Genomic DNA, 230,686 nt, shown 5'->3' on the forward strand with positions numbered 1-230,686 from the left:
GCTAAATTGATAAAGCGTTCGTACTGTTGTAGTACATCAGCAATTAACTCTTCTTTCGTCATATATTGCACGTCATAACCTTCTCGACCATCTAGGAAGTAAGTGATAGGTTCATAAATCGTGTTTTCTTCAATATTCGGTAAATTTTCATCACCAACAACTAAGTCAGACAATTGACGAGGAACACTCTCAATACCATAGATGAAATTGCGTAAATTCTCTTTTATTACTTCAAACTCTAATTTAGGGTTTGTATCGTTAGTAAAATTCATTTTTGCAGTTAAACCATAGCTTTCAAACTCTTCAATTAACTCAAGGAATGCTGGTCTAGCAACTTTAATAAAGAAGTGGCGAACATCTTGCTGTTTGCTTGGATTGACGATTTTCTCCAGGCGTTGTTTCCAATCTTTACCTGCCCAATGTTGGCTACCTTGAGAGAATTTTTTGTTGAAATATTGATGATCGACCATTAAGCCTTTCCATAGTCCGAAACATAAGATTAGCATAATAAAGGTAAATGGCAGAGCGATAATCAACGTCATTGTTTGAAGAGATGATAATCCACCTGAATAAAGTAGCGATAATGCCAATACGGCCAATATTACACCCCAAAGTATTGTTTGCCATTTTGGTGCGTTTTCATCGCCTTGTGAGGCAATGCTATTAAGCACAAAAATACCTGAGTCTGCCGAAGTGACAAAGAAAATTGAGATGACTAAAACCGCAATGAAAGACGCGATGCTCCCAAATGGTAATTGCTCAAAGAACGTAAAGAGTAATTGTTCTGTATTTGCACTAACTGCCGCTAATGCCCCAGTGGTTTGTTGATCGAACCAAATGGCTGAGCCACCAAAGCTAGTCATCCATAAAATATTAAAGAGTGATGGAACGAACAATACACCTAAAATAAATTCACGAACAGTTCTACCTTTTGAGATTTTTGCGATGAATAAGCCGACAAATGGTGCCCAAGAAGCCCACCATGCCCAGTAGAGAACTGTCCAGCCACTTAACCACCCTTGGTGTTCAGGCTCGTAAGCAAAGGTACGGAAGCTGAGCTCTAATAATGAGCTAAAATAATAACCTAAGTTCTCTGTGAAGCTTGAGAAAAGGAATAGCGTTGGACCAGTTATAATCACAAACAGGAGCAGTAACCCAGCCAGGATTAGGTTAATTTCACTTAAGATTTTAACACCTTTGCCAACCCCTGAGATCGCAGAAAATACCGCTAATACCATTGCAACTGTTACCATCACTGCAAGCACGACAAAACCACTATTTTGAATTAACCCTAAGCTATTAAAGCCTGCGCTCACTTGCATTACCCCAAAACCGAGTGTCGTAGTTAAGCCGAAAATGGTACTACAAAGGGCCATAACATCAATAACATGTCCCCAAAAGCCCGAGATTCGATGTTTTAATAGTGGATAAAATCCAGAACGAACGGTGAGAGATAATTTATATCTAAAACCAAAATAAGCTAATGCTAAAGCAATCACACCATAAATTGCCCAAGCATGAATCCCCCAGTGATAGAAGGTGGTAATCATCGCTTCTTTCATCCGCTCTGATTCAGTTAAATTTTCTTGAACAGGTTTTAGGTAATGTAGAATTGGTTCAGCAACGCCAAAGTACATTAATCCGATACCCATACCAGCAGCAAATAACATAGCAATCCAAGAGCTGAAAGAAAATTCAGGTTCATCAGTATCTGCACCTAATTTAATATCACCTAATCGGCTAAATGAAAGGAATATCAGAAAAAGAAAAAAGATGGAGCCAGCAAAAATATAGAACCAACTAAAGTTTTGAAAAAGGATATTTTTGATCGCATCAAGCGAGGTTTGCGCAGTTTGAGGAAATACAATACAGAACACCGCAACAAAGCCTACAAAAAGTACGCTAGGAAGGAAAATCGGTGCTTTAAAGGTACTTCCTGCTTGTAATTTTTTTATTAAATTCAATGGTATTTACCTCTGTCGTTTATTATTTGGAAGCCCAAATATAGCAAAAAGTTATAAAAATAACAAATTATTATAAGAATTCGCATAAGCCTCTTCTTCTAGTTAGTATGAACTAGATGTAAAAAATCGTAAAAATTGACCGCTTGTATGCTTATGGCATTTCACAGCAATACAAGCGGTTGATTTTTCCTAAAAAATGACAATTCGAGACGTGATCACGATTATGCTTTTTCGATACCAAAAGAGATAACATCTTCAATTCTTTCGGCATTCATCGCAAGCATTAATAGCCTATCCACTCCAAGTGCTACCCCCGAACAGTTTGGAAAACCTGCTTTGAGTGCAGCTAGGAAACGAATATCTAGTTGTTGTGGCTCAAGCCCTATTTTTTCTCGTTGTAAGTTATCTTGCTCAAAGCGGTGAATTTGTTCACTGGCATCATCTAATTCGTGGAAGCCGTTACAGAGTTCTAAGCCTTTGTAATAAAATTCAAAACGTTCAGCAACACGGTGATCTTCCGAGCTTATTTGTGCTAATGCGGCTTGGGTGGATGGGAAATGATAAACGGCAGTGGGTCTCTCTTGCCCGATATTGGGTTCTACCATTTCACTGAATAAAAATTGCAATAAGGTGTCACGGCTTTCATCCTCTTCACATTGCAAACCTTGTTTTCTGGCTTTTTCAACTAATTGAGCTTTAGTGGCGGAAAGCGGATCCAATCCAATATGGGTTTGGAATATAAACTGGTAGCTAAACGATTCTGCAGGCTCGCAATCTAAAATTTGCTGTAGTAAATCATCTACTTCATTGATTAGGCGATACATATCAAAATGCGGACGATACCATTCCAACATAGTAAATTCGGGGTTGTGGTGTTTACCAGATTCTTCATTTCTAAACACTTTGCAAATTTGGAAAATAGGTCCGCTACCGGCAGCAAGTAAACGTTTCATATGATATTCAGGGCTAGTCATCAAATGGAGTGTTTTCGCCTCGCTGCTAAACGGTGATAAAAATTGTGTACTGAACGTAGAAAGATGTACATCAGTCACCGAGAACTCACTTAAAATTGGGGTTTCTACTTCTAAAATACCACGATCGGTAAGAAATTTACGTAATTCCGCTATGATTTTTGAGCGTTGGATTAGATGAGGGATTGAAGCTGTTGGCTGCCAATCAATGTTGTCGAGTTGTAAATTATTCATAAAAAATGACCGCTTGAAAATGTGTGGCTATTTTAGCCTAAAAAAGAGTCTAGCCCTAGTCATTCAATTAAAGAAAAATTAAAAGTGTTTTTAACTTTTTTGTAACAGATTACATTTTCTGGTTGTTAGCTATTGAAAATTTTCTCTTCGTTATTTTCTTATTACGAGCCATTCTCAATACCTTTGCTATGCTTTATTCTCTTTTTTGAGGTAGATCACAAAATTACACTTTTTATGTTACAAATTTGTAAAAACAGGTTATCTGATTGATTAAATAGTGGCACAATAGGGCTACTTTTAATGAACAAGTTTACTTAACTTTCGGAGTGCATTATGCAAAGTGTTAATTTTGATGTGGCGATTATCGGTGCTGGTGGCGGTGGCTTACGTGCGGCTATTGCTGCGGCGGAGGCAAATCCAAACCTGAAAATTGCTTTAATTTCAAAAGTTTACCCAATGCGTAGCCATACAGTAGCGGCAGAAGGGGGATCGGCTGCGGTAATTAAAGAGAGCGATTCTTATGACAATCACTTTAATGACACTGTAGGCGGTGGCGACTGGTTGTGTGAACAAGATGTTGTAGAATATTTTGTTGAGCATTCTCCAATTGAAATGACGCAGCTAGAGCGTTGGGGGTGTCCTTGGAGTCGTCGTGAAGATGGTGAAGTAAACGTTCGTCGCTTCGGTGGAATGAAAATTGAGCGTACTTGGTTTGCAGCAGATAAAACAGGTTTCCACATTTTACATACTTTATTCCAAACGTCGATTAAATATCCAAATATCGTGCGTTTTGATGAGCATTTCGTATTAGATATTTTAACAGACAATGGTGAAGCTCGTGGTTGTGTGGCGATGAATATGATGGAAGGCACATTTGTTCAAATCAATGCAAACTCAGTGGTTATCGCAACGGGCGGTGGTTGCCGTGCTTATCGTTTTAATACTAACGGTGGTATTGTAACAGGTGATGGTTTATCAATGGCGTATCGTCATGGTGTGGCTCTGCGTGATATGGAGTTTGTTCAATATCACCCAACAGGCTTACCAAATACGGGAATTTTAATGACGGAAGGTTGTCGTGGTGAAGGCGGTATCTTAGTGAATAAAGATGGCTACCGTTATTTGCAAGATTATGGTTTAGGGCCTGAAACACCAATTGGTAAACCTGAAAACAAATATATGGAATTAGGCCCACGTGATAAAGTTTCTCAAGCATTTTGGCAAGAGTGGCGTAAAGGTAATACCTTAAAAACCGCAAAAGGAGTAGATGTTGTTCATTTAGATTTACGTCATTTAGGCGAAAAATACTTACTTGAGCGTTTACCATTTATTTGTGAATTAGCGAAAGCATACGAAGGGGTTGATCCTGCTAAAGCGCCTATTCCTGTTCGTCCTGTGGTTCATTACACAATGGGCGGTATTGAAGTGGATATGAATGCAGAAACTTCAATTAAAGGCTTATTTGCTGTGGGCGAATGTGCATCATCAGGCTTACACGGTGCAAATCGTTTAGGTTCTAACTCATTAGCGGAATTAGTCGTATTCGGTAAAGTAGCTGGTGAAAATGCGGCTCGTTGTGCGTTAGATCTGACTTCTCGCATTCAGCCACAAATTGATGCACAAGCACAAGATGTATTAGCTCGCTTATATGCCTTAGCGAACCAAGAAGGTAATGAATCTTGGTCTGATATTCGTAACCAAATGGGCGATGCAATGGAAGAAGGCTGTGGTATCTACCGTACACAAGAAAGTATGGAAGGGGCAGTGAATAAAATCCAAGAGTTAAAAGAGCGTTATAAAAACATTAGCGTGAAAGATAAATCAAGCGTTTTTAACACCGATTTACTCTACAAAATTGAGTTAGGCTTTATCTTAGATGTGGCTCAATCTATTGCTTGTTCTGCGGTGGAACGTAAAGAATCTCGTGGTGCACACCAACGTTTAGATTATATTGAGCGTGACGATGTAAACTACTTGAAACATACCCAAGCATTTTATAATACAGATGGTGTACCAACCATCAAATATAGTGACGTGAAAATTACGAAATCACAGCCACAAAAACGTGTGTATGGTGCAGAAGCAGAGGCACAAGAAAAAGCGAAAAAAGCAGCAGAAGCTCAGATAAAACAATAAAAGAAGGAGCGAGAAAATGGTAAATTTAGAGAAAATGACCATCGAAGTACTACGCTATAACCCCGAAGCAGATAGCGAACCACATTTGGATAGATATGAAGTGCCTTATGACAGCCAAACCTCACTATTAGATGCACTTGGTTTTATCAAAGATGAATTAGAGCCAGAGCTTTCATATCGCTGGTCTTGCCGTATGGCGATCTGCGGGTCTTGCGGTATGATGGTAAATGGCAAACCGAAATTAGCGTGTAAGACATTTTTACGCGATTACAGTGGATTTATGCGAATTGAACCGCTCGCTAATTTCCCGATTGAGCGTGACTTAGTGGTTGATTTAAGCCATTTTATGGATAGTCTCGAAGCAATTAAGCCATATATTATTGATAATAAAGCACCACAAGGGCAACGTACTAAACAAACTCCTTCACAATTAGAAAAATATCGCCAGTTCTCAATGTGTATTAACTGTGGCTTATGTTATGCAGCTTGCCCTCAATTTGGTTTAAATCCTGAGTTTATTGGTCCAGCAGCAATTACATTGGCTCATCGCTATAACCTTGATAACCGTGATAACGGTCGTGAAGAGCGAATGAAATTGCTCAGCAGCAAAAATGGGGTGTGGAGTTGTACTTTCGTAGGCTACTGCTCAGAAGTTTGTCCGAAACACGTCGGACCCGCCTCAGCAGTGAACCAAGGCAAACTAGAAAGTGCGAAAGATTATGTTATCTCAATGATTAAACCGAGATAGGAGGAAGAAATGTCAGCGACAAAACGTAGACCTTATGTTCGAGGAATGAAAGCAAGTTGGTGGAAAAAACTCGATTTCTACAAAATGTATATGGTACGCGAAGCGACCTGTCTTCCAACAGTTTGGTTTTGCATCGTTTTATTTTATGGAGCCGTTGCATTAAGCAAAGGCACATTTGCAACTGATTTCGTAGATTTCTTACAAAACCCACTTGTGGTGATGTTAAACATTATCTCGCTTGCGGCAATGCTTTACCACGCGGCTACACTTTATGTAATGACACCTGAAGTGATGTCAGTGATAGTAAAAGGCAAACGCTTGCCCGCTTCTGTAGGAAGAAATATTCTTTGGGCAGCCACAGCGGCTATTAGCTTAATTGCATTAATCCTAGTTTATCTTTAAAAGGGGAATAAAATGAGTCTTGATCAAAATCCAAAACGTTCAAATGAACCACCTGTCTGGTTACTATTTAGTGCTGGCGGTATGATAAGTGCATTATTTTTCCCTGTGGTCATTTTTATTATTGGCTTATTGCTTCCATTTGGTTTAGTCTCGCCTGATAATATTATTGCATTTGCCCATACTTACATTGGAAAATTGACCATTATGATATTAGCGATTTTCCCAATGTGGGCAGGTATGCACCGTATCCATCACGGATTACACGATCTGAAAGTACATACTCCAGCGGGTAATGTGATATTCTACGGACTATCTATCTTATACACAATTCTCGTGATCATTGCAGTAGTCCAGATTTAATTTAGAAAAAGACCGCCTTAGACAAATGGGATAGCTTTCTTGATATCCTTACAAGCGGTCAAATTCATAGAGAAATTTGCAAATTGAATTTTGCTGATAAAACGATCGTTTTGTGCTAAAAATCTGCAGAAAAGATCTTTTTTAAAACTTTTTGCAAAAAACACTTGCGTTCGTATTATATTTCACTATAATGCACGGCACACAACGACGCACTGTTGTGAATGATTAGATGTTGATTACGGTGCGTCGTTTTGTTTTGTTCTTTAACAATTTATCAGACAATCTGTGTGGGCACTTGTTGATAGGCTTGATTTAAAAAATATTTTAAAACTTGAAGTCTTAATAGGTGCTTATAACTAGAAATTCATTATTTTTGATTTCTTGACTTAAGTTAAGTTTAGAAGTTGAAGTGAACTTTAGCTAAGCAGTTTATTGAGCGATTAAACTTTTAATTGAAGAGTTTGATCATGGCTCAGATTGAACGCTGGCGGCAGGCTTAACACATGCAAGTCGAACGGTAGCAGGTTAGTACTTGTACTAATGCTGACGAGTGGCGGACGGGTGAGTAATGCTTGGGAATCTGGCTTATGGAGGGGGATAACGACTGGAAACGGTCGCTAATACCGCGTAATCTCTAAGGAGGAAAGGGTGGGACTTTCGGGCCACCTGCCATAAGATGAGCCCAAGTGAGATTAGGTAGTTGGTGAGGTAATGGCTCACCAAGCCGTCGATCTCTAGCTGGTCTGAGAGGATGACCAGCCACACTGGAACTGAGACACGGTCCAGACTCCTACGGGAGGCAGCAGTGGGGAATATTGCACAATGGGGGGAACCCTGATGCAGCCATGCCGCGTGAATGAAGAAGGCCTTCGGGTTGTAAAGTTCTTTCGGTCGCGAGGAAGGCGTTGATTTTAATAGAATCGGCGATTGACGTTAACGACAGAAGAAGCACCGGCTAACTCCGTGCCAGCAGCCGCGGTAATACGGGGGGTGCAAGCGTTAATCGGAATAACTGGGCGTAAAGGGCACGCAGGCGGACTTTTAAGTGAGATGTGAAAGCCCCGGGCTTAACCTGGGAATTGCATTTCAGACTGGGGGTCTAGAGTACTTTAGGGAGGGGTAGAATTCCACGTGTAGCGGTGAAATGCGTAGAGATGTGGAGGAATACCGAAGGCGAAGGCAGCCCCTTGGGAATGTACTGACGCTCATGTGCGAAAGCGTGGGGAGCAAACAGGATTAGATACCCTGGTAGTCCACGCTGTAAACGCTGTCGATTTGGGGATTGGGCTTTAAGCTTGGTGCCCGTAGCTAACGTGATAAATCGACCGCCTGGGGAGTACGGCCGCAAGGTTAAAACTCAAATGAATTGACGGGGGCCCGCACAAGCGGTGGAGCATGTGGTTTAATTCGATGCAACGCGAAGAACCTTACCTACTCTTGACATCCAGAGAATCCTGTAGAGATATGGGAGTGCCTTCGGGAGCTCTGAGACAGGTGCTGCATGGCTGTCGTCAGCTCGTGTTGTGAAATGTTGGGTTAAGTCCCGCAACGAGCGCAACCCTTATCCTTTGTTGCCAGCACGTTATGGTGGGAACTCAAAGGAGACTGCCGGTGATAAACCGGAGGAAGGTGGGGATGACGTCAAGTCATCATGGCCCTTACGAGTAGGGCTACACACGTGCTACAATGGCGTATACAGAGGGCGGCGAGCCAGCGATGGTGAGCGAATCTCACAAAGTACGTCTAAGTCCGGATTGGAGTCTGCAACTCGACTCCATGAAGTCGGAATCGCTAGTAATCGCAAATCAGAATGTTGCGGTGAATACGTTCCCGGGCCTTGTACACACCGCCCGTCACACCATGGGAGTGGGTTGTACCAGAAGTAGATAGCTTAACCGCAAGGGGGGCGTTTACCACGGTATGATTCATGACTGGGGTGAAGTCGTAACAAGGTAACCGTAGGGGAACCTGCGGTTGGATCACCTCCTTACCAAAAAAAATCAAGTGCGAGGCTAGGCGAGAGTTTAGCGTCGCGACGACAGCAAGTGTTCACACAGATTGTTTGATAGAAAGTAGAATAAACAGAAACATCCTTTTGGGTCTGTAGCTCAGGTGGTTAGAGCGCACCCCTGATAAGGGTGAGGTCGGTGGTTCAAGTCCACTCAGACCCACCACTCAATGACGTGAGTAAGCGAAAGCGAAAGCACAGAATGTGAGTGAAAACTAAAAGGAAGTGGTAAGTCAATGATGTCTGGGGATATAGCTCAGCTGGGAGAGCGCCTGCCTTGCACGCAGGAGGTCAGCGGTTCGATCCCGCTTATCTCCACCAAGCATCGTGAGTCGTCATACCTAAGGTAGCAAGCGGTTGAATTTGAGCAAAGATTTGCAATATTCAATAAAAAAGAGACCGCTTGTTAATTTAGGTATGATGAGAGTCGAAAGACATTATCATCGTTGTTCTTTAAAAATTTAGAAACAAGCTGAAAAACTGAGAGATTTTCGAAAGAAAGTCTGAGTATGTAATAAAATCTTAGCTGAACAAAAGCAGCTAAGTGTTTAGTTTAAAACAGACTTTAAATGTGTTGTTATGTTGTTTTTTCTTTCCTTTTGATTGAAATACAAAAACAAAAACATTTGAGGTTGTATAGTTAAGTGACTAAGCGCACAAGGTGGATGCCTTGGCAATCAGAGGCGATGAAGGACGTGCTAATCTGCGAAAAGCTTGGATGAGTCGATAAGAGGCGTTTAATCCAAGATGTCCGAATGGGGAAACCCAGTAGATGAAGAATCTACTATCACTTGCTGAATACATAGGCAAGTGAAGCAAACCGGGAGAACTGAAACATCTAAGTACCCCGAGGAAAAGAAATCAACCGAGATTTCGTTAGTAGCGGCGAGCGAACGCGAAAGAGCCAGTGAGTAATAGCGGATTTATTAGAGGAATGAGCTGGGAAGCTCAATCATAGAGGGTGATAATCCCGTACTCGAAAATATTTCCGTGGTACTAAGCTCACAACAAGTAGGGCGGGACACGTGATATCCTGTTTGAAGATGGGGGGACCATCCTCCAAGGCTAAATACTCCTGATTGACCGATAGTGAACCAGTACTGTGAAGGAAAGGCGAAAAGAACCCCGGCGAGGGGAGTGAAATAGAACCTGAAACCTTGTGCGTACAAGCAGTGGGAGCAGATTTATTCTGTGACTGCGTACCTTTTGTATAATGGGTCAGCGACTTATATTTTGTAGCAAGGTTAACTGAATAAGGGAGCCGTAGGGAAACCGAGTCTTAACTGGGCGTATAGTTGCAAGGTATAGACCCGAAACCCGGTGATCTAGCCATGGGCAGGTTGAAGGTTGGGTAACACTAACTGGAGGACCGAACCGACTAATGTTGAAAAATTAGCGGATGACTTGTGGCTGGGGGTGAAAGGCCAATCAAACCGGGAGATAGCTGGTTCTCCCCGAAATCTATTTAGGTAGAGCCTTATGTGAATACCTTCGGGGGTAGAGCACTGTTTCGGCTAGGGGTCCATCCCGGATTACCAACCCGATGCAAACTGCGAATACCGAAGAGTAATGCATAGGAGACACACGGTGGGTGCTAACGTTCATCGTGGAGAGGGAAACAACCCAGACCGCCAGCTAAGGTCCCCAAGTACTAGTTAAGTGGGAAACGAAGTGGGAAGGCTTAGACAGCTAGGATGTTGGCTTAGAAGCAGCCATCATTTAAAGAAAGCGTAATAGCTCACTAGTCGAGTCGGCCTGCGCGGAAGATGTAACGGGGCTAAAACTAGTCACCGAAGCTGCGGCATCAATGGAAACATTGTTGGGTAGGGGAGCGTTCTGTAAGCGGAAGAAGGTGAGTCGAGAGGCTTGCTGGACGTATCAGAAGTGCGAATGCTGACATAAGTAACGATAAAACGAGTGAAAAACTCGTTCGCCGGAAGACCAAGGGTTCCTGTCCAACGTTAATCGGGGCAGGGTGAGTCGGCCCCTAAGGCGAGGCTGAAAAGCGTAGTCGATGGGAAACGGGTTAATATTCCCGTACTTGGTGTAATTGCGATGTGGGGACGGAGAAGGTTAGGTTATCAGGGTGTTGGATTACCCTGTTTAAGCTGGTAGTTGGGAAGATTAGGCAAATCCGGTCTTCTATTAACAACGAGAAGTGATGACGAGACTCTACGGAGTTGAAGTAACCGATACCACGCTTCCAGGAAAAGCCACTAAGCGTCAGATTACACTAAACCGTACTATAAACCGACACAGGTGGTCAGGTAGAGAATACTCAGGCGCTTGAGAGAACTCGGGTGAAGGAACTAGGCAAAATAGCACCGTAACTTCGGGAGAAGGTGCGCCGGCGTAGATTGTAATCCCTCGCGGATGAAGGTTGAACCGGTCGAAGATACCAGCTGGCTGCAACTGTTTATTAAAAACACAGCACTCTGCAAACACGAAAGTGGACGTATAGGGTGTGATGCCTGCCCGGTGCTGGAAGGTTAATTGATGGTGTTATCGAAAGAGAAGCTCCTGATCGAAGCCCCAGTAAACGGCGGCCGTAACTATAACGGTCCTAAGGTAGCGAAATTCCTTGTCGGGTAAGTTCCGACCTGCACGAATGGCATAATGATGGCCAGGCTGTCTCCACCCGAGACTCAGTGAAATTGAAATCGCCGTGAAGATGCGGTGTACCCGCGGCTAGACGGAAAGACCCCGTGAACCTTTACTATAGCTTGACACTGAACATTGAATTTTGATGTGTAGGATAGGTGGGAGCCTTTGAAGATGACACGCTAGTGTTGTTGGAGGCGTCCTTGAAATACCACCCTTTAACGTTTGATGTTCTAACGAAGTACTCGGAACGAGTACTCGGACAGTGTCTGGTGGGTAGTTTGACTGGGGCGGTCTCCTCCCAAAGAGTAACGGAGGAGCACGAAGGTTTGCTAATGACGGTCGGACATCGTCAGGTTAGTGCAATGGTAGAAGCAAGCTTAACTGCGAGACAGACAAGTCGAGCAGGTGCGAAAGCAGGTCATAGTGATCCGGTGGTTCTGAATGGAAGGGCCATCGCTCAACGGATAAAAGGTACTCCGGGGATAACAGGCTGATACCGCCCAAGAGTTCATATCGACGGCGGTGTTTGGCACCTCGATGTCGGCTCATCACATCCTGGGGCTGAAGTAGGTCCCAAGGGTATGGCTGTTCGCCATTTAAAGTGGTACGCGAGCTGGGTTTAGAACGTCGTGAGACAGTTCGGTCCCTATCTGCCGTGGGCGTTGGAGAATTGGTTGGGGCTGCTCCTAGTACGAGAGGACCGGAGTGGACGCACCGCTGGTGTTTCGGTTGTGTCGCCAGACGCATTGCCGAGTAGCTACGTGCGGAAGAGATAAGTGCTGAAAGCATCTAAGCACGAAACTTGCCAAGAGATGAGTTCTCCCAGTCTATAAGACTGTAAGGGTTGTTGGAGACTACGACGTAGATAGGCACAATGTGTAAGCGTAGCGATACGTTGAGCTAATGTGTACTAATTGCCCGAGAGGCTTAACTATACAACGCTCAAGTGTTTTTATAGAAAAAATAAGAAAGCACGAAGCGAAGTAACGTAAAGTAAAGACTAAACAAACAAGACAGACAAACAAATAAACTCAGAAAATAAATAAATAAACTCAGAATCAACAGCTTGTTTTTAGATTAAAGAACAAAAAATAGAAAGACAGAAAATCAACAAGATTTTCCCGACGACAATAGTGCTGTGGTTCTACCTGATTCCATACCGAACTCAGAAGTAAAATGCAGTAACGTCGATGGTAGTGTGGTGATTCGCCATGTGAGAGTAGAGCATCGTCGGGATTTATTTCCTTAGTTTTTTTGATAAAGAGATAAGAGAATTAAGGAAATAACCGAATTTGATTGATAATCATAGTGCTGTGGCTCTACCTGACTCCATACCGAACTCAGAAGTAAAACGCAGTAACGCCGATGGTAGTGTGGTGATTCGCCATGTGAGAGTAGGGCATTATCAATTTAAGTATTGAGGAGCGGTAGTTCAGCTGGTTAGAATACCTGCCTGTCACGCAGGGGGTCGCGGGTTCGAGTCCCGTCCGTTCCGCCAATTTATATTAAGGGGCAAATAATTATTTACCCCTATAATCTTATAAAAGTAATACCAGTAGGGGCGTAGTTCAATTGGTAGAGCACCGGTCTCCAAAACCGGGTGTTGGGAGTTCGAGCCTCTCCGCCCCTGCCATTATTTAGAAAGCCGACTGAAATCATCAGTCGGCTTTTTCGTTTCTGCATTGTGCAAAAAATGGGTAATTTATACCGCTTGTTATCTTTATTTTTCAAATGCATTTCCTTTCGCTTGACAGAGAGAGGAAAACAATCCTAAAAACTATACTTTAAATGGAATAGAGAAAAACGGTTTCTATATGCCATCTTTAGATGGAAATAATGGTTTTGTATGTCGGATTTAGATGTTGAAGAAGAGTAAGCTCTTGTTATTTTACAATATTTTTCTACCAGTAATTCTACACCACTCTTCTTTTTCTACTACTGGATCAAGGTTGAAGTGGTCCGAATAAGCCTCACACACACTTTCAGCTTGTGTAGCGAGAATGCCCGATAATCCTAAATTACCCTTTGATTTTACAAGGGTAATAATGTTAGGTGCAAGCTCTTTTAAAGGGCCAGCCAAAATATTTGCCACGACGACATCAGCTTGTAAATCTTTTGGCTGATCTTTGGCTAAAAAGAGCTGCAAGCGTTCTGAAACACCGTTTGCTTCCGCATTATTTTGGCTAGCTAAGATTGCCTGAGGGTCGATATCAATTCCGATTGCTTGTTTTGCACCGAGTTTAAGTGCAGCAATTGCTAAAATACCTGAGCCACAACCGAAGTCGATCACGGTTTTTCCTTCTAGATCTAAACCATCTAACCATTGTAAGCAAAGTGAGGTGGTTGGGTGTGTGCCAGTACCAAAGGCTAAACCAGGGTCGAGCATTACATTCACTGCATTTGGGTCTGGCACTTCACGCCAGCTTGGGCAAATCCATAAGCGTTTACCAAATTGCATTGGATGGAAATTATCCATCCACTCTCGTTCCCAATCCTTGTCTTCGATTTGCTCAATTTTATGGCTGAAATCAGGCGTAACCAGTGTGCTGATAATTAACGCTTCCACTATCGCTTTCATATCAGTTTCTGCATCGAATAAGCCGACTACATCAGTATTACCCCATAAGCGAGTTTCCCCTGGGAGCGGTTCAAAAATCGGTGTGTCTTGGCTGTCCATAAAAGTGACAGACACTGCCCCAATCTCTGTTAAAAAATCGCTGATTTCCTCAGCTTGTTTGTTTGTGCTGTTTAAACGAATTTGTACCCAAGCCATTTTATTTCCTTTTATTGGTATCAAGCGGTAATATTTTCTCTAAATTTTGCAAATTGAAATATAGTTATCCACGACCGCCCACCGTAATCTTATCTAATTTCACGGTAGGTTGCCCGACGCCTACTGGCACGGATTGCCCTTCTTTGCCGCAGGTGCCAATTCCAGGATCGAGTTCCATTTTTTTGCCAACCATTGAAACTTGTTGCATTGCTTCAATACCGCTGCCAATCAGGGTCGCTCCCGTAACTGGTTTGGTGATTTTGCCTTTTTCAATTAAGTAGGCTTCGGCGGTGGAGAACACAAATTTGCCAGAGGTGATATCAACTTGTCCGCCGCTAAAGTGTGGGGCGTATAAGCCGTATTCGACCGATTCGATCATCTCTTCAAATTCGTGATTGCCTTCGGTGAGGTAGGTGTTGGTCATTCTTGGCATCGGTAAATGAGCGTAAGATTCTCGTCTGCCATTGCCCGTGGGTGCAACGCCCATTAAGCGTGCGTTGAGTTTGTCTTGCATATAGCCTTTAAGAATGCCGTTTTCAATCAACACATTGCGTTGTGATGGCACCCCTTCGTCATCAATGGTGATAGAGCCTCGCATATCTAGTAATGTGCCGTCATCTACAATGGTACAAAGCTCTGAGGTTACCATTTGCCCTATTTTACCACTAAAGAGGGAAGCTTCTTTACGGTTAAAATCACCTTCTAAGCCGTGTCCGACTGCTTCGTGTAGTAGAATGCCCGGCCAGCCTGCACCAAGCACAATTGGCATAGTGCCTGATGGAGCAGGAGCTGCGGTGAGATTAACCAATGCTTGGCGCACAGCCTCTTTTGCGAGTGATTCTGCTCGGCTTAGACCTGTTGTATCTTGCTTTTCTAAAAACCATCTTAAGCCAAAACGTCCGCCTGTACCTGCGGAGCCTCGCTCACGTTTGCCCTTTTGTTCTACTAATACAGAAACGGATAATCGTACTAGTGGGCGTATATCGGTAGCCAAGGTGCCATCTGTGGCTGCGACTAAGATTTCTTCATAGACTGCGGATAAGTTTGCATTGACTTGAATCACGCGGGGATCTTCCATTCGAGCCGTTTTATCAATCAAATGGAGTAATTCTACTTTCTGTTCACGGCTGAGGGTGTCTAGCGGATTGACCGCAGCATAGCGTGGACAAGCGGTCGTTTTTTTGAAATTTTTTACCAATAATTGACCGCTTGTTTGACTGATAGAGCGAGCAGCCAGTGCACATTGTTCTAGCTGTTTGAGTGTGATTTGATCGGCATACGCAAAGCCTGTTTTTTCGCCTGACACAGCACGCACGCCAAAACCTCTGTCGATATAAAATCCTCCTTCTTTGATAATACTATCTTCCAAGCTCCAGCTTTCGTCTTGGCTGAGTTGGAGATAGAGATCGGCGTAATCAATATCACGCCCTGAAAAGTGATCTAACACTTGGTTTAAGTGAGATAATTCAAGCCCACTAGGTGCAAGCAAGCTATTTGAAATCTTGTTTAACATGGTGATTCCTAAAAATAAAAGGCGGTAGATTCTAACATAAAATCTACCGTCTTAAATGTGTAATTCGAGAATTAGCCTTTCAATCCTTCTTGCTCACGAACGTTATCTACCCCTTTATCTGCTTCAACTCGCTGCATAAACGCAGAAAGTTGTGAAAGATGAGAGAAGTCTAAGCCTAAACGGCGGCACCAGTTAAGCATAATGTAGAGATAGACATCAGCAACAGAAATTGTCTCACCAAAGAATATGTGGCTTTCCAAATGTTCGTTTGCCACCGCAAGTTGTTCTAATATCTGTTCAGCGGCTTGCTGGCGAATCGTGGTAATTAACGCTTCATTACCTTCTGCATAATTGGGTAAGCGGAAAAGTGGCACGAAGGATTTATGTACATCTGCGTTAAAATAAGCTAACCAGCGAGAGGCTTTCGCTTTATCGCGTGCGGTTTTGCTGCCAAAAAGCTTAGCATCTGGATAGAGTTCATCTAAATAGTGAACAATCGCTTGGTTTTGTGAAAGTACTAAATCGCCATCAATTAAAAGTGGCACTGCCCCTCGTGGGTTTAATGCCAAAAATGCTGGCGTTTTAATAAATTCACGATTTACCGCTTGAAATTCGTAGTCTTGATTTGTGTGAAGTTTTACCCATTCTAAAGCAACGTGTGGTACGAATGAGCAAGAGCCAACTAAACCATATAATTTCATTTTGATTTCCTCTTAAGGTAATAATTTTTCCAAACGCCATAAATCAGCGTAAGTCGCACGGGCTTTGATTAAGTGAGATTGATTGCCATCAACCATAATTTCGACGGCTTGTGGGCGAGAGTTGTAGGTAGAAGACATTGCTGCACCGTAAGCACCCGCTGAACGCATTGCGATTAAATCACCCTCTGCAATTGCAAGTTCTCTTTGCTTGCCTAAAAAATCAGAGGTTTCGCAGATTGGGCCTACTACGTCATAAGTGTCAGTTTGACGATCAAGGGTTTTATCCACTTCAGTAATTTGCATATAGGCTTCATAAAGGGCGGGGCGAATCATATCGTTCATACCTGTATCAACAATCGCAAAATTACGATCTTCATTTTGTTTTAAATATTCTACTTTAGTGACTAAAATCCCTGCATTTGCAGTAATAGCTCGACCTGGCTCAATAATAATTTCTAGATTTTCGTAGTCTTTTAACTTTTCCAATAACGCTTTGGCATATTCTGTTGGGTGTGGTGGCTCTTCACCATTATAAGGCACACCTAAGCCGCCCCCTAAGTCTAAGTGGTGTAGTTCAATACCGTCTTCACGAAGCTGTTCCATTAGAATGATGAGCCGATCGGCGGCATCTAAGAATGGCTGTAACTCGGTTAATTGTGAGCCAATATGGCAATCCATTCCTGTAATTTTTACGTTCGATAATGTTTTAGCCAAACGATATACTTCCCGAGCTTGGGTGACGCTTACGCCAAATTTGTTCTCCTTTAATCCTGTTGAAATATAGGGGTGAGTGTGAGCATCTACATCTGGGTTTACGCGTAAAGAAATCGGTGCGATTTTACCTAATTTGCCAGCAACAGCGTTGATGCGATGAAGTTCTGAAATCGATTCGATATTAAAACAACGAATGCCGACTTCTAAGGCGCGCTGAATTTCCGTATGTGATTTTGCCACCCCAGAAAAAACGACTTTTGCAGGGTCGCCACCTGCAGCTAGCACGCGCTCTAATTCGCCTTGCGAAACAATATCAAATCCTGACCCCAATCTTGCCATTATATTAAGCAATGCAATATTTGAGTTTGATTTAACCGCAAAACAAACTAAGTGTGGATGTGTGCCAAAGGCATTATTAAAAGCGTGCCAGTGACGTTCAAGTGTAGCTCGAGAGTAGATGTAAGCAGGCGTGCCATATTGTTTGATGATCTCGCTAACTGCAACATCTTCAGCAAAAAGTTGGTTATTTTGATATTCAAAATGGTTCATTGAAATTCCGTTGTGCTTGAGGATTTTTAAAGAAAGAGTACAAGCGGTCACAAAAAGCATCGCTTTTGCAAAATTTAATCAAAAAGCGACCGCTTGCAAATATTATTTTTGTTCGTGTTTAGGTGCTTGCTCAGGGAAGTAAAGCGGGCCTTTTACGCCGCAGGCACTTAAGCCTAAAGTGGTCACTAAAGTGATTAGCAGTAATTTTTTCATTAGTTGTTCCATTTAAAAAAGGTGTTCCATTCTAAAACAAAATAATCACCCTATCTATAAAAAATTACACCTCAATCTGAAGAGGAAATTGAGGTGCCAGTCACGTTATTTCGCGTTGAATTTATTTTAAGCTGCCAACCATATCTTTTGGGCGTACCCATTCATCGAATTGTTCAGCCGTTATTAAGCCTAAGTTAATTGCTTCTTCTTTTAAGGTAGTGCCATTTTTATGGGCAGTTTTCGCAATCTTGGCAGCATTTTCGTAACCGATATGAGTATTTAATGCAGTAACTAGCATTAATGATTGATCGAGTTGCTGTTTAATGCGAGGATAGTTTGGATTAATACCAGCTGCACAATGTTCGTCAAATGATACGCACGCATCACCAAGTAGTTGAGCTGATTGCAGGAAGTTATAAGCCATCACTGGTTTATATACATTCAGTTGGAAATGACCTTGTGTGCCTGCAAATGAGATGGTGACATCATTACCTAACACTTGGGCACAGACCATTGTCATTGCTTCGCATTGAGTTGGGTTTACTTTACCTGGCATTATTGATGAACCAGGTTCATTCTCAGGAATGAGTATTTCGCCAATACCTGAACGGGGGCCTGAGGCTAACAAACGTACATCATTCGCTATTTTGTAGAGAGAAACCGCAAGCTGTTTTAATGCACCGTGAGTTTCAACAACGGCATCGTGGCTAGCTAAGGCTTCAAATTTGTTTTGTGCGGTCACGAATGGCAGGCGAGTGAATTGAGCGATATATTCAGCAACTTTTATATCGTAGCCTTTTGGCGTGTTCAATCCAGTACCAACGGCTGTACCACCTAATGCCAATTCAGATAAGTGTGGTAGAGTATTTTCTAATGCTTTGATACCAAAAGCTAATTGTGCGGCATACGCCGAGAACTCTTGACCAAGTGTGAGTGGAGTGGCATCCATTAGGTGAGTACGCCCAATTTTTACTACATTTTTGAATGCTTCCGCTTTTTCTGATAAGGTTTTTTGTAAGCGTTTCACGCAAGGGAGGGTATGTTCTACCACTTTTTTATATGCAGCAATATGCATAGCAGTTGGGTAGGTGTCGTTAGAGGATTGAGATTTGTTTACATCGTCGTTTGGGTGAATGATTGATTTCTCACCAAGTTTACCGCCATTTAGCACATGTGCACGGTTTGCTATGACCTCATTGACATTCATATTTGATTGTGTGCCCGACCCTGTTTGCCAGATGACAAGCGGGAATTCATCTTTTAATTCATTAGCTAAAATTTCATCACAGGCTTTTGCAATTAAATCTCGTTTTTCGACCGCTAATACACCTAAGTCGTGGTTAGCGTAGGCTGCTGCTTTTTTTAAATAACCAAAGGCTTCAATGATTTCAGTTGGCATCGATCCTTCTTCGCCAATTTTGAAATTATTACGAGAACGCTCGGTTTGTGCCGCCCAATATTTATTAGCGGGGACTTGGACTTCGCCCATTGTGTCTTTTTCGATACGGAATTCCATGATTTACTCCTAATGTTTAGATAAGTTAAAAATCAGTATCCTAATGATTTAGAGGTATTAACGTGATACTAGCATAGAATGGAAAAGGAAAGGAACAGCCAAATATTATTCCTTATAGGTTTTTTATTATTTTATGATTTGGATCACACCATTTTAAATGGCGGTATTAAATTTTTTTCTTAAGCCAGAGGCATATAAAGCTTCATTGGCTTCCTGTAGTAATTCTTTTTTCTGCTGAATGGTGAAGGTATAAATATATTGATGATTTAATGCACCATTTAATTTAAATAGTAAATCCTCAGTTGCATCGAAACCTTGCATAATTAGTTTAATAAATGTTGAAATATAGCCAGTTTCAGAAAAGTCTTGTATTGAATGGATTCCTACTTTTTTCAGCATTCTCTCTAATTTTAGGTTCATATTAGGCAGAGTACGAATTTGTGTGGAACGTTTGTTATCTATTTTTTGTTTTTCAGATTGTAGCTCGTCTAGTGTAGATTGGACGAGTGATCTAAATTGCGATGTGTTAGTTAAAATAGTATTTGGAATAAAATAGAATTTTTTGCTTTGTAGCCCTATTTTGTCATCAGATAGATTATAGGTTTCAGGATGAAGAGTAATAGATTGCATATCGTTTCGAGAAATACGTAAGTAAGTTGTTCCATTTTGATATAATGCAATCATCAGATTATGCTTAAAAATGGCATAATAAGAGAAGTAAGTTTTTATCCGAAACTCTCCAAGAACAGGTTCAAATACAGGTGCGATTTCTTGTCTGATTTCATTAACTGTTTTCATACGCGTACTCCGATTTAAGTTATGTGATTATGGGTTTTATTAACAATAAATACTGTTATAAATAAAATTTCAATAGGGATTTTTTAGATTTGTGAAGTGGCTCGAAAAGTTTTTATAAAAAATGTGAAAATAGCTTTTGTTTGAGTTAATTCAAATGAAGCAGTTCGGATATTATGTATCTTAGAATGTTTGCTTATTTGACCATAAATAGAAAAAATTACTTGCATAAATACAATGAAAAGACTATTATAAGCAAACTTTAGGTCACTAAAGGCATTTGGTGTAATCATTTATCAAATGGCATTACAGATATTGTAATGTATACAATGTTCCTAATCTTGGAACTAAATAGGTTTAACTAAGCTCCCTTAATATTTTTATTATTAAGCTGGTAGTTTAGTTTTTTATTAGCTAAATTTTTTAATTGGAGCTCTGGTCTAATGCAGAACCAAAGAATCCGTATCCGCTTAAAAGCATTTGATCACCGTTTAATTGATCAATCTACTGCGGAGATCGTAGAAACAGCTAAACGTACTGGTGCACAAGTTCGTGGTCCAATTCCTTTACCAACTCGTAAAGAACGTTTCACTGTATTGATTTCTCCACACGTGAACAAAGATGCACGTGACCAATATGAAATCCGTACTCACAAACGTTTAGTTGATATTGTTGAACCAACAGAAAAAACTGTTGATGCATTAATGCGTTTAGATCTAGCTGCTGGCGTTGATGTTCAGATTAGTCTAGGTTAATTGGGAATTTTAAGAGGTTATTACAATGATTGGTTTAATCGGTCGTAAAGTTGGTATGACCCGCGTTTTCACTGAAGACGGCGTGTCTATTCCAGTTACCGTTATCGAAATCGAAGCCAACCGTGTTACTCAAGTTAAAACCCTTGAAAACGATGGCTACTCTGCAATTCAAGTTACTACTGGCACTAAAAAAGCTAGCCGTGTAACTAAGCCAGAAGCAGGCCATTTCGTGAAAGCAGGTGTTGAAGCTGGACGCGGTTTATGGGAATTTCGTACTGAAGGTGAAGAATTCACTTTAGGTCAAGAAATCAATGTTGACATCTTCACAGATGTTAAAAAAGTAGATGTTACAGGTACATCAAAAGGTAAGGGTTTCCAAGGTGGTGTTAAACGCTGGAATTTCCGTACTCAAGATGCTACACACGGTAACTCTTTATCACATCGTGTACTTGGTTCTATTGGTCAAAACCAAACTCCAGGTCGTGTGTTTAAAGGTAAAAAAATGGCAGGACACTTAGGTGCTGAGCGTGTAACAGTTCAATCACTTGAGGTTGTTCGTGTAGATGCTGAGCGTAAATTATTATTAGTTAAAGGAGCTGTTCCAGGCGCAACTAATAGTGATGTTATCGTGAAACCAGCTGTTAAAGCATAAGTCTAGGAGATAGAGATGGAATTACAAGTTGTAGGTGCAAATGCACTAACTGTTTCTGAAACTACCTTCGGACGTGAGTTTAACGAGGCGTTAATCCATCAAGTAGTTGTTGCGTATGCAGCAGGTGCTCGTCAGGGTTCGCGAGCTCAAAAAACTCGTGCTGAAGTGTCTGGTTCAGGTAAAAAACCTTGGCGTCAAAAAGGTACAGGCCGTGCACGTTCTGGTGATATCAAATCACCAATTTGGCGTTCAGGTGGTGTGACTTTTGCTGCGAAACCACAAGATCACAGCCAAAAAGTAAACAAAAAAATGTACCGTGGTGCAATCAAAAGTATTCTTTCTGAATTAGTTCGTCAAGACCGTTTAGTGGTTGTTGAAAAATTCGAAATTGATTCACCAAAAACTAAAGTATTAGCACAAAAATTAAAAGATATGGCGTTAACTGACGCTCTTATCATCACTGCAAATGTAGATGAAAACCTATTCTTAGCAGCACGCAACTTATATAAGGTTGATGTACGTGATGTTCAAGGTATCGACCCAGTTAGCTTAATTGCTTTTGATAAAGTAGTTGTGACTGTAGATGCAGTGAAACAAATTGAGGAGATGTTAGCATGATTCAACAAGAACGTTTGCTAAATGTGTTAAAAGCACCACATATCTCTGAAAAAGCGACAAACAATGCAGAAAAAGGCAATACTATCGTATTCAAAGTTGCATTAGATGCAAATAAAGTTGAAATTGCAAACGCAGTTGAACAACTTTTTGAAGTAAAAGTAGATTCTGTACGCACAGTGGTTGTTAAAGGTAAAACTAAACGCCGTGGTGCTAAAGTTGGTCGTCGTAGTGACTGGAAAAAAGCTTATGTAACTCTTCAAGAAGGTCAATCTCTTGACTTCGTTGAAGGTGCGGCAGAATAATCAGAGGAGATAATATAAATGGCTATCGTTAAATGTAAGCCGACCTCCGCTGGTCGTCGTCACGTAGTTAAAGTTGTGAACAATGAACTACACAAAGGTAAACCTTTTGCAGCGCTTTTAGATACTAAATCTAAAACTGGTGGTCGTAACAATTTAGGTCGTATTACGACTCGTCATATTGGTGGCGGTCATAAACAACACTACCGTTTAATAGATTTTAAACGTAATAAATTAGACATTCCGGGTGTTGTTGAGCGTTTAGAATACGATCCAAATCGTTCTGCGAATATCGCATTAGTTCTTTATAAAGATGGTGAACGCCGTTACATCTTAGCACCTAAAGGTTTATCTGCAGGTGATTCGATTCAAGCGGGTGCTTCAGCACCGATTAAAGTAGGTAATGCATTACCTATGCGTAATATTCCTGTTGGTTCAACTGTTCATAATGTGGAATTAAAACCAGGTAAGGGCGGTCAAATTGCTCGTTCTGCTGGTGCATACGTACAAATTATCGCTCGTGAAGGTAATTATGTCACTTTACGTCTTCGTTCAGGCGAAATGCGTAAAGTTTTAGCTGAGTGTACTGCAACCATTGGTGAAGTAGGTAACTCAGAGCATATGCTTCGTGTTCTTGGTAAAGCAGGTGCAAACCGTTGGAGAGGTATTCGTCCAACTGTTCGTGGTACTGCGATGAACCCAGTAGACCACCCACACGGTGGTGGTGAAGGTCGTAACTTTGGTAAACACCCAGTTACTCCTTGGGGCGTTCAGACCAAAGGTAAGAAAACTCGTCACAACAAACGTACTGATAAATTCATCGTGCGTCGTCGTGGCAAATAATTTTATTCATTAACTAAAAGGTAAACACCAATGCCACGTTCCCTCAAGAAAGGTCCTTTCCTTGACCTACACTTGTTGAAGAAGGTAGAGAAGGCGGTGGAAAGCGGGGATAAAAAACCAATCAAAACTTGGTCCCGTCGTTCAATGATCATTCCATCAATGATTGGATTGACCATCGCAGTCCATAATGGTCGTCAGCACGTTCCTGTTTATGTTTCCGATGAAATGATCGGTCATAAATTAGGTGAATTTGCCCCGACTCGTACATACCGCGGTCATGCCGCAGATAAGAAAGCTAAGAAATAAGAGGTAAAAGATGGAAACTATTGCTAAACATCGTTACGCTCGTACTTCTGCCCAGAAAGCTCGCTTAGTTGCTGACTTGATCCGTGGTAAAAAAGTTGCGCAAGCATTAGAAATCTTAACTTTTACTAACAAAAAAGCGGCAACGCTAGTTAAGAAAGTTTTAGAATCTGCTATTGCAAACGCAGAGCACAATGACGGTGCAGATGTCGATGATCTTAAAGTTGCTAAAATCTTCGTTGATGAAGGTCCAAGCATGAAACGTGTAATGCCACGTGCTAAAGGTCGTGCAGATCGTATTTTAAAACGTACAAGCCACATTACTGTGGTTGTATCAGATCGTTAATTAAGTGGAGAATAACAAATGGGTCAAAAAGTACATCCTAATGGTATTCGCCTAGGCATTGTTAAGCCTTGGAACTCTACTTGGTTCGCGAATACACAAGATTTCGCTGACAATTTGGAAAGCGATTTCAACGTACGTAAATTCTTAAATAAAGAGTTAGCGAACGCTTCAGTATCACGTATCACTATTGAACGTCCTGCGAAAAGCATTCGTGTAACTATTCATACAGCGCGTCCTGGTATCGTTATCGGTAAAAAAGGCGAAGATGTTGAAAAATTACGTAACGCAGTAGCAAAAATTGCAGGCGTTCCAGCACAAATTAACATCGCTGAAGTGAAAAAACCAGAGCTAGATGCTAAATTGGTAGCAGATAGTATCGCTTCTCAGCTAGAGCGTCGTGTTATGTTCCGCCGTGCAATGAAAAAAGCGGTTCAAAATGCAATGAAATTAGGTGCTAAAGGTATCAAAGTTGAAGTTAGCGGTCGTTTAGGTGGTGCAGAAATTGCTCGCTCAGAATGGTATCGTGAAGGTCGTGTACCTCTACATACACTTCGTGCAGACATCGATTATAACACTGCTGAAGCACACACAACATACGGCGTAATTGGCGTTAAAGTGTGGATCTTCAAAGGTGAGATTCTTGGTGGAATGGCTGCAGTGATTAAATCTGAAAAAGAACCAGCGGCACAGCCTAAAAAGCCTGCTCGCAAAGGTCGTAAATAAGGAGATCACTGAATGTTACAACCAAAACGCACAAAATTCCGTAAAGTACACAAAGGCCGTAACCGTGGTATTGCGGGCGGTACAGAAGTGAGCTTCGGTTCATTTGGTTTAAAAGCAATTGGTCGTGGCCGTTTAACAGCTCGTCAAATTGAAGCAGCACGTCGTGCAATGAGCCGTGCAGTTAAACGTCAAGGTAAAATCTGGATCCGTGTGTTCCCAGATAAACCAATCACTGAAAAACCATTAGAAGTCCGTATGGGTAAAGGTAAAGGTAACGTTGAGTACTGGGTAGCCTTAATCCAACCGGGTAAAGTTCTCTATGAAATGGATGGTGTTTCTGAAGAAGTTGCTCGTAATGCTTTTGCATTAGCAGCAGCAAAACTTCCGTTCAAAACCACATTTGTAACTAAAACGGTGATGTAATGAAAGCTCAAGAACTACGTAATAAAAGTGTTGAAGAGCTGAATGGTGAGTTAGTGAACCTTTTAGGTGAACAATTCAAATTGCGTATGCAAGCAGCCACCGGTCAGCTTCAACAAACCCACCAGTTAAAACAAGTGCGTCGCAGTATTGCACAAGTTAAAACTGTATTAACCGAAAAGGCGGGTGAATAATGACTGATAAAATTCGTACAGTACAAGGTAAAGTGGTTAGCGATAAAATGGATAAATCATTTGTAATTGCTATCGAACGTACAGTTAAACATCCTTTATATGGTAAGTTTATCCGTCGTACTACTAAATTACACGTACACGATGAAAAAAATGAAGCACAATTAGGTGATGTAGTTGAAATTAAAGAGTGTCGGCCACTCTCTAAAACTAAATCACACACATTAGTTCGTGTTGTTGAGAAAGCACAGGCTTAATCAATAAACCCACAAAAGCCCTACAGAGATGTAGGGCTTTTTATTTATTCTACAGCTACTTCCAGATTTTTGTTTGATGCAAGCGGTCTATTTCCTCTAATTTTTTGCAAAAAATTAGTGAAATTCAACCGCTTGTTTAGTTTTATCACCATATAAAAATAATGGTTATTGACAATGTTGATGTAATTATACAGAATACCCGCCTTAGCCTTAAATTTTTTATGGGAATAAAATGCAGAAGTTTCATTTTAAAAAGAGTTTATTTGCGGTTGCGGTATCAAGTTGTTGTCAGTTTGCGTATGCGGAAAAAGAGGCTTTGCTTGATGAAGTTGTGGTCTCTTCCAGCGTGGTACCTGATTTCCAATCCCTTGCTTTTACGCAAGGCCGTAAAGCTAGTGATGTGACAATTGAGGGGAAAGTATTTAAATCTCGCTCTGCCACATTAGGTAATGCTCTAGCTGGAGAGTTAGGCGTTCACTCTAATCCATTTGGTGGCGGAGCAAGTGCCCCTGTCATTCGTGGACAAGATGGTGTGAGAATAAAATTGTTACAAAATGGATCGGATATTGTTGATATGTCGAATATTTCGCCAGATCATACTGTGGTGGTAGATACTCTTTTGGCACAGCAGGTAGATTTAGTACGAGGTACTTCAACTCTTATGTATGGTATGGCTTCTCCTGCGGGTGTAGTGAATATTATTGATAAACGAATTCCTACCTATCGTCCTGAAAAAGGCTATGAGGGAGAGGTGATCTCCCGTTTTGATACGGCAAGTAAAGAGCGTTTACTAAATGCAGGTGTAACGTTATCTGCGGGGGAGAATTTCTTAATTCGTGCGGAAGGATTGACTCGGAAATCGGGTAACTATCATGTGCCAGAAGTCTATATTGGTAGAAAGCTAAACTATTTACCAGATAGTCATAATAAATCCAATGTGGGTACATTCGGGGCAAGTTGGATTGGTAGCAGGGGGTATCTAGGAGCCTCAGTTAGTTATCGGCAGGATCATTACGGTATTCCAGGGCATAATCACGCGTTTGATTATTGCTCTGGGCATTTATTTGATGCTTCAAATTTAAATGCGGTTACTTCTGGTGGTGATGCACCTTATTTAAATGCTTACCCACATTTAATGACTGACAAAGATGTGAATGATTCTCTTCATTTCCACTGTGGAACAGATTTGAATGGCGGTGCACATAGCCATAGTAATGTTTATGGACATCAGCACGATGTTAGTTCTGCTGGTCCAGTTATAGATATGCGTTCTAAGCGCTACGATCTTCGTGGCGAGATGAAAGATCCATTTCCTGGTATCAGCAAGTTGAAATTGTCTCTCACTTACGCGGATTATTATCACGATGAAAAGCATGATGGCAAAGCACACATAACCTCAGGTGATACTGGTGCAATAAAAGAGAGTAAGAAATATACTGCAGCACGGATGGCAGGTAAGCCAGAAGCGTTTTATTTTAATCGTGGTTTTAATAGCAGGCTAGAATTTTACCACCAGCCAACGGAGTATTCGAATGGTGTGCTTGGCATTCAGTATCAAACGCAGAAAAGCAGTTCGTCTCGTTTATCGACGAGTGCCGATAAAGATGATAAAGATTTAAGTGGGGAGCGTAAAGAATCTGAACGTAATCCTTTAGTGGTAAATACGAATAAACAGCTGAGTTTGTTTATTTTAGAGCAGGTGGCAATCGGGAATTTTATCTTTGAGGCTGGTGCACGTTGGGAAAAACAATCTATCCCAATTAGCTACAATAAAGAAAAGCTACGATTGAATGATAGGGCTCGCCAGCCAGATTTGTCGATCTATAAGGAAAATGCACTCTCTTATTCAGGTACGATTATGTGGGATTTTCATCCCGATTACCGTTTATCTGTCACGGGTTCTCATAATGAAAGAATGCCAGCACCAATGGAGCTCTATTATCATGGCAAACATCTTGCGACCAACTCCTTTGAATACGGCAATCGAGATCTGAAAAAAGAACGTTCTAATAATGCAGAAGTGGGATTAATACACTTCTCGGACAAATGGGATTTTAAAGTGAGTGCGTATTATCAACGCTTTAAAAATTATATTCACAACGAAAACCTACACCGAGAAGGCAACTTGTTTATGCGTCGTTACAATCAATCTCAAGCCAAATTCCACGGATTTGAAGGTGAAATTGGCTATCAGGTGACAGAAAAGCACAAAATTTCCTTGTTTGGCGACTATGTGAATGGGAGATTGTTCGGTTTTAAAACCTTCTATGGTAATAAAAAGTATGCGAAAAACTGCTTTATCAACGAATGGGATGAAGAAGAGTGCGATTATACTCAAGTTGGCGTAGAAACGCTTGAGCGCCCTAACCGTAATGCCGCCCGTGTACCACCGATGCGGTTAGGTTTTCGACTCAAAAGTCAATTTAATCAGAACTGGTCAGGCTCGTTCGAATACACCCGAATGTTTGCACAAAAACGTGTTTCAATTAACAGCGTGATTAAACCGATTGCCCAAGAGGAAGCGGAAAAAAGACGTGAGGCATCAGGTGGGCTTGGTTATGACGGTTACTATGTAGAAAAAGTGCCAGAGGATGTGACTAAAGGCTACCACTTGGTGAATATAGCGGTGAATTATCAACGTAAAATCAGTGATATTGAATACAGTGCAACGTTGAATATTAACAACTTGTTAAATCAGAAAGTGTATATTCACAACTCTTATTTACCGTATGTGCCACAAATGGGCCGCAACTTTATACTGAACCTTGGCGTTTCGTTTTAGATAAAACCGAACTTCGGTTTGGTAAAAAACATAAAATTTGGACCGCTTGCTAAACTACAAGCGGTCCTATTTTTTCCATTTTTTGCAATACTGAAAAAGTGAAAATTGCCTTGATTTCTTATTGTATGTTATGGTATATTCTGCGACCTGTTCATATTTGAGGACAGGTTCGTCCCGAAAGGGTGTTTTTTTATTTTAACGGAGCACTAATATGATCCAAGAACAGACTATGCTGGATGTTGCTGATAACTCAGGGGCTCGTAGCGTAATGTGTATCAAGGTTCTAGGTGGATCGCACCGTCGTTACGCTGCAATTGGCGACATTATCAAAGTTACTGTAAAAGAAGCAATTCCACGCGGTAAAGTAAAAAAAGGTGATGTGTTAAAGGCAGTTGTTGTGCGCACCAAGAAGGGTGTTCGTCGCCCAGATGGCGCAGTTATTCGTTTCGATGGCAATGCTTGTGTGATTTTGAACAATAACACTGAGCAACCAATCGGTACTCGTATTTTTGGACCGGTGACTCGTGAACTTCGTTCTGAGAAGTTTATGAAAATCATCTCTTTAGCTCCAGAAGTACTATAAGGAGAATGTAATGGCTGCAAAAATCCGTCAAAACGATGAAGTAATTGTTCTTACTGGTAAAGATAAGGGCAAACGTGGTAAGGTAACTAAAGTCTTACCAAATGGTAAAGTTTTTGTTGAGGGTATCAACATCGTAACTAAACACGAGAAACCAGTTCCTGCATTAGGTAAAGCTGGCGGTTTAGTGAAAAAAGAAGCTGCGATTGATGCTTCAAATGTTGCGATTTTTAACTCTGAAACTAACAAAGCTGACCGTGTAGGATTTAGAATTGAAGATGGTAAAAAAGTACGTATCTTCAAATCTAACGATAAATTAATTTAAATTAACTGGAGTAATGTGATGGCGAAACTGCATGATTACTACAGAGATACAGTAGTTAATGAATTAAAAGAGAAATTCAACTACTCATCTGTCATGCAAGTCCCACAAATCGAAAAGATTACCCTTAATATGGGTGTGGGTGAAGCATTGACCGACAAAAAGCTATTAGATAACGCAGTAGCAGATCTAGCAGCAATTAGCGGTCAAAAACCATTAGTAACCAAAGCTCGCAAGTCTGTTGCAGGCTTTAAAATTCGTCAAGGGTATCCAATCGGTTGCAAAGTAACCCTACGTGGTGAACGTATGTGGGAATTCTTTGAAAGATTGATTACTATCGCTGTTCCACGTATCCGTGACTTCCGTGGCTTAAACGCTAAGTCATTCGATGGTCGTGGTAATTACAGTATGGGTGTTCGTGAACAAATCATTTTCCCTGAAATCGACTATGATAAAGTAGATCGTGTACGTGGTTTAGATATTACTATTACCACAACAGCGAAAAGTGATGAAGAAGGTCAAGCTTTATTAGCTGCTTTCAATTTCCCATTCCGTAAATAAGGTAGGTTATCGTGGCAAAACAATCAATGATCGCACGTGATGTAAAACGTGCTAAATTAGCTGATAAATTCTACGTAAAGCGTGAAGAATTAAAGAAAATCATTTCTGATGTAAATTCTTCGGATGAAGAACGTTGGGATGCAGTGTTAAAATTACAAACACTGCCACGCGATTCTAGTCCAATTCGTCAGCGTAATCGTTGCCGTCAAACTGGTAGACCACATGGTGTGCTCCGTAAGTTTGGCTTAAGCCGTATTAAAGTCCGTGAAGCTGCTATGCGTGGCGAAATTCCGGGTCTTAAAAAAGCGAGCTGGTAATAACCTCTTTTAATTTGGAATCATGGGAGTAAATACATGAGCATGCAAGATCCAATCGCAGATATGCTGACCCGTATTCGTAACGGTCAAGCAGCGAATAAAGTTGCAATCAGTATGCCTTCATCTAAGTTAAAAGTTGCTATAGCAAATGTTTTAGCTGAAGAAGGTTATATCGAAAGCGTTAAAGTTGTTGAAGGTGCAAAACCTGAACTGGAAATTACTTTAAAATATTTCCAAAATAAACCAGTTGTAGAAAGTATCCAACGTGTGAGCCGTCCAGGTCTTCGTATTTATAAACGTAAAGACGAATTACCAAAAGTTATGGGTGGTTTAGGTATCGCTGTTATTTCTACATCTAAAGGTGTAATGACTGACCGTGCAGCACGTCAAGCTGGCCTCGGCGGTGAAATTATCTGTTACGTAGCATAATAGAGGGGTAGGATTAATGTCTCGTGTTGCAAAAGCACCTGTTAATATTCCTGCCAGTGTTGAGGTGAAACTTAACGGTCAGTTATTAACAGTTAAAGGTAAAAATGGCGAGTTATCTCGCGAAATCCACAATGCAGTTGAAGTAAAACAAGAAGATAACGTATTAACTTTTGCACCTCGTGAAGGTGTTGCTAATGCAGATGCACAAGCGGGTACTGCTCGTGCACTTGTGAACGCGATGGTTATCGGTGTTACTGAAGGCTTTACTAAGAAATTGCAATTAGTGGGTGTAGGTTATAGAGCTCAAATGAAAGGTAATGTTGTTGCCTTAAGTTTAGGTTTCTCACACCCTGTAGAACATGAGTTGCCAGCTGGCGTAACTGGTGAATGTCCATCACAAACAGAAATTATTCTGAAAAGTGCTGACAAACAGTTAATTGGTCAGGTAGCAGCAGATATTCGTGCATATCGCAAACCTGAGCCTTATAAAGGTAAAGGTGTACGTTACTCTGATGAAGTTGTACGTACTAAAGAAGCGAAGAAAAAGTAAAGTAAGGTAACACTATGGATAAGAAAATAGCTCGTATCCGTCGTGCAACCCGTGCACGTCATTTAATGAGAGAGCAAGGTGCAACACGTTTAGTTGTGCATCGCACACCTCGCCATATCTATGCGCAGGTGATTGCACCTAATGGCTCAGAAGTACTAGCAGCAGCTTCAACTGTTGAAAAAGTAATTAAAGAGCAAGTTAAATATACTGGTAATAAAGAAGCTGCAGCAGTAGTGGGTAAAATTGTTGCTGAGCGTGCAATTGCCAAAGGTATTAAAGCGGTTGCCTTTGATCGTTCTGGTTTTAAATACCACGGTCGTGTGCAATCATTAGCAGATGCTGCTCGTGAAGCTGGTCTACAGTTCTAAGAGAGGAATTTGAGATGTCAAACATCGAAAAACAAGCTGGTGAACTGCAGGAAAAGCTAATCGCGGTTAACCGTGTTTCAAAAACCGTAAAAGGTGGTCGTATCATGAGTTTCACTGCTTTAACAGTAGTGGGTGATGGTAATGGTCGCGTTGGTTTTGGTTACGGTAAAGCACGTGAAGTTCCAGCAGCAATCCAAAAAGCGATGGAAAAAGCTCGTCGCAATATGATTAATGTGGCTTTAAATGAAGGCACATTACAACACCCTGTTAAAGGTTCTCATACTGGTTCACGCGTATTTATGCAGCCAGCAAGCGAAGGTACTGGTATCATCGCAGGTGGTGCAATGCGTGCAGTATTAGAAGTTGCAGGTGTTCGTAACGTTCTTTCTAAAGCGTATGGTTCAACCAACCCAATTAATGTTGTACGTGCAACAATTGATGCACTTGAAAACATGAAATCACCTGAAATGGTTGCTGCAAAACGTGGTAAAACAGTTGAAGAAATTTTGGGGTAATTGGATATGGCAAAAATTAAAGTAACTCAAACTCGTAGCTCTATTGCTCGTTTACCGAAACATAAAGCAACGTTAAAAGGCTTAGGTCTTCGTCATATTCGTCATACTGTAGAACTTGAAGATACACCCGCAGTGCGTGGTATGATCAATCAAGTATCTTATATGGTTAAAGTAGAGGAGTAATAGAATGCGTTTAAATTCTCTTTCTCCAGCTGAAGGTGCTAAGCACAGTGGAAAGCGTTTAGGTCGTGGTATTGGTTCTGGTTTAGGTAAAACTGGTGGTCGTGGTCATAAAGGTCAAAAATCTCGTTCGGGCGGACGTGTTCGTCGTGGTTTCGAGGGTGGTCAAATGCCTTTATACCGTCGTTTACCAAAATTTGGTTTTACATCACTTAAATCACTACATGTGGCAGAAATTCGTTTAAACGACTTAGCTAAAGTAGATGGTAACGAAGTAACTTTAGAAGCATTAAAAGCAGCTAATATTATTACTAAAGATATTTTATCAGCTAAAGTGATTTTAGCTGGTGAAATTAATAAAGCAGTTGTAGTTAAAGGCTTAGGTGTAACTAAAGGTGCTAGAGCTGCTATTGAAGCTGCTGGCGGTTCTATCGAGGAATAAATAGATGGCAAAGCAACCAGGGTACCAAGGTAGTACACAAAAAGGGACTGGCGAGCTTAAATCAAGATTATTATTTGTTTTAGGTGCGTTAATCGTTTTCCGTATCGGTTCTTTTATACCTGTTCCTGGCATTGATGCTTCTGTATTATCCGAATTAATTCGACAACAGCATGGCACCATCATTGATATGTTCAATATGTTCTCTGGTGGTGCTTTAAGTCGCGCATCTATATTTGCATTAGGTATTATGCCTTATATTTCGGCGTCAATTATTATACAGTTATTGACAGCGATTCACCCACCTTTAGCCGAATTAAAGAAAGAAGGTGAGGCAGGTCGTAGAAAAATTAGTAAATATACGCGTTACGGTACATTACTACTAGCATTTATTCAATCTATTGGTATTTCATTAGCCTTACCGAATATGGTACAAGGGTTAGTTCCTAATCCAAGTATATTATTCTATGTAACTTCTGTAATTAGCTTAGTGACTGGAACAATGTTTCTCATGTGGCTAGGTGAACAAATCACTGAACGTGGTATCGGAAACGGTATCTCATTGATTATTTTTGCAGGTATTGTTGCTGATCTTCCAGCGACTATTGGGCAAACAATTGAACAGGCTCGCCAAGGTGAGTTGTCATTTATTGTATTACTATTAGTTGCAATAATTGCATTTGCAGTAACGTATTTTGTTGTTTTTGTTGAGCGTGGACAAAGAAGAATTGTTGTGAACTATGCAAGTCGCCAGCAAGGTAGAATGATGGCTCCTGCAAGATCTTCACATTTACCGTTAAAAGTTAATATGGCAGGTGTAATACCAGCAATTTTTGCTTCAAGTATTATCTTATTTCCTGCGAGTATTACTCAATGGTTTGGACAAAGTGAAGGTTTTGAATGGTTATTTAATCTTTCACAGCTATTACAGCCAGGACAACCATTATATGTTGTTTTATTTACAATGGCAGTAATTTTCTTTGCATTCTTTTATACAGGAATGCAGTATAATCCTCGTGATACAGCGGATAATCTTAAGAAATCAGGTGCGTTTGTACCAGGTTATCGACCAGGTGAACAAACATCTCGTTATATTGATAAAGTAATGACACGTTTAACCTTAATTGGTGCGTTATATATTACTTTTGTTTGTTTGGTTCCTTATATCATTACGTCATTATGGAAAGTTCCATTCCAATTAGGTGGAACTTCACTATTAATCGTAGTGGTTGTTATTATGGATTTCATCGCACAGGTTCAGAGCCATTTAATGTCTCAACAATATGATTCTGTGTTGAAGAAAGCTAACTTAAAAGGCTTAGGTTAATAAGCCATTAATGAAGGATAAGCAATGAAAGTTCGTGCTTCAGTTAAAAGAATGTGCCGTAATTGTAAAGTAATCAAGCGTGAAGGTGTGGTTCGTGTGATTTGTAGCGATCCTAAACACAAACAACGTCAAGGTTAATTTTACGCATATTTCTTGCAAAGAACCTGCTGAGCAGTTATACTGCTCAGCTCATTCGTCCTGATATACTGTTTGAGTATCCTGAAACGGGCTTTTCAAGATCAGTATATCAATAAAACTTAAATAATAGGAGTGCATAGTGGCCCGTATTGCAGGCATTAACATTCCTGATCAGAAACACACTGTAATCGCATTAACTGCAATTTACGGTATTGGTAAAACTCGTGCTAAAGCTATCTGTGCAGCAACGGGTATTGCTGAAGATGTAAAGATCAGAGAATTGTCTGAAGAGCAGATTGAAAAACTGCGTGAAGAAGTTGGTAAATTTACTGTTGAAGGTGATTTACGTCGTGAAGTAACTTTAAGCATCAAACGTCTTTTAGACTTAGGTTGCTACCGTGGTTTACGTCATCGTCGTAGTTTACCAGTACGTGGTCAACGTACTAAGACTAATGCGCGTACCCGTAAAGGTCCACGCAAACCGATCAAAAAATAGTCGGAGTAGATAAATAATGGCTAAAACACCAGTTCGCGCACGTAAGCGCGTTAAAAAACAGATTGCAGATGGCGTAGCTCATATCCACGCATCTTTCAATAATACAATCGTTACTATTACTGACCGCCAAGGTAATGCTCTAGCTTGGGCAACTGCAGGTGGTTCGGGTTTCCGTGGTTCTCGTAAATCAACTCCGTTTGCGGCACAAGTTGCAGCAGAGCGTTGTGCTGAAATGGTAAAAGAGTTTGGTTTAAAGAATTTGGAAGTTATGGTTAAAGGACCGGGTCCAGGTCGTGAGTCGACTATTCGTGCGTTAAACGCAGCGGGTTTCCGTATCACGAATATTACAGATGTGACTCCGATTCCTCATAACGGTTGTCGTCCACCGAAAAAACGTCGTGTTTAATTGACGTTAAAAGAATTGGAGAAAGAAAATGGCAAGATATTTGGGTCCTAAACTCAAGCTAAGCCGTCGTGAAGGTGCTGATTTATTCTTAAAATCAGGCGTTCGTGCGATTGAATCAAAATGTAGAAATAGACTTGATGTGGCCCCTGGTCAACATGGTGCTCGCAAGCCACGTTTATCTGACTATGGTAGTCAGTTACGTGAAAAACAAAAAGTCCGCCGTATCTATGGTATCTTAGAGCGTCAATTCCGTAACTATTATACTGAAGCAAATCGCTTAAAAGGTAATACGGGTGAGAACTTATTGGTATTATTAGAAGGTCGTTTAGATAACGTAGTTTACCGTATGGGTTTTGCTGCAACTCGTGCAGAAGCACGTCAGCTTGTTAGCCATAAATCAATTGTAGTAAATGGTCGTGTAGTAAACATTCCTTCATTTCAAGTTTCTGTTGATGATGTTGTTGCTGTTCGTGAAAAATCGAAAAAACAAGCACGTATTAAAGCATCATTAGAATTAGCAACTCAACGTGAAAAGCCGACTTGGTTAGAAGTTGATGTGACTAAAATGGAAGGTGTATTTAAACGTCGTCCAGAGCGTTCAGATCTATCAGCAGATATTAATGAACATCTGATCGTTGAGCTTTACTCTAAATAATAGTTAGCTTAACCGCAAAGAGAGGAAAAAATGCAGGGTTCTGTGACAGAATTTTTAAAGCCGCACTTAGTGAATATTGAGCAAATTAGTTCAACTCGTGCTAAAGTGACATTAGAGCCGTTAGAACGTGGTTTTGGTCATACATTAGGCAATGCACTTCGCCGCATTTTACTTTCATCTATGCCGGGTTGTGCAGTTACTGAAGTTGAAATTGATGGTGTATTACATGAATACAGTAGCAAGGAAGGCGTTCAGGAAGATATACTTGAGGTATTATTAAACCTTAAAGGTCTAGCGGTAAAGGTGCAAAATAAAGATGATATTATTTTGACACTGAATAAATCTGGAATTGGCCCTGTAACTGCAGCCGACATCACACACGATGGCGATGTAGAAATCGTAAATTCTGATCACGTTATCTGTAACTTAACAGATAAGAATGCGTCAATTAGTATGCGTATTCGTGTTCAACGTGGTCGTGGTTATGTCCCTGCATCAGCACGTCTTCACACTCAAAACGATGATCGTCCAATTGGTCGTTTATTAGTTGATGCGCGTTTCTCGCCAGTAGATCGTATTGCTTATAATGTAGAAGCTGCGCGTGTAGAACAACGAACAGACTTAGATAAACTTGTTATTGAGATGGAAACTAATGGTACATTAGATCCAGAAGAAGCTATTCGTCGTGCTGCAACGATTTTAGCAGAACAACTTGCTGCATTCGTTGATTTGCGTGATGTTCGTCAACCTGAAGTGAAAGAAGAAAAACCAGAGTTTGATCCGATTCTTCTTCGTCCGGTAGATGATTTAGAGCTGACAGTTCGTTCTGCTAACTGTTTAAAAGCAGAGACAATTCACTATATTGGTGATTTAGTCCAACGTACAGAAGTTGAATTACTTAAGACGCCTAATTTAGGTAAAAAATCTCTTACAGAGATCAAAGATGTTCTTGCTTCTCGTGGCTTATCACTCGGTATGCGCCTTGAAAACTGGCCGCCTGCAAGCATTGCAGAAGACTAGTTAGGTATAGATTTTCTAAGAAGGAATAGGTTATGCGCCATCGTAAGAGTGGACGTCAATTAAACCGTAACAGTAGTCATCGCCAAGCGATGTTCCGCAATATGGCAAGTTCTCTTGTTGAACATGAAATCATCAAGACTACTTTACCAAAAGCAAAAGAGTTACGCCGTGTAGTTGAGCCGTTAATTACTTTAGCTAAAGCAGACAGCGTTGCAAATCGCCGTTTAGCTTTTGCTCGTACACGCAACGTTGATACAGTTGCTAAATTATTCAATGAATTAGGTCCACGTTTTGCAAATCGTGCAGGTGGTTACACTCGCATCTTAAAATGTGGTTTCCGTGCAGGCGATAATGCTCCAATGGCATACATTGAGTTAGTAGATCGTCCAGAAGTTGCAACAGAAGCAGCAGCGGAATAATCTAAGTTAGATTGAACTTAAAACCCCGATATTGCTATCGGGGTTTTGTTTTATCTGAGCTTGTTTTTTTACAAGAAATCTGTATAATTTGACCGCTTGTTTTCCGTTTTAGGGGCAAGTTCGTCACCCTCACCTCGAACGAGGGTTTATTTTTTACTATCAACATTTAGAGGAAAGGTTATGGTAACCATTCGTTTAACTCGTGGCGGAGCTAAAAAACGCCCATTTTACCAAATCGTGGTAGCGGATAGTCGTTCACCTCGTGATGGTCGCTTTATCGAGCGTATCGGTTTCTTCAATCCATTAGCAGCTGGTCAAGCTGAGCGTTTACGTTTAGATGTGGCTAAAGTGGATGCGTGGGTTGCTAAAGGTGCTGACTTATCAGATCGTGTTGCTTCTTTAGTAAAAGAAGCTCGTAAAGCAGCTTAATATTAAATAAGCCAAAATTAAATAAGTAGGTGAGTATGAGCGAACAAAAAATTGAAGTTGTCGGTAAATTAGGTTCAACCTATGGGATCCGTGGCTGGTTACGTCTCTATTCATCAACAGAACAATCTGAAAGCATTTTCGACTATCAGCCGTGGTTTTTAAAAATTAAAGGCAGCTGGCAAGCGGTCGAATTAGAAAGCTGGCGCTATCATAATAACGATTTGATTGTTAAATTTAAAGGTACAGAAGACCGTGAGGTTGCACAGCTGTTGACTAATGCCGAGATCGGTGTGGATTTATCTGTGCTTCCTGAATTGGAAGAAGGAGATTACTATTGGCACGATTTAATCGGTTGTACAGTGGTAAACTTGGATGACTATATAATGGGCTCTGTGACTGAGATGATGGAAACAGGTTCAAACGATGTGTTAGTAGTGCGAGCAAACAGCAAGGATGCTTTTGGAAAACAAGAACGATTAATTCCGTTTTTGTATGAACAAGTAGTTAAAAGAGTAGATCTCGCCACCAAAACTATTACGGTGGACTGGGACGCTGGTTTCTAACCTCAGGTATGCGGTGAGCTTCAGAAAACATTAAGGTATAAAAATGTGGATTGGTATTATTTCACTGTTTCCTGAAATGTTTAAAGCAATTACCGATTTCGGGGTGACAGGACGTGCAGTTAAGCAAAATCTACTACAAATTGAGTGTTGGAACCCTCGTGATTTCACATTTGATAAGCATAAAACGGTAGATGACCGCCCTTATGGTGGTGGGCCGGGAATGTTGATGATGGTGCAGCCTTTACGTGATGCGATTCACGCAGCAAAAACGGCAGCATCGGTAGTAGATGATGGTGAAGTTAAAGTGATTTATCTTTCACCACAAGGACGCAAGCTCGATCAAATAGGCGTGCAAACGCTGGCTTCAAATCAGAAATTGATTTTAATCTGTGGACGATATGAGGGGGTTGATGAGCGATTGATTCAAACCGAAGTTGATGAGGAGTGGTCAATCGGAGATTACGTTCTAACGGGGGGGGAATTGCCTGCAATGACATTAATTGATGCCGTTGCGAGGTTTGTTCCAGGGGTATTAGGCAAGCAAGCTTCGGCGTTAGAGGATTCTTTTGCTGAAGGATTACTTGATTGCCCGCATTATACTCGCCCTGAAGTATTAGACGGTATGCCTGTTCCGGAAGTGCTGATGTCTGGACATCACGAACAAATTCGTAAATGGCGATTGGAACAATCGCTTGAGCGAACGTGGTTAAGACGCCCTGAGCTATTGGATAGCCTAGCTCTGACTGACGAACAAAGAGTGTTGTTAGCTAAAATTAAAAAGCAACATAAAATCAGTTAATTCTAGGATTTAGAAGGTTTTCAAAATGAGTAACATCATCAAACAACTTGAACAAGAACAGTTAAAACAAAACTTACCTAGCTTCCGTCCAGGTGACACATTAGAAGTTAAGGTATGGGTAGTAGAAGGTAGTAAAAAACGTTTGCAAGCGTTCGAAGGCGTGGTTATTGCAATTCGTAACCGTGGCTTGCACTCTGCATTCACTCTACGTAAAGTTTCAAACGGCGTAGGCGTTGAGCGTACATTCCAAACTCACTCACCAGTAATCGACACCATTTCTGTTAAACGTAAAGGTGCGGTACGTAAAGCTAAACTTTACTACTTACGTGAGCGTTCTGGTAAATCTGCACGTATCAAAGAGCGTCTTGGCGACTAATTGCTATAGCAGTGAAAAACAAAAGCCTTGGGGAAACTCAAGGCTTTTTGCTGACAAGCGGTTAAATTTGTAAAAAAATTTGCAAATTTAACCGCTTGTTATCTTTTAGGTTATTCAGCTTCAGATAAAATAATCCAACCGCTGTCTAGCCAATCGCAGATGGTGTCTAACATCAATTCTAATTCAGTTTGATCTTGCACTTTAGATGCTAATTTATTCCACGAAATAGCGTCGCCATTTGCGATACGAATGAGCAATGCTCTTTCTGCTTGATTTAGTTCATCAATCCATTCACCGTTTACATACAAGCGTTGTGGGTTTTCAGTGTAGAGAATTTTCACATTTGCATCTTGTTGTAACCAGCCGCCTGATTCTAAAATTTCTTGTACTTCATCAGGGTAATATTCATTATCTGTTTGCAATAATTCATAACGGCGTGAGCTAACCGCCATTGCAACGCTATGAGTAAGCAAGCCGTCAAATTGGGTCGAATTTTGTAGCAGATCGATTAAATGATGTTTAAAGGTGTTGATCGTATTTGGATCAAGTAACGCATTGGGTTGTTCATTCGGACTTAAACGGAACGGGATATGAAATTCTGACGAATTAATGTTATCCGCTTGTTGCTCAATGGTTTTACATAAATTTTCTAATAAATTGGTTGCATTTGGATAACGTAAACCAAAAGAGAACGTTAAGCCCTGCTCGCTTTCAGAAACGCCGTAATGTGCCATTCGGGAGGGAACATAAAGTACATCGCCAGGGTTCATTACTTCATCTAAGACTAGCTCGCCCATATCATCAAAAATACGGATTGGCTGATTTGGCTTGAATTCTGTAGTTGGATCGCACCATTTGCCAAGCTGCCAACGGCGTTGCCCATAGCCTTGCACGAGGAAAACATCGTATTCATCATAATGTTTACCTACAGTACCGCCTAATGGCGAGGAAGACACCATAATATCATCACGTTGCCATTGTGGGATAAAGCTAAAGGCTTGCCATAATTCGCCGAGTTCTGGCGACCATTGCTCAAGGTTTTGTATCATAACAGACCATTGTTCTGGTAAGTTTTGTAGATCTTCTTTCTCAAGTGGACTTGCTTTTACAGACCATTTATCCCCTTTGCATTGAATAAGACGTGCAGTAACCTCTTCCTCTAAGGCTAATTCCATAATATCTTCTGGCTCAAATAAACCTACAATTTGAGGTAAACCATTACGGATCAAAAGAGGGCGTTTTTGCCAATAATCACGTAAAAAGGTTTCTGGGCTAATATTTTCAGGTAAGCAGAATGGAATATTCATAAATGCTCCTTGCAGTATGTTTCTTTTTGATTTTTTAATATTCTACCTGAGAAATAATAGAAAACGCTAAATTTTTTATGATTTAGCGACATCATTTCATTTGTGACACGCGAAATAATGAAAAAGGCGAACATTGTTCGCCTTTGAGATTTTAAGAGGGGTTATTTAAGACCGAGTTTTTTCTCTAGGTAGTGGATATTTGTACCACCTTTGCGGAATTCGGTATCAGAAAGGATTTGGGTATGCAGTGGAATATTAGTTTTGATTCCCTCAACAATCGTTTCTGATAAGGCATTTTCCATACGACGAATGGCAATATCACGACTTTCTGCGAAAGTGATGAGCTTACCAATCATTGAATCATAATGTGGCGGTACGCTGTAGCCTGAGTAAATGTGGGAATCCCAACGCACACCTAGACCTCCTGGTACGTGCAAACGTGTAATTTTGCCTGGAGATGGTAAGAACGTTTGTGGATCTTCGGCATTGATACGGCATTCAATAGCGTGGCCTTTCACTTTTATATCTTCTTGTTTGATAGAAAGTGGTAAACCTGCAGCAACTCGGAGTTGTTCTTTTACTAAGTCAATGCCAGTAATCATTTCTGTAACAGGATGTTCTACTTGTAAGCGAGTATTCATTTCAATGAAATAGAACTCACCGTTTTCATATAAGAACTCAAATGTACCTGCACCACGATAGCCGATTTCACGACAGGCATTCGCACAACGCTCACCGATAAATTTACGTAATTCTTCTGTAATACCTGGAGCAGGTGCTTCTTCTACTACTTTTTGGTGGCGACGTTGCATTGAGCAATCACGCTCTGCTAAATACACCGCGTTACCGTGTGTATCAGCAAGTACCTGAATTTCAATATGGCGTGGATTTTCTAAATATTTCTCCATATATACCATATCATTATTAAATGCAGCTTTTGCTTCGGCTTTGGTCATTGCGATAGATTCTTCTAAATCTTTTTCGTGATGAACCACTCGCATACCACGACCGCCGCCGCCGCCAGAGGCTTTAATAATCACAGGATAACCAATGCGGCTGGCAATTTCTTTGTTTTTCTTTGGATCATTCCCGATAGGGCCATCAGAGCCTGGTACACAAGGTACACCAGCTTTTTTCATTGCATTAATCGCAGAAACTTTATCGCCCATTAAACGAATTACATTAGCGGTTGGACCGATAAAAATAAAGCCTGATTTTTCGACTTGTTCTGCAAAGTTTGCATTTTCTGATAAAAAGCCATAGCCTGGGTGAATAGCATCTGCATTCGTAACTTCTGCTGCAGCAATAATCATTGGGATATTTAAATAACTTTTAACAGAAGGAGCAGGACCAATACAGATCGTCTCATCTGCTAATAAAACATGCTTTAATTCACGGTCTGCTGTTGAGTGAACGGCAACCGTTTTAATGCCTAATTCTTTACAGGCTCGTAAAATACGTAGGGCAATTTCGCCACGGTTTGCAATAACAACTTTTTCTAACATTGGGAGATTCCCTTGAAGTGAATTGGTTGGAAAGATGCCCTTATTTAATAACAAGGGCAAACATAGATTATTCGATGATGAATAATTTTTGGTCGAACTCTACTGGCTCACCATCATTAATTAAAATTTCTTTGATCACACCTGCTTTGTCTGACTCAATGCGATTCATCATTTTCATTGCCTCAACAATACATAACGCATCACCAATTTTTACGGTTTGTCCCACTTCGACGAACGCTTTAGCATCTGGACTTGGGCTACGGTAGAAAGTGCCTACCATTGGAGAACGTACAGCGTGGCCACTTACTTGCTCAGTTGTTGCATTAGCAGGGAAGGCAGGTTCCGCAGGCTGTGGAGCAGGTGCAGTAGGCGTTGGTGCTGCTGCATATTGAACGGCAGGGGCAACTACCGCTGCTGGTGCAGCACGACTAATGCGTACTGTGCCTTCTTCTTCAGACACTTCTAATTCAGTAATGCCAGACTCTTCAACTAATTCGATAAGTTTTTTGATTTTGCGAATATCCATAATAAGATTCCGTATGTGATTAATTAAAAAATAGAACTCTGCATTTGTAAAATTGAAATGCAGAGCTAAAAATTCTGCTCGTAGAATACCTGAATTTCGCTAATTTTGCGAATAAAATTTTCTAATTTAGACGAAAATTGGCGATTTTAGCATTCATCGTACCAGTTAATGAGTAAGAGATTTCCTCCATACAAGCGGTCAAAAATGGTAAGTTTTTGGTAAATTTAAACCGCTTGTTATTTATTTGAGCAAATCCTCATTCTTTTTGTAATTCCACTTACTACCTGGCTTGTCGATGTATTGAAAGTATTCGTTTGTGAATGTGCCTTGTGCACAAGTAATTTTATCTCGGCGGAAATTAACAATCTTATCGCCAATGGCATTATTTAATGTATTTGGACCAGTCATTGTAAATACACCGCCTTCAATACGACGATTCTCAATGTTGCTGATAATCAGCTCAAGTGTGTCTTTTAAAATCCAGTTGCCTTTTTCGCTTGCTAAGAAAAAGTTAGTGTATTTATTACGGCGTTTGATTAATACTTCGCTGTCATTTTCATTGATTATTTTTGAGAGCGGATAAACCAAATGCCCGTCAATATCAATATAAATGCCGCCTTCTCTCAATAACGTGAAAATTCGCCAGAAGTCAGCTTGGGCTGCACCATCTGTAAGCTTGCTGTAAGCATTAAAAGTGCGTTCGTCTGCATTAGCTTTAATGTAAGCTTCTCGCTCTTCTGTGCTAACATAACGATAATCATAGCTTAACGACATTAATCGATTAAACAAATAATTGGCATATATCGGCAACGTCACTTTATTTGAATAATTGGTTTGCCAGATGGTTTTGGTGATTTTTGTTGGTTGATTAGAACGAATTTTTGCTGGGCTATATGCTGGAATCGTAAAACGCTTTTTCGGAAAAAGGGCGTGGAAAGGGTAGCTCAACATCTTCACAATATTACCGAATAAGCGAATAACACCGTTACAGATAACGATAAACTGTTCATTTTTAATTGCCATTTTATTGCCTTATTTGTTTAATTGTGAAATCGCAAAATCCAACGCATATTCGTAGCCTTTTATGCCTAAGCCACAAATAACGCCTTTTGCTACATCACTGAAATAAGAGTGATGGCGGAACGGTTCACGGCTATGCACATTAGAAAGATGTACTTCAATAAACGCAATGGAAACACTTAACAACGCATCACGAATTGCCACGCTGGTGTGAGTGAATGCCCCAGGGTTGATAATAATAAAATCCGTATTTTGAAAGGCTTGATGAATACGGTTGATGATTAGCTCTTCGCCGTTTGCTTGGAAGCAGTCTAATTCAACGCCTTGAGATACAGCTAAGGTTTTTAGATGATTTTCAATATCCGCTAAGGTTTGAGAACCGTAAATTTCAGGCTCACGTTTACCTAGCATATTGAGATTCGGGCCATTAAGAAGAAGGATTTTTTTCATTTTGTTGTCCTTACAAGCGGTAAAAAAATCCCCCACTTTTGCAAAGTGAGGGAGAGTATTTTATTACTCATCAATAGAACGGAGTAAATTGTTCAAGCCTACTTTGCTTAGCGTTTTCTCATCCACTTTTTTCACGATAACGGCACAATAGAGGTTGTGCGAACCGTCTTTTGACGGAAGAGAACCTGAAACCACTACCGAGCCTGCAGGCACTCGACCATAATGCACTTCGCCAGTTTCACGGTCGTAAATTTTGGTGGATTGACCGATAAACACGCCCATTGAAATTACACAGTTATCTTCCACGATAACCCCTTCTACGATTTCAGAACGGGCACCGATAAAGCAGTTGTCACCAATAATGGTTGGGTTTGCTTGCAACGGTTCTAATACGCCACCAATGCCCACGCCGCCTGAAAGATGAACGTTTTTACCAATTTGTGCACACGAACCCACGGTGACCCAAGTATCCACCATTGTGCCTTCGCCCACATACGCACCAATGTTCACGAAAGATGGCATTAGCACAACGTTTTTCTCAATATGTGAACCTTTACGCACTACCGCACCTGGCACGGCACGAATGCCGTCTGCTTTAAATTGTTCTTCTGTATAATTGCCGTATTTGGTTGGCACTTTGTCGTAGAATTTGGTTTCTGCACCGTCAATGATCTGGTTATCTGCAATACGGAATGAAAGCAACACCGCCTTTTTTACCCATTGATTTACCGTCCATTCGCCCTCTTTTTTCTCAGCTACACGCAGAGAACCGTTATCTAAACCTGCGATCACCTCTTCAATAGCTGATTTAGTTTCTGCATCGACAGTTTTTGGCGTAATCTCAGCACGTTTCTCAAATGCCGCTTCAATAATTGCTTGTAAAGACATTGTTATGTTCCTTAAATAACTTAAACTTAAATAGAAATTTAGGCTGACTTTTTAACATAGAAAGGCTTTTATTTCCACAAGAAAAAATATATCGCAGAAATTTAGTTTATAATTTAACGCTATTGATTTTATACAAGCGGTCATTTTTGTGGAAAAAATTGCAACTCTTTTAACGGGCAAAAGCCGTGAGCATTTAGTGATTTTGCCAAATTCTCTTTCTGATAAACATTACCTTCAACCTGAAGTTGTTAAGGCATTTTTAGCATTACAGTATGCTGCAAAAGAGGAGGGCTTTAATCTGCAAGTTGCTAGCACTTTTCGGGATTTTGAACGCCAAAAGCTAATTTGGAATGCAAAATTTAACGGTGAACGCAAGGTGCACGATGACAATGGAGTGGCGATTGAAATGACCGCTTTATCTGATCTGGAAAAATGTAAGGCGATACTACGTTGGTCTGCTGTGCCGGGTGCGAGTCGTCATCATTGGGGAACAGACATTGATGTTTTTGACCCTGAACTGCTGCCTAAAAATACCTCGCTTTTGCTTGAGCCGTGGGAATATTTAGCGGGAGGCTATTTTGCTGAACTAACGAAATGGTTACAAACCAATGCTGAAAAGTTTGGCTTTTATTTTCCTTTTGATGGCACTCGTGGCGGAGTTGGTTTTGAGCCGTGGCATATTAGTTATTACCCAATATCGAATGAATATGAAAAATGCTTGAGCTATGAAATTTTAGCCGCCGCTTGGCAAGGTGAAGACGTTGCAGGCAAAACTTGTTTGCTTGCTAATTTTGATGAATTATTAAAATGATCCAATTAATTAATGAAACGCAAGATAGCCACAAATTTCAACAAATTTGCGATAAATGGCAGTTAGTTGAAGATAAATCTAGCTCTCTTGCTCTTGTTCTCACCAAAGAACGTTTAGAGCTACGCAAATTAGACGAACCAAAACTTGGGGCGATAGCGGTTAATTTTGTTGATGGCACGATGGCACACCGCCGTAAGTTCGGTGGTGGACGTGGCGAAGCAGTGGCAAAAGCGGTGGGGATTAAAGGGGATTACGTACCAACCGTGATTGATGCTACCGCCGGCTTAGGACGAGATGCGTTTGTATTGGCAGCCGTTGGTTGTAAAGTGCTATTAGTTGAGCGAAATCCGATTGTGGCCGCTTTGTTAGAAGATGGGCTAAATCGCGCTTATCAAGACTTAGAAATTGGTGAGTTTATGCAAGAAAGAATGATCTTAGCCGATGTGCGTAATATATCGCAGCTTGATCCTAAATTACAATTTGCAGATGTCGTCTATTTAGATCCGATGTATCCCCACAAACAAAAAAGTGCGTTAGTGAAAAAAGAAATGCGAGTGTTTCAACATTTAGTGGGTGCTGATTTGGATTCTGATGATTTCTTTGCACCAGCAAAAACATTAGCAAGGAAGAGAGTGGTGGTGAAACGTCCTGATTATGCCCCATTTTTGGCAGAGCAGAAGCCAGATTTTTCTCAGGTAACGAAAAATCATCGTTTTGATATTTACCTTTCTCATCTTAAAAATGGCTAAATGCAGATCTCAGTTTGAGTTTGACAACACTTTAAATTGAAAAGTCATTTTATATGATAGGCAAGCGGTTATTTTTACAGTAAAATTTGCAAATTATTTTAATTTAATTAGAAGGCGGTTATTGTGCCACGGCGTGATTATGTTGCTCGTTCAAACGAGAAAAAAAGCAAAAAAACAAAAAAAGAGAGTAATTTAAAAAAGGTATTAATTCTGATTATTGGTCTAGTTTTAGGCTGTGGAATTGCGTTATGGTTATTAAAAACAAATGCACCTACTCCTACGGTTGATATTGCACAACCGAATCAACCTCGGCAAAAAAGTCAATTACCAAGTCGGCCAGAAGAAAGTTGGAGCTATATTCGTGATTTAGAAACCCGTACGGTAATAACCGATAATAGCCAAACTTCACAAGAGCGTTTGGCACAACTGACTGCCCAGCAAAAGCAACAAATTGAAGAGAGACGTAAGCAGGAAGAAGCTCGTTTAGCAGAACAGACTCCGCAAAATCCAACTACGGAGACATCGACCACAACTCCAGCAATAACAAAGGAAGAAACGTCAGAAGAGGCTTTAGCTCAAAAGATAGCAGAAGAAAAACGCAAGCAAGCGGAAGAAAAAGCGAAAAAAGAGCAGCCTAAAATTGTTGCGAGCACAGCAGATAAAGTGACAAACCAGGCAGGTAAATTCGGACTCCAATGTGGAGCGTTTAAAAATAAAGCCCAAGCAGAAAATATGCAAGCACGTCTTGCGATGGCAGGATTTAATGCTCGTATCGCAAGCAGTGCAGACTGGAATCGTGTTTTTGTCGGGCCAGTTGGCGACAGAGCAGCCACTTCAAGAGCACAATCTAATGCACGCAGTGTGGCAGAATGTGTGATTGTAGCAATGTAAGGTGAATTAACACACTATCGTTGAAAGAGAGAGCTTAGCTCTCTCTTTTTATGTTTATTTGATCTAAATTCCGATTGCATATTTCAATGCCTGTTTTTTAAGTGGTGTTGCTTTTTCAGCGATCACTAGCCCTAAATTGCGAGCTATTTTTAGTGGGAGAAGTTCGGTGCTAAACGCTTTATAAAAGATGTCCATACCTGTTTGCATTAACAAATTATCGGGTTTACGTTTGTTCTCATAGCGTTTCAGTACTTCCTCGCTTGCAAAGTTTTCTCCTTTTTTGACCGCTTGTTCAAACACGTCAAGTAGTACTTTTATATCTTTAAAGCCCAAGTTCACGCCTTGACCTGCTAATGGATTAATTGTATGTGCCGCGTCTCCTACTAGCACAACGCCGTTTTGTATATAATGCTGGGCGTGCTGGCGAGTAAGCGGAAATGCACCTGATGATTGCACTTCAATCTTACCTAATTCTTCTCTTAAGCGAGAAGGGAAATGTTGTTCAATCGCCACGGTCAGTTTTTCTGTTGACAGATTTTTTAGTTCAGCCACTTTTTGTGGCGAATCATACCAAACAATACAGCTGTGATTGTCTGAAAGCGGCAAGAAAGCACGAGGACCTGTTGAATAGAATTGCTGCCAAGTTGTTGATGGTGCTGATTTTTCCGTGGTAATCGTAGCAAGCAAGCAGTGTTGGCGGTATTGCCAGCTAGTTAATCCAATACCAGCCCACTGGCGGGCTTGAGAATTTGCTCCATCTGCGGCAATCAGAATTTGGGCGGAGAAGGTTTGGTTGTCGATTTGAACTAACCACTTATTTTCTATTTTTTTTGCAGATAATTGCTCAAATCCTACCGCTTGTATGCAGTTTGGAAATTGCTTTAACTGTTCCCATAACGCAATTTGGATTAGGTTATTTTCTACCATATCGCCTAACTTTTCCAACCCTAATTCAGCGGCTGAAAATACAGTGTTAAAGCCTTCAATTTCCCAGGTTTCGAGTTGGGTGTAGGGGCTGGTTCTCATTGAGACAATTTTCTCCCACACGCCTAGTTTTTCCAGTAACTGAATTGACCCCATACTGATGGCGGAAATGCGTAAATCGTAGGCTGAATGAGCATCGAAAGTAGGTAGCGGATTTTTCTCTAACACGGCTAATTTAAAACCTTGTTTTGCTAATCCCAAGGCTGCTGCTGCCCCAATCATACCGCCGCCGATAACAATCATATCTAATTCCGTGTTCATTCTCTTTCCTCTTAAATGAGCCAATATACCGCTGAAACGCCTTGAATTGTATTGCATTTCGGATTAGGATAAAACCGATTTATTTGTTTATTCAAAGGAGCATTCTATGTCTTGCAAAACGCACGCACACCACGAACATGAACATGGTGAAGGTTGTGGCCATACAGCAATCAAACACAACGACCATATCGACTATTTACACGACGGGCATTTGCACCATAAACATGGTGATCACTATGATGAACACGTTTTGGAAGTGAATGAAACTAACCCAGTAGAATGCAATGCTGTTCATTGTTGTGGAGAGCATGTTCACGGCGAAGGTTGCGGACACGAGGCTGTACCACACGGCGATCATATTGATTATATTGTAGATGGTCGTTTACATCATCAGCACGGTGATCATTGCGACGATCACGGTCCAGTGGAAATTGTGAAATAATTTTGCATATTTGAGAGGGGTTTCCCCTCTCATAAAACTATTTTTGTGATCTCGCTCGAAAATTTGGCTATTCCTGCTATCCTGCCTCTCTCTTTCCTTGTTATTCTCTAGCTATTGATTTCTCATTTTTCAAAATAATGACTTTAGCTATTGTTTACAGTCGAGCCTCTGTTGGCGTTGAGGCGCCATTAGTAACGATTGAGGTACATATCAGCAACGGTCAGCCTAGGCTAACCATTGTTGGCTTGCCGGAAGCAACCGTAAAAGAAGCAGGGGATAGGGTGAGAAGTGCGTTGATTAATGCCAATTTTATGTATCCACCACAAAGGATTACCATTAACCTTGCTCCTGCAGACTTGCCAAAAGAAGGTGGGCGTTTTGACTTACCTATTGCAATAGGCATTTTAGCTGCCTCAGGGCAGATTGATTCTGATTTGTTAAAACAATTCGAGTTTTTAGGCGAGCTGGCACTTACAGGGCGTCTGCGAGGTGTGCACGGTGCGATTCCCGCGGTGATTTCTGCTGAAAAATCAAAAAGGCAGATGATACTCGCTAAACAAAATGCTAATGAAGCGGCATTAGTTTCAAATGCAACTACCTATTTTGCTCAGTCACTGTTAGAGGTAGTTAATATGCTGAACAAGCGAGATAAACTGCCAATTTGCCAACAAATTTTGCAAAAAATAGAGACAAATCGACCGCTTGTCAGCCGAGATCTGACGGATATTATCGGGCAGCAACATGCCAAGCGAGCCTTAACCATTGCTGCGGCAGGGCAACATAATTTACTTTTTCTCGGCCCACCTGGCACAGGAAAAACGATGCTTGCAAGCCGTCTAGCCGACTTGTTACCTGAAATGTCTGATATAGAAGCGATTGAAACGGCTTCGGTCACGAGCCTTGTCCATAATGAATTGAACTTTCAGAACTGGAAACAACGTCCTTTTCGTTCCCCACATCATAGTGCGTCTATGGTGGCGTTAGTAGGTGGTGGCTCGATCCCAAAGCCAGGCGAAATTTCTCTTGCTCATAATGGCGTGCTTTTCTTAGATGAATTGCCCGAGTTTGAAAGGAAAGTGTTAGATGCGTTACGCCAACCATTAGAGGCTGGCGAAATTGTTATTTCTAGAGCGAATGCGAAAGTGCAATTTCCTGCACGTTTTCAACTGATTGCCGCAATGAACCCAAGCCCAACAGGGCATTATCAGGGCACTCATAATCGAGCTTCACCACAACAAGTAATGCGATATTTAAATCGTTTATCAGGTCCATTTTTAGACCGATTTGATCTCTCCATTGAAGTACCACTTTTACCGCAAGGGGCATTACAAAGTGGCTCAGAAAACCGAGGAGAAACGACAGAACAGGTTCGCAAGCGGGTGTTTTTAGCGAGAAAAATGCAATTTGAACGAGCAGGAAAAATAAATTCTCAGCTCACGACGCGAGAAATTGAGCGAGATTGTAAATTATCAGAACAAGATGCGTTATTTTTAGAAAATGCTTTAACCAAGCTAGGATTATCTGTACGAGCTTACCATCGCATTTTAAAAGTTTCTCGCACTATTGCTGATTTATCTGGCGAAGAGAATATTCAGCAAGCTCATTTAGCCGAAGCTTTAGGTTATCGAGCAATGGATCGGCTGTTGCAGAGATTGCAAGGAGAGAGTTAAATTCAATATTTAAACAGGTTGGCTACTTTTCAATAAAAGTGATCAATTTCCTTGCAAAATCTTCCGCATTCCCTCTATGGGCATTATGCCCTGCATTTGAAATAATTTGCACAGGGAGTTGATTTTGCTCTGCCATTTGGCGGAATTTTTTATCTTTTTCTCCAATAAAAAAGATAATGTTTTTATCTGTCAATGTTAATTGTTTGGCATAGTATGGCTGCTTAGCAAGGCTAGTTGCTTTTAACATTTGGGCAATAAGTTTGCCTTGATTATGTTTGCGGCTGTTGATATAACTTTCTCTTTCAGTATCGATTAAATCTGAAAAAATAGCTTGCTGATACCAATCGTCAAGTACATTTTCGATAGTCTCTTGGTTGAAACGATTCGCCCATTGGCAATCATTTTGCCAGCGAGCTCGTCGTTCTGACTCTGAAGAGAGACCAATATTTGTGCCTTCTAGCACAGAGCCACGCAAGTATTGGTTGTTGATATTCAGTGTGTAATCAAGTGCGGTTCGCCCACCTAAAGAGTAGCCTACTAAGTAAAATGGTTGTGAGCCAATAACCGATGTTAATGTGGTGTTGAGCTGCATTCTCAATGCCAAAAAATCAGCACAGGCGATCTGCTGACTTAATCCGTGAAATGGGAGATCAAGGGTAAGCGGTCGAATTTTTTGACAATTTTGCAAAAGTGAAATAATGCCTTGCCAGTCTTGTTGTGAGCCAAGTAATCCGTGCAAAAAAACAACTGGGGTGCCTTGTTTAGCGTGCCATTGATATGAAAGCATTAAATTCAACCTTTGAACATAAATAAAAGCACCAGCGTGGAGGCTAGTGCTATGTGAACTAGGCAATTTCTGCCTGTGAAATTTGCTTCAGTAATGATTTATACAGATTACTGCCATCGTGTTCGTTGACTTTAATTTCCACAATGGTTACTCCTTTGCGAGCGTAAGCGTGTTTAAGTTTGGTTTTCAAGTCTGCCCAAGTAAAAGGACGGATATACTCAATGCCAAACATTGTTGCGACTTGTGCAAATTCAAAATGGTGTGCTAGGCGATAGTATTGATTTTTTGTTTTAGCTTCCACTGGCAGCATATCGAAAATTGCACCGCCGCTATTATTCACTATAAATAAAATGGTCGGTTGGGTAATTTGAGTTAATAGTGCAATCGAGTTTAAATCGTGTAGTGCTGATATATCACCTATCACACCTACGGTTGGTCTTTCGCTACCTTTGGCGATGCCAGCTACCGTGGCAATTAAGCCATCAATTCCACTTGCGCCACGATTGGTGTAAACAGGATAGCCTTCAGGTAATTTACATAAGGCATCGACCAAGCGGACAAATAAGCTATTACCAATGAATAAGTTACCATTAATTGCTAAAACATCTTGAATATTGTGTGCAAGTGATGCCTCACTTAAACTTCCACCTATTTGTTGCTCAATAAAGGTTGCACAGAATTGCGAAAGTGCTAAAGGCTCAAGCAACCACGGCTTTTGTCGAAGTGGTGGGTGTACGCGTAAAAAGTGGTGTGCTTTGGCAATAAAGCGAGTTTGGTGATATGCGTTCGGGTTGATATAGTCTTGTGATTCATCAACAACCCAAAATTCTCCTTGATAGCGTGTTAAAAATTCGTTTACTCGTTTGCTCACAATTTGTGTACCAAATTGGATCACAATATCAGCCTGCAATAAACGTTGTTTTACGGTATCGTTAGAAAGCCAGATATCTGCATAGGGTAGGCTTGCTTCAATACAAGATTGTACATCGCTTAATAAGCACCAGCCCATTGTGTCTGCCCACGTTTTTAAACCTGTTCCTTGCTCAGGCGGTAGTTTGCCTACCACAATTACCCCACGTTTGGTTCGCCAATAGTCCCAGTTTTCGTGCATTGAAACTTCACTTTGGATCTTTTGTTGGTCAATCCATTTCGTCTGTGAGTTATTTAGCCAAGTCTGAATCGGACATAGCCAAGGGGTGTTAAGAATTTCATTAATATCTGATTCATAAAGAGGTTCTTCAAAAGGAGCATTGATGTGCAATACACCACCTTGTTGAACTTGCGTTGTACAGGCTTGTTCAATAGTTGAAACTAACCAACTTGAGCTATAAGCCTCATTTGCTTTTGGTAAGTTTACGCTCGCAACAGGATAGTTCGCAAAAATACCTTGCTGGGGAATCGCCTGATTTACGCCGCAGCCGATAAGTTCAGTAGGGCGATCAGCAGAAAGAATAATCAGATTTTGATGCGTTAAACTGGCTTCAATTACTGCTGGATAAAGGTTTGCAACAGCCGTACCTGAGGTAACGATAACCGCAACAGGACTATTGGTTGCTTTGGCAATACCTAACGCATAAAAGCCTAAGCCACGTTCATCAAAGTGTGTGTGGCATTGAGCATATTGGGTTTGTTGAAGTTGCACCGCTTCAAGTGTTAATGGCGTTGAACGAGAGCCTGGTGCGATACAAAAATGCTTTACGCCATAACGCATTAATGCACTTAAAATGACTTTTGCCCAAGTGCGATTAAAAGAACTTACACTCATATTCTTCTCTACTTATGAATCAGTTTGATAAATAGCCCAAATTGTAGCAAAAAGTTAAATTATTTGGTAAGTTTTTAGCAAAATAGTGCATTTTTACTAAAATGACCGCCTAATGCTTACTAATTGCATTAAGCGGTCGGGATGATGAGTGAAAAATTGACAAAAAGAGACCGCTTGTATTAATTAATTCCAATCCAATTGGGTAATGCTAATGAAATAGCTGGAATATAGGTAATTAAAATCAGGAATGTAAGTAGTAATAGTAACCACGGCATTGCGGCTTTCACAACATCAGACAGTGGCATTTTTGATACTGCAGACGCTACTAACAAGTTTAAGCCAATTGGTGGAGTAATCAAGCCGATTTCCATATTGACTACCATAATAATGCCTAAGTGAATGGGATCAATGCCAAGTTGTACCGCAATTGGGAATAGGATTGGTGCAAGAATTAATATAATCGCAGATGGTTCCATAAATGCCCCTGCAATTAATAGTACGATATTGACAACTAATAAGAATGTCCAAGGTTGTAAGTCCCATTCGACTACTGTGTTAGTAATTAATTGTGGAATTTGTTCGGTAGTCAACACGTGGGCAAATAACATTGCATTTGCAATAATAAACATCAGCATTACACTTAATTTTGCAGATTCTAGCAATACTTTCGGGCAATCACGCAGTTTGATATCTTTATAGATAAAGACCGCCACAAACCACGAATAAACTGCGGCTACCGCTGCAGCCTCAGTTGGGGTGAAGATACCACTGTAAATGCCGCCTAAAATAATTATCATCAACAGCAAACCCCAAACGGCTTTACGAGCTGCGGTAAGCCATTCTTTGACTGTGGCACGAGGCTGGGCTGGTAATTTTTTAATACGAGCAACGATATAGATGGCAATCATCAATGTAATTCCAAGCATAAGACCAGGAACAACACCTGCCATAAATAATTTACCAACAGAAGTTTCAGTTGAAGCAGCATAAACTACCATCACGACTGACGGGGGAATTAAGATACCAAGCGTACCTGCGTTACAGATAATACCTGTGCCAAATCCAACAGGGTAGCCTGAACGTACCATACCTGCAATTGCAATTGAGCCAACTGCAGCAACCGTTGCAGGGCTTGATCCTGATAATGCAGCAAATAACATACAAGAAAGTACAGCTGCAATCGCTAAACCACCGCGAATATGCCCCACTGTTGCATTAGCAAAATCAATTAAGCGTCTTGCGACACCGCCTGTGGTCATAAATGCCCCAGCGAGTAGAAAGAAGGGGATTGCAAGTAAGGTGTAGTGCTCTGAGGTTTCAAAGAGTTTAATGGCTAATGAGCTGACAGAATCTTGGCTAAAGAACATAATAGTGACAGCTCCTGCCAAACCGAGTGAAATGGCAATCGGCACGCCAAGAAACATCAAAATAAATAACAAGCTAAATAGCACTAAAATTGTCATTAATCTTCTCCTTGTGCGAGTTTCATCGCATCTTCACTTTCATCTGCTAGGCTAAGACCAACTTGCTTGCCTTGCAAAATACGCACTAAAATTTCAATAAAGCGGATACCGATTAACACAAAACCGACAGGCATAATTAAACCAACGTGCCATTGTTTTAGGTGGAATTGGTGTAAATCTTCCGCACCAATACCAGCAACATACATTGCAGCGATCCATTCGTAGCTAGCAGAGCCGATTAAAACCGCATAAGATAAACAAGCACAAATGGCAATAATTCCTACCATTTTTTGCCCGTGATGAGAAAGTTTTTTAACCAAAACATCAACACCAATATGCCCAGCGGTACGCACTCCATAAGAGGCACCGAAGAAAATTAACCAACCAAAGCAAACTTTAGTTAAAGCTATGCTCCAAGTCATTTCTTGTGCAGCTTCCATAATCCATTCGCCAATGGGTTCAGCAAATTCAGCAGTAAATGGCTTAGCTTCGGCTAAATCAAAGAAAATATTATAAAGATTGTTAAACATCACATAAGTGAAGGTAACCAGTGTCATTGCCGTTAATAAAATGGCAATAAAACATTCTTCAAAACGCTCCCATAACCATTTTAAAGAAGACATTTTTTACTCCGAAAATAGAAATACTAAAATAATAAGACCGATGTAGCAAAGTTTATTGTTTGACAAGCGGTCGATTTTATCTAATTTTTTGCAAAATTCAGATCGTTTTGGGCGGACACAACGGCCCGCCCTTACAAGTTAAAGTGAGATGATTATTTGTTTGCTTTTTCAGCAGCTTTAATTAAATCTGCACCAATAGCGTTTTCAAACTGCTTCCATACGGGACGCATAGCTTCACGCCATTTTTCACGTTGATCATTTGTTAAAGTAATGATTTGGGAGGCACCTGAATCTACGATTTTTTGTTTATCGCTTTGGTTTAAGTTGTGCGATTGCTTGTTCACTTCAACCGATACCTCGTCTAAGATTTTAGTCAGCTCTGTACGAATATCTGCAGGAATGTTGTTCCAGAATTCTGTATTAACGATAACCATATAAGATAATAGACCGTGATTAGATTCTGTGATGAATTTTTGTACTTCGTGAATTTTTTGTGAGTAAATGTTTGAATAAGGGTTTTCTGCACCGTTTACGACACCCGTTTGTAAGCCCTGATACATCTCACCGAATGCCATTTTACGAGGTACAGCACGAATTGCTTTAAACTGTGCATCTAGCACTTCTGAAGCTTGTACGCGGAATTTTAAACCACGGGCGTCTTTGGGTTCACGCAATGCTTTATTTGCTGAGAGCTGTTTTAAATCATTATTCCAGTATGTAAGACCAGTAATACCTTTATCTTCCATTGATCTTAATAATGATTGACCTGCTTCGCTTTGTTCAAAACGCTCAACGGCTTTGATGTCATCAAATAAGAAGGGTAAGTCGAAAATTTGGATTTTTGGCGTATATTTATCGAATTTTGCCAATGATGGCGCCAGCATCTGTACATTATTCAACAATAATGCTTCCATTTCTTTACCATCTGCATAAAGAGAGGAATTCGGATACACTTCTACTTTTACTTTACCCGCTAAGCGTTCGTCCACTAATTTTTGGAACATTAATGCACCTTGACCCTTCGGTGTTTCGTTCGCTACAACGTGTGAGAATTTAATCACAATTGGGTCATTAGCAAATGCTGACACTGAGAATACCGCTGTTAATGCTAATGCAGCAGCAAGTTTTTTGAATGGTTTTAACATAATTCACTCCAATTAGTTAGTGTTTGTAAAAATTGCCCATAATCTGCCTGATTTTTAAAAAAAGTAAACAACAATTTTTAAAAAATATGACATATATCGCAATTTTTTTACATTATTTTTACTTTGGGCACTAAAGATTGGCATTACGCCGTATGTTTTGGAGGGCTTTAGATTTTAGACAAAGAAAGGCTGGATAACCAGCCTACTTGTTTTAATTTCTTGTGCCTAATTGGAAAATGACCACTTCGGCTTGGCAACTAAACTTAAAATTAGTATTAAGTTCAAAGCCGTTTTCAACAGCGAGAATTTCGCTCTTTATTTCGCAAGGCTCATTTTCAATCTCACGAGCTTTTTGAATAAATCTTTCAAGTGCGGCTTTAGCTTCTGCTTCTGTTTGATAAGTACGGTTGATGGTTGCAACTGTCTCGCTATTATCTAAAATAGAACCAACATCAAAGGTGTTACAGCCTTCACATTCAATGGGTTTATCGTTTTTCATTGGCGAATCCTCATAAATTGATAAATGATAGTGGCTACTTTAAAACTAAATAAGCGTAACTGCAATCTTCAATTACCCATAATTTGATTTAGATTACCTTTTGTAAATTGCCTTAAATTTTCATCAGTAAATTAATCAGGAGGCTATCATAAATTTTTTGCAAAAAAATCCCAAAAAATGACCGCTTACAGGCTATAATAGCCCACATTTTTCTAGCATTTTTTAAATTAAAGAGTAAATAGTAATGAGCGAGAAATTTAACGTAAAAACCTTTCAAGGAATGATTTTAGCCCTGCAAGACTACTGGGTGAGTAAGGGTTGCACCATCGTACAGCCGTTTGATATGGAAGTGGGGGCAGGTACTTCTCACCCGATGACCTGTTTGCGTGCACTTGGTCCTGAGCCGATGGCATTTGCTTATGTGCAGCCTTCACGCCGCCCGACTGACGGACGCTATGGCGAAAACCCAAACCGTTTACAGCACTACTACCAATTCCAAGTGGTAATTAAACCGTCCCCAGATAACATTCAAGAACTCTATTTAGAGAGCCTAAAAATGCTCGGCTTCGACCCAACCCAAAACGACATTCGTTTCGTGGAAGACAACTGGGAAAACCCAACGCTTGGGGCGTGGGGCTTAGGTTGGGAAGTGTGGCTGAACGGGATGGAAGTGACCCAATTTACCTACTTCCAACAAGTTGGCGGCTTAGAATGTAAGCCAGTAACGGGCGAAATCACCTATGGCTTAGAGCGTTTGGCGATGTATATTCAAGGCGTGGACAGCGTTTATGATCTTGTTTGGTCAGACGGCGAGCTGGGCAAAACCACCTACGGCGATGTGTTTCACCAAAACGAAGTGGAGCAATCGACCTACAACTTTGAATATGCCGATGTGGATTTCCTGTTCCAATGCTTCGAGCAGTATGAAAAAGAAGCACAGTACTTGTTAGGCTTAGAAAAACCGTTACCTCTGCCAGCTTACGAACGCATTTTAAAAGCGGCTCACAGCTTCAACTTATTAGACGCACGCAAAGCAATTTCCGTCACCGAACGCCAACGCTACATTTTACGCATTCGTGCCTTAACCAAAGGCGTGGCGGAAGCGTATTATGCGAGCCGTGAGGCGTTAGGATTTCCAGGGTGTAAAAAATAATGAAACCGATTTTATATTTCGCCCACTGGTGCCCCGATACCGAGCCGTTTGTTGCTGAACTCAACCGTTTAGGTGTTGAATTTGAACCGTGCGACATCACGCAAAGCGGTGCAAATTTTAAGCCGTTTTTGCGTTTGCGTGATCGCCACGCCGCCTTTAACCACGCCAAAGCCAACGGATATATTGGCATTCCAGCATTGGTGTGGAAGGACGATGTGTATTTAGATCTCGACGAGTTGGAGAGTTCGTTTAAATAACAAGCGGTGAAATTTAGCTAGAATTTTGCAAAATAAGGAGAAAGTATGAAATACGCCTTTATCGATTATGAAAATCTCAATTCATTAGATGGTTTAGCGTTACAAGACTATGATCGTATTTTCCTTTTTATCGGTGCGTCAAATAATCAGACGGATATTCACTTAACCGAAAAATTCAGCGATGAAATCAATATCACCTTAATTAAAATAAAATCCGTTGCCAAAAATAATGTCGATTTTCACCTTGCTTATTATTTAGGAAAATTAGATGAAAAATCGGATAAAAGCGTGGAATTTTATATCCTTTCTAACGATCAAGGATATGACGGCATTTGCGATTTTATTTCGCACAAAAAACAAGGTCGAGTTTGTTTAAGAAAAGGTATTTCGTTTGAAAAGCCAAAAACAAGTGTTGCGAATACAAATAGCACAGCAGAAACGAAATTTAACAATGCTTTTGCTAAATACACGCAACATATGGCAAAGCAAAAAATCAATCGGTTGCCGACTAAACTAAAAGGGTTACAAAATAATATTCGCAGCCACACAGGATTAGTGAATATCAGTGTGAAAGAAGCAGATAAAATAGTGGCAAAAGTGATTGATAAATTGATTGAAAATAAACGAATTAAAATCGTGGATAATAAGGTGAGTTATTTGTAAGCACCCGATACAAGCCGTGTAGGATTAAACATATTGCTGCCTTTAACCCCACGTTCGTGTGAGGAACAAGCGGTTGGATTTAGCGAGAATTTTGCAAAAAAGGTAATGATGACAAATAAAACAGCAGTAATCTCTACGGATAATTCCGCTGAATTTATCGGCGAGATTTCACAACTGATTCATTCGACTAAACAGCGAATGAGTGTGGCGGTTAATGCGGAATTAACCCTGCTTTACTGGCATATTGGTAAGCGAATTAACGACTATATTTTGCAAGGCGAACGAGCAACTTATGGGCAGGAAATTATCAAAAGCTTAGCAAATGGATTAACCACTGAATTTGGAAAAGGTTGGAGCAAACGTAATCTGAATTATATGATGCAATTTGCTACCACTTTTCCTGATATTCAAATTGTGCAATCACTGATTGCACAATTGAGTTGGACGCATTTTACCAAGTTGATCGCAATTGATGAACCAATCAAACGAGAGTTCTATACGACAATGGCAGCCCAAGAAAGATGGTCGGTTCGAACCCTTGATGATCGTATCGGCTCACTGCTTTTTGAACGCACGGCAATTTCCAAAAAGCCTGATGAAACCATTATCGCCGAGCTAAGTTTATTGCGTGAGAAAGGCGAATATAATCAGTCGATGGTGTTGAAAGATCCCTATATTTTGGATTTTCTCGATCTTAACGACCGCTATATGGAAAAAGATCTGGAAGATGCGATCTTGCGTGAAATTGAACAGTTTTTACTGGAATTGGGGGCTGGCTTTACGTTTGTCGCTCGCCAAAAACGGATTCAGATTGATAATGACGATTTCTATATCGACCTGCTGTTTTACAACCGCAAACTCAAACGCCTGATTGCAATTGAACTAAAAACCGAAGCGTTCAAACATTCGCACAAAAGCCAAATGGAGCTTTATTTAGCGTGGCTGGCAAAACACGAGCAAGAAGCGGACGAAAACCCACCGCTTGGGATTATTCTCTGCACCAGCAAAAAGCAGGAGCAAGTGGAATTATTGGATTTGAAAAATTCCGATATTCATATTGCGGAATATATGACGGTGTTGCCGAGTAAAGCCGTGTTGGAACAGCGGCTACATTTGGCGGTGGAAAGAGCGAAAGAGCGGTTTCTGGTAAAATAACAAGCGGTGAAATTTAGCGGAAATTTTGCAAAATGAAACCCTATGTAAGATCGCTTAAACCTAATTCGCAGAAATTACAAACTACTCAGACTGAGGCTGAAAAACGGCTTTGGTATCGTATTAGATGCGATCAACTTGGGTTTCGATTTTATCGGCAAAAACCGTTGCTGACTTATATTGTAGATTTTTACTGCCCAAAAGCAAAGCTAGTGATTGAGCTAGATGGCAGCCAACATTATGAACCTGAACATCAGGCGAATGATAAAATTCGAGATGCAGAATTGGCATCGTTAGGATTGACGGTTTTGCGATTTGATAATTACCGAGTGATGACGGAGATTGACAGTGTGATTGAAGAGATTTGGTTGTATCTTCAATCGGTGGGCGAATAGCGTATTTTCTCCGTGAATTTAGTCTGCCAAATCTCCCCCTCCCCTCTTTGCTAAAGAGGGGTGATCCGTCGAAGAAAATTTATCATTCATTGGGCTATTTACGATCTTGATGAAGAAAGATGAACTATAACTTTGTGGAGATCAAATCCCCCTCTTTAGCAAAGAGGGGCTAGGGGAGATTTGGCAGAAGTGAGAGATTTTTAAGACATAGATTATTTAAATGAGAAATTAACAATGACAACACAAAACTTCCTCGCCGAGATCGGCACAGAAGAGCTGCCACCGAAGGCACTCAAAAAATTAGCGACCGCATTTGCGGAGAATGTAGAGCAAGAGTTGAACCAAGCGGGTTTGGCTTTTGATAAAGTGGAATGGTTCGCAGCCCCTCGCCGTCTTGCGGTGAAAGTGCTGGGTTTAGCAGAGGCTCAACCGAGCAAAGAGGTGGAGAAGCGTGGGCCGGCGGTGTCGGCGGCGTTTGATGCCGAAGGCAAGCCGACTAAGGCGGCAGAGGGCTGGGCGAAAGGCTGTGGTATCACGGTTGAGCAAGCTGAGCGTATCGCCACCGACAAAGGCGAATGGCTGGTACATCGTGCGGTGATTGAAGGGCAACCGACCAAAAACTTGCTGGTGGATATTATTGCTAAATCGCTGGCAAATCTGCCGATTCCGAAAACAATGCGTTGGGGCGATAAGAGCGAGCAGTTCGTACGTCCAGTGCATACCGTCACCCTTTTATTCGGGGCGGAGCTGATTGAGGGCAATATTTTAGGCGTGGTGAGCGGTCGTACCATTCGTGGTCACCGTTTCCTTGGAGAACCTGAGTTCCAAATCGACAACGCGGATCAATATCCGCAGTTATTAAAAGATCGTGGATCGGTGGTTGCCGATTTCAACGAACGTAAAGCGTTAATTCTTGCAAAATCCCAAGAAAAAGCAACCGCTTTGGGCGGCGTGGCGGATATTGAAGAGGACTTGTTGGACGAAGTAACTTCACTTGTGGAATATCCAAATGTCCTCACCGCCAAATTTGAAGAGCGTTTCCTTGCCGTGCCAGCAGAAGCCCTTGTTTATACGATGAAGGGCGACCAAAAATACTTCCCCCTCTATGCAAAGGGAGAGGGCGACAAAGAGGGCAAATTGTTACCGCACTTTATTTTTGTGTCGAATATCAACCCAGAAGACCCGAGCAAAATCATCGAGGGTAATGAAAAAGTGGTTCGCCCACGTTTGACCGATGCGGAGTTCTTCTTCAAAACCGACTTGAAACAGAAATTAGAAGATCAACTGCCACGCCTTGAAACCGTGTTGTTCCAACAACAGCTCGGCACATTGCGTGATAAAACCGCTCGTATTGAATCGCTTGCGGGTGAAATTGCAGCACAAATCGGTGCAGACCAAACCAAAGCGAAACGTGCTGGATTGCTTTCTAAATGCGACTTAATGACGAATATGGTGTTTGAATTTACCGACACCCAAGGTGTGATGGGAATGCACTACGCCCGACATGACGGCGAAGATGAAGAAGTTGCCGTTGCACTCAACGAGCAATATATGCCACGTTTTGCTGGCGATGAATTGCCGAACAGCTTGGTGGCTTGCTCGGTGGCGTTGGCGGATAAATTCGACACACTGACCGGGATTTTCGGTATCGGGCAAGCACCGAAAGGCAGTGCCGACCCATTCGCCCTCCGCCGTGCGGCACTTGGCTCGCTGCGGATTATTGTGGAGAAAAATTTACCGCTTGATTTAACCGACATCGTGGCGAAATCAGCGAAATTGTTTGGTGATAAATTGACCAACACAAACGTGGTGGAAGATGTGGTTGATTTTATGCTCGGTCGTTTCCGTGCGTGGTATGAGAGCGAAGGCATTGCGGTCGATGTGATCCAAGCCGTACTTGCTCGCCACCCAACTCGCCCTGCGGACTTTGATGCCCGTGTGCGTGCTGTATCTCACTTCCGCACACTTGACAGTGCCGAAGCTTTAGCGGCTGCGAATAAGCGTGTGAGCAACATTTTAGCCAAAGCGGACGTTACGATTGGCGAAATTGACTTAACCGCTTGCGTTGAGCCAGCAGAAAAAGCGTTAGCCGAAGCAGTTATCGGATTAAAATCAGAAGTTCAGCCGTTAATTGCTCAAGGTGACTACACGGCAGTATTAGACAAGCTAGCAAATCTTCGCCAGCCTGTAGATAGCTTTTTTGATAGCGTGATGGTGAATGCCGAAGACCAAAAACTCCGCCAAAACCGTCTCGCCATTTTAAGCACGTTGCAAGGATTATTCCTGCAAGTGGCGGATATTTCGCTGTTGCAGTAGTTGCAAAATTTTAATGAAGAAAGACCGCTTGTAAGCGGTCTATGTTGTATCAAAATCTACAAAAGGAAAAAAGATGAAAAAATTACTGCTCTTGATCTCGTTCTCGTTCTTTTTCTCTGCACAGGCCATCGCGTTCGACCCGATTGAAGACGGCTTTGCCCGTGCTGCAAAAGCCTTGCGGAAAAATGATTTAAAACAAGCCGCCGATATTTGGCTTCCTCTTGCCGAACGTGGGCACGCTGGTTCGGAAATTCATTTCTATTACGTGATTACCCAAGAACTGGAATTAGCCAAATCTAACCCTAAAGTCATCTCTTTATTGAAAAAATCAGCTAAATATAATGAATGGGAGCAGATTTTGCTGTGGAAAATTTATACTGAACAGCAAGATTTTGAAAAAGCAGACTATTGGCTGAAAAAACTGGGTAAAACCAAAGAAGAAGCGGAACAACTTTTTCAGAAAGATAAAGCTGATGCCAAAACGGTGTTGGATGATTTTATGAAGTTGTATCAATAAAAATAGGGCTTACAAGCGGTCTTTTTTATAAGGAAATTTACGATGAAATATTATTTAATTTCGTTCGCTTTACTTGGGTTTAGTTCATTCGCTTCGGCAAATGAGGCGCTTATTACCTTATTTGAGTGCACTACGAATAAACAGCAGCATTTGAGTTTAATTGCCTCGAAAGGTCCCACACTGAATTTTAGGCGGCAGGGCGAGGTGGAATATCAGCAAGATGTTGATAAAGCGTATTTGCACCAATACGCCAATGGCACACAGCTTATGGTTCCGCATAAGGGCAAATGGTATCTGTTTGAGGAAACCGAAGCGACCACAGGCGTTACCCATGTTGAGCTGGTGGTCAGAAATGCCAAGACAGGGCGAGTGTTGGAATATCAAGAGTGTGAAAGTGATGCTATTTCCCTCATTCCTCAACTTTCCACCAATGATGTGAAACCGATTCCTGATGATTTAGCCGAATGGCTATTTGAGGTGTCGAATAAATATGTTCCTTAATCGGGCTAGTAAATTGAGCTTGGCTTGATTAAAATGTAGCAAGACTTTATAAAAATGAGGAAAACAGAATGTCAGTAAAAACCGAAGTTTTATTTAGCAATCATTGGAATGTGCGTGTGAGCGATCCGGGCTTTGAAGGTTCGCCAAGTCATTATTTTGAAACGGTTTTTTTAACGCTTGAAGCTGTTATTAACGGAGAAAATATGCATTACGAATTCACTCGTAAAGTTGAAAAAGAAGTGAAAATCCATCGCCGTTTTACTGATGTAAATGAATTATTTGAGTTTCTGGGTGAATATTTGAGCCCTGTCGCACTCGGTAATGTAGGTGTCCGTATTGGGCAGTTGGGTTTAGCCTAATCACTATTTCATTATAAAGATATTTAGTGGGTAGCTTGGCTGCCCATTTGCAATATTTTCTGAAAATCTGACCGCTTGTAAACCTTTCTATGCAAACAAAGAATCCTCTTTTCCAACAAACTCAGCCCTATTGGGATTTTCTGCGAATTGAAAAGCAAGTGAGCCCACATACCTTGAGCAATTATCAACGCCAGCTAATGGCGGTGAGTGAGCTTTTTTCGCAAGCGGGTATCGAGCGTTGGGAAGAGGTGGAAAGTAGTACGGTGCGTTGGATGTTAAGCCAGAGCCATAAGCAAGGGCTAAGTGCGAAAAGTATTGGCTTACGGTTGGTGGCATTGCGTCAGTGGTTTGTCTATTTGGTGAAAGTTGGAAGAGTGAGAGTCAATCCTGCTTTAGGAGTGAAATCGCCAAAAGTGGGTAAACATTTACCTAAAAATATTGATGCAGAGCAAGTGGGGCAACTGCTGGCGATTGAGAGTGATGAGCCGAGCGATTTGCGAGATATTGCAATGATGGAGCTAATGTACAGCTCTGGTTTGCGTTTGTCTGAGTTGCAAGGGCTGGATCTGGGCGATATAGATTTTGCTGCTCAAGAAGTGAGGGTGCAAGGTAAGGGGAGCAAAGAGCGAGTTCTACCGATTGGTTCTCAGGCGTTGAAAGCATTAAAACGCTGGCTGGACGTGCGTTTGCAATTCAGCCCGAAAGAGAATGCCGTGTTTTTGAATAAACGTGGCGGGCGGCTGTCGCATCGTTCCATTCAACTTATAATGAAAAAATGGGGCGAACGGCAAGGGCTGGAAAGCCATTTGCATCCGCATAAATTACGCCACTCTTTTGCTACCCATATGTTAGAGGCAAGTGGCGATTTACGCGCTGTACAGGAATTATTAGGTCACAGTAGCCTTTCGACTACTCAAATTTATACGCATTTGGATTTTGAACATTTAGCAAAAATTTATGATTCTGCCCACCCCAGAGCAAGACGAAAGCGTGAAGAGTAAAATTAAACCGTTTTTGCCTCAAGCGTTTTGATTTTAAAGAAGAAATACCAATATTGAATAATCACTAGAATAGCCAATGCAATTTTTCCACCAATATGCGGTAAGGTTAAAAAGGCAAATAGCGTAAATGGAAAGGAAATGGCTAAAATGGTGATTTTTTGCCTCATCGTCATTGCGCGTTTTTCATCATATTCCTGCAAATATTTTTTATATAACTTAGTTTGAATAAACCACAAATGGATTTTTTCTGAACCTTTGGTAAAGCAGAATAAGGCTAAGAGCAAAAAAGGCGTAGTTGGCAGCCCTGGCAAAACCGCACCGATAACGCCAAGTCCGATACAAATAAAACCGCAGATAATATAAAGTAATTTCATCGTAATTGAGTATAATTGGGTTATTTGAGAATAAATCGCAATTATACTAAAGGAAGCAAAAAAGGATTTCAAACTATTTCTGTGATAGCAAGCGGTTTCTTTTTTCAGGTTTTTTGCAAATAGATATAAAAAACCTGTTGAATGATCAACAGGTTAAATATGGCGGAGGAAGTGAGATTCGAACTCACGGAGGGCGTTAACCCTCGCCGGTTTTCAAGACCGGTGCATTCAACCACTCTGCCATTCCTCCGAGTTGAAAGCTAATTTTTAGATTGTTGTTCTCTTAAAAGAGAAAATCTGCTGATAAATATCAGCAGATCTAAATTTGATGGCGGAGGAAGTGAGATTCGAACTCACGGAGGGCGTTAACCCTCGCCGGTTTTCAAGACCGGTGCATTCAACCGCTCTGCCATTCCTCCGTTGAAAACGTTGCAATAATAGAGATTATTCCCATCACCGTCAAGCAATAAATATTAAAATCTGCTTATTCGTTCTTTTTTTCAGCATAAGTTATTTTTTTATCAACCAAACACCGCTTTCAATATGCTGTGTATAAGGGAATTGGTCGAAAAGTGCTGCCTTTTCAATGCGGTGTGTTTGACTTAACTGTTGTAAATTTTCTACAAGCGTGTTGGGATTGCAGGAAATGTAGAGAATTCTCTCATACGCTTGTACCATATCAAGTGTTGTTTGATCTAGCCCTGCTCGGGGCGGATCAACAAAAATGGTATTGCAATCGTAGGCTTGCAAATCAATGCCTTTTAAACGGTAAAACTCACGCACGCCATTCATCGCTTGGGTAAATTCTTCTGCCGACATTCGGATAATCTGTAAATTCTCCACGCCATTTTTTTCAATATTGTATTGCGCTGATTGCACCGAAGATTTCGAGATTTCCGTTGCCAGCACGTTGCGGAAATGCTCTGCCAATGCAATAGAAAAATTACCGTTACCGCAATAAAGTTCGAGCAAATCGCCCTCGCTATTTTGGGTACAATTTCTCGCCCATTCCAGCATTTTAATGTTCATTTCCGCATTCGGCTGGGTGAAGCTATTTTCCACTTGGCGATAAACGTATTTTTTACCATCAATCGGAAGTACTTCTTCCACATAATCATTGTCTAAGGCAATTTTTTGTTTATTGGCACGCCCAATAATTTGTACTTTAAAATGTTGTTGTTCTAAGCGATGTTTTAAGGCTTTGGCTTGTTCAATCCATTCATCACCAAGCGTTTTATGATAAAGTAATGAAACTGCAATTTCACCACTTAAGGTGCTTAAATAATCAACTTGAAAAAGTTTCCGAGTGAGGATTTCATTGCCTTTGATTTCAGCCAGTAACGCTGGCATCATACGGTTAATGAGTTCACTTGCAATCGGGAAGCTATCTACACGATAACGTTCTTTGGTTTCTTGGTTGAACATAATGTGGTAAAGGGAGCCCTCATCGTGCCAAACTCGAAATTCTGCACGCATACGGAAATGGCTTGGCTTTGAGGCAAATACTTCTAACGCTGGGGCGTTAAAAGGTTTAAGTAAAGCGGTCAAATTTTCGGTTTTTTTTGCAAGAAGTTCGGAATATTGTTCAATCGGAAGTATCATTTTTTACCACAAACAGAGAATGAAAAAACAAACCACGAATTGCTTCGTGGTTTTACTAAAAATAAATTTGAGATTATTCAGCGGCACTGAAATCATCGCCTGCATCGCTGCCGGCATTGCCTGAAAGCGTATAAATGCGTTTGCTTTTGCTGGTAAGCGTACGGTATTTTAGCCATACTTTTTCGATATCGCTTTCTGCACTCTCTTCACCTTTCATTACTGCAACGAAGCGTTTTTCTTCTGTCGTTTTAGGTTTACGTTCGCCGATTTCTAAAGCCAAGCATGCTTGACCAAATTGCTCTAAAGTTTGTGATTCACGAATAGTGTAATCGCCGTGACGAGAGAAGCCACGCGGGTAATTTTTATCATCAAAAAAACGGCGTGTAACGCTAAAACTATCTGCCATAATATGCCTCATTGTTTGGAATTAGGGAAAAGAAAATCGGCATACATTAAACAAAAATAGGGAATAAATCAAGGTTTAATGTAAAAAGCGGTGATATTTTGAGAGTTTTTTGTCAATCGCTGCGATTTGCTAATTTTTTGTGAAAAATGACCGCTTGTAGAGTACCAGCGGTGGGAGCTAGCATTCAACGGTAGAGCGGATCAATTTAATTAACTCCGCAATCTCAGGGGTTGGCGCTGGGGCTTGTAGCATTACCCAGCGGAAGAGTTCTGGGTCGGGGGAAGCGAGCATTTCAACAAAGGCGTGTTGTTGGTTTTCGGTCAGTTTATCAAAATGATTTTGGTAAAATGGCATAATCATTTTGTCTAGCTCACGCATACCACGACGGCATTCCCATTCGAGTTTAAAGCGGTTAATTTCTGCCATTATTTTACCTCTTTGATGCGGAGTTCTTTTGGCACTTCAAAAACCACATCTTCTTCATTGCCGGCAAGGGTTTCTACTTCCGTTACCCCTAATGTTTTTAAGTGTGAAATAACCGATTGGACTAACACTTCAGGGGCTGAGGCTCCCGCAGTAATACCGATGGTTTCAACGCCGTTTAGCCAAGAGGGGTCAATATCTTGCGGCCCATCAATCAGCTTTGCCATCACACCCATTCGAGAAGCAAGTTCAGCTAAGCGGTTAGAGTTGGAAGAATTTTTTGACCCTACCACTAAAACTAACTGTGATTGTTCTGCTAATTTACGCACGGCGTGTTGGCGATTGGTTGTGGCATAGCAAATATCGTTTTTACGAGGGCCTTGAATTGCTGGGTATTTCTCTTTTAACGCCTCAATTACGCCAATAGTATCGTCAATTGAAAGTGTAGTTTGGGTCATAAAGGTGAGTTCATCATTGTTGGATACAGGCAGATTGGTAATATCTTCTACCGATTCAACCAAATAGATCCCCCCTTCTTTGTTATTATATTGCCCCATTGTACCGATGACTTCTGGGTGCCCTTCGTGGCCAATTAAAATGGCTTTTGTGCCTTTGTTGCTAGCACGAGCAACTTGCATATGCACTTTGGTTACTAGCGGACAAGTCGCATCAAACACTTTTAAGTGACGGCGTTTGGCTTCTTGGCGGACTGCTTGAGAAACCCCGTGAGCAGAGAAAATCACAATGGCATCATCAGGTACTTCATCTAGCTCTTCAACAAAAATAGCCCCTTTGGCTTTTAAACCATCTACCACAAATTTGTTGTGTACAACTTCGTGGCGAACGTAGATGGGTGCACCGTGAATGTCTAAGGCTAATTCAACAATCGAAATCGCTCTATCGACGCCAGCACAAAAACCACGTGGGTTTGCTAATAAAATCTTCATTTAATCACTCTTTTTTATTTCTTTTTTGGCGATAAAGGCTTCTAAAATCAGTAAGCCTGCCCCCACACATATCGCAATATCTGCAATGTTAAATACAGGATAATGATAAATATCCCAATAAAAATGGAGAAAATCAACAACATAGCCGTTGTAAGCACGGTCAATCGCATTGCCAATGGCTCCGCCAATAATTAAAGCGTATGCAGAATTTTCTAATTTTTTGACCGCTTGATTTTTCCATAATGCCACAATTAAGGCGATAGAAATCACAATCGCCAATCCTAAAAAGAAATATTTCTGCCAGCCAGAATGCTCGGCAAGAAAGCTAAACGCCGCCCCGTAGTTGCGTGCGTAAGTGAGGTTAAAAATCGGCAAAATCTGGATACTTTCGCCAAATGTAAAATTTTGCACCACGATATATTTTGACCAGAGGTCGATGATGATGGTGACTAAACTAATCCAAAGGAATTTTAATCCTGTTTTCATTTTATATCCGTAGAATAATTTAATTTAAAATAGTGCGTCGTAATGTAATTGACAAGCGGTTGTTTTTGCCTATTTTCTTGCAAAATCAAATCGCCTCTTCATTTTCTTCGCCCGTACGAATGCGAATAACACGCCCAACGTCATAAACAAAAATTTTGCCATCGCCAATTTTGCCTGTTTGAGCCGTTTCCATAATTGCTTGAATGCACGGTTCTTCCAACTCATCAGGAATCACAATTTCGACTTTTACTTTTGGCAGAAAATCAATCGCGTATTCCGCTCCGCGATAAAGCTCGGTATGCCCTTTTTGTCTGCCAAAGCCTTTGATTTCAGTCATACTCATTCCACTAATGCCTAGATCAGTTAAGGCTTCACGCACATCATCTAATTTAAATGGTTTGATGATCGCTTCAATTTTTTTCATTTTCATTCCTATTTTTCTTTACGGGCTGATTTGGGGCGAAAAGTTTCGCATACTTGCGAATTCGTTTCGACATAAATTTCACTTAAAAGTTGTAAACAATAAGGTACAGCACTAAAAATACCTTTTACCAACACCTTGCCGTTTTCATCTTTCACGCCTTCAAGGGTTTCCTTGATGGCTTTTGGCTGCCCTGGCAAGTTGAGAATTAAGCTCTCGTGGCGAATTACACCCACTTGGCGAGAGAGAATCGCGGTTGGCACAAAGTGCAGGCTGACTTGTCGCATCTGCTCGCCAAAGCCGGGCATTTCTCGATGTGCAATCGCAAGCGTCGCATCAGGGGTGACATCTCGTTTTGCCGGGCCTGTTCCGCCAGTGGTTAATACCAAATGGCAAGCGTGGTTATCTACCAAATCAATTAATGTTTGTTCAATGATGGGTTGCTCGTCTGCAATTAGGCGATTTTCTAGCTCGAAGTCATCGCATAATGCAGATTTTAGCCACCTTTGCAGTTCAGGAATGCCTTGATCTTGGTAAACGCCTTGTGAAGCACGGTCAGATACGGAAACCAAGCCAATTTTAAGTTTTTCTTTGCTGAGTAATTTACAAGCGGTCATTTTTTCTCGCCTTTTTGCAATTCTTGTTTTTCTGTTTCGCTTAAATTTGACAACGCCATATTAAAGCTGCGTTCAACCGTGACTTTACGGGGATCTTCGTCTGGTAAGAGCTTTAACATCATTCCCCACGTCATTGCTGCCATTTTAAAATCCTCTTTTTCAAAAGAGTGGAAGGCAAGCAAGCTTAGGGCATTAAAGTTCGTATGATCTTTGCGGATAATCTCTTTTAATAACGCTTCGCCCTGTGTTTTATCTTCTTTTGCTTCAGAGAAAAGTAGAAGCTGGGCGTGGCTTAATTTGTAAGTCAAATTTTCAGGTTTTAGCTGTGCTGCCTTGCTAAAGGCATCGTGAGCTAATTGACCGTCATCTAACGCTATGCCGATTTGTCCAAGCATATACCATTTTTGATCGTCATTTGGATTTTTTTGTAAATCAACACGTAATGCCATCGCAAATTGGTTCATTTCTTCGGTTGAAAGTGGATTTTTGTCTTCAGTTTTCAAACGCTCGTAAAAATAGTCCAATTTTTGATGCGTGGCGTCTAACATTGCACTGGAAAACCAAGAGCCGACATTACCATAAATCGCAAAACTGATGCCGCCTACAAATAGAATGAGTGAAACAAACCACGCTTTGCCGAGCTTTAATTTTTCATTTTGCATAGCGTGTGCTGTTTCAGGAATGTCATCTAATAAGTTTTGTTGTAGCTCTAATTTTGTTTGTTCAGGATCGTCAATAACGCCTTCATTTGTTTCGTTTTCAACTTCTTTTAGACGATCAAAATAGAAGGCTTTGTTTAAGCTGTCGCGTTTGGTCGTATCAATGTGTTTATTTTTTTTCAGTAAAGGATAAAACGCCACGATACCAACAATTAAGGTCATAAAAGTGATTGCTATCCAGAAACTCATTTGCTGTCCTTATTTAATATTTGATTAAGACGTTCTTGCTCATCTTGATTTAAGTGTTGCGTCGGTTTTGCAAAATTTTGCGAAGAATTGACCGCTTGTGGTCTCGCTTTCTTGCGACCAAACACAATACCAAACCCAAATGCAATCAAAATCAACGGCAGAAGCCACAACATTAGCGTTACTGGCGTTATTGGCGGATCGTAGGTGACGAAATTACCGTAGCGTTCAATCATATAATCCACCACTTCCTCTTTATTTTTGCCCTCTTTGAGTAATTCGAGGGTTTTGGTTCGCATATCGGTGGCGATAGTGGCGTTGGAATCCGCAATATTATTGTTTTGGCACTGTGGACAACGCAACTCTTGAATTAAGGCACGGTAATCTGATTCTTGTTGCGGGTTGTCGAATTGGTGAAGTTCAACAGGGGCAGAAAGAGCCACAGAGCTTGCAAAAATAAAGAATAGGCTAAACTTTTTCATCTTTTTATCACTCTTTTAATTTGTCATAAATCGGTTTAAGCACTTGATTCCATACTTGGTCATTTACATCGCCTGCGTGGCGGTATTTGATGATGCCATTGCCATCAATAATAAAGGTTTCAGGTGCACCATAAACGCCTAGATCTAAGCCGAGTGAGCCTTTAGGATCAAAAATAATCGCTTTATATGGATTACTGTAAGTCGCTAAGAATTTCATCGCTTTTGTGCGTTCGTCTTTGTAATCAATGCCAACAATTTCTACCCCTTGTTTAGCAAGCAAAGTTAAATATTCGTGTTCAGCATAACAAGTCGGGCACCAAGTTGCCCACACATTTAAGAGGCGAGGAGTGCCAGTTTTTACGACGTTTTGATCAATTTGCGCTTTTTCATCTAGCAAGGATTCCAAACGGAAATTTGGAATAGTTTTGTCAATCAGGGCAGATTCCAATCTTTTCGGGTCATCACCTTGTGAGTTGCGTGTAAGTTGTACCATAAAGGCTACAGATAATGCTAAAAAAAGAATCAAAGGGAGTAGGAATTTTTTGTTCATTATTTATGCCTAATATCAATCATTAACAAGGTCACTAGCTTACCAAAAAATAGCTGAATAAGCATGGATTTAAATAAACAATCCATTGAGTTTACCCAACGGATTTTAGATCGTGACAAGCGGTCAAAAAAGCTTGATTATTTACGTAATTTTACTGTTTCAATTGCGTGGTCTTGCCCTTTTATCAAAATGAGATTAGCGCGCTCACGGCTGGGTAAAATATTTTTTCGCAAATTCAACCCGTTGATTTCCTCCCAAATTGTGGAGGCTATGTCGATAGCTTCTTGTTCCGATAAACTTGCATAGTGATGGAAGTAAGAATTTGGATCTGCAAAAGCACTGCGGCGGAATTTTAAGAAACGGTTGATGTACCATTTTTTCAGCAATGCTTCTTCTGCATCAACATAAATTGAGAAATCGACAAAATCAGATACAAAGACATTGTGTGGGCTAGAAGGGTAGTTCATTCCGCTTTGTAGCACGTTTAGCCCCTCTAAAATCACAATATCAGGTTGATCAACCACATTAAATTGATCAGGAATAATGTCATAAGTTAAATGCGAATAGATGGGGGCTTTCACATTACGCTCACCTGATTTAATGTCAGATACAAAGCGAATGAGGCTATGAATATCATAAGATTCCGGAAAGCCTTTTTTCTTGAGTAGATTTTTTTCAGTAAGGGTAGCAAGTGGATATAAAAAACCATCGGTAGTAATTAAATCGACTTTTCTCTCTTTAGGATAATGCGAGAGCAGAGCTTGCAAAATACGGGCAGAGGTACTTTTACCAACCGAAACGCTACCAGCAATACTAATAATATAAGGGACTTTCGGTGTTTCAATGCCAAGAAAGCGGTGTAAAACAGTCTGACGTTTTAAATTCTCTTCTATATAGTATTGAATTAGGCGAGCAAGCGGTAAGTAAATTGTACGTACTTCTTCTAAAGAAAGATCTTCATTAAAGCCTAATAGCGGTTTTAAGTCTTGCTCAGTGAGCTTTAAGGGTACAGATTTTCTCAAATCTGCCCATTGGGTGCGATCAAAAGTTAAAAAAGGCGTAATTTTTTGGGTTTTTTCGAGGCTCATTTTGCCAAACTCTCAAATTTTTTGATAATAAATTACTACTTTATAAAGTAAATTGGAGGATAACTATACAATATAAAGCAGGATCTTGCCGTATTTATTAGAAAAATGGCGTTGTTTTTTACAAAAAATAGTCATTTTGTATATTAAAAAATCGAAAGAGCAAAATTTTAATATTTTTTTCAAAAAAAACTTGCACACAGTTAAAATTTCCCTATAATGCACATCACTTGCTTACGACACAGCAACGCCGACTTAGCTCAGTAGGTAGAGCAACTGACTTGTAATCAGTAGGTCACCAGTTCGATTCCGGTAGTCGGCACCATTACTGCTTAAGTAGACAAGTATTCAATTATCGTGGAGGGGTTCCCGAGCGGCCAAAGGGGACAGACTGTAAATCTGTTGGCTCAGCCTTCGAAGGTTCGAATCCTTCTCCCTCCACCATTTCTGATTTTTGAATCGTGCAGGACAGACGAATTTAGAACAGCGGGCATCGTATAATGGCTATTACCTTAGCCTTCCAAGCTAATGATGCGGGTTCGATTCCCGCTGCCCGCTCCAAACGCTGATATAGCTCAGTTGGTAGAGCGCACCCTTGGTAAGGGTGAGGTCGGCGGTTCAAATCCGCCTATCAGCACCATTTCCTAATATTCTCTCTTCCTACAAGTTTCAATAAATGTATTAATTTCTACATTATGGTTAATGGGTTCTTTTGTTCCATTGTAACCGTTTTTTGTTTAAGAGGCTTTTAGAAAATGTCTAAAGAAAAATTTGAACGTACAAAACCGCACGTTAACGTGGGTACAATAGGCCACGTTGACCATGGTAAAACAACTTTAACAGCAGCGATCACAACGGTATTATCAAAACACTTTGGTGGTGCAGCTCGTGCATTTGACCAAATTGATAACGCACCGGAAGAGAAAGCGCGTGGTATCACCATCAACACTTCACACGTTGAGTACGATACAGAGACCCGTCACTACGCACACGTTGACTGCCCAGGACACGCGGACTATGTTAAAAACATGATTACGGGTGCAGCGCAGATGGACGGCGCAATCTTAGTAGTAGCAGCGACAGACGGTCCAATGCCACAAACTCGTGAGCACATCTTATTAGGTCGCCAAGTAGGTGTTCCATATATCATCGTATTCTTAAACAAATGCGATATGGTAGATGACGAAGAGTTATTAGAATTAGTTGAAATGGAAGTTCGTGAACTTCTTTCACAATATGACTTCCCAGGTGATGACACACCAATCGTACGTGGTTCAGCGTTACAAGCGTTAAACGGCGTAGCGGAGTGGGAAGAAAAAATCCTTGAATTAGCGGGTCACTTAGACAGCTACATCCCAGAGCCAGAGCGTGCGATTGATAAACCATTCTTATTACCAATCGAAGACGTATTCTCAATTTCAGGCCGTGGTACAGTAGTAACAGGTCGTGTAGAGCGTGGTATTGTTCGTACTGGTGATGAAGTTGAAATCGTAGGTATCAAAGATACAACGAAAACGACGGTAACGGGTGTTGAGATGTTCCGTAAATTATTAGACGAAGGTCGTGCAGGTGAAAATGTTGGTGCATTATTACGTGGAACCAAACGTGAAGAAATCGAACGTGGTCAAGTATTAGCTAAACCGGGTTCAATCACACCACACACAGACTTTGAATCAGAAGTTTACGTGTTATCAAAAGAAGAAGGTGGTCGTCACACGCCATTCTTCAAAGGATACCGTCCACAGTTCTACTTCCGTACAACGGACGTAACAGGTACTATCGAATTACCAGAAGGTGTTGAGATGGTAATGCCAGGCGATAACATCAAAATGGTGGTAAGCTTAATTCACCCAATCGCGATGGACGAAGGTTTACGTTTTGCGATTCGTGAGGGTGGTCGTACAGTAGGTGCGGGCGTTGTTGCGAAAATCATCAAATAATAGAACGGATGTTCTGATTTGATAGCAAATAGCTAGAAGAGAGAGGTATATTGAAAGATATGCCTCTTTTTTGTTTGTGTGATTTGCAAAAAGTGGCATAGTGGACAAAATTGAGTCTGCAAAGTAGGTTAAAACCTTGTAATATAAGGCTTTAACCTACTTTTTATAAAAATGCCTAAAAAATTGCATTTTCTGCTCATCTTTTAACCTTAAAAAGTATGGCAAAATTCATGGTATTCAACGCTATAAATGCCTTGATTGCAGCCGTAACTTTTTCGTATCCAAGCGGCTTAATTCCGAAGAAATTTGGTTTAAGTACACCTCACAAAAACAGACTATTCAACAGCTTTCTTTGGAATATCAATGTTCTGAAAGAACGATTAGAAGGCATCTTGAGAAAGCCCTAAAAGCAGAGCAAAAAGCACTTCCTCAAACAGCGAGTATCGTGATGGATACCACTCACTTTAAACAACGATTTTCGGTACTCGTCCTAATGGATTCCTCATCATCAAAACCGATTTATTTTCGCTTTATTCCAGCTGAGAAAAATCGATATTATTTTGAAGCAATCTCAGAACTCATGGAAAAAGGCGTTAAAACTCAACCTATTACCTGCGATGGGCGAAGAGGGCCATTAAACGCTTACCCTCATATTTCTACTCAAATATGCCATTTTCATCAAATCGGACGAGGCATATTTTATCTAACAAAATCGCCTAAATCTGAGGCGGGAAAAGCACTATTATCCCTCTATTACTCCCTTAAATTTCAAACGCAAGAAACTCTCACTCTCGCGTTATCTGAATGGTTAAATGAACATAAAGATTACTTTAATGAACGTTCTGAAACAGACTCAAAACGATTTAAACATAAGCGGTTACGGAGCGCGTATTGGAGCTTAAAACATAGCATAAATTATCTATTTACCTATCAAGCACATCCCGAATTAAACATTGCTCATACGACCAACTTCGTTGAGTCATTTTTTAGGCAAATGAAAGCCAAATTAGCCTCACATCAGGGACTAACAGATGAACATAAGATGATGTTTATAAAGGATTTTATCTGTCGGAAGAGTTAAAAATAAAGCCATAGCAGACTCAAAAATGTCCACTATGGCTGACCCACTGGGAAATCAGACTCAATTTTGTCCACTCCCCCCAAAAAATTGATGAAAAAAGACCGCTTGTAGAGAGTCAAATTTACAAGCGGTTAGATTTTGAGATTTTTTTGCAATGTTTAAGCAATTTTAATTGCTTGATAATTGCATTTAGGGGCTAAAATTTTCTCACGGGCAGCGATAATTTGTAGTTCGTAAACGCCTGATTTTGAGGTTTCTTCCATTACTTCATTGACTGCATTTGCGGTATGTTCAAAGGCTTCAAGATCAGATAGACCATTTAGTAAGTTTGCCACAAATAATCCAGCAGTTAAGTCACCCACGCCAACAGGTTCTTTGTTGAAGTGATACAGTGGTCGACTTATGTGCCAAACGCCGTCTTGATTGGCAAATAGCATTTCGAATTTGTCTTTTGCTTTGCCCACTCGACTTAAATGTTTGACTAATACTTTTTTCGGACCTTTAGTCAGAATTAATTTAACAGCGTCAATTGCTTGCTCAAAGTTTTCAACGGTCAGGCCTGTTAGCTCGCGTAATTCGACTAAGTTTGGCGTGATAATATCTGCTTCTGCCATTGCTAGGTTGATTAAGCCTTCTTTCACGCCGTCTGCGACAATACAACCTTTGTCGGGATGTCCCATCACGGGATCACAGATATAAATTGCATTTGGGTTTGCATCTTTGACTTTATGGAAAGCATTGATGATTTCTTCTACTTGTTCTGCTGAGCCGATGTAGCCAGAGAGCACAGCGTCGCAACGATGGAGTTCACCAATATTATTAATACCATCAATAATGCTGCCAATTTGTTCTTTTGGCATTACCATTCCGCCCCATTTGCCATATTGGGTGTGGTTAGAAAATTGAACGGTATTTAGTGCCCAAACATCTACGCCCAACAATTGCATTGGGAATGTGGCTGCTTTATTGCCTGCGTAGCCGTATACTACGTGAGATTGGATAGAGAGCACGTTTTTCATATTTATTCCTTAAAATAGATATTGATCGCTAGTGAGTTCTCTGGGTTGAGATTAAGCGATATCTATTTAATGTAATCCTTTAAGTGAAACATGGTAAGATTTTGCAAATTTTCACCAAAATCTTACCGCTTGATCATTATTTTATAATGGCTTATACGTAACCGTAATTCATTAAACGTTGATAACGACGCTCTAGTAACGCTTCTTTATCAAGGCTGTCTAATTCTGCTAAATCATCTAAAATGCGTTGTTTGAGGTTTTGAGCAATTTCTTCCATATTACGATGCGCACCGCCTAATGGCTCTGGAACGATATTGTCTATTAGTTCAAGTTCTTTTAAACGAGGCGCGGTTAAGCCCATTACTTCTGCGGCAGTTGATGCCTTGTCAGCACTTTTCCACAAAATTGAGGCACAGCCTTCGGGTGAGATTACAGAGTAAGTAGAGTATTGTAACATATTCACTTTATCGCCCACGCCGATAGCCAATGCACCGCCTGAGCCACCTTCACCAATCACGGTGCAAATTACTGGCACCGAAAGTTGTGACATTTCTCGCAAGTTGTGTGCAATTGCCTCAGATTGACCACGTTCTTCCGCCCCAATCCCTGGATAAGCTCCTGGCGTGTCGATAAAAGTAATGATAGGCATATTAAAGCGTTCTGCCATTTTCATTAAACGCAACGCTTTGCGATAACCTTCGGGTGCGGGCATACCGAAATTACGTTTCACTTTATCTTTTACCGTACGACCTTTTTGATGACCAATTACCATCACTGGGCGGCCATCAAGGCGGGCAATTCCGCCAACAATTGCTTTGTCATCTGCGAAAGCACGGTCGCCAGCTAATTCATCAAATTCAGTAAATATTTGCCCAATATAATCTAATGTATATGGGCGATTTGGGTGGCGTGCCATACGAGAAATTTGCCAAGCGTCTAAATTAGCAAAAGTTTTTTTAGTCAGTTCTTTACTTTTCTTTTGTAAACGTGTGATTTCATCATCAAGGTCAATTTTGTCATCTTGCAGACTGACTGCTCTTAAAGACTCAATTTTTGCCTCAAGTTCAGCAATTGGCATTTCAAAATCTAAAAATTCTTGGCTCATTATTTTTTCCTTTTTATGGGCAAAATTATGGGGCATTATCGCTTATCAGCCCGTTATTGTCTATTTTCAATTACATTAAATTGACCCATCGTACCTCTATCACGTAGCATAAAATCGCTCACACCAAAGGTAAAGGGGAGTTTTTCAGAGGCGGTGTTATCAAAACGAACTAGAAGGGTGACTTCTTGCTCAGCTTCTAGCCAAACGGTGTCTTGCCAAGCTAGTTGATGAAGCGGGTATGGCTTACGGTTTTGTGTCTCTATAATAAATTTTGCACCTTGAAGCGTAAATCCGACCGCTTGTGTGCTATGCAAATACCAGCGTTCAATGCGTCCTTTTTGAGCGGTGAAATCAATCCGTGTTGGATCAAATCGCTTTTGGTTAATCAAATAATCAGATGGGCGAAGCATAAATCGGCGTTCTTGGCTGATTTTTAAATTAAATTCATCTGAGGGAAAAGCAGGCAAACTGGGTTTTGTGTTGAGCACTGCCGCCAGGCCTTGTGGTCTGAGCTCTAAAATGACATTATTGGTTAATTCGTCATTACGGGTAAATATTTGCTCGATTTTGTAAAAAAAATCTCTTTTTTGACCGCTTATCAGTGAAACCGTGTTGCCATCGCTTAAGTCAATAAGTACTTCTACTCGCTCGCTTGGGGCAAGGCGGATGGATTCCATTTCTACTGGTTTAGCTAGCATTCCCAAGCCTGTTGCTATCTTTTGAAGTGGCTGACCGTTATCTAACCTTAGCTCATAAGCTCGAGAGAGGGAGGCATTGAGAATACGCAATCTCACCCAGCCACGAGGTACATTCAAATAAGGTGATTCTTGTCCGTTCACAAAAAGGCGTTTACCTAAAAATTGTGGGAGGTTTTTGTTTAATACCTGTATGCCTTCTTTATTGAGGAGTTGGTCTTGCAAAATCAGTGGAATATCATTAACGCCATATTTATTTGGTAATGTTGATTTTTTACTCGGCTCATCTTCAATCAACCATAAACCAACTAAGCCTCGATACACTTGGAAAGCTGAATTGAGCATAGTATCAGCGTGATACCAACAAGTGCAGGCTGGTTGATTAATAGATACAATCGGAGACCAACTGCTTTTGGGTTCAAGTGTACGATGTACTGATCCAATGATCTCGCTTGAAGCTTGTAGCCCTTGAATATTCATTGAGATTTTTTGTGGTAAATTGTTGAGATAAGTTAATTTAACAAAATCGCCCGATTTCACTCGTACGGTTGGGGCAAGATATTGCCCATTTACACCCCATACATCCACCAATTTACCTATATCAAATTGAGTTTGGGCAGGGCGTAGATCAAGCCGAACTGGCCTACCACGGCCAATATCCATTAAAGGTGGAATTTTAAGCTGAGGACGATCTGTTGCTATCCCATAGCTTGGTAAAGTTGAGAATGCACCCGCTAAGGCAGCACTTTGTAAAAATTGGCGTCGGGTTATCTGTTTTTTCATATCAGATGTTTTTCGTTGTATTTTCTAACTGTTGAACTTCTTGATTAAGCTCTTCAAATTTAGCAAGCATAATTTGATGGCATTTTTCCATTAATTCTTTTACGTTTTCACGGCTATAACTGGAAGTGTCAATAGGATCAAGCATTTCACAGATCACAATACCGTTATTCCAACGGTTCAAATCAATTTTATTATGTAAGTTAGAACAGACAACAGGTACAATTGGTACACCTGCGGAAATCGCTAGATGGAAAGCTCCTGTTTTAAAAGGCAGTAAGCCACGTCCACGACTACGAGTGCCTTCTGGGAACATCCAAACAGATACTTGACGTTTTTTTACGATTTGCCCTGCTTTATTCATTGTTTCAATGGCACTTGAACGTTTTTCACGATGAATAAAAATGTTACCCGTTGCCCAATAAACTAAGCCGAAAAAGGGAATCCAAATCAGGCTTTTTTTGCCGATACTTACGGTATTTTCAGCCACCATTGACGAAATTGTTGCCATATCATAGTTATTTTGATGGTTGCCGATATAGATAACAGGGTAGTCAATTTCAGGTTTTTTACGAGTAATCAGTTTTACGCCCATTAATTTATGCAATGAGCCGAACCAGCGTGCTACAACGCCCACGCTGCTCGGGTGGCGTAGTCGCACTAAGGCATAAAGTGTGCCAACAATAGAAATTAGAATGGCTGCAGTGGCAACCAAAAAAATACGAAAAATTTTCAACATAACAGTGATAACCTTAAAAATCAGATGTCTATGAGTATAGCAAAATAAGGTTAGTTTCTAAAGATTATCATAATTAAATTGATAGTTTCCTATTTTGTAAAAAATCTGTATATTTAGACCGCTTGTTTATTCATAAGGAGAAAAGAATGAGTAAAGTAACTTTAGCAGGAAACCCAATTGATGTTGCAGGTGCATTCCCACAAAAAGGTGATGTTGTGGCAGATTTTACGCTGGTTAATAGCGATTTAGAGGACGTTTCACTGTCTGATTTTGACGGTAAGCGTAAAGTGTTAAATATTTTTCCAAGTATTGATACGGGTATTTGTGCGAAGTCTGTGCGTGTGTTTAACGAAAAAGCAACGAGTTTAGATAATACGGTCGTATTATGTATTTCAGCTGATTTACCTTTTGCTCAAGCTCGTTTTTGTGGGGCAGAAGGGATTGAAAATGCGAAAGTGTTATCCACTTTCCGTCACTGTGGATTACATAAAACACTTGGTGTAGATATTACCTCTGGCCCGTTAGCCTGTTTAGCGGCTCGTTCAGTGATTGTATTAGATGAGAACAACAAGGTATTACATAGCCAATTAGTGCCAGAAATCAAACAAGAGCCAGATTATGATGCGGCTCTGGCAGTATTATAATTTGCAACGTTTTTTTATTTTATGACCGCTTGTCAAGTATAAAAAAGCCCGCTGATTTTATTCAGCGGGCTTTTTTTTGCTATGTATTATTTCTTACGAGAGTGTAGGCCTTTTTTCTCAAGGTTACGGTAAATTACCCATTGCTGTGCAATTGTAATTAGGTTTGAGGTTAACCAGTAAAGTACTAAGCCTGATGGAAACCATAAGAAGAACACGGTGAAGATTACAGGCATAAAGGTCATTACTTTCTGCTGCATTGGGTCAGCCACAGGAGTTGGCGACATTTTTTGTAACCAGAACATTGAAGCACCCATTAACAGCGGCAGAATGTAGTAAGGATCTTGTGCCGATAAATCTTGAATCCAGCCGAAGAATGGTGCGTGGCGTAATTCTACTGCTTCCATAAATGTCCAGTATAATGCGATGAAAATTGGCATTTGGATAAGAATAGGTAAGCAACCGCCCATCGGATTGACTTTTTCTTCTTTGTACAATTTCATCATCTCTTGGCTCATACGTTGACGATCATCGCCAAAACGATCGCGCATCTCTTGGATTTTTGGTTGCAACATACGCATTTTTGCCATTGAGGTATACTGTGCTTTAGTTAATGGATAGAGCAAGCTTTTTACGACAATCGTTACACCAATAATGGCTAAGCCCCAGTTACCTACAATTTTTTGGATGGTCGTTAATAACCAGAAAAGCGGTTTTGCAATAAACCAAGCCCAGCCATAATCTACGGTTAAATCAAGATTATTCGCTGCCTCTTCCATCTCTTTTTGGTCTTTAGAACCTGTCCAAAGTTTGCTGCTTAGATTCGCTTCAGAATTTGGTGCAATGGTTGTTAATGGGCCACGATAACCGATAGTTGCGACACCATTATTGGTGCGTGAATAAAGATTGTTTTCGACATCTTGATTAGGCACCCAAGCAGAAACAAAGTAGTGCTGTAATACCGCAATCCAGCCAGCTTTTGTGTTAATACTTAAGTTGGCTTTTTCCATATCTTGGAAGCTATATTTTTTATAGTTGGTTTCTGAAGAAGAGTAAGCTCCGCCAGTATAAGTTGGCATAGTTAAGCTACCTGAGCTCTCCACCACAGAGTGTTTTAATTGACCGTAAGGCTGAACTTCAATGGTTTCTGCTGTATTATTTTTAATGTTGAAATTTACGCCAACATCATAGCTACCACGTTTTAGTGTAAAGGTTTTAGTGTAAACTATGCCATCTTTCTCAAACGTTAATGGCACGGAAAGCTCATTTTGACCATCAGCTAATTTGAAGCTATTAGCCGTTACCGCATATTGAGGACGACCTGAATTAGTATCAATACCATTTTTACCCACTAAACCACTTTGTGCAACATAGGTTTTCGTTCCATCTTGTTGTAATAGTTTAAATGGCATGTTCGAGTTTAGTTCAGCATTATGTTTTAATAAATCTGAGCTCACTACATCGCCACCTAAGGTATCAATGGTTAGGCGTAACACATCGCTTTCTACGGTAATGGTTTTGCCCTGCGTGATGCTGTCTGCAATCGGATTGGCGTTAGAAGCTGCTGGAACATCGCCCATTTGTTGTTGGAGTTGAGCTGCCACTTGAGCCTGTTTTTGAGCTTGAATTTCAGGGTTAAAATCTTGCCGCCACTGTGTAAAAATAAGCACAGACACCAGAAGTAAACCCATTAGCAGTAAGCCACGATTATTCATTTTGAAGTTCTCTTGTTAGTAATGGATAAAAAGAAAGGTATTTTATAATAGGTTGGCGTGTTTTCCAAACGCCTTTTATAAACAAGCGGTCGGATTTGAGCAATGTTTTGCAAAATTATCTGAAAATCTGACCGCTTGCAAAGCGTTTGCAGATTACCGTTTTTCTAAAATACGATTGGTTAAGCGTGAAATCGCACACAAATTGCCTTCTTCATCAAATAGTTCAATTTGCCACACTTGGCTACTGCCACCTAAATGAAGCGGTTTGGTAACACCAGTTACAGTGCCTTTTTTCACGCCTTTTAAATGCGAAATACTGAGTTCTGTACCCACTGCGATTTGCTCTGCGTTACACATTAAACTTGAGCCTGCCGAACCTAAAGTTTCCGCAAGGGCGGCTGAAACTCCACCGTGTAATAATCCAAAAGGCTGTTGAGTACGGTGATCAAGGGGGAGCGTTGCTTCAAGCGTATCATCGGTAATTTTACTGAATTTAATCCCTAAGTGAGCCACTGCTGACTGACTACAAAAATGATTTAACTTGTCGATAATTTGCTCGGGCGATAAGTCTTTGGTCATTTGTGAGTTCCAAATTGCGGTCATTTTCTAAGCTCCTGTTTAGTTTGTCGGGCAAATTTTCATTTTTTCTATCGTGCTAGATGATTTCAAGTAATGCCTGCACGGGGTGTTTAATTCCTTGTTGTTCAAAGCGTTTTACTTGCGAGCGGCAAGAGTAGCCTGTTGCTAAACAGCGAGCAAGTGATTTTCCGCTGATTTTTTGTTGCCAAGATTGTTCATAAATCGCCTTTGACATTGCTAAATGCGTTGTTTCGTGTCCGAAAGTTCCCGCCATACCGCAGCAGCCGACAGCTTCGGTCACCAAGGTTTCGCCAAAATGGGCAAAAATGGCTTGCCACTCTTTGGCTGAATTAGGTAGAGCGGTGGATTCGGTACAATGTGAGAACAAATGCCATTGCAAGCGGTCTGAATTGGTTGATTTTTTGCAATTTTCTAATGCTCCTTTTTTTATCTCCTCGCTTAGCCATTCGTGGGCTAATAATACGTTGAAATTGCCACGAGATTCTTTCAGCACATCTTTATACTCTTCACGGTAAATTAAGGTAAGAGCAGGATCGATAGACACCATTGGCAACCCTAATTTTGCCACTCGATTTAGGAAATCTGCTTGGTTTTGGGCCGTTTTAGCAAATTTATGTAAAAAGCCTTTAACGTGTTGTGCTTTTCCGCTCGGTTTAAAGGGGAGAACGATGGGTTTAAAGCCTAATTTTTGAATGAGCGCGACAAAGTCAGCAACGACTTTAGCATCATAATAAGAAGTGAAAGGATCTTGCACAATAAACAGTGTTTTGCAATTTTTTGCCAAAAAATCACCGCTTGTTGCTTGTTGCTCAAGGCTTTCTAAGCTCTCGCCTTGATAGCCAATTTCCACTAATTGCTGTTGCAAATTGGGGGCAGATAATGCGGGTAAATAGCTCATTCCAATTGTTTTATTTGCCACTTTTTCAGCGAAATTTGAGGTGCTGAAAAAGTTAAAGAACGTTGGCTGTTTTGCCATTGTGGGGGCAATAAATTCTAAATTCGCAACCACATAATCTTTCAGTGGACGTAAATAGCGAGTGTGGTAGAGCTCGTTAAATTGCGATCTAAACGTTGGCACATCAATTTTAATTGGACATTGGCTAGCACAGGCTTTGCAGGCAAGGCAGGTGTCCATCGCCATTTTCACTTCGTGCGAAAAATCGTACTCTTTCTTTTTGTTTAGCGTGTGGCGAATTTTAGCAACGAAATCACTCAATTTGGCGGTTTGTTTGGTTTGGCTGAAGATTAACGCTTCAGGCTTTATGTTTTGTTCCGCCAGTAGTCGCAGCCATTCACGCACCAATGTGGCTCGTCCTTTTGGCGAATAGAGGCGGTTGCCCGATACTTTCATTGACGGGCACATCGTGCTATGAACATCAAAGTTAAAACATAAGCCGTTGCCGTTGCAGTTCATTGCACCTTTAAATTCTTCACGCACTTGGATCGGAATTTGGCGGTCGAAATCAGCTCGCATTGGTGAATCAATCGGGTAAAGTTTTGCATCGCTTTCAAGTGGTGTGCAGATTTTGCCTGGATTTAGGCGATTATGTGGGTCAAACAGTTGTTTGATATAGCGAAGCTCTTGCCATAAAGTCTTGCCAAAGAATCGCTCACCATAATAAGAACGCATCCCTTTTCCGTGTTCTCCCCAAATCAAGCCACCATATTTGGCAGTAAGCTCGACCACTTGGTCGGAAATTTGCTTAAAAGTTTTCACTTGGGTTTTATCGCATAAATTTAAGGCCGGACGAACGTGCAACACGCCAGCGTCCACGTGTCCAAACATTCCGTATGGCAAATTATGACTATCTAATAAGGCACGGAATTCAGCAATATAATCGGCTAAGTTTTCAGGCGGCACGGCGGTGTCTTCCACAAAGGCGATTGGCTTTGCCCAGCCTTTCGCATTGCCTAGCAATCCGACGGCTTTTTTCCGCATAGCATAAATTTTCTCGATGGAATTAATGTCGCTCGTGAGTTGGTAGCCAATAATATTTGCTTCATTGTTTGCGATTTTCTGATCGAGATTTTCACATAATGCTTGAACTTGTGCCTCAATTTGTTTTTGATCGCTAGAGGCATATTCCACAATATTTAGCCCTAAAATAGGATTATGTGTATCTTCAGTTAATAAATCGGATACCGAATGCCAGACAATATCTTGTTTGGCTAGATTTAGTACTTTGGAATCGACGGTTTCTACTGATAATGCCTTAGCCTCCAACATAAAAGGAGCAGAGCGAAGTGCGGCATCAAAGGAGCTATATTTTATGTTAATTAACGTCCGGTATGTTGGAATCGGTAGCAAATTCAGCTTCGCTTCACAAATAAAGGCAAGTGAACCTTCCGATCCAGTTAAAATTCGAGTCAGGTTAAATTCACTTTCATCATCATTAAAGACGTTTTTCAGATCGTAGCCAGTAATAAAACGGTTAAGCTGAGGTAGTTCGCTTAATATCTTTGGACGTAATGATTGGCAACGGGTAAAAACTTCACGGTGTAAAGTTTTGCCTAATTCAGATAAATTAAGATTTTCGGCATTTGCCAAAAACTGATCAGATTTGACCGCTTGTGTTTCTAAAATATCACCATTAATAAGGACTGATTTAATCGCTAGAATATGATCAGAGGTTTTGCCATATTGTAAAGAGCCTTGTCCTGAAGCATCAGTATTAATCATTCCGCCTAGTGTGGCTCGGTTACTGGTAGAAAGTTCTGGTGAGAAAAATAGCCCATAGGGTTTGAGAAATTGATTTAGTTGATCTTTAATCACACCCGCTTGCACTCTAACCCATTTCTCTTCTACATTTAATTCTAAAATTTGGTTCATATAGCGAGAGAGATCTACAATAATATTATTGTTAAGTGACTGCCCATTTGTACCTGTACCTCCGCCGCGAGGAGTAAAGGTTAAATGCTGATATTCGGGTTTTTGCGCGAGTTTAGTTAGAATTACCACATCAGAAATGGATTTCGGAAAAAGAATGGCTTGCGGAATTTGCTGATAAACGCTGTTATCGGTTGCGAGCGAAAGCCTGTCAGCGTATTGAGAGGTAATATCGCCACTGAAATGCTGATTTACGAGCGTATTTAAATAAGATTGAGTAGCTGAATTTAACTGAGGTACTTCAGAAAGTCTAGGTATCATAGCTGTGTTTGATTTTATAAAAATGATAAGGTAACTCTTGCTATCTTAGCAAGATTTCGAACAATTTAAAATGGAATCTGTTGGTGTAAAAATGAGCTAATTGGCTAAAAAATAACTCAAATGTACGTTTTCTTAGGAAAAAATAATTGATTTTTCAAAAATGAAGTCAGATAATGAGAATATTCTTGCTCAAGCTGGAATTAGAACAAGAATGTTACTCAGAAGATAATTTTTATACAAAAAGTTCTTTTTTAGGATATTTTTTGTTGTATAATATTTCTGACATTAGCTCTCTTGCTTCTTAATTGTTGAAGCATAAAGTTAAAGTTTTAATACTTGATTATTTTAAGAGTATTAAGAGTTTATTTAATCGATGACAATATTTAAGAGGATCATCAAAATGAAAAAAACATTAGTTGCATTAGCAGTATTATCAGCTGCTACAGTAGCTCAAGCAGCTCCACAAGCTAACACTTTCTATGCAGGTGCTAAAGCGGGTTGGGCATCATTCCACCATGGTGTTAAACAATTCGATAGTAAATATGCTGGAAGCACACGCTATGATTTATTGAATGCTGGTAAAGGTTTCGGTATTAACCGTAACTCTGTAACTTACGGTGTGTTCGGTGGTTACCAAATCTTAAACCAAAATAATGTTGGTTTAGCACTAGAATTAGGCTATGACTATTTCGGTCGTGTACGTGGTAACGATAAAGTAGTTGGTTTACAAGGTAAAGATTATCGTGCATTCAAACACTCTGCTCACGGTACTCACTTAAGCTTAAAACCAAGTTATGAAGTTGCACCTAATTTAGATGCATTTGCTAAAGTAGGTGTTGCATTAGTTCGTAATGACTATAAATTCTATGCTGAGCCAAATAGTTCTGACACAACAGATAAATACCACGACTTAAAAACATCTTTAATTTTAGGTGGTGGTTTAGAGTATGCAATCACCCCAGAATTAGCAGCTCGTGTTGAATACCAATGGTTAAATAAAGCGGGCAATTATGCTAAAGCAACTCGTAAAGCTGGTCCACAACACGAAGAATTTACTAAATATAGCCCAGAAATTCACTCAGTTTCTGCTGGTTTAACATATCGTTTTGGTCAAGGTGCAGCTCCAGTTGAAGCACCAGAAGTTATTACTAAAAACTTTGCATTCAGCTCAGATGTTTTATTTGATTTTGGTAAATCAAGCTTAAAACCAGCTGCAGCATCTTCTTTAGATGCAGCTCACGCAGAAATGAACAACTTAGGCTTAGCTAACCCAGCAGTTCAAGTTAATGGTTACACAGACCGTATCGGTAGCGAAGAGTTTAACTTAAAACTTTCACAACGCCGTGCAGAAACAGTAGCTAACTACATCGTTTCTAAAGGTGCTAACCCAGCTAGCGTAACTGCTGTAGGTTATGGTAAAGCAAACCCAGTAACTGGTAACACTTGTGATGCAGTTAAAGGTCGTCAAGCATTGATCGCTTGCTTAGCACCAGATCGCCGTGTTGAAATCCAAATTCAAGGTTCAAAACAAGTAACTATGTAATGAATATAGTACTTTAATTGAAAAATTGAGTAGAAAAAAGCCCGCTAACAAGCGGGCTTTTGCTTTTTTTAATTATTTTAATAAATCTTTTAAACTTGATTTCATTTTCGCAACTTGTTCTAAGTAAAACTGCTTGTTTTCAACTTCGTCAGTTAATTTAATGATAGCCTCAGATAAAGTAAGATTTTGACTTTTGGCATATTTAGAGAGCTTTAGCCAACTGGCGTATTCTAAATCAATTGATTTTTTCTTTGTTGCTTGTTTCTCGGCATTAAAAAAACGTTTTCTTTTCGCTCGAACAGATTGACGCATTTTTTTACGCTGTTCAGTCGTCATTTCTGATTTAATCCATTTTTCTACTTCTTCAGGGGAGTCTTGTAATGTAGAGAGAAACTGAATCTTTAAATCAATCAAACTTTGCTCTTCGTGTTTAGTAATGTTTTCTCCTTCCCGATATTTTTTGAGAAGATATTGCCATTTCCAAGTAGTTTCTTGCGTGATAAGTTTTTGATATCGCATAATCGTAAATAGTGATGGGAAAAGATAAGCTATATTTAGCAAGTATAGCGGAATTCTGTATAATAAACCAAATTTTCGATAAAGAGGCAAATTTGTGACCATTTTTTTACTTAATAGTCCAGAACTAACTGTTGAATATCCTTTTTCTGATTCAAATCAGCAGATAAATTTTTTTGATTTCCAATTAAAAGCAAAACAAGCCTTAAAGCAATTTATGCAAGCTAATTTGGGATCTTTATTGGTAGTTAAATCCGAACTATTTCCTGAATTTATCAATGAGCTTACCGATTATTTAAGACAAGATAATCCAACGATTTCTATAGTAACCCAAATGGATTTTAATAAAAATAACTTGTTTGGTTATTATGTTTTTTTGGAAAGAGAACAGAGAACTGAATATGTGCAAGGTGCAATTCAGGAAGCAATTAATGGTGTTTTAATTGTAAATATCAATTCATTATTATTGGATATTACTCAGTGGGATAAATTAAAGCAGGCATTATTATTTGGAGAATATGAGCCCCATTCTGTTAATTACCCACCACATTTTTTAGAGAAAGAAAAATCTGCATTTAAATTAATTTTGGTTGGTGAAAGAGAAGATATTTCAACCCTTTTATCTTATGATGATAATTTATATCAAGTTGCACAATATACTGAAATTAAATCCTACTTATCATTAAATAATAATATTGAAAAATGGGCGAATTATGTTCAGACTTGTGCTAAAAATATCATTAATAAAAGATTAATGCCTACAGCACTTAATCAATTTTTACAGGCTTTTATCCGAGAAAGTGAAAGCCGTGATTTAATTTCTATTTCGCCAACATTATTAAGAAAACATTTATTAGGTATTCAGAATTTCTATGAAGATACACAGATTAATGAAGTAAACACCTATTTTAATTATTTAGAAGAACAATCTTCTATTCTAAATGAATATACGATGGAAGATATTTTGAAAAATCAACTTTATATTGAAACAGACGGCGAGCAAATTGGTCAGATAAATGGTTTATCCGTTATTGATTTTGAAGGTATTCCTTATAGTTTTGGCGAGCCTTTGCGTATAAGTTGTAATGTGCAATATGGCGATGGCGAAATTCATGATATTGAGCGTAAGGTCGAATTAGGTGGAAATATTCACTCAAAAGGGATTATTCTTGCTCAATCCTGCTTGGCTAATTTATTAGAATTACCCACTCAATTGCCGTTTTCCGCTTCTATTGCTTTTGAGCAATCTTATGGCGAAATTGATGGAGACAGCTCTTCTCTAGCTATTTTTAATGTGTTAGTGAGTGCGTTATCTAAAATTGCGTTACCACAATCTATTGCCGTAACGGGTGCAATCGATCAATTTGGTCATGTGCTCAGCGTAGGTGGTGTGAATCAGAAAATTGAAGGTTTCTTTAATATTTGTAAGGCTCGAAACTTAACAGGAAAGCAAGGTGTCATTATTCCTGCTGCTTGCCTTGGGCATTTGAGCTTGAAAGCTGAAGTGGTTGAAGCTGTGGCTCAAGAGCAATTTAAAATTTGGGCAGTTGAAAATGTATTTGATGCGATTGAGATTTTGTTTGCTCGGCGTTTTTATGATGATGAGAAAGTGCTAACATCTGAACACACATCAATATTTTCGCTTATCCATCAGCAATTGGAAGATCGTGATAATCAAGATACAAGCGGTTCATTTTTTAGAAAAATTTGCAAAAAGCTGATGTTTGACTGATCCGACAAGCCAGCTTACAGCTGTTCACTGAATTAAAAGTCTGTTACTATCTGCCTAATTTATCAGGTATTGATATAACAGGCTTTTTTCTATTTACAGGATTTTAAAAATAATGAACAGTTGTACACCAATTATTAAACCAAGCTATACTTATGAAGAACTTTTACTTTCTGGTAAAGGTGAATTGTTCGGTGAAAAAGGGCCCCAATTGCCAGCTCCTCCTATGTTAATGATGGATCGTATCATTGAGATGAGCCAAGAGAAAGGAAATTTTGAGAAAGGTTATATTGAAGCAGAATTTGATATTAAACCTGATTTATGGTTTTTTGATTGTCATTTTATTAACGATCCTGTTATGCCAGGTTGTTTAGGTTTAGATGCAATGTGGCAATTAGTTGGATTCTATCTTGGCTGGATTGGCGGGGAAGGCAAAGGCCGTGCATTAGGTGTTGGAGAAGTGAAATTCACAGGGCAAATTTTACCGACAGCGAAAAAAGTAACCTACCGCATTCATATGAAACGTGTGGTAAATCGTAAATTAGTGATGGGCGTGGCTGATGGTGAGGTGGAAGTTGATGGTCGCGTAATCTATACCGCAACAGACTTAAAAGTTGGTTTATTTCAAGACACTACATCATTTTAATTAAAATATTAATTTTGCGATCTGTATCGAAAAATTAAATTTTTTTCATTTACAATCTCTCCTTAAATTATAAGATGCCCTCTATCAAGAGGGTATTTTTATGTATAAAGCAATAACATTAATTGAAGTGTTGACTGCTATGGCTATTATGGTCATTTCAATTTATTTTATCTCTCCTATTATTTTTACTTTTCAAGATAGAATTGCATTAAATAGTGAAATTGAAAATATTCAATCTTTTATTTACCAAATCCAAACTAAGGCTCGTTATAGCAAGCGAAATTATACATTAACTATTTCTCAGCAAAATAATCGGTGGTGTATGGTGGCAGTAATGAAACCAGTTAATAGCAATAAACAAATTATTTGTAATTGTTTAATGAAGAATAGTTGTAATCAAAATGAGGAATATCATCTTTATAAACCGACTCATCAAAGCATAGTATTAAAAAATAAAAGTTTATATCCAAAATCCTTTATTAATATTGATGGGGTAAGTGGGCAGTTAGAATCTAAATGTATTCATCTTAATTTAAATAAAGAGAGTGATATTTTACAGTTTGATCAATTAGGGCGGGTTTATGTGGCAGCAAAAAATAAACGTAGTACCTGTAAAGATTAATTTATCGGCATTTAGTTTGCTTGAAGTTTTAGTTACAACCGCCTTAGGGGCGTTTGTATTATTTATTTTTTCCTTAATCTATTCTGATTTTTATCGCTCTCAAATTAAACAAAGAGAATTATTATCCTTGCAAGCAGATGCTCATCAACTCATTCATTACTTCCAGAAACATTTTCAGCATATAGGCTATCAAGGAAGTAAGCGAATAGGGAGTAACTTTGATTTATTTCAGCTAGATGGAAAAAGTGTGAATATACCAAATCGGAATTGTTTGATTAGCTTTTATGATTTAAATCAAGATGGCTGTTTGGGAAAACGTAGAACAAAAACGACCGCTTGTAAGTTAGGCGATATGAATAATACTCGTGATGTATTAAAAGAAATATTTGCTTTTAAATTAGAGAATAATGAAATTTATACATTTTCTACTAAATTAGATACTTGTTTGAAAGAAGAGTGTTTAAAATTATTATCTAATTGTAATGGTTCTTGGCATAAATTTATTGAAGTAAATAATATTAAAGTCAATAAATTAAATTTTAGTTGGAAGAAAAAAGATGTATTGCTTGAGGTGGAAATAGAATTAGAATCAGTAAAAGAAAATAATCTTACTTATTCCACCAGAGCTTATATTTTTTTGTTAAATCATTAGAGGTAGGAATGCTATTTAATAAAAATGCCAGTGCATTATTGGTTTCCTTAATTTTAATTTGCTCTATCTTATCAATTCTCTTTGTAACTAAAGATAAATGGATTAATCAGCAAAATATTACCCATTTTTATAATGAAAAGTATCTGTCAGATAAATATCACTTTCTCTCTTTATATCAAGAAGATAAAAATCAACGTTGTCAAAAATTACAAAAAGAGAAAATTATCCAAACTGATTTGTCGCCGCAAAAATTAAATTTTTTACAATATGAATTTGAATGTCAATTTAACAGTTTGTTTAAAGATAAAAAGCCGACTAAAGAAAAGTATATTTCATTTACCCAACTTTCTGATTATTTAGATTTATCGAACGTACCCCAACGAGAGATATACAGGATTCGTGCATTATCGGAGCTACCCAAAAGTCGTGAAGATGATCCTAAAATTGTGATTGCTCAACATGAGATAAATGAAAATTTACCAGAAGATTTTTATGGCATTGTAATTACCGATTATTTATTTGATATTACCGGAAAAAAGATGTATGGCACTTTGTATTCTTCTTATGATAATGCACGAAAAGAGAGGAATTTAACTTTTAAAAAAGAGGTTATTAGGCAGCTGGAAGCAAAGTATTCTTATTGGCGATATTTAGCTAATTCTGAAAATATGATAGGTGCAATAGATGAATAAATATAAAGCAGAAACTACAATTTCTCTATTGGTTGCAGTAATCCTATTCTCGATTGTGGCGTTGAGTTTTAGTCATTGGCAATCAGAGCAGAATCGACAAATTAATCAGTATTTCCAGCAGCAACAAGCTGCAGGAATATTAGAAAATCAAATTGCGTTACAGCTAGCAGGTTTAGAGTGTGAAACAAATCTGGTGCAAAACGATATGCGTTATGAAGTTCAATGCTTAGGGAATAAACTAAGTGTTCGCTATCCGTTGGGAAAAATTGAACTGAATAATGATTGAATCGCTCCCCGCTTTGTTGGAAAATAATTTATTAGCGAGGCGTTATTATGTTTACACTTTATCAATCCAACCAAATTGCATCACTAGCTGAAATGCTGGTGAAAGTTCAGCAAGTCAATCCGCTTAAAGATCCTTTTGAGCCAGAAACCATTTTGATTCAAAGCCAAGGAATGGCACAGTGGTTACAAATGCAGATTGCGGAAGTGAGCGGTGTTATGGGGAATTGCAACTTTCTTTATCCCACGACTTTTTTGTGGCAACAGTATCGTGTGCTATTTCCAGAATTACCGAAAGAGAATATTTTTGACCGCAATTCAATGGCTTGGCGGATTATGCGTTTGCTCCCAAGCTGCCTTCACCAAGCAGAATTTGCACCACTTCGGCATTATTTGGCAAATCAGCCGAGTGAGGAGCAATATCAGCTTAAACTTTACCAACTATCTGCCAAAATTGCTGAATTATTTGACCAATATTTGGTGTATCGCCCACATTGGTTAGTACATTGGGAAGAGAACAACTTACAAGCGGTCGAAAATGAGTTAAGAAGTGCAATTGTTACCAAGAATATAGATCTGAATTTGATTACTGCTGATATGAAATGGCAAAGCCACTTATGGCAACAAATCGTGCAAGATCTCGAATTTAGTGTAGATAATCGTATTTTTACCACTTCACACCGTGCCTATTTGCAACAGAATTATTTTGAAAAGCTGGATAATTTAACGGATGCGGAAAGAGAAAAGTTGCCAAAACGTATTTTTGTTTTTGGTATTTCTGCGTTCTCACCATTACAGTTAGCGGTATTTAAAAAACTGAGCGAGCACTGTGATATTCACATTTTCTTTTTTAACCCAAGCGAAAAATATTGGGGAGATAGCATAGAAGACAAAGTGTGGCAAAAGCTTGCTTTAACGCATAAGATCTCGCCAGAAGATCTGGATACATTATTGATGGAGCAGAGCAATAAATTGCTTAATCTTTGGGGTAAGCAAGGGCGTGATTTTTTAGCACAACTGATGGAGTTTGAACCCAATACGATTGATGTGTTTATTGAGCCTGATGAGTCCAGCAATCTCAACAAACTTAAAAAACAGATTTTTATTTCTGAAAATAATGCCACTATTGATCATTTAATCGAAGATCACTCAATTCAAATTCACGCTTGCCATAGCCAGATGAGGGAAGTGGAGGTGCTACATAACCAGCTATTGAATTTATTTGAGAAAGATAAAACCTTGCGACCAAAAGATATTATCGTGATGTCGCCAGATATTAACAAATACGCTCCGTATATTGATGCCGTATTTTCTCGTTATGCAGGCAGTCGAGATCTCCGTTATATTCCTTTTTCGTTATCCGATCAGCTGTGGACTAAAATTGATCCTATTATCAATAGTTTCTTACAGCTGCTGGCGATGAAAGAGAGCCAATTTAACGCAGAATATGTGTTTGATTTATTAGAAGTTGGGGCTATTCAAGCACGTTTTTCTTTTAGCTCGGAAGATATTCACACTCTGCGAATTTGGGCAAAAAATGCAGGAGTGCGTTCTGGCACAGACATTCAACAGCCCTATTGGTACAACTACAATTCGTGGGAGAATGGCTTAAATCGTTTGTTGCTTGGCTCAAGTTTGAAAGAGTCGCACGGCATTTGGGAAAACACCCTTGCTTTTAGTGATAGCTATGGATTGAATGCAGAATTAGTTGGGCGACTTGCCTCGTTTGTTTCCGTCTTATTAGAATGGGTGAAACGGATTCAATTGCCACAATCTTTAGCACAATGGCATTTAGCGGTGAAAACCTTGATTGCGGATTTGTATCAAGAAAATGCGGAGAATGCCGCTTCTATTTTGTTACTCAATACAGTCAATGATGAAGTGTTAGCACTCATTTCCACCACACGTTTTGCCGAAAATCTACATATTGAGATTTTAGCACTCATTTTTAACCAACAGCTAAACCAATCTTCTCAACAGCTCAATTTCTTGGCTGGACGAGTGAATTTTGCCACCCTTTTACCAATGCGAGCGATTCCGTTTAAGGTAGTTTGCTTGCTTGGAATGAATGAATCAGATTTCCCTCGCCAACAACAGATCAATAGCTTTGATTTAATGCGATATGCGCCTCAAAAAGGCGACCGTGCTAAGCGTGATGATGATCGCTACCTCTTCTTGGAAGCTTTACTTTCTGCCCAAGATGTTTTTTATATCAGCTACATAGGGCAGTCGCAAAAAGATGGCAAAGAGAGGCTGCCTTCTATTTTGGTATCTCAGCTTTTAGACATCATCAATGACTCTTTAGAACCTGAATTTAAGCAAAAATTAGGCTCAGATGCGGAAAATGTATTAGTTAGAAAACAGCCGCTTACGGTGTTTAGCAAAAAAAACTTCACTCACGTAAGAGATTCCGCCTATAACGCAGAATGGATTATCAACCCAACTGCTACTCATCAAGAGTTCTTAAGCGAGCCATTGAATACTGATATGGAAGATGATATTTCGATCGAAATCGAAAATCTAATCCGCTTTGTGCAGAACCCAATTAAATTCTTCTTTACGAACGTATTGGGGATTTCCTTCAATACCTATGATGACACCATTGATGACAGTGAGATTTTTGCGATGTCTGGATTAGATAATTACATTGTCTTAAATGAACTATTGGACATTGCACCTGAACAGCAAGAGCAGTTTTTTAAACAAGAACAGCTTAAAGGTAATCTGCCTGCCTCTAACTTTGCTAAGATCACGCAGCAAGATTTAGCCAACAAAATCAGCGATATGCGAGCCACTTTAGCCCCTTATTTAATGAAAGAAAGCACGGTATTAAGCTTCAACCAGAGCATTGTGATTGATGAGAAAGTAATCAATCTATACGGCAATATGACGAATCTATACGATGATGAAATGGTACGATGGCGAGTAGGCAGATTGCGAGATAAAGATAAGATTGAAGTTTGGATTTATCATCTCTTGCTTTGTATTTATTGCCCAGAAAAAATGGTGAAATTCTATTATCGTGAAGGTGGGCAAATAGGGGAGCTAAGCTTTGAAAAACTATCTTCAGAAGAAGCATTATTCCAATTAATGGTCTATATAAAAGATTACTTAGCAGGCTTATCGCAAGCCCAAATTGTGATTTATCACAATATTCAACGTTACCTCAAAAGCAAAGGAGAAAATATTGAGAAGGCAATTTCCGACCTTGCAGAAGAAGATAGCCGAGATGGCAGTTATCTCAACCGTATTCTTTCACAAACTACAGCACTAAATTCGCAGGCGATCTATCAACGTACAGTAAGTTGGTTTGGGTTGATGAATGAGAAAATAAGGTGAAATAACTAAACACAAGCGGTGATTTTGGTCGCTAAATTTGCAAATAGAATTTTTTCCTCATTTTGCTGTCAATTTATGACTATGATTTGTAATTTAAAAGGAGACTTATGAGATTATCTACGCTAACTAAATTACTGGCAGCCGCTTTTGCCATCAATATAATGGCTTATCCTGCTTTTGCAGAAGTTGCAAAAAATGCTGAAAAGACGACCGCTAGTCAGACTCAAATCCAACACCAACAGGGTTTTGAGCTAATAAAACGGAGAATTAATAAAAGCCCGAATGATAAGGCGATTTATCAAGGCATTAAACTGGATAATGGTATGGAGGTTTTACTGATTTCAGATAGCCAAGCGAATAAATCGCTAATGTCAGCTATTATTCCAATTGGATCGATGGACGACCCCATTTCTCAACAAGGGCTAGCCCATTATCTTGAACATATGATTCTGATGGGCTCAAAAAACTACCCTGAAACCAACAGTTTAGACGGCTTTTTAACCCAAAATGGCGGAATGAATAATGCGTCTACCGCCCCTCATCGCACCGCTTATTATTTACAAGTGAATAATGAGGCGTTTAGTGAGGCAGTCGCTCGGTTGGCAGACACGCTCGCTTTTCCATTATTGTTAGAAACTAATGCCAAAAAAGAAGTCAATGCGGTGAATGCCGAGATGGTACGAGCAAAATCGCACGATGGGCATTTATTGCATAGCGTCAATTTAGCGACGTCAAACCCTGCCTACCCAGCCACAAAATTTGCGGTAGGCAATAAGCAAACATTATCCGACAAGCCAGACAGTAAATTACAAACTGAGTTAGAGAATTTCTACAAAGAACACTATTCTGCAAATTTGTTTAAGGTTGTGCTTTATTCAAATCAGCCGATTGAGCAGATGGCAAAATTGGCGGTAAAGACCTTAGGAAAAATGGAAAACAAAAACTTTAGCGTGCCACAAACTGTTGAGCCACGTTACCGCGCGGAAGATAAATCGGTTCTTATTCAATATAAACCCGTAAAATCAACAAAAATGCTTGTTATTAGTTTTGATTTTCCGAATGATGAAATGCACTTTAAACATAAAACAGGCGAGTATATTGCTTATGTATTGAACAATAACACAGATGGCACTTTGTCAGATTATTTGATTAAGCAAGGCTTCTCTGATGGTGGTATTGAGGCCGTCAGTACGGCGAATGTTGGGCGTGACCGCAGTTCATTTGATATTTATATTGAGCTAACCGATAAAGGATTGGCTGAGCAAGACAACGTCATTTCGCTGGTATTCCAACAAATTGAAAAAATTAAGCAAGAGGGCATTCAAGAAAGTTATTTCAACGAAGTGAAAGAGAGTCTGAAACAAGATTTTCAGCACTTACAAGTTGAAAAAAATATGGACTTTGTAGAGTTCATTACCGATCAAATGCTTTATTTCCCGCTAGAACATGTTATTGACCAACCGTATTTGGCAGAAACAATGGATAAAACAGCAATTCAAGAAAAGCTAGCAGGAATGACCTTAGATAAAGCACGTATTTTGCTCGTAAGCGATAATGCAGAAACCGATAAGAAAACCCCTCACTTTGAGGCAGGATATTCTGTAGCCAAAATCACGGAATCGCAAAAGCAAAAATGGCTCGATTTCAGCAAAAATCCACCGCTCAATTTGCCTGAACTTAATCCATATTTTACGACCGATTTCTCTTTAAATAAGGTGCAGCAAGGTTTAACTAAACCAAAATTAGTGGCTGAAAAACAGGGCGAATTAATTTATGTGATGCCAAGTGTGCATTTTGCGACTGATCCGAAAGCGAAAATCAGTATGGTATTTGATATTCGCCCAAGGCAAGTGGATTTAAAAACGGCGACTGCTGCCACCATTTTAGGCTATATGAATAATTGGGCTCAAGCTAAGCTAGAGTTCCAATCTTCCGTAGCAGGGATGAATTTAAGTTTAACCCCTGCGGCAAATGGTTTTCTGGCAAATGCAGAAGGTTATACACAAAACTTAAGCAAATTGATTTTAGACAGCATCAAACAGTTCAGCACTTTTGAGCTAAATGAAGACGTATTGGTCCAAGCGAAGCAGCGTTTACATCAAGCCTTAGATCGCAGCGAGAAAGAAAATAGCCTCAATCAAGCGAATGCAGCCCTGGTTCATTTTGCAAATTACCCTTATTTTGAGATCGAAAAACAGCGTGAGATGATAGACCAAATCACCCTTGATGATGTAAAAAAACTCCGCCACCGTATTTTGAATGACGCCACAGGCTTTAAGATGCTTTCCGTCGGCAATTTATCTACTGAGCAGGTTTCCGTACTCTCAAACGAGGTGCAAGCGGTCATAAAAAACCACAAATTTGCAAATACGACAGAGCCGTATGTTGAAATCAATCAAAGCCAACGCAAGTTGAATTTTATTAGACAAGTGCCAAATGAAGATAACGCCTTGTTAATGGCATTCCTACCAAATGGCTATGCGGAATTAGAAGGGATGGTAAGAGCGATGTTACTCAGAGATATTATTTCCCGTTGGTATTTTGATGATTTGCGTACCGATAAACAACTTGGCTATGTGGTGTATGCAACCCATACTTCGATTGGTAAAACATCGGGTATTCAATTTATGGTACAAAGCCCGAATACGACACCAGCAGGTATTCTAAAACATAACGAACGCTTCTTTAAAGAAAGTCTCGAACGTTTGCAGAATCTGTCTGATGAAGAATTTGTAAAATACCGTAATAGCTTGGTAGAAAAACTGCAATATAAACCAGAATCTTTAGCGGAAGAATTTGCGGAGTTCGGTACAGACTTTAGCAGAAATAATGCAAAATTTGACCGCTTGCAACAAGTGATTGAGCTAACTAAAGGGCTAACTAAGGCAGATATTGTGGCGTTTTACCAAAAAGCGGTCATCGATCAGAAAGGTTTAGTATTCGTTAGCCAAGCTGTCGGCACAAAAACCAAAGCAGAAGATGTAGCGAAGTTTAACGATTTCGAACAAGTTGAAAGCATTGAAAAGCTACAACGAGAATTTGACATTAAAGACTACTAAGCAGAAAAAAGCCACCTTTCGGTGGCTTTTGTTTATCTCTGATTTAATTAATCCACAATCTTCACAGGATATAAGTAAGTATATCCAAACGGACTTTGTTTGTAGCCTTCAACACGTTTGCTGGTTGGGGCAAAGTTAATTGAGTGAGCGACGTTAATCCAAGGTGCTTGCTCTCTTAAAATCACTTGAGCCTGTTCGTATAACTTAGTACGTTCTGCTTTATCAGATGAGCCTAATGCTTTTGCCAATAACGCATCTAACTCTGGATTGCTAAAGCGTGCATAGTTGCTGTTACCCACGTTTGGCGTGCCGAACAGTGGAGATAAGAAGTTATCCGGATCGCCATTATCGCCAGACCAACCATAAGTGCCGGCGGTTAACTCACCTGCTTTAGTGCGTTTAATATAATCGCCCCACTCGTAGGTAACTAATTTGGCTTTAACACCAATTTTCGCCCAGTCTGCTTGAATAATTTCTGACATACGGCGTGGATTTGGGTTAGAGGCACGCACTACAGGCTGCACCCATAAATCGGTTTCAAAACCGTTCGGGAAGCCCGCTTCCGCTAATAATTGTTTCGCTTTTTCGATGTTGTATTCAGACTCAGGTAAGCTGTCGTTATATCCCCAGATCGTTGGCGGAAGAGGGTTTTTTGCCGCAAAACCATTGCCTTGATAAACCACATCAATAATTGCTTTTTTATCTACCGCTAAATTCAATGCTTGGCGAACTTTCACGTTATCAAACGGAGCTTTTTCGGTGTTGAACGCCACATAAGCAATGTTTAAACCCGGTTGAGATAATAAATTCACCTTCGGATCGGTTTTCATTTTCTCAATGTCGGTAGCATTCGGGAAGTCCATTAAATCACATTGACCAGCCTGTAATTTCGCATAACGAGCGGTTGCGTCCGGCACAATCTCAAAAATCAAGCGGTCGATATCCGGCTTGCCTTTCCAATACTCTTTGTTTGCCACATAACGGCTTGCTTGGTCTAACACATAGCCACTAAATACAAACGGACCTGTGCCGATTGGTGTGGTATCTACTGCTTCAGGCGTGCCGGCTTTCATCATTTTATCCGCATATTCCGCAGAATAAATCGAAGTGAAATCCATACGAAGACTCGATAAGAATGAGGCATCACGTTTGGTTAAGGTAATACGCACCGTGCTGTCGTCCACTTTCTCTACCGATTTTAATAACGTTGGGAATTTCATCGCATTGAAATATGGATAGGTTCCGTTTGAAACCTGATGATATGGGTGATTTTTGTCTAACTGACGGTTAAACGAGAACACCACATCATCTGCGTTTAACTCTCGGCTTGGGGTGAAATCTTTATTTGAATGGAATTTCACACCTTGACGTAATTTGAAGGTGTAAGTTAAACCGTCTTCGCTGATTTCCCAGCTTTCTGCTAATGCTGGTTCAATATCCGTTGTGCCCGGTACAAATTCCACTAAGCGGTTATAAATTTGTTGCGAGCTGGCGTTATAAGATAAACCGTCCATCATTAAAATAGGGCTAAAGCCAGTTGGCGAACGGCTTACGCAGTTTACAAAGGTTTTTCCTGCACTAGGCTTTTCGGCTGCCACGGTGGTAGTGGTTTCCGTATTTTTATTATCACACGCAGCTAACGCAAAGGCGGCTAGCATACCTGCACTTAATTTAGTTAAAGTTAAAAATTTCATATTTTCTCCGTAAATAGTAGAGCTAGACGAAGGTTACCTTTTCCTATATTAAGAGTAAAGAATAAAAGGTGCTTTTTTATAACTAATAGTTCTAAATAAATCTTGTCGTCTAAACAATACAAGCGGTCATTTTTTGTAAAAATTTTGCAAAATATCACCGCTTGTATAATGTGGGGCTGCAACTTAAATTCACATTAAAAAAAGCTAAATTTTTAGTGTTAATAGCACAAAAATAGATTAAAATCGCATTTTTTTATTTACAGAGAAAAGATTATATGATGAACTCACTCACTCACTCACTCACTCACTCACTCACTCACTCACTCACTCACTCACTCACTCACTCACTCACTCACTCACTCACTCACTCACTCACTCACTCACTCACTCACTCACTCACTCACTCACTCACCGCCTAAACGTCTAGTATTCCGTTTATCGCTGCTGGCAATCGCACTTGGAGTAACAGGAGGAGCTTGGGCGGAGAGTACTCGGATTATTGATGGAAACGCACTTCCAGCACCTGTAACATCTGGTCAGAAATCTAAATACTACTGTTATTACGATGAAGATGCTTTAACGGTTATCTGTGGCGGGGTAGATGTTACAGGCCAATCAAACATCCGTAATTACGCTATAGTCATGGGCCATAAAACTAAAGCTAGCGATGTGTACCATTCCACCATTATGGGTTATTGGAATAACGCCAACAATGTGCACTATTCTACCTTCATGGGGTATAACACTAAAGCTAACGGTGTGAATTACTCTACCCTTATAGGCGATAACGCCAATGCTAAAAATGTGAGTCAATCTACCATGATCGGTTATGGTACTAAAGTCGACAATCTACTTGCCTCTAACGTCATCGGTTATAGCAATAGTGCTAACGATATGAATCACTCTACCGTCATAGGTTATATCAATAAAGCTGACAATGCACTTTTCTCTTCCATCATGGGTTCTACTATTACGGCTAGCGATGTGAAGTACTCTACGATTATGGGTTCTCAAACTAGAACCAATAATGTGGGGAGTTCTGCCATTATGGGACCTTGGAATAAGGCTAACGATGTGCTAGCGTCAGCCTTCATTGGTGATAGCATTACAGCCAATGATGTGTCTTTCTCTGCTGTCATTGGTCATCTTGCTCGTGCTAACAATGTGCGTGAATCTACTGTTATGGGTGCTTACACTAAGGTCGATAATGTGAAGAGTTCTGAAATTATTGGGCATTCGAGTAATGCCAATAATGTGTTTGCTTCCACTGTCATGGGGCATGTGAATAACTCCAACCATGTGAATTACTCTACTGTCATTGGTTATAGGAATGACACCGACGATGTAAGCTTCTCTCCTATCATGGGGGCTAGAATTAAAGCTCAAGATGTAAATGGTTCTCCCATAATGGGTTCTGGAATTAAAGCTGTCAATGTGCTTTTTTCTCCTGTCATCGGTTATGAATCTACAGCCACCAGTGCGTATTACTCTACCGTTATTGGCTATAAAACGAGAGCAGCAGCGACTAAAAATTCCATCATTATGGGATCTAATTCGGCTGTAGGTGATTCAGAGACATCATTAGCTATACAAAAGGTTTATGATATAGCTTATAAGGAGGCTTATGATAAGTATTTAGCCGATCATCCTGAAGGTAAGATGGATAATGGAGATTATAATGACTTAACAAAAACACAAGCAGAAGTAGAGGCTAAAAAAGCAGGCAATTCTGAGAGGTTTAAGTATATAGATAACCCAATTTTAACTGAAAACAGTATTCTCATCGGTAATAATTCATTTGCCAACAAATCAGGAGTCATTTCTATTGGTAGTGGAAATACAATAAAAGCCCCAGATGCAGTGGCTCTTGGTAATGGTATTGTTATTGATGATGAAAAATTTCATCAATCCGTAGTATTAGGAACAGGCAGTGTCCCTGCTTTAGCTGCTCCAGTAGCAGGTATGAAAATGGGTGAAACTGACGTAACGTTTGCAGGTGGTAACCCAGCCTCAACAGTATCTGTAGGTGCAGCCAATAATGAACGCCAAATCACTTATGTAGCAGCAGGTAGAATTGCAGCAGACAGTACGGATGCCGTTAATGGTAGCCAGTTATTTGCGATATTAAATAACCATACAACAGATGGACTAAAAGACAAAGCCGACCTATCAGTTGTGAAAGATCTAGATGCTCATATAAACAGACAAATCAATGACTTAGCGAGTAGAACGGCTGCTGAGCTAGATAAGAAAGCCGATCAGACCACGGTGAACGTGCTGGCGGATATAGTAGCAACGAAAGCTAATCAAACTGATGTAGAGGCAAACAAAAAGGCAATTGCCGCAAATACCTCACAACTTAATCAGCTGAGAGGAGCTACTGATGAGGCATTTGCTGGTGTGGTTAAAATAATGCAGGAGATGGATGCAAAAGTAGACACAGAAGTGGGCAAAGTAAATACTCGTATTGATAGCGTATCTCAAGAAGTGGTGTCTATAAATGAAAAAGTGGATACTGAACTTGTAAAAGTGAACGACAAAGTAGCATCAGAGGTGGGAAAAGTGGAGACGAAGGTCACCAATCTTGCGAAGGTGCTAGGTGCGAGTGTAACCGCAGACGGGTTGGTAGAGGTGGAATACAACTACTACCAAGGAGGCGAGAAGAAGACAGTAAATGATGTCAAATCGGCGTTGTCAGGCATATCGGAAAATAGCAAGCACTTTAATGCGAAGACGAATGCGGAGCAAGGTTCAAAGGCGACGGGAGAAGAGAGCGTAGCGATGGGGGGTAATAGCGAGGCATTAGGCAGAAACAGCGTTGCGGTAGGCTCAAACTCAAAGGCATTGGGAGAGAACGAATTTGCAGTGGGTAATGCGGAGCTAGAGTTAACGCGACGAATCACTCAGGTATCAGACGGCTTAGCGAAAAATGACGCCGTCAACAAAGGTCAGTTAGATGGTGAAGCTGAGAAGGTCAATGTTAAGTTAACCCGTGTGGCAGAGATATTAGGTGCGACGGTGACGACAGATGGTTTACTGACAGCGGAATACGACTACTACGAGAAAGGGCAGAAGAAGACGACGAATAATGTGAAAACGGCGTTAAATGCAGCAGCTCAAAATACGAAATATGTTTCTGTAAATAGCACAGGCAATAGTGCGAAGGCAGAGGGTGCGGAGAGTGTTGCAATCGGTGCTAATAGTGTCGCGAAAGGCAGCAATAGCGTTGCAGTAGGCGCTGGTTCGGTGGCGATGAGCGACAATGAATTCTCGGTAGGTAATGCCAATGCCAATGTTACACGCCGAATCACCAATGTGGCAGAGGGGGTATCGGAGACCGATGCGGTTAATATGGGGCAATTCACCCGAGGGATGAATGCGTTAGGGGGGCAAGTGAATCAGTTAGAGAACAAGATAGCCCGCACAGAAAAACGGATGAGTTCAGGGATTGCTGGGGCGTATGCGGCGGCAAGTTTAATCAATGCACCGGGTGCAGGAGACAGTATGCTATCGGTCGGTACAGGTACCTTTAATGGGGCAACGGCAGTGGCATTGGGGTATTCAAGAGTATCAGATAATGGTAAAGTATCGCTGAAATTGATAGGCTCAGCGAGCAATAAAGGCGATGTAGGCGGAGGGGCATCAGTTGGATTTAAATTCTAATTGATGTGCAAAGAAGTCTGTATATAAGACCGCTTGTAAGCAATCAAAGGAGAGAAAGATGGCTTACAAGCGTCTTTTTTTAAATGAAATAACAGGAATTGAGGTTAAAGATGAAGTATTTAAGAAAAGCGGTCATCAGCGCGTTATTAGCGTATGGTATCACGAGCAATGTGTTTGCTGGCGAGGTAGACAAATCGGCGCAGTTTAAGCGTTATGAACAAGCCAAATTAAAGTTAACGTATGAAGGTGAGGTGGGTAATTTATTACAATTACTGGCGAACCGTTTAGGCGTGGGTTATCTCACATACAAAATAGACTTTAAGAAGCCGGTGAGCATCAAGAGCGGAGAGTTCATAAGGGTATCGGATTTATTAGATAATATTGAATCACAGGTGCCTGATTTAGAGATAAAATTTGAACGTATAGGTGAGAATATATTTATCAATGCGGTAAGCCACAAAGAGCCGTTAAAATTAAGGAATGAGGAATTTGTGAGCGAAGTGATATTTGAAGATAGCACAAATACAACAAATAGCACAAATAGTAAAAGTGAGGTAGGAGAAGTTATCTTTGAAGAGACGGAGTCTAAAGAGGTAAAGAAAGCGCCAACCCAAGCTATTCAAGCCGCTCAAGAGGTGAGCGAAGTAAAAAAGCCGTAGAAGCTGATATAACAGCGAAAAAGGAAGAGACAAAAGAGATAAGCAAGGAAGAGAAGGGATTGAATGAGCTTGTGGCAAGGGCGACAGATGAAGGGCTGCTGTCGAAATACAAGCGAAAGAAAGCGCCGAAATACAAATTAAGCAAGAAAGAGTTTGATGGATTGGAATCGGTGAAGGTAACGCCGATAGGGACATTTTTGATATTTAATCAAGAGATGGACGTGTCAGATTTTGATGTGAAAGGGAAGTTTGAACGAATGGAGAAGCACGGAAATTTGATAGCGATATCTCACGAGAAGGTGTCGGCACCGAAATGGATAACGGTGGAATTTGGGGGTAAGAAGTTAGTACTTAGTCGAAGTAATAAGTAATAAAGTGATGAGATAACGCCTCTTTTTGTGAAAAGAAAAGAGGCGTTATGTTTGATCTATAAATTACCTGCTCCCTTCACTGCATTTTTATCGTAAACGGCTATATCATTCGTCACTTATTTTGAATACCAGTCAATTTTACTCTCCATTTTTCTCTTTTCTATCAAGGTAATTGATTTCATAAAATATAGACAATATATGCTACATTATTTTTACCTTGTGATTATTTTGTTTACAAAATTAAAACATCCTATTTTCTATACTGTTTATTAAAAAATCATTAAAACCCAATTAAGTTATAAAATGAGCAAATACCTATTTTTTCGATTGTATTGTAGCTGTATATAGTTATAATTTGGCTCCATTTTAGAATGACAATCGAATATATATGATGAATGAAAATAACTTTAATTTATTAGGGATGGTTTCCTGGTTATGGATGAACTCTCCCTTGCATAGAGAATGGAGCCTTTCTGCATTAGCGAAGAATGTTATTCCTGCAATTGAAAATGAACAATATATGCTACTTGTTGATAATGGTGTGCCGATTGCTTATTGTAGTTGGGCAGACTTAAATATTGATACAGAAGTGAAATATATTAAGGATATTGGGTCTCTGACACCAGAAGAATGGAAGTCTGGTGATAGACGTTGGATTATTGACTGGGTTGCACCATTTGGACATTCCCAATTACTTTATAAAAAAATGTGTCAGAAATATCATAATACACTAGTCAGATCTATACGTTTCCAATCTAATCACAAGAAAATAGGAAAAATTTCTTATTTCAAGGGTGATGGTTTGAATAGAACATTGGCGAAAAATTTATTTGATACATATCAAATTGAATTAGCTAATGCATTAAAAGATTAATTTTTTTATTAAATAAAAGGAGACATCCCTAATGGGTAATAAACTAGCAAATCTCAAAGCAGGTCTAAAAAATATGGCAACTACAACAAAACGCGGATTATCTCAGGCTGGGCATTCGTTACAGGTAGGAGCCAAAAAACTTATCCTTTATATTCCTAAGGATTACCAATATGATTCAGAGCAAGGTAATGGCTTGCAGGATTTGGTTAAGGCTGCAGAAGAGTTAGGTATTGAGGTGCAAAAAGAAGAGCGGAATGATATTGCAACGGCTCAGACAAGTTTAGGAACAATTCATCATGTGCTTGGTTTTACTGAGCGTGGAATTGTTTTATATGCACCTAAACTAGATGAATTACTTAAAAAAAATAAAATAGGAAAATCATTAGGTTCTTCTGAGAGAATTGCTCAGAACTTTGGCAAAGCAAAAACAATATTATCAGGTATCCAATCTATTTTAGGCTCTGTATTAGCAGGTATGGACTTAGACGATATATTGCAGAAAAAAGGTAGTGAACTTGATTTAGCTAAAGCAGGTTTAGATCTTACGAATTCTTTAATAGAGAATATTGCAAACTCTGTTCAAACGCTGGATTCCTTTGCAGAACAAATTAATCAATTAGGTTCAAGATTACAAAATGTTAAAGGATTAAGTGGTTTAGGAGATAAACTAAAAAATCTGGGCGGTTTTGGTAAGGTAGGTCTAGGTTTAGATGTTATCTCAGGATTGCTTTCTGGTGCGACTGCTGCTTTGGTTCTTGCAGATAAAAATGCTTCTACAGGTAGAAAAGTAGGGGCAGGGTTTGAGCTTGTAAACCAAGTTGTTGGAAATATTACAAAAGCAGTTTCATCTTATATTTTGGCTCAACGTGTTGCTGCAGGATTATCTTCTACGGGCCCTGTTGCAGCGTTAATTGCATCAACGGTTTCTCTTGCTATTAGTCCTTTAGCATTTGCAGGCATTGCAGATAAGTTTAATCATGCAAAAAGCTTAGAAAGCTATGCTGAGCGTTTTAAAAAATTAGGCTTTGAGGGTGATAGCTTATTGGCAGAATATCACCGTGGAACAGGTACAATTGATGCTTCTGTCACTGCAATTAATACGGCATTGGCTGCAATTGCAGGTGGTGTATCTGCAGCAGCAGCGGGTTCTGTAGTTGCTTCTCCAATTGCATTACTTGTATCGGGTATTACTGGCATTATCTCTACTATCTTACAATACTCTAAACAAGCGATGTTTGAACATGTTGCTAATAAAATTCACAATAAAATTTTGGAGTGGGAGAAGAATAACCAAGGTAAAAATTACTTTGAGAATGGTTATGACGCTCGTTATCTAGCTGGATTGCAAGATAATATGGAATTCTTACTCAGCCTAAATAAAGAGCTACAAGCAGAACGTGTTGTTGCAATTACTCAGCAACAATGGGATAGAAACATTGGTGACCTAGCAGGTATTAGCCGTTTGGGTGAAAAAGTGCTTAGTGGTAAAGCTTATGTTGATGCTTTTGAGGAAGGGAAGCATATTCATGCAGATAAGCTTGTGCAACTAGATTCTGCAAATGGGATTATTGATGTTAGTAATACAGGAAATGCTAAAACCCAGCATATCTTATTCAGAACACCATTGTTGACACCTGGCACAGAGCATCGTGAACGAGTACAAACTGGTAAATATGAATACATTACTAAACTTAATATTAATCGAGTAGATAGTTGGAGAATTACTGATGGTAAAGCAAGCTCAACGTTCGATCTAACTAACGTGGTTCAGCGTATTGGTATTGAATTGGATCAGGCTGAAAATGTGATTAAAACTAAAGAGACTTCCATTATTGCTAAGCTTGGCGATGGTGATGATAATGTTTTTGTTGGATCTGGTACTACTGAAATTGATGGTGGCGAAGGCTATGATCGTGTTCATTATAGTAGGGGGGATTATGGTGCATTGACTATTGATGCAACTCAAGAAGTAGAGCAAGGTACATATACGGTTAATCGTTTTGTAGAGACGGGTAAAGCGTTACATGAAGTCACCTCAACGCATACTGCATTAGTGGGTAGCCGTGAAGAGAAAATTGAATATAGACATAGTGATAATAAACAACACGCAGGCTATTACACGAAGGATTCCTTAAAATCTATCGAAGAAATTATCGGCACATCACATAATGATACGTTTAAAGGTAGTAAATTTGACGATGCATTTAATGGTGGCGATGGTGTAGATACTATTGATGGTAAGGCAGGTAACGACCGCTTATTTGGTGGTAGAGGTGATGACGTTATCGATGGTGGTGAGGGTGATGACTTTATTGATGGCGGTAAAGGTAATGATCTTTTACATGGCGATAAAGGCGACGATATTTTTGTTCACCGTCAAGGTGATGGGAACGATTCAATTACAGATTCAGAGGGCAATGATAAATTGTCTTTCGCAGATTCAAACTTAAAAGATCTCACCTTTGAAAAAGCAGAGCATCACTTGGTTATTACTAACCAAAAACAAGAGAAAGTGACGATTAAAAATTGGTTCCGTGAATCTGATTTCGCTAAAGAGGTGCATAACTATAAAGCGACTAAAGATGAAAAAATTGAAGAAATCATTGGTCAACATGGTGAACGAATTACTTCTAAACAAGTTGATGAGCTTATTGAAAAAGGCAAAGGCAAGATTGATAAAGAGGAATTATCAAAAGTTGTTGCTGACTATGAGCTTCTGAAAAATAGCCAAAATGTTCCAAATAGCTTAAATAAATTAATTTCAGCAGTAGGAGCATTCACCTCATCTAACGATGCTCGAAATGTATTAGTACAACCTTCTTCAACGTTAGATAACTATTCATCGTCTGTTCAATTAACTAGAGCAGCGTAATCTTTAATTTTTAGCAACTCTATACTGTTTAATACATTATAGAGTTGCTATCCTTTTGTAAAAGGAGACTATATGAACGCTGATCATCAACAAAATGATCTTGGTTTAAATGCTCTAAATATGTTGGCTCAATACCATAATATTCCACTTAATCCTGAAGAAATAAAACATAAATTCGATCTAGATGGTAAAGGGCTTTCCCAGACTTCTTGGTTGTTAGCGGCAAAGTCATTAGGATTAAAAGCGAAAAATATAAAAAAAGAAACTTCTCGTTTGCACTTGGTGAATTTACCCGCATTGGTGTGGCAAGATAATGGTAAACATTTTTTATTAGTAAAAGTTGATACGGATAAGAATCGCTACTTAACGTATGATTTAGAGCAAGATGCCCCCAAAATTCTATTACAAGAAGAATTTGAGCGTTGCTACCAAGGAAAACTAATCTTAGTAACATCTAGGGCTTCGATAGTTGGTCAATTAGCTAAATTTGATTTTACTTGGTTTATTCCTGCGGTAATCAAATATAGAAAAATTTTTTTAGAAACGTTAATTGTTTCTATTTTTTTGCAAATTTTTGCATTAATTACACCGCTATTTTTCCAAGTAGTAATGGATAAAGTGCTAGTACATCGGGGTTTTTCTACCTTAAACATCATCACTGTTGCCTTAGCGATTGTCATTATATTTGAAATTGTATTAAGCGGCTTACGCACCTATATTTTTTCCCATAGTACTAGCCGTATTGATGTTGAACTAGGGGCAAAATTATTTCGACATCTGTTAGCATTACCCATTTCCTATTTTGAAAATCGACGAGTAGGCGATACGATTGCGAGAGTAAGAGAATTAGATCAAATTAGAAATTTCCTTACTGGTCAAGCGTTAACATCGGTGTTAGATCTATTATTTTCTTTCATCTTTTTTGCAGTAATGTGGTACTACAGCCCTAAGCTGACGCTTGTGATTCTTTGCTCATTGCCTTGTTATATTTTATGGTCGATTTTTATTAGCCCTATATTAAGACGTCGTTTAGACGAAAAATTTGCCCGAAGTGCCGATAATCAAGCATTTTTAGTAGAATCTGTTACGGCGATTAATATGATTAAGGCAATGGCGGTTTCTCCGCAAATGACCGATACTTGGGACAAGCAGCTAGCAAGCTACGTTTCTTCGAGCTTCCGAGTTACCGTTTTAGCAACTATTGGGCAACAAGGAGTGCAGTTTATCCAAAAAACAGTTATGGTGATTAATCTCTGGCTGGGTGCCCATCTTGTTATTTCAGGTGATCTTAGTATCGGACAATTAATTGCGTTTAATATGCTTTCTGGACAGGTTATTGCCCCTGTTATTCGCTTGGCACAGCTATGGCAAGATTTCCAACAAGTTGGCATTTCTGTTAATCGTTTAGGTGATGTATTAAATTCTCCAACTGAACAATATCAAGGAAAGTTATCTCTGCCAGAAATACAAGGCAATATCTCATTTAAGCATATCCGTTTTAAATATAAGCCAGATGCACCAACTATTTTAAATAATGTGAGTTTAGATATTCAGCAAGGCGAAGTGATTGGTATTGTTGGGCGTTCAGGCTCTGGAAAAAGTACGCTGACAAAATTACTACAACGTTTTTATATTCCTGAAAATGGGCAAGTTTTAATTGATGGACACGATCTTGCTTTAGCTGATCCGAGCTGGCTTCGTCGTCAGATTGGCGTAGTATTGCAAGATAATGTCTTGCTCAATCGTAGTATTCGAGAAAATATTGCGTTATCAGATCCTGGAATGCCAATGGAACGAGTGATTTATGCAGCAAAATTAGCAGGTGCACATGATTTCATTTCAGAATTAAGAGAAGGGTATAACACCATTGTAGGTGAACAAGGTGCAGGGCTGTCTGGTGGCCAAAGACAGCGTATCGCTATTGCCAGAGCCTTAGTAAACAATCCTAAAATCCTGATTTTTGATGAAGCAACCAGTGCATTAGATTATGAGTCTGAACACATTATTATGCGAAATATGCAAAAAATATGCCAGGGGCGTACTGTTATTATCATTGCTCATCGTTTATCTACGGTAAAAAATGCAGACAGAATTATTGTGATGGAAAAAGGTGAAATTGTAGAACAAGGCAAGCATCACGATTTACTTCAAAACAGCAATGGGCTTTATTACTACTTACACCAATTGCAACTTAATTAAGAGGTAGAATGATGAGAATGTGGATAAGTGGTATTTATGAGTTTTTCCTACGCTATAAAAATATCTGGATGGAAGTATGGAAAATCCGTAAAGAATTAGACCACCCAAATAGAAAGAAAGATGAAAATGAGTTTCTACCTGCACATTTAGAGCTTATTGAAACGCCTGTTTCAAAAAAGCCTCGCTTAATAGCATATTTAATTATGTTATTTTTAGCATTAGCGATTCTATTAGCGAGTATTGGAAAAGTAGAAATTGTAGCTACAGCACCAGGTAAACTTGCGTTTAGTGGCAGAAGTAAAGAAATTAAGCCGATTGAAAATGCAATCGTTGAGAATATCTTTGTTCAAGACGGGCAATTTGTTGAAAAAGGGGAGCTATTAGTTGATTTAAATGCACTTGGAACAGATGCTGATATACAAAAAACAATGGCATCACTTGCTTTAGCTAAATTAGAAAATTATCGTTACAAAACCTTACTCACAGCGATTGAAAAAGAGTCACTACCATTAATTGATTTATCTATAGCACAATTAAAAGATACTTCTGAAGAAGATAGATTACGTCTAAAACATTTAATTGAAGAACAATATACGACGTGGCAAAAACAAAAATCCCAGAAAATCTTAGCCTATAAGCGTAAAGATGCAGAAAAACAAACTGCATCAGCTTATGTGCGTAAATATGAGGGAATCACGCGTATTGAGCAAGAAAAATTAAAAGATTTTAAAGTTCTCTACCATAAAAAGTCTTTATCGAAGCACGAATTACTTTCGCAAGAAAATAAAGTGATTGAGGCTCAAAATGAGTTAGCGGTGTATCGTTCTAAATTAAATGAATTAGAACACGATTTACTTCAAGCAAAAGAAGAGCTAGAACTGATTACTCAACTTTTCAAAAGTGATGTTTTAGAGAAACTAAAACAACATAGTGAAAATGAAAGACAACTTAAGCTTGAATTAGAAAAAAATAATCAGCGACAACAAGCCTCAATGATTAAAGCACCTGCATCAGGCACTGTCCAGCAGTTGAAAATTCATACTATTGGTGGTGTAGTAACTACGGCGGAAACACTTATGGTGATAGTGCCAGAGGACGATGTATTAGAAGCGATAGTACAGGTTCAAAATAAAGATATTGGTTTTGTTGATGAGGGGCAAGACGTTATTATCAAAGTAGAAACTTTCCCATATACTCGCTATGGTTATTTAACTGGTCAGGTGAAGCACATCAGTCCAGATGCCATTGAACACCCTAATTTAGGGTTAGTATTTAATGCGACAATTAGCATAGATAAAAAAAATCTTATTTCTCCAGATGGGAAGAAGATAGAGCTAAATTCAGGAATGGCAATAACCGCTGAAATAAAAACAGGTATGAGAAGTGTAATGAGCTACTTACTGAGCCCACTTGAGGAATCAATCTCAGAGGGACTAAGGGAACGATAATTCAGTCAGCATTTATTGCCGCTGACGCCTTAACAACAAGCGGTCGTTTTTACTCAAAATATTGCAAATAGAAACCTCCCAATCGGGAGGTTTCTTGTTGAACTTAAAGCAGAATATTTGAGAATAATAAACCAAACCCAATACTAAAAAGCATACTCAGTAAGCCAGGCAACATAAAACTATGGTTGAAAATAAATCGACCAATGCGAGTTGTGCCCGTGGTGTCAAAGTCAATTGATGCAATAATCGGACCATAATTTGGAATAAAGAAATAGCCATTGACTGCCACAAATACCCCGATCAATACAGGTGCAGGAATACCAATGGCAATACCCACAGGGAACAAGGTTGCAACCGTTGCCCCTTGGCTGTTTACTAAAACAGAAAGTACGAATAGTGCGAAAGCAAACGCCCAAGGTGCCGTTTCCACTAAGCCTGAAACCATTGATTTGACTTCGCTCATATGACCTTGCATTAAAGTATCGCCTAACCACGCAATACCGAAAATGGCAATAACCGCACGCATACCAGCGTGGAAAACAGACCCCTTGGTAATTTCATTGCCATCTGGTTTACAAAATAAAATGATTAAGGCCCCCACGCTTAGCATAACGATTTCGATAGTGTGTGCCATACCCATTGGTTTACCATCAAACACTGGGCGAAGTGATGGCATTGCCCCCATCAATACCACGAATAATGCACCAAATAAGAACAGACCGACAGAGAATTTAGCGGTTGGTTTAAGCGGTAATTCAATTGGATTTACAACGGCATTGTTTACCTTAACATATTCAGGATCTTGCAATAAGCGTTGATAATTTGGATCATCTTTTAACTCTTTACCCATTTTATTCACAAATACGCAGGCTAAACCCAGACCGAGCAGCGTGGAAGGAATGGTTACACCCAATACATCGCCTAAGTGAATACCTTGTGGTTCAAGAAATGCCACCACTGCAACTACCGCAGCAGCAATTGGGCTTGCCACAATAGCAAACTGTGATGCAATCACCGCCATTGAAAGAGGGCGTTCAGGACGAATACCATTATGGCGACTCACCTCTGCAATAACAGGCAACACCGAATAAGCAACGTGCCCTGTTCCAGCAAGTACAGTAAATGTCCAAGTGACAAGCGGTGCAATAAAGGTAATATGTTTTGGATTTTTACGCAAAATGCGAGTTGCAATTTTAATCATATAATCCAAACCACCAGCGGCTTGCATTGCAGCCGCTGCTGCAACGACAGACATAATCATAAACATCACATCAATTGGTAAACCAGCAGGTTTTAATCCAAAACCGAATGATAAAATCGCCAAGCCCAAACCACCGAATACGCCCAAGCCGATACCCCCAACGCGAGCACCAACTAAAATACACAGTAACACGATGGCAAATTGGATAAAAAACATAGCAGACATAAATTTTGCTCCATTAAATGTTATTTACTTAAAATTAATCGGCGCGTACTATATCAATAAATAAAACTAATCTCTATAATCTCAATCAATAAAATTTCTAATTAACAAGGGAAAATATGCAATTTTCAAAAATGCACGGTTTAGGCAATGATTTTATGGTGATAGATGGCGTAACTCAAAATGTTTACTTAACTGAAGAGATGATTCGTACACTCTCCGATCGCCATCGAGGTATTGGTTTTGATCAGCTATTATTAGTTGAGCCACCTTACGACCCAGAATTAGATTTCCATTACCGAATTTTTAACGCAGATGGCAGCGAAGTATCGCAATGTGGCAACGGAGCAAGGTGCTTTGCTCGCTTTGTTACGCTAAAAGGGCTCATTAATAAAAAAGATATTCACGTTAGCACTGCCAAAGGTAAAATGGTGCTAAGCCTACAAGATGATGAAAAAGTGCGAGTCAATATGGGCGAGCCAATTTGGGAGCCAGCACAAATTCCCTTTACTGCAAATAAATTTGAGAAAAACTACATTTTAAGAACCGATTTACAAACGGTATTATGCGGTGTTGTGTCAATGGGGAATCCACACTGCGTATTGCAAGTAGATGATGTAAAAACTGCCCCTGTAAACGAGCTAGGTGCTTTACTTGAAAGCCATCAGCGTTTCCCAGAGCGAGCTAATATCAGCTTTATGCAAGTACTAAACCGCAATCACGTTAAACTACGAGTGTATGAACGTGGTGCTGGAGAAACTCAAGCCTGTGGCAGCGGTGCGTGCGGCACGGTGGCGGTTGGTATTATGCAAGGTTTGTTAGATAACAACGTACAAGTTGATTTACCTGGAGGCTCATTAATAATTGAATGGCAAGGCACAGGACACCCACTTTATATGACAGGTGATGCAACCCACATTTATGATGGATTTATTAAACTGTAATAAATTAACACACATAGGAAATCAATGAACGTCTGGATTTTATTGGCAATTTCAATCTGTCTCGAAATTGCCGCCACCAACTTATTAAAATTAAGCAACGGTTTTACTAAAGCAGTACCAACTATAAGCTCACTCGCACTCTATGGCTTATCGTTTTACTTTCTCTCAATTATTTTCCGAACGCTCCCCGTTGGCATTGTTTATGCGGTCTGGTCGGGTGTTGGCATCATACTAACAGCCATTGTTGCCTATTTTGCATTTGGGCAGAAAATTGACTTAGCTGGTCTAATTGGCATCGCCCTGATTTTAGCTGGTGTATTAGTCATTAATTTATTTTCAAAGATGTGATACAAGCGGTCTTTTTTAGTCAAAAAACTGCAAATAGTGGCTAGAAAAAGACCGCTTGTTTAATTTGAGCTTTATCGCTAGAATTCCCATCCACAGGTTAAAATTTTAGTGTTAATAGCACAAAAAATAGATTAAAATCGCACTTTTTTATTTACAGAGAAATAATTATATGATGAACTCACTCACTCACTCACTCACTCACTCACTCACTCACTCACTCACTCACTCACTCACTCACTCACTCACTCACTCACTCACTCACTCACTCACTCACTCATAGACAGACTAAACGCCTAGCGTTATTTCGTTTATCGCTGCTGACAATTGCTCTTGGGTTAGCTGGGGAAGTTTGGGCGGAAACGATTGTTTATGGAGACGCACTTCCAGTCCAAGTAACACCAGGAGATCATGGATCTAAATACTACTGTTATTACGACGATGATTATGCAACGGTTATCTGTGGTAGTAGTGTAAGCGGTCGAATACTTCTCCCTGGTAGTAGTAATAGTATCTTAATGGGTTCTGATATTACAGCTAATATGGTTCATAATACTAATATTATAGGTTCTTTAAATCAAGCCAATAATGTGCAGTACTCCACCGTTATAGCTGATAGCACGGAGACCAATATTGTGAATTCCTCTATCATCATAGGGGCAGAGATGAACGTCAAAAATGCGATGAACACCACAGTCATGGGTAATGGCAATAAAGCCAGTAATTCGGATGTTGTTAATGTTATCGGTAATCTCAATAATTCCGACAATTTAGATACTTCTACGATCATCGGTTATTACAATAAAGCCAAATATATGAATGCCTCTACTCTCCTGGGGAATCGCTATCAAGCTAATCATGTGACTAACTCTACCCTCATGGGTAATAAATCTCAAGCTAATCATGTGGATTACTCTATCCTTATAGGGGGTGGTGCTAGTGCTACAGCAGCTAACAAAGTCATTATTATGGGGGCTGATTCAACCGCAGGTGATTTAGAAATACGAGAAGCTATAACAAAGGTTTATAACGACGCTTACAATAAGTATTTAGAGGATCATCCTGAAGGAAAGATAGGTAATGGAGGCTATAATGACCTGACAAAAGCACAGGCAGAAACTGCAGGGAATTTAGCGAGGGATGAGTATATAAGAGAGCTGCCCGTCTTAATTCAAAACAGTATTCTTATCGGTAATAATTCATCTACCAACAAGTCAAATGCCATTTCTATAGGTAGTGGAAATACAGTAAAAGCCTCTGGTGCTGTGGCTCTGGGTAATCATATTGTCATTGATGATCCTAAATTCAGCAACTACGTAGTACTAGGTAATCACAGTGCCCCTACTTTAGCCAACCCAGTAACAGGGATGAAAATTGGTGAAACTAACGTAACGTTTGCTGGCAGTAATCCAACCTCAACCGTGTCAGTAGGTGCAGCCAATAATGAACGCCAAATCACTCATGTGGCAGCAGGGAGAATTGCAGCAGACAGTACTGATGCCGTGAATGGTAGCCAGTTATTTGCGATATTAAATAACCATACAACAGACGGGCTGAACAAAAAAGCAGATAAGGCTGAACTTGATAAGCTGAGAAGTGCTACTCTTGAGGCATTTATTGAATCTGTTGAAATAATGAAAGGGATGGACGCAAAAGTAGACATTGAAGTAGGTAAAGTAAACGACCGAATTACTGACGTTGCTCAAAAGGTAGAGACTAAAGCCGATCAAACCGAACTTGATAATCTGAGAGGTGCTACTTATGAGGCATTTACTGACATGGTTAAAATAATGCAGGAAATGGATACAAAAGTAGACACTGAAGTGAGTAAAGTAAACGACCGAATGACTGACGTTGCTCAACAGGTGGAGGCTAAAGCAAATAAAACCGATGTAGAGACTAACCAAGCGGCGATTGCAGCCCTAACAGACGGGCTAAAAAACAAAGCAGACTTATCTGTTGTGAAAGCGTTAGACGCTCACATTAACAAACAAATTAATGACTTGGCTAGTAGAACGGCTACTGAGCTAGATAAGAAAGCCGATCAGGCAACGGTGGATATGCTGGCTGATGTTGTGGCCCAAAAAGCAAATCAAACTGATGTGGATGCCAACAAAACGGCGATTGCCGACCTAGTGACTAAAACAACAGATGGGCTCAACAGCAAAGCTGATCAGACAACGGTGAATATGCTGGCAGATATCGTGGCAACAAAAGCAAATCAAACCGATGTAGAGGCTAACAAAACGGCAATTGCAGACCTAGTAACCAAGACAATAGATGGATTAGACAAGAAAGCGGATAAAACAGCGGTTGAAGCCAATAGAACTGCGATTGCCGACCTAGTAACTAAAACAGTAGATGGACTAAGCAAGAAAGCAGATAGGGCTGCGGTGAATGTGTTGGCGGATGTTGTAGCAACAAAGGCAAATCAACGGGATGTCGATACGAATAAAACGGCGATTGCGGATTTAACGGAGCGTGCTACCACTTACGATAGCCCTACAAAAGAGAGCATCACGCTGGCAGGTGCTAACGGCACACGCATCACCAATCTTAGGGACGGTGAAGTTTCAGCGGGTAGTAAAGATGCGGTAAACGGCGGTCAATTACATGCGTTGTATAATTATGTGAATGAAGGCAACGAGGCATTTCGCAAACAGCTTAAACACGTTAAAGATGAGCTAGAAGCGGGTATTGCAGGCAATAACGCCTCAGCTTCTTTACCACAAGTGGTGAAGGCAGGTAGATCAATGGTTGCGGTGGCAACGGGAGGTTACAAAAACAAAAATGCAATTGCTGTTGGTTATTCACGCTTGAGTGAAAATGGGCGAGTCACGCTTAAAGGGCATCTCAACGCAGATACTAAGAAAAATCTTGGTTATGGAGTTGGCGTGGGCTTTACCTGGTAAAAACTTGGCTGGTGTGAAAGGTGAGGGCTGAACTTGAAATAGCGTTCAGCCCTTTTCTTTACCATACTACATTATGGTTGAGCGGCTTTTATTTAATATTTTCGTCACTACATTTTCTGCTGATTGTTCTAATTGAGAGCCTATTTTCTGGCTTAATTTTTTCTTCTCTTTGTATTTTAACTCAATCACATCTTTTTCTTGAATAGCGTTTAAAATGAGATCATCGCTGGTTGCAATTTCATCGACTAAATTTAATTCAAGTGCTTGCTGACCAAACCAATGCTCACCTGTGGCTACTTTTTCTATATCTAACTGAGGGCGGTGCTGTATAACAAATTCCTTAAACAATGAATGGGTTTCTTCTAGCTCTTGCTGGAATTTTTGCTTCCCTTTTTCTGTATTTTCACCCGCTAACGTTACCGTACGCTTATATTCCCCTGCGGTCATTACATCCACATCAATATCGTGCTTTTTTAGAAAACGATGGATATTCGGCACTTGAGCCACAACGCCAACAGAGCCAATTATCGCAAACGGAGCCGCGACAATTTTATTCGCTACACAAGCCATCATATAGCCTCCGCTGGCAGCTACTTTATCTACTGCTGCAATTAAAGGAATATGACGATCACGCAAGCGTTGCAACTGTGAAGCGGCTAATCCATAACCGTGAACCACGCCACCAGGGCTTTCTAATCTGAGCAAGACTTCATCTTTTTCTGGATTAGCAAGGCTGATAACTGCATCCACTTCACGACGTAGAGAATTCACTTCGTGAGCCATCATATCGCCATTAAAATTTAGCACAAACAAGCGAGGTGAAGCCTCTTCGCTCTCTCCACCCTCTTTCAGGCGTTTTTTCTCAGATTTGGCTTTCTCTTTTTCTGCTTTTTTTTCTTGCTTTTCTTGATGCTCTAGCTCTGTTTCACTTAAGAAAAATCCAGCAAGTGATTTTTGTTGCTCTTTATATTTTTTCGTTAAATTCGTGATCGAGACGGTGCCATTTTCAGTTTGCTTTTTAGATTCTAAAATCAGCATCACCACTACTGCAACAATACCGAAAACTGTGAATAATTCTAATAAGAAAATACCATAATTAAGTAAAATTTCTTTCCACATACCTCTTCCTTTTGTAAAAAATTTAATAAATTTAACCGCTTGTAGAAGCCTTTAATAAATCGACGACAGCCTGTGCAGCTTGTTTGTCTGCATCACATTGAATTGACTTATGTAATTCAACAAACCGCTGTTTTAAACTTGCTTTCTTAGCTTGGCTTATTGCATCATTAGCTAAGAAAACGGTTAAATGTTGTGCTAAATGCTCGGGATTACACTCCTCTTGGATTAACTCTGGCACAAGAAGTTCTTGAGCAAGCAAATTAGGTAGCGAAATATAGTCTGTCTTAACTAACCTTTTTGCTAACCAATAAGTAAGTGGTTTCATTTTATAACCAACAACCATTGGCGACTTGCATAACATCGCTTCTAATGCTGCAGTGCCAGAAGCTAATAGCGTACATTCTGCTGCAATCATTGCCTCACGAGCCTTACCTTGAATAATATTGAGTTCTAGATCAGGGGCAACTTGTGCTTTTATTGCATTAAATTGTGCAATCCGCTTTTCATTAACCATCGGTACCAAAAACTGCAAATCTGGAAAGCGAGCTTTTAGCCGTTGAGCGGTTTTCAAAAAAGACGTTGCCAAAAATTGAATTTCACTGCCTCGGCTTCCTACTAAAATCGCCATATAACGATTGGTTTTATCAATATTGAGAGATAAGCAGGCTTGTTCTCGATCTGGCTCTAATGGAATGGTATCTGCCATAGTATGCCCAATAAAACGACAAGGGACGTTAAATCTATCATAAAAAGCCTTCTCAAAAGGAAGAAATGCCAAGACTAAATGGGTTGCTCTCGCAATTTTAAACACCCGCTTTTGACGCCAAGCCCATACTGATGGGCTAACATAATGAATAGTTTTTATGCCATTTGATTTTAATTTTTCTTCAACGGTTAAATTAAAATCGGGCGCATCAATGCCAATAAAAATATCGGGCTTCAGTTGAAGCATTTCATCAATGACTTGCTTACGGCGTTTAAGTAACCTTGGGAGGTGTTTAACAACTTCGGCTAATCCCATCACTGAGAGTTCTTCCATATCGAACAAGGTTTTACAACCCTCAGCAATCATTCGAGGCCCTGCAACTCCAACAAATTGTGCATTGGGGTAATGCGTCTTTAATGATTTAATTAGCCCAGCACCAAGAATATCTCCCGATACTTCCCCAGCCACTAATCCAATAATAGGTGATTGTTTTTTCATATTTTTATAAAGTGCGATTAAAGAATAAACCGACTTAAATCTTCGTTTTCCACCACGTCATTTAATGCTTCGTTCACATAATGCTCATCAATCACGATTTTCTCGCCTCGTCGTTCACTCGCATCAAAAGAAATATCGTCCATTAAACGCTCTAACACCGTGTGTAAACGTCTGGCTCAGATGTTTTCCGTCTTTGCGGACGCATACAATCGTTGTCATTTTATATCCTTTATGTTTAAACACTTTCGCTTATATGGGTATGATTATTGCCTTTTCAATTACAAGCGGACGGTTTTGCTTAAATAATGGCAAATAAAAGATGGCTTGAAAAAATTCAAGCCATCTTGTTAGTGTGCTTATACGCTTTAAAGCTACTGAAGTTCTTCTTTATGGTTTTCTTCCACCACAAAACACGCAATGCGTGTGCCATCTGCATAGGTTTTGAGATCAGGTTGCTTTGTGCGGCATAAATCAGTTGCAAAACGGCAACGTGCATTGAATGCACAGCCTTTTGGTGGATTTAATGGGCTTGGTAATTCACCTGTTAGCTTAATTCGTTCACGGCGTTGCTCGGGATCTAAACGTGGTGTTGCCGAAAGCAGTGCTTGAGTATAAGGGTGGCGAGGATTGCTAAAAATCGTTTTAGTGTCGCCTTGCTCTACACAACGACCCAAATACATAACCATAACTTCATCGGCAATGTGCTCAACAACAGATAAATCGTGTGAAATAAACACATAGGATAATCCCATTTCTTCTTGCAGATCCATCATCAAGTTAAGCACTTGTGCTCGAACAGAAACATCTAATGCGGAAACAGGTTCATCAGCCACGACAATATCAGGTTGTAGCATTAAGCCTCGAGCAATTGCAATACGCTGGCGTTGTCCGCCAGAGAACATATGTGGGTAACGGTCGTAAAATTCAGGTTTTAAGCCGACTTTTGCCATTATTTCCAAGACTTTTTCTTTACGCTGTTTTGCTGATAACTCAGTGTTAATCAGTAGTGGTTCTTCTAAAATGGCCCCTACTTTTTTACGCGGGTTTAGTGAGCTATAGGGGTTTTGGAACACAATTTGAATTTTTTTACGGCGTAGTTGGGCGGTTTCTTTATCATTTACTAAGAAATTTTGCCCATTGTAAAATAATTCACCTTCAGTAGGGCTTTCAATCATTGTGAGCATTCGCCCTAGTGTTGATTTTCCACAGCCCGATTCGCCTACAATCGCCAATGTTTTGCCACGCTCTAGCGTGAATGATACGCCATCAACGGCTTTAACCAGCTTTGGCGGTGCAAACATTCCCTTTTTAACAGGGTAATACTTTTTTAAGTTAATCGCATCGAGAAGCGGTGCGTTTTTATTATTTTTTTGCAAATCGCTCATTTTAACCTCTCTGATGTTGTTCAAATGCCAATGGTATGCCTGATAATGTTAATGGGGTGTGGCATTTCACTTGGCGACCATTTAATGTGTGTAGTTCAGGTTCAATCTCTCGGCATTTATCCGTGGCATACGGGCAGCGAGGGTTGAGCAAGCAGCCTTGTGGTCGGTCGTATTTACCTGGCACAACCCCTGGTAGAGATTGTAAACGAGATTTCCCTTCGGCAAATTCAGGTAATGCTTTTAACAATGCTTGCGTATAAGGGTGGAGCGGCGAGCTGAAAATTTCTGCAGCTTTTCCTTCTTCAACCACTTGCCCTGCATACATGACGATAATGCGATGAGCTGCTTCAGCAACCAGAGCAAGATCGTGGGTAATGAGAATTAACGCCATATTCTCTTTGCGTTGTAACTCTAACAGTAAGTCGATAATTTGTGCTTGAATCGTTACATCTAATGCGGTTGTTGGTTCATCAGCAATCAATAATTTAGGATTGCAGGCAATTGCCATTGCAATCATCACTCGTTGGCTCATTCCGCCCGAAAGTTGGTGTGGATAAACTTCTAAGCGAGACTTTGGATCTGGAATCCCCACCATTGTGAGCAGCTCAATAGCTCGTTCTTGGCGGCTCGCTTTTGAACCACCTTGATGAACTTTTAATGCTTCCATAATCTGATAGCCAACAGTATAGCTTGGATTAAGGCTGGTCATTGCATCTTGGAAAATCATAGACACATCAGCCCCGACAATTTGTTGCTTTTCCTTTGGTTTTAATGCCAATAAATTATTGCCGTTAAAGTGCAAATTTTCCGCGATAACTCGGCCAGGAAAGTCGATTAAGCCCATAATTGCTAATGAACTTACTGATTTACCCGAACCAGATTCACCCACAATACCTAATACTTCGCCTTCATTGACTTCGTAACTTATGCGATCCACCGCTTTAAATGGCGTTTTTTCATCGCCAAAGTGGACGGAAAGCTGATTAACAGTTAATAATGCCATCTTGTCTCTCCTATTGTTTTAGTTTTGGATCGAGTGCGTCACGTAAGCCATCACCCATTAAGTTGAACGCTAATACTAACGATAAAATCGCCAGCCCTGGAATAGTCACTAACCAGTTTGCCGATTGCATAAAGCCACGGGATTCTGCCAGCATCGTACCTAATTCTGGTGTTGGAGGTTGAGCACCAATGCCTAAAAAACCCAGTGCGGCTAATTCTAAAACCGCATTTGAAATGCCCATTGTCATTTGAACAATAAGTGGGGCTAAACAGTTTGGTAAGATAACCACAAACATTAATCGGAACACGCTTGCCCCTGCAACACGAGAGGCGGTGACATAATCGCGATTTTTCTCACTTAATACTTGAGCACGAGTTAAACGAACATAGCTTGGAATCGACACAGCCGCAATTGCAATCGCTGCATTAGTGAGTGATGGGCCAAGAATGGTGACCACTCCAATCGTTAAAAGCAAGCTTGGAATGGCAAGCATAATATCGACCAAACGCATAATGATGATATCAATTATACCGCCGTAATAGCCTGCAATTAAGCCTAAAACTACGCCTAATACACAAGAGAGTAGCACAATGATTAAACCAATAAAGACAGATAATCTTGCACCATAGATAATGCGAGAAAGAATATCACGCCCGATATCATCAGTACCAAGTAGGTGTGTTGAACTCCCTCCATCCACCCAAACTGGGGGCAGCAATAATGCACTGCGATTTTGTTCGATTGGATCAAAGGGGGCAACCCAAGGTGCGAAAACGCACGCTATAAAGACTATTGCAATAAATGCAAGTCCGATTAATGCACCTCGATTTTGACAAAAATAGTACCAAAATTCCTGTAATGGCGTTTTTGGTTTAGGTGCAGATAATGTTGTTGAAGACATTCATCACTCCAAATAAAAAGAACCCAAAAATTATAAACAAGCGGGTTGGAAAAATGTTTAGAAAATATAACCGCTTGTAAAACGAATTAAGTGTGGCGGATTCTTGGGTTTACAATACCGTATATTAAATCTACGATTAAATTTACTAAGATAATAATAGTGGCAATAATCAACACTGAGCCTTGTAAAACAGGATAATCACGACTATTGATGGCATCTATAATCCATTTGCCGATGCCAGGCCATGAGAAAATATTTTCGGTTAAAACCGCTCCTGATAAAAGTTGCCCTACAATCAAGCCTACTACCGTTACTACAGGAATTAACGCATTTCTAAGAGCGTGAACTATCACAATCCGTGTGGTGTTTAAACCTTTAGCCTTAGCGGTGCGGATATAATCTTCACCCAAGACTTCTAGCATTGAAGAACGCGTCATTCGGGTAATCACCGCAAGTGGAATTGTACCCAGTACAATAGCAGGTAAAATTAATGATTTTATCGCCGCTAAAAATGCCCCAGGTTCGTCTGAACGCCAAGTATCAATGAGCATAAAACCTGTTTCGGCTTCAATCCAATATTCAGATGGCAAACGCCCAGAGGCAGGTAAGCCTAATGGTGTTGAAATATAAAGAATGAGCACCAAACCCCACCAGAAAATGGGCATTGAGTAGCCAGTAAGCGAAAGAGTAGTAACTGTATGCGAAATCCACGACTCTTTTTTAACCGCGGCAATCACGCCTAAGGAAATCCCTAGAATGAGCGACCATAACAAGGCAAAAAAGGCGAGCTCAACAGTGGCTGGAAACAGCGTAAAAAATTCTTGTATTACAGGCTCGTTATTGCGAAACGATCTACCAAGATCACCTTGTAGCACACCTTTGATATAGCTGATGTATTGTTCAAATAATGGTCGGTTTAAGCCGAGCTGTTCCATCATTTGCTGGTGTACTTCAGGAGATAATCCACGTTCTCCCATTCGGATCTCAATTGGATCGCCAGGGATAAAATGCACAAGGGCAAAAGTAATTAAAGTAATTGCGATAAAGGTGGGGATCACCATTAATACGCGTTTAAGGATAAACTGAAACATTCAAAATCTCTATATGTTTTACTAAAAGGGGGATCTGATCTCTCGATCTGATCCCCCTCTTTAGAAAAGAGGGGTTAGGGGAGATTTAACAGAAGTCATTGCTGGAGAAAATAAATCATCTCTCAAAGAGATCTTTTTATTCTCCCACTTCGCAAATTGCTGCTGCCAAATCTCCCCTTCCCCTCTTTGCTAAAGAGGGGAGAACAAGCGGTCAAATTTGTAAAAAAATCTACAAATTTGACCGCTTGCAGGCAGATTATTTATCCGCAAGTTCTACGTTGTAGAAGCTATGCAGACCAAATGGACTCATCGTATAGCCTTTTACTTCTTTACGAACAGGGAAGTAAACGGTTGAGTGAGCAATGGTAATCCAAGGAGCTTCTTCTTTGAAGATTTGCTGTGCTTGTTTGTAAAGCTCAGTACGTTTTGCTTTATCGCTTTCTTGAGCAGCTTGCACGACCACATCGTTAAATGGTTTGTGGCAGAATTTAGCATAGTTTGAACCTGCTTCAACAGATGAACAGCTTAATAAGGTGTTTAAGAAGTTATCTGGGTCACCGTTGTCGCCAGTCCATCCGATCATTGAAGTTGCGGCTTCGCCTTGACGTAAACGTTTGAGGTATTCGCCCCACTCGTAGCTAACAATTTTTGCGTTTACGCCTACTTTTTTCCAGTCTTCCTGGATAAGTTCAGCCATACGGCGAGCATTTGGATTGTATGGACGAGCTACAGGCATTGCCCAAAGTTCAGTGGTAAAGCCGTTTTCAAAGCCAGCTTCTTTTAACAACGCTTTTGCTTTTTCTGGGTTGTAGTCGTAATCTTTAATGTCTTCGTTGTATCCCCACATTGTTGGTGGAATAGGATTTTTCGCGACTTGACCTGCGCCTTGGTACACGGCATCAACAATGGCTTGCTTGTTCACCGCGTGGTTTAATGCTTTACGCACTTTTGGGTTATCTAGCGGTTTGATTGAAGAGTTCAATGCAAGATAGCCTATGTTCATACCAGATTGGCTCATTAATTCAATATTGGCATCTTTTTTAAGTGCCTCGATATCCGCAGGGTTAGGATATGGCATTGCGTGGCATTCGCCTTTTTGTAATTTTGCTAAACGCACAGAGGCATCTGGGGTAATGGCAAATACTAAGCGGTCAATTTTCGCTTTCCCCTGCCAGTAGTTTTCAAAGGCTTTATAACGCACCGTTGCATCTTTTTGGTAGTCTACAAATTGGAATGGGCCACTACCGATAGGGTTGGTATCAATACGCTCAGGTTTGCCCGCTTTTAATGATTGCTCTGCATATTCTGCAGAATAAACCGCGTTAAAATCCATTGCTAAGTTGGCTAAAAACGGTGCATTTGGCACTTTTAAGCTGATTTTAACTGTATAGTCGTCCTCTTTTTCCACTTTATCAATGATATTTTGCATATCCATACCGATAAAGTATTCATAGTTGCCACCTGACACTTTATGGAATGGGTGGTTAGGATCAAGCTGACGATTCATTGAGAATATGACGTCATCTGCGTTTAATTCATGGCTTGGTTTGAATTCTTTATTACTGTGGAATTTCACGCCTTTACGCAAGTGAAATGTGTAGGTTTTACCATCTTCAGAAATGTCCCATTTTTCCGCTAATGAGGGAATCACATTTGTTGTACCCTCTTCAAAATCGACTAATTTGTTATAGATAGGGAGTGCATTCGCATCAATGCTTGCACCGTCTGTGACTAATACTGGGCTCATTGCTGATGGTGAAGCTTCCGAACAGTACACGAAAGTTTTAGGTGCTGCGATTGCAGTTGCAGAACTAGCAACTGCCATTGCGATTAACGAAAGTTTAGCAAGTTGTTTCATATTCACTCCTAGAAATTTTAGTTTTTTTGTAGTTAAAAATAGCTAAATAGCTCATAAGTATGATGCAATGAGTTTCTGAATATACAATTTTTTTAGAGAACTGCAATCTTTTTTTTAATAAAAATAGAGGGAAGATTTTATCGAAATTGCCCAATAGAATGAAATCTAACGATTTTTCTTTTGCAATTGTCGTAACGATTTTCTGTTATTTTCTGCTTCTCAAAATGACTGTTTTCCTATATTCTTAGAGGGTTTTTGATGACTGGCTTTAAGGAATATTTTGCAGTTACCTCTACCTATTTATCAAATTGATGAAGACACTTTCGACAATTTTTATGCAGAAAATAGTGAAGTGTTGCTTGAATCTCTCAAACGGAATTTTGAAGAGGTTCAGCAGCCTTTTTTCTACATTTGGGGTGAAAAAAGCTGCGGTAAAAGCCATCTGTTAAAAGCCGTGAGCAACCATTTTCTTTTAAAACAACAAACCTCTAGTTATATTCCGCTGAAAAAAGCATACTATTTTTCACCATTAGTTTTAGATAATGCCGAATTATTGAATGTGATTTGCTTGGACGATATTCAAGCTATTGCAGGCGATGAAGAGTGGGAGTTAGCTATTTTTAATTTATTCAATCAAATCCGCGAACAGCAAGGGTTATTTAGCGATGGGATAAAAACCTTGTTATTAATCAGTGCAAATTGTCCGCCCCATCAATTAAATATTAAATTGCCCGATTTACGCTCTCGTTTAACGTGGGGAGAAGTGTATCAATTAAGCGATCTCACTGATGAGCAAAAATGCCATATTTTACAAGTTAATGCACATCAAAAAGGGGTGGAATTACCCGATGAAGTGGCTCATTTTCTATTGAAGAAAATAGGCTCAGATTTAGAAGAGCTTTCTAAAATATTAGATAAATTGGACCAGGCTTCTTTGCAAGCTCAGCGAAAATTAACCATTCCTTTTGTGAAAGAAACCCTTTCTCTATAACAAGCGGTTTGATTCTTATCAAAATTTGCAAAAGTTTTTGCAAATTTGACCGCTTGATACCTCTAAATAAGTAACTTGTTTGCTACGTTAAAAGAGCCGCTTATGTTACACTTCAATTAATCTTTTTCTACCGATTGAGTTATGATGAACCAAACAGCCCAATATCAGCTTAAATTGCAGAATATCGCTTGTGAACGAGGTGAAACTCGTTTATTTGAAGGGTGTAATTTTACCGTAAGTAGTGGTGATTGGGTGCAAATTGAGGGACATAACGGTATTGGTAAAACCAGTCTTTTGCGTATTTTAGCTGGGCTTTCTTTACCTGCTGAAGGTGACGTGTTGTGGAATGATACCCCTATTCAAAAACAGCGTGATGAATATTATTCTGAACTCTTTTATTTAGGGCATTATTCAGGCGTGAAGCCAGAGCTGACAGCTTGGGAAAATTTACGCTTTTTTCAGAAAGTCGAACAACTGCCGCAAGATGAGGATTGTTTGTGGCAAGCATTACATAAAGTGTCTCTTATCGGGCGGGAAGATTTGCCTTGCTCTCAATTATCAGCAGGGCAACAACGCCGTGTCGCACTTGCCAAATTGTGGCTAACTAAAGCTAAGCTCTGGATTTTAGATGAACCCTTTACCGCTATTGATAAAAAAGGGGTGGCAGATTTAATTGCTCATATTGAACAGCATTGTGCAACAGGCGGATTAGTTATTTTTACCAGCCATCAAGCTACAGAGAGCGATAAAGTTACGATTATTTCGTTAGATCAGTTTAAAGTATGATTTTATTTAGCATTATTCAACGTGAATTAACCATTGCCTTTCGTAAACCATCGGAAATTTTAAATCCGCTCTGGTTTTTTTTGATGGTCATTACTGTATTCCCAATTTTAATGGGACCAAATCCTGAATTATTAGGCAAAATTGCCAGTGGAATTGCGTGGGTAGCGGCGTTGCTTTCTGCATTGCTCTCCTTTGAACGTTTATTTCGAGATGATTATTTAGATGGCTCGCTCGAGCAATTAATGTTATTGCCTATTGGTTTACCCCAAGTGGCATTAGCAAAAGTGGTTGCTCATTGGATTTTAACTGGTTTGCCTCTGATTTTACTTTCGCCTATTGCGGCAATTTTACTTTCGCTAGAAACCCACGTTTGGTGGGCATTGGTGCTAACTTTATTACTCGGCACACCAATTTTAAGTTGCTTAGGGGCAATTGGTGTTGCATTAACTGTTGGGTTACGCAAGGGCGGCACTTTATTGAGCTTATTAATTTTGCCGTTGTTCTTACCTGTGCTTATTTTTGCCGCTGCTATATTAGAAGCGGCAACTATAAATATGGGCTACAGCGGGCAGCTTGCTATTCTTGGGGCAATTTTAGCAATGACCCTTACTTTTTCGCCTTTTGCGATCGCAGGGGCATTGAGGATTAGTTTGAACTAGATTTGAAAGCAGTAATTTTACAAAAAAGTAAATAAACATTTCATTTATGACGGAGTTTTTCTATGTGGAAATGGTTACATCCTTATGCAAAATCGGAGACACAATATCATTTGCTGGGCAAAATTCAGCCATTTTTAGGTTGGTTGAGTTTAATTGTGCTAGCAGTGGCGTTTGCGTGGGGGCTTGGTTTTGCACCAAAAGATTACCAGCAAGGTGATAGTTACCGCATCATCTTTATTCACGTTCCAGGTGCGATTTGGTCGATGGGGATTTATGGCTCAATGGCTGTGGCTGGATTAGTTGCATTAGTGTGGCAAATTCGTCAAGCCAATTTAGCAATGATTTCAATGGCTCCTATTGGTTTGGTGTTTGCGTTTATCTCTCTTGTCACAGGGGCAATTTGGGGTAAACCAATGTGGGGAACTTGGTGGGTGTGGGACGCTCGTTTAACTTCTGCACTCGTGCTTTTCTTCCTTTATATTGGCGTAATGGCACTTTATTCCGCCTTCCAAGATAAACAAATGGGAGCAAAAGCGGCGGCTGTGCTTTCTGTTGTTGGGGTGATTAACTTACCGATTATTCACTTTTCGGTAGAGTGGTGGAATACGCTACATCAAGGTGCAACTATTACTAAGCTGGATAAACCCTCAATGGCGGTGGAAATGCTCATTCCATTGTTGTTGGCGATTGTTGGTTCATTGATTTTTACGGCGTGGTTGAGTATTTGGCGTTATCGCATTGCGTTATTAAAAGATGAACGTCACCGCCCTTGGGTTAAACATTTAGCGAAAACTGCGTAAGAAATAGGAGAGAAAAATGACATTTCAATTTGAATCAATTAGTGAATTTTTCGCAATGGGTGGCTATGGCTTCTATGTTTGGCTCTCTTATGCCCTAACTTTTATCGCAATAGGCGGGCTGATTTGGCTTAGCCGCCGAGAGCATAAAGCGATTTTAGATCAGGCGAAAAAAGAGTTGGTAAGAGAAGAAAAATTAAAACATTCGGCTTAATGACAAGCGGTTAAAAATTGCTAATTTTTTGCAAATACTTATTTATAGGTATTTAATTTGAGGAATCGCAAAACTTCCTTGAAATTTTCGGAATGTTTTGCGGTTTTTTGCTATTCTTACGCTAGTTTATTTTTGAATTTTTATGCAATTTGCATTTTTATTTTGAGGGTGATTACGATGAATCCAAGACGCAAATCAAGATTGAAAGTGGTGCTTTCCGTATTACTAGGGCTTTCTGTTGCTGCAGGGCTAACGCTTTATGCACTTAGCCAAAATATCGATTTGTTCTATACGCCGTCTGAAATTGTGAACGGTAAAAATGACGATCCAAAACAAAAGCCAGAAGTCGGGCAGCGGATTCGTGTAGGTGGAATGGTGGTGGAAGATACCGTCAAGCGTGATGATAAAACTTTGAAAGTGGTGTTTGATTTAGAGGATATCGGTCCATCAATTACGGTGGAATATGAGGGCATTTTGCCAGATCTGTTCCGTGAAGGGCAGGGTATTGTGGCTCAAGGTGTGTTAATTGAGCCAACTCGCTTAAAAGCAGCGGAAGTGTTGGCAAAACACGATGAAAATTATATGCCACCAGAGTTGGGCGATAAAATAAAAACGCAGCATAATGCCGTGGGTGTTTCGGAAAAAGATCTGAAAGGAGAATCAGAAAAAGATCGCCAAATGAAAGAAGATGCTCAAGGGGAGAGTAAATGATCGCAGAATTAGGCAATTATGCCTTAGCGTTAGCACTGGCAATTTCAGTTTTATTGGCCATTTTGCCGATTTGGGGAGCAGAAAAACAAAATAGCACATTAATTGCATTAGCCAGACCAATGACGTGGGCGATGTTTTTAGTCTTAACCATCTCTTTTGGATCATTATTTTACTTATTTGCGGTGAATGATTTTACTGTGCAATATGTAGTAAACAATTCTAACAGCCGCTTACCATTGCAATATCGATTATCAGCAGTTTGGGGAGCTCACGAAGGATCACTGTTATTGTGGGTGTGGTTGCTTTCACTCTGGTCTGTCGGCGTGGCTGCGTTCACTCGTAAAATGCCAGAAGATGCAGTGGCTCGAGTGTTAGGTTTAATGGGTTTAATTAGCATTGGCTTTTTAGTGTTTGTGATTTTCACCTCAAATCCGTTTGACCGCACTTTCCCAAATTTTCCCGTGGATGGCAGAGAATTAAACCCAATGTTGCAAGATGTGGGCTTAATTTTCCATCCGCCGTTGCTTTATATGGGCTATGTGGGTTTCTCTGTTGCGTTTGCCTTTGCGATTGCTTCATTAATGACTGGTCGCTTAGACACGGCTTGGGCAAGATGGTCTCGCCCGTGGACAATGGCGGCGTGGGTGTTTTTAACCCTTGGTATCGTGCTTGGCTCTTGGTGGGCGTATTACGAACTCGGTTGGGGCGGCTGGTGGTTCTGGGATCCTGTAGAAAACGCTTCCCTTATGCCGTGGATTGCTGGCACCGCGTTAATTCACTCATTAGCGGTGACTGAAAAACGTGGCACATTCAAGGCTTGGACGGTGTTGCTTGCAATTTTAGCCTTCTCACTCTGTTTAGTCGGCACATTCCTCGTGCGTTCGGGGATTTTGGTGTCGGTGCACGCTTTCGCCTCAGACCCAACTCGAGGCTTATATATTTTGGCGTATCTTGTGATTGTGGTGGGGGGCTCGTTGCTACTCTACGCTTTCAAAGGCTCGCAAATCAAAAGTTTAGACAACTACGAGCGTTACTCCCGTGAATCAATGCTCTTAATCAATAATATTTTATTGATGGCGTTTTTATCAGTGGTCTTTTTAGGCACATTATTGCCATTGATCCATAAGCAAATTGGCTTAGGCACAATTTCGATTGGTGCCCCGTTTTTTGACCAAATGTTTATGATTTTAATGGTGCCTTTTGCATTTGTATTAGGAATTGGACCGCTTGTAAAATGGCGAATAGATCAAGTTTCTGCCATTCGTAAACCAGTTATCATCGCTTTAATTATAATGGCATTGCTTGGCTTTGGCTTGCCGAGTCTGTTTCGCAATATGATGACCGTGAGTGTGGTGCTTGGCACAATGATGAGTGTGTTTATTGTGCTGTTAAGCTTATATGAACTTCACCAGCGTGCAACGCACCGCCATTCATTCTTTACAGGCGTTTTCAAACTGTCTCGTTCTCACTGGGGAATGGTGCTGGCTCACTTAGGGGTTGCAATGACGGTATTCGGCATCGCATTTAGCCAAAACTTCAGCATTGAGCGAGATGTGCGAATGAACGTAGGCGATAAAGCTCAAATTTTAGATTACCAATTTGAGTTTAAAGGCATCAAAATTACCGATGGGGCAAACTATCAAGGCGGTACGGCTGAGCTTGAAATTACCCGCAGCGGCAAATATGAAGCTACACTCAATGCAGAAAAACGTTTTTATAACGTGAGCCGAATGGGTATGACCGAAGCGGCAATCGACTGGGGTTTCAGCCGAGATTTATACGCCGCTTTAGGTGAAAAACTGGACGATAATTCGTGGGCGGTTCGCTTATATTACAAACCATTTATTCGCTGGATTTGGATTGGTGGACTCTTTATGGCGTTAGGCGGATTACTCTGTATGATGGACAAACGCTATCGTTTACGCGTTGAAAATAAAAAAGAGGCTGTTGCTTAAATAACCAAAAGGGCGAACATAATTGTTCGCCCTATTTTTACTGATGACATTTTTCATAAAGCGGTAATAAGTCTCGAATGGTCTGATAGATAAATTCCACCGCATCAATATTATCAAGTTCTTCCTTTTCCACATTCCGCCCGATGCACCAAAAATCCTCATCATCTGCTAAAATTAATTCTTGAGCTGAAATCTGGCTGACTTTTCTGAAATCATCATATTCACTCTCTTTACCGTTCCAAATATCAAATTTGCTATATTTTTCTCGATCAAGATTTTCCCACCATTGATTATATTGTTGCACATTAATTTGCGAACGATCAGCCCGATAGCAGTGCCAATCAAGGCATACTTGCAAACGACGGCGGTTTAAAATCACGGAAAGAATAGCAGCAGAATTTTGATTAAATTCATACTTATAATAAGCGAAAAAATGAGCCCGAACTTGCCAGCCGTTACACCAACGTTCAATATGTGGCTCGCTAAACGGCTGCCTAAGTTGGTGAGCAATGTCTAGATGTAGCTTTTTCCAAATTTCCCAATGAGCCTTGTAATCCGCTTTAATACGAGGAATTTCCTCAGGACAATATTTTTAAGCTGAGCAAATTGAAAAAATGGAATATTAAAAATTTCGCAGGATTTTGAACTAAGCATCTGTTTTCCTTAAATAAACAAGCGGTTGTTTTTCCTCAGAAATTTGCAAATTTCTAGCTAAAAACAACCGCTTGTCTTTTTATCGGCGTTCGTAAATAAACTCTACGCCTTCGTCATCTTCTTCGGTCCAATCATCGTCCCAGTCGTCCCACTCTTCTTCGACAGGGTTTTGCATTGCTTCGTTGTGATAATCTTCCCATTTGAATTTCACTTCTTCCGCTTCTTTATTTTCTTCTTCCACTTCACGAGGGTTGGCTTCAATAAAGTCCATAATATCACGGGTGAGGTTTTGCACGTTTTGACCGGTGGCGGCAGAGATTAAGTAGTAATCGCCTTCCCAGCCGATTTGCTCGGCAATTTCTTTGGCACGTTCAGCCGCTTCTTCTTCGCCGATAGTGTCGATTTTGTTGAACACTAGCCACGTTGGTTTTTCAGAGAGCTTTTCGCTGTATTGGTAAAGTTCCGATTCAATCACTGAAATGTTGTGAGCGGGATCGCTTTCATCAATAGGCATAATATCCACTAAGTGAATGAGAATTCGGCAACGTTCCAAGTGTTTGAGGAAACGAATGCCTAAACCAGCGCCTTCCGCCGCCCCTTCGATCAAGCCTGGAATATCGGCAACCACAAAGCTACGATCTGAGCCAACACGAGCTACGCCTAAACTTGGCACAAGAGTTGTGAATGGGTAGTCCGCCACTTTGGGTTTAGCGGCAGAGACACTGCGGATAAAGGTTGATTTCCCCGCATTTGGTAAACCTAACATCCCTACATCGGCAAGCAACATTAATTCCAACAGCAAATCACGTTTTTCGCCCAATGTCCCGTTGGTTTTTTGGCGTGGGGCACGGTTTACCGATGATTTAAAGCGAGTATTGCCTAAACCGTGGTAGCCACCTTTTGCTACTAGCATTTTCATTCCGTGCTGGGTTAAATCACCAAGCACTTCTTGGGTGTCGTTGTCGATTGCACGAGTGCCGACGGGAACACGCAAGGTGATGTCATTTCCACGGTGCCCTGTACAGCCTGCACTGCGGCCGTTTTCGCCACGCCCTGCGGCATAACGCTTTTCAAAACGATAGTCTATGAGTGTATTGAGGTTTTCGTCTGCAATTAAATACACATCGCCGCCGTCACCCCCATCACCGCCGTCTGGCCCACCTTTTGGGATATATTTTTCACGGCGAAAACTCACACAGCCGTTTCCGCCATCGCCTGCTTCTACACGAATCAGGGCTTCATCAATAAATTTCATTTTACATTGTTCCTTATAAACATCTCCCCTCTTTGCTAAAAAGGGGAACTATTCTTACATCTTCTCAATTGTTTTAATGCCTAACAAATCCAAACCTTGTTTTAAGGTTTTTGCAGTTAATGCGGCAAGTTTTAAACGGCTGTTTTTGGTGTCTTCTTCTGCATTTAAAATAGGGCAAGCCTCGTAGAAACTGGAGAATGTGCCAGCTAATTCATATAAGTATTGGCATAGAATATGCGGCATACCGTCTTTTGCTACACCATTTAGAGCTTCTTCAAACTGCAGTAATTTCACTGCCAAAGCACGTTCTTTAGGTTCTTTTAGTTGAATAGTGCCACTTAACGCATTTTCATCAATGCTTGCACGTGCAAAGATTGAGCGTATTCTGGTGTAGGCATACTGCATATAAGGGGCCGTGTTGCCTTCAAACGTCAGCATATTGTCCCAATCGAAGACATAGTCAGTGGTGCGATTTTTCGAGAGATCGGAATATTTCACTGAGCCAATTGCAACGGCTTCTACCACGGCGGCTTTTTCTTCAGCAGTTAAATCAGTTGAACGTGCGGAAATAAGCGTTTCTGCACGTTCCATCGCTTCGTCTAACAAATCTTTCAATTTCACCGTGCCACCGCTGCGAGTTTTGAAGGGCTTGCCGTCTTTGCCGAGCATCATTCCGAAGAATGGGTGTTCAAGGCTGAAGCTCTCTGGCACATAGCCTGCTTTTCGGGTAATTAGCCACGCTTGTTGCATATGTTGTGCTTGGCGGCTGTCGGAGAAGACTAAAGCTCTGTCAGCTTTTAGTGTTTCATAACGATATTTTGCAGCGGCGATATCGGTGGTGGTATATAAAAAACCGCCATCTTTTTTCTGCACAATCACGCCCATCGGATCGCCGTCTTTGTTTTTGAATTCGTCTAAGAACACCACCAGTGCACCATCATCTTCGACCGCTAAACCTTTGGATTTGAGGTCAGCAACAATTTCAGGCAACATTGGGTTGTAAAGGCTCTCACCCATTACATCTTTTTCCGTTAAGGTTACGTTTAGGCGGTTGTAGTTTTCTTGGTTGTGGTGCATCGTGATGTCAACGAGCTTTTTCCACATCGTTAAGCAATACTCATCACCACTTTGTAATTTCACCACATAGTTACGGGCTTTTTCTGCGAATACGTCATCAGAATCGTAATGTTCTTTTGCTGCACGGTAGAAGGCTTCTAAATCGCTTAACTCCATTTCGCTGGCGTGTTCGTTTTCCATTTTTTCGAGGTAAGCAATGAGCATACCGAATTGCGTTCCCCAGTCGCCCACGTGGTTGGCACGAATTACGTGGTTGCCTAAAAATGCCAAAGTGCGAACGACAGCATCGCCAATAATAGTTGAACGTAAATGCCCCACGTGCATTTCTTTTGCCACGTTTGGCGAAGAGTAGTCGATCACAATCGTTTGTGGATTTGCCGTTTTTATATCAAAATCGACCGCTTGTAACGCATTATTGGCATTTTGAGCCAGCCATTCTTGGTTTAAGAAAATATTGATAAAGCCCGGGCCTGCAATGTCTAATTTATCGGCAATACCGTTTAAATTGGCGTTATCTAAGATTTTTTGAGCGAACTCTCGTGGGTTCATTCCTAATTTTTTCGCCGCACCCATCGCTCCATTGGCTTGATAATCGCCAAATTCTGGTTTGCCTGATTGGCGAACTAATGGATCAACATCGCTCTCTGCACCGCTTGCCACCATTGCCTGTTTAATTTTATCTGATAAAATTTGTTGAATATTCACCGATTTAACCTATTAAATTTGATTCACAAAAAATGGACAAGATTGTAGCAGGAAATGCAAAATTTTTCGAGAAAATGACCGCTTGTTTTGGTGATTTATCTCAATTTGAGCAAAAAATTCAACAAATTGCGGAGATTGCAGGGATTGATTTATCGCATTATGAAATCGATCACCTCGCCGTTCGTATGAACAAAATAGAAACCGCAGAGCAGTGGCGAGCGTTGTTACTTGAAGGCTCAACGTTGCTCAAAGAAAGTGAAGTGAATGGCAGACCGATCGGATTATTTACCCTGACACAAGCGGTGAAATTTTGCGGACAAAATGTAAAAATTATTGAGTTGCCATTTCCGAAAGATAAAATCTATCCGCAAGAAGGCTGGGAGCATATTGAAGTGGTTTTTCCAATTTTAGGCGGGGAAAGCTCAGAACAGTGGGCTGAGAGAGTGTTGTCGTGCTTTAATTTATCGGATAATCCAGAGCTCAAGCTTAAAATAAGCCAACCAAAGGTGGAGGGAGAGCGTTTGCCAAATCCCAGCATTGCGATCACCTTGAGTGATGTAACTTTTGGTCATTCTTATTGTCTAAAGCTTCACCCTTATGACATAAAGAGCATAATTATGTCAGAAATGTAATTTAGGTATTTCGGAGAATTAAAATGAAAAAATTAGGTTTAGCAAGCGCGTTAATCTCAGGTTTTGCGTTAGTTGGCTGTGCCAATACTGACATTTATAGCGGTAGCGTTTACTCTGGAACGCAAGCCAAAGAGGCTCGTTCTATTTCGTATGGAACGATTTTGTCTGTGCGTGATGTTAAAATTCAAGCAGATAGTCAAGGCGTGATCGGAACGCTTGGCGGTGGTGTGTTAGGTGGTATTGCTGGCAGCGGTGTTGGGGGTGGCACTGGTCAGGCGATTGCAACTGCAGTAGGGGCGATTGCTGGTTCGGTAATTGGTAGCCAAGTAGAGCAAAAAGCAAGCCAAGCTTCTTCATTAGAAATGGTCATTCGCAAAGATGATGGTAAAGAAATCGTGGTGGTTCAGAAGAAAGAAGATGGTTTTGTGCCAGGAAAACGCGTGAGAATTGTTGGATCGAGTTCAGATTTGAATGTATCTCTTCTTTAGTTTTTCTAGATGTTACATTACAAGCGGTCATAATCTGCCAATTTTTTGCAAATGATGACCGCTTGCCGATTAATAGGATTATTTCACCGTAATGCGTGCAAATTTACGTTTACCAACTTGGTAAACAAAAGTGCCTTTTTGTGCGTTTTGTCTCACATCGTCTATTTTTTCGCCGTCAATTTTAACCCCGCCTTGTTGTGCGGAACGAATGGCTTCAGATGTTGATGGAACAAGCCCCGCCTCTTTGAGAAGTGCGGCTAGACCAATTTCACCTTCAAACGTTAACTCAGGCATTTCATCGGGCATTGCCCTTTTTTGGAAGCGGTTTATGAATTCTTGCTCTGCTGCATCAGCTGCTGCATCATTATGGAAGCGAGCGATAATTTCTTTCGCAAGTAGAATTTTAACATCACGTGGATTTTTGCCCTTTTCAACATCCGCTTTTAATTGGGTAATTTCATTTAATGGGCGGAATGAAAGTAGGTTATACCAATCCCACATTAAATCGTCTGAAATTGACATAATTTTGCCGAACATTTCGTTTGGTGCTTCAGTTACACCAATGTAGTTGCCGAGTGATTTCGACATTTTTTTCTCGCCATCTAAGCCAACTAAAAGAGGCAGTGTCATTGCGACTTGCGGTTTTTGACCGGCAGATTTTTGTAATTCACGTCCAACTAACAGATTGAATGTTTGGTCTGTGCCGCCAAGTTCTACATCTGCTTTTAGTTCAACTGAGTCGTAGCCTTGTAGTAATGGGTAGATAAACTCGTGAATGGCGATTGGCTGTTGGTTGGTGAAGCGGTTTTTGAAATCTTCACGCTCAAGCATACGAGCAACGGTGTAGTTGCTTGCTAAGCGAATCATACCTTCTGTTCCTAGCTTTCCTAACCAATCGGAGTTGAATACGATCTTTGTTTTTTGCGGATCTAAAATTTTGAAGATCTGCTCTTTATAAGTTTCGGCATTGCGTAACACATCTTCACGGCTTAATGGTGGACGGGTTGAATTTTTACCTGAAGGATCGCCTACCATACCAGTGAAATCGCCAATTAAGAAATAAACTTCGTGCCCAAATTGTTGGAATTGACGAAGTTTATTTAACACAACGGTGTGACCTAAGTGGATATCGGGTGCAGTTGGATCTGCACCTAATTTAATACGCAATGGACGATTTTCTTTTAGCTTTGTAATTAAATCTTCTTCTGAATAAATATTTTCTACACCGCGTTTAAGCTCAGCAAGTGTTGATTCGATAGATTGAGTCATTTATCTTCCTTATTTTATCTCAATAAAAATGATTCTATTATAGCGGTATGAATTGAAATTGATAGGATTTTTGGGGTGTGGATGAAAAAAACGCCGTATTTTGTGGGGGAATACGGCGTAAAGATTGGAGTGATTACCTATTATTTTTTTAATCGAGTTAATGATAATGATTCTCAAAATAGAAATCAATACTTTTTTGAAATATTTATTATTCAGATAATTATTCGTTGATATTGCGTATTCTGACATAAGTTGCAAATCTCGGTTTTCCATATACGGTTAAACCTCGATATTTATAAGTAATAGTGGAACCAATAGGCGGCGGATTTTCTCTTTCTTTATCTTTAAAACCTGAACCAATTTTGAATCTCCCTCGCTGATTTTCACAAGTAATCGCCCCTAATTTATCTGCGTATTTCCCTTTGCCTTTATGGTGAGCGATAACGATACACTCTTCATCTAAAACAGGTTTTATTTTTAAAATTTGTGCAGAGCGTCCAGAAATGTATTCTGCATTTGGATTACGAACCACAACCCCTTCGCCCCCTTTTTCTAAAATAGATTGGTAGAAAGTGTTAAGATGCTCTTGGTGTTGAATTGGAATTTGCTCAATAACCTCAATATGTGGCGCAGGATGCTGAGCAAGGTATTTTTTTAATGAATTTAGTCGTTTAAACAAATCGCCGTTGGCATTTGGTACATCAAAAACATATAGTTTTAGTTTATACCAACCTTTTGGTTCTTGAGATCGAACAATGCTAGAAATTTCCTCAAGTTTTCCCCGTTCGCTAAAAAGCTCGCCATCAATCGCAAAGGGCGGAAAGTTTTTGACAAAATAATCAGGCGGGTTGAACGGATATCCTTGACGGCTAATAAGCTGTTTACCATCCCAAAACCCCCGTACACCATCGAGCTTTTCTGACATAACCCAACCTGAAGTATCTTGACCTTTATATTGTCCCAATAACGTTAAATTAGGCGATTTGGCAAATAGGGATGGGCAAGTTAGCAGTAAAAAGAGAAATTTTTTCATCGTGCCTCCAATTGAAAGCACTATAAAATAAGGAACGAAAAACGCCAGAAAATAAGTTTAAATTTTCGATGCAGATCGCAAATTTTTACTAAAACCAACCGCTTGTGGTTTAACGCACTGTTTGAATTAAGGCAGAAATATCTTCACTAAAGGTTTGTAGCTTAGCCATTTCTTCAATTTGGCTGAGAGAATATTTTTTGGCATTATAAACTACCACCATACTCACATCCCCAACCTGTAAGAAATTACTTTCGCCAAAAGGAGTGTAGCGTGTTGCTCCGATACTAATAATCGCTTGAGTTGGATAATTGGCTTGTTCAAGCATTTCGGCGATATGGTTCATTGGGCCGTCATCTGGCTGATTGTTCATTTGATTTACAACCCAATCCAACAATTTTTGATGAAAATAGCTATATTCCACCGCAGGGCTATTGATGCCATAAGCGTTCAACTTACCATCTCGTTTATGGAAACAAGCGATATGGTAATTATCCAGCGTGCCTCCTTCGTTAAAATGATCAAGCGGCAGTTGAGTTGCTGAAATCCCTTTGGATGAGGCACCCCAATTTTTCTTCTCGCAAATTTTGCGAGCATTTGGTCGGCGAATTGAACAGTCGTTATAAGCGGCAAAATGAGTTGGAATGAGGGAAATGACTTGATTATTCTCATAAGCAATGTCGCAAATCAAGGCAATTTCAGGCTCAATTTGCAGATTATCCGCATCTTGCGGAAAATGAATCGCATCGTTTGAAAGCGGATAAGTAGAAAGAAATTGATAATCCCCCAAATTCTCCGCTGGCACATAAAACGGAAAAATCGCCTTCGGCTGCACCGCTTCAGCGGTTTTAACTTTGGCAAAATCCGCCGCCTCTCCCGCTTGTTCTAAATGCCCAGCAAAGTTGCCTGCAACACCTAAACCAATAAAGTGATTGTTTTGCATAGTCCCTCCTTTTTGCAAAAAATTTGTGAAATTGTACCGCTTGAGAAAAGAAATAGCGAATTTTCTCTCTTCTCTCTTAAAATAGAGCAAGATATACGAAAACTGCTTTAATTTTTAGCAAATTGGCTTAAAAACACGCAAGCGGTAATTATTTTAGTGATTTTTGCAAAAAATTACCAAATTCTCCTTGCAAGGTATTTTGTTTTGCGTATAATGCACGGCACACAACGACGCACTGTTGTGAATGATTAGATGTTGATTACGGTGCGTCGTTTTGTTTTGTTCTTTAACAATTTATCAGACAATCTGTGTGGGCACTTGTTGATAGACTTGATTTAAAAAATATTTTAAAACTTGAAGTCTTAATAGGTGCTTATAACTAGAAATTCATTATTTTTGATTTCTTGACTTAAGTTAAGTTTAGAAGTTGAAGTGAACTTTAGCTAAGCAGTTTATTGAGCGATTAAACTTTTAATTGAAGAGTTTGATCATGGCTCAGATTGAACGCTGGCGGCAGGCTTAACACATGCAAGTCGAACGGTAGCAGGTTAGTACTTGTACTAATGCTGACGAGTGGCGGACGGGTGAGTAATGCTTGGGAATCTGGCTTATGGAGGGGGATAACGACTGGAAACGGTCGCTAATACCGCGTAATCTCTAAGGAGGAAAGGGTGGGACTTTCGGGCCACCTGCCATAAGATGAGCCCAAGTGAGATTAGGTAGTTGGTGAGGTAATGGCTCACCAAGCCGTCGATCTCTAGCTGGTCTGAGAGGATGACCAGCCACACTGGAACTGAGACACGGTCCAGACTCCTACGGGAGGCAGCAGTGGGGAATATTGCACAATGGGGGGAACCCTGATGCAGCCATGCCGCGTGAATGAAGAAGGCCTTCGGGTTGTAAAGTTCTTTCGGTCGCGAGGAAGGCGTTGATTTTAATAGAATCGGCGATTGACGTTAACGACAGAAGAAGCACCGGCTAACTCCGTGCCAGCAGCCGCGGTAATACGGGGGGTGCAAGCGTTAATCGGAATAACTGGGCGTAAAGGGCACGCAGGCGGACTTTTAAGTGAGATGTGAAAGCCCCGGGCTTAACCTGGGAATTGCATTTCAGACTGGGGGTCTAGAGTACTTTAGGGAGGGGTAGAATTCCACGTGTAGCGGTGAAATGCGTAGAGATGTGGAGGAATACCGAAGGCGAAGGCAGCCCCTTGGGAATGTACTGACGCTCATGTGCGAAAGCGTGGGGAGCAAACAGGATTAGATACCCTGGTAGTCCACGCTGTAAACGCTGTCGATTTGGGGATTGGGCTTTAAGCTTGGTGCCCGTAGCTAACGTGATAAATCGACCGCCTGGGGAGTACGGCCGCAAGGTTAAAACTCAAATGAATTGACGGGGGCCCGCACAAGCGGTGGAGCATGTGGTTTAATTCGATGCAACGCGAAGAACCTTACCTACTCTTGACATCCAGAGAATCCTGTAGAGATATGGGAGTGCCTTCGGGAGCTCTGAGACAGGTGCTGCATGGCTGTCGTCAGCTCGTGTTGTGAAATGTTGGGTTAAGTCCCGCAACGAGCGCAACCCTTATCCTTTGTTGCCAGCACGTTATGGTGGGAACTCAAAGGAGACTGCCGGTGATAAACCGGAGGAAGGTGGGGATGACGTCAAGTCATCATGGCCCTTACGAGTAGGGCTACACACGTGCTACAATGGCGTATACAGAGGGCGGCGAGCCAGCGATGGTGAGCGAATCTCACAAAGTACGTCTAAGTCCGGATTGGAGTCTGCAACTCGACTCCATGAAGTCGGAATCGCTAGTAATCGCAAATCAGAATGTTGCGGTGAATACGTTCCCGGGCCTTGTACACACCGCCCGTCACACCATGGGAGTGGGTTGTACCAGAAGTAGATAGCTTAACCGCAAGGGGGGCGTTTACCACGGTATGATTCATGACTGGGGTGAAGTCGTAACAAGGTAACCGTAGGGGAACCTGCGGTTGGATCACCTCCTTACCAAAAAAATCAAGCGCGAAGCTAGGCGAGAGTTTAGCGTCGCGACGACAGCAAGTGTTCACACAGATTGTTTGATAGAGTAGACAGGACAGAGATGAATGAAAGTTAGGCATTCAAGCGGTTAAAATCTTGCAGAAATTTGCAAAATCGCTAAAATACTTAACGCTCAACTGGCAAAAGGAAAGCATCTTTAAATGATGTCCCCATCGTCTAGAGGCCTAGGACATCGCCCTTTCACGGCGGTAACCGGGGTTCGAATCCCCGTGGGGACGCCATTTAAAGATGATTTTTATTGTCTTAATGTTCTTTAAAAATTTAGAAACAAGCTGAAAAACTGAGAGATTTTCGAAAGAAAGTCTGAGTATGTAATAAAATCTTAGCTGAACAAAAGCAGCTAAGTGTTTAGTTTAAAACAGACTTTAAATGTGTTGTTATGTTGTTTTTTCTTTCCTTTTGATTGAAATACAAAAACAAAAACATTTGAGGTTGTATAGTTAAGTGACTAAGCGCACAAGGTGGATGCCTTGGCAATCAGAGGCGATGAAGGACGTGCTAATCTGCGAAAAGCTTGGATGAGTCGATAAGAGGCGTTTAATCCAAGATGTCCGAATGGGGAAACCCAGTAGATGAAGAATCTACTATCACTTGCTGAATACATAGGCAAGTGAAGCAAACCGGGAGAACTGAAACATCTAAGTACCCCGAGGAAAAGAAATCAACCGAGATTTCGTTAGTAGCGGCGAGCGAACGCGAAAGAGCCAGTGAGTAATAGCGGATTTATTAGAGGAATGAGCTGGGAAGCTCAATCATAGAGGGTGATAATCCCGTACTCGAAAATATTTCCGTGGTACTAAGCTCACAACAAGTAGGGCGGGACACGTGATATCCTGTTTGAAGATGGGGGGACCATCCTCCAAGGCTAAATACTCCTGATTGACCGATAGTGAACCAGTACTGTGAAGGAAAGGCGAAAAGAACCCCGGCGAGGGGAGTGAAATAGAACCTGAAACCTTGTGCGTACAAGCAGTGGGAGCAGATTTATTCTGTGACTGCGTACCTTTTGTATAATGGGTCAGCGACTTATATTTTGTAGCAAGGTTAACTGAATAAGGGAGCCGTAGGGAAACCGAGTCTTAACTGGGCGTATAGTTGCAAGGTATAGACCCGAAACCCGGTGATCTAGCCATGGGCAGGTTGAAGGTTGGGTAACACTAACTGGAGGACCGAACCGACTAATGTTGAAAAATTAGCGGATGACTTGTGGCTGGGGGTGAAAGGCCAATCAAACCGGGAGATAGCTGGTTCTCCCCGAAATCTATTTAGGTAGAGCCTTATGTGAATACCTTCGGGGGTAGAGCACTGTTTCGGCTAGGGGTCCATCCCGGATTACCAACCCGATGCAAACTGCGAATACCGAAGAGTAATGCATAGGAGACACACGGTGGGTGCTAACGTTCATCGTGGAGAGGGAAACAACCCAGACCGCCAGCTAAGGTCCCCAAGTACTAGTTAAGTGGGAAACGAAGTGGGAAGGCTTAGACAGCTAGGATGTTGGCTTAGAAGCAGCCATCATTTAAAGAAAGCGTAATAGCTCACTAGTCGAGTCGGCCTGCGCGGAAGATGTAACGGGGCTAAAACTAGTCACCGAAGCTGCGGCATCAATGGAAACATTGTTGGGTAGGGGAGCGTTCTGTAAGCGGAAGAAGGTGAGTCGAGAGGCTTGCTGGACGTATCAGAAGTGCGAATGCTGACATAAGTAACGATAAAACGAGTGAAAAACTCGTTCGCCGGAAGACCAAGGGTTCCTGTCCAACGTTAATCGGGGCAGGGTGAGTCGGCCCCTAAGGCGAGGCTGAAAAGCGTAGTCGATGGGAAACGGGTTAATATTCCCGTACTTGGTGTAATTGCGATGTGGGGACGGAGAAGGTTAGGTTATCAGGGTGTTGGATTACCCTGTTTAAGCTGGTAGTTGGGAAGATTAGGCAAATCCGGTCTTCTATTAACAACGAGAAGTGATGACGAGACTCTACGGAGTTGAAGTAACCGATACCACGCTTCCAGGAAAAGCCACTAAGCGTCAGATTACACTAAACCGTACTATAAACCGACACAGGTGGTCAGGTAGAGAATACTCAGGCGCTTGAGAGAACTCGGGTGAAGGAACTAGGCAAAATAGCACCGTAACTTCGGGAGAAGGTGCGCCGGCGTAGATTGTAATCCCTCGCGGATGAAGGTTGAACCGGTCGAAGATACCAGCTGGCTGCAACTGTTTATTAAAAACACAGCACTCTGCAAACACGAAAGTGGACGTATAGGGTGTGATGCCTGCCCGGTGCTGGAAGGTTAATTGATGGTGTTATCGAAAGAGAAGCTCCTGATCGAAGCCCCAGTAAACGGCGGCCGTAACTATAACGGTCCTAAGGTAGCGAAATTCCTTGTCGGGTAAGTTCCGACCTGCACGAATGGCATAATGATGGCCAGGCTGTCTCCACCCGAGACTCAGTGAAATTGAAATCGCCGTGAAGATGCGGTGTACCCGCGGCTAGACGGAAAGACCCCGTGAACCTTTACTATAGCTTGACACTGAACATTGAATTTTGATGTGTAGGATAGGTGGGAGCCTTTGAAGATGACACGCTAGTGTTGTTGGAGGCGTCCTTGAAATACCACCCTTTAACGTTTGATGTTCTAACGAAGTACTCGGAACGAGTACTCGGACAGTGTCTGGTGGGTAGTTTGACTGGGGCGGTCTCCTCCCAAAGAGTAACGGAGGAGCACGAAGGTTTGCTAATGACGGTCGGACATCGTCAGGTTAGTGCAATGGTAGAAGCAAGCTTAACTGCGAGACAGACAAGTCGAGCAGGTGCGAAAGCAGGTCATAGTGATCCGGTGGTTCTGAATGGAAGGGCCATCGCTCAACGGATAAAAGGTACTCCGGGGATAACAGGCTGATACCGCCCAAGAGTTCATATCGACGGCGGTGTTTGGCACCTCGATGTCGGCTCATCACATCCTGGGGCTGAAGTAGGTCCCAAGGGTATGGCTGTTCGCCATTTAAAGTGGTACGCGAGCTGGGTTTAGAACGTCGTGAGACAGTTCGGTCCCTATCTGCCGTGGGCGTTGGAGAATTGGTTGGGGCTGCTCCTAGTACGAGAGGACCGGAGTGGACGCACCGCTGGTGTTTCGGTTGTGTCGCCAGACGCATTGCCGAGTAGCTACGTGCGGAAGAGATAAGTGCTGAAAGCATCTAAGCACGAAACTTGCCAAGAGATGAGTTCTCCCAGTCTATAAGACTGTAAGGGTTGTTGGAGACTACGACGTAGATAGGCACAATGTGTAAGCGTAGCGATACGTTGAGCTAATGTGTACTAATTGCCCGAGAGGCTTAACTATACAACGCTCAAGTGTTTTTATAGAAAAAATAAGAAAGCACGAAGCGAAGTAACGCAAAGTAAAGACTAAACAAACAAGACAGACAAACAAATAAACTCAGAAAATAAATAAATAAACTCAGAATCAACAGCTTGTTTTTAGATTAAAGAACAAAAAATAGAAAGACAGAAAATCAACAAGATTTTCCCGACGACAATAGTGCTGTGGTTCTACCTGACTCCATACCGAACTCAGAAGTAAAACGCAGTGACGCCGATGGTAGTGTGGTGATTCGCCATGTGAGAGTAGGGCATCGTCGGGGCTTATTTTAAATCTCAAACAAAGCAAAAACCTCAAGCTTAGTGATAGGCTTGAGGTTTTTGCTTTTTTTTATTTTTAAAAAGCCAAAAAGCGAAAATTGCAAAAAATATCAATAAAATGACCGCTTGTAATTAATCGCCCCTTAATGACATCTCTCCAATGCTAAAATATTGGATTACCTGATCTTGTTGGAGAATTAATTCACCGAGTTCATTAATGCCAAGTGAAGTGCCGTGAATTTCAGTATTTTCTGTTATTAGTTTCACTGGTTTATTGTAGAAAATGTCAAATTTCTGCCAGCGTTGAGCGTAGTGAGAGAAGCCGACAAGCGGGTAAATTTTGAGATTTTTTTGCAATTCGTAGGCTAAATGACAAACCAATTTGTTGCGATCAAAATGGTATTGTGATAAATCTGCCCAGGCTTGAGTTACAATCTTTTCATCTACTTTTGTCATACCTAAGTTTAAACCGATACCGATAACTAAATCCAACCCTTTGTGGTTGGCTTGACTTTCTAGCAAAATGCCGCCCATTTTTTTGCCGTTGTAATAAATATCATTCGGCCATTTGATTTGAATATTGTCCACATTCTGTTTTGTTAAACTTTCGGCAATGATGAGTGCAACTACAAGGCTGAGTGGTGGTAGGTTTGCGGCATCTTTTGGATAATGCCATAAAATGGAGAAGTAAAGATTTTCACTTTCGGGTGAATACCAAGTTCTTCCTCGTCTGCCACGCCCTGCAGTCTGTTTTTCGGCAAGGCAAACGGAACCATTTTCTAATGTTTGATGATGTGTGAGCAGATATTCGTTGGTTGAGCCAATTTCATCAAAAACAATTGCCTGTCCGCAGAGTAGTGCTTTTTGAATTTGGGCTTGGTTGAGTTTCATTTTTCATTCCTAATTGAGGTGTTATCGAGTGATTTGGTCGCTATCAACTTCCCCATTTTTGCCAATAAAACGAACTTCAGGTTGAATGTCCACACTAAATTTTTCACGCACACGTCGGCGGATCGTTTTTGCCAGCTCTGCAATATCTTGGCCTGTGGCATTTTCTTTGTTGATTAATACCAATGCCTGTTGGGTGTGCACCGTCGCCCCGCCAATTTGTAAGCCTTTTAAACCTGCTTTGTCTATCAGCCAGCCTGCAGCTAATTTGATTAGGCCATCAGGCTGTAGATAACTTGGAATGGTCGGAAATTTTGCTTGCACGGCTGCAAATTGCTCGGCTGAAATAATCGGGTTTTTAAAGAAACTGCCTGCATTGCCAAATTCATCGGGGTTAGGTAGTTTTGAGGAGCGAACCGCACAGACTTCGTCAAAAATTTGCTGTGGTGTAACAGTTTGCGGATTAAGCTGAGTGAGTGAGCCGTAAGTGAGTACTGGCTTCCATACTTTTGGAAGTTTTAGACCAACTGAAATAATGGCACATTCGTCACGATATTCGCGTTTGAATACGCTTTCACGGTATCCAAAGCCACATTCATTTTTTGTAAGGGTGAAATGTTCGCCTGTGCGTAAATTTAACACGTTGACAAAATCACATACTTGTTCGAATTCTACGCCATAAGCACCGATATTTTGAATTGGGGCAGAACCAACTACGCCAGGTATTAATGCGAGGTTTTCTAGTCCTGCAATATTATTTTTTAACGTCCATTTCACTAGCTTATGCCAATTTTCTCCACCTTGAACGTGCAAGTAGTGAAATTGTTCATCTTCTCGGTGTTCAATCCCTTTGAGTTTGTTTACTAAAACCACGCCGTCAAAATCGTCTAAAAACAAAACGTTAGAGCCTTGACCTAGAATTAAGATTGGCATTTGGGCATTAAACGCGTTTTGCCATTCGTTTAATAATTGCTCAATAGTAGTAAATTCAATAATTTTTGTTGCTTTTGCATGTAAATGGAACGTATGAAAAGGCGTTAGACTATGTTTCATCATCAAGAGCTCTAAGTGAAATTTAGTGAAGTGTCATATAAACAAGCGGTCTGATTATGTGCAAATTTTGCAAAAAAATAGACCGCTTGTAAGGATGAATTACCTTGCTCCGAACACTACAATGGTTTTTCCATGTGCAGAAATTAAGCCTTCATCTTCAAGCATTTTCATAATGCGTCCAACAGTTTCGCGAGAGCAGCCAACCATCTGCCCAATTTCTTGGCGGGTAATTTTGATCTGCATTCCTTGTGGGTGAGTCATTGCATCGGGCATTTTAGCTAGATTGAGCAAGGTTTGAGCAATGCGTCCTGCAACGTCTAAAAAGGCTAGGTTGCCGACTTGGCGTGAGGTTTGGCGTAAACGTCGAGCCATTTGGGCGGATAAATACATTAAAATGTCGGGGTTTAAATGCACGAGTTGTTTGAATTTTTTATAGGAGATTTCCGCAATTTCACAAGGCCCTTTGGTGCGAACATAAGCGGTGCGTTGTTGCAATTTTTCTTCAAATAAGCTTAATTCGCCTACAAATTCGCCTGTACCTAAATTGGTTAAGAGCATCTCTTTAGTTTCATCGTCTTTAATGTAAACTGACACTGAGCCATTGACAATGTAAAAAAGTGATTCTGCATCTTCTCCAGCGTGAATTAGCGTATATTTCGCAGGATAACGATGGATATGACAATGCGTTAAAAACCACTCAACCGCAGGATCGTGAATCGAGGGCGGAGGGGTAACATTTTCAAGTTGTGCTGTTGAGAGCGTCATATCTTGCATAGTATTTCCTATAGCTCTTTATTTAAGTCAAATCTTCAAAATTTTAACACGAAATTAACCATTAACCTAAAAAAGATTTTTTGTCTTTAATATCAAGGCTTTCGTGCAATTCAGACCAAACGATAACCACTTTATCGGCTTTTAATTGAGCAAGTAAACGCTCTCTTTTTGCCTCAAGTGAAAGTTCGGTTTCACCATAGTCAGTGCCTTCTCGTAAAATGAAGGCGTCTAAAATATTCTGTAATGTGGAGTCTTCTAAATCTTGCCAAGGTATAATCATAAATTAATCGAATAAAGGTTTAATAAATGCCCATTGCTTTTCAAAATGTTGGTATTGATTATAGCTGAAATTGGAGCGAACAAGACGTAAAAATTGTCCTTCGCAGAAATTTACAAGATAACCTGCTAATGCTTTTTCATCTTCAAAAGCTTTATGTTCACGGAGTTTACTAAGCTGTAAAATATTGGCAAATTGTAATTCAAGATTATCAAAAAATTTGGCTACACGGGCTTTAAGAATATCCTCTTCAAACATCAATGCGTGTCCTGTTAGAATACGCGTCACTCCTGGATTTTTGCGGGAGAATTCCAAAATAGTGTAGAGAATCGCACGCACTGAATTTGCACTGCTGTCTTGGCGTTTGTTAGCGTGGATATAGCTTGTTAGCGTTTGCTCAATTTTTTCAATTAAAGCTTCAAACATCTTAGTTTTACTTGGGAAGTAGCGATATAATGCCCCTTCCGACACGCCTACCGCAGCGGCTAAACGTTCGGTAGTGACACGTTGCATTCCATCTTCAGAATTGAGTAAGCCAATTAATACCTCCAGCACCTGCTGGCGGCGTTCTACTACCGATTTTTTCGGCATTTTGATTTTAGGTTCTCTCATTACCATCCTATTACGACTCATTTATTGTTTACCTGAATGCCCAAAGCCACCTTCGCCACGTTCGGTCTGTTTAAAATCTTGTACGATGTTAAAATTTGCTTGAATTACGGGCAAAAATACCAGCTGTGCAATGCGGTCACCTATATTTACAGTAAAATCCTCTTGGCTTCTATTCCAAAGTGAAACCATTAACGGGCCTTGATAGTCACTGTCTATCAGACCGACTAAATTGCCTAACACGATGCCATTTTTATGTCCTAATCCCGATCTAGGTAAGATGACTGCAGCTAAGTTTGGATCGGCAATATAAATCGAAATCCCTGTTGGGATCAAAACCGTTTCGCCTGCTTTAACGGTAAGCGGTTCATTAATTAATGCGCGTAAATCCAAGCCTGCTGAACCTTCCGTTGCATAGGCTGGAAGGGGGAATTCACTCCCAATACGGCTATCTAAAATTTTTAAATCGATCTGTTTCATTGTTTGTCCTTTTGTAAAATGTTTTCTGTTTTTGACCGCTTGTTGTTTTTTATTCGGTTCTATAACGATCTACAATCTCTTGCACCAAACTCTCCGCCAACTTTTCTTTATCTGCAAGCGGTAATTTTTTCTCTCCATTTTGCCAAAAGAGATGGAGAGAATTCTGATCTTGTCCGAACACCTGACCGCCTGAAACATCGTTAGCACAAATCATATCCAAATTTTTACGTTGTAGCTTGGTTTTAGCATATTCCGCTATATTTTGCGTTTCGGCGGCAAATCCCACTACAAAAGGGCGATTTTCTGCTAAATTTGCCACATTTGCGATAATATCGGGGTTTTTCACAAGTGTGAGAGTGAGAATGTCGCTGTTCTCGGTTTTCTTGATTTTTTGATCGGAAACTTCTGCCATTCGATAATCTGACACTGCTGCACAACCGATGAAAATTGCAGATTTTTGGGCAAATTTGACCGCTTGTTGTTCCATTTCTATGGCAGATTGCACGTTAATGCGTTCCACATTATCGGGCGTAGGTAAATTCACAGGGCCGCTAATCAGCGTAACGTTCGCCCCACGTTCAGCAAAGGCCTTAGCGATAGAGTAGCCCATTTTGCCTGAGCTGTGATTACTGATATAACGCACAGGGTCAATAGCTTCACGGGTTGGGCCTGCGGTAATGGTTACATTCAAACCTTGTAAATCTTGGCTTTTAGCGAAGTGATCCAGCACCGCTTGGTAGATTTCTTCTGGTTCTGACATTCGCCCAACGCCAACATCACCACAGGCTTGGAAGCCATTGTTTGGGCCAATAAATTGCGTACCACGAAAGATGAGCGTAGCGATGTTTTCCTGTACGGCAAGCTGTTTATACATTTGTTGGTTCATTGCAGGAGCAAGCAGAATGGGGCTTGCGGTAGCAAGGCAAAGCGTAGAGAGTAGATCGTTCCCCATTCCAACACGCAGGCGAGCAATAAAATCAGCAGAAGCGGGGGCGATAATAACTAAATCAGCCCATTTTGCTAATTCAATATGACCCATCGCGAGCTCTGCTTGTGGGTCGAGTAAGGCGGTGGATACCGCGTTGCCTGAAATAGCCTGTAGGGTTAAAGGTGTCACAAAAGCCTCTGCTGCAGGTGTTAGCACTACACGCACTTCCGCATTTGCTTTTTTGAGATAACGGATAAGTTCAATGGTTTTGTAAGCGGCGATTCCGCCTGTAATTCCTAAGAGGATTTTTTTATTTTTTAACATTTCCATTTTTTGAGAGCCGATTAATGGCGGTTATTCTATCTGAATAAGTAATTGCTCACAACTAAACTATTTTTGCGATCTGGCTCGAAAATTTTTATTAAGCCTTTTGCATTCAAGGTTTGCCTCTTTTATGCTGAATTGCATTAAGGGAGGAAAAATGAACGAACCTGATGAAATTTTTGATATACCAACGTTAATGCCTCGTGAAAAACTATTAATGCACGGCGCTGCAGCACTCACGGATGCAGAGTTATTAGCAATTTTTTTACGAACGGGTACGAAAGATGTGCCTGTACTAACATTAGCAGAAAGCGTATTGATGGTGTTTGGCTCATTACGTCAGTTGTTAAATGCCGATATTGATGAGTTTTGTAAAATTTATGGGCTGGGTAAAACTAAATATATTCAACTGCAAGCCTCCAAAGAGATGACGAAACGCTATTTGGCTCAACAAATGGAATTTAGTGAAATGATTCAAGCCCCTTATATGGCGATAATGTATTTTCAAACTGAGTTGGAGGAAGAAGAGCGTGAAGTGTTTATGGTGCTGTTTTTAGATAATCAAAACCGTTTGATTTATAAGGAAAAGATGTTTTTTGGTACGATAAATCAAACTGAAGTTCATCCACGAGAAATTATAAAAAGAGCTTTGAAATATAATGCGGCGGCAATTATTGTGGCACACAATCATCCTTCTGGTTCTTGCTTGCCAAGTGAGTCGGACAGAAGTCTGACTAAAAAGATTGAGATGGCGTGTGAGTTAGTTGATATTCGGTTTGTCGATCATATTATTGTGGGTAAAGGCGATTATTTTTCGTTTGAAGAAGAAAAACTAGAGTTAAGAGATTGAGTGAAATAATTAGCAAATAAGCTCTTGAATGAAATAAACAAAATCAGTATAATCGGCAGTCTTTGAAACATAACGATGGGCTGGGTGTTACCTGACGAGGTAGTCAGAAGGTGAAAACCCTGATAAACCCAAACCACAAGCTTAAGCTTAAGTCATATTGGAGAATTAAAATGTCAAGAGTTTGCCAAGTAACAGGCAAGCGTCCAGCAGTTGGTAACAACCGCTCACACGCAATGAACGCGACCAAGCGTCGTTTCTTACCAAATCTTCACACCCACCGTTTCTGGGTTGAAAGCGAAAACCGTTTCGTAACTTTACGCTTAACAGCGAAAGGTATGCGTATTATCGATAAAAAAGGCATTGATGCAGTATTAGCTGAAATCCGTGCTCGTGGCGAAAAAATCTAAGGAGCTAAAAAATGGCAGCTAAAGGTGCTCGTGAGAAAATCCGTTTAGTTTCTACCGCAGAAACTGGTCATTTCTACACAACAGACAAAAACAAACGTAATATGCCAGAAAAAATGGAAATCAAAAAATTTGATCCAGTTGTTCGCAGACACGTTATCTACAAAGAAGCAAAAATCAAATAATTTGCTTTTGAAATTTGAAGCCCGGCTTAATGTCGGGCTTTTTACTTTCTCTTCTCTTTGGATTAATCATCTGATAATGGTGTTTCTGGATAAAATCCTTCCTTTTTCAGGAAAAAAGGGTATCATTACGCCTCCTTAAATGTAACCCTACATTTAAGTCTGTTTCCAACCTATCCCAACCCTGCCTTGGGACAAATAGGGTAAAAACAAAAAAGCTGAAACGCTTTTTTTAATAAGTAGCGAGTCAAATGCCCCATGGCACCGAATCTTTCAGGATTCGAGAGCTTAGGCTTCCTCCGCAAGGCACCCGACTTATTTTTTTCACCTCTTTTAGAAGGTTTATTTCAATGACAATTAAAACACCTATTCAAGCCGTTCTGGCTTCAAATCAGTATTTTTTAGATCGCCAAGATGCAATGGAATCAAACGTGCGTAGTTATCCACGAAAACTACCATTTGCTTACCAAAAAGCTCAAGGCGTTTGGGTAACTGATGTTGAAGGCAATGAATACCTCGACTTTTTAGCCGGTGCAGGAACGCTTGCATTAGGGCATAACCACCCTAAATTGATCCAAGCAATTAAAGATGTGCTAGACAGTGGTTTACCTTTACACTCTTTAGATATCACAACACCTTTAAAAGATGCGTTCACAGAAGAATTGCTCTCATTTTTCCCGAAAGATCAATATATCCTCCAATTCACAGGTCCAACAGGTGCGGATGCGAATGAAGCAGCGATTAAGTTAGCTAAAACTTTTACTGGTCGTAGTAATGTGATTGCATTTTCTGGAGGCTTCCATGGTATGACACACGGTGCCTTATCTTTAACTGGTAACTTAAGTGCAAAAAATGCCGTGCAAGGTTTAATGCCAGGTGTACAATTTATGCCTTATCCGCACGAATACCGTTGCCCGTTTGGTATTGGCGGTGAAGCAGGTGCGAAAGCCGTTGAGCACTATTTTGAAAACTTCATCGAAGATGTTGAAAGCGGTGTGGTAAAACCAGCCGCTGTTATTCTTGAAGCCATTCAAGGCGAAGGTGGTGTTGTGCCAGCCCCAATCAGTTTCTTACAAAAAGTGCGTGAAGTGACGAAAAAACACGGCATTTTAATGATTGTAGACGAAGTACAGGCTGGCTTTTGCCGTTCAGGTAAAATGTTCGCCTTTGAACACGCAGGCATTGAGCCAGATATCGTAGTGATGTCAAAAGCGATTGGCGGTAGCCTTCCATTAGCGGTATTAGCTATCCGTAAAGAATTTGATGCTTGGCAGCCAGCAGGACACACGGGAACATTTCGTGGTAACCAATTAGCAATGGCAACCGGTTACGTTTCACTCAAAATGATGCGTGAGGAAAACCTGGCACAAAATGCTCAAGAGCGTGGTGAATATTTAACAAATGCGTTGCGTGAATTGAGTAAGGAGTTTCCGTGTATCGGGCACATACGTGGCAAAGGTTTGATGATGGGGATTGACATTGTTGATGAGCACCAACCAAAAGATGCAACAGGGGCTTATCCACGTGATTGCGATTTAGCGGTAGCCATTCAAAAATATTGCTTTAAAAACAAATTGTTACTAGAGCGTGGTGGACGTGGCGGAAACGTGGTACGTGTGCTTTGTGCGGTAAACATCACCCAAGCAGAATGCGAAGAGTTTATCAAACGCTTCAAACAATCTGTTGCCGAAGCAGTTAAAGCGGTGCGTGGTTAGTTTGTAATGATACAAGCGGTTGAGTTTTACCTATTTTTTGCAAAAAATGGGAAAAATATAACCGCTTGTAAACAGAATTAGGTGGGCTTTCCCACCTTTTTGTTATTGAATCGCAGATTATTTGGGATGTACTATTGCTATATACCTTAATTATTAAAGGAGAGTAATATGATTGAAGCTTCAATTTTTATGACTAATCGAAGTCAAGCAGTTCGCTTGCCTGCTGAAGTTCGTTTTGATAATGACGTAAAAAAAATAGCAGTTCGCATTTTAGGAAATGAACGTATTTTGTCTCCTCTCAACCAAAGTTGGGATAGTTTTTTTCTTAATAGTGAAACCGTCAGTGAGGACTTTATGGTCGAAAGAGAAATAGCAATGCAGCCTGAGCGAGAGGATTTCTAATGTTGAAATATATGTTAGATTCCAACATTGTTATTTATGTTATCAAACACCGCCCTGTAGAGGTTTTGCAACGCTTTAATCAAAATGCCGGAAAAATGTGCGTTAGCAGCATCACTGCTGCTGAGCTTTATTATGGTGCTGAAAAAAGTGGCTTTTCTGCACGAAATATTGCGGTCATTGAAGATTTCTTATCTCGTTTAACGATTTTAGATTATCAGCCTAAAAGTGCCGCACATTTTGGTAACATCAAAGCTGAGCTTGCTAAACAAGGAAAACTGATAGGCGAAAACGATATTCACATTGCAGCTCACGCACGAAGTGAAGGGTTAGTCATTGTGACCAATAATCTGAGAGAATTTGAACGTGTCGAAGGATTACGTTTAGAAAATTGGGTATAGCCCAAAAGGATAAATAAATATGTCAAACCTAGAAAAACACAGACAATCTTTGTTCTGTCGCGACCCTGCTTCCATTGCGGATTATGAATCGGCGATGAGCAATGCGGTAAAAGCGGTTTCAAATTGGCTTAAAAACGAGAAAATGTACACAGGCGGTTCAATCAAGCAAATGCGAGCCTTGATTGATGGATTCAAACCAACCAAAGAGGGCATTGGGGTGCAAGAATCCCTTGAGCATTTGGTAGAGATTTTCCTCAACCCAAGCCTGAAAGTTCACCATCCACACTCGCTGGCTCACTTGCATTGCCCGACAATGGTCACCAGCCAAATTGCGGAAGTGTTGATTAATGCGACCAACCAATCTATGGATTCTTGGGATCAGAGCCCCGCTGGTTCAATTATGGAAGAACATTTGATCGACTGGTTACGCCAAAAAGTCGGCTACGGCAACGGCACATCGGGCGTGTTCACCTCGGGCGGCACACAATCCAATTTAATGGGCGTGCTACTTGCTCGTGACTGGGCGATTGCGAGCCATTGGAAAAATGAAGATGGCTCAGAGTGGTCGGTGCAGGCGGATGGTATTCCGCCAGATGCGATGAAAAAAGCGAAAGTAATCTGCTCGGAAAATGCTCACTTCTCCGTACAAAAAAATATGGCGATGATGGGAATGGGCTTCCAATCAGTGGTGACTGTGCCATCTAATGCGAATGCCCAAATGGACGTTGAGGCTCTCGCCAAAACCCTTGCCGAATTAAAAGAAGAAGGTAAAATTCCAGCCTGTATCGTTGCCACCGCAGGCACAACGGACGCCGGAGCGATTGATGATTTAAAAGCGATTCGTAAATTAGCCGATGAATACAACGTTTGGGTACACGTTGATGCAGCGTGGGGTGGGGCATTACTGTTGTCGAAAGATTTCCGCCATTTCCTTGATGGTATTGAGCTGACCGATTCAATCACGCTCGATTTCCACAAGCATTTCTTCCAATCTATTTCGTGCGGTGCTTTCTTGCTGAGAGACGAAGCGAACTACCGTTTCATCGACTACAAAGCAGATTATCTCAATTCAGAATATGATGAAGCACATGGTGTGCCGAATCTAGTGGCGAAATCGCTACAAACCACTCGCCGTTTTGATGCGTTGAAACTCTGGTTTACGGTGGAGGCCTTAGGTGAAGATTTATACGCTTCTATGATCGATCACGGCGTGCATCTTTCGAAAGAGGTGGAAGCCTACATCAACTCAACGACAGGTTTGGAAATGCTTGTGCCAGCACAATTTGCGTCTGTGCTATTCCGAGTTGTGCCAGAAGGTTACCCAGCAGAGTTTGTAGATACCTTAAACCAAAACGTGGCAGATGAACTCTTTGCCCGTGGTGAAGCAAATATCGGCGTGACCAAAGTGGGCAATAATCAATCGCTGAAAATGACGACCTTAAGCCCAATTGCTACGCTTGAAAATGTGCAAGCCTTGTTGAGGCAAGTATTGGCTGAGGCTGAACGCATTAAAGATTCAATTGTTAATGGCACTTATATTCCGCCAATTGATTAACTTGTGAATTGATGACAAGCGGTTAAATTTGTAAAAAAATTGACAAATTTAACCGCTTGTTTATTTCAATATTTCCCAACAAGATTGCTCTACTTCTTGTAAGATCGCCGCGTAATTTGTCTCTTTTAGTCCAACATTGCCAAAATAGTGCATTTTTACATCGCTAATCCCACAAAACTCAAACAACCCTTTGCCAAGAGTGTGTTCAAAGGCACTTAAAAACCCTTTTCTTGCATATTTTTCATTTGAATTACCCAGTGTTACGAATTGTTGCATTTTCTTGCCTGTGAGCAAGCCAATGCTTTCAATTTCACCATTTTGATAAGCAAAATCATAGCTCAATACACGGTCTAAATAACCTTTTAAAACAGCGGGAAAGCCCATCCACCAAAGCGGATAAATAAGTGTGATGACATCAGCTTCTCGCCAATATTGATGTTCTGTTGTAATGTCTGGAGCGTATTGCTGGGAAAGCGTTTGGGTGAACTCATACCAAGTTAGAATAGGGTCAATGTTAAGCTGATAAAGATCTCGCACAATCACATTTGTTTGTGCTGAGCAGGTGATCACTTTTTCTAAAATCGTATGGTTAAAACTGCCTGAGTATGGGTGGGCGTAAATAATGAGATGGTTCATAGTGTTGCCTTTATATTTTATGTAGCCTAGCGGATTTTGTTGATATTTTTTGATGGAAATCAATGTTTTAGCGAATACCTGAGCAAATACCCAATTTGAGGAATGAACGATATTCCGTGAACGTTGGATAATTTAACCTATGATAATGGCATTAAAAATGGTGTTTTCTTGACCAATAACCTTGATAAACCACTTCCTCGCCGTAGCTTTTTACGGGGGCAATTTTTACATTCACTAAAAAGCGAAAAAGTGAGTCAGCAAGGGTACGAGCCAATTCGTCCGCCTTGGTCTAATTTAGCAAATTTTTTAGAAAAATGCACCGCTTGTGGAAACTGCCTTAAGGCTTGTGAAACGCACATTATTGTAAAAGGGGCTGGTGGTTATCCCGAAGTCGATTTTAGCCAGGGCGAATGTACGTTCTGCGAAAAGTGTGTGCAATCTTGTGAAGAGGGTGTTTTTCGAGAGGTTTCAGAAGAGGCGTGGAGCCATAAAATTGAAATTCAAGCTAGTTGTTTATTACAGCTTGGAACGGAATGCAGAAGTTGTGGCGACAGTTGTGAGATGCGAGTAATCCGCTTTCGCCCAAGCTTAGGTGGAATTGTGCAAATGACATTAAATTTAGACAGTTGTAACGGTTGTGGAGCTTGTTTGGGTGTTTGTCCAATAAGTGCGATTACCATTCAGTCACTGTAAAAAACAGGCAATAATATGAGTAGAAAGCTATCTGAAAACGAGAACTGGTATGTGTGTAGCCTTGTCGTACAGGTAAAACCAGAAAAATTGGAAGAGGTTAAAGCTGAGATTCTAAAAATCCCTTTTGCTGAAATTCATGGGGAAAAACTAGATGAAGGCAAATTAGTGGTAACGCTTGAAAGTGATGTACATTTGGCACTTTCAGATCGTATCGATCAGGTGAGAGATATTAAAGGCGTGATTGTGGTGTCTTTGATCTCAAATTACATTGATGAACAGTAGTGGGCTTATTTATTATTTTTGAAGTCAAACGTGGGACATATTATGGAACTCAATCGTAGAGATTTTATGAAAGCAAACGCAGCAGTTGCTGCAGCGGCTGCGGCAGGAATAATGATTCCTGTGAAGAACGTTCAAGCTGATGATAGCGGTATTCGTTGGGATAAAGCCCCTTGCCGTTATTGTGGTACAGGTTGTAGTGTACTTGTTGGTACAAAAGATGGCAAAGTAGTTGCCACACAAGGTGATCCTGATGCAGAGGTAAACCGTGGTTTAAACTGTATCAAAGGCTATTTTTTATCGAAAATGATGTATGGTGCAGATCGTATGCAAGAGCCGATGCTGCGAATGAAAGATGGCAAGTTTGATAAGAATGGCGATTTCACCCCAGTGTCTTGGGAGCAAGCATTCAGCATTATGGCGGAGAAAATCAAGGGTATTATTAAGGCAAAAGGCCCGAATGCAGTGGGTATGTTTTCATCAGGTCAAACCACCATTTTTGAAGGTTATGCGAAAGTAAAACTTTGGAAGGGTGGTTTTCGTTCTAATACGATTGATCCAAATGCTCGTCATTGTATGGCGTCTGCAGCCGTTGCATTTATGCGTACTTTTGGTATGGACGAACCAATGGGATGTTATAACGACATCGAAAAAACCGATGCGTTTGTGCTTTGGGGCTCAAATATGGCAGAAATGCACCCAATTTTATGGAGCCGAATTTCTGATCGTCGTCTGTCAAATGAAAATGTGCGTGTGGTGGTAATGTCCACTTACGAGCATCGTTCATTTGAATTAGCCGATACGCCAATTATTTTCAAACCGCATTCAGACTTAGCAATTTTAAATTATATTGCTAACTACATTATTGAAAACGATAAAGTAAATTGGGATTTCGTAAACAAGCACACTAAATTCAAACGTGGCGAAACCAATATTGGTTATGGTTTACGCCCTGAGCATAAATTACAGCAAAACACTAACGCAAAAACGGCAGGCAAAATGTATGACAGCGATTTTGAAGAATTTAAGAAAATCGTTGCACCATATACACTAGATGAAGCTCACCGCATTTCAGGCGTGCCGAAAGAGCAGCTACAAGCTCTAGCAGAAATGTATGCTGAACCAAACAGAAAAATTGTTTCATTCTGGACAATGGGTTTTAACCAACATACTCGTGGTGTGTGGGTAAACCATATGATGTACAACGTGCATTTATTAACAGGTAAGATTGCATTAGAAGGTTGTGGTCCATTCTCTCTCACTGGTCAGCCGTCTGCCTGTGGAACTGCTCGTGAAGTTGGCACCTTTATTCACCGTTTACCAGCAGATATGGTGGTAACTAATCCAAAACACCGTGAAATTGTGGAAAAATCGTGGAAATTACCAGCAGGGGCGATCCCTGATGTTCCAGGCTTCCACGCAACTGCGCAAAGCCGTGCATTAAAGGATGGAAAACTGAATTTCTTATGGCAGATGTGTACCAACAATATGCAAGGTGGCCCAAATATTAATGAGGAAATCTTCCCTGGTTGGCGTAATCCTGAAAATTTTATTGTGGTTTCAGACCCGTATCCGTCGGTGTCAGCGGTTGCTGCGGATTTAATCCTTCCAACTTGTATGTGGGTAGAAAAAGAAGGGGCTTATGGTAATGCAGAACGTCGTACTCAATTCTGGCGTCAGCAAGTGAAAGGCCCTGCAAATGCTCGCTCAGATACCTGGCAGCTTGTTGAGTTCTCAAAATACTTCAAAGTAGAAGAAGTATGGCCTGAAGAGTTACTGGCAAAAGCACCTGAATTGCGTGGCAAAACCTTATACGAAATTTTATACCGCAATGGTAAAGTGGATAGCTATCAAGTGCCAACCAACATTCCAGGTTATATGAATGATGAAGCGGATCATTTTGGTTACTACATTCAAAAAGGTTTATTTGAAGAATATGCTGAATTTGGACGTGGTCATGGTCACGATTTAGCCGATTTTGAGACTTATCACAAGGTGCGAGGTTTGCGTTGGCCAGTGGTGAAAGATGAAAAAACAGGCGAGTACAAAGAAACTTTATGGCGTTACCGTGAAGGTTACGATCCGTATGTAAAAGCAGGCGAAGGCGTGAATTTCTATGGTAAGCCAGATGGCAAAGCGATTATTTTAGGTGTGCCTTATGAAGCGCCAGCGGAAGCCCCAGATGAAGAATATGATTTATGGTTCTGTACTGGTCGTGTGCTTGAACACTGGCATACTGGTACGATGACTCGCCGTGTGCCTGAATTACACAAAGCATTCCCAACGAATCTTGTTTGGATGCACCCAAATGATGCGAAAAAACGTGGTTTACGTCATGGCGATAAAGTAAAAGTGATTTCACGCCGTGGGGAATATGTGTCGAATTTAGATACACGTGGACGTAACAAATGCCCAGAGGGTTTGATTTATTCAACTTTCTTCGATGCAGGTCAGCTAATTAATAAAGTAACCTTAGATGCGACAGATCCTATCTCATTTGAAACCGACTTCAAAAAATGTGCGGTTAAAGTGGTTAAGGCTTAACAACTCACTCTCCCCCTTGATAGGGGAGAGGGTGAATTTACAAGCGGTTAAATTTACATAAAATTTTGCAAAAAAGGGTAGAAAAATAACCGCTTACATTTAAGGAAACCACAATGAAAATGGATCCAAATCGCCGTCAGTTTTTAAAAAATGTCACCCGCACTACAGCAGGTGTATGCGGTGTTGGTGTAATTTTAGGTCTGCAGCAGCAACAAAGTCTTGCAAGGCAAGGCGTTGCCTTACGTCCGCCCGGCGCGTTGCCTGAACAAGATTTCTTAAGTGCTTGCACTCGTTGTGGTCAATGTGTTCAGGCTTGCCCTTACGATATGCTGCATTTGGCTTCATTAATTTCACCTGTAGAGGCTGGCACGCCATATTTTATTGCTCGTGATAAACCGTGCGAAATGTGTGTCGATATTCCGTGTATGCATGCTTGCCCAACAGGTGCGTTGAGTGAAGATCTTAAAGATATTGATGAGGCGAGAATGGGATTGGCGGTGTTGCTAGACCACGAAACTTGCTTGAACTGGCAAGGCTTACGCTGCGATGTATGCTATCGAGTTTGCCCATTGATTGATAAAGCGATTACGCTTGAAGAGATTCATAACGATCGTACTTCCATTCACGCAAAATTGATTCCAACTGTGAATTCCGAGGCTTGTACTGGATGTGGAAAATGTGAGCAGGCTTGTGTATTAGAAGAGGCGGCTATCAAAGTATTGCCAATGGATTTGGCGAAAGGGCTGTTAGGTCGCCACTACCGTTTGGGTTGGAAAGAGAAACAAAATGCAGGTAAATCATTGATTGAAGATGTTCATCCAGATGGTTTACACCCTGCATTTGAAGCGAGAATGCCTGAAGGTCGCTATGAACCAGTGTATCAACCTATGCAAGTAAAACCTGATGTGAAAACGGCAACGCCAAGTCGTGCTACGCAAAATTATGTGCCTAACTCCACAACAGTGGAGGCTCCCCAACATTTTCCAGATTTTGATCTGAATATGAAGGGGGTGAAATAATGGCATCAAATTCGCCTAAATATGCAGGCTTAGAGGCTCGTCAAAAATTAGGTTGGTGGCATACTAACCGCTTTTTGCTCCTTCGCCGTTTAAGTCAGTTCAGTATTATCTTAATGTTTTTGAGTGGGCCTCTTTGGAATATTTGGATTTTAAAAGGCAATTACAGCGGAAGTTTGTTGCTTGATACTATTCCAATGGCTGACCCACTAATGGTTGCTGAAGTCTTAGCAACAGGCTATCGCCCTGAGTGGACTGTGCTAATTGGTGCATTCATTATAGTTGTGTTTTATGGTGTTGTAGGTAGCAAGCTATTTTGTAGCTGGGTTTGTCCAATGAATATCGTCACGGATGTGGCAGCGTGGCTTAGACGCAAATTAGGTATTCGCCAAACAGCAAAAATTTCACGCAGTTTACGCTTTGTGATTTTAGCGGTAATTTTAATCGGTAGTGCAATTTCTGGCACATTATTGTGGGAATGGATTAACCCCGTTGCCGCCCTCGGTCGAGTGTTTGTATTCGGTTTAGGGGCAACGCTTTGGTTGGTACTCGTCATCTTCTTATTTGATTTGTTGGTGGCGGAACACGGCTGGTGCGGACACCTTTGCCCTATCGGTGCAACTTACGCTTTAATTGGAGCGAAAAGCCTGATTAAAGTTAAAGTAGTAGATAGAAGTCGTTGTGATAATTGTATGGATTGTTACAACGTTTGCCCCGAGCCACAAGTGTTAAGAGTACCACTACACGGTAAATCAGGAGATAGTACAGTGATCTTGTCAAAAGATTGCATTACCTGCGGACGCTGTATTGATATTTGTGCCGAAAATGTTTTTGCCTTTGGAACGCGTTTTCAAGGCAGTATTGATGTAAAAAATATTTAATTTTTCTTTTAAAAGAATTCTAATATGGAGTGAACTTCAAATGAGAAAATATCTTGCCCTAACTTTAGTCGCAATGGCTGGCTTTGTAATGGCAGAAGCCCCTAAGTTGTCTGGCTCTATTGATGACACAACGGAAAGTGTTGCACCTGGGTTTTATAACCCACAAAAAGATACTGGCAATATCCCGACCACTTTTCCATTCCAACCACCACTTGTACCACATAGCATTCGTGGTTTACAAGTGAGTAAAAACGTGAACCACTGTTTGGGCTGCCACGCGATTGAGCCGTCTAAAACCACAGGAGCAACCCGTTTACCGCCAAGCCATTTTATGGATCGTGACGGTAATGTTCACGAAAATGAATCGCCAAGTCGTTACTTCTGTTTGCAATGTCACGTACAACAAACAAACGTAAACCCGATTGTTCAAAATAAATTTGAGTCTGTACGACAAACGCAAGGTAAATAAGGAGTAAGCAATGATAAGAAGATTTTATAGCTGGTTACGTCGCCCAAGTAGAATGGCAATTGGTTTAGTAATTCTACTTTCTGCATTAGGTGGTATTTTTGCGTGGAGTGGTTTTAATGCTGGGCTTGCTTATACAAATACGGAAGAGTTTTGCTCAAGCTGTCATATGAACGATGTGGTACCTGAATACCGTGCATCGGCTCACTATTCAAATCGTAGTGGTGTGAAGGCAATTTGTTCAGATTGCCACGTTCCACACGAATTTTTTCCGAAATGGAAACGTAAAATTATTGCAGCGAAAGAAGTCTATGCTCACTATACTGGTAAAGTGGATACTAAAGAGAAATTTGAAGCACACCGTGGTGAAATGGCAATGCGTGAATGGGAGCGTTTGAAAGAGAATAATTCACAAGAGTGCCGTAATTGCCATAACTTTGAAGATATGGACTTCACCCAACAAAAAACGGTAGCACAGCAAATGCACACCTTAGCACAAGAACAAAATAAAACGTGTATTGATTGCCACAAAGGAATTGCACACAATCTTCCACATATGCAATCAATTCAGAAAAACTTTATTCCTGATGATTTATTGAAAAAATCAGAAGAGAAAAGATAGACTCTCAATATTAATCTGCCCCTAAAAGTGGAATTAAACCATCCACTGATTAAGGGCAGTACATAAATCTACTTACCTAAATTTAAATTATCCATCATACAAACGGTCAAAAATGCGGAATTTTTTACCAGACACATTGTATTTTCTATCATCATTAATTTATTTAGCTGAGTTATATAAATTATCTACAGCTAGTGATTTAATTCTACATTTTTACGGGTGGCTATTTTTAATAAGGTATAACCTAAAATAGCAGAAATTGCTGAGCCAAGTAAGATACCTAAACGAGCAAGAGATGTTACGGTTTCGCCTGCTGTACCTACATCAAATGCGAGACTGGCGATAAACATTGACATAGTAAAGCCGATACCACACAGCACTGCAATCGCAAAAATTTGTTTGAAATTAACACCTTGAGGTAAACTTGCAAAGCGGAATAATACGGCCAAATAGCTAAAGCCAAACACGCCAATTGTTTTACCTATAATCAAGCCTAACGCAATCCCCATTGGCAGTGGTGAAGTTATTTGCTCAATCCCCATACCTAATAATGACACGCCTGCGTTTGCAAAGGCAAAGACGGGTAAAATCATAAATGAGCACCAAGGTACAAGAATATGCTCCAATTCCTCTGCTGGACGTTCACCATTTTTATCTTTTAGCGGTATGCAAAAGCCGATAATAACACCTGCTAAAGTAGCATGAACACCTGATTTCAGCACGGATGTCCACAAAATCAAACCAATAAAGATATAAGCACATAATGAGCCTACTTTAAAGCGGTTAAGAATCACTAGACCAAGAATCGCAATACCCGCAATAGTAAGAGCTTGTACGCTGATGTCTTGAGAATAGAAAAGTGCAATGACAACAATGGCACCTAAGTCATCAATAATAGCCAGAGCTAATAAGAATATTTTTAATGCCAATGGCACTCGAGTACCTAATAATGCAACAATACCAACAGCAAATGCAATATCCGTTGCCATTGGAATTGCCCAGCCTGAGTGGTATTCTGAATAGTCTTTATTAATGAACCAGAAAATCAATGCTGGTACAACCATTCCGCCAATCGCTGCCACCGCAGGGAAAGACGCATTTTTAAAACTTGAAAGAGAGCCCTCAAACAGCTCCTTTTTCACTTCTAAACCCACCAAAGTGAAGAAAACTGCCATAAGCCCATCATTTATCCAAAGCAATAATGGCTTAGTTAAGGCAAAGTCACCAAACTGGAAACTCACATTGCTTTGTAAGAAGTCAAAATAAACATCACTTAGTGATGAATTTGCCAGTATAATTGCCGCAAAGGCAAAAATCAGCAGTAAAATCCCCCCTGCTGCTTCCGATTTCAAAAGTAAAAGTAATCTTCCCACTTAAATTCTCCTATTCATTTTTATATACTTTTCCATACAATTTATTTTTTACCAAAGATTTCCCTAAGATCAAATAGAAAATTTGATAAACTGGGTAGTAATTCTCTCTTTGTGACTCTATATGAGTAAAAATCCAACAATCTGTTGATATTTTGTTACAAAATATAGGCTTACATACAAGCGGTCTTTTTTATGGAAAATTTTACACATTTTGAGATTGTTTTTATTCATAGGCAAGCAACATTACCGAGTGATTTTCACTTTCCGCAAATGCCAGAAAATTTAAACGAAAAACAAATTCAGAAATGGCAGAGCCGCCGAGCCGCCCACTTTTTGCTTACGGAGCTCTTTAGGAAATATCACTTAGATTTGAGTTTATTAAAGCATATTCAACATACTAAAAGTGGCAGACCCTTTGTCAATTCTGAGCAGATCGACTTTAATATTAGCCATTCGGGTGATTGGATAGCGGTCATTTTTTCATATTCTTTTGCAAAATTGGCAGTGGGGATTGATATTGAACATCCGCAGAAAAAAAGACGCTATGCGGATCTTATTCGTCATTATGCAAACATAGAGGAACAAGCGATATTGCTAGATGAGCACTGTCCATTATTCGATAATCTTGCACAGCGTTTTTATTTAAGTTGGTGTTTGCGAGAAGCTATTTTGAAATCGCAAGGCGTAGGGATTGTAAAATTATCGGAAGTAACACACCTTCCGCTTAAAAAGCAGATTTTTTCCAACTATTGCCCAAGCGGTAAACTACATTTTGTCAGCGGGCTACCATTTTATTTAAGCTACTTCTATCAGCAGCCGCAAAATATGCTATTATCCGAACCCTTTTTATACCATTGGCAAAATGGGCAGTTTCAGCCTGTTGAGTGCGAGTCGCTGGTTTATGATGTCAATTAAAGGTAACAAATACCTTATTTAAGCCACTCAAATATGATTAAAACATTAGAAAATGTATAGGAATATTACCTTACACTCTTTAATAACAAAAAATATCTGAATTTCATCCACTTTTTTTAAAAAATGAGGCATAGCACACATTTTTTGTCACCGCTTACTGGTAAAATCTGGCGAGTTAAATTTTATGAAACATTGAATAGGCACAAAAGAATGAGCGAACACTTCAGGTTACCAATAAACGACACAGTTCGATTATTGCACATAACCGATCCGCACCTGTTTTCTCACACAGAAGAAACACTGCTCAATGTCAAAACAATCAAAAGCTTCTCAGCAGTTATTGAGCAGATAAAAAAACAAATTGAGCAAACCAAGCAAGGTTTTGATTTAATTCTTTCAACGGGGGATTTAATTCAAGATCAGAATATTGCTGGGTATCACTATTTTGCTCAACTGACCGAGCCACTAAAAACCCCTATCGTCTGGTTAGAAGGTAATCACGATGTTCAGCCATATATGAGCCAAATTTTGGGAGAATATTCGCATATTTTGCCACACAAGCAAATTTTAATTGGCGACAGATGGCAACTGCTTCTACTCAATACACAAGTTGCTGGAATGCCTTATGGCGAGCTGAGTTACCGCCAACTTAAGTGGCTAGAAGAAAAATTAAATGAAAACCCTAAACGCTTCACTTTAATTGCATTACATCACAACATTTTGCCAACAAACTCTGCCTGGCTTGATCAGCACAGCTTAAAAAACAGCGATGAATTGGCTAAAATTTTACAACCCTTTGATCATATCAAAGGCATTGTACACGGTCATATCCATCAACAGGTAGATGATATGTGGAACGGCATTCCTATTTATGCTACGCCTTCCACTTGTATTCAATTCAAACCAAATTGCAATCAATTTACCTTAGACTTATTGCCTCAAGGCTGGCGAGAAATCCTACTCTATGAAAATGGAAAAATAGCAACTACAATCAAGCGGTTAAATTCCAATGATTTTTTACCAGATCTGAATGCAATTGGTTACTAAAAAATAGACCCTTAATAAATATTGATTAAATAATGCAATATGGTTTTGTAACCTGAATAGGTTGATGGTTAAGAGACCGATTTTTCCTATATTGAAGATAAAATTCGATCACTGGTTATTTGAAAGGTTGGGGTGTTTAGTCCCTCTTTTACGCAAATCATGTCTAGAGCTTTTTTCACACGTTTTACAAGCGGTCGTTTTTTTCTAAACATTTGCAAAATAATTTACAAATTCAACCGCTTGTTATCTTTAAAACGGATTCAATGTTTTAACATCAAACGCCACTTCTCGAGTATCCTTATTAAGCTTCCCCCAATTGTTTACAATAAGCCTCGTCAGCTTAAATCAATTAAAACAAAAGCTCAAAAAACAATCATTTGCTCCATTTGATAAAAAATAAGAAAAAATGTTAGAAAATATAAATTCATCAAAATATTATTTGAGGGCAGGTAAAATCTGAGTAATTACCTTAAATCATTCTCTTTTAAGTATCTGATAAGATCCATTATCAGCAGTTTGATAGTCTGGGTAGGGTGAATAAGGTGTTAGTGGACAACGATGCCAAAACTGCTACTGGGAAATTACAGCAACATGATAAAGGTCTGGCAGAAGGCATAGATCAAGTATTGAAATATGGTTATAACCTAAAAGGTGAACAAACCTTACTGGAACGAGATAACAACGTAGATGGTACATACGACTACCGTGAATCGTACACCCTAGATCCAAATGGTCAGCAAAAGTTAAAAGAAATTGATTTAACCAATGACGGCCAATTCGATAAAAAAGAGGAGTATACAAAAGAAGCAGATGGCGGCTTGGTGCAAACCCATTTCTACAACTTAGTGGATGGTAAAGAGGTTCTCACGAAAATTGAGGATTACGAGCTGAATGCGAATAATCAACGTACGAAGTTATCGTTAGATACGTTAGGTGACGGTTCAATCAACGCTATCACAAGATATGACTTGGATGCACTAGGACGTATAGAAAAAGCCTATTTTGATACCGAGGGGGACGGTAATGCTGACCGAGTAGAGAGCTATACTAAGGATGCAAATGGAGATAACTTGCGTGTTGAGATAAGTAATACTGCAGGAGAAATCCAGGTTGTCAGAACCTATGAGCGAAATTCTCTTGGTCAAGTTATCAAATATGAAATTGATAATGGTAACGATGGCATTATTGATCAACGTTTTGAATATGCACGAGATGAATATGGCAATGAAACAGGATATAAATTATATTCTTATAATAGTGAAAAGAAAGCATTGGAACTTACTCAAACTGTAAATAGAGTATTTAATGAGCTTAATCAAATTCACATCACTAGTGCTTCATATACTGATCCTACTCGAAATTATCAGGCTGTTTATAAATATGATGATTTTGGCAGACGTATCTCTGAAACTTACACAGGAGCTAATAACTATATTTGGGAATATACTTATTATGATGATGGTAAGGTTCAATCACGTCAAGACAAAACTCTTGATGGTAAGCCAACCAGTAAAACGGTTTATTTAGATTATTATCAGGCATTTGAGAGTGTAGCTAATAATATGGAAAATTATAATACTAATGGAGTTTTAACTCTTAAATCTCGTTTCTTGATTAATGAGGGCGGACAAGTCATTAGCTCTTTACTTGATAATCCGAATAATGGTAACGGCGATGGTTGGGAGAGCTTTTTATTTGGTAACCGTAGTGCTGTGACTAATTTTAATATATCTCAAGATTTTACTACTTGGTCAACAGAGAAATTAGCTGAATTAGGCACATCACTAAGTCTCATTCGAATGGGGAACGGTGGTGTATCTGAACTCACACTGAATGCCGAAGTGGTAGCGAAAATCAGTAATGGTGGCTTAAGAGTGCAAGGTGCTTCCGATAAGAACGATGTTCTCAATCTCTCAGGTTTTAAGAAGGCTTCAAGCAGCAGCGTAAAAGGTTACGACCTCTACACTGCAACTGTTGGTGAGGAGGACTTAAATCTTTATGTTCAAGCGAACGATAGTATTACCGTGCACATTATCGGTTAATCATTAAATCGTAGCTCAAAATAAACCAAAGTCCCATATTGCTATGGGGCTTTTTCATCTCTTTACGCTTTCTACAAGCGGTCATTTTTTACTAAACTTTTTCAATTCTGCTATAATCCAACCTATCATCATTCCCCTATTTTCGGAGAGAAAATATGAAAAAACAACTCCCTATCGGTATTCAAACTTTTGCAGAATTAGTTCAAGAAAACTATTATTACGTGGATAAAACACGTCAAATCCTTGAGTTAATTGAAACGGGAAAATTTATTTTCCTCTCCCGCCCTCGTCGTTTTGGGAAAAGTTTAACGCTAGACACCATTGCCGAGCTATTTTCTGCTAACAAATCATTATTCACGGGTTTATATGCTGAAAAAAATTGGGATTGGGATAAAAAATATCCCGTGATTCGCCTTAGTTTTGGTACTAATGTGACGTTTGATGATAAACGTTTAGTACAAATTATTAATGAAAAATTAGAGGAACTGGAAGAAATCCACAACATTTCCGCAAAACCGCATTTATCCGAAGCAGCTCGTTTTCAGCGGATTATCAAACATATTCACAACCAAACTGGGCAGAAAGTGGTCGTACTGATTGATGAATATGATAAGCCGATTTTGGATAATTTATCGAACCCAGAACAATCTCTTTTAGCACGAAATCGTTTACGTGATTTTTATAGCGTACTGAAAGAAAACGATGCATTTTTACGTTTTGCAATGCTCACAGGCGTCTCCAAATTCAGTAAAATCAACCTATTTTCAGGCTTAAATAACCTTTACGATGCGACCTTAGACAAGCAATTCTCCGACTTATGTGGCTACACCCAATCTGAATTAGAAAACGTGTTCTCGCCTGAATTATCAGGTGTGAATTTAATTGAGCTGAAGAATTGGTACAACGGCTACAACTGGTCGGGGGAGTGTGTGTATAACCCTTTTGATGTGTTGTTTTACTTCCAAACCCGCATTTATCAGCCTTATTGGTTTGAGACAGGTTCTCCCACCTTTTTGATTGATAAATTAATCAATGAAAAGGTGGATTTAGGGAGAATTACCCAGCAAATTTCGGATAATCATTTGCTTTCTCGCTTTGATGTGGGCGATATTAGCCCGATTGCGTTAATGTTCCAAACCGGTTATCTGACAATCAATCAACAAGTAGAACGTTTAGGCAAAGTGGGTTATACCCTAAAATTCCCGAATAAGGAAGTGCAGCAAAGTTTGAGTGAATTATTACTCAGACGGTTTTTGCATAAAAAAGATGCGGGGTTAGAGTTAAATGCTTATTTATACGATGCCCTGATTCAACACGATGTAGCCCGAATGCAGCTCGTGCTGAAAGCCTTTTTTGCCAGCATTCCGCACGATTGGCATAGAAATAACCAAATTGCTTATTATGAGGGGTATTGGGCGAGTGTGTTTTATGCCTATTTTGCCAGCCTTGGTTTTCCGATTATCACAGAAGACGCGACCAGCGTGGGCAATATTGATATGACGTTGCTCGTAAATAACCACGTCTATATTTTTGAGTTTAAAGTAGTGGGTAAAGAGGTGAAAGAAAGCCCGCTCGGGTTAGCGTTGGCACAAATTATCGACCGAGATTACGCGAAGAAATACCAAGGTCAAGGCAAGGTCATTTATCAAATCGGCGTGGAGTTTAACAAAGACAACCGAGAAGTCGCGTTTGATATTGCTTACGTATAAAAAAGTGATGACAAGCGGTTAAATTGGGCAAAAACTTTGCAAATTTTTAGGAAAAAACGACCGCTTATAGAGAACGTTAAACGAAAAAAGCCCCATAGCAATGGGGCTTTAGTTTATAGAGCAAACACCACTTACAGCATATTCACCACAATATCAGTGTCAATCTGCAAGGTGTAGGTTTCACCGTCCACCGTGGTGGTGTATTGGTGGAACTCGTTTGAGCCTGCTTTGACGGTAGCGGTTTGTTTGGTGAACTCGCCGCTGTCTTTCAGGTTCACGATATCAGTCGCATCGCCGTTAATCCGTAGGGTTGGATTTTTGGCAAGTTTTGCGACAACATCGTTGTCTAGTGTCAGCTCAGTTTTAGCCAGATTATTAGTGAGGATAACCTCTACTACTTTACCTTTTGCATTGTCTAGGAATTCCCCCCATTTTTCAGAGGTATAATCGTCATTTGTTGAACGATTTCCACCGAAGCCATAACGTACTATCGTTTCATCTCGAGCAATATTGGTATCTAAATAACCAATATATTGTCCACCAGCTTCTGCGTCTTGGTACATGAACTTATAGACACTGGTTAACGTCTCCCCACGGTAGTTTTCAGCCGTATCACGACTGCTAGTTTCGCCAATGTAGGAAATTTTTTCCATTGTTTCATCACTATCAAATCTACCATTATTATTTCTATCAGCAAATGATGCTATATTTCTATTTAGTTCATCATAAGTGTAAATATTAGTAACTTTAGTTTCTCCATTTGATGTTACTTGGGTCAACACTCGGCTAGCTAGCTTATTGGTAATACTATCTGCATAAGTATGCTCAAGCTTGACATCACCATTATCCCAGACATTATTACCATTTCTGTCTTCCCAAATGGTTGCCGCTCTACCAAATTCATCTCTAGTATAAATTACGTTATTTGCAACTTGAGTTTCAGTACTATAGTGAATCCCTTTCATGAGTTGAGAGTATTCATTGTATAGATACTCGATCTTGGTCGTTAACGTACCATCTGCTTGGTAAGTACGAATGAATTTATCGCGTCCATACAGATCTCTTTCAACAGTTCTTGTTGCATTGACATCGATATTATCTCCTAATACGTCAGTCTTCGTATCAATAAGGTTTCCATACGAATCATACTGATAGCTTTCAACACGCTCAAACCCATCCTTCGCAGAGTCTGTGTCAAACTCACGCGTTGCCTGACGACCGTAGATGTCATGAGTGTACTTATTGGCAGAAGATTGTTCAAATTTTCCGCTTTCTTCAATTTTCACTTGTGAACGGTCTTCTACTTTTTGGCGACGTTCGTTGTACACGTTATCGGTTATGTTGGTAAACTTATCAGCCCCCGCTTCTCCCGTGTTATTGGTGCGAGTTTGGACTACGTTACCGTATTCGTTGTGGGTGTTTTCCACAATTCTGTCGATACCGTTTACCGTTACTTCTTTGCCGTTGAGCATAATCGTGTGGCTATGACCTGTCGGGTTCGGTTTGCCGTTGCTTAACACATCATTATTGGTGTTGTCATAACGGGCAATTTCACGTCCTAACGCATCACGCACATAGTAGCTTACGCTTTCAGCGTGCTCTTTACCGTCTAGGTTGCTTGTACGCTCGTAAACTCGGTTGTTTCCATCGAGTTTTTGCTCGTAGTAGCGTTCGATACCAACCACTTCACGCCCGTCTTTAAGCGTATGGGTTGTACCTGTGATTTGGGCTTCACCGTCCACGGTTTTGGTGGTGTCGTTATCCAAGTTTTGGTATTCACCAATACGGTTGCCGTTTGCATCTAACTCATAGTGGTACACACGGTCATCCCCGCCTTTCGCATCTAGGTTGAATTTTTCAGTAATCACACGGTTTTGGCCATCACGCTCATAAGTGGTAAAGTTGTCAATACCTTCAAGAGTACGTTTACCACCATCTAGTGTGATAGTCTCGCCTGTTTTCTTCTCTAACGCTTTGCCATCTTTGATGTCGTTATCACGGTTGTAATAAGCACCCTTAACTTGACCGCTTGCTTTATCCACATCACGGTATTCGATTTCATCAAACTCACCTTTTCCATCAAAGTTTTTATTTATTTGAATAGCCTGCCCGAGTTCGTTGTATTCATACGTTTCATAACGGTCTGCGCCTTTCAATGTACGACCATCATTTAACTTAATAGCGTCATCTTGGTCTTCTTGGCCTTTTTGGTCTTTATTACCCGAGCCTGTCTTAGCGTTATTGTCTAAGTCATAGTAACGACCTTTCTCACGTCCGTATTCGTCACGTTCGATGTGAACCACTTCTTCCGCTGCACCCTCTGCATTGGTGTTACGGTCGATTTGGATGGTTTGACCGTTTGCATTGTGCTTGTAGGTTTCATAGCTATCGACACCTTTTAGCTCAACCTCTTTACCGTCGATGGTGACTTTAATGGTTTTACCTGTACCTTCCGTGTTGTCGTTATCTGTATATCTCGCCACTGCACGAGCATATTGGTCTAACACAAGGTAAGATTTGGAATTCGTTTCGCCATTACCATTGTTGTCGTATTCAACCCTCAAGGTTTGACCTTTGTCGTTAAGACCGAAAGTTTCGATTCTGTCGACACCTTCAATTGGCTTACCATCGTTATCCTTGTGGGTATTATGACCTGTGGTTTTTTTCGCATCATTGTCCACTAACACCTTCTGAACCCTGCCTAGACTATCAAACTGCTGATAATGGATCTTATCAGGCACTCAACAGTAAATACTCTATATTATTACATTGGCTTTTCGTACCTACAAAAATACATTCTAATGAATTTTTATTCTCCCTTCTTTATTTATCAAATGGAGTGCTTGATTGTTTTTTGAACTTCCATGTTAACCAATATAATCCGACTGAATTTCGCTTTTTTAAGGCTGTATTTTATGGATTAAAGATTAGGTAGAGTGCCTGATAAGATCCATTATCAGCAGTTTGATAGTCTAGGCAGGGTTCAAAAGGTGTTAGTGGACAATGATGCCAAAACTGCTACTGGGAAATTACAGCAACATGATAAAGGTCAGGCAAAAGGCATAGACCAAGTATTGAAATATGGTTATAACCTAAAAGGTGAACAAACCTTACTGGAACGAGATAACAACGTAGATGGTACATACGACTACCGTGAAGCGTATACCTTAGATCCAAATGGTCAGCAAAAGTTAAAAGAAATTGATTTAACTAATGATGGTACTTTTGATAAAAAAGAGGTTTACGTCAAACAGCCTGATGGTGGCTTAGAGCAGGTTACTTTCTATAATTTGGTTAATAAAAATGGAAAAGTTGAGGACGTTAAAACGCACATTGAGTCTTATGAACTCGATCCAAACAATCATATTGAGAAGGTATCATCAGATACGTTAGGTGATGGTTCTATTAACTCAGTTAGCAAATATGACTTAGATCCAGCTGGAAATATAGAAAAAGCCTATTTCGATACTAACGGAGATAGTAAAATCGATCGTATCGAAACCCATACCCGAACAAATGGCCTAGTTACACGTACAGAAGTACACGATAGCGAAAACAAACTCCAAGAAATTGTTACTTATGAGTATCTTCCATCTGGTCAAGTATCTCTCAAACGTGTTGATACCAGTGGTGATAAATCTATTGATAAGGAGTATAGATATACTTACGATAACCATGATCGAGAAACAAGAAGAGAAGAATATAGTTACAGTCCGAAAGAGAAGAAATTAGCTCTCTCTGCTGTCCACGAGAATACATTTGATCCTAATAACAATATCGTTAATTATAAAATAACTTACTCTAATGGGAAATCGAATGAGAATAACTATATTATTGATGATTATGGAAGAATTAAGGAAAAGACAGTATCAGGTATTAATAATTTCTCTTCGAAGAATGAATATAATACAGACAATACTGTTAAGACCACAACAGAATATAAACCCGATGGTAAATTCTCCGTTAAGAATGTCTTTAGTGAATATGATGTACTAGGTAACTATACAAAAGTTGACAGATATTATTCAGAAAACGGTGAAAAGACTCAAACATGGTCTCTGATTAGAGATCCTAATAGTGGACAAATACAGCATACCATTGTTGATGACACTAAAACAGGCGATGGGGCTGATAAATTTACGTTTGGTACTTACGGTGCGAATCAATCATTCCACTTTACCCAAGATCTCACTACTTGGTCAGAAGAGAAACTTGCACTATTAGGCGCCTCTCTAAAAGAGATTCAGCTTGCAAATAACTCGATTTCGACTTTAACATTAGATGCCAATGTGGTTGCTAAGATCAGTGAAGGTGGATTGAAAGTAAATGCAGGTAACGATAAGAATGATATTCTTAACCTATCTGGTTTTGAGAAAGCAACGGATGGTGAAAAAATTAAAAACTATGATCTTTATACCGCAACAGTAGGTAGCGAAAAATTGAATCTCTATGTACAAGAGGGTATTAGTGTGAATCCTGATATTCATTCGGATCTTGTTGTTGGCTAAATATTAATCTATATACTATTCATTAACCAACCCCTCAGTAGCAATACTGAGGGGTTTTTAATTGAAAATTACCCGCTTGTGCTATCAGGTCAACGGAAAATCTCATATTACTTGAGCAGAACGTAGTCTGAGGATTTTTTATTTCACGCTTTCTACAAGCGGTCATTTTTTACTAAACTTTTTCAATTCTGCTATAATCCAACCCATCATCATTCCCTTATTTTCGGAGAGAAAATATGAAAAAACAACTCCCTATCGGTATTCAAACTTTTGCAGAATTAGTTCAAGAAAACTATTATTACGTGGATAAAACACGTCAAATCCTTGAGTTAATTGAAACGGGAAAATTTATTTTCCTCTCCCGCCCTCGTCGTTTTGGGAAAAGTTTAACCTTAGACACCATTGCCGAGCTGTTTTCTGCTAACAAGCCGTTATTCACGGGTTTATATGCTGAAAAAAATTGGGATTGGGAAGCGAAATATCCGGTCATTCGCTTTAATTTCGCCAAAGGTGTGGCGAAGTCGAAAGTCACCATTGAGGAGCTGCTTTTCTCACAGCTCCAACAAAATGCAAAGCAGTTTGGCGTAGCGTTAGCCAACTATGTTGGGTTAGGCACCTTGTTTGATGATTTAATTAACAAGATTGTGGAAAAACATCAACAAAAAGTAGTGGTATTAATTGATGAATACGATAAAGCCATTTTAGATAACCTAGAAAATGCAGAACTTGCGATTGAAATGCGAGATATTTTGCGAGATTTTTACTCGGTGATTAAAGGTCAAGATGCGAATATCCGTTTTGCGATGCTAACAGGCGTCTCCAAATTCAGCAAAATCAACCTGTTTTCAGGCTTAAATAACCTTTACGATGCGACGTTTGACAAACAATTCTCCGCGCTTTGTGGCTACACTCAATCTGAGTTGGAAAGTGTGTTTGCACCCGAATTGGAGGGGGTGGATTTACTTGAATTAAAAAACTGGTATAACGGCTATAACTGGTCGGGAGAAAGTGTATACAATCCGTTTGATATTTTGCTGTTCTTTTCCAATAGTGACCGTATTTACAAGCCTTATTGGTTTGAAACGGGATCGCCAACGTTTCTAATTGATAAGCTAATCCAAGAAAATGTGGATATGGGAAAAATCTCACAAGATATTTCTGATGATATGCTATTGTCGAAGTTCGATGTGGGGGATATTAGCCCGATTGCGTTAATGTTCCAGACAGGCTATTTAACGATAGATAAGGTGATTAACACTTTTGATGGTGTGGGGTATAAACTGAAATACCCTAACAAAGAAGTGCAACAAAGCCTCAATGTGATGTTGTTACGCCGTTATTTACATAAGTATGAATCAGGCTCAACCTTGCGTTCACATTTATACGACACTTTAATTCAACACGATGTAGCCCGAATGCAGCTCGTGCTTAAAGCCTTTTTTGCCAGCATTCCGCACGATTGGCATAGAAATAACCAAATTGCCTATTATGAGGGGTATTGGGCGAGTGTGTTTTATGCGTATTTTGCGAGCCTTGGTTTTCCGATTATCACAGAAGACGCGACCAGCGTGGGCAATATTGATATGACATTACTGGTTAATAACCACGTCTATATTTTTGAGTTTAAAGTGGTAGGTAAAGATGTGAAAGACAGCCCGCTCGGGTTAGCGTTGGCACAAATTATCGACCGAGATTATGCGAAGAAATACCAAGGGCAAGGCAAAACTATTTACCAAATTGGGGTGGAGTTTAATAAAGATAGCCGAGAAGTGGTATTTGATGTAGATTGCTTATAAAAAGTAATTACAAGCGGTTGGATTTTGCAAGAAATTTGCAAATTTTTAGTGAAAAAAGACCGCTTGTAGGAAGTTCGAAATGGAAAAAAGCCCCATATTGATCTGATCTGCACCTTAATCAGTTGGAAAGTTAGTCCAACTTTTGGGGTGCAGATCATAATGGGGCTTTGAATTAAAACATTATCTAGAGAATGTTAATGTCGGCATCAATAATTAACTTGTAAGTTGAGCCATCAATGTCCGTTGAATATTGATTATAGATTTGCTTATCAATAGTTGTTGGGCTATTAAGATTTCTTAATTCAATGCCTTCTAAATGTATAGTGTCTTTTGCATCACCTAGAATACGGACCTCTTTCGACAATGCTTTTAGTGCATTTTGATCTAATGTCAAAACAGATTCTGTTTGTTCATTAGATAATTGAATGAACCTAACATTAGCGAGTTTAGCGAGTTTTTCAGCTGTCCAATCACGACTGTCTGTCATATCTAAATGGAAAGCTTTATCTGCCTGTCCTCCTGCATGACCAATAACTAATTGATCAATACTCCCATTTCCTTCAAAATCTATCATTGTTAATTTTGTACTACCAAATGAATCATGTTCAAAATACTCAATCTTATTGGTTTTCCCCAAGCCATTAATGGATTTCCACGAGGTCTCTTTCTCAAATGCCTTAGAATTCAAGTTATTTTCATCGTAATCATATGAGAAATGCCTTGTGCTATCTATTGCTTTATCTAGCTTACCATCACCATCTCTATCAATCTCCCAAATTGTTGCCCTTCCAAAATCATCATAATGATTAGTTCGAATATAACGTAGTGCGGCTTTATTTGGGTTGTTAATTTCTAATGGCGACTTGATATATTCCCCTGCTCGTGAAGGGTCATATTCAGTAACAGTATAGTGCTGACCGTAGTTCGTAGATGTAAAGTGATATAAAATATCATCAGAAGTCACACCGTTACCCGTCTTATCAATATAAAGACGTTCACGATTACCTGACGCATCATATGTTATTGTCTCAACATAATCAGGAGTAGCTAGATTATTATCTGAATCTCTACGCACACTAGTTACTCGTCCATACTCATCGTATGTGTAATGAACTGCAGAATTTGTTGAGCCATTATTCTCATTATCTAGTAGTTTAGTAGTCGTTCTACCAAGAGCATCTCTAATGTAAGTTTCAGAAGAATCTATTGAGTTAGTATTACCTATGTCAATTTCTTTCTTCTCCAAAGTTCCATCTGGATAATACTTATAAACCTCTCTACGGTCGGTTGAGCCGTTTCCATCAATATCGAATAAAGTTTCAGAAGATCGACCATACGCATTTAACTTATACGTTTCTTTGCTATTAATGCTGCTATCACCTAGAAGATCAACTTTGATTTCTTCAATGTGATTATTTGCATCAAGTTTATTATAGGTAATCTTTGCAATAACCTCTTTTTTCTCCCTACTAGTAGGATCTTCAATAATATTAATAGAGGTAACTGTTTCAATACCTTCCGGTGATTTTGGAGAGTATTCCTCTCTTTTATCAAACGAACCATTATTGGTTAAATCAATCTCTTTTTGCTTTATTCTGCCGTTTGCATCTAGAGTATAGAACTCACGATAGTCCGCTGTACCATCCACATTATTGTCCTTTCTGAGTTCAATTAACTCGCCCTTCAGATTGTAGTCGTAATGCAATACTTGGTCTATGTCAGTCACTCCCTTACCTTCATTATCTGTCTGAGATTTTCCAGTATGCACTTCTTTATTTACAGAGGCATCGCTATCCACTAATACTCTCTCAACCCTGCCTAGACTATCAAACTGCTGATAATGGATCTTATCGGCAGTGCCATCACCGTTGTTATCGTACTCGATTTTGGTTTGACGGTTATAGTCGTTGTAGTCATATTTCTCAATAATATCAAGACCTTGTACTTCCTGACCATTGATGGTTTGCGTTGAACCAGTCTCAGTTTTATTGTCGGTATTCACATATTTTGCCGTTGTGAGATACTCGGTAATTGTGCCATTTTCTACTTTGGTCGTTGCAGCTTTGTACTCAAAGTGTTCCACTTTATCAAAGTGTGAATCGTCTAATTTCCAAGTACCTTTATTTTCTGTAACTTTCCCTGTCACTCCATTTGCATCGTTGTCGTACTCAATCTTAATAGGATTTGGGTTATCTCTATCTTTATCGGAATAAGTATATTTTTCTGCACGGTCAATTTTGCCATCTGCATTGTCGTCATAGAAAGCAAATGTTTTTTGACCTTTGTCGTTGTATTCAAAGTAGGCACGAGCATCGTCTTTACCTGTTGCATCATTGTTGTATGCAATTTGGGTTTCTAATACGACGTCTTTAGTTTGTTCTACACCAGTTTTACTTTTAACGGTTAGTTTTTTGGTTACAAAAGCTTCAATGGTTTCATATTTATCAATACCATTTTTGCCATCTTGGCTAGAACCTGTGTTAGATTTTGCATCTAAGTCGTATAGGCGTTTTTTCAGATTACCTTGCGTATCGTATATGAAGTAGGTGTGTTGGTCTGCTCCTTTTACATCAAGGTCTTTACCACCGTTTGGTACGCTCATATTACCTTCGCCATTCGCGATATCGCTAGCTTCTAAATAATGGTCGATTTGAACAACTTTAGCGTCAGAATTTACTTCTTTAGTTCTTTCGTTAAGCGTTGGTTTTGTTTGGTAAGTTGCTACTTCTACGGTGTCTACTTTGCCATCGTGGTTGATGTCAGAGTAAGTTGACACTTTTTTATCATTTTGCACTACAGCTGTTAACGGGTCTGATAAGTCAGGTAAGCGAATTGATTGTGTTTCAGTTGTATTGCCTTCTTTATCTTTCGCTATAACTACAACGTTTTCAGGTGCTGTTGTAGGAACTGGGATTGAGAATGTGCCATTTTCTTTAACAGTCGCTTTTGCGATCACGTCATTACTATTTGGTGCTTTTACTTCAATAATTGAACCTGGTTCGCCTTTACCTGTAAGTTCATTACCTACTTTGTTTACTTCAATTCCAGTAGGTTTTGTAGGTGGCGTCACGTCTGGTGCAACGATTGTACCTTTCGTCGTTTGACCTGCTTTATCGGTTACTTCAACGGTTAAGGTTTCGCCGTTTTTCGCCTTGTCAGTCTCGGTTAATTTAATGCTGTACGCACCTTCCTCATTTGCTTCACCTTCACCAATTTTTTTGTCTGTTGCATCTTTGATAACAACAGTTGCACCTGGCTCAGTCGTACCTGAAATGGTTACTGTATCGTTAGCCTTATCTGCAGATGACTTAGTATTTTGTGCATCTGGTGTTGGTGGTGGGGTAATATCAATTGCCTTGATCGTCCCTTTTGTCGTTTGACCTGCTTTATCGGTTACTTCAATGGTTAAGGTTTCGCCGTTTTTCGCATTATTAGCATCATTTAACGTAATGTCGTAATCACCTTCTTGGTTTGCTGTCGCACCGCCAATTTCTTTATCATTTTTGTCTTTGATAACAACAGTTGCACCTGGCTCAGTTTTACCTTTTACAGTTACTGAACCATTTTCGTTGTTTTTAACCTCAGTATTGTCTACAGTTGGTATTGATGGTTTGGTAATATCAGGTGCAGTAATCGTACCTGTTACTGTGTTGTTACCTTTATCGGTTACTTCAACGGTTAAGGTTTCGCCGTTTTTCGCATTGTCGGTCTCGGTTAGTTCAACGTTGTATTTACCTTCCTCATTTGCTTTACCTTTACCGACTTCTTTGCCTTTTGCATCTTTGATAACAACATCCGCACCTGGCTCAGTAGTACCTGAGATGGTTACTTTACCGTTAGCCTTATCTGCAGATGAAGTGGTGTTTTCTGCAGTTGGTGTTGATGGTTCGCTAATATCAGGTGCAGTAATCGTACCTGTTACTGTGTTGTTACCTTTATCGGTTACTTCAACGGTTAAGGTTTCGCCGTTTTTCGCATTGTCGGTCTCGGTTAGTTCAACGTTGTATTTACCTTCCTCATTTGCTTTACCTTTACCGACTTCTTTGCCTTTTGCATCTTTGATAACGACATCCGCACCTGGCTCAGTAGTACCTGAGATGGTTACTTTACCGTTAGCCTTATCTGCAGATGGAGTAGTGTTTTCTGCAGTTGGTGTTGATGGTGGGGTAACATCAAATACTGTGATAGGCGCTGTGGTTGTTGTGCCAGCAGAATCTTTCACATTCACATTGATCGTTTCACCGTTAGTTTTCGGTGGATTTAATGGAATATTATATTCACCTTTTTCATTTGCTACCGCATTGCCTAATTCATTACCTTGTTTATCAGTAACTGTTACGGTTGCACCTGGTTTGGTTGTGCCACTTACTGAAGCCCCATTTTTGTTCACCGTGGCAGTTGTGCCTTCACCATTATTTTCAGTTTTATCAGCTGAACCGTCAGCATTATTGCTGATAGTTGTTGAGCTACCGTCTGGTCGCTTAGTTTCAACTGACTTAGATCCGTCTTTTTTAGATGTGGTTGTTTCTTCATTACCTTTGCCATCAGCTTTAGTAATTGAAGTTGTTCCGTCAACCGCATTTTGAGTTTCAGATGTAGAACTACCGTTAGTATGTTTCGTTGTCGTTGTCGTTACATCTACATTACCATCAGCATTATTATCTTCTTTTGTGACAATAGTCGTTGTGCCATCTTGGTTTTTTGTTTCCTCAGTGGTCGTGATAGCTTCTGGTTTGCCATTTTGATCTTTATCAACTTCTTTCGTTGAAACGGTATTACCGTTTTTATTTTTTTCAGTAGTGATTGTAGTATCTAAAATGCCATTACCATCAGTATCTTTCTTCTCTACTGTTGTCTCTACAACGGCTGAACCTTCTGGATGCTTGGTGGTAGTAATTTCGCTCTCTGCTTTACCATCTTCATTTTCATCTTTCGTTTCAGTAGTGACTTCAGTACCATCTGATTTAGTCACAACTTTTGTTGTGCTTTCGACGATGCCGTCTTGGTCTTTATCTACTTTTGTTTCAGATGATGTTTTTTTACCGTTGTTAGATTCAGTTGTAGTAATTGTGCCTTTACCGTCGTCTTCAATAGTTGAAGATGTGTTGTCTGGACGATCGATAGTCGTTGTTTTGCTACCGTTATCACGCGTTACTTCGGTGGACTTAGTTACATTACCTTCTTTGTCTTTTTCGGTTTTGATTACTATGCCTTGACCATTATCTTCAGTAGTTGAAGTTGAGCCATCTTGGTTTTTCACACTTTCTGTTGAGCTGCCACCAGGGCGTTTAGTTGTCGTGATTGTACTATCTACAATACCGTCAGAATTTTTATCTACTTCTTCAGTAATGATAGTGGTATTATCTGGTTTTTTCTCTTCAACCTTGGTGCTTTCTGGATTACCATCAGCATCTTTATCTACGACTGTTTTAGTTGAAGTGGTTTTACCGTCTTTGGTTTTTTCGATAGTCGTTTTAGTATCTAATGTACCATCGCCATTCGTATCTTCTTTTTTCTCAACAGTTGAGGTATCATCAGGACGAGTTGTGGTCATCGTTTCACTATCGGCTTGTCCATTAGAGTCTTTATCTGCTTTTTCTGTAGTTACTTTTGTACCATCAGTTTTAGTTTCAGTTTTAACTACGCTTTCTGGATTACCATCTTTGTTCGCATCAATAACAGTTTCTGTAGAAGTAACCTTGTTATCTTTGCCTTTTTCAGTTGTAGTGACAACACCTTTTCCGTTATCTTGTGTTGTGGAACTAGTACCATCAGTATTTTTTGTTTCAGATGTTGAGCTGCCGTCCGCATTTTTTTGCGTTTCAGTTTTTGAAATTACGTCACCATCTTTACCTTTTTGGATGCTTGTTGTCGTTGTACCGCCTTTACCATCTGGTTTGGTCGTACTCTCAGTTTTACCTGTTGCATTACCATTAGAATCCTTATGCACAGTATGAGAAATTAAGCCGCCTTTACCGTCTGGAGTAGTAGTTGTCTCACTTGTACCTGTTACTGTTCCGTTTTCGTCTTTATGCTTAACTTTTTCAATTTTTGTACCGTTTGGTTGAGTCTCGCTTTCAGCTACGCTATCTACTTTACCATCAGAGTTGTTGTCTTTAGTTACTGTCGTTTTGGTGCTGCCGTCTGCTTGAGGCTCAACTTTAGTTACTGTTTCAGGGTTGCCATCAGTTGGAGATAAGTCAACGCTAGTTTCGGTAGAAATTACTTTACCGTTTTTGTCTTTCTTAGTCAGAACTGAAGTGTCTTGTTTACCATCACCGTTTGTATCAGTTTTGGTTATGGTTGTGCTTGTGCCATTTGGGTATTGAGTCTCAGAGGTAACGTCACCATTTGGTTTTGTTTTGGTGGTTGTAGTTGCGGTGATGTTATCGTTAGCATCTTTTTCTACTTTTGTAGTACTTATACTACCGTCTTTATTCGGTTTGGTTGTAGTACTAACACTTGTACCATCTGCGTTATTAGTGGTAGATAAAGAAGAACCATCAGGTTGAGTTACAGTTGTTGTAGTGTCAGTAACTTGCCCATTAGAACCACGGTTTTCAGTTATGGTTATACCTTTTCCGTTATCTTTTGTCGTTGATGTTGTGCCGTCTGGGCGAGTTGTATTAGCCACAGATGAGCCATCATCTTGAGTTACTTTATTGGTTGTAGCAACTACGTCACCATTTTTATTTTTAGTAATAATGGTTGAGTTTGTTGAACCGTCTGGATTTGGTTTAGATACTGTAGTTGTAACTGTGGTACCATCTGCGTTTTCAGTTACAGATTGTGTTTCCCCAGTCGGTTTTGTTTCTGTTCTGGTTGTACTATCTGTTTTTCCATCGCTGTTCAGATCTTCAGTTTTAGTTATAACTTTTGTACCGTCTGGTTTTGTTTCAGTTTTTATTGTCTCTTCTGAATTACCATCGTTATTTTTATCAATAGCATTTTCAGTAGAGGTGGTGTTGCCAGATTTATCTTTATTTACAGTTACAGATGTAGAGCCGCCTTTTCCATCTGGTTTAGTTGTCGTGGTGTAGGTTTCTCCACTTGGTTTAGTTGTTGTACTTGTTATGATACCCTCTGAGTTTTTCTCAGTATGAATTTTCGTACCATCAGATTTAGTTTCTTGTTTGCTTGAAGTACCATCTAAGTTCTTAGTTTCAATTGAGGTGTTACCTTTGCCATCATCTTTGGTTGTGATGGTTGAACCGTCAGTTTTTTTCTCAGTAGTGATTTTTGAACCATCTGTGTTGGTTTCAGTCGTAATGATATTATCTTTTTTACCATCATTATTTGTATCACGGCTTTCAACAGTTTTTTTGTTGCCGTTTTTATCTGTTGTAGTTTCAACAGATTTGTCAAATACACCGTTGTCTTTAGTGCTTTCTTCAACAGTTACAGTTTTGCTACCATCATTATTTTTTTGAGTAGTTACGATTTTTTCTGTTTTACCGCTGTTATTCGCATCCGTTTTGCGAATTTCTTTCGTAATTTGACCGCTTGCATCACGATTAGTGATGACTTCAGTATCTAGTGTGCCATTATTATCACTATCTACACGTTCAGTAGTTGTTTTGCTATCGTCTGTTTTATTCGCTTTAGCTGGCGTTGATTTACTGCCTTTATCTGAAAGGATGAACATACCTGCTAATAATCCAGCAGATGCACCTATTACTTCCATAGTGTACGATTTGCCAGATACTGCGGTATTGGCTGTATTAGCTGATGCGTCATTAGCAGACAATAAAAGAACATCATTAGGCTGTGTACTTAGTGATGAGTAGGCATTGCTTAGCATACTTGCTGCTTCATCAGCACTTAGTTCTTTGATGCCAACGATAATACCATCATCACTAATCGTAAATTCTGCAACTTTATTGTTGCCTTCGTTAGTTAATAGAGTAGGTTTGTTAGGGAAATAGTTTTCTAAAGTAATAACACTACCGTTCGATAGATATACTTCTAAATTATTGCCAACTCTCACAGTTCGTTTAATCGCAACAGATTTTACAGGCAGTACAACTTTAGCCGATTGTCCGATATTAATGTTCATAATGAAATTCTCCACAGGGTTATGAATATTTTTTAAAGCTTCGATAATTAAAATAAAGCTCTATAATCTTGTTAGCATTAGCATTAGCATTAGCATTAGCATTAGCATTAGCATTAGCATTAGCATTAGCATTAGCATTAGCATTAGCATTAGCATTAGCATTAGCATTAGCACACTATATGATATAAGATCCATTATCAGCAGTTTGATAGTCTAGGCAGGGTTCAGAAGGTGTTAGTGGACAATGATGCGAAAAAAACCACAGGTCATAATATCCACAAGGATAACGATGGTAAGCCAATTGAAGGTGTCGACAGAATCGAAACTTTCGGTCTTAACGACAAAGGTCAAACCTTGAGGGTTGAATACGACAACAATGGTAATGGCGAAACGAATTCCAAATCTTACCTTGTGTTAGACCAATATGCTCGTGCAGTGGCGAGATATACAGATAACGACAACACGGAAGGTACAGGTAAAACCATTAAAGTCACCATCGACGGTAAAGAGGTTGAGCTAAAAGGTGTCGATAGCTATGAAACCTACAAGCACAATGCAAACGGTCAAACCATCCAAATCGACCGTAACACCAATGCAGAGGGTGCAGCGGAAGAAGTGGTTCACATCGAACGTGACGAATACGGACGTGAGAAAGGTCGTTACTATGACTTAGACAATAACGCTGAGACAGGCTCGGGTAATAAAGACAAAGAAGGCCAAGAAGACCAAGATGACGCTATTAAGTTAAATGATGGTCGTACATTGAAAGGCGCAGACCGTTATGAAACGTATGAATACAACGAACTCGGGCAGGCTATTCAAATAAATAAAAACTTTGATGGAAAAGGTGAGTTTGATGAAATCGAATACCGTGATGTGGATAAAGCAAGCGGTCAAGTTAAGGGTGCTTATTACAACCGTGATAACGACATCAAAGATGGCAAAGCGTTAGAGAAGAAAACAGGCGAGACTATCACACTAGATGGTGGTAAACGTACTCTTGAAGGTATCGACAACTTTACCACTTATGAGCGTGATGGCCAAAACCGTGTGATTACTGAAAAATTCAACCTAGATGCGAAAGGCGGGGATGACCGTGTGTACCACTATGATTTAGATGCAAACGGCAACCGTATTGGTGAATACCAAAACTTGGATAACGACACAACGCTAACGCTCGACAGTAAAGAACAGGTCACAGGTACAGAGCATACACTAAAAGATGGACGTAAAATAACAGGTATCGAACGCGTTTACCTCAAAGAGTATGATGCAAATAATCATCTCATCAAACAAGAGCAAAACTTGGACGGTAAAGGCCATGCAGAAAACGTGAGCTACTATGTGCGTGATGCGTTAGGTCGTGAAGTTGCCCGTTACGACAACACGAATAACGACCGATTCAGTAATGGTAACGAAAACAAAACAGGGTCTAGCCATCAGATTAAACTCAATGGTGAAACAGTCACTGTAGAGGGTATTGATAGAATTACCAAAAACACATTCAATGCGTATAATAAGGCAGAAAAAACCGAAATCAATAACACGGGTGAAGCGGGCGATGACAAGTTTACTAATATCACAGAACGTGTTTACAACGGTCGTAATCAGCTTGAATCTGACGTCTCAAAAGTGAAATTAGAAGACGGCGAATTTGCACAATCTTCTGCCAATAAGTACACTTATGACAACTATGACCGCGTAGCAACGCGGAGCTTTGATACGAACTTGACAAAACAAGGTTTTGAGCGGGTAGAAACTTATCATAGAGATGTTTATGGTAGAGTTGTTCGCACTGATAATGACATTGTTGGTCAAGGTGGTGATATTGATGGATATACTACTTATGAACGTGATATTTTTGGGCGAGATACCATTTCAAAGTCATATGCTAACGGTCAATTAAATCGTAATATAGAGAATAAATATGATATATATGACCGTAAGCTTAAGATAATTTACAATGATGTAAATGGCGTTCCAGATCAAACTATTGAGAGAAAATATAATGCTCACAATCTCATAACGGAAATATTTTTTGATAAAAATAACAATGGGATTTTCGATGGTAAAGACAATAAGCTGAGTTACGAATACAATACCAATGTAATCCATTGGGTTTCAAGTCGTACTGATATTAATGCTGCTAATGGTATAAAGGTAAAAAGTAAGTGGCGTTACGATGATTTAGATCGCCGTATTGCTACACATCAAGATGTTAACGAAAACAACAAGATTGATGAAAATGAAAAGAACTGGAAAATCTCTTATATCGGGCAAACAAGTACAATGGATACAATAGCTGAGTATATAGGCACAACATTAAATATAGCCCGAAAAGTTCACTATGACAATAATAATACTGCAATTGCCACTTTCAGAGCTGATGCTGACGGTGTTTATCGCACATTGAACTATGACGGATATGATAGACCTCTTAGCTCAAGTGAAGATTTCACCCAAGAGCATTACAATGAGCTATTCAAGCAGGTCGGCGGTAATCTTAAGGCTGTGAATTTTACTAATGATAGACATAGTACTCAGATCACTTTAGATAACAATGTGCTAGCGAAACTCACTAAGTCAACACCTGAGTTAACACTCACGATCAACGGTGACGCTACTGACACAGTCAAGCTCAAAGACTACGGTGAATTCACCAAAGCAGCAGAGACAGTGAAAATAGGCAGTAACACCTATGATAAACTGACCACTGACGTTGAGGGCAAAACCTACACGTTATTGGTCGATACCGACATCAAGCTCTTTGATGCTGCACACCCAGGGACGGAAATTATTTAAGCAAATAGCCTTCCTTGCTGATTTGCCCCGCCACTCGGGGCAATACAAGCGGTTGATTTTTGCTGACAATGTGTAAAAAGCACCGCAACGCAGTCATAAAAAACCGCCTGACGAAGAAACATCGTCAGGCGGTTTTATTTTCAAGGTAAGCGGTGCAATTTCTGATAGTCGCTTAGTCACTTAACCACTCAGTAACTCAGCTTCAGCTACTTTTGCAAATTACCAGCAAAAACAGACCGCTTGTTATTGGCTACGGGAGCAGGTTGGTTGTAATATCAGTATCAATTAACAGGGTGTAGTCGTGTCCATCTACCTGTGTCGTGTACTGATTGTACTCCTGATTGCTCACTTTTTTGGTCTCATCTAACTTTTTGAACTCGTGGCTATTTTTGAGATTCACCACATCGGTACTGTCGCCTGCGATACGCAGTTCTGAACCTGTTGTGATTTTACGCAGCACATCGTTATCTAGCGTAATCTCCGTTTTAGCCCGAGCATCAGACATATTAATCACCTGAATATGCCCGCCTACTTTGTCAAAGAAACGATGCCAGTTTTCAGTCGTGTAGTCTTCGGTAGAAGAAATGACTGAGCCCCAAACGTTGTAAGCTAAATCAGTAAAATCTTTACCATTCCAAGCGTGTAACATACCTAATTTCTGACCTGCTTCACCTGCATTGAGGTAAATAAATTTCTCTATTTTAACTGGTGTGGTTTCGTCTTTTGCGAAAAACCGAGTGATAGTATCTTGATCATTTGTTTGACCGTGATAGGTGTTAATATGTTTAACATCATCACCATCAAATTTACCATTATTGTTCTGATCCCAGAAAGTAGAATCAATTCTATTCAGCTCATCATAGTGGTAGATAGTTACTCTATCAGTACCATCTTTTATTCTGTCAATTGCTTTTTCAACAAGACCTTGATTGTTGTAAAAATGCGTTCTCCAAGTATCGCCCAAGTCAAATTTGCCGTTTAGATTATTATCTGCACCTATAGTAACAGTTCTGCCGTACTCATCATGCGTGGTAATATGTGAGAGATTGATTGTATCTTCATTAGTATAACTTGTGCGTTTTATTACACGATCATAAATATCGTGTTTAAGCTCCTGTTTTTGGGTTAAACGATCTTGGCTGTCAAATATACGTCTTACTACCTCACGACCATATAAATCAAGCCTATAGGTAGAATATCCATTAATTAATAATTCATCACCTGTGAAGTTGTTATCTTGACGAACAACTCTACCATAAACATCTCTGTGATAAGTGTCGATACGCTCAAACCCCTCTTTTTTAGAGTCTGTATCAAAGCTCCGCGTTGCTACGCGGTCATAGTTGTCATAAGTGTACTTATCATGAGCGATTCGATTAAAATAAACTCTAAAAGCACAATTATCATTCATATTGAGCTGATTGGCTATCATATTTGGTTTATAAAATGATACGATTATAATACTGAATTTTTTATTATAAGGACAGGAATAATGCAATATGATAATTACAAATGGATATGGCAATACCCAAATTGGACCGAGTTTTCATGGGATAACTCAAAGTTGGAACCCAAGTTACGCCGTTGCTGGTTGTTACTGGGTAAACTTATTGGGTATAGCAGTCAAATTGAATACAGCGATTCGGAACTGGCTCTAGATACCTTATTAAGCAATATATTGAGCTCCTCACAGATTGAAGGTGAAAATCTCAATGCCTACTCAGTCAGGTCATCGTTGGCTCGCAAGTTAAATATTTCAATTGAAACCCCTTGTCCTGTTTCTGACCGATCCGAAGGTGTCAGTAACATTATGATTGATGTATTGGAGAACTGGCAGCAGCCGTTAAGTTTTGCTCGTTTAGCTCAATGGCATCTTTGGTTGTTTCCTTATCATACACCCCATATTAAAGTTGGAGAAATACGTGGCGAAGAGCCGATGCAGGTTGTTTCGGGCCGCTTAGATAAGCCCAAAGTACATTTTGAAGCACTACCACGCCAAGAGTTGGAAGTCGCATTATCTCGTTTCATTGAGTGGTTCAACTCTAGCCTACACGATATCTCACTTGATCCCCTTATCCGTGCAGGTATATGTAATCTTTGGTTTTTAACCATACACCCCTTTGATGACGGCAATGGCAGGCTGGCGAGAGCATTAACTGATTTAACATTAACGCAAGCAGACCAACAAAGTATTAGGCTCTACGCTTTTTCATTTACCATTTTACAAAAACGGAATGAATACTATCGCTTATTGGAAGAGAGCCAAAAAGGTAGCCCTAATATCACACAATGGCTAAGTTGGTTTTTAACTACATTAATCGAAAGCATTGAAAGCAGCTTGGTTCAAATCGAACGACTGCTTGCCAAAAGTCGCTTTTGGTTAAAACATAGAGGGCTGAGTCTAAACAAAGAACAAAAAAAAGTGTTAAATCGCTTGCTGGATGGTGGTGAAAACGGGTTTGAATTAGGTATCAATGCATCACAATACCAAAAGGTAGCCAAAGTCAGTAAAGCGACTGCCACACGTCACTTAACCGATTTACTGGAAAAAGGTCTGATAAGAAAAACGGAACAAGGAGGACGAAGCACCCGCTATTTAATTGAGTATTGATTTTTAACATATCAATAATAGGCTCAATGTTGGAGCTGAATAGGCAAACCAATCAGCTCAATATGAATGATAATTGTGCTTTTAGAGTTTATTTTAATCGAATCGCTCATGATAAGTACACTTATGACAACTATGACCGCGTAGCAACGCGGAGCTTTGATACAGACTCTAAAAAAGAGGGTTTTGAGCGGGTGGATACTTATCAATACGATCAATATGGAAGAGGGATTCGTGCTGATAGCAATTTTACAGGCGATAATCTGACTATCAACTCTTATTCGAAGAAAGAGTTTGATCTTTATGGGCGAGTGAGCACAGAAAGAATTTTTGATAGTAATGATGTTCTAACAAAGAAAAACGATTATGGGTATGATGCTTATGGACAACGAATCAGAGAAACCACATACGCTACAGAAGATAGCATAAATATTCAATTCCTAAAGGAGAGAGATGAATATGGTCGTTATATAAAAGATGGACGAGACCTCAATATGAATGGTGTTATTGATTTAGGAGATAGCTATCGAGTATATACTTATAATGATCAAGGTAGACCCTATAAAACATATGATGTTTTAGCAAACGGCGATAAAACTGCTACATCACTATGGTTCTATGATGAATTTGGACGACGTGTTTACAGCATTATTGACGCAAACGATAATGGGAAATGGGACGATAGAGAATACAAACATGTTGATACTTATCACGGTACAAGAACAGATCGTGATGAGACAATCACTTATACCTATCCAGATGATAAGAATCCAATCAGGATCATGAAATTTGTTTACCAAAATGCAGGAGATCAAGGTTACCAAATTGGTACTCTGGATGCCCCTCAAGGGAAAGAATTCAAGTCATTTAGTCATAACGTATACGGCTCAGTCGTTTCTTCTACCGAAGACTACACGACTGAAAACTGGCATCGTTTCTTTGACAAAGTAGGCGGGCATATTCAGGTGATTAATATGTCTGATGCTCGGGCTAAAACGGAGATTACGCTAGATAACGATGTGCTGCGTAAAATCACAACAGGTTCAGAACTGCGTATCGCAGGCGACAGTACCGATGTGGTGAATCTCAAAAATAGCCACGAGTTCAAAAAGTTAGATGAGACCAAAAAAGTGAGCAATCAGGAGTACAATCAGTACACGACACAGGTAGATGGACACGACTACACCCTGTTAATTGATACTGATATTACAACCAACCTGCTCCCGTAGCCAATAACAAGCGGTCTGTTTTTGCTGGTAATTTGCAAAAGTAGCTGAAGCTGAGTTACTGAGTGGTTAAGTGACTAAGCGACTATCAGAAATTGCACCGCTTACCTTGAAAATAAAACCGCCTGACGATGTTTCTTCGTCAGGCGGTTTTTTATGACTGCGTTGCGGTGCTTTTTACACATTGTCAGCAAAAATCAACCGCTTGTATTGCCCCGAGTGGCGGGGCAAATCAGCAAGGAAGGCTATTTGCTTAAATAATTTCCGTCCCTGGGTGTGCAGCATCAAAGAGCTTGATGTCGGTATCGACCAATAACGTGTAGGTTTTGCCCTCAACGTCAGTGGTCAGTTTATCATAGGTGTTACTGCCTATTTTCACTGTCTCTGCTGCTTTGGTGAATTCACCGTAGTCTTTGAGCTTGACTGTGTCAGTAGCGTCACCGTTGATCGCGAGTGTTAACTCAGGTGTTGACTTAGTGAGTTTCGCTAGCACGTCGTTATCTAAAGTGATTTCTGTGTTTTGAGTGGCATTCGACAAATTGATCTTCTCTAGTTTACCCTTTGCAAGTTCTAAGACTTTGTTGAAGCTGATATTGCCACCTGTATAATCTTCAACCGATGAACTAGGATTACCCCAGCCGTCGTAACTCAATGCTACAAATTCCTCTTTATTGTTAGATAATAAGCGAGCAATTATTTTGTTAGTATTATCACGATGGGCATAAATGGCATATTTCAAGTTGTCATCGCTACCTACATAATAATAGTTGATATATGTATTCGCTGTATCGTCACCATAAACGTATCTCGTATAATCTTCACCTTCGGAGATTTTACCATCATTATTATTATCTCTTAAGACTAAAATTCTTCGTCCAAAATCGTCATAATCGAATATCTCATAATAACTATCTTGTGATGGTTTGATGACTTTTTGACCTATCAATCTACCCGTAGCATCATCAGCACGCGTATATTCAAACTTGACATCGCCATTATCCCATTTGCCTAACACCCCTCTATCATCTGACTGGCGAATAGCCAGGCCACGAGCGTTATATTCATAAGATCTAGTCCACATGGCATTACCCTCTTTATCTAAAAAAAAATGCTTAGAAGTACGATCATAAATATCAAACTCATAAGCCGTTTGGGAGGTAACGGTGCCATCTGAAGTATGCTGAATTATCTTATTGTTTTGTCCATAATGATTACGATCGTAAGTAGTATATCCATCAATATCACCACCTTGACCAACAATGTCATTATCAGTGCGAACAATTCTACCATAAACATCTCTATCATAAGTTTCTACCCGCTCAAAACCTTGTTTTGTCAAGTTCGTATCAAAGCTCCGCGTTGCTACGCGGTCATAGTTGTCATAAGTGTACTTATCATCACTTCATTGTCCATTTAATACTCAAAAAGAACAAAATAAAACCAATTTTTAACCCTAAATAGTAAATTATAATACGTAATTTTATTAACAGTTTTGACTTTATAAAAAAGTAATCTTACTATATTGCCTAAACTAAGGAGAGAGTATGTTTAATCTATTTAAACGCCCGATAGAAACTGAGACGATTGATGCGTGGACAAAAATAGCCGATGATATTGCAAAAGTTGCAATTCTTGCTATTCCTGTTATGCTCTATGGGAACGAAACAGCTGTTATAAAGATTATCAACTCATTCTTATTATTAGCAGGAGCTTATTTTTCATTACTCATTAGCCGTCACTTGAGACGAAATAAACACAAATAAGGAGAAACATAATGATTGGTTTAACATTTGGATTAGCTGTTTTTGCCTTTGTGATGTTTGGCATTGCAATCGTTGTACAAAAATATGTCAAGTAAAAAAACTAATCTGATCGAAAACGCTCCTGAGATCTCAAGGGCGTTTTTTATTGCCTTATATTCAGCTAATGTGTTTCTTATAACGATTAAAAACATATAATCAATCTATAAAATCTATCGATAAGGTGCAATAAGTACACTTATGACAACTACGACCGCGTAGCAACGCGGAGCTTTGATACGGACTCTAAAAAAGAGGGGTTTGAGCGTATCGACACTTATCACAGAGATGTTTATGGTAGAGCTATCCGTGAAGATAAAAATTATACGAATGATACATTACCCATTAACGAATATACTATCCATGAGTTTGATTTATATGGCCGAGAGGTAGTAAGACACACATTTGATAACCAAAATCATTTAATCTCCAAATTAGTGATGGAACGCAATATGTATGATCACGAAGTAAAACGCACAACTTATACTGCTGAAGATAAAATCAATATCTCACAGATTATCACACGTGATGAGTACGGCAGAATAGTTATTATAGGTCAAGATCGTGATCTAAATGGTGAGTTTGGCTTAGGCGATACTTGGAGAACGTATTTTTACGATGATGGTAAGGCTTATAAAATAATTGATAGGCAGGCAAATGGTAATGATAACGTAAACCTCTACTTCTATGATGATTTTAATAGACGTAATCTTATCGTAGCTGATGACAACAAGAATGATATTTTTGATGGTAATGATGTTAAAAATATTATTACCTATCACGGTCAAACAAATTTTCAAGATACTCTCACTCAGTTTTCCGCAAAAGACGAAACAACACCAGTGAAAATCAATAAAGTCATTTACCTCAATGCAGGTGAAGCAGGTCAGATGTTAGGTTTTTTACACGCTTGGAATGGTAAAGATTTTACTGATCTAGCTTACAACGTATATGGCTCAGTGGTTTCTTCTACTGAAGACTACACCACTGAAAACTGGCAACGTTTCTTCGACAAAGTAGGTGGGCATATTGAGGTGATTAATATGTCTGATGCTCGGGCTAAAACGGAGATTACGCTAGATAACGATGTGCTGCGTAAAATCACAACAGGTTCAGAACTGCGTATTGCAGGCGACAGTACCGATGTGGTGAATCTCAAAAATAGCCACGAGTTCAAAAAGTTAGATGAGACCAAAAAAGTGGCTAACCAAGAGTACAATCAGTACACGACACAGGTAGATGGACACGACTACACCCTGTTAATTGATACTGATATTACAACCAACCTGCTCCCGTAGCCAATAACAAGCGGTCTGTTTTTGCTGGCAATTTGCAAAAGTAGCTGAAGCTGAGTTACTGAGTGGTTAAGTGACTAAGCGACTATCAGAAACTACACCGCTTACCTTGAAAATAAAACCGCCTGACGATGTTTCTTCGTCAGGCGTTTTTTTATGACTGCGTTGCGGTGCTTTTTACACATTGTCAGCAAAAATCAACCGCTTGTATTGCTCCGAGTGGCGGGGCAAATCAGCAAGGAATGGAGGCTATTTGCTTAAATAATTTCCGTCCCTGGGTGTGCAGCATCAAAGAGCTTGATGTCGGTATCGACCAATAGCGTGTAGGTTTTGCCCTCAACCTCTGTGGTCAGTTTATCATAGGTGTTGCTGCCTATTTTCACTGTCTCTGCTGCTTTGGTGAATTCACCGTAGTCTTTGAGCTTGACTGTGTCAGTAGCGTCACCGTTGATCGCGAGTGTTAACTCAGGTGTTGACTTAGTGAGTTTCGCTAGCACGTCGTTATCTAAAGTGATTTCTGTGTTTTGAGTGGCATTCGACAAATTGATCTTCTCTAGTTTACCCTTTGCAAGTTCTAAGACTTTGTTGAAGCTGATATTGCCACCTGTATAATCTTCAACCGATGAACTAGGATTACCCCAGCCGTCGTAACTCAATGCTACAAATTCCTCTTTATTGTTAGATAATAAGCGAGCAATTATTTTGTTAGTATTATCACGATGGGCATAAATGGCATATTTCAAGTTGTCATCGCTACCTACATAATAATAGTTGATATATGTATTCGCTGTATCGTCACCATAAACGTATCTCGTATAATCTTCACCTTCGGAGATTTTACCATCATTATTATTATCTCTTAAGACTAAAATTCTTCGTCCAAAATCGTCATAATCGAATATCTCATAATAACTATCTTGTGATGGTTTGATGACTTTTTGACCTATCAATCTACCCGTAGCATCATCAGCACGCGTATATTCAAACTTGACATCGCCATTATCCCATTTGCCTAACACCCCTCTATCATCTGACTGGCGAATAGCCAGGCCACGAGCGTTATATTCATAAGATCTAGTCCACATGGCATTACCCTCTTTATCTAAAAAGAAATGCTTAGAAGTACGACCATAAATATCAAACTCATAAGCCGTTTGGGAGGTAACGGTGCCATCTGAAGTATGCTGAATTATCTTATTGTTTTGTCCATAATGATTACGATCGTAAGTAGTATATCCATCAATATCACCACCTTGACCAACAATGTCATTATCAGTGCGAACAGTTCTACCATAAACATCTCTATGATAAGTTTCTACCCGCTCAAAACCTTGTTTTGTCAAGTTCGTATCAAAGCTCCGCGTTGCTACGCGGTCATAGTTGTCATAAGTGTACTTATCATGAGCGATTCGATTAAAATAAACTCTAAAAGCACAATTATCATTCATATTGAGCTGATTGGCTATCATATTTGGTTTATAAAATGATACGATTATAATACTGAATTTTTTATTATAAGGACAGGAATAATGCAATATGATAATTACAAATGGATATGGCAATACCCAAATTGGACCGAGTTTTCATGGGATAACTCAAAGTTGGAACCCAAGTTACGCCGTTGCTGGTTGTTACTGGGTAAACTTATTGGGTATAGCAGTCAAATTGAATACAGCGATTCGGAACTGGCTCTAGATACCTTATTAAGCAATATATTGAGCTCCTCACAGATTGAAGGTGAAAATCTCAATGCCTACTCAGTCAGGTCATCGTTGGCTCGCAAGTTAAATATTTCAATTGAAACCCCTTGTCCTGTTTCTGACCGATCCGAAGGTGTCAGTAACATTATGATTGATGTATTGGAGAACTGGCAGCAGCCGTTAAGTTTTGCTCGTTTAGCTCAATGGCATCTTTGGTTGTTTCCTTATCATACACCCCATATTAAAGTTGGAGAAATACGTGGCGAAGAGCCGATGCAGGTTGTTTCGGGCCGCTTAGATAAGCCCAAAGTACATTTTGAAGCACTACCACGCCAAGAGTTGGAAGTCGCATTATCTCGTTTCATTGAGTGGTTCAACTCTAGCCTACACGATATCTCACTTGATCCCCTTATCCGTGCAGGTATATGTAATCTTTGGTTTTTAACCATACACCCCTTTGATGACGGCAATGGCAGGCTGGCGAGAGCATTAACTGATTTAACATTAACGCAAGCAGACCAACAAAGTATTAGGCTCTACGCTTTTTCATTTACCATTTTACAAAAACGGAATGAATACTATCGCTTATTGGAAGAGAGCCAAAAAGGTAGCCCTAATATCACACAATGGCTAAGTTGGTTTTTAACTACATTAATCGAAAGCATTGAAAGCAGCTTGGTTCAAATCGAACGACTGCTTGCCAAAAGTCGCTTTTGGTTAAAACATAGAGGGCTGAGTCTAAACAAAGAACAAAAAAAAGTGTTAAATCGCTTGCTGGATGGTGGTGAAAACGGGTTTGAATTAGGTATCAATGCATCACAATACCAAAAGGTAGCCAAAGTCAGTAAAGCGACTGCCACACGTCACTTAACCGATTTACTGGAAAAAGGTCTGATAAGAAAAACGGAACAAGGAGGACGAAGCACCCGCTATTTAATTGAGTATTGATTTTTAACATATCAATAATAGGCTCAATGTTGGAGCTGAATAGGCAAACCAATCAGCTCAATATGAATGATAATTGTGCTTTTAGAGTTTATTTTAATCGAATCGCTCATGATAAGTACACTTATGACAACTATGACCGCGTAGCAACGCGGAGCTTTGATACAGACTCTAAAAAAGAGGGGGATGAGAGAACAGAAAAATACACTTATGATCAGTACGGATATATTATTAATGTCGCGACTGACATACTTGGCGACAATATTGCCGTGAATACGACAAGAACGATTGAAAGAGATCTGTATGGACGTACTGAAATATATCGTGACTACCAAGCAAATGGTAGTCTATTATCAAAACATGAGTATGATTATAATGAATATGGATACATTACTAAACTAACCAGCTATTCATCTGAGACACAGAAGAGTTTTATCAATCATTATTATAAACGTGATAGTATTGGGCGGGTAGAAAAACTACTTGAAGACAAAAATGCTAATGAAATCTTTGATGCTGGCGATCTGAAACAAACCTTAATTTACGATCAATATATTGACAGCAAATATGCGGAACGTATTGATGAATCAGTATTACGGAAAAAACACAACATCTATACCTATGATGATTACCAAAGAATAAGTTCATCATTTGAGGATAAAAATGGTAATAAAACCCATGATAGTTATGAACCGTTAACCAAACGTTTCTACTTTGGTGAATCTGGAATAACGGATAGATTTGAGTTCTATACAAATGGAAAATTAACCCTTATTCAGAAGTATGTTTACCCAGATGCAGGCAATATTGGTAACCCGATTGCACAATTAAAGCTAGACGTTGCAGCAGATCAGTATGCTTTACTATATGGGCTTCATGGTTTTCACTATTCCTCTGAGGATGATTATACTTCCGACAACTGGAGCAAACTTCTAGATAATTATGCAAATAAAATTAACCAAATCAATCTTACGAATGCTACGGCAAGTACGCATATTACGTTAGATCATAACACTGTCGCAAAAATTGCCAAAGATAAAACACTACTCATCAACGGTGACGCTACTGACACAGTCAAGCTCAAAGACTACGGTGAATTCACCAAAGCAGCAGAGACAGTGAAAATAGGCAGCAACACCTATGATAAACTGACCACAGAGGTTGAGGGCAAAACCTACACGTTATTGGTCGATACCGACATCAAGCTCTTTGATGCTGCACACCCAGGGACGGAAATTATTTAAGCAAATAGCCTTCCTTGCTGATTTGCCCCGCCACTCGGGGCAATACAAGCGGTTGATTTTTGCTGACAATGTGTAAAAAGCACCGCAACGCAGTCATAAAAAACCGCCTGACGAAGAAACATCGTCAGGCGGTTTTATTTTCAAGGTAAGCGGTGCAATTTCTGATAGTCGTTTAGCCACTTAGCCACTTAGCCACTTAGTAACTCAGCTTCAGCTACTTTTGCAAATTACCAGCAAAAACAGACCGCTTGTTATTGGCTACGGGAGCAGGTTGGTTGTAATATCAGTATCAATTAACAGGGTGTAGTCGTGTCCATCTACCTGTGTCGTGTACTGATTGTACTCCTGATTGCTCACTTTTTTGGTCTCATCTAACTTTTTGAACTCGTGGCTATTTTTGAGATTCACCACATCGGTACTGTCGCCTGCAATACGCAGTTCTGAACCTGTTGTGATTTTACGCAGCACATCGTTATCTAGCGTAATCTCCGTTTTAGCCCGAGCATCAGACATATTAATCACTTGAATATGCCCGCCTACTTTGTCGAAGAAACGATGCCAGTTTTCAGTCGTGTAGTCTTCGACTGATGTTGCTTGGCTGCCGTAGACGTTGTAATTAAATGTTTTGAACTCCTTACCGAGAGGGGAATCAAGTGTACCGATTTGAGTGCCTTGATTGCCCGCATTGAGGTAGACAAACTTCAAGATATTTGTCGGATTCTCCTCATTAGGGGCGACATATCTATAAACGGCATCACGTGAATTCGTAATGTGGTAGGTATCCACATGCTTGGTTTCGCCGTTATCCCATTGCTCATTACCATTACTATCTACAAAGGTGTAATCACGTCTTCCGAAATCATCATAGTTCCATATTGTATTGGTTTCTACACCTCTTGTATTTACATCCGTTACTTTATAGGCTCGTCCTTGGTCGTTGTAAGTATAGGCTCGCCAACGGTCGCCTGCCCCCAATTCTCCATCTAAATTATTGTCTCTTCCTTCTACGATAATTCGACCGTATTCATCGCGTTTAAAGATAGCGGTAGTATTGTTGGTATGAGAAGTATCCTTCGCTCTCAGACCATATACATCGTATTCAACGGTATTCTGTTTAGACAGATTGCCTTGGCTGTCAAATACGCGTCTTACTACCTCACGACCATATAAATCAAACTTATGGGTAGAATATTCATTAATTAATAATTCATCACCTGTGAAGTTGTTATCTTGACGAACAGCTCTACCATAAACATCTCTATGATAAGTTTCTACCCGCTCAAAACCTTGTTTTGTCAAGTTCGTATCAAAGCTCCGCGTTGCTACGCGGTCATAGTTGTCATAAGTGTACTTATTTACAGTTTTAGGTTATTTTGTATACACTTATTCTTTTGACTTTGCTAAGTAATAAGAGTACCATTTCTGCACTTATCAAGAAAAATTAGGATAAATAAAATGATAACTCTCGCAAAGAATCAAGTAGTAACAACCAGCAAAATTGAATTTGTTGAACAAAACCGCCCATCTGAAGAACAAATCTTTTTGATGAGAATTCTGAACGGTGAAATTACCTTCAAAAGTAATGAAGAAGTGCTGGAAAACCTACGAAAAAGATTAAAGCTAGATAAATAGTGATGAAAGTTGATTATATTGTTCAGTGGTCTAATGAAGCAGAAGAACAACTTAATAAAAAAGCTGACTATATAGCAGAGCAAAGCAGTAGAGAAATAGCGGCTAATTTCTTTGATGATATTAAAACCACTGCAGAAAAACTGTCATATATTGCTGGAGCATATAACGATGGTAAATTCCATAAATTTCCTGTATCTAAAAGGCGAAAACCTCATTCTGTGAGATTTATTGTTGTTGGAGATTTTATTTTAATTAGTGACTTTATCCCTGCGGGAAAGAATAGCTAAAATGGTACTAAAAGCTCGTTTTTTGACGAGCTTTTCTTTTTAGGACTGTATTTTGAAAAGTATTATACTTAAATAGCTTGGGATCATTTGAATGAAAATCACTCAATTTTCTAATGATAAGTACACTTATAACAACTATGACCGCGTAGCAACGCGGAGCTTTGATACGAACTTGACAAAACAAGGTTTTGAGCGGGTAGAAACTTATGATAGAGATGTTTATGGTAGAATTGTTCGCACTGATAATGACATTGTTGGCCAAGGTGGGGATATTGATGCTTATACTACTTATGAATATGATATTTTCGGACGTAATACAGACATAAAGGCTTATAGTGATGATAAGGGTTCATTTGAGTTACATCAAACTAAAGAATACAATCAATATGGAGATGCAACCAAAACAACCTCTTATAATGCTCAAAATCAAGTATCCCGAATTTTTAATTCGGAAAGTGATGAGTATAATCGCCAAGCCATTTATTGGACAGATAACAATTACAACGGTAAATTTGATGGTAATGAGATAAAGCATATTCTAACGCTTGATCCTACTAATGGTAGGCTAATCAGTCGCATTGAGAAATACGCCAACGGTTCACCTGAACTGAAAGTTATTTTTTACTACGATGAAACCGATCTCCACGTTGCAACTCTATTTGATAAAAATAACAATGGCACTATTGAAAAGGGTGATACTTATTGGGTTCGTCAGTATTTTGAAGGTAGTCGTAGTCTAGTTGATTACTTTGAACTTTATAATGGCAAAAAAGAGAGCGATGGTGTCCGCTTTGGTGAACCAAATATGGAGGATGGTTTAAAACTCTATCAGTTACATAAACTGCATTATAGTGACTCAGGGCAATCTTTAGGTACAATTTACGCTGATGGAGAACGAGTATTCAAAAATTGGGTATATAATGGAGGCAACGGTGCCCCTGTTCGTTCTTCAACTGAAGATTATACTGACAGTAAATTCGAACCATTGTTAGAGCAAATTGGCGGAACATTGAGAGAAATCAATCTTAGCAATGCGACGCAAAGCACGGATATTGCATTCGACAACGACACCTTAGCAAAACTGAGCGGTAAAAGTAGCACTCGAAAGCTACTCATTAACGGCGATGCAACCGATACTGTCCGCCTGAAAGACCACGCTGAGTTTAAAGAGATTGAAAATGTGAAACAAGGTAAAAATGACTACAAACAATACACCACCGAAGTGGACGGTCAGCAATATACCCTATTGATTGACACCGACATCAACGTTGTATTGGCGTAGCTTTAGCTCACAATAAGCGGTCTGTTTTTGCTGATAATTTGCAAAACGCCGCTTAAGATAAAACAAAACCTGTTACCGATTGGTAACAGGTTTTTTTACCCTTTATTCAGCCTAAATCCGCACTAAATTCATTAATGGTTCAAAAGCATAAAGGGCAGATTTTCTGCCTGCTGCTTCTTCTTTAACGGCTAAAACACCGGTTTCCACCAACAGTTTGGTAAAGCGAGTGGCGGTTGTACTTGGAATACCACTTCGTCCAATAAATTGGCTATTTCTAAAAATTGGATTGGTAAAAATAAAATCCTGTGCCATCACTGCATATTTTGAAGAGAGAGTATCAGCAAAAATAGCCTTCATTGTTTCATAAAGTTTTTGGATACTTTCAGCAATCATCAAATTATGTTTTGCTTGTACTTCTACAGCATTCAAGAAAAAAATAATCCACTCATTCCAATCACCAGTTTGTGAAACCAGCCTCATTAAATCAATATAGCTGTTTTTATTTTGTTCAAAATAACCACTAATATAAAAATGTGGGGCAGAAATTAGCTTAGAGTGCCATAACATTAGCGTAATCAACATTCTACCAATTCTACCGTTGCCATCTTGGAATGGGTGGAGTGCTTCAAATTCCAAATGGCTGACGGCTGTTTTAATTAAAATATGGTCATTATTTTGCTGAATATAGTCAAAAAGTCGGTCTATTCCTTCTTCCAGTTTTTCTGGAGAGATTGGGATAAACAATACACTTCGCCGAATGGTGTCTGCTAAAAAATTTTGCTCTTTCTTAAATTCGCCTGGACTTTTATTTGCCCCTCTTCCCACCGATAAAAGCTGTTGGTGCATTCCTTTTAGTAACGATTTAGACAGTGGATAGCCATCTAGCATCGCTTTTTGCGTGTTTTTTAACGTGCGTTGATACAGTACTGTTTCAATAATATCGCGTCTCACATTCAAGCTATATTCATTTTTTCCTGCTGTTTCAGGATAATCCGCCTCATATTGCAAAATCTCATCCATTGTGCTGATTGTGCCTTCCATACGAGAAGAAATCACCGCTTCCTGATTGCGTAATGGGGCAAGCAAAATTTCGCTATTATGCATATTTTTAAGCAATTTGGTCGTAGCGAGAAATCGCTTCAATCGCATTTGCTAGGGCTGGAATGATTCTTTGGTAAGCGATTTCATCGGGTGGAAATTTCCCATCGTGATATTTCACCGCATTTTCAATGTTGATATTGTGCATTTTGTTCCCCATTTTTGGTGATTTTTAGTTATAAAAGCAAAATTGTGCCTCATTTATGCAGCACAAACAAGTTTGTTATTCACTTTAATGGTTTTTTGGTTGATAAAATAAGTTGTAATGAATTTATGCGAGACAAGTGATTTTGTTATCTATATTTATATGCTTTTGGGTAACAAGCTCAAATGGCGTATTAAGTTTAATCCGTTTTTGGTAAAGTGTTGATAAAAAAACCACCTTACAGAAAACCTATAAGGTGGTTTGAGTTAATGTGGCTATACTTTTGCAAATTATCAGCAAAAACAGACCGCTTATTGTGAGCTAAAGCTACGCCAATACAACGTTGATGTCGGTGTCAATCAATAGGGTATATTGCTGACCGTCCACTTCGGTGGTGTATTGTTTGTAGTCATTTTTACCTTGTTTCACATTTTCAATCTCTTTAAACTCAGCGTGGTCTTTCAGGCGGACAGTATCGGTTGCATCGCCGTTAATACGTAGCATTTGGTTTTTGGCGATTTTCGCAATAACGTCGTTATCTACTGTTAATATAGTATTAGCAGTATTATTGGTGAGATAAATGGCTTCAAGTTTGCTTTTATACTCATCGAATAATTTATTCCAGCTACTCGACGTATAGTCATCTTTTGTAGAATAGTGAGAACCGTGAACCCCATAGCTCATATAGGTTTTCCCAGATGCTATATCTGTGCGAATACCTGCGATTTGAACGCCTCTTGTACCAGCGTCAGGGAAGATAAAATGCCAAGATTCAAATATGTTCTTTTTATCTAATCCATAGCTATATTCGAATTTTTTCACAAATAACCCAGTATCGTCCGTGTAGGTTATGTGCGTGACAAGTTCATTAGAGTCAGCTTTTTGATTATTGTTAAGATCAATAAACTCTCTAACCCGGACTTTTTCATTGTAAACATAATTGAAGTCTTGGGATGTTTCTTTACCTGATATATCAACTACAGTATTTTTGCGTCTCATAAGTAATGATCTAGCATCATTAGAGAAACTCAAACTATATTTGACATCACCAGCATCAAAAATACCGTTGGCATTTTTATCATCCCATCCTATTACAGGTCGATCAAACTCATCTCGGCTATAAGTATGGATGGAATTCTTTCTGGTTTCAGATGAATAGTGAGTTTCTTTTGTAAGTGCATCATACTCATTGTATTCATACTCCCGTTTCCAGACCAATGTTCCATCTGCTTGGAAATTACGAACCACTTTATCACGACCGAACTCATCTCTTTCACTGGTCGTACGGCTATTGACTGCGATGTTATCACCAGCAACATCGGTGGCTGTATCAATGATACTTCCGTATGTGTCATAAGTGTAGTTTTCTACCCGCTCAAAACCTTGTTTTGTCAAGTTCGTATCAAAGCTCCGCGTTGCTACACGGTCATAGTTGTCATAAGTGTACTTATTGGCAGAAGATTGTACAAATTCGCCGCCTTCTGTCTTCACTTTTGAGACGTCAGATTCAAGCTGATTACGACCGTTGTAAACACGTTCTGTGATATTAGTAAACTTGTCATCGCCCGCTTCACCCGTGTTATTGATTTCGGTTTTTTCTGCCTTATTATACGCATTGAATGTGTTTTTGGTAATTCTATCAATACCCTCTACAGTGACTGTTTCACCATTGAGTTTAATCTGATGGCTAGACCCTGTTTTGTTTTCGTTACCATTACTGAATCGGTCGTTATTCGTGTTGTCGTAACGGGCAACTTCACGACCTAACGCATCACGCACATAGTAGCTCACGTTTTCTGCATGGCCTTTACCGTCCAAGTTTTGCTCTTGTTTGATGAGATGATTATTTGCATCATACTCTTTGAGGTAAACGCGTTCGATACCTGTTATTTTACGTCCATCTTTTAGTGTATGCTCTGTACCTGTGACCTGTTCTTTACTGTCGAGCGTTAGCGTTGTGTCGTTATCCAAGTTTTGGTATTCACCAATACGGTTGCCGTTTGCATCTAAATCATAGTGGTACACACGGTCATCCCCGCCTTTCGCATCTAGGTTGAATTTTTCAGTAATCACACGGTTTTGGCCATCACGCTCATAAGTGGTAAAGTTGTCGATACCTTCAAGAGTACGTTTACCACCATCTAGTGTGATAGTCTCGCCTGTTTTCTTCTCTAACGCTTTGCCATCTTTGATGTCGTTATCACGGTTGTAATAAGCACCCTTAACTTGACCGCTTGCTTTATCCACATCACGGTATTCGATTTCATCAAACTCACCTTTTCCATCAAAGTTTTTATTTATTTGAATAGCCTGCCCGAGTTCGTTGTATTCATACGTTTCATAACGGTCTGCGCCTTTCAATGTACGACCATCATTTAACTTAATAGCGTCATCTTGGTCTTCTTGGCCTTCTTTGTCTTTATTACCCGAGCCTGTCTCAGCGTTATTGTCTAAGTCATAGTAACGACCTTTCTCACGTCCGTATTCGTCACGTTCGATGTGAACCACTTCTTCCGCTGCACCCTCTGCATTGGTGTTACGGTCGATTTGGATGGTTTGACCGTTTGCATTGTGCTTGTAGGTTTCATAGCTATCGACACCTTTTAGCTCAACCTCTTTACCGTCGATGGTGACTTTAATGGTTTTACCTGTACCTTCCGTGTTGTCGTTATCTGTATATCTCGCCACTGCACGAGCATATTGGTCTAACACAAGGTAAGATTTGGAATTCGTTTCGCCATTACCATTGTTGTCGTATTCAACCCTCAAGGTTTGACCTTTGTCGTTAAGACCGAAAGTTTCGATTCTGTCGACACCTTCAATTGGCTTACCATCGTTATCCTTGTGGGTATTATGACCTGTGGTTTTTTTCGCATCATTGTCCACTAACACCTTCTGAACCCTGCCTAGACTATCAAACTGCTGATAATGGATCTTATCAGGCACTCAACAGTAAATACTCTATATTATTACATTGGCTTTTCGTACCTACAAAAATACATTCTAATGAATTTTTATTCTCCCTTCTTTATTTATCAAATGGAGTGCTTGATTGTTTTTTGAACTTCCATGTTAACCAATATAATCCGACTGAATTTCGCTTTTTTAAGGCTGTATTTTATGGATTAAAGATTAGGTAGAGTGCCTGATAAGATCCATTATCAGAAGTATATAACAAATGGTGTTTTTTTCACTTTCTTGCAAATTTATATATAAAATACTATTTTTTTTTAGATTATTAAATTAATATAAAAATAATCTATCTTTTGTGTTGTGATGTAACTCATTTATGTTTATGAAAAAACTATTTTTATTGGTGGGCTCTTCGGCTTTTCTAAGTGCTTGTAGCCAAAATCAAAATGATTTTGAAGTTAGTAGTCAATCTTGTTCAAGTTGCAGTGCTGGTAATGTTGGCGTAATTTCATCTGTAACTGTATCTGCAATCCCTCTTGTAACTACTAATCTGAATCTGGAAAACACGGAATCTATACCAACCAAAAATTATCGCTCCTTTTTATCTATTATTAACTCTGCTTTAGAATATAACCATAGAATTTCTTCATTACCGAGTGTGATTGAGCAGAGGAGGGCAGAAGCAGAGATTATACATAAAAATAACTATCCGACTATTCAGCCTGTTGCTCGTTATTACAGCCGAACAACTCCTTATATTGGTGCAAAGGCAAGCTATACAGTATGGGATTTTGGCTCGTCAAAACATAAAGAGAAACAAGGTGAGCTTGGGATTGATAATTCTCAATTAGACTTTCTTATTGAAGAGAGAGAAGTAATGGCTTCTACCGTTGAATCGGTAGTTAAAATTTCTTCATTAGTTGAAAATAGTCGATTATTACGTGAGTCAATTGCCTCTATTTCTAAGTTATCAGGCTTTGCTGATGTGAGATTTAATGCGGGTGTTTCTAGTGTATCAGAATCGAATACGTTAAATCTTAGGCTGGCTGAGCTGAAATCTGAGTTAGAGGCTATCAATATCGAAATTGCTTTAAATTTAGATTTATTGTCTGCAAAATTGATGTCGCCAATAACATTAAATGATATCCCTAGTTTATATAGTATAACTTCTCAGATTCTACCAGATTTGGGTAATGAATCGTTGCAATTAAGACAAGCAGAAATTAACAAAGAGATTGCGTTTGCTCAATTTCAGCAGGCCAAAAGTGATATTTACCCACACTTAGTGTTAGATGGGGAAGTGGGTAAGGCTACCAACGGAAATTCTATTCGTAACGTTGGGGTTTCTTTTCAATTACCTACCTCTGTTTTTGCCCGATCTGCAACTGTTAATGCGGCTGAATCCGCTTATAAGGCAACAGAAAGAAAAGTTACACAAATTCAAACTCAGTTAAATAATGAAAATAAACGAATTGAATTAGAAACTAATCGTTTAAATAATAATAAAAATACTCTTATAGGGTTAGAAAAAAAGGGAGTGAGTGCGATAAAAGTGTTTGGTTCGGAATTTGAAGCAGGCTCGGCAATATTATCTGACGGTCTATCTGCTTATAGAACTTTACTGCAAACCCGTCAGCAATTAATTTCGTTGCAAGCTCAATTACTAAATTTGAAAGCAAGCAAAATTCGTATCACGAATGGGTCTATCTTTAACATATCAGAGTAGAAAATGGATAAGAATAACGTAACGCCTAATTGGTATTTAACTTTACCAGAAGCAATTAAAATTCAAGCAAATTGGATTGGGGTTGAGCTAATTGTTGATGAGTTAGCAGAACTAAAATCTTTTGTTGATGTGAAAAATAATGCGAAATTTAATGAGGATTTTCAATTAGATATCGGTTTAACTGATAAAGACTTATTGAATTTGCCCGTACCTTGCATTATTGAATTGAAAAAAGAAGATTCTCAATGTAAATATGCTGTAATTACAGATATAAACCCTGTTAATAATATTATTTCTTTAGCATCAGTTAATTTTGGTGAAACAATCGAGTTAAAAGTAGAGAATTTGCTTTCTTTAATCAGTTTGCCTGCACTCGTTATTAGAAAGCAAATTGATCGAATTTACTTAGAACAGTCTATCCCTGTTGAGAAGAAGCATTGGTTTTGGTCTATATTCTCTTTAGAAAAAGGTGTATTTACTAAAGTATTGATTGCTTCTCTTTTTGCTAATATCTTAGCGTTAATTACTTCTTTCTTCTCATTACAGGTTTATGACAGAGTTATTCCGAATAAGTCTGAAGAAACGCTGTGGGCATTACTAATTGGGGTAATGATTGCTTTTGCATTAGAAGCTACACTTAGAATTATCCGATCGCATTTATTAGACTTTAGCGGTAAGCGTATTGATATTCAAGCAACTAGCTTATTGTTACGTCGCTTATTAGGTTTGAGGTTGAAGAATGATACACCAACACCGAATCATTTAAGCCAAATGATACGAGATTTTAACTCTATTCGTGAGTTTTTTACTGAAGCAGCTGTCGGCTCTTTAGTGGATATTCCGTTTGTATTGTTATTTATCTTTGTTATATATGCAATAGGCGGTAATGTTGTGTGGGTTTCTATTATTGCAATGTTATTTATGGTTATTCCACCTATCTTGTTTAGAAAGAAAATGATGGATATCGTAAAAGAAACATTAGGTTCACGTACCGCTGCTAACCGTTTATTTAACGAGGTAAGTTACCAATTAGATGTGATTAAAGTAACAAAATCACAGCGTTTCTTTACTCAACAATGGGATGATATTAGTGAAATTATTGCTAATATTTCAATGCGTCAGCGGTCTTTGGTCTCTAATTTAACCCAATGGGCGGCAAGTGTTCAGCAAATTGCTTATGTATTAACAGTATCTACTGCGGTTTATTATGCTTTTGATGGAAAAATGACGATGGGGGCAATTATTGCAATGAGTATTCTTGTTTCTCGTACGCTTGCGCCTATTGCTCGTTTAAGCTCACTTTTAATTCGATGGGCTCAAGTGAAATCTTCACTTAAAGAGTTAGATTTGATTGCTGAATCAGAGCAAGATGATCCTGTAGATCAGCAGAAATTACGCCGTCAAAATATTAGAGGATTTTTCGAGCTAAGAAATGTAAGTTATCAATATGATAGAGATTCTAAACCTGCCTTACAGATTCAAAATCTTGTGATTAGACCAGGTGAGAAGATTGGTATTTTGGGTCCGAACGGTTCTGGCAAATCAACTTTCTTACGTTTATTATCAGGTTTGCAGTATCCTAATTCAGGTGAAGTAAAAATTGACGGAATAGATATTCGCCAGATATATAGTAACGATATTAGAAATGCTATCTCGGTGATTAATCAGGAAATTCAATTATTTAGTGGTACGTTAAGACAGAATTTAACTTTTAATAATCTAAATATTAGCGATCAACAAATTATGGGGGTTCTATCTCAAACAGGGTTGGCTAACTTTTTAACTTCTCACCCACACGGTTTAGATTTAATGATTAAAGATGGTGGGAGAGGATTGTCTGTTGGACAAAAACAGAGTGTTCAGCTTGCTAGAATGCTATTAAGTGAGAGTAAAATTTTATTACTGGATGAACCAACCGCAAGTTTAGATCCTAATATAGAAGGTTCTATTATCAATACTTTAGCTAATTTTTCTAAGGATAAAACATTCATTACAGTGACACATAGAATGCCCATTTTAGCGATGGTTGATCGTATTATCGTCATTGCTGATGGTTACGTGATTGCTGATGGTCCGAGAGATGAAGTATTAAATAGAATTCAACAGGCTCAAACCAATCAGCCACCTCAAAAATAATTAAGGTTTGAATATGAGAGATTTAACAAAAGAAATTAAACCACCTAAAAAAAGCAATAAATTGCTTTGGATAATTGTGTGCTTATTAAGTGCTTTGCTTGTGTGGTCGTATTTAACCCAATTTAGTCGGGTTGTGAGAGCTAATGGTAAAGTTGTATCTCACGAGAGAACTCAAATTGTGCAAAACTTAGAAGGTGGGATTTTAACTCAGCTTAATGTGAGTGAAGGCGATAATATAGAAGCAGGGCAAGTTTTGGCTGAACTTGATACCACAAGATATCAGGCTCAATTAGAAGAAATTGAGAAAAAAATTGCTACTTTTACATTAAGAAAATTGAGATTACAAGCAGAATCTGAAAATGCAATAATTTTTGATATTCCAAAAGGTTATCAGGATACATACCCTGATCTTGTTGAAGCAGAAAAGAGCCTGTTATCAAGAAAAGTGGAGGAGTATTTGACAAGAGAGAGAAATTATGAATCTCAAATTTCTTTAAAACAGAAAGAACTAACTAATCTTACTCGATTTGAAAATAGTGGTGCAGTGCCTAAGCGAGATATTATTGCTTTACAACAAGCACTTAATAATATTAGGGCGGAGCAAGAAAATTATTTTTCCGATACCCATAAAAAGAGGGCACAGGAGCTATCAGAAGCTGTATCCCAATTAGCCTTAGCTAATGAGAGTATTAAGACCGTTCAAGATCAGATAGATAGAGCAACAATTGTTTCGCCTTCTAGTGGAACAGTAAATCTTATTCACTTCAATACGATAGGTTCTGTAGTTAACCCTGGACAAACTATTTTAGAGATTGTTCCAAATAATGGTAATTTGCTAGTGGAAGCTCGTGTAACACCAAAAGATATTGGTTATGTAGTGCCTGGTATGAGAGCCTCTCTTAAATTAACTGCTTATGATTATAGTATTTATGGCACTATGCTAGGTAAGGTTGTTAAAATTGGTGCAGATACCGTGCCTAATAAAGAGGAGAGAAATGCTCCTCCTAGCTATGTAGTTTCTTTAGAAATCTCGCCTGACTCATTAAAACAATGGCAGAAAAAGGGCTTGGATATTCGAACTGGTATGCTAGTAGAAGCTGAATTAGAAGCTGGTCATATGAGAATTATCGACTACATTTTTAGACCAATTCTCAAAGCAAGGGATGCGTTAGCAACTATTTAGTATAGATTAATAAAAAACGCTTATCTATCTGCTCTAAAAAGTTAGGCTGTTTTATTCAAGGACTGTGCTTTGTATTATACAGAGTTCAGTCCTTTTGATTTTACGCTACACATTCGGTGATACAAATAACGAAATGAGGGTGAGGCTTGTTTGGTAGAAAATTGCTCATTTTTGACCGCTTGTATTGTAGTTATTCATAAAAAACCTGCACCATTTGTCAATGGTGCAGAGCTATAAATTTTAGGATTCATCATCTTTAAAAAAGGATTTTCTCTTAGAGTATCTTAGCTTGTGGCTTTTCCCATTTTGCTAATTCCACATATTCTAAAAGTGCGGGGAACTGCTTTAGCCACTTATTCCATTGTATTTCATTGACTTGGATAGAGATGATGCGTTCGCCAAAATCATTAAAATGTTCTGCTTTAATGCAATCTTCAGCTTTAAGTTGAGCATAAATTGCACCTGCTGTAACAGGTAGTAGTAGCGTTTCATGAACTAAATTACTTCTCAGTCTCTCCTGTATAGCTTGAAATAATAGCTCAATGCCACTATTTTCTTGGGCAGACAAATAGACTGCAGTTGCTGTACCGTCATCATTACGTTCGATATGTGGCTCAACGCCTGCTAACTTATCTATCTTATTAAAGACCAGAAGTGTTGGGATCTCCAATGCTTCAATTTCATCAAGTACTTGATTTACTGCATCAATATTTTCATTTTTGCGATCGTCTGAACCGTCAATAATGTGTAAAAGTAAAGTAGCTTCTGTTGTTTCTTGTAGAGTGGATTTGAAAGCTGATACTAAATCATGCGGCAGAAAACGGATAAAACCAACTGTATCAGCAAGAATAGTTGTTCCGACATCTTGTATTTGAATACGACGTAGAGTTGGATCGAGTGTGGCGAAAAGTTGATCAGCCGCATAAACGCCAGCTTGGGTAATAGTGTTAAATAGAGTAGATTTTCCTGCATTGGTATAGCCAACAAGAGATACTGTTGGAATATCCGCTTTTTGGCGTGTTTTTCGGTTTTGCTCTCGTTGCTTGTTTACTTTTTCTAAACGATTTAAAAGCTGTTGGATACGTACTTTGATCAAACGGCGATCGGTTTCGAGCTGTGTTTCACCTGGGCCTCGTAAGCCGACAGAACCGCCTTTTTGTTGATCTTGGTGAGTTACACGGCGAACTAAGCGAGTAGATAAATGACGAAGTTGTGCGAGTTCTACCTGTAATTTGCCTTCATGGGATCGGGCTCGTTGGGCAAATATATCAAGGATTAAACCTGTTCTATCTACTACACGACAGCCACATAATGATTGTAAATTACGTGTTTGAGCAGGGCTAAGTTGATGATTAACCAGCACAACAGAAGCTCCAAGTTGTTCCACCGTTTCTGCAATTTCTTCTGCTTTTCCTTGCCCAACATAATACTTGATATGAGGGTTTGGGCGAGTTGTAGTCAGCGTTGCTAGTATTTCCACGCCAGCAGATTCTACCAATGTTTGAAATTCAAGTAGGTTTTCTGTGTCTTTATGCTGACCGAGATAGAGATGGACTAGGATTGCTTTGTCTTTTGTTGTTTCACTTATTTCTGAAATTTGGCTTGCTTCAGATAAAGCAAAGCCAAACGCAGAATTTTCTTCTGAGTTTGGCGATGATTCGTTTAACATTTTTTGATTAGTAATGTTGATTATTCCGTTTGTTCAGCTGCTTCTGTTGCAGCTTGAGCGTGTTGATGATGGGGGTTGTTATTGTTGTGCGATAACGCTCGAGCAGGTACAACAGTTGAAATCGCGTGTTTATATACCATTTGGCTGACCGTGTTTTTTAGTAAAATGACGAATTGGTCGAACGACTCAATTTGACCCTGTAATTTAATGCCGTTAACTAAATAAATTGAAACAGGAATACGCTCACGGCGAAGTGCATTCAAATATGGATCTTGTAAAGATTGACCTTTTGCCATTTTTCTTTCCTTTTTTATAGTTGTGTGATGAATACTAGGACAGCAAATATCGTAATAAGTGCTGAGGCGTTTAAATATTATCACAATTCTTTAAATAATCATCGATCTTTTCGACCATTTTTGCTTTAGAGCTGATCGGATCTAGGCTATCTAGCCAGGTGAGTTCACCTTGCCAGCTCCGAAGCCAAGTCATTTGGCGTTTTGCTAATTGGCGTGTGGCACAAATACCTTTAAAAATCGCTTCATCAAGGGAAATATCGCCTTGCAAATACTCCCATATTTGGCGATAGCCCACACAACGAATGGACGGCAGATTAATATGCAAATCTTGACGTAAAAATAACCGCTTGACCTCCTCTTCAAAGCCCAAGTCAATCATTTTGTGAAAACGTTGCTCAATACGTTGATGTAACACGGCTCTCTCTTTGGGGGCAATCGCAAACTGTAGAATATGATATGGTAACGCCTCGCCTTGTTTGGCGGTGAGCTCCGTCATTGTTTTGCCGGTGATGTAAAACACCTCTAGGGCACGGTTAATACGCTGGCTGTCATTGGGGTTAATTCTTGCTCCCGCGACAGGGTCGATTTTTACTAATTCTTGGTGCAAAACCGCCCAGCCGTGTTGTTCCGCGCTTGCTTCAATTTCAGCACGAATATTGGGATCAGCAGATGGCAACGGCGAAAGCCCTTCCAATAAGGCTTTGTAGTAAAGCATTGTGCCACCAACCAAGAGCGGAATTTTGCCTTGTGCGGTAATCTCTGCCATTTCATGTAATGCATCACTATGAAAATTCATTGCGGAATAGCTTTCTGCAGGATCTAAAATATCAATCAAGCGGTGCGGAGCTAATGCTAATTCTGCCTTATTGGGTTTTGCTGTACCAATATCCATTCCTTTGTAAATCAAGGCGGAATCGACACTAATCACCTCAACAGGCAATTCCTGTCTGAGAGCGATGGCTAAATCTGTTTTGCCTGAGGCAGTTGGTCCCATTAAAAAAAGGGCGAGGGGTTTTTGAGTCATTTTATTATTAAGCTGAATAGTTAATTCTTTTAAATCAGTATAGCACATTTAAGCCTAAGTTTAGGCTCAGCCACATAGTCATAAAATTAAACTATTCATTGAACTAATTTTTATAAATGCTATCATGTTGTATATCATTTGATTTACAAGAAAGAGGTTTTCTATGGCAAATAGTGCATTAGTTAGTGTAAGAATTAGCCCTGAAATTAAAGAGCAGGCAAGCGAAGTTTTAGCTGGAATTGGTTTGACGGTTTCTGATGTTATGCGAATGACATTAGCAAAAATTGCGACGGAAAAACGTTTTCAGTTTGACTATCAGCCTAACGTAGAAACAGCAGAAGTATTAAAAGCGGTTAGAAATGGAGATGAAAAATTAAATCCAGCTAAAAACATTGCTGATTTAATGGAGCAACTTAATGCGAGAGATTGAGTATAGTAACGCTTTTAAACGAGACTATGAAAAGTGTGCCGTTGATACATTATCTTCTTCGCTGATTGAAGCACTCTATTTTCTCATCAACGATAAGCCATTACCTGAGAAATATTGCGATCACGCATTAACAGGCGAATGGAAAGGTTTTCGGGATTGCCATATTCAGCCTGATTTAGTGCTGATTTATCGAAAGATTGATGATAAATTAGAATTGTTGAGAATAGGTAGTCATTCTAATTTATTTGGATAAAGGGCGAGAGTTGTCCTTTAGTCTTTATAAATATTTAGAAAAATCCACTTCCTTCCTAATTTCTTCAATCTCTTTCTTTCCATTTGGGTAAAGCTCAATGTCTGAGAGTAACGCAATGGCATCACTGAGCGTGCAAGCGGTGGGAATTTCACAGTGTTTTGCAAAAAATTCAGTTAATTTGACCGCTTGTGGTTGGTTAAAGAGTGAAAGCAGTAGCTGTTGCAAATTCTGTTCACGCAAGGCTTGTGGCACAGAAAGTATCGTGAGGCGAGTTTGTTCTTGCCAATGTTTTTCGGTAATAGCGAAACCAAATTCTGCGATGCTTTCTTTATAGTGTTGCCACAATTCCGTTTGTTTGTCGTTTAAGGTGAGCGTAAGCGGAATGAGTAGTGCCTGTGTTTGCCGTGTGCCCAGTTGGTGAGCGAATTTCAGCTTGGCTAATTGGTGCAGGGGAATTAAGTAGAAATCTTCTCCTTCTTTCATCAATATCGCCTGATTTTTCACAATTGCCAAGGCTTGGGCGTGGTGGCTTGCAAGCGGTGTGATTTGCTCCGTTTTTTGCAAAATAGGGGCAGGTTCTGGGTTTATCTTTATGTTCGGCTCAAAAGTGGGCAGTTTAACAGCGGTTTTTTCTACTTTTTTCGTTCGTATATCTGAACCACCTACTAGCTCGTTATACCATTTTTGAGCAGATTGACTGCTACTACTTCGCTCAAATTTAGGTGTAAAAGAGCTATGAGTAGAGTGATTTACATTTTTTTGTGAAAATTCGATCGCTTGTATTGGCTCTTTGGGTTGTGTAAATACATTTTGCCCTGCCGCTTGGCGGTTTGTGTCTTTTGCATAAGCAGGCATTGGTTCATTGAGCTCGTTTCGCAATTCAAGTGACGGATGTGTTTGTTGTAGGCTATTGCTGACACCTTGCAAAATAAAATCGTGTACCAGCCTTCCTTGATGGAAACGCACTTCGTGTTTGGCAGGGTGAACATTCACATCCACCATAGTGGGGTCTAAATCTAAAAAGATAACAAAAGCAGGGTAGTTGCCTGTCGTAATGTTCTCACCATAGGCTTGGCGGATTGCGTGATTGATTGTTTTATCTCGCATCATTCGTCCGTTTACATAGCTGTAGCAAAGATCATTTTGTGGACTAGCAAGCATCGGTGAGCCAACCCAGCCGTGTAAGTGTAAATCGCCGTGTTGCCAGTCAATATAATTGGCGTTTTGAATAAATTTCTCGCCACAAATCGCGACCACCCGTTTCTGTTTTTGCTCAACTGAATTATCAATAATTTTGCGATATTGGCGGACGATTTTGCCATTATGACTTAGCGTAAAGCTGATATTGGGTTTGGCAAGTGCAATGCGACGAATCACTTCATCAATATGAGCGAACTCAGTTTTGTCTGTGCGTAAAAATTTACGGCGTGCTGGCGTATTGAAAAATAAGTTAGCCACTTCAATCGTTGTGCCGATAGGGTGAGAGGTAGGCTGAATTTCAACCATCATTTCTCTTCCTTGTGTGTAAGCCTGCCACGCTTCATTTTGTTCTGTAGTGCGAGAAGTCAGTGTTAAACGTGACACTGAGCTGATGCTTGCTAACGCTTCGCCCCGAAAGCCTAAACTTAAAATGGCTTCTAAATCTTCCAGGCTGCTGATTTTGCTCGTGGCGTGGCGAGCTAAAGCAAGTGGCAAATCCTGTTTGCTGATGCCACAACCGTTATCCCGAATGCGGATGAGCTGCGAACCGCCTTTTTCAATGTCAATTTGAATATTATTCGCACCAGCATCAAGGCTGTTTTCGACCAACTCTTTTACTACAGAGGCGGGGCGTTCTACTACCTCGCCTGCGGCAATTTGGTTTGCCAGTTGTGGTGGGAGAATGTGAATCAGCTGTTTTGGAGAGTTATTTGTCATTTTGGTGCCTAATTGTTTGGAATTAGCCCATTTTATCTAATTTTCTTCGCTTTTGCATATTTCTTCATACAAAAGAACGTGTTAGATTATGCAAATGTGAATGAAATGAGAACAAATTTATGCAAATGATAGAACTTGCTCAACAAGCTAAGCAAGCCAGTTTTGATTTAGCACAATTTGGCCACGGTCAAAAAAATAAAGCGTTACTGACGATTGCTGATAGCCTTGAACAGCGTGCCACGGAAATTTTATATGCGAATGCAAAAGATATTGAATTTGCTCAATCACAAGGCATTTCATTGGCAATTATTGATCGCTTGTTGCTTAACGAAGAGCGTTTAAAGGGCATTGCCAACGATGTACGTAATGTGGCAAAACTTGCTGATCCTGTCGGGCAAATAATGGATGGTGGTGTGCTAAATAGCGGTTTGAAAATTGAACGCCAACGTGTGCCATTAGGCGTGATTTTAACTATCTATGAAGCGCGTCCAAATGTTACTATTGATGTGGCATCACTTTGTTTAAAAACAGGTAATGCGGTGATTTTACGTGGCGGTAAAGAAACTAAATTTACCAACTCAGTGTTAGTTGATGTCGTACAAGAGGCGTTAGAAAAATCAGGCTTACCGAAATTAGCGGTGCAAGCGGTTACTGATCCAGATCGCTCGTTATTATTGGCGTTGCTGAAGTTAGATCGCTATATTGATATGGTGATCCCACGTGGTGGGGCAGGTTTGCATCAATTTTGTAAAGAAAATTCCACTATTCCTGTGATTGTAGGCGGTATTGGCGTTTGTCATCTGTTTGTAGAGAAAACTGCAGATCAAGAAAAATCCCTTGAAGTGATTGTGAATGCTAAAACGCAGCGTCCAAGCACCTGTAATACGTTAGAAACCTTGTTGGTAGAGAAAGCGATCGCAGTAGAATTTTTGCCGAAATTAGTTGCCCGTATGCAGGCACTAGGTGTGACAATTCACAGTAATGATTTGCAAAAAATTGAAGGAATCGAACCGCTTGATCAGGAAAAGTTAAGTCAAGAGTGGTTGTCACTCGATCTTAACGTGGTTGTGGTGAATGACTTACAACAAGCAATTGAGCATATTCGCCATTACGGTTCGCAGCACTCAGAGGGAATTTTAACGTCTAATTACCAAGTTGCTCGCCAATTCGTACAACAAGTTGATGCCGCAGCGGTGTATATCAATTCCAGTACTCGTTTTACGGATGGTGGTGAGTTTGGCTTGGGGGCAGAAGTGGCGGTGAGTACGCAAAAATTACACGCTAGAGGCCCAATGGGGCTTGAAGCATTAACCACCTATAAATGGGTGTGTGAGAGCGATTATTTAGTAAGAGGATAGTATGTTAAAACGGATTTTAGAATTTGTTAAATTGTTCGCTAAGCGTTATGTGGAGAATAATATTGCGATTTCTGCAGGTTATCTTACTTACAGTACTATGCTTGCGATTGTTCCCTCAATTATTGTGCTGTTTTCCATCTTCACATTCTTTCCTATTTTTTATGAAGCGAGTGAGATGTTAAAAGCATTGATTTATGATAACTTTGCCCCTAGTGCGAGTGAAACGGTCTCGAAATACCTCGATCTATTTGTCGATAATGCGAAAAATATGGGGATTGTCAGTATTATTGGTTTATTTGTTGTTGCCATTATGCTGATTAAGAATATTGATGAAACGCTAAATACCATTTGGCACAATAGCCGCTCACGTCCGATGTGGTTCTCTTTTTTACTCTATTTTTTAATTTTAATATTTGGGCCTTTGCTGGCTGGGGCGAGTATTGCAATTACAACTTATGTGATGTCGCTGGCTATTTTTAATGCTTCTGGCGTATCATTAGGGCAATATTTATTGGAATTGATGCCATTTTTATTGATTTGGTTGTTGTTTACATTAGTGTATAAATTTATTCCGATTACAGAGGTAAAATTTAAGCACGCCGCTATTGGGGCGTTATTGGCGGCAATTTTCTTTACCTTAGGTAAACAAGCCTTTATTTGGTATATCACAACATTCCCTTCTTACCAGGCTCTTTATGGTGCAGTGGCCGTATTACCGATTATGTTGTTGTGGATTCAATTGAGCTGGCAAGTCGTTTTATTAGGCGGGCAGTTCGCCGCAATATTAAAAGAAACAGAAGTAGGCAAGGAACAGGAAATAAATGATCGGATTAATCCAGCGGGTTAAATGGGCAAAAGTTGAGGTTGAAGGGCAAACTGTTGGTGAAATTAAACACGGTTTATTGGTTTTACTCGGCGTTGAAAAAGATGACGATGAATCCAAGGCTGATAAATTATTGGAAAAGGTACTGAATTACCGAGTGTTTTCCGATGAGCAAGACAAAATGAATTTGAGTGTGCAGCAAGCAGCTGGCAGTTTATTAGTAGTTTCACAATTTACGCTTGTTGCAGATACTAACAAGGGTTTACGACCTAGTTTCTCAAAAGGCGCAAGCCCAGTTGATGCCGCACGCTTGTATGACTATTTTCATCAACAAGCTGCGATGAAAATTCACACACAAACAGGACAGTTTGCAGCAGATATGCAAGTCAGTTTACAAAATGATGGTCCCGTCACTTTTTGGTTGCGGGTTTAGCGGCTTGGTTACACTAGTTGTTTAGAAATTAGCCCAAATTAGATTTGGTCTAATTTGGGGCTAATAGTAGGCCATCAACTTAAATAATGCTGAAATTTGCTGTTTCTAAGTTGGTATAGAAGTTTTCGAGTGTAGCAAAGTGAATTGCTTCCGTAGTTGCATTTGGTTTATAACTAAGTTCACCTTTGTTAAAGCTAATAAAATCAAATACTTGTTCGGCATTTTCAATTGCACTAAAAATTGATTTAGCTAGTTCAATAGTATCGCCATTCTCAAAATCTTTGATGATATCCACTTTACCGTTTAACGTAGTATTGAATACAAAGGTATCTTTACCTGTTCCGCCAATGAGAATGTCCTCTCCCAATCCTCCGATTAAGTGATCATCTCCTTCCTTTCCATTGAGGGTATTGCCAATATTATTAGCTATAAGGGTGTTACTGAGGTTATTTCCTGTTGCTTGTGTTGCAATAGTACCTAGTAGGGTGAGACTTTCTACATTTTCAGGAAGCTCGAAGTTGATAGAGCTATAGACAGTATCAATACCTTGATTTTCCAATTCAAAAACTTGGTCCTTGTTACTATCGACTACATAGGTGTCATTTCCTTCACCACCGTGCATTTCATCATCACCTATACCGCCGTGTAGATAATCATCGCCTTTTCCACTTCTTAGAATATCGTTGCCACCATTACCGATTAAGTTATTTGCAGCATCATTGCCTAATAAGATATCGTTATATACCGAACCAATAGCGTTTTCAATTTGTGTACCAAAACCAATAAAGGCTTGACCCTCAACATATTCGGTTATTTTTTGCGTTCCTCTTGCGGCTGTTTTATTGACACCCACTTCATCCCCAAAGAATTGGACTGCATTGAAGTCTGTTATGGATTTGATTGTCATCATCTTCTCTGCGGTATCGCCACGATAAATCCAAGAACCTGGTTTCAGGTTGATATAAACACGTTCTCTTTCATTTGTGGCATCAAAGGTGTCTACACCGCCGCCATCCCAAATATAGACACCATTACCATCACTGTTTACATCTCGATAACGTTGGAATCCATATATGTTATCGCCAGAACGTACAGTTTTATTAACACCGTAGCGGTAATGTAATGCTGCTAAATCATAGAATGGGATATAACTACCTTTAGTTTCGAATAAGCCATTATAAGACATATAAGTAAATTCTGTTTTATCCTCTTTACTACCTAGGCCAACTTCATTATATTTTCCTCTATAGTTATTATCGGTGAATAGCACATTTGAATGATTAAAACCTAGAGTGTGTAGTACTTCATGCATTGCGGCATAATAAACATAATTTAGGACATTATTATAAAGATTAGCAATTCTAGGTGCGGTAGTAGAGCCATTTTCATTACCAAAGGCACTATTCACCCAAATCCAAGAGCCATCGCCTACGCTAGCATAAGCGGCACCGCCACCATTATGTGTTTTGGCAAAAATATTTGTTCCTGAGCCATCTGTAATATAGTTATCAACCTCTTCAAATTTTAGATTGGTAAATTTAGCAATATACTCATAAGCTTTTCTGAAGGCATCTTTTTGCTGTGCCGAAATACTAAGAGGTTTAATTGCATTTTTGTGATGTATTGCCATCTCCTCTAAAGTTGCAAAGTGGTATTTAATCACTGGGGTGTTACCTAATCCACCGAATGGTACTCTTCCATAATCCACAGCTCCTAATTTGGCAGAGTAGAAAGTATCCATAAAATAATGGAAGTTGAAATTATCGCTCAAATGGTTATATTGGCGTGCATTAAATTCCACATCGTTATGGCGTGGTTGATTGTAGCTCCCACTTACCGCTAATGTTGATGTAAAGGTTTCCGTATCTTTTACTTCTACTGATTCTCCTGCAAGATTAGTTGTTTTTAATGTGGCGGTAATTTGACTATCTCCTGATCCAGCTAAGAATTGGTTTTCTACCGCAATCCGGAATGTTTTATCTTGTTCTACGCTTGCGTTAAATACCTTATTACCGACAGTAATTTCGATAGTCTCACCAACAGCGATGTTATCCCCAATGACCTCACCTGCAATAATACTGCTTGGGGACTTAATGCTGAGATTATAACCATTATTACCGTTTGGAGTGATGTAGTCACTTTTTAGTATGATGCTTTCAGTGGTAACAGCTTGGTTCTTATGAGTTTCAAATCCGATACTGCCATCGTTATTTGTTTTTGGAGAAAATACACGAACTTTGTTAAAGCTGAAGCTAATTTCTTTATTATCTAGCGCTAAGGCTTCAGTAAAAGGGAGTTTCAAGTCAAACGTTTTTCCATCAGCATTCATTGGCACTTCAAAAGTGTTTTTTCCAATTTTCACTTTAATTATGCGAACAAAAGAGGCATTCCTGCCACTGGCAAATAGACCACTATAGTTTACTTCCCCTGAAATAGTAACTAATGGTCCGATATTATTTACACTAAAACTATCACCAATTTCAGTAATGTTAATTTGAGGTAGAAATTCCGCTTTTACTTCGTCACTTTCATTCGTATTACCTGCTTTATCTGTCACAAGCACTTTTGCAGTTACCGATTTATGTTCTAAATCAGATAATTGAGTATTGGACTGAAGCAGAGTCCACGAGCGTTTGTCTTCAGAGACAGAGGCTTTATGTACTTGACCATCAATAGTAACAAGCACTTCCACATTACTAGCGTTCACATCGTTATCAATATTGTCCAACTCACCAGATAGTATACTTCCTGTCGATGACTGATTTTTGATGAGTTTAGGTGCGGTAGTAATAGGTTTATTTAATTCTGTATCAATACTATATTCTCTATCAATACTATATTCTCTATCAATACTATATTCTCTATCAGTAGTTTTAGTTGGTTGATTACGATAGATGGCTCTGATGACAGGAGATTCTCCAGCGTTACTAATCAATTCTTCACCGTTAACGGTTAAGTTAAATGCTCCAAGACTATTTAAAGGTACTTCTTGTAGTAGACGCCAACCGCTTGCACAAACCGGACAAGAACAATAAATACCGATGCTTTCTCCTTCTTCACCATTGGTTACCGCTCCCTGTATTGTGATATCCTCTTTACTTTCAGCTTGATTAATGATGTTGTCATTGGTAATAGTATTAACAGAAACGTTAATATTACGCTCTAAATTGACCTGATAGTTTTTTGATTTTTGGCTCTCCAAGACATTACCTACACTATCAGTCGTACTAAGACTTAGCGTTATGCCTTCACTTTGATGAGCAATTAATGAAACAGTGCTAACCGGTATGCTAAAAATGAGTTCACCATTAACATCTGTTGTTAACTTTCCTGTACTGGTTGAGTTACCTAAATGAATCACCACCTCATCACCGGATTTAGCGGCAGAGTGCTCTACATTAATAATTTTCCCTGTAATATGGATGGTTTCGGTTTTACTTTCAACATATTCTAGAATATTGTTAGCTGTAATCGGATCTATCTCAATAATAGGATGTTCGATTTGAGTATCAACCATATACTCTTTTTTGAGTTCAGATGTAGCAACTAGCTCGGTTTTATTGGCGATAGCTTGCACAATAAGATGTTGTTTACCTTGTATTGTCGTAAGATCTGAGGTATTAATTGTTGCAAACCATTGATTACCTATAATTTTTGCCGGGTAAGTTTTGGTATTTAATATAACATTGACAGAAATATTACCTCCTCTCTCTGTATCAACTTGACCATTCAGCTGTATACTCTCTTTTTCTGCTTCTATGCGAGTAATGACATTGTCATCAGTCACATTATCTATAGTGATAATCGGTTTTGCCAAAGTCAATGGCTGCTGTGGTTGATTAGTATTAAAAGTTGTATTAGTCTGGGTTAACAGCTGAAAATCCTCAATAGTAGAAAATAGAGCATAATCTTGCATGATCAAGTTTGGCTCCTCATTCGTCCCGTCTTCCAGATAAATATAAAGATCATTTCCGACCAATTCTGCTTTTGGAATATTGTCAAGTGGAATCAATTCCCCCTTTTTATTGACGATTTGGTCTTGGTGATTTGCTAATGTTTTTAGCGTATGTGTTTTTCCATTAAGGAGTCTGACGCTCCCTTTATCGGTTAAATGATAGATATTCAGTTGATATGTAGACATAATAGCTCCTTAATTAAACTTATCAGAATTAAGTATGGATTTTTATATAAGATATAAGATAGTTTATTTCGGCAATTTTTGACATTTAGGGCAGAAATAAGTATTGCGTTGCCCAATTACTTTGGTTTGAATTGGCTTTCCGCAATGGTTACACGCTTCATTTTTTCTTCCGTACACTTGTAGCACTTGGGCAAAATAGCCTGGTTTGCCGTCAGGTTTAATAAAGTCTTTCAAGGTAGTGCCACCTTGAATAATGGCTTTAGTTAGCACGTCTTTAATTGTGCTGACTAAACGTTCGCATTGCTTTTTAGTGAGATTCTGTGCTGCAAGTTCAGGGTGGATTCCCGCTATAAATAGACTTTCGCACGCATAAATATTTCCTACACCCACGACTACCTCATTGGTCATAATAAAGGTTTTACAAGCGGTTGTTTTTTTGCGGCTTTTTGCAAATAGATAATCAGGGGTAAAATCATCAGAAAGGGGTTCAGGCCCGAGTTTACGCAGTAGTTGGTGATCTTCTGCTTTTGCAATCCAAAGCCAACAGCCGAATTTACGAGGGTCGTTATAGCGTAAAATGGTGCCATTTTGCGTAACAAGATCGACGTGGTCATGCTTACTAATTTCTTTTTGTTGATGTGCTTGCAAAATCCCAAGTGAACCAGACATGCCTAAATGTATCAAAATATCGCCTTTTTGTGTGCGGATAATCAGATATTTTGCTCGTCTTTCTATTGCATCAATTTTCGCATTTTCCATTTGTGATAATTCGGGGCTAATTAACCAACGCAGTTTGGGCTGGCGGACAATAATCTTCTTTATAATTTGCCCTTTTAAATAAGGCTCAATACCTCGCACGCTGGTTTCAACTTCGGGTAGTTCAGGCATTCTCTCCTCCAAGGATAGTGAAAAGTGAGCGTTATTATAATATAAAAGGGCAGGAATTGATCCCGCACCAAGAAAATGCTATTTTTGCAGTTTGTAAAAAATAAGTGAAAAATGACCGCTTGTTATTTATCTATGAGGATTTCTTACCCAGTAAATATCCTATTACGGTGCCTGCAATTGCAAAGGGAATCCATTCCATTGAGATGGATTTTAACGGTAGAGCGTTCATCGCATTTACACCCGCAACAGATAAAATAGAGACTGCCGTAACCAATGCTAATGGTAAGCGTTGAGCCAGTAATGGTAGTTGAAAGAAGATGTTGATAAACATCAAGAAAATGACTGTCATCGCAATTGGATATAATATTAAGAGAACAGGCACAGATTTTGAGATAACAAAATCTAACCCTTGATTTGCAATGCTAAAACTAATTAGCGTGAAAATAAACACATATACTTTGTATGAAATTTTCGGGAATATTTCATTGAAATATTCGCTTGTGGTGACGATCAAACCAATAGAGGTGGTTAAACACGCCAATGTTACAATCACACCAAGGAGCGTGCGACCAAACTCGCCGAAAGTTTCAGTTGCTACATGGTTGAGAATAAATGTGCCAATGTGCTGGCCTGTGGCGTTTAGCTCGGTAAGGGTTTCTATACTGATCGGGTAGTGGTTTCCAATCCAGGCCAGAGAAATATAAATGGCTGCCAATGCAATTGCGGCGATCATTCCTGCCATTGAGGTTTGCTTGATTAAGTCTTTATTACCAAGACCCTTCGCTTTAATTGCACTAATGACAATGACCGAGAAGGTAATAGAAGCCAGTGCGTCCATTGTTAAATAGCCTTCAACAATACCAGTAAAGAAAGGAGAGGTAGGATCTGTTTGAGTCGTGAGTGCAGGCAATTCATTTTCGCCTAATAAGATAATCGCTTTAACGACTAATCCTAGAATTGCAAGCAATAATACAGGTGTTAATATTGCGCCGATTCTATCTACCACGGTTGATGGATTTAAGCTAAACCATACTGCAACTAAGTAGTAAGCTAGGGTGAATACGAGTAATGAGAATGTTCCACTCTCGCCAATAAAAGGCACAACTGACATTTGGTAAGCGGTTGCTCCTGTACGAGGAATGGCAAAAAAGGGACCAATAGTTAAATAAATTGCCATTAAAAATAGCAGCGAGAAATAAGGGTGAACATTTTTGCTCAAGGCTTCTTTATAACCACCTGGATAGTAACCACTCACTGCAATACCAAGCAGTGGTAAACCTACGCCTGTGAGTACAAAGCCAATAATTGACGGTAGAAAATCTAGGCCACTGTCTAAACCTAGTTTTGGCGGAAAAATTAAGTTGCCCGCCCCAAAGAAAATCGCAAAGAGCATAAAGCCCACGATAAAAGTATTTTTATTCATAATAAGTTCTACTAAAGAAAAGCATTAAAAAATGAGTGGGCATTGTGCCATATTTGCTAATTTCTTGCAAAAAAAGACCGCTTGAATGCTGCTAAGGGAAATACGTTTAAAAGAAAAGCCAGCAAGCTGCTGACTTTTCGTAAAATTAGGAGCAAATTAGCTCATATGTAATCCGCCATTTACGTGAATGGTTTCGCCGTTGATATAACGAGCATCATCTGAAGCTAAAAATGCGACTGCTTTTGCAATATCTTGTGGAGAGCCAAGTTCGCCTGCTGGGATTTGGCTTAAAATGGCATTGCGTTGATCTTCGTTTAGCTCATCGGTCATATCCGTTGCGATAAAGCCTGGAGCAACCACATTTACCGTAATGCCACGACTTGCCACTTCTTTTGCAAGTGATTTAGAAAAACCGACTAAACCTGCTTTTGCTGCACAATAATTTGTTTGACCTGGATTTCCCATTGAACCGACTACCGAACCAATGTTGATAATACGTCCGCCTTTTTTCATCATTGGGCGTAACACCGCTTTTGATAAGCGGTAAACGGATGTAAGGTTAGTTTGAATGATGTCGAACCAATCATCATCTTTCATACGCATTAATAAGCCATCACGTGTGATTCCTGCGTTATTGACTAAGACATCCACATCACCAAAGGTTTCTTTGACTTGTTTTAATACACAATCAATCGATTCGGCATCTGCCACGTTTAGCACTAAACCCTTACCGCTTTCGCCTAAGTAAGCAGAAATGGATTCCGCTCCTTTTTCAGAGGTTGCCGTACCGACTACGGTGTAACCTTTTGCTACTAATTCTTCGGCAATTGCTTTGCCGATACCACGAGTTGCACCTGTAACTAATGCGATTTTGCTCATATATTCTCCTATAAAAGACGATGATTAACGCGTTAAAATATAAAAAATAAAAAGAATAATAAAGTAGTTTATGACGGTGGTTGAACTACCAAATAAGGCATATTTAACCGCCGAGCCTTGCGGTGGATAAATCCAACGTGGGCGGGCGAATACCCATATTGTTGAGACGACTAATAGCCCCAAACTGCTTAATAAATAAATTTGCAATAATGCTATCGCACCTTTTGGGTCGCCTTGGCTTAACAGCACGCCATAAATTGCCCACGCTTGAATAGCGCCAGAGGTGAGAGAGGCACCGCCAATAAAAGCCTGACGAATTTTAGGATGGATAGCGAGAAAATAAACTAAAAATGAGCAACCAGATGCAACTGAGAGCATACCAAATTGTTTAAATACGGAGGTATTTTCAAGCGTATCAAGATCGCTAAACATATAGCTAGCAGGCACAAACACTAATGCAAGCAATATGCTAGCTAGCATAAATAAAGTTTCTTTGCTCATTTTATGTGCTACTAAAATGAGGATTGAACTGCCTCAAGGCTGGCAACATCGTTTACCGCCTGTGATGAAAGTGTTTTCACAATACGGCTTGTTAAGCCAGTTAAAACTTTGTTCGGACCGATTTCATAAAGCGTGGTGATACCCTCTTGAGCCATTTTCTCTACATTTTCTGTCCAGCGTACAGGGCTGTAAAGCTGACGAACAAGGGCGTTGCGGATAGCATCAAGATCAGTTTCAACTGCCACATCTACGTTATTAATGACAGATACAAGCGGTTGATTTAGCTTAATATTTTGCAATGCAGTGGCTAATTTTTCTGCCGCTGGTTTCATTAATGCACAGTGTGAAGGCACGCTTACTGCTAATGGTAACGCACGTTTTGCTCCTGCAGCTTTGCATAATTCGCCTGCTTTTTCTGCAGCGGCTTTTGTACCAGCAATAACTACTTGACCTGGCGAGTTAAAATTTACCGCTGAAACGATTTCGCCTGTCTCATTTGCTGCTTGTTCACACGCGTTGATAATAGCTTGGTTATCTAAACCAATAATTGCATACATTGCACCGCTACCAGCAGGCACCGCTTCTTGCATTGCATTACCACGCAGCTCCACTAATTTGATGGCATCTTGAAAGTTTAACACACCGGCACAAACTAGAGCCGAGTACTCACCTAAGCTATGGCCTGCCATTACGGTAGGTTTTAACTCAGGGTATTTTTCTTGCCATACACGGAAAATAGCAACCGATGCGGCTAATAAGGCAGGCTGAGTACGTTGAGTTTGCCCTAACTCTTCAGCTGTACCATTTTGCACTAAATCCCATAAATCATAGCCAAGCACTTCGCTTGCTTCTGCGAATGTTTTTTCAACAATAGGGAATTGAGTAGCAAGATCACCAAGCATTCCAACCGCTTGTGAACCTTGACCAGGGAAAACCATAGCAAATTTTGACATTGTTTTTATTCCTTTTTACTTTTTAAGTTGAAATTTATATTGAGGGTTGTGATTTCTAGAAATCGCAAGTCGCTCTGACGAGACAAGCGGTGCGTTATTGGCGATTTTTTGCAAAATTTTATTCAAAATTGACCGCTTGTAACCACAGCCCAGAGGCTTAACCGAGAACGGCTTTGTCGAGCTCGGTATGTTAATCTGG

The 230,686-nt window shown here is 39.9% G+C and carries 210 protein-coding genes, 11 tRNA genes, 7 rRNA genes and 2 pseudogenes (2 of these 230 cut by a window edge); 139 read left to right on the top strand and 91 right to left on the bottom strand.

The features are described from left to right. Positions 1-1,964 carry the 5' portion of a BCCT family transporter gene (locus GM698_RS05525; RefSeq protein ID WP_159628752.1) on the bottom strand. The gene continues 52 nt to the left of window position 1, outside the view, so the window shows 1,964 of its 2,016 coding nt (coding positions 1-1,964); it begins with the start codon at positions 1,962-1,964; its stop codon lies beyond the left edge, outside the window. A 221-nt stretch (positions 1,965-2,185) separates the two neighbouring features. Further along, positions 2,186-3,169 (bottom strand): elongation factor P--(R)-beta-lysine ligase, encoded by a 984-nt coding sequence (epmA, locus tag GM698_RS05530; RefSeq protein ID WP_176807751.1) that lies wholly within the window; start codon positions 3,167-3,169, stop codon positions 2,186-2,188. Positions 3,170-3,502: 333 nt separating this feature from the next. Here epmA and frdA point away from each other — a divergent pair, with 333 nt between their 5' ends. The 12 genes from frdA to GM698_RS05590 all read left to right on the top strand — a co-directional run bounded on the left by frdA (position 3,503) and on the right by GM698_RS05590 (position 13,060). Next, positions 3,503-5,305, top strand: coding sequence for a fumarate reductase (quinol) flavoprotein subunit (gene frdA / locus GM698_RS05535; RefSeq protein ID WP_209289072.1), 1,803 nt, complete (start codon positions 3,503-3,505; stop codon positions 5,303-5,305). Between the two features lie 16 nt (positions 5,306-5,321). Continuing rightward, positions 5,322-6,053, top strand: a complete 732-nt coding sequence (locus GM698_RS05540) for a succinate dehydrogenase/fumarate reductase iron-sulfur subunit (RefSeq protein ID WP_159628749.1) — start codon at positions 5,322-5,324, stop codon at positions 6,051-6,053. Positions 6,054-6,062: 9 nt separating this feature from the next. Further along, positions 6,063-6,455 (top strand): fumarate reductase subunit FrdC, encoded by a 393-nt coding sequence (frdC, locus tag GM698_RS05545; protein WP_176809486.1) that lies wholly within the window; start codon positions 6,063-6,065, stop codon positions 6,453-6,455. 12 nt (positions 6,456-6,467) lie between these two features. Continuing rightward, entirely contained in the window at positions 6,468-6,815 is a 348-nt protein-coding gene (gene frdD / locus GM698_RS05550) for a fumarate reductase subunit FrdD (RefSeq protein WP_159628747.1), read from the top strand. Between the two features lie 449 nt (positions 6,816-7,264). Beyond that, positions 7,265-8,805, top strand: a 16S ribosomal RNA gene (locus tag GM698_RS05555). Between the two features lie 107 nt (positions 8,806-8,912). Beyond that, a tRNA-Ile gene (locus tag GM698_RS05560) sits at positions 8,913-8,989 on the top strand. Between the two features lie 79 nt (positions 8,990-9,068). Continuing rightward, positions 9,069-9,144: transfer RNA gene (locus GM698_RS05565), tRNA-Ala, on the top strand. Between the two features lie 317 nt (positions 9,145-9,461). Continuing rightward, a 23S ribosomal RNA gene (locus tag GM698_RS05570) occupies positions 9,462-12,362 on the top strand. Positions 12,363-12,547: 185 nt separating this feature from the next. After that, a 5S ribosomal RNA gene (gene rrf / locus GM698_RS05575) occupies positions 12,548-12,663 on the top strand. 59 nt (positions 12,664-12,722) lie between these two features. Then, a 5S ribosomal RNA gene (gene rrf, locus GM698_RS05580) occupies positions 12,723-12,838 on the top strand. The 16S, 23S and 5S rRNA genes sit together here with 4 tRNA genes alongside, the layout of an rRNA operon. A gap of 10 nt (positions 12,839-12,848) precedes the next feature. Continuing rightward, a tRNA-Asp gene (locus GM698_RS05585) sits at positions 12,849-12,925 on the top strand. 59 nt (positions 12,926-12,984) lie between these two features. Beyond that, positions 12,985-13,060, top strand: a tRNA-Trp gene (locus GM698_RS05590). 255 nt (positions 13,061-13,315) lie between these two features. On the opposite strand, the gene prmA is transcribed toward GM698_RS05590, so the two are convergent. From prmA to GM698_RS05625, 7 genes are all read right to left on the bottom strand, one after another. Next, entirely contained in the window at positions 13,316-14,200 is an 885-nt protein-coding gene (gene prmA, locus GM698_RS05595) for a 50S ribosomal protein L11 methyltransferase (RefSeq protein WP_209289073.1), read from the bottom strand. Positions 14,201-14,264: 64 nt separating this feature from the next. Continuing rightward, complete coding sequence (tldD, locus tag GM698_RS05600) at positions 14,265-15,713, bottom strand: metalloprotease TldD (protein WP_176812031.1); 1,449 nt, start codon at positions 15,711-15,713, stop codon at positions 14,265-14,267. A gap of 71 nt (positions 15,714-15,784) precedes the next feature. Next, the gene (locus GM698_RS05605; protein WP_176807747.1) at positions 15,785-16,414 is read right to left on the bottom strand and encodes a glutathione S-transferase family protein; all 630 of its coding nucleotides are present in this window, start codon (positions 16,412-16,414) and stop codon (positions 15,785-15,787) included. 12 nt (positions 16,415-16,426) lie between these two features. Beyond that, a complete protein-coding gene (lysA, locus tag GM698_RS05610; protein ID WP_209289074.1) occupies positions 16,427-17,677 on the bottom strand; it encodes a diaminopimelate decarboxylase in 1,251 nt (416 codons plus the stop codon). Positions 17,678-17,779: 102 nt separating this feature from the next. Beyond that, on the bottom strand, positions 17,780-17,890 hold the full coding sequence (locus GM698_RS05615; RefSeq protein ID WP_159628742.1) for a lipoprotein: 111 nt from the start codon (positions 17,888-17,890) through the stop codon (positions 17,780-17,782). Between the two features lie 121 nt (positions 17,891-18,011). Then, the gene (gene fumC / locus GM698_RS05620) at positions 18,012-19,406 is read right to left on the bottom strand and encodes a class II fumarate hydratase (protein WP_176812028.1); all 1,395 of its coding nucleotides are present in this window, start codon (positions 19,404-19,406) and stop codon (positions 18,012-18,014) included. 153 nt (positions 19,407-19,559) lie between these two features. Then, positions 19,560-20,204 carry a TfoX/Sxy family DNA transformation protein gene (locus tag GM698_RS05625; RefSeq protein ID WP_159628740.1) on the bottom strand — a complete coding sequence of 215 codons (645 nt, stop codon included), beginning with the start codon at positions 20,202-20,204 and terminating at the stop codon, positions 19,560-19,562. 440 nt (positions 20,205-20,644) lie between these two features. Here GM698_RS05625 and rpsJ point away from each other — a divergent pair, with 440 nt between their 5' ends. The 33 genes from rpsJ (at position 20,645) to rplS (ending at position 39,279) form a co-directional block, all read left to right on the top strand. After that, complete coding sequence (rpsJ, locus tag GM698_RS05630) at positions 20,645-20,956, top strand: 30S ribosomal protein S10 (RefSeq protein ID WP_001181005.1); 312 nt, start codon at positions 20,645-20,647, stop codon at positions 20,954-20,956. A 25-nt stretch (positions 20,957-20,981) separates the two neighbouring features. Next, positions 20,982-21,608 carry a 50S ribosomal protein L3 gene (rplC, locus tag GM698_RS05635; protein ID WP_005706393.1) on the top strand — a complete coding sequence of 209 codons (627 nt, stop codon included), beginning with the start codon at positions 20,982-20,984 and terminating at the stop codon, positions 21,606-21,608. A gap of 15 nt (positions 21,609-21,623) precedes the next feature. Then, complete coding sequence (gene rplD, locus GM698_RS05640; protein ID WP_159628738.1) at positions 21,624-22,226, top strand: 50S ribosomal protein L4; 603 nt, start codon at positions 21,624-21,626, stop codon at positions 22,224-22,226. Then, positions 22,223-22,528, top strand: coding sequence for a 50S ribosomal protein L23 (gene rplW / locus GM698_RS05645; protein WP_025236919.1), 306 nt, complete (start codon positions 22,223-22,225; stop codon positions 22,526-22,528). Before rplD ends, rplW begins: the two co-directional genes overlap by 4 nt. Positions 22,529-22,546: 18 nt before the next feature. Continuing rightward, positions 22,547-23,368: a 50S ribosomal protein L2 gene (gene rplB, locus GM698_RS05650; protein ID WP_159628736.1), complete on the top strand. Its 822-nt coding sequence runs from the start codon at positions 22,547-22,549 to the stop codon at positions 23,366-23,368. A gap of 30 nt (positions 23,369-23,398) precedes the next feature. After that, positions 23,399-23,674, top strand: a complete 276-nt coding sequence (gene rpsS, locus GM698_RS05655) for a 30S ribosomal protein S19 (RefSeq protein ID WP_005539416.1) — start codon at positions 23,399-23,401, stop codon at positions 23,672-23,674. Between the two features lie 10 nt (positions 23,675-23,684). After that, a complete protein-coding gene (gene rplV, locus GM698_RS05660; protein ID WP_025236917.1) occupies positions 23,685-24,017 on the top strand; it encodes a 50S ribosomal protein L22 in 333 nt (110 codons plus the stop codon). A gap of 18 nt (positions 24,018-24,035) precedes the next feature. After that, the gene (gene rpsC / locus GM698_RS05665) at positions 24,036-24,740 is read left to right on the top strand and encodes a 30S ribosomal protein S3 (RefSeq protein ID WP_159628735.1); all 705 of its coding nucleotides are present in this window, start codon (positions 24,036-24,038) and stop codon (positions 24,738-24,740) included. A 12-nt stretch (positions 24,741-24,752) separates the two neighbouring features. Beyond that, positions 24,753-25,163 carry a 50S ribosomal protein L16 gene (rplP, locus tag GM698_RS05670; RefSeq protein ID WP_006249357.1) on the top strand — a complete coding sequence of 137 codons (411 nt, stop codon included), beginning with the start codon at positions 24,753-24,755 and terminating at the stop codon, positions 25,161-25,163. Next, positions 25,163-25,354, top strand: coding sequence for a 50S ribosomal protein L29 (gene rpmC, locus GM698_RS05675; protein WP_005711179.1), 192 nt, complete (start codon positions 25,163-25,165; stop codon positions 25,352-25,354). The genes rplP and rpmC overlap by 1 nt, the downstream gene beginning before the upstream one ends. Next, positions 25,354-25,608 (top strand): 30S ribosomal protein S17, encoded by a 255-nt coding sequence (gene rpsQ / locus GM698_RS05680; protein ID WP_159628734.1) that lies wholly within the window; start codon positions 25,354-25,356, stop codon positions 25,606-25,608. The genes rpmC and rpsQ overlap by 1 nt, the downstream gene beginning before the upstream one ends. A 232-nt stretch (positions 25,609-25,840) precedes the next feature. Beyond that, positions 25,841-28,390, top strand: coding sequence for a TonB-dependent receptor domain-containing protein (locus tag GM698_RS05685; protein WP_176812027.1), 2,550 nt, complete (start codon positions 25,841-25,843; stop codon positions 28,388-28,390). A gap of 211 nt (positions 28,391-28,601) precedes the next feature. Then, positions 28,602-28,973 carry a 50S ribosomal protein L14 gene (gene rplN / locus GM698_RS05690; protein WP_005711998.1) on the top strand — a complete coding sequence of 124 codons (372 nt, stop codon included), beginning with the start codon at positions 28,602-28,604 and terminating at the stop codon, positions 28,971-28,973. Positions 28,974-28,983: 10 nt separating this feature from the next. Next, positions 28,984-29,295: a 50S ribosomal protein L24 gene (rplX, locus tag GM698_RS05695; protein WP_176807742.1), complete on the top strand. Its 312-nt coding sequence runs from the start codon at positions 28,984-28,986 to the stop codon at positions 29,293-29,295. Positions 29,296-29,313: 18 nt separating this feature from the next. Beyond that, entirely contained in the window at positions 29,314-29,853 is a 540-nt protein-coding gene (gene rplE, locus GM698_RS05700; RefSeq protein WP_176812026.1) for a 50S ribosomal protein L5, read from the top strand. 11 nt (positions 29,854-29,864) lie between these two features. After that, on the top strand, positions 29,865-30,170 hold the full coding sequence (gene rpsN / locus GM698_RS05705) for a 30S ribosomal protein S14 (RefSeq protein WP_159628730.1): 306 nt from the start codon (positions 29,865-29,867) through the stop codon (positions 30,168-30,170). 36 nt (positions 30,171-30,206) lie between these two features. Then, complete coding sequence (gene rpsH / locus GM698_RS05710; protein WP_159628729.1) at positions 30,207-30,599, top strand: 30S ribosomal protein S8; 393 nt, start codon at positions 30,207-30,209, stop codon at positions 30,597-30,599. Positions 30,600-30,615: 16 nt separating this feature from the next. Then, positions 30,616-31,149, top strand: coding sequence for a 50S ribosomal protein L6 (rplF, locus tag GM698_RS05715; protein ID WP_159628728.1), 534 nt, complete (start codon positions 30,616-30,618; stop codon positions 31,147-31,149). A 14-nt stretch (positions 31,150-31,163) separates the two neighbouring features. Then, positions 31,164-31,517: a 50S ribosomal protein L18 gene (gene rplR, locus GM698_RS05720; RefSeq protein ID WP_159628727.1), complete on the top strand. Its 354-nt coding sequence runs from the start codon at positions 31,164-31,166 to the stop codon at positions 31,515-31,517. 14 nt (positions 31,518-31,531) lie between these two features. Continuing rightward, complete coding sequence (gene rpsE, locus GM698_RS05725) at positions 31,532-32,032, top strand: 30S ribosomal protein S5 (RefSeq protein ID WP_005705945.1); 501 nt, start codon at positions 31,532-31,534, stop codon at positions 32,030-32,032. Between the two features lie 6 nt (positions 32,033-32,038). Continuing rightward, the gene (rpmD, locus tag GM698_RS05730; protein WP_006250021.1) at positions 32,039-32,215 is read left to right on the top strand and encodes a 50S ribosomal protein L30; all 177 of its coding nucleotides are present in this window, start codon (positions 32,039-32,041) and stop codon (positions 32,213-32,215) included. 4 nt (positions 32,216-32,219) lie between these two features. Then, positions 32,220-32,654, top strand: a complete 435-nt coding sequence (gene rplO, locus GM698_RS05735; RefSeq protein ID WP_176807740.1) for a 50S ribosomal protein L15 — start codon at positions 32,220-32,222, stop codon at positions 32,652-32,654. A 4-nt stretch (positions 32,655-32,658) separates the two neighbouring features. Further along, complete coding sequence (secY, locus tag GM698_RS05740; RefSeq protein WP_176809493.1) at positions 32,659-33,978, top strand: preprotein translocase subunit SecY; 1,320 nt, start codon at positions 32,659-32,661, stop codon at positions 33,976-33,978. A 24-nt stretch (positions 33,979-34,002) separates the two neighbouring features. Then, positions 34,003-34,116 carry a 50S ribosomal protein L36 gene (gene rpmJ, locus GM698_RS05745; RefSeq protein ID WP_006250018.1) on the top strand — a complete coding sequence of 38 codons (114 nt, stop codon included), beginning with the start codon at positions 34,003-34,005 and terminating at the stop codon, positions 34,114-34,116. 139 nt (positions 34,117-34,255) lie between these two features. Next, a complete protein-coding gene (gene rpsM / locus GM698_RS05750) occupies positions 34,256-34,612 on the top strand; it encodes a 30S ribosomal protein S13 (RefSeq protein ID WP_005599322.1) in 357 nt (118 codons plus the stop codon). Positions 34,613-34,628: 16 nt separating this feature from the next. Further along, entirely contained in the window at positions 34,629-35,018 is a 390-nt protein-coding gene (rpsK, locus tag GM698_RS05755) for a 30S ribosomal protein S11 (protein ID WP_005705959.1), read from the top strand. 28 nt (positions 35,019-35,046) lie between these two features. After that, complete coding sequence (gene rpsD / locus GM698_RS05760; protein ID WP_176807738.1) at positions 35,047-35,673, top strand: 30S ribosomal protein S4; 627 nt, start codon at positions 35,047-35,049, stop codon at positions 35,671-35,673. 30 nt (positions 35,674-35,703) lie between these two features. Continuing rightward, the gene (gene rpoA, locus GM698_RS05765) at positions 35,704-36,693 is read left to right on the top strand and encodes a DNA-directed RNA polymerase subunit alpha (RefSeq protein ID WP_159628723.1); all 990 of its coding nucleotides are present in this window, start codon (positions 35,704-35,706) and stop codon (positions 36,691-36,693) included. A 32-nt stretch (positions 36,694-36,725) separates the two neighbouring features. Continuing rightward, entirely contained in the window at positions 36,726-37,112 is a 387-nt protein-coding gene (gene rplQ / locus GM698_RS05770; protein WP_025216422.1) for a 50S ribosomal protein L17, read from the top strand. A gap of 180 nt (positions 37,113-37,292) precedes the next feature. Then, positions 37,293-37,541, top strand: coding sequence for a 30S ribosomal protein S16 (gene rpsP / locus GM698_RS05775; RefSeq protein WP_005599334.1), 249 nt, complete (start codon positions 37,293-37,295; stop codon positions 37,539-37,541). A 35-nt stretch (positions 37,542-37,576) separates the two neighbouring features. Then, positions 37,577-38,104: a ribosome maturation factor RimM gene (gene rimM, locus GM698_RS05780; protein WP_176809494.1), complete on the top strand. Its 528-nt coding sequence runs from the start codon at positions 37,577-37,579 to the stop codon at positions 38,102-38,104. A gap of 43 nt (positions 38,105-38,147) precedes the next feature. Then, a complete protein-coding gene (trmD, locus tag GM698_RS05785; RefSeq protein ID WP_209289075.1) occupies positions 38,148-38,903 on the top strand; it encodes a tRNA (guanosine(37)-N1)-methyltransferase TrmD in 756 nt (251 codons plus the stop codon). Positions 38,904-38,928: 25 nt separating this feature from the next. Continuing rightward, complete coding sequence (gene rplS, locus GM698_RS05790) at positions 38,929-39,279, top strand: 50S ribosomal protein L19 (RefSeq protein WP_159628720.1); 351 nt, start codon at positions 38,929-38,931, stop codon at positions 39,277-39,279. Positions 39,280-39,389: 110 nt separating this feature from the next. On the opposite strand, the gene GM698_RS05795 is transcribed toward rplS, so the two are convergent. The 6 genes from GM698_RS05795 to dapD all read right to left on the bottom strand — a co-directional run bounded on the left by GM698_RS05795 (position 39,390) and on the right by dapD (position 44,975). Continuing rightward, the gene (locus GM698_RS05795; protein ID WP_176807735.1) at positions 39,390-40,586 is read right to left on the bottom strand and encodes a cupin domain-containing protein; all 1,197 of its coding nucleotides are present in this window, start codon (positions 40,584-40,586) and stop codon (positions 39,390-39,392) included. 161 nt (positions 40,587-40,747) lie between these two features. After that, positions 40,748-42,091, bottom strand: coding sequence for an acetyl-CoA carboxylase biotin carboxylase subunit (gene accC, locus GM698_RS05800; protein ID WP_159628718.1), 1,344 nt, complete (start codon positions 42,089-42,091; stop codon positions 40,748-40,750). Between the two features lie 67 nt (positions 42,092-42,158). Continuing rightward, entirely contained in the window at positions 42,159-42,617 is a 459-nt protein-coding gene (gene accB / locus GM698_RS05805; RefSeq protein ID WP_176809495.1) for an acetyl-CoA carboxylase biotin carboxyl carrier protein, read from the bottom strand. Positions 42,618-42,857: 240 nt separating this feature from the next. Then, on the bottom strand, positions 42,858-43,640 hold the full coding sequence (locus GM698_RS05810; RefSeq protein ID WP_176809496.1) for a glycosyltransferase family 32 protein: 783 nt from the start codon (positions 43,638-43,640) through the stop codon (positions 42,858-42,860). Between the two features lie 9 nt (positions 43,641-43,649). Beyond that, positions 43,650-44,087 carry a type II 3-dehydroquinate dehydratase gene (gene aroQ, locus GM698_RS05815; RefSeq protein ID WP_176812021.1) on the bottom strand — a complete coding sequence of 146 codons (438 nt, stop codon included), beginning with the start codon at positions 44,085-44,087 and terminating at the stop codon, positions 43,650-43,652. A gap of 63 nt (positions 44,088-44,150) precedes the next feature. After that, complete coding sequence (gene dapD / locus GM698_RS05820; RefSeq protein ID WP_209289076.1) at positions 44,151-44,975, bottom strand: 2,3,4,5-tetrahydropyridine-2,6-dicarboxylate N-succinyltransferase; 825 nt, start codon at positions 44,973-44,975, stop codon at positions 44,151-44,153. A gap of 148 nt (positions 44,976-45,123) precedes the next feature. Here dapD and GM698_RS05825 point away from each other — a divergent pair, with 148 nt between their 5' ends. The 3 genes from GM698_RS05825 (at position 45,124) to ftsN (ending at position 47,426) form a co-directional block, all read left to right on the top strand. After that, complete coding sequence (locus GM698_RS05825) at positions 45,124-45,786, top strand: M15 family metallopeptidase (protein WP_176807731.1); 663 nt, start codon at positions 45,124-45,126, stop codon at positions 45,784-45,786. Next, the gene (locus GM698_RS05830; protein ID WP_176809497.1) at positions 45,783-46,535 is read left to right on the top strand and encodes a class I SAM-dependent methyltransferase; all 753 of its coding nucleotides are present in this window, start codon (positions 45,783-45,785) and stop codon (positions 46,533-46,535) included. The genes GM698_RS05825 and GM698_RS05830 overlap by 4 nt, the downstream gene beginning before the upstream one ends. Positions 46,536-46,658: 123 nt before the next feature. Next, positions 46,659-47,426 (top strand): cell division protein FtsN, encoded by a 768-nt coding sequence (gene ftsN, locus GM698_RS05835; protein WP_176812019.1) that lies wholly within the window; start codon positions 46,659-46,661, stop codon positions 47,424-47,426. Positions 47,427-47,489: 63 nt separating this feature from the next. On the opposite strand, the gene GM698_RS05840 is transcribed toward ftsN, so the two are convergent. Next, the gene (locus GM698_RS05840) at positions 47,490-48,671 is read right to left on the bottom strand and encodes an FAD-dependent oxidoreductase (RefSeq protein ID WP_176809499.1); all 1,182 of its coding nucleotides are present in this window, start codon (positions 48,669-48,671) and stop codon (positions 47,490-47,492) included. Between the two features lie 106 nt (positions 48,672-48,777). On the opposite strand from GM698_RS05840, the gene GM698_RS05845 reads away from it, so the two are divergent. After that, the gene (locus tag GM698_RS05845) at positions 48,778-49,113 is read left to right on the top strand and encodes a hypothetical protein (protein ID WP_176807727.1); all 336 of its coding nucleotides are present in this window, start codon (positions 48,778-48,780) and stop codon (positions 49,111-49,113) included. Positions 49,114-49,250: 137 nt separating this feature from the next. Beyond that, positions 49,251-50,783 (top strand): YifB family Mg chelatase-like AAA ATPase, encoded by a 1,533-nt coding sequence (locus GM698_RS05850; RefSeq protein WP_176812016.1) that lies wholly within the window; start codon positions 49,251-49,253, stop codon positions 50,781-50,783. Between the two features lie 22 nt (positions 50,784-50,805). Here GM698_RS05850 and menH read toward each other — a convergent pair whose 3' ends face one another. From menH to GM698_RS05880, 6 genes are all read right to left on the bottom strand, one after another. Then, positions 50,806-51,570 carry a 2-succinyl-6-hydroxy-2,4-cyclohexadiene-1-carboxylate synthase gene (menH, locus tag GM698_RS05855; protein ID WP_209289077.1) on the bottom strand — a complete coding sequence of 255 codons (765 nt, stop codon included), beginning with the start codon at positions 51,568-51,570 and terminating at the stop codon, positions 50,806-50,808. A 58-nt stretch (positions 51,571-51,628) separates the two neighbouring features. Continuing rightward, positions 51,629-53,335 carry a 2-succinyl-5-enolpyruvyl-6-hydroxy-3-cyclohexene-1-carboxylic-acid synthase gene (gene menD, locus GM698_RS05860; protein WP_159628705.1) on the bottom strand — a complete coding sequence of 569 codons (1,707 nt, stop codon included), beginning with the start codon at positions 53,333-53,335 and terminating at the stop codon, positions 51,629-51,631. Positions 53,336-53,514: 179 nt separating this feature from the next. Continuing rightward, entirely contained in the window at positions 53,515-54,798 is a 1,284-nt protein-coding gene (gene dctM, locus GM698_RS05865) for a C4-dicarboxylate TRAP transporter large permease protein DctM (protein ID WP_209289078.1), read from the bottom strand. Then, positions 54,798-55,421 (bottom strand): TRAP transporter small permease, encoded by a 624-nt coding sequence (locus GM698_RS05870; RefSeq protein WP_176809503.1) that lies wholly within the window; start codon positions 55,419-55,421, stop codon positions 54,798-54,800. The genes dctM and GM698_RS05870 overlap by 1 nt, the downstream gene beginning before the upstream one ends. Positions 55,422-55,573: 152 nt before the next feature. After that, on the bottom strand, positions 55,574-56,566 hold the full coding sequence (locus tag GM698_RS05875) for a TRAP transporter substrate-binding protein (protein ID WP_176812014.1): 993 nt from the start codon (positions 56,564-56,566) through the stop codon (positions 55,574-55,576). A gap of 211 nt (positions 56,567-56,777) precedes the next feature. After that, on the bottom strand, positions 56,778-57,065 hold the full coding sequence (locus GM698_RS05880) for a DUF406 family protein (protein ID WP_159628701.1): 288 nt from the start codon (positions 57,063-57,065) through the stop codon (positions 56,778-56,780). 244 nt (positions 57,066-57,309) lie between these two features. On the opposite strand from GM698_RS05880, the gene glyQ reads away from it, so the two are divergent. From glyQ to xerC, 10 genes are all read left to right on the top strand, one after another. Then, on the top strand, positions 57,310-58,218 hold the full coding sequence (glyQ, locus tag GM698_RS05885) for a glycine--tRNA ligase subunit alpha (protein WP_209289079.1): 909 nt from the start codon (positions 57,310-57,312) through the stop codon (positions 58,216-58,218). Beyond that, entirely contained in the window at positions 58,218-58,475 is a 258-nt protein-coding gene (locus GM698_RS05890; protein WP_371739879.1) for a hypothetical protein, read from the top strand. Before glyQ ends, GM698_RS05890 begins: the two co-directional genes overlap by 1 nt. Positions 58,476-58,520: 45 nt before the next feature. Continuing rightward, positions 58,521-59,138, top strand: coding sequence for a PIN domain-containing protein (locus GM698_RS05895; RefSeq protein WP_176809505.1), 618 nt, complete (start codon positions 58,521-58,523; stop codon positions 59,136-59,138). A 105-nt stretch (positions 59,139-59,243) separates the two neighbouring features. After that, a complete protein-coding gene (locus tag GM698_RS05900; RefSeq protein ID WP_209289080.1) occupies positions 59,244-60,293 on the top strand; it encodes a YhcG family protein in 1,050 nt (349 codons plus the stop codon). A gap of 32 nt (positions 60,294-60,325) precedes the next feature. Next, complete coding sequence (locus GM698_RS05905; RefSeq protein WP_209289081.1) at positions 60,326-60,685, top strand: endonuclease domain-containing protein; 360 nt, start codon at positions 60,326-60,328, stop codon at positions 60,683-60,685. 234 nt (positions 60,686-60,919) lie between these two features. Further along, the gene (gene glyS, locus GM698_RS05910) at positions 60,920-63,001 is read left to right on the top strand and encodes a glycine--tRNA ligase subunit beta (protein ID WP_209289082.1); all 2,082 of its coding nucleotides are present in this window, start codon (positions 60,920-60,922) and stop codon (positions 62,999-63,001) included. Between the two features lie 73 nt (positions 63,002-63,074). Continuing rightward, the gene (locus GM698_RS05915; protein WP_176809506.1) at positions 63,075-63,518 is read left to right on the top strand and encodes a hypothetical protein; all 444 of its coding nucleotides are present in this window, start codon (positions 63,075-63,077) and stop codon (positions 63,516-63,518) included. Between the two features lie 42 nt (positions 63,519-63,560). Beyond that, entirely contained in the window at positions 63,561-64,019 is a 459-nt protein-coding gene (locus tag GM698_RS05920) for a hypothetical protein (RefSeq protein ID WP_209289083.1), read from the top strand. A gap of 68 nt (positions 64,020-64,087) precedes the next feature. Further along, positions 64,088-64,378 carry a DUF5377 family protein gene (locus GM698_RS05925; RefSeq protein ID WP_176807715.1) on the top strand — a complete coding sequence of 97 codons (291 nt, stop codon included), beginning with the start codon at positions 64,088-64,090 and terminating at the stop codon, positions 64,376-64,378. An 89-nt stretch (positions 64,379-64,467) separates the two neighbouring features. Next, on the top strand, positions 64,468-65,379 hold the full coding sequence (gene xerC, locus GM698_RS05930) for a tyrosine recombinase XerC (RefSeq protein WP_176807714.1): 912 nt from the start codon (positions 64,468-64,470) through the stop codon (positions 65,377-65,379). A gap of 2 nt (positions 65,380-65,381) precedes the next feature. Here xerC and GM698_RS05935 read toward each other — a convergent pair whose 3' ends face one another. The 14 genes from GM698_RS05935 to coaA form a co-directional block, all read right to left on the bottom strand. Further along, positions 65,382-65,753 carry a YbaN family protein gene (locus GM698_RS05935; protein WP_176807713.1) on the bottom strand — a complete coding sequence of 124 codons (372 nt, stop codon included), beginning with the start codon at positions 65,751-65,753 and terminating at the stop codon, positions 65,382-65,384. 160 nt (positions 65,754-65,913) lie between these two features. Beyond that, a tRNA-Ser gene (locus tag GM698_RS05940) sits at positions 65,914-66,003 on the bottom strand. Between the two features lie 79 nt (positions 66,004-66,082). Beyond that, positions 66,083-66,172: transfer RNA gene (locus tag GM698_RS05945), tRNA-Ser, on the bottom strand. A 91-nt stretch (positions 66,173-66,263) separates the two neighbouring features. Further along, complete coding sequence (gene trmA / locus GM698_RS05950) at positions 66,264-67,355, bottom strand: tRNA (uridine(54)-C5)-methyltransferase TrmA (protein ID WP_209289084.1); 1,092 nt, start codon at positions 67,353-67,355, stop codon at positions 66,264-66,266. 73 nt (positions 67,356-67,428) lie between these two features. Then, positions 67,429-67,761, bottom strand: a complete 333-nt coding sequence (locus tag GM698_RS05955) for a DUF413 domain-containing protein (protein WP_159628693.1) — start codon at positions 67,759-67,761, stop codon at positions 67,429-67,431. Positions 67,762-67,938: 177 nt separating this feature from the next. Continuing rightward, on the bottom strand, positions 67,939-68,187 hold the full coding sequence (locus GM698_RS05960; RefSeq protein WP_159628692.1) for a succinate dehydrogenase assembly factor 2: 249 nt from the start codon (positions 68,185-68,187) through the stop codon (positions 67,939-67,941). Beyond that, positions 68,187-69,131 (bottom strand): 4-hydroxy-3-methylbut-2-enyl diphosphate reductase, encoded by a 945-nt coding sequence (ispH, locus tag GM698_RS05965; RefSeq protein ID WP_209289085.1) that lies wholly within the window; start codon positions 69,129-69,131, stop codon positions 68,187-68,189. Before ispH ends, GM698_RS05960 begins: the two co-directional genes overlap by 1 nt. After that, complete coding sequence (gene lspA / locus GM698_RS05970; RefSeq protein ID WP_159628690.1) at positions 69,132-69,617, bottom strand: signal peptidase II; 486 nt, start codon at positions 69,615-69,617, stop codon at positions 69,132-69,134. 85 nt (positions 69,618-69,702) lie between these two features. Beyond that, a complete protein-coding gene (gene glnB / locus GM698_RS05975) occupies positions 69,703-70,041 on the bottom strand; it encodes a nitrogen regulatory protein P-II (RefSeq protein ID WP_176807709.1) in 339 nt (112 codons plus the stop codon). An 8-nt stretch (positions 70,042-70,049) separates the two neighbouring features. After that, positions 70,050-70,655: a molybdopterin adenylyltransferase gene (mog, locus tag GM698_RS05980; protein ID WP_159628688.1), complete on the bottom strand. Its 606-nt coding sequence runs from the start codon at positions 70,653-70,655 to the stop codon at positions 70,050-70,052. Continuing rightward, on the bottom strand, positions 70,652-71,563 hold the full coding sequence (ccmI, locus tag GM698_RS05985) for a c-type cytochrome biogenesis protein CcmI (RefSeq protein WP_209289086.1): 912 nt from the start codon (positions 71,561-71,563) through the stop codon (positions 70,652-70,654). Before ccmI ends, mog begins: the two co-directional genes overlap by 4 nt. After that, positions 71,560-72,042, bottom strand: coding sequence for a cytochrome c-type biogenesis protein (locus GM698_RS05990; RefSeq protein ID WP_176807707.1), 483 nt, complete (start codon positions 72,040-72,042; stop codon positions 71,560-71,562). The genes ccmI and GM698_RS05990 overlap by 4 nt, the downstream gene beginning before the upstream one ends. 7 nt (positions 72,043-72,049) lie before the next feature. After that, on the bottom strand, positions 72,050-72,592 hold the full coding sequence (locus GM698_RS05995) for a DsbE family thiol:disulfide interchange protein (protein ID WP_209289087.1): 543 nt from the start codon (positions 72,590-72,592) through the stop codon (positions 72,050-72,052). Between the two features lie 137 nt (positions 72,593-72,729). Beyond that, complete coding sequence (coaA, locus tag GM698_RS06000; RefSeq protein WP_209289088.1) at positions 72,730-73,680, bottom strand: type I pantothenate kinase; 951 nt, start codon at positions 73,678-73,680, stop codon at positions 72,730-72,732. 246 nt (positions 73,681-73,926) lie between these two features. Here coaA and GM698_RS06005 point away from each other — a divergent pair. From GM698_RS06005 to GM698_RS06030, 6 genes are all read left to right on the top strand, one after another. Further along, positions 73,927-74,002, top strand: a tRNA-Thr gene (locus GM698_RS06005). A 34-nt stretch (positions 74,003-74,036) separates the two neighbouring features. Then, positions 74,037-74,121, top strand: a tRNA-Tyr gene (locus tag GM698_RS06010). 42 nt (positions 74,122-74,163) lie between these two features. Beyond that, positions 74,164-74,238 (top strand) — tRNA-Gly (locus GM698_RS06015). A gap of 3 nt (positions 74,239-74,241) precedes the next feature. Then, positions 74,242-74,317, top strand: a tRNA-Thr gene (locus GM698_RS06020). A gap of 115 nt (positions 74,318-74,432) precedes the next feature. Next, positions 74,433-75,617, top strand: a complete 1,185-nt coding sequence (gene tuf, locus GM698_RS06025) for an elongation factor Tu (RefSeq protein ID WP_176807589.1) — start codon at positions 74,433-74,435, stop codon at positions 75,615-75,617. Positions 75,618-76,065: 448 nt separating this feature from the next. Continuing rightward, entirely contained in the window at positions 76,066-76,698 is a 633-nt protein-coding gene (locus GM698_RS06030) for a hypothetical protein (RefSeq protein WP_209289789.1), read from the top strand. 158 nt (positions 76,699-76,856) lie between these two features. On the opposite strand, the gene pdxY is transcribed toward GM698_RS06030, so the two are convergent. From pdxY to GM698_RS06050, 4 genes are all read right to left on the bottom strand, one after another. Continuing rightward, complete coding sequence (gene pdxY / locus GM698_RS06035; protein ID WP_209289089.1) at positions 76,857-77,717, bottom strand: pyridoxal kinase PdxY; 861 nt, start codon at positions 77,715-77,717, stop codon at positions 76,857-76,859. A gap of 151 nt (positions 77,718-77,868) precedes the next feature. After that, positions 77,869-78,822 carry an acetyl-CoA carboxylase carboxyl transferase subunit alpha gene (gene accA / locus GM698_RS06040; protein ID WP_176807703.1) on the bottom strand — a complete coding sequence of 318 codons (954 nt, stop codon included), beginning with the start codon at positions 78,820-78,822 and terminating at the stop codon, positions 77,869-77,871. A gap of 53 nt (positions 78,823-78,875) precedes the next feature. Continuing rightward, positions 78,876-80,300 (bottom strand): multicopper oxidase domain-containing protein, encoded by a 1,425-nt coding sequence (locus GM698_RS06045; RefSeq protein ID WP_176807702.1) that lies wholly within the window; start codon positions 80,298-80,300, stop codon positions 78,876-78,878. Position 80,301: 1 nt separating this feature from the next. Next, entirely contained in the window at positions 80,302-81,036 is a 735-nt protein-coding gene (locus GM698_RS06050) for a 1-acylglycerol-3-phosphate O-acyltransferase (RefSeq protein ID WP_176809513.1), read from the bottom strand. A 146-nt stretch (positions 81,037-81,182) separates the two neighbouring features. Between GM698_RS06050 and tpx the strand changes: the two genes are divergently transcribed. Beyond that, a complete protein-coding gene (tpx, locus tag GM698_RS06055; protein ID WP_209289090.1) occupies positions 81,183-81,680 on the top strand; it encodes a thiol peroxidase in 498 nt (165 codons plus the stop codon). Between the two features lie 86 nt (positions 81,681-81,766). Here tpx and yidC read toward each other — a convergent pair whose 3' ends face one another. The 3 genes from yidC to GM698_RS06070 all read right to left on the bottom strand — a co-directional run bounded on the left by yidC (position 81,767) and on the right by GM698_RS06070 (position 87,140). Next, positions 81,767-83,392, bottom strand: a complete 1,626-nt coding sequence (yidC, locus tag GM698_RS06060) for a membrane protein insertase YidC (protein ID WP_209289091.1) — start codon at positions 83,390-83,392, stop codon at positions 81,767-81,769. A 153-nt stretch (positions 83,393-83,545) separates the two neighbouring features. Further along, positions 83,546-83,995, bottom strand: coding sequence for a hotdog fold thioesterase (locus GM698_RS06065; protein ID WP_272955346.1), 450 nt, complete (start codon positions 83,993-83,995; stop codon positions 83,546-83,548). 52 nt (positions 83,996-84,047) lie between these two features. After that, complete coding sequence (locus GM698_RS06070; protein WP_209289092.1) at positions 84,048-87,140, bottom strand: FAD-binding and (Fe-S)-binding domain-containing protein; 3,093 nt, start codon at positions 87,138-87,140, stop codon at positions 84,048-84,050. 400 nt (positions 87,141-87,540) lie between these two features. Between GM698_RS06070 and ompA the strand changes: the two genes are divergently transcribed. Continuing rightward, a complete protein-coding gene (ompA, locus tag GM698_RS06075; RefSeq protein ID WP_209289093.1) occupies positions 87,541-88,683 on the top strand; it encodes a porin OmpA in 1,143 nt (380 codons plus the stop codon). 72 nt (positions 88,684-88,755) lie between these two features. On the opposite strand, the gene matP is transcribed toward ompA, so the two are convergent. Further along, a complete protein-coding gene (gene matP / locus GM698_RS06080) occupies positions 88,756-89,202 on the bottom strand; it encodes a macrodomain Ter protein MatP (protein WP_159628672.1) in 447 nt (148 codons plus the stop codon). 94 nt (positions 89,203-89,296) lie between these two features. Between matP and GM698_RS06085 the strand changes: the two genes are divergently transcribed. The 8 genes from GM698_RS06085 (at position 89,297) to ptrA (ending at position 100,220) form a co-directional block, all read left to right on the top strand. Next, entirely contained in the window at positions 89,297-90,931 is a 1,635-nt protein-coding gene (locus GM698_RS06085; RefSeq protein ID WP_209289094.1) for an AAA family ATPase, read from the top strand. A 112-nt stretch (positions 90,932-91,043) separates the two neighbouring features. Continuing rightward, positions 91,044-91,574: a bifunctional 3-hydroxydecanoyl-ACP dehydratase/trans-2-decenoyl-ACP isomerase gene (gene fabA / locus GM698_RS06090; protein ID WP_176809519.1), complete on the top strand. Its 531-nt coding sequence runs from the start codon at positions 91,044-91,046 to the stop codon at positions 91,572-91,574. A 100-nt stretch (positions 91,575-91,674) separates the two neighbouring features. Next, positions 91,675-92,196: a Tfp pilus assembly protein FimT/FimU gene (locus GM698_RS06095; RefSeq protein WP_176807695.1), complete on the top strand. Its 522-nt coding sequence runs from the start codon at positions 91,675-91,677 to the stop codon at positions 92,194-92,196. Then, positions 92,156-92,848 carry a type II secretion system protein J gene (locus tag GM698_RS06100; protein ID WP_209289095.1) on the top strand — a complete coding sequence of 231 codons (693 nt, stop codon included), beginning with the start codon at positions 92,156-92,158 and terminating at the stop codon, positions 92,846-92,848. The genes GM698_RS06095 and GM698_RS06100 overlap by 41 nt, the downstream gene beginning before the upstream one ends. 8 nt (positions 92,849-92,856) lie before the next feature. Next, positions 92,857-93,540 carry a DUF2572 family protein gene (locus GM698_RS06105; protein ID WP_209289096.1) on the top strand — a complete coding sequence of 228 codons (684 nt, stop codon included), beginning with the start codon at positions 92,857-92,859 and terminating at the stop codon, positions 93,538-93,540. Then, positions 93,533-93,826 (top strand): DUF5374 domain-containing protein, encoded by a 294-nt coding sequence (locus GM698_RS06110; protein ID WP_209289097.1) that lies wholly within the window; start codon positions 93,533-93,535, stop codon positions 93,824-93,826. The genes GM698_RS06105 and GM698_RS06110 overlap by 8 nt, the downstream gene beginning before the upstream one ends. Positions 93,827-93,873: 47 nt before the next feature. Next, the gene (recC, locus tag GM698_RS06115) at positions 93,874-97,161 is read left to right on the top strand and encodes an exodeoxyribonuclease V subunit gamma (RefSeq protein ID WP_209289098.1); all 3,288 of its coding nucleotides are present in this window, start codon (positions 93,874-93,876) and stop codon (positions 97,159-97,161) included. A gap of 107 nt (positions 97,162-97,268) precedes the next feature. Then, a complete protein-coding gene (ptrA, locus tag GM698_RS06120; protein ID WP_209289099.1) occupies positions 97,269-100,220 on the top strand; it encodes a pitrilysin in 2,952 nt (983 codons plus the stop codon). 47 nt (positions 100,221-100,267) lie between these two features. Here the strand turns inward: ptrA and GM698_RS06125 are convergent, their stop codons facing one another. Continuing rightward, positions 100,268-101,914: an ABC transporter substrate-binding protein gene (locus GM698_RS06125; protein WP_209289100.1), complete on the bottom strand. Its 1,647-nt coding sequence runs from the start codon at positions 101,912-101,914 to the stop codon at positions 100,268-100,270. Positions 101,915-102,189: 275 nt separating this feature from the next. On the opposite strand from GM698_RS06125, the gene GM698_RS06130 reads away from it, so the two are divergent. From GM698_RS06130 to GM698_RS06165, 8 genes are all read left to right on the top strand, one after another. After that, a complete protein-coding gene (locus GM698_RS06130; protein WP_209289101.1) occupies positions 102,190-102,333 on the top strand; it encodes a hypothetical protein in 144 nt (47 codons plus the stop codon). Between the two features lie 223 nt (positions 102,334-102,556). Then, complete coding sequence (locus GM698_RS06135) at positions 102,557-105,577, top strand: YadA-like family protein (RefSeq protein ID WP_209289102.1); 3,021 nt, start codon at positions 102,557-102,559, stop codon at positions 105,575-105,577. A gap of 110 nt (positions 105,578-105,687) precedes the next feature. After that, entirely contained in the window at positions 105,688-106,236 is a 549-nt protein-coding gene (locus GM698_RS06140; RefSeq protein ID WP_176807901.1) for a hypothetical protein, read from the top strand. Positions 106,237-106,295: 59 nt separating this feature from the next. Then, on the top strand, positions 106,296-106,607 hold the full coding sequence (locus GM698_RS06145; RefSeq protein ID WP_176807685.1) for a hypothetical protein: 312 nt from the start codon (positions 106,296-106,298) through the stop codon (positions 106,605-106,607). A 388-nt stretch (positions 106,608-106,995) separates the two neighbouring features. Continuing rightward, a complete protein-coding gene (locus tag GM698_RS06150) occupies positions 106,996-107,481 on the top strand; it encodes a toxin-activating lysine-acyltransferase (protein ID WP_192919068.1) in 486 nt (161 codons plus the stop codon). A gap of 31 nt (positions 107,482-107,512) precedes the next feature. Beyond that, a complete protein-coding gene (locus tag GM698_RS06155; RefSeq protein WP_176807684.1) occupies positions 107,513-110,353 on the top strand; it encodes an RTX family hemolysin in 2,841 nt (946 codons plus the stop codon). 72 nt (positions 110,354-110,425) lie between these two features. Next, a complete protein-coding gene (locus GM698_RS06160) occupies positions 110,426-112,552 on the top strand; it encodes a type I secretion system permease/ATPase (RefSeq protein ID WP_176807683.1) in 2,127 nt (708 codons plus the stop codon). A gap of 11 nt (positions 112,553-112,563) precedes the next feature. After that, complete coding sequence (locus GM698_RS06165; RefSeq protein ID WP_209289790.1) at positions 112,564-114,000, top strand: HlyD family type I secretion periplasmic adaptor subunit; 1,437 nt, start codon at positions 112,564-112,566, stop codon at positions 113,998-114,000. 103 nt (positions 114,001-114,103) lie between these two features. Here the strand turns inward: GM698_RS06165 and GM698_RS06170 are convergent, their stop codons facing one another. Further along, a complete protein-coding gene (locus tag GM698_RS06170; protein WP_176809528.1) occupies positions 114,104-115,426 on the bottom strand; it encodes an anaerobic C4-dicarboxylate transporter in 1,323 nt (440 codons plus the stop codon). 116 nt (positions 115,427-115,542) lie between these two features. Between GM698_RS06170 and dapF the strand changes: the two genes are divergently transcribed. The 3 genes from dapF to GM698_RS06185 all read left to right on the top strand — a co-directional run bounded on the left by dapF (position 115,543) and on the right by GM698_RS06185 (position 119,624). Beyond that, positions 115,543-116,367 (top strand): diaminopimelate epimerase, encoded by an 825-nt coding sequence (gene dapF, locus GM698_RS06175; RefSeq protein ID WP_209289103.1) that lies wholly within the window; start codon positions 115,543-115,545, stop codon positions 116,365-116,367. Positions 116,368-116,391: 24 nt separating this feature from the next. Then, entirely contained in the window at positions 116,392-116,715 is a 324-nt protein-coding gene (locus GM698_RS06180; protein WP_159628651.1) for a multidrug efflux SMR transporter, read from the top strand. 515 nt (positions 116,716-117,230) lie between these two features. Further along, a complete protein-coding gene (locus tag GM698_RS06185; RefSeq protein WP_209289104.1) occupies positions 117,231-119,624 on the top strand; it encodes a YadA-like family protein in 2,394 nt (797 codons plus the stop codon). 66 nt (positions 119,625-119,690) lie between these two features. On the opposite strand, the gene sohB is transcribed toward GM698_RS06185, so the two are convergent. From sohB to GM698_RS06225, 8 genes and pseudogenes are all read right to left on the bottom strand, one after another. Continuing rightward, on the bottom strand, positions 119,691-120,743 hold the full coding sequence (gene sohB / locus GM698_RS06190; protein ID WP_176807679.1) for a protease SohB: 1,053 nt from the start codon (positions 120,741-120,743) through the stop codon (positions 119,691-119,693). A 31-nt stretch (positions 120,744-120,774) separates the two neighbouring features. Then, positions 120,775-121,947, bottom strand: coding sequence for a lipid-A-disaccharide synthase (gene lpxB, locus GM698_RS06195; RefSeq protein ID WP_209289105.1), 1,173 nt, complete (start codon positions 121,945-121,947; stop codon positions 120,775-120,777). 17 nt (positions 121,948-121,964) lie between these two features. Continuing rightward, a pseudogene (gene hslU / locus GM698_RS06200) lies at positions 121,965-122,141 on the bottom strand (HslU--HslV peptidase ATPase subunit); the annotation flags it as partial. Positions 122,142-122,318: 177 nt separating this feature from the next. Beyond that, positions 122,319-123,332 (bottom strand): peptide ABC transporter ATP-binding protein, encoded by a 1,014-nt coding sequence (locus tag GM698_RS06205; RefSeq protein ID WP_176807677.1) that lies wholly within the window; start codon positions 123,330-123,332, stop codon positions 122,319-122,321. Between the two features lies 1 nt (position 123,333). Further along, positions 123,334-124,335, bottom strand: coding sequence for a dipeptide ABC transporter ATP-binding protein (gene dppD, locus GM698_RS06210; RefSeq protein ID WP_176807676.1), 1,002 nt, complete (start codon positions 124,333-124,335; stop codon positions 123,334-123,336). A gap of 10 nt (positions 124,336-124,345) precedes the next feature. Then, on the bottom strand, positions 124,346-125,236 hold the full coding sequence (locus GM698_RS06215; protein ID WP_176807675.1) for an ABC transporter permease subunit: 891 nt from the start codon (positions 125,234-125,236) through the stop codon (positions 124,346-124,348). 86 nt (positions 125,237-125,322) lie between these two features. Continuing rightward, complete coding sequence (locus tag GM698_RS06220) at positions 125,323-126,327, bottom strand: ABC transporter permease subunit (protein ID WP_176807674.1); 1,005 nt, start codon at positions 126,325-126,327, stop codon at positions 125,323-125,325. Positions 126,328-126,583: 256 nt separating this feature from the next. Then, positions 126,584-128,185, bottom strand: coding sequence for an ABC transporter substrate-binding protein (locus GM698_RS06225; protein WP_209289106.1), 1,602 nt, complete (start codon positions 128,183-128,185; stop codon positions 126,584-126,586). A gap of 280 nt (positions 128,186-128,465) precedes the next feature. Between GM698_RS06225 and hda the strand changes: the two genes are divergently transcribed. From hda to GM698_RS06260, 7 genes are all read left to right on the top strand, one after another. Further along, entirely contained in the window at positions 128,466-129,176 is a 711-nt protein-coding gene (gene hda / locus GM698_RS06230) for a DnaA regulatory inactivator Hda (RefSeq protein ID WP_159628638.1), read from the top strand. A gap of 144 nt (positions 129,177-129,320) precedes the next feature. After that, positions 129,321-129,962 (top strand): cytochrome c biogenesis heme-transporting ATPase CcmA, encoded by a 642-nt coding sequence (ccmA, locus tag GM698_RS06235; protein WP_209289791.1) that lies wholly within the window; start codon positions 129,321-129,323, stop codon positions 129,960-129,962. Beyond that, the gene (gene ccmB, locus GM698_RS06240) at positions 129,959-130,621 is read left to right on the top strand and encodes a heme exporter protein CcmB (RefSeq protein WP_209289107.1); all 663 of its coding nucleotides are present in this window, start codon (positions 129,959-129,961) and stop codon (positions 130,619-130,621) included. The genes ccmA and ccmB overlap by 4 nt, the downstream gene beginning before the upstream one ends. A gap of 62 nt (positions 130,622-130,683) precedes the next feature. Beyond that, positions 130,684-131,421: a heme ABC transporter permease gene (locus GM698_RS06245; protein WP_159628636.1), complete on the top strand. Its 738-nt coding sequence runs from the start codon at positions 130,684-130,686 to the stop codon at positions 131,419-131,421. Positions 131,422-131,437: 16 nt separating this feature from the next. Continuing rightward, the gene (gene ccmD / locus GM698_RS06250) at positions 131,438-131,632 is read left to right on the top strand and encodes a heme exporter protein CcmD (protein ID WP_159628635.1); all 195 of its coding nucleotides are present in this window, start codon (positions 131,438-131,440) and stop codon (positions 131,630-131,632) included. A gap of 177 nt (positions 131,633-131,809) precedes the next feature. Beyond that, a complete protein-coding gene (gene ccmE, locus GM698_RS06255) occupies positions 131,810-132,343 on the top strand; it encodes a cytochrome c maturation protein CcmE (RefSeq protein WP_176809534.1) in 534 nt (177 codons plus the stop codon). Further along, positions 132,340-134,298, top strand: coding sequence for a heme lyase CcmF/NrfE family subunit (locus tag GM698_RS06260; RefSeq protein ID WP_209289108.1), 1,959 nt, complete (start codon positions 132,340-132,342; stop codon positions 134,296-134,298). The genes ccmE and GM698_RS06260 overlap by 4 nt, the downstream gene beginning before the upstream one ends. Before the next feature lie 37 nt (positions 134,299-134,335). Here GM698_RS06260 and GM698_RS06265 read toward each other — a convergent pair. From GM698_RS06265 to argS, 3 genes and pseudogenes are all read right to left on the bottom strand, one after another. Next, a pseudogene (locus GM698_RS06265) lies at positions 134,336-134,952 on the bottom strand (HI_0552 family protein). Between the two features lie 79 nt (positions 134,953-135,031). Next, positions 135,032-136,207 carry an Obg family GTPase CgtA gene (cgtA, locus tag GM698_RS06270; RefSeq protein ID WP_176807668.1) on the bottom strand — a complete coding sequence of 392 codons (1,176 nt, stop codon included), beginning with the start codon at positions 136,205-136,207 and terminating at the stop codon, positions 135,032-135,034. Between the two features lie 54 nt (positions 136,208-136,261). Continuing rightward, entirely contained in the window at positions 136,262-137,989 is a 1,728-nt protein-coding gene (gene argS / locus GM698_RS06275) for an arginine--tRNA ligase (protein WP_209289109.1), read from the bottom strand. Positions 137,990-138,021: 32 nt separating this feature from the next. On the opposite strand from argS, the gene GM698_RS06280 reads away from it, so the two are divergent. Both GM698_RS06280 and GM698_RS06285 read left to right on the top strand, forming a co-directional pair. Beyond that, positions 138,022-138,621, top strand: coding sequence for a VOC family protein (locus tag GM698_RS06280; protein ID WP_176811979.1), 600 nt, complete (start codon positions 138,022-138,024; stop codon positions 138,619-138,621). 23 nt (positions 138,622-138,644) lie between these two features. Beyond that, entirely contained in the window at positions 138,645-139,109 is a 465-nt protein-coding gene (locus GM698_RS06285; RefSeq protein ID WP_209289110.1) for a glycine zipper 2TM domain-containing protein, read from the top strand. A 78-nt stretch (positions 139,110-139,187) separates the two neighbouring features. Here the strand turns inward: GM698_RS06285 and tyrS are convergent, their stop codons facing one another. The 3 genes from tyrS to GM698_RS06300 form a co-directional block, all read right to left on the bottom strand. Further along, entirely contained in the window at positions 139,188-140,378 is a 1,191-nt protein-coding gene (tyrS, locus tag GM698_RS06290; protein ID WP_209289111.1) for a tyrosine--tRNA ligase, read from the bottom strand. A gap of 220 nt (positions 140,379-140,598) precedes the next feature. Continuing rightward, the gene (locus GM698_RS06295; protein ID WP_209289112.1) at positions 140,599-141,411 is read right to left on the bottom strand and encodes a DNA ligase; all 813 of its coding nucleotides are present in this window, start codon (positions 141,409-141,411) and stop codon (positions 140,599-140,601) included. Between the two features lie 109 nt (positions 141,412-141,520). Next, positions 141,521-142,351 carry a DUF5718 family protein gene (locus GM698_RS06300; RefSeq protein WP_209289113.1) on the bottom strand — a complete coding sequence of 277 codons (831 nt, stop codon included), beginning with the start codon at positions 142,349-142,351 and terminating at the stop codon, positions 141,521-141,523. A 472-nt stretch (positions 142,352-142,823) separates the two neighbouring features. On the opposite strand from GM698_RS06300, the gene GM698_RS06305 reads away from it, so the two are divergent. The 4 genes from GM698_RS06305 (at position 142,824) to rrf (GM698_RS06320) (ending at position 148,058) form a co-directional block, all read left to right on the top strand. Then, positions 142,824-144,364: ribosomal RNA gene (locus GM698_RS06305) — 16S ribosomal RNA — on the top strand. A gap of 199 nt (positions 144,365-144,563) precedes the next feature. Beyond that, a tRNA-Glu gene (locus tag GM698_RS06310) sits at positions 144,564-144,639 on the top strand. 217 nt (positions 144,640-144,856) lie between these two features. Further along, a 23S ribosomal RNA gene (locus GM698_RS06315) occupies positions 144,857-147,757 on the top strand. Between the two features lie 185 nt (positions 147,758-147,942). Further along, a 5S ribosomal RNA gene (rrf, locus tag GM698_RS06320) occupies positions 147,943-148,058 on the top strand. Between the two features lie 130 nt (positions 148,059-148,188). On the opposite strand, the gene GM698_RS06325 is transcribed toward rrf (GM698_RS06320), so the two are convergent. From GM698_RS06325 to coaBC, 7 genes are all read right to left on the bottom strand, one after another. Beyond that, positions 148,189-148,947, bottom strand: coding sequence for a biotin--[acetyl-CoA-carboxylase] ligase (locus GM698_RS06325; protein WP_176811975.1), 759 nt, complete (start codon positions 148,945-148,947; stop codon positions 148,189-148,191). A 21-nt stretch (positions 148,948-148,968) separates the two neighbouring features. Next, positions 148,969-149,997, bottom strand: coding sequence for a UDP-N-acetylmuramate dehydrogenase (gene murB, locus GM698_RS06330; RefSeq protein ID WP_176808966.1), 1,029 nt, complete (start codon positions 149,995-149,997; stop codon positions 148,969-148,971). A 99-nt stretch (positions 149,998-150,096) separates the two neighbouring features. Next, the gene (gene crp, locus GM698_RS06335; protein WP_176807457.1) at positions 150,097-150,771 is read right to left on the bottom strand and encodes a cAMP-activated global transcriptional regulator CRP; all 675 of its coding nucleotides are present in this window, start codon (positions 150,769-150,771) and stop codon (positions 150,097-150,099) included. Between the two features lie 61 nt (positions 150,772-150,832). Next, on the bottom strand, positions 150,833-151,051 hold the full coding sequence (locus GM698_RS06340; protein WP_176807456.1) for a YheU family protein: 219 nt from the start codon (positions 151,049-151,051) through the stop codon (positions 150,833-150,835). A gap of 3 nt (positions 151,052-151,054) precedes the next feature. Beyond that, positions 151,055-151,660 (bottom strand): nucleoid occlusion factor SlmA, encoded by a 606-nt coding sequence (gene slmA / locus GM698_RS06345; protein ID WP_209289114.1) that lies wholly within the window; start codon positions 151,658-151,660, stop codon positions 151,055-151,057. Between the two features lie 21 nt (positions 151,661-151,681). Continuing rightward, positions 151,682-152,137 (bottom strand): dUTP diphosphatase, encoded by a 456-nt coding sequence (gene dut, locus GM698_RS06350; RefSeq protein WP_176809334.1) that lies wholly within the window; start codon positions 152,135-152,137, stop codon positions 151,682-151,684. A 49-nt stretch (positions 152,138-152,186) separates the two neighbouring features. Beyond that, the gene (gene coaBC, locus GM698_RS06355; protein ID WP_209289115.1) at positions 152,187-153,389 is read right to left on the bottom strand and encodes a bifunctional phosphopantothenoylcysteine decarboxylase/phosphopantothenate--cysteine ligase CoaBC; all 1,203 of its coding nucleotides are present in this window, start codon (positions 153,387-153,389) and stop codon (positions 152,187-152,189) included. Positions 153,390-153,546: 157 nt separating this feature from the next. Here coaBC and radC point away from each other — a divergent pair, with 157 nt between their 5' ends. From radC to ddc, 7 genes are all read left to right on the top strand, one after another. Next, positions 153,547-154,239 (top strand): DNA repair protein RadC, encoded by a 693-nt coding sequence (radC, locus tag GM698_RS06360; RefSeq protein WP_176807453.1) that lies wholly within the window; start codon positions 153,547-153,549, stop codon positions 154,237-154,239. A gap of 170 nt (positions 154,240-154,409) precedes the next feature. Further along, on the top strand, positions 154,410-154,646 hold the full coding sequence (gene rpmB / locus GM698_RS06365; protein ID WP_006251446.1) for a 50S ribosomal protein L28: 237 nt from the start codon (positions 154,410-154,412) through the stop codon (positions 154,644-154,646). An 11-nt stretch (positions 154,647-154,657) separates the two neighbouring features. Then, on the top strand, positions 154,658-154,828 hold the full coding sequence (gene rpmG, locus GM698_RS06370; protein WP_159628615.1) for a 50S ribosomal protein L33: 171 nt from the start codon (positions 154,658-154,660) through the stop codon (positions 154,826-154,828). 347 nt (positions 154,829-155,175) lie between these two features. Beyond that, positions 155,176-156,540, top strand: a complete 1,365-nt coding sequence (locus GM698_RS06375; RefSeq protein ID WP_176809330.1) for a diaminobutyrate--2-oxoglutarate transaminase — start codon at positions 155,176-155,178, stop codon at positions 156,538-156,540. Between the two features lie 168 nt (positions 156,541-156,708). After that, positions 156,709-156,942 carry a type II toxin-antitoxin system VapB family antitoxin gene (gene vapB / locus GM698_RS06380; RefSeq protein ID WP_176807450.1) on the top strand — a complete coding sequence of 78 codons (234 nt, stop codon included), beginning with the start codon at positions 156,709-156,711 and terminating at the stop codon, positions 156,940-156,942. Then, on the top strand, positions 156,942-157,340 hold the full coding sequence (vapC, locus tag GM698_RS06385) for a tRNA(fMet)-specific endonuclease VapC (RefSeq protein WP_176807449.1): 399 nt from the start codon (positions 156,942-156,944) through the stop codon (positions 157,338-157,340). The genes vapB and vapC overlap by 1 nt, the downstream gene beginning before the upstream one ends. Positions 157,341-157,359: 19 nt before the next feature. Further along, the gene (ddc, locus tag GM698_RS06390) at positions 157,360-158,895 is read left to right on the top strand and encodes an L-2,4-diaminobutyrate decarboxylase (protein WP_209289116.1); all 1,536 of its coding nucleotides are present in this window, start codon (positions 157,360-157,362) and stop codon (positions 158,893-158,895) included. A 60-nt stretch (positions 158,896-158,955) separates the two neighbouring features. Here ddc and GM698_RS06395 read toward each other — a convergent pair whose 3' ends face one another. Then, positions 158,956-159,531: an NAD(P)H-dependent oxidoreductase gene (locus GM698_RS06395; RefSeq protein WP_209289117.1), complete on the bottom strand. Its 576-nt coding sequence runs from the start codon at positions 159,529-159,531 to the stop codon at positions 158,956-158,958. Positions 159,532-159,699: 168 nt separating this feature from the next. Here GM698_RS06395 and napF point away from each other — a divergent pair, with 168 nt between their 5' ends. From napF to GM698_RS06430, 7 genes are all read left to right on the top strand, one after another. Then, the gene (gene napF, locus GM698_RS06400; protein ID WP_176808965.1) at positions 159,700-160,224 is read left to right on the top strand and encodes a ferredoxin-type protein NapF; all 525 of its coding nucleotides are present in this window, start codon (positions 159,700-159,702) and stop codon (positions 160,222-160,224) included. 15 nt (positions 160,225-160,239) lie between these two features. After that, positions 160,240-160,506, top strand: coding sequence for a chaperone NapD (locus GM698_RS06405; protein ID WP_176807446.1), 267 nt, complete (start codon positions 160,240-160,242; stop codon positions 160,504-160,506). 42 nt (positions 160,507-160,548) lie between these two features. Beyond that, complete coding sequence (gene napA / locus GM698_RS06410; protein ID WP_209289118.1) at positions 160,549-163,047, top strand: nitrate reductase catalytic subunit NapA; 2,499 nt, start codon at positions 160,549-160,551, stop codon at positions 163,045-163,047. A gap of 113 nt (positions 163,048-163,160) precedes the next feature. Further along, the gene (gene napG / locus GM698_RS06415; RefSeq protein ID WP_209289119.1) at positions 163,161-164,066 is read left to right on the top strand and encodes a ferredoxin-type protein NapG; all 906 of its coding nucleotides are present in this window, start codon (positions 163,161-163,163) and stop codon (positions 164,064-164,066) included. Further along, positions 164,066-164,944 (top strand): quinol dehydrogenase ferredoxin subunit NapH, encoded by an 879-nt coding sequence (napH, locus tag GM698_RS06420; protein WP_176809328.1) that lies wholly within the window; start codon positions 164,066-164,068, stop codon positions 164,942-164,944. Before napG ends, napH begins: the two co-directional genes overlap by 1 nt. Before the next feature lie 40 nt (positions 164,945-164,984). Next, a complete protein-coding gene (locus GM698_RS06425; RefSeq protein WP_176807442.1) occupies positions 164,985-165,413 on the top strand; it encodes a nitrate reductase cytochrome c-type subunit in 429 nt (142 codons plus the stop codon). Between the two features lie 10 nt (positions 165,414-165,423). Then, entirely contained in the window at positions 165,424-166,032 is a 609-nt protein-coding gene (locus tag GM698_RS06430) for a NapC/NirT family cytochrome c (protein WP_176809327.1), read from the top strand. A 191-nt stretch (positions 166,033-166,223) separates the two neighbouring features. Here the strand turns inward: GM698_RS06430 and nhaA are convergent, their stop codons facing one another. Further along, positions 166,224-167,405 (bottom strand): Na+/H+ antiporter NhaA, encoded by a 1,182-nt coding sequence (gene nhaA, locus GM698_RS06435; protein ID WP_176809326.1) that lies wholly within the window; start codon positions 167,403-167,405, stop codon positions 166,224-166,226. Positions 167,406-167,597: 192 nt separating this feature from the next. On the opposite strand from nhaA, the gene GM698_RS06440 reads away from it, so the two are divergent. The 4 genes from GM698_RS06440 to GM698_RS06455 all read left to right on the top strand — a co-directional run bounded on the left by GM698_RS06440 (position 167,598) and on the right by GM698_RS06455 (position 173,118). Further along, the gene (locus tag GM698_RS06440; RefSeq protein ID WP_209289120.1) at positions 167,598-168,320 is read left to right on the top strand and encodes a 4'-phosphopantetheinyl transferase superfamily protein; all 723 of its coding nucleotides are present in this window, start codon (positions 167,598-167,600) and stop codon (positions 168,318-168,320) included. Positions 168,321-168,530: 210 nt separating this feature from the next. Continuing rightward, positions 168,531-169,367 (top strand): 3',5'-cyclic-AMP phosphodiesterase, encoded by an 837-nt coding sequence (gene cpdA, locus GM698_RS06445; RefSeq protein ID WP_176807440.1) that lies wholly within the window; start codon positions 168,531-168,533, stop codon positions 169,365-169,367. Between the two features lie 542 nt (positions 169,368-169,909). Next, positions 169,910-171,409, top strand: a complete 1,500-nt coding sequence (locus GM698_RS06450; RefSeq protein ID WP_209289121.1) for an RHS repeat protein — start codon at positions 169,910-169,912, stop codon at positions 171,407-171,409. A 155-nt stretch (positions 171,410-171,564) separates the two neighbouring features. Further along, positions 171,565-173,118 (top strand): ATP-binding protein, encoded by a 1,554-nt coding sequence (locus GM698_RS06455; protein WP_209289122.1) that lies wholly within the window; start codon positions 171,565-171,567, stop codon positions 173,116-173,118. Between the two features lie 131 nt (positions 173,119-173,249). On the opposite strand, the gene GM698_RS06460 is transcribed toward GM698_RS06455, so the two are convergent. Beyond that, the gene (locus GM698_RS06460; protein WP_209289123.1) at positions 173,250-175,859 is read right to left on the bottom strand and encodes a hypothetical protein; all 2,610 of its coding nucleotides are present in this window, start codon (positions 175,857-175,859) and stop codon (positions 173,250-173,252) included. Between the two features lie 195 nt (positions 175,860-176,054). Between GM698_RS06460 and GM698_RS06465 the strand changes: the two genes are divergently transcribed. Both GM698_RS06465 and GM698_RS06470 read left to right on the top strand, forming a co-directional pair. Continuing rightward, complete coding sequence (locus GM698_RS06465; protein ID WP_209289124.1) at positions 176,055-177,626, top strand: hypothetical protein; 1,572 nt, start codon at positions 176,055-176,057, stop codon at positions 177,624-177,626. 236 nt (positions 177,627-177,862) lie between these two features. Then, positions 177,863-179,422 carry an ATP-binding protein gene (locus GM698_RS06470; RefSeq protein ID WP_209289125.1) on the top strand — a complete coding sequence of 520 codons (1,560 nt, stop codon included), beginning with the start codon at positions 177,863-177,865 and terminating at the stop codon, positions 179,420-179,422. Positions 179,423-179,606: 184 nt separating this feature from the next. Here GM698_RS06470 and GM698_RS06475 read toward each other — a convergent pair whose 3' ends face one another. After that, positions 179,607-187,478: an Ig-like domain-containing protein gene (locus tag GM698_RS06475; RefSeq protein WP_209289126.1), complete on the bottom strand. Its 7,872-nt coding sequence runs from the start codon at positions 187,476-187,478 to the stop codon at positions 179,607-179,609. A 231-nt stretch (positions 187,479-187,709) separates the two neighbouring features. Here GM698_RS06475 and GM698_RS06480 point away from each other — a divergent pair, with 231 nt between their 5' ends. Beyond that, the gene (locus tag GM698_RS06480) at positions 187,710-190,280 is read left to right on the top strand and encodes a hypothetical protein (RefSeq protein WP_209289127.1); all 2,571 of its coding nucleotides are present in this window, start codon (positions 187,710-187,712) and stop codon (positions 190,278-190,280) included. On the opposite strand, the gene GM698_RS10680 is transcribed toward GM698_RS06480, so the two are convergent. Then, on the bottom strand, positions 190,277-190,402 hold the full coding sequence (locus GM698_RS10680) for a hypothetical protein (RefSeq protein ID WP_256437766.1): 126 nt from the start codon (positions 190,400-190,402) through the stop codon (positions 190,277-190,279). The genes GM698_RS06480 and GM698_RS10680 overlap by 4 nt on opposite strands. Positions 190,403-190,530: 128 nt before the next feature. Further along, positions 190,531-191,691 carry a hypothetical protein gene (locus tag GM698_RS06485; protein ID WP_209289128.1) on the bottom strand — a complete coding sequence of 387 codons (1,161 nt, stop codon included), beginning with the start codon at positions 191,689-191,691 and terminating at the stop codon, positions 190,531-190,533. An 81-nt stretch (positions 191,692-191,772) separates the two neighbouring features. Between GM698_RS06485 and GM698_RS06490 the strand changes: the two genes are divergently transcribed. The 3 genes from GM698_RS06490 to GM698_RS10685 all read left to right on the top strand — a co-directional run bounded on the left by GM698_RS06490 (position 191,773) and on the right by GM698_RS10685 (position 194,371). Continuing rightward, positions 191,773-192,891, top strand: a complete 1,119-nt coding sequence (locus GM698_RS06490) for a Fic family protein (protein WP_176811952.1) — start codon at positions 191,773-191,775, stop codon at positions 192,889-192,891. 62 nt (positions 192,892-192,953) lie between these two features. After that, positions 192,954-194,117 (top strand): hypothetical protein, encoded by a 1,164-nt coding sequence (locus tag GM698_RS06495; RefSeq protein ID WP_209289129.1) that lies wholly within the window; start codon positions 192,954-192,956, stop codon positions 194,115-194,117. 128 nt (positions 194,118-194,245) lie between these two features. Then, the gene (locus tag GM698_RS10685; protein WP_256437766.1) at positions 194,246-194,371 is read left to right on the top strand and encodes a hypothetical protein; all 126 of its coding nucleotides are present in this window, start codon (positions 194,246-194,248) and stop codon (positions 194,369-194,371) included. Here GM698_RS10685 and GM698_RS06500 read toward each other — a convergent pair. Next, complete coding sequence (locus tag GM698_RS06500) at positions 194,368-195,453, bottom strand: hypothetical protein (RefSeq protein ID WP_209289130.1); 1,086 nt, start codon at positions 195,451-195,453, stop codon at positions 194,368-194,370. The genes GM698_RS10685 and GM698_RS06500 overlap by 4 nt on opposite strands. Before the next feature lie 205 nt (positions 195,454-195,658). Between GM698_RS06500 and GM698_RS06505 the strand changes: the two genes are divergently transcribed. Continuing rightward, on the top strand, positions 195,659-195,877 hold the full coding sequence (locus GM698_RS06505; RefSeq protein ID WP_209289131.1) for a hypothetical protein: 219 nt from the start codon (positions 195,659-195,661) through the stop codon (positions 195,875-195,877). A 488-nt stretch (positions 195,878-196,365) separates the two neighbouring features. Beyond that, on the top strand, positions 196,366-197,211 hold the full coding sequence (locus GM698_RS06510) for a hypothetical protein (protein ID WP_209289132.1): 846 nt from the start codon (positions 196,366-196,368) through the stop codon (positions 197,209-197,211). A 254-nt stretch (positions 197,212-197,465) separates the two neighbouring features. On the opposite strand, the gene GM698_RS06515 is transcribed toward GM698_RS06510, so the two are convergent. Then, complete coding sequence (locus tag GM698_RS06515) at positions 197,466-198,656, bottom strand: hypothetical protein (protein WP_209289133.1); 1,191 nt, start codon at positions 198,654-198,656, stop codon at positions 197,466-197,468. An 81-nt stretch (positions 198,657-198,737) separates the two neighbouring features. On the opposite strand from GM698_RS06515, the gene GM698_RS06520 reads away from it, so the two are divergent. Both GM698_RS06520 and GM698_RS06525 read left to right on the top strand, forming a co-directional pair. Further along, positions 198,738-199,856, top strand: coding sequence for a Fic family protein (locus GM698_RS06520; RefSeq protein ID WP_176811952.1), 1,119 nt, complete (start codon positions 198,738-198,740; stop codon positions 199,854-199,856). Between the two features lie 29 nt (positions 199,857-199,885). After that, a complete protein-coding gene (locus tag GM698_RS06525) occupies positions 199,886-201,097 on the top strand; it encodes a hypothetical protein (RefSeq protein WP_209289134.1) in 1,212 nt (403 codons plus the stop codon). On the opposite strand, the gene GM698_RS10690 is transcribed toward GM698_RS06525, so the two are convergent. Next, positions 201,094-201,219 (bottom strand): hypothetical protein, encoded by a 126-nt coding sequence (locus GM698_RS10690; protein WP_256437766.1) that lies wholly within the window; start codon positions 201,217-201,219, stop codon positions 201,094-201,096. The two genes, GM698_RS06525 and GM698_RS10690, sit on opposite strands and share 4 nt — an antisense overlap. A 136-nt stretch (positions 201,220-201,355) precedes the next feature. Beyond that, positions 201,356-202,396 carry a hypothetical protein gene (locus GM698_RS06530; RefSeq protein WP_209289135.1) on the bottom strand — a complete coding sequence of 347 codons (1,041 nt, stop codon included), beginning with the start codon at positions 202,394-202,396 and terminating at the stop codon, positions 201,356-201,358. A gap of 156 nt (positions 202,397-202,552) precedes the next feature. Here GM698_RS06530 and GM698_RS06535 point away from each other — a divergent pair, with 156 nt between their 5' ends. The 3 genes from GM698_RS06535 (at position 202,553) to GM698_RS06545 (ending at position 204,298) form a co-directional block, all read left to right on the top strand. After that, positions 202,553-202,729, top strand: a complete 177-nt coding sequence (locus tag GM698_RS06535) for a hypothetical protein (RefSeq protein ID WP_176811870.1) — start codon at positions 202,553-202,555, stop codon at positions 202,727-202,729. A gap of 2 nt (positions 202,730-202,731) precedes the next feature. Beyond that, the gene (locus GM698_RS06540) at positions 202,732-203,016 is read left to right on the top strand and encodes a type II toxin-antitoxin system RelE/ParE family toxin (protein WP_209289792.1); all 285 of its coding nucleotides are present in this window, start codon (positions 202,732-202,734) and stop codon (positions 203,014-203,016) included. A 91-nt stretch (positions 203,017-203,107) separates the two neighbouring features. Next, entirely contained in the window at positions 203,108-204,298 is a 1,191-nt protein-coding gene (locus tag GM698_RS06545) for a hypothetical protein (RefSeq protein ID WP_209289136.1), read from the top strand. Positions 204,299-204,409: 111 nt separating this feature from the next. Here GM698_RS06545 and GM698_RS06550 read toward each other — a convergent pair whose 3' ends face one another. The 3 genes from GM698_RS06550 to GM698_RS06555 all read right to left on the bottom strand — a co-directional run bounded on the left by GM698_RS06550 (position 204,410) and on the right by GM698_RS06555 (position 208,487). After that, the gene (locus tag GM698_RS06550; protein WP_245189252.1) at positions 204,410-205,402 is read right to left on the bottom strand and encodes a Fic family protein; all 993 of its coding nucleotides are present in this window, start codon (positions 205,400-205,402) and stop codon (positions 204,410-204,412) included. 4 nt (positions 205,403-205,406) lie between these two features. Beyond that, positions 205,407-205,544 carry a hypothetical protein gene (locus GM698_RS10610; protein ID WP_245189253.1) on the bottom strand — a complete coding sequence of 46 codons (138 nt, stop codon included), beginning with the start codon at positions 205,542-205,544 and terminating at the stop codon, positions 205,407-205,409. A 324-nt stretch (positions 205,545-205,868) separates the two neighbouring features. After that, the gene (locus GM698_RS06555) at positions 205,869-208,487 is read right to left on the bottom strand and encodes a hypothetical protein (RefSeq protein WP_209289137.1); all 2,619 of its coding nucleotides are present in this window, start codon (positions 208,485-208,487) and stop codon (positions 205,869-205,871) included. 349 nt (positions 208,488-208,836) lie between these two features. On the opposite strand from GM698_RS06555, the gene GM698_RS06560 reads away from it, so the two are divergent. The 3 genes from GM698_RS06560 to GM698_RS06570 are packed head-to-tail and all read left to right on the top strand — an operon-like array spanning position 208,837 to position 213,499. Continuing rightward, the gene (locus GM698_RS06560) at positions 208,837-210,180 is read left to right on the top strand and encodes a TolC family protein (protein WP_209289138.1); all 1,344 of its coding nucleotides are present in this window, start codon (positions 208,837-208,839) and stop codon (positions 210,178-210,180) included. Between the two features lie 3 nt (positions 210,181-210,183). Then, the gene (locus tag GM698_RS06565) at positions 210,184-212,316 is read left to right on the top strand and encodes an ATP-binding cassette domain-containing protein (protein ID WP_176807432.1); all 2,133 of its coding nucleotides are present in this window, start codon (positions 210,184-210,186) and stop codon (positions 212,314-212,316) included. Positions 212,317-212,329: 13 nt separating this feature from the next. Then, positions 212,330-213,499 carry an HlyD family efflux transporter periplasmic adaptor subunit gene (locus GM698_RS06570; RefSeq protein ID WP_176807431.1) on the top strand — a complete coding sequence of 390 codons (1,170 nt, stop codon included), beginning with the start codon at positions 212,330-212,332 and terminating at the stop codon, positions 213,497-213,499. 274 nt (positions 213,500-213,773) lie between these two features. Here GM698_RS06570 and hflX read toward each other — a convergent pair whose 3' ends face one another. From hflX to miaA, 3 genes are all read right to left on the bottom strand, one after another. Next, positions 213,774-215,168 (bottom strand): ribosome rescue GTPase HflX, encoded by a 1,395-nt coding sequence (gene hflX / locus GM698_RS06575; protein ID WP_176811944.1) that lies wholly within the window; start codon positions 215,166-215,168, stop codon positions 213,774-213,776. 20 nt (positions 215,169-215,188) lie between these two features. After that, positions 215,189-215,464: an RNA chaperone Hfq gene (hfq, locus tag GM698_RS06580; protein ID WP_159628596.1), complete on the bottom strand. Its 276-nt coding sequence runs from the start codon at positions 215,462-215,464 to the stop codon at positions 215,189-215,191. Positions 215,465-215,534: 70 nt separating this feature from the next. Then, entirely contained in the window at positions 215,535-216,488 is a 954-nt protein-coding gene (gene miaA / locus GM698_RS06585; protein WP_176812811.1) for a tRNA (adenosine(37)-N6)-dimethylallyltransferase MiaA, read from the bottom strand. Between the two features lie 163 nt (positions 216,489-216,651). Between miaA and GM698_RS06590 the strand changes: the two genes are divergently transcribed. Together GM698_RS06590 and GM698_RS06595 are read left to right on the top strand one after the other, a co-directional pair. Continuing rightward, positions 216,652-216,918 (top strand): type II toxin-antitoxin system RelB/DinJ family antitoxin, encoded by a 267-nt coding sequence (locus tag GM698_RS06590; RefSeq protein WP_159628595.1) that lies wholly within the window; start codon positions 216,652-216,654, stop codon positions 216,916-216,918. Then, positions 216,905-217,171, top strand: coding sequence for a type II toxin-antitoxin system YafQ family toxin (locus GM698_RS06595; RefSeq protein WP_209289139.1), 267 nt, complete (start codon positions 216,905-216,907; stop codon positions 217,169-217,171). Before GM698_RS06590 ends, GM698_RS06595 begins: the two co-directional genes overlap by 14 nt. Positions 217,172-217,195: 24 nt before the next feature. Here the strand turns inward: GM698_RS06595 and mutL are convergent, their stop codons facing one another. Next, positions 217,196-219,088 (bottom strand): DNA mismatch repair endonuclease MutL, encoded by a 1,893-nt coding sequence (gene mutL / locus GM698_RS06600; RefSeq protein ID WP_209289140.1) that lies wholly within the window; start codon positions 219,086-219,088, stop codon positions 217,196-217,198. 119 nt (positions 219,089-219,207) lie between these two features. Here mutL and proA point away from each other — a divergent pair, with 119 nt between their 5' ends. From proA to dtd, 3 genes are read left to right on the top strand one after another with little or no spacing between them, the layout of a single operon-like run. After that, positions 219,208-220,446, top strand: coding sequence for a glutamate-5-semialdehyde dehydrogenase (proA, locus tag GM698_RS06605; RefSeq protein ID WP_209289141.1), 1,239 nt, complete (start codon positions 219,208-219,210; stop codon positions 220,444-220,446). Position 220,447: 1 nt separating this feature from the next. Continuing rightward, a complete protein-coding gene (locus GM698_RS06610) occupies positions 220,448-221,293 on the top strand; it encodes a virulence factor BrkB family protein (protein WP_176807426.1) in 846 nt (281 codons plus the stop codon). Beyond that, the gene (gene dtd, locus GM698_RS06615; RefSeq protein WP_176811939.1) at positions 221,268-221,702 is read left to right on the top strand and encodes a D-aminoacyl-tRNA deacylase; all 435 of its coding nucleotides are present in this window, start codon (positions 221,268-221,270) and stop codon (positions 221,700-221,702) included. Before GM698_RS06610 ends, dtd begins: the two co-directional genes overlap by 26 nt. 79 nt (positions 221,703-221,781) lie before the next feature. On the opposite strand, the gene GM698_RS06620 is transcribed toward dtd, so the two are convergent. From GM698_RS06620 to GM698_RS06650, 7 genes are all read right to left on the bottom strand, one after another. Further along, on the bottom strand, positions 221,782-225,843 hold the full coding sequence (locus GM698_RS06620; RefSeq protein WP_209289142.1) for an Ig-like domain-containing protein: 4,062 nt from the start codon (positions 225,841-225,843) through the stop codon (positions 221,782-221,784). 63 nt (positions 225,844-225,906) lie between these two features. Next, on the bottom strand, positions 225,907-226,731 hold the full coding sequence (gene mutM / locus GM698_RS06625) for a bifunctional DNA-formamidopyrimidine glycosylase/DNA-(apurinic or apyrimidinic site) lyase (protein WP_209289143.1): 825 nt from the start codon (positions 226,729-226,731) through the stop codon (positions 225,907-225,909). A 130-nt stretch (positions 226,732-226,861) separates the two neighbouring features. Then, on the bottom strand, positions 226,862-228,154 hold the full coding sequence (gene brnQ / locus GM698_RS06630) for a branched-chain amino acid transport system II carrier protein (RefSeq protein ID WP_176807422.1): 1,293 nt from the start codon (positions 228,152-228,154) through the stop codon (positions 226,862-226,864). 156 nt (positions 228,155-228,310) lie between these two features. After that, the gene (gene fabG, locus GM698_RS06635) at positions 228,311-229,033 is read right to left on the bottom strand and encodes a 3-oxoacyl-ACP reductase FabG (protein ID WP_159628587.1); all 723 of its coding nucleotides are present in this window, start codon (positions 229,031-229,033) and stop codon (positions 228,311-228,313) included. 24 nt (positions 229,034-229,057) lie between these two features. Continuing rightward, the gene (locus GM698_RS06640; RefSeq protein ID WP_209289144.1) at positions 229,058-229,534 is read right to left on the bottom strand and encodes a hypothetical protein; all 477 of its coding nucleotides are present in this window, start codon (positions 229,532-229,534) and stop codon (positions 229,058-229,060) included. 11 nt (positions 229,535-229,545) lie between these two features. Then, a complete protein-coding gene (gene fabD, locus GM698_RS06645) occupies positions 229,546-230,487 on the bottom strand; it encodes an ACP S-malonyltransferase (protein ID WP_209289145.1) in 942 nt (313 codons plus the stop codon). A 190-nt stretch (positions 230,488-230,677) separates the two neighbouring features. After that, positions 230,678-230,686, bottom strand: the 3' portion of a protein-coding gene (locus GM698_RS06650; protein ID WP_176809291.1) for an epoxyqueuosine reductase QueH. Its footprint extends 726 nt past the window's final position; 9 of the gene's 735 nt are visible here — the last part of the coding sequence; the start codon falls outside the window, past its right edge — the gene reads right to left on this strand; its stop codon occupies positions 230,678-230,680.

Origin of the sequence: Mannheimia sp. ZY171111 (assembly GCF_017750945.1) — a bacterium.
GTDB classification, from domain to species: Bacteria; Pseudomonadota; Gammaproteobacteria; order Enterobacterales; family Pasteurellaceae; genus Mannheimia; species Mannheimia pernigra.

Excerpts from the sequence above, each read along its gene's own strand:
- epmA (WP_176807751.1), bottom strand. The coding sequence starts at position 3,169 with ATGAATAATTTACAACTCGACAACATTGATTGGCAGCCAACAGCTTCA.
- frdA (WP_209289072.1), top strand. The coding sequence starts at position 3,503 with ATGCAAAGTGTTAATTTTGATGTGGCGATTATCGGTGCTGGTGGCGGT.
- GM698_RS05540 (WP_159628749.1), top strand. The coding sequence starts at position 5,322 with ATGGTAAATTTAGAGAAAATGACCATCGAAGTACTACGCTATAACCCC.
- frdC (WP_176809486.1), top strand. The coding sequence starts at position 6,063 with ATGTCAGCGACAAAACGTAGACCTTATGTTCGAGGAATGAAAGCAAGT.
- frdD (WP_159628747.1), top strand. The coding sequence starts at position 6,468 with ATGAGTCTTGATCAAAATCCAAAACGTTCAAATGAACCACCTGTCTGG.
- prmA (WP_209289073.1), bottom strand. The coding sequence starts at position 14,200 with ATGGCTTGGGTACAAATTCGTTTAAACAGCACAAACAAACAAGCTGAG.
- tldD (WP_176812031.1), bottom strand. The coding sequence starts at position 15,713 with ATGTTAAACAAGATTTCAAATAGCTTGCTTGCACCTAGTGGGCTTGAA.
- GM698_RS05605 (WP_176807747.1), bottom strand. The coding sequence starts at position 16,414 with ATGAAATTATATGGTTTAGTTGGCTCTTGCTCATTCGTACCACACGTT.
- lysA (WP_209289074.1), bottom strand. The coding sequence starts at position 17,677 with ATGAACCATTTTGAATATCAAAATAACCAACTTTTTGCTGAAGATGTT.
- GM698_RS05615 (WP_159628742.1), bottom strand. The coding sequence starts at position 17,890 with ATGAAAAAATTACTGCTAATCACTTTAGTGACCACTTTAGGCTTAAGT.
- fumC (WP_176812028.1), bottom strand. The coding sequence starts at position 19,406 with ATGGAATTCCGTATCGAAAAAGACACAATGGGCGAAGTCCAAGTCCCC.
- GM698_RS05625 (WP_159628740.1), bottom strand. The coding sequence starts at position 20,204 with ATGAAAACAGTTAATGAAATCAGACAAGAAATCGCACCTGTATTTGAA.
- rpsJ (WP_001181005.1), top strand. The coding sequence starts at position 20,645 with ATGCAGAACCAAAGAATCCGTATCCGCTTAAAAGCATTTGATCACCGT.
- rplC (WP_005706393.1), top strand. The coding sequence starts at position 20,982 with ATGATTGGTTTAATCGGTCGTAAAGTTGGTATGACCCGCGTTTTCACT.
- rplD (WP_159628738.1), top strand. The coding sequence starts at position 21,624 with ATGGAATTACAAGTTGTAGGTGCAAATGCACTAACTGTTTCTGAAACT.
- rplW (WP_025236919.1), top strand. The coding sequence starts at position 22,223 with ATGATTCAACAAGAACGTTTGCTAAATGTGTTAAAAGCACCACATATC.
- rplB (WP_159628736.1), top strand. The coding sequence starts at position 22,547 with ATGGCTATCGTTAAATGTAAGCCGACCTCCGCTGGTCGTCGTCACGTA.
- rpsS (WP_005539416.1), top strand. The coding sequence starts at position 23,399 with ATGCCACGTTCCCTCAAGAAAGGTCCTTTCCTTGACCTACACTTGTTG.
- rplV (WP_025236917.1), top strand. The coding sequence starts at position 23,685 with ATGGAAACTATTGCTAAACATCGTTACGCTCGTACTTCTGCCCAGAAA.
- rpsC (WP_159628735.1), top strand. The coding sequence starts at position 24,036 with ATGGGTCAAAAAGTACATCCTAATGGTATTCGCCTAGGCATTGTTAAG.
- rplP (WP_006249357.1), top strand. The coding sequence starts at position 24,753 with ATGTTACAACCAAAACGCACAAAATTCCGTAAAGTACACAAAGGCCGT.
- rpmC (WP_005711179.1), top strand. The coding sequence starts at position 25,163 with ATGAAAGCTCAAGAACTACGTAATAAAAGTGTTGAAGAGCTGAATGGT.
- rpsQ (WP_159628734.1), top strand. The coding sequence starts at position 25,354 with ATGACTGATAAAATTCGTACAGTACAAGGTAAAGTGGTTAGCGATAAA.
- GM698_RS05685 (WP_176812027.1), top strand. The coding sequence starts at position 25,841 with ATGCAGAAGTTTCATTTTAAAAAGAGTTTATTTGCGGTTGCGGTATCA.
- rplN (WP_005711998.1), top strand. The coding sequence starts at position 28,602 with ATGATCCAAGAACAGACTATGCTGGATGTTGCTGATAACTCAGGGGCT.
- rplX (WP_176807742.1), top strand. The coding sequence starts at position 28,984 with ATGGCTGCAAAAATCCGTCAAAACGATGAAGTAATTGTTCTTACTGGT.
- rplE (WP_176812026.1), top strand. The coding sequence starts at position 29,314 with ATGGCGAAACTGCATGATTACTACAGAGATACAGTAGTTAATGAATTA.
- rpsH (WP_159628729.1), top strand. The coding sequence starts at position 30,207 with ATGAGCATGCAAGATCCAATCGCAGATATGCTGACCCGTATTCGTAAC.
- rplF (WP_159628728.1), top strand. The coding sequence starts at position 30,616 with ATGTCTCGTGTTGCAAAAGCACCTGTTAATATTCCTGCCAGTGTTGAG.
- rplR (WP_159628727.1), top strand. The coding sequence starts at position 31,164 with ATGGATAAGAAAATAGCTCGTATCCGTCGTGCAACCCGTGCACGTCAT.
- rpsE (WP_005705945.1), top strand. The coding sequence starts at position 31,532 with ATGTCAAACATCGAAAAACAAGCTGGTGAACTGCAGGAAAAGCTAATC.
- rpmD (WP_006250021.1), top strand. The coding sequence starts at position 32,039 with ATGGCAAAAATTAAAGTAACTCAAACTCGTAGCTCTATTGCTCGTTTA.
- rplO (WP_176807740.1), top strand. The coding sequence starts at position 32,220 with ATGCGTTTAAATTCTCTTTCTCCAGCTGAAGGTGCTAAGCACAGTGGA.
- secY (WP_176809493.1), top strand. The coding sequence starts at position 32,659 with ATGGCAAAGCAACCAGGGTACCAAGGTAGTACACAAAAAGGGACTGGC.
- rpmJ (WP_006250018.1), top strand. The coding sequence starts at position 34,003 with ATGAAAGTTCGTGCTTCAGTTAAAAGAATGTGCCGTAATTGTAAAGTA.
- rpsK (WP_005705959.1), top strand. The coding sequence starts at position 34,629 with ATGGCTAAAACACCAGTTCGCGCACGTAAGCGCGTTAAAAAACAGATT.
- rpsD (WP_176807738.1), top strand. The coding sequence starts at position 35,047 with ATGGCAAGATATTTGGGTCCTAAACTCAAGCTAAGCCGTCGTGAAGGT.
- rpoA (WP_159628723.1), top strand. The coding sequence starts at position 35,704 with ATGCAGGGTTCTGTGACAGAATTTTTAAAGCCGCACTTAGTGAATATT.
- rplQ (WP_025216422.1), top strand. The coding sequence starts at position 36,726 with ATGCGCCATCGTAAGAGTGGACGTCAATTAAACCGTAACAGTAGTCAT.
- rpsP (WP_005599334.1), top strand. The coding sequence starts at position 37,293 with ATGGTAACCATTCGTTTAACTCGTGGCGGAGCTAAAAAACGCCCATTT.
- rimM (WP_176809494.1), top strand. The coding sequence starts at position 37,577 with ATGAGCGAACAAAAAATTGAAGTTGTCGGTAAATTAGGTTCAACCTAT.
- trmD (WP_209289075.1), top strand. The coding sequence starts at position 38,148 with ATGTGGATTGGTATTATTTCACTGTTTCCTGAAATGTTTAAAGCAATT.
- rplS (WP_159628720.1), top strand. The coding sequence starts at position 38,929 with ATGAGTAACATCATCAAACAACTTGAACAAGAACAGTTAAAACAAAAC.
- GM698_RS05795 (WP_176807735.1), bottom strand. The coding sequence starts at position 40,586 with ATGAATATTCCATTCTGCTTACCTGAAAATATTAGCCCAGAAACCTTT.
- accC (WP_159628718.1), bottom strand. The coding sequence starts at position 42,091 with ATGTTAGAAAAAGTTGTTATTGCAAACCGTGGCGAAATTGCCCTACGT.
- accB (WP_176809495.1), bottom strand. The coding sequence starts at position 42,617 with ATGGATATTCGCAAAATCAAAAAACTTATCGAATTAGTTGAAGAGTCT.
- GM698_RS05810 (WP_176809496.1), bottom strand. The coding sequence starts at position 43,640 with ATGGCAATTAAAAATGAACAGTTTATCGTTATCTGTAACGGTGTTATT.
- aroQ (WP_176812021.1), bottom strand. The coding sequence starts at position 44,087 with ATGAAAAAAATCCTTCTTCTTAATGGCCCGAATCTCAATATGCTAGGT.
- dapD (WP_209289076.1), bottom strand. The coding sequence starts at position 44,975 with ATGTCTTTACAAGCAATTATTGAAGCGGCATTTGAGAAACGTGCTGAG.
- GM698_RS05830 (WP_176809497.1), top strand. The coding sequence starts at position 45,783 with ATGATCCAATTAATTAATGAAACGCAAGATAGCCACAAATTTCAACAA.
- GM698_RS05840 (WP_176809499.1), bottom strand. The coding sequence starts at position 48,671 with ATGAACACGGAATTAGATATGATTGTTATCGGCGGCGGTATGATTGGG.
- GM698_RS05845 (WP_176807727.1), top strand. The coding sequence starts at position 48,778 with ATGTCTTGCAAAACGCACGCACACCACGAACATGAACATGGTGAAGGT.
- GM698_RS05850 (WP_176812016.1), top strand. The coding sequence starts at position 49,251 with ATGACTTTAGCTATTGTTTACAGTCGAGCCTCTGTTGGCGTTGAGGCG.
- menH (WP_209289077.1), bottom strand. The coding sequence starts at position 51,570 with ATGCTTTCATATCAATGGCACGCTAAACAAGGCACCCCAGTTGTTTTT.
- menD (WP_159628705.1), bottom strand. The coding sequence starts at position 53,335 with ATGAGTGTAAGTTCTTTTAATCGCACTTGGGCAAAAGTCATTTTAAGT.
- dctM (WP_209289078.1), bottom strand. The coding sequence starts at position 54,798 with ATGACAATTTTAGTGCTATTTAGCTTGTTATTTATTTTGATGTTTCTT.
- GM698_RS05870 (WP_176809503.1), bottom strand. The coding sequence starts at position 55,421 with ATGTCTTCTTTAAAATGGTTATGGGAGCGTTTTGAAGAATGTTTTATT.
- GM698_RS05875 (WP_176812014.1), bottom strand. The coding sequence starts at position 56,566 with ATGTTAAAACCATTCAAAAAACTTGCTGCTGCATTAGCATTAACAGCG.
- GM698_RS05880 (WP_159628701.1), bottom strand. The coding sequence starts at position 57,065 with ATGAAAAACGATAAACCCATTGAATGTGAAGGCTGTAACACCTTTGAT.
- glyQ (WP_209289079.1), top strand. The coding sequence starts at position 57,310 with ATGAGCGAGAAATTTAACGTAAAAACCTTTCAAGGAATGATTTTAGCC.
- GM698_RS05890 (WP_371739879.1), top strand. The coding sequence starts at position 58,218 with ATGAAACCGATTTTATATTTCGCCCACTGGTGCCCCGATACCGAGCCG.
- GM698_RS05895 (WP_176809505.1), top strand. The coding sequence starts at position 58,521 with ATGAAATACGCCTTTATCGATTATGAAAATCTCAATTCATTAGATGGT.
- GM698_RS05900 (WP_209289080.1), top strand. The coding sequence starts at position 59,244 with ATGATGACAAATAAAACAGCAGTAATCTCTACGGATAATTCCGCTGAA.
- GM698_RS05905 (WP_209289081.1), top strand. The coding sequence starts at position 60,326 with ATGAAACCCTATGTAAGATCGCTTAAACCTAATTCGCAGAAATTACAA.
- glyS (WP_209289082.1), top strand. The coding sequence starts at position 60,920 with ATGACAACACAAAACTTCCTCGCCGAGATCGGCACAGAAGAGCTGCCA.
- GM698_RS05915 (WP_176809506.1), top strand. The coding sequence starts at position 63,075 with ATGAAAAAATTACTGCTCTTGATCTCGTTCTCGTTCTTTTTCTCTGCA.
- GM698_RS05920 (WP_209289083.1), top strand. The coding sequence starts at position 63,561 with ATGAAATATTATTTAATTTCGTTCGCTTTACTTGGGTTTAGTTCATTC.
- GM698_RS05925 (WP_176807715.1), top strand. The coding sequence starts at position 64,088 with ATGTCAGTAAAAACCGAAGTTTTATTTAGCAATCATTGGAATGTGCGT.
- xerC (WP_176807714.1), top strand. The coding sequence starts at position 64,468 with ATGCAAACAAAGAATCCTCTTTTCCAACAAACTCAGCCCTATTGGGAT.
- GM698_RS05935 (WP_176807713.1), bottom strand. The coding sequence starts at position 65,753 with ATGAAATTACTTTATATTATCTGCGGTTTTATTTGTATCGGACTTGGC.
- trmA (WP_209289084.1), bottom strand. The coding sequence starts at position 67,355 with ATGATACTTCCGATTGAACAATATTCCGAACTTCTTGCAAAAAAAACC.
- GM698_RS05955 (WP_159628693.1), bottom strand. The coding sequence starts at position 67,761 with ATGGCAGATAGTTTTAGCGTTACACGCCGTTTTTTTGATGATAAAAAT.
- GM698_RS05960 (WP_159628692.1), bottom strand. The coding sequence starts at position 68,187 with ATGGCAGAAATTAACCGCTTTAAACTCGAATGGGAATGCCGTCGTGGT.
- ispH (WP_209289085.1), bottom strand. The coding sequence starts at position 69,131 with ATGAAGATTTTATTAGCAAACCCACGTGGTTTTTGTGCTGGCGTCGAT.
- lspA (WP_159628690.1), bottom strand. The coding sequence starts at position 69,617 with ATGAAAACAGGATTAAAATTCCTTTGGATTAGTTTAGTCACCATCATC.
- glnB (WP_176807709.1), bottom strand. The coding sequence starts at position 70,041 with ATGAAAAAAATTGAAGCGATCATCAAACCATTTAAATTAGATGATGTG.
- mog (WP_159628688.1), bottom strand. The coding sequence starts at position 70,655 with ATGACCGCTTGTAAATTACTCAGCAAAGAAAAACTTAAAATTGGCTTG.
- ccmI (WP_209289086.1), bottom strand. The coding sequence starts at position 71,563 with ATGAGTTTCTGGATAGCAATCACTTTTATGACCTTAATTGTTGGTATC.
- GM698_RS05990 (WP_176807707.1), bottom strand. The coding sequence starts at position 72,042 with ATGAAAAAGTTTAGCCTATTCTTTATTTTTGCAAGCTCTGTGGCTCTT.
- GM698_RS05995 (WP_209289087.1), bottom strand. The coding sequence starts at position 72,592 with ATGAACAAAAAATTCCTACTCCCTTTGATTCTTTTTTTAGCATTATCT.
- coaA (WP_209289088.1), bottom strand. The coding sequence starts at position 73,680 with ATGAGCCTCGAAAAAACCCAAAAAATTACGCCTTTTTTAACTTTTGAT.
- tuf (WP_176807589.1), top strand. The coding sequence starts at position 74,433 with ATGTCTAAAGAAAAATTTGAACGTACAAAACCGCACGTTAACGTGGGT.
- GM698_RS06030 (WP_209289789.1), top strand. The coding sequence starts at position 76,066 with ATGGATACCACTCACTTTAAACAACGATTTTCGGTACTCGTCCTAATG.
- pdxY (WP_209289089.1), bottom strand. The coding sequence starts at position 77,717 with ATGAAAAACGTGCTCTCTATCCAATCTCACGTAGTATACGGCTACGCA.
- accA (WP_176807703.1), bottom strand. The coding sequence starts at position 78,822 with ATGAGCCAAGAATTTTTAGATTTTGAAATGCCAATTGCTGAACTTGAG.
- GM698_RS06045 (WP_176807702.1), bottom strand. The coding sequence starts at position 80,300 with ATGAAAAAACAGATAACCCGACGCCAATTTTTACAAAGTGCTGCCTTA.
- GM698_RS06050 (WP_176809513.1), bottom strand. The coding sequence starts at position 81,036 with ATGTTGAAAATTTTTCGTATTTTTTTGGTTGCCACTGCAGCCATTCTA.
- tpx (WP_209289090.1), top strand. The coding sequence starts at position 81,183 with ATGAGTAAAGTAACTTTAGCAGGAAACCCAATTGATGTTGCAGGTGCA.
- yidC (WP_209289091.1), bottom strand. The coding sequence starts at position 83,392 with ATGAATAATCGTGGCTTACTGCTAATGGGTTTACTTCTGGTGTCTGTG.
- GM698_RS06065 (WP_272955346.1), bottom strand. The coding sequence starts at position 83,995 with ATGACCGCAATTTGGAACTCACAAATGACCAAAGACTTATCGCCCGAG.
- GM698_RS06070 (WP_209289092.1), bottom strand. The coding sequence starts at position 87,140 with ATGATACCTAGACTTTCTGAAGTACCTCAGTTAAATTCAGCTACTCAA.
- ompA (WP_209289093.1), top strand. The coding sequence starts at position 87,541 with ATGAAAAAAACATTAGTTGCATTAGCAGTATTATCAGCTGCTACAGTA.
- matP (WP_159628672.1), bottom strand. The coding sequence starts at position 89,202 with ATGCGATATCAAAAACTTATCACGCAAGAAACTACTTGGAAATGGCAA.
- fabA (WP_176809519.1), top strand. The coding sequence starts at position 91,044 with ATGAACAGTTGTACACCAATTATTAAACCAAGCTATACTTATGAAGAA.
- GM698_RS06095 (WP_176807695.1), top strand. The coding sequence starts at position 91,675 with ATGTATAAAGCAATAACATTAATTGAAGTGTTGACTGCTATGGCTATT.
- GM698_RS06100 (WP_209289095.1), top strand. The coding sequence starts at position 92,156 with ATGTGGCAGCAAAAAATAAACGTAGTACCTGTAAAGATTAATTTATCG.
- GM698_RS06105 (WP_209289096.1), top strand. The coding sequence starts at position 92,857 with ATGCTATTTAATAAAAATGCCAGTGCATTATTGGTTTCCTTAATTTTA.
- GM698_RS06110 (WP_209289097.1), top strand. The coding sequence starts at position 93,533 with ATGAATAAATATAAAGCAGAAACTACAATTTCTCTATTGGTTGCAGTA.
- recC (WP_209289098.1), top strand. The coding sequence starts at position 93,874 with ATGTTTACACTTTATCAATCCAACCAAATTGCATCACTAGCTGAAATG.
- ptrA (WP_209289099.1), top strand. The coding sequence starts at position 97,269 with ATGAGATTATCTACGCTAACTAAATTACTGGCAGCCGCTTTTGCCATC.
- GM698_RS06125 (WP_209289100.1), bottom strand. The coding sequence starts at position 101,914 with ATGAAATTTTTAACTTTAACTAAATTAAGTGCAGGTATGCTAGCCGCC.
- GM698_RS06130 (WP_209289101.1), top strand. The coding sequence starts at position 102,190 with ATGATGAACTCACTCACTCACTCACTCACTCACTCACTCACTCACTCA.
- GM698_RS06135 (WP_209289102.1), top strand. The coding sequence starts at position 102,557 with ATGGGCCATAAAACTAAAGCTAGCGATGTGTACCATTCCACCATTATG.
- GM698_RS06140 (WP_176807901.1), top strand. The coding sequence starts at position 105,688 with ATGAAGTATTTAAGAAAAGCGGTCATCAGCGCGTTATTAGCGTATGGT.
- GM698_RS06150 (WP_192919068.1), top strand. The coding sequence starts at position 106,996 with ATGATGAATGAAAATAACTTTAATTTATTAGGGATGGTTTCCTGGTTA.
- GM698_RS06155 (WP_176807684.1), top strand. The coding sequence starts at position 107,513 with ATGGGTAATAAACTAGCAAATCTCAAAGCAGGTCTAAAAAATATGGCA.
- GM698_RS06160 (WP_176807683.1), top strand. The coding sequence starts at position 110,426 with ATGAACGCTGATCATCAACAAAATGATCTTGGTTTAAATGCTCTAAAT.
- GM698_RS06165 (WP_209289790.1), top strand. The coding sequence starts at position 112,564 with ATGAGAATGTGGATAAGTGGTATTTATGAGTTTTTCCTACGCTATAAA.
- GM698_RS06170 (WP_176809528.1), bottom strand. The coding sequence starts at position 115,426 with ATGTCTGCTATGTTTTTTATCCAATTTGCCATCGTGTTACTGTGTATT.
- dapF (WP_209289103.1), top strand. The coding sequence starts at position 115,543 with ATGCAATTTTCAAAAATGCACGGTTTAGGCAATGATTTTATGGTGATA.
- GM698_RS06180 (WP_159628651.1), top strand. The coding sequence starts at position 116,392 with ATGAACGTCTGGATTTTATTGGCAATTTCAATCTGTCTCGAAATTGCC.
- GM698_RS06185 (WP_209289104.1), top strand. The coding sequence starts at position 117,231 with ATGGGTTCTGATATTACAGCTAATATGGTTCATAATACTAATATTATA.
- sohB (WP_176807679.1), bottom strand. The coding sequence starts at position 120,743 with ATGTGGAAAGAAATTTTACTTAATTATGGTATTTTCTTATTAGAATTA.
- lpxB (WP_209289105.1), bottom strand. The coding sequence starts at position 121,947 with ATGAAAAAACAATCACCTATTATTGGATTAGTGGCTGGGGAAGTATCG.
- GM698_RS06205 (WP_176807677.1), bottom strand. The coding sequence starts at position 123,332 with ATGAGCGATTTGCAAAAAAATAATAAAAACGCACCGCTTCTCGATGCG.
- dppD (WP_176807676.1), bottom strand. The coding sequence starts at position 124,335 with ATGGCATTATTAACTGTTAATCAGCTTTCCGTCCACTTTGGCGATGAA.
- GM698_RS06215 (WP_176807675.1), bottom strand. The coding sequence starts at position 125,236 with ATGTCTTCAACAACATTATCTGCACCTAAACCAAAAACGCCATTACAG.
- GM698_RS06220 (WP_176807674.1), bottom strand. The coding sequence starts at position 126,327 with ATGTTTCAGTTTATCCTTAAACGCGTATTAATGGTGATCCCCACCTTT.
- GM698_RS06225 (WP_209289106.1), bottom strand. The coding sequence starts at position 128,185 with ATGAAACAACTTGCTAAACTTTCGTTAATCGCAATGGCAGTTGCTAGT.
- ccmA (WP_209289791.1), top strand. The coding sequence starts at position 129,321 with ATGAACCAAACAGCCCAATATCAGCTTAAATTGCAGAATATCGCTTGT.
- ccmB (WP_209289107.1), top strand. The coding sequence starts at position 129,959 with ATGATTTTATTTAGCATTATTCAACGTGAATTAACCATTGCCTTTCGT.
- GM698_RS06245 (WP_159628636.1), top strand. The coding sequence starts at position 130,684 with ATGTGGAAATGGTTACATCCTTATGCAAAATCGGAGACACAATATCAT.
- ccmD (WP_159628635.1), top strand. The coding sequence starts at position 131,438 with ATGACATTTCAATTTGAATCAATTAGTGAATTTTTCGCAATGGGTGGC.
- ccmE (WP_176809534.1), top strand. The coding sequence starts at position 131,810 with ATGAATCCAAGACGCAAATCAAGATTGAAAGTGGTGCTTTCCGTATTA.
- GM698_RS06260 (WP_209289108.1), top strand. The coding sequence starts at position 132,340 with ATGATCGCAGAATTAGGCAATTATGCCTTAGCGTTAGCACTGGCAATT.
- cgtA (WP_176807668.1), bottom strand. The coding sequence starts at position 136,207 with ATGAAATTTATTGATGAAGCCCTGATTCGTGTAGAAGCAGGCGATGGC.
- GM698_RS06280 (WP_176811979.1), top strand. The coding sequence starts at position 138,022 with ATGGACAAGATTGTAGCAGGAAATGCAAAATTTTTCGAGAAAATGACC.
- GM698_RS06285 (WP_209289110.1), top strand. The coding sequence starts at position 138,645 with ATGAAAAAATTAGGTTTAGCAAGCGCGTTAATCTCAGGTTTTGCGTTA.
- tyrS (WP_209289111.1), bottom strand. The coding sequence starts at position 140,378 with ATGACTCAATCTATCGAATCAACACTTGCTGAGCTTAAACGCGGTGTA.
- GM698_RS06295 (WP_209289112.1), bottom strand. The coding sequence starts at position 141,411 with ATGAAAAAATTTCTCTTTTTACTGCTAACTTGCCCATCCCTATTTGCC.
- GM698_RS06300 (WP_209289113.1), bottom strand. The coding sequence starts at position 142,351 with ATGCAAAACAATCACTTTATTGGTTTAGGTGTTGCAGGCAACTTTGCT.
- GM698_RS06325 (WP_176811975.1), bottom strand. The coding sequence starts at position 148,947 with ATGAAACTCAACCAAGCCCAAATTCAAAAAGCACTACTCTGCGGACAG.
- murB (WP_176808966.1), bottom strand. The coding sequence starts at position 149,997 with ATGAAACATAGTCTAACGCCTTTTCATACGTTCCATTTACATGCAAAA.
- crp (WP_176807457.1), bottom strand. The coding sequence starts at position 150,771 with ATGCAAGATATGACGCTCTCAACAGCACAACTTGAAAATGTTACCCCT.
- GM698_RS06340 (WP_176807456.1), bottom strand. The coding sequence starts at position 151,051 with ATGATTATACCTTGGCAAGATTTAGAAGACTCCACATTACAGAATATT.
- slmA (WP_209289114.1), bottom strand. The coding sequence starts at position 151,660 with ATGAGAGAACCTAAAATCAAAATGCCGAAAAAATCGGTAGTAGAACGC.
- dut (WP_176809334.1), bottom strand. The coding sequence starts at position 152,137 with ATGAAACAGATCGATTTAAAAATTTTAGATAGCCGTATTGGGAGTGAA.
- coaBC (WP_209289115.1), bottom strand. The coding sequence starts at position 153,389 with ATGTTAAAAAATAAAAAAATCCTCTTAGGAATTACAGGCGGAATCGCC.
- radC (WP_176807453.1), top strand. The coding sequence starts at position 153,547 with ATGAACGAACCTGATGAAATTTTTGATATACCAACGTTAATGCCTCGT.
- rpmB (WP_006251446.1), top strand. The coding sequence starts at position 154,410 with ATGTCAAGAGTTTGCCAAGTAACAGGCAAGCGTCCAGCAGTTGGTAAC.
- rpmG (WP_159628615.1), top strand. The coding sequence starts at position 154,658 with ATGGCAGCTAAAGGTGCTCGTGAGAAAATCCGTTTAGTTTCTACCGCA.
- GM698_RS06375 (WP_176809330.1), top strand. The coding sequence starts at position 155,176 with ATGACAATTAAAACACCTATTCAAGCCGTTCTGGCTTCAAATCAGTAT.
- vapB (WP_176807450.1), top strand. The coding sequence starts at position 156,709 with ATGATTGAAGCTTCAATTTTTATGACTAATCGAAGTCAAGCAGTTCGC.
- vapC (WP_176807449.1), top strand. The coding sequence starts at position 156,942 with ATGTTGAAATATATGTTAGATTCCAACATTGTTATTTATGTTATCAAA.
- ddc (WP_209289116.1), top strand. The coding sequence starts at position 157,360 with ATGTCAAACCTAGAAAAACACAGACAATCTTTGTTCTGTCGCGACCCT.
- GM698_RS06395 (WP_209289117.1), bottom strand. The coding sequence starts at position 159,531 with ATGAACCATCTCATTATTTACGCCCACCCATACTCAGGCAGTTTTAAC.
- GM698_RS06405 (WP_176807446.1), top strand. The coding sequence starts at position 160,240 with ATGAGTAGAAAGCTATCTGAAAACGAGAACTGGTATGTGTGTAGCCTT.
- napA (WP_209289118.1), top strand. The coding sequence starts at position 160,549 with ATGGAACTCAATCGTAGAGATTTTATGAAAGCAAACGCAGCAGTTGCT.
- napG (WP_209289119.1), top strand. The coding sequence starts at position 163,161 with ATGAAAATGGATCCAAATCGCCGTCAGTTTTTAAAAAATGTCACCCGC.
- napH (WP_176809328.1), top strand. The coding sequence starts at position 164,066 with ATGGCATCAAATTCGCCTAAATATGCAGGCTTAGAGGCTCGTCAAAAA.
- GM698_RS06425 (WP_176807442.1), top strand. The coding sequence starts at position 164,985 with ATGAGAAAATATCTTGCCCTAACTTTAGTCGCAATGGCTGGCTTTGTA.
- GM698_RS06430 (WP_176809327.1), top strand. The coding sequence starts at position 165,424 with ATGATAAGAAGATTTTATAGCTGGTTACGTCGCCCAAGTAGAATGGCA.
- GM698_RS06440 (WP_209289120.1), top strand. The coding sequence starts at position 167,598 with ATGGAAAATTTTACACATTTTGAGATTGTTTTTATTCATAGGCAAGCA.
- cpdA (WP_176807440.1), top strand. The coding sequence starts at position 168,531 with ATGAGCGAACACTTCAGGTTACCAATAAACGACACAGTTCGATTATTG.
- GM698_RS06455 (WP_209289122.1), top strand. The coding sequence starts at position 171,565 with ATGAAAAAACAACTCCCTATCGGTATTCAAACTTTTGCAGAATTAGTT.
- GM698_RS06470 (WP_209289125.1), top strand. The coding sequence starts at position 177,863 with ATGAAAAAACAACTCCCTATCGGTATTCAAACTTTTGCAGAATTAGTT.
- GM698_RS06475 (WP_209289126.1), bottom strand. The coding sequence starts at position 187,478 with ATGAACATTAATATCGGACAATCGGCTAAAGTTGTACTGCCTGTAAAA.
- GM698_RS10680 (WP_256437766.1), bottom strand. The coding sequence starts at position 190,402 with ATGTTTCTTCGTCAGGCGGTTTTTTATGACTGCGTTGCGGTGCTTTTT.
- GM698_RS06485 (WP_209289128.1), bottom strand. The coding sequence starts at position 191,691 with ATGAATGATAATTGTGCTTTTAGAGTTTATTTTAATCGAATCGCTCAT.
- GM698_RS06490 (WP_176811952.1), top strand. The coding sequence starts at position 191,773 with ATGCAATATGATAATTACAAATGGATATGGCAATACCCAAATTGGACC.
- GM698_RS06495 (WP_209289129.1), top strand. The coding sequence starts at position 192,954 with ATGAATGATAATTGTGCTTTTAGAGTTTATTTTAATCGAATCGCTCAT.
- GM698_RS10685 (WP_256437766.1), top strand. The coding sequence starts at position 194,246 with ATGTTTCTTCGTCAGGCGGTTTTTTATGACTGCGTTGCGGTGCTTTTT.
- GM698_RS06505 (WP_209289131.1), top strand. The coding sequence starts at position 195,659 with ATGTTTAATCTATTTAAACGCCCGATAGAAACTGAGACGATTGATGCG.
- GM698_RS06510 (WP_209289132.1), top strand. The coding sequence starts at position 196,366 with ATGTATGATCACGAAGTAAAACGCACAACTTATACTGCTGAAGATAAA.
- GM698_RS06515 (WP_209289133.1), bottom strand. The coding sequence starts at position 198,656 with ATGAATGATAATTGTGCTTTTAGAGTTTATTTTAATCGAATCGCTCAT.
- GM698_RS06520 (WP_176811952.1), top strand. The coding sequence starts at position 198,738 with ATGCAATATGATAATTACAAATGGATATGGCAATACCCAAATTGGACC.
- GM698_RS10690 (WP_256437766.1), bottom strand. The coding sequence starts at position 201,219 with ATGTTTCTTCGTCAGGCGGTTTTTTATGACTGCGTTGCGGTGCTTTTT.
- GM698_RS06535 (WP_176811870.1), top strand. The coding sequence starts at position 202,553 with ATGATAACTCTCGCAAAGAATCAAGTAGTAACAACCAGCAAAATTGAA.
- GM698_RS06540 (WP_209289792.1), top strand. The coding sequence starts at position 202,732 with ATGAAAGTTGATTATATTGTTCAGTGGTCTAATGAAGCAGAAGAACAA.
- GM698_RS06545 (WP_209289136.1), top strand. The coding sequence starts at position 203,108 with ATGAAAATCACTCAATTTTCTAATGATAAGTACACTTATAACAACTAT.
- GM698_RS06550 (WP_245189252.1), bottom strand. The coding sequence starts at position 205,402 with ATGCATAATAGCGAAATTTTGCTTGCCCCATTACGCAATCAGGAAGCG.
- GM698_RS10610 (WP_245189253.1), bottom strand. The coding sequence starts at position 205,544 with ATGCACAATATCAACATTGAAAATGCGGTGAAATATCACGATGGGAAA.
- GM698_RS06560 (WP_209289138.1), top strand. The coding sequence starts at position 208,837 with ATGAAAAAACTATTTTTATTGGTGGGCTCTTCGGCTTTTCTAAGTGCT.
- GM698_RS06565 (WP_176807432.1), top strand. The coding sequence starts at position 210,184 with ATGGATAAGAATAACGTAACGCCTAATTGGTATTTAACTTTACCAGAA.
- GM698_RS06570 (WP_176807431.1), top strand. The coding sequence starts at position 212,330 with ATGAGAGATTTAACAAAAGAAATTAAACCACCTAAAAAAAGCAATAAA.
- hflX (WP_176811944.1), bottom strand. The coding sequence starts at position 215,168 with ATGTTAAACGAATCATCGCCAAACTCAGAAGAAAATTCTGCGTTTGGC.
- hfq (WP_159628596.1), bottom strand. The coding sequence starts at position 215,464 with ATGGCAAAAGGTCAATCTTTACAAGATCCATATTTGAATGCACTTCGC.
- miaA (WP_176812811.1), bottom strand. The coding sequence starts at position 216,488 with ATGACTCAAAAACCCCTCGCCCTTTTTTTAATGGGACCAACTGCCTCA.
- GM698_RS06590 (WP_159628595.1), top strand. The coding sequence starts at position 216,652 with ATGGCAAATAGTGCATTAGTTAGTGTAAGAATTAGCCCTGAAATTAAA.
- GM698_RS06595 (WP_209289139.1), top strand. The coding sequence starts at position 216,905 with ATGCGAGAGATTGAGTATAGTAACGCTTTTAAACGAGACTATGAAAAG.
- mutL (WP_209289140.1), bottom strand. The coding sequence starts at position 219,088 with ATGACAAATAACTCTCCAAAACAGCTGATTCACATTCTCCCACCACAA.
- proA (WP_209289141.1), top strand. The coding sequence starts at position 219,208 with ATGCAAATGATAGAACTTGCTCAACAAGCTAAGCAAGCCAGTTTTGAT.
- GM698_RS06610 (WP_176807426.1), top strand. The coding sequence starts at position 220,448 with ATGTTAAAACGGATTTTAGAATTTGTTAAATTGTTCGCTAAGCGTTAT.
- dtd (WP_176811939.1), top strand. The coding sequence starts at position 221,268 with ATGATCGGATTAATCCAGCGGGTTAAATGGGCAAAAGTTGAGGTTGAA.
- GM698_RS06620 (WP_209289142.1), bottom strand. The coding sequence starts at position 225,843 with ATGTCTACATATCAACTGAATATCTATCATTTAACCGATAAAGGGAGC.
- mutM (WP_209289143.1), bottom strand. The coding sequence starts at position 226,731 with ATGCCTGAACTACCCGAAGTTGAAACCAGCGTGCGAGGTATTGAGCCT.
- brnQ (WP_176807422.1), bottom strand. The coding sequence starts at position 228,154 with ATGAATAAAAATACTTTTATCGTGGGCTTTATGCTCTTTGCGATTTTC.
- fabG (WP_159628587.1), bottom strand. The coding sequence starts at position 229,033 with ATGAGCAAAATCGCATTAGTTACAGGTGCAACTCGTGGTATCGGCAAA.
- GM698_RS06640 (WP_209289144.1), bottom strand. The coding sequence starts at position 229,534 with ATGAGCAAAGAAACTTTATTTATGCTAGCTAGCATATTGCTTGCATTA.
- fabD (WP_209289145.1), bottom strand. The coding sequence starts at position 230,487 with ATGTCAAAATTTGCTATGGTTTTCCCTGGTCAAGGTTCACAAGCGGTT.